At 35.9% G+C, this 184,131-nt stretch carries 174 protein-coding genes (1 of these 174 running past the window's edge); 82 read left to right on the top strand and 92 right to left on the bottom strand.

All coding sequences use genetic code 11. From position 1 onward, the window contains the following. Positions 1-146: 146 nt before the first annotated feature. From ACH2AZ_RS07115 to ACH2AZ_RS07095, 5 genes are all read left to right on the top strand, one after another. A complete protein-coding gene (locus tag ACH2AZ_RS07115) occupies positions 147-776 on the top strand; it encodes a hypothetical protein (RefSeq protein ID WP_394907265.1) in 630 nt (209 codons plus the stop codon). 55 nt (positions 777-831) lie between these two features. After that, positions 832-1,764 (top strand): hypothetical protein, encoded by a 933-nt coding sequence (locus ACH2AZ_RS07110; RefSeq protein ID WP_394907264.1) that lies wholly within the window; start codon positions 832-834, stop codon positions 1,762-1,764. A gap of 440 nt (positions 1,765-2,204) precedes the next feature. Beyond that, positions 2,205-2,588, top strand: a complete 384-nt coding sequence (locus ACH2AZ_RS07105; RefSeq protein ID WP_394907263.1) for a transposase — start codon at positions 2,205-2,207, stop codon at positions 2,586-2,588. Between the two features lie 543 nt (positions 2,589-3,131). Beyond that, on the top strand, positions 3,132-3,569 hold the full coding sequence (locus tag ACH2AZ_RS07100; RefSeq protein WP_394907262.1) for an SRPBCC domain-containing protein: 438 nt from the start codon (positions 3,132-3,134) through the stop codon (positions 3,567-3,569). A 20-nt stretch (positions 3,570-3,589) separates the two neighbouring features. Next, entirely contained in the window at positions 3,590-3,961 is a 372-nt protein-coding gene (locus tag ACH2AZ_RS07095; RefSeq protein WP_394907261.1) for a DUF2200 domain-containing protein, read from the top strand. 735 nt (positions 3,962-4,696) lie between these two features. On the opposite strand, the gene ACH2AZ_RS07090 is transcribed toward ACH2AZ_RS07095, so the two are convergent. Next, positions 4,697-6,085 (bottom strand): TrpB-like pyridoxal phosphate-dependent enzyme, encoded by a 1,389-nt coding sequence (locus ACH2AZ_RS07090; protein ID WP_394907260.1) that lies wholly within the window; start codon positions 6,083-6,085, stop codon positions 4,697-4,699. A 546-nt stretch (positions 6,086-6,631) separates the two neighbouring features. Here ACH2AZ_RS07090 and hisG point away from each other — a divergent pair. From hisG to hisIE, 8 genes are read left to right on the top strand one after another with little or no spacing between them, the layout of a single operon-like run. Next, positions 6,632-7,489, top strand: coding sequence for an ATP phosphoribosyltransferase (gene hisG, locus ACH2AZ_RS07085; protein WP_394907259.1), 858 nt, complete (start codon positions 6,632-6,634; stop codon positions 7,487-7,489). Beyond that, positions 7,489-8,775, top strand: coding sequence for a histidinol dehydrogenase (hisD, locus tag ACH2AZ_RS07080; RefSeq protein WP_394907258.1), 1,287 nt, complete (start codon positions 7,489-7,491; stop codon positions 8,773-8,775). Before hisG ends, hisD begins: the two co-directional genes overlap by 1 nt. Continuing rightward, the gene (hisC, locus tag ACH2AZ_RS07075) at positions 8,772-9,821 is read left to right on the top strand and encodes a histidinol-phosphate transaminase (protein ID WP_394907257.1); all 1,050 of its coding nucleotides are present in this window, start codon (positions 8,772-8,774) and stop codon (positions 9,819-9,821) included. The genes hisD and hisC overlap by 4 nt, the downstream gene beginning before the upstream one ends. Beyond that, positions 9,793-10,884 (top strand): bifunctional histidinol-phosphatase/imidazoleglycerol-phosphate dehydratase HisB, encoded by a 1,092-nt coding sequence (gene hisB / locus ACH2AZ_RS07070; RefSeq protein WP_394907256.1) that lies wholly within the window; start codon positions 9,793-9,795, stop codon positions 10,882-10,884. The genes hisC and hisB overlap by 29 nt, the downstream gene beginning before the upstream one ends. Next, on the top strand, positions 10,881-11,459 hold the full coding sequence (gene hisH, locus ACH2AZ_RS07065) for an imidazole glycerol phosphate synthase subunit HisH (RefSeq protein WP_394907255.1): 579 nt from the start codon (positions 10,881-10,883) through the stop codon (positions 11,457-11,459). The genes hisB and hisH overlap by 4 nt, the downstream gene beginning before the upstream one ends. Next, positions 11,456-12,169, top strand: coding sequence for a 1-(5-phosphoribosyl)-5-[(5-phosphoribosylamino)methylideneamino]imidazole-4-carboxamide isomerase (hisA, locus tag ACH2AZ_RS07060; RefSeq protein WP_394907254.1), 714 nt, complete (start codon positions 11,456-11,458; stop codon positions 12,167-12,169). Before hisH ends, hisA begins: the two co-directional genes overlap by 4 nt. After that, positions 12,163-12,915 carry an imidazole glycerol phosphate synthase subunit HisF gene (gene hisF, locus ACH2AZ_RS07055; RefSeq protein ID WP_394907253.1) on the top strand — a complete coding sequence of 251 codons (753 nt, stop codon included), beginning with the start codon at positions 12,163-12,165 and terminating at the stop codon, positions 12,913-12,915. Before hisA ends, hisF begins: the two co-directional genes overlap by 7 nt. Next, complete coding sequence (gene hisIE / locus ACH2AZ_RS07050; RefSeq protein ID WP_394907252.1) at positions 12,912-13,499, top strand: bifunctional phosphoribosyl-AMP cyclohydrolase/phosphoribosyl-ATP diphosphatase HisIE; 588 nt, start codon at positions 12,912-12,914, stop codon at positions 13,497-13,499. Before hisF ends, hisIE begins: the two co-directional genes overlap by 4 nt. Before the next feature lie 46 nt (positions 13,500-13,545). Here hisIE and ACH2AZ_RS07045 read toward each other — a convergent pair whose 3' ends face one another. The 4 genes from ACH2AZ_RS07045 to ACH2AZ_RS07030 form a co-directional block, all read right to left on the bottom strand. After that, a complete protein-coding gene (locus ACH2AZ_RS07045) occupies positions 13,546-14,415 on the bottom strand; it encodes a universal stress protein (protein WP_379045427.1) in 870 nt (289 codons plus the stop codon). An 18-nt stretch (positions 14,416-14,433) separates the two neighbouring features. After that, entirely contained in the window at positions 14,434-16,113 is a 1,680-nt protein-coding gene (locus ACH2AZ_RS07040) for a BCCT family transporter (protein ID WP_394907251.1), read from the bottom strand. Positions 16,114-16,361: 248 nt separating this feature from the next. Further along, a complete protein-coding gene (locus tag ACH2AZ_RS07035; protein WP_394907250.1) occupies positions 16,362-16,562 on the bottom strand; it encodes a helix-turn-helix transcriptional regulator in 201 nt (66 codons plus the stop codon). Further along, complete coding sequence (locus tag ACH2AZ_RS07030) at positions 16,552-17,025, bottom strand: hypothetical protein (RefSeq protein ID WP_394907249.1); 474 nt, start codon at positions 17,023-17,025, stop codon at positions 16,552-16,554. The genes ACH2AZ_RS07035 and ACH2AZ_RS07030 overlap by 11 nt, the downstream gene beginning before the upstream one ends. 151 nt (positions 17,026-17,176) lie before the next feature. Between ACH2AZ_RS07030 and ACH2AZ_RS07025 the strand changes: the two genes are divergently transcribed. The 7 genes from ACH2AZ_RS07025 (at position 17,177) to ACH2AZ_RS06995 (ending at position 23,338) form a co-directional block, all read left to right on the top strand. Continuing rightward, entirely contained in the window at positions 17,177-18,061 is an 885-nt protein-coding gene (locus ACH2AZ_RS07025) for an SDR family oxidoreductase (protein ID WP_394907248.1), read from the top strand. A 74-nt stretch (positions 18,062-18,135) separates the two neighbouring features. Then, positions 18,136-18,900, top strand: a complete 765-nt coding sequence (locus ACH2AZ_RS07020; protein WP_379045442.1) for a ParA family protein — start codon at positions 18,136-18,138, stop codon at positions 18,898-18,900. Positions 18,901-18,909: 9 nt separating this feature from the next. Next, the gene (locus ACH2AZ_RS07015) at positions 18,910-19,806 is read left to right on the top strand and encodes a ParB/RepB/Spo0J family partition protein (RefSeq protein ID WP_394907247.1); all 897 of its coding nucleotides are present in this window, start codon (positions 18,910-18,912) and stop codon (positions 19,804-19,806) included. Further along, on the top strand, positions 19,799-20,365 hold the full coding sequence (locus ACH2AZ_RS07010) for a DUF5683 domain-containing protein (protein WP_394907246.1): 567 nt from the start codon (positions 19,799-19,801) through the stop codon (positions 20,363-20,365). The genes ACH2AZ_RS07015 and ACH2AZ_RS07010 overlap by 8 nt, the downstream gene beginning before the upstream one ends. Next, the gene (gene dapB / locus ACH2AZ_RS07005) at positions 20,366-21,097 is read left to right on the top strand and encodes a 4-hydroxy-tetrahydrodipicolinate reductase (protein ID WP_394907245.1); all 732 of its coding nucleotides are present in this window, start codon (positions 20,366-20,368) and stop codon (positions 21,095-21,097) included. 26 nt (positions 21,098-21,123) lie between these two features. Further along, a complete protein-coding gene (gene lepB, locus ACH2AZ_RS07000) occupies positions 21,124-22,698 on the top strand; it encodes a signal peptidase I (RefSeq protein ID WP_379045454.1) in 1,575 nt (524 codons plus the stop codon). 1 nt (position 22,699) lies between these two features. Continuing rightward, entirely contained in the window at positions 22,700-23,338 is a 639-nt protein-coding gene (locus ACH2AZ_RS06995; protein WP_394907244.1) for a WbqC family protein, read from the top strand. Here the strand turns inward: ACH2AZ_RS06995 and ACH2AZ_RS06990 are convergent. The 7 genes from ACH2AZ_RS06990 to ACH2AZ_RS06960 form a co-directional block, all read right to left on the bottom strand. Then, positions 23,308-24,345, bottom strand: coding sequence for an endonuclease/exonuclease/phosphatase family protein (locus ACH2AZ_RS06990; RefSeq protein ID WP_394907243.1), 1,038 nt, complete (start codon positions 24,343-24,345; stop codon positions 23,308-23,310). The two genes, ACH2AZ_RS06995 and ACH2AZ_RS06990, sit on opposite strands and share 31 nt — an antisense overlap. A gap of 1 nt (position 24,346) precedes the next feature. Next, complete coding sequence (locus ACH2AZ_RS06985; RefSeq protein WP_394907242.1) at positions 24,347-25,243, bottom strand: rhomboid family intramembrane serine protease; 897 nt, start codon at positions 25,241-25,243, stop codon at positions 24,347-24,349. Further along, positions 25,244-25,990, bottom strand: coding sequence for a rhomboid family intramembrane serine protease (locus tag ACH2AZ_RS06980; protein WP_379045466.1), 747 nt, complete (start codon positions 25,988-25,990; stop codon positions 25,244-25,246). It abuts the gene before it with no gap. Then, complete coding sequence (gene mutL, locus ACH2AZ_RS06975) at positions 25,990-27,846, bottom strand: DNA mismatch repair endonuclease MutL (RefSeq protein ID WP_379045469.1); 1,857 nt, start codon at positions 27,844-27,846, stop codon at positions 25,990-25,992. The genes ACH2AZ_RS06980 and mutL overlap by 1 nt, the downstream gene beginning before the upstream one ends. A 3-nt stretch (positions 27,847-27,849) precedes the next feature. After that, entirely contained in the window at positions 27,850-28,140 is a 291-nt protein-coding gene (locus ACH2AZ_RS06970; protein WP_147861038.1) for a riboflavin synthase subunit beta, read from the bottom strand. Between the two features lie 123 nt (positions 28,141-28,263). Next, positions 28,264-28,761: a 6,7-dimethyl-8-ribityllumazine synthase gene (gene ribH / locus ACH2AZ_RS06965; RefSeq protein WP_394907241.1), complete on the bottom strand. Its 498-nt coding sequence runs from the start codon at positions 28,759-28,761 to the stop codon at positions 28,264-28,266. Positions 28,762-28,765: 4 nt separating this feature from the next. Continuing rightward, a complete protein-coding gene (locus tag ACH2AZ_RS06960; RefSeq protein ID WP_379045475.1) occupies positions 28,766-29,548 on the bottom strand; it encodes a tol-pal system YbgF family protein in 783 nt (260 codons plus the stop codon). Between the two features lie 140 nt (positions 29,549-29,688). Here ACH2AZ_RS06960 and recF point away from each other — a divergent pair, with 140 nt between their 5' ends. Genes recF through ACH2AZ_RS06945 form a run of 3 tightly spaced genes read left to right on the top strand, consistent with a single transcriptional unit; the run spans position 29,689 to position 31,485 of the window. Next, positions 29,689-30,768, top strand: coding sequence for a DNA replication/repair protein RecF (recF, locus tag ACH2AZ_RS06955; protein WP_394907240.1), 1,080 nt, complete (start codon positions 29,689-29,691; stop codon positions 30,766-30,768). After that, positions 30,765-31,205, top strand: a complete 441-nt coding sequence (locus tag ACH2AZ_RS06950; protein ID WP_394907239.1) for a hypothetical protein — start codon at positions 30,765-30,767, stop codon at positions 31,203-31,205. Before recF ends, ACH2AZ_RS06950 begins: the two co-directional genes overlap by 4 nt. Beyond that, the gene (locus tag ACH2AZ_RS06945) at positions 31,189-31,485 is read left to right on the top strand and encodes a DUF721 domain-containing protein (RefSeq protein ID WP_379046191.1); all 297 of its coding nucleotides are present in this window, start codon (positions 31,189-31,191) and stop codon (positions 31,483-31,485) included. Before ACH2AZ_RS06950 ends, ACH2AZ_RS06945 begins: the two co-directional genes overlap by 17 nt. Before the next feature lie 77 nt (positions 31,486-31,562). Here ACH2AZ_RS06945 and ACH2AZ_RS06940 read toward each other — a convergent pair whose 3' ends face one another. Together ACH2AZ_RS06940 and ACH2AZ_RS06935 are read right to left on the bottom strand one after the other, a co-directional pair. After that, positions 31,563-31,982 carry a nucleoside-diphosphate kinase gene (locus tag ACH2AZ_RS06940; protein ID WP_147861033.1) on the bottom strand — a complete coding sequence of 140 codons (420 nt, stop codon included), beginning with the start codon at positions 31,980-31,982 and terminating at the stop codon, positions 31,563-31,565. 297 nt (positions 31,983-32,279) lie between these two features. Continuing rightward, complete coding sequence (locus ACH2AZ_RS06935; protein ID WP_394907238.1) at positions 32,280-32,579, bottom strand: hypothetical protein; 300 nt, start codon at positions 32,577-32,579, stop codon at positions 32,280-32,282. A 1,094-nt stretch (positions 32,580-33,673) separates the two neighbouring features. Between ACH2AZ_RS06935 and ACH2AZ_RS06930 the strand changes: the two genes are divergently transcribed. The 6 genes from ACH2AZ_RS06930 to ACH2AZ_RS06905 all read left to right on the top strand — a co-directional run bounded on the left by ACH2AZ_RS06930 (position 33,674) and on the right by ACH2AZ_RS06905 (position 42,851). Further along, positions 33,674-35,317: an McrB family protein gene (locus ACH2AZ_RS06930; RefSeq protein WP_394907237.1), complete on the top strand. Its 1,644-nt coding sequence runs from the start codon at positions 33,674-33,676 to the stop codon at positions 35,315-35,317. 3 nt (positions 35,318-35,320) lie between these two features. Continuing rightward, positions 35,321-37,627 carry a DUF2357 domain-containing protein gene (locus ACH2AZ_RS06925; RefSeq protein WP_394907236.1) on the top strand — a complete coding sequence of 769 codons (2,307 nt, stop codon included), beginning with the start codon at positions 35,321-35,323 and terminating at the stop codon, positions 37,625-37,627. Positions 37,628-39,377: 1,750 nt separating this feature from the next. Then, complete coding sequence (locus ACH2AZ_RS06920) at positions 39,378-39,818, top strand: hypothetical protein (RefSeq protein ID WP_394907235.1); 441 nt, start codon at positions 39,378-39,380, stop codon at positions 39,816-39,818. A 376-nt stretch (positions 39,819-40,194) separates the two neighbouring features. Further along, a complete protein-coding gene (locus ACH2AZ_RS06915; protein ID WP_394907234.1) occupies positions 40,195-41,205 on the top strand; it encodes a bifunctional oligoribonuclease/PAP phosphatase NrnA in 1,011 nt (336 codons plus the stop codon). Next, positions 41,198-41,767 (top strand): gliding motility-associated peptidyl-prolyl isomerase GldI, encoded by a 570-nt coding sequence (gene gldI / locus ACH2AZ_RS06910; RefSeq protein ID WP_394907233.1) that lies wholly within the window; start codon positions 41,198-41,200, stop codon positions 41,765-41,767. Before ACH2AZ_RS06915 ends, gldI begins: the two co-directional genes overlap by 8 nt. Before the next feature lie 4 nt (positions 41,768-41,771). Continuing rightward, on the top strand, positions 41,772-42,851 hold the full coding sequence (locus ACH2AZ_RS06905) for a peptidylprolyl isomerase (RefSeq protein ID WP_379045504.1): 1,080 nt from the start codon (positions 41,772-41,774) through the stop codon (positions 42,849-42,851). 79 nt (positions 42,852-42,930) lie between these two features. Here the strand turns inward: ACH2AZ_RS06905 and ACH2AZ_RS06900 are convergent, their stop codons facing one another. Further along, positions 42,931-43,116 carry a CsbD family protein gene (locus tag ACH2AZ_RS06900; protein WP_379045507.1) on the bottom strand — a complete coding sequence of 62 codons (186 nt, stop codon included), beginning with the start codon at positions 43,114-43,116 and terminating at the stop codon, positions 42,931-42,933. Between the two features lie 124 nt (positions 43,117-43,240). Between ACH2AZ_RS06900 and ACH2AZ_RS06895 the strand changes: the two genes are divergently transcribed. After that, entirely contained in the window at positions 43,241-44,299 is a 1,059-nt protein-coding gene (locus tag ACH2AZ_RS06895) for an esterase-like activity of phytase family protein (RefSeq protein ID WP_394907232.1), read from the top strand. 4 nt (positions 44,300-44,303) lie between these two features. On the opposite strand, the gene ACH2AZ_RS06890 is transcribed toward ACH2AZ_RS06895, so the two are convergent. Then, positions 44,304-45,065: a hypothetical protein gene (locus tag ACH2AZ_RS06890; RefSeq protein WP_394907231.1), complete on the bottom strand. Its 762-nt coding sequence runs from the start codon at positions 45,063-45,065 to the stop codon at positions 44,304-44,306. Between the two features lie 142 nt (positions 45,066-45,207). Between ACH2AZ_RS06890 and smpB the strand changes: the two genes are divergently transcribed. Together smpB and ACH2AZ_RS06880 are read left to right on the top strand one after the other, a co-directional pair. Next, positions 45,208-45,669: an SsrA-binding protein SmpB gene (gene smpB / locus ACH2AZ_RS06885; RefSeq protein ID WP_147861024.1), complete on the top strand. Its 462-nt coding sequence runs from the start codon at positions 45,208-45,210 to the stop codon at positions 45,667-45,669. A gap of 2 nt (positions 45,670-45,671) precedes the next feature. Next, entirely contained in the window at positions 45,672-48,146 is a 2,475-nt protein-coding gene (locus ACH2AZ_RS06880; RefSeq protein WP_394907230.1) for a DUF5686 and carboxypeptidase regulatory-like domain-containing protein, read from the top strand. Here ACH2AZ_RS06880 and ACH2AZ_RS06875 read toward each other — a convergent pair. Continuing rightward, entirely contained in the window at positions 48,143-48,784 is a 642-nt protein-coding gene (locus ACH2AZ_RS06875) for a protein-L-isoaspartate(D-aspartate) O-methyltransferase (RefSeq protein WP_394907229.1), read from the bottom strand. The two genes, ACH2AZ_RS06880 and ACH2AZ_RS06875, sit on opposite strands and share 4 nt — an antisense overlap. A 241-nt stretch (positions 48,785-49,025) precedes the next feature. Between ACH2AZ_RS06875 and ACH2AZ_RS06870 the strand changes: the two genes are divergently transcribed. Genes ACH2AZ_RS06870 through miaA form a run of 7 tightly spaced genes read left to right on the top strand, consistent with a single transcriptional unit; the run spans position 49,026 to position 55,980 of the window. Continuing rightward, the gene (locus tag ACH2AZ_RS06870) at positions 49,026-49,994 is read left to right on the top strand and encodes a Gfo/Idh/MocA family protein (RefSeq protein ID WP_379045522.1); all 969 of its coding nucleotides are present in this window, start codon (positions 49,026-49,028) and stop codon (positions 49,992-49,994) included. An 11-nt stretch (positions 49,995-50,005) separates the two neighbouring features. Further along, positions 50,006-50,893 carry a 3-hydroxyacyl-CoA dehydrogenase family protein gene (locus ACH2AZ_RS06865; RefSeq protein ID WP_379045525.1) on the top strand — a complete coding sequence of 296 codons (888 nt, stop codon included), beginning with the start codon at positions 50,006-50,008 and terminating at the stop codon, positions 50,891-50,893. Between the two features lie 6 nt (positions 50,894-50,899). Then, positions 50,900-52,138 carry a DUF1015 domain-containing protein gene (locus ACH2AZ_RS06860; protein ID WP_394907228.1) on the top strand — a complete coding sequence of 413 codons (1,239 nt, stop codon included), beginning with the start codon at positions 50,900-50,902 and terminating at the stop codon, positions 52,136-52,138. 3 nt (positions 52,139-52,141) lie between these two features. Then, positions 52,142-52,801, top strand: coding sequence for a YggS family pyridoxal phosphate-dependent enzyme (locus ACH2AZ_RS06855; protein ID WP_379045531.1), 660 nt, complete (start codon positions 52,142-52,144; stop codon positions 52,799-52,801). 13 nt (positions 52,802-52,814) lie between these two features. After that, entirely contained in the window at positions 52,815-54,176 is a 1,362-nt protein-coding gene (locus ACH2AZ_RS06850) for an exonuclease domain-containing protein (protein WP_394907227.1), read from the top strand. 48 nt (positions 54,177-54,224) lie between these two features. Then, entirely contained in the window at positions 54,225-55,079 is an 855-nt protein-coding gene (locus tag ACH2AZ_RS06845) for an ion transporter (protein WP_394907226.1), read from the top strand. Then, on the top strand, positions 55,072-55,980 hold the full coding sequence (miaA, locus tag ACH2AZ_RS06840) for a tRNA (adenosine(37)-N6)-dimethylallyltransferase MiaA (RefSeq protein ID WP_394907225.1): 909 nt from the start codon (positions 55,072-55,074) through the stop codon (positions 55,978-55,980). Before ACH2AZ_RS06845 ends, miaA begins: the two co-directional genes overlap by 8 nt. A gap of 52 nt (positions 55,981-56,032) precedes the next feature. Here the strand turns inward: miaA and ACH2AZ_RS06835 are convergent, their stop codons facing one another. From ACH2AZ_RS06835 to ACH2AZ_RS06760, 16 genes are all read right to left on the bottom strand, one after another. Beyond that, positions 56,033-56,746, bottom strand: a complete 714-nt coding sequence (locus tag ACH2AZ_RS06835; protein ID WP_394907224.1) for a response regulator transcription factor — start codon at positions 56,744-56,746, stop codon at positions 56,033-56,035. A gap of 3 nt (positions 56,747-56,749) precedes the next feature. Further along, the gene (locus tag ACH2AZ_RS06830) at positions 56,750-58,312 is read right to left on the bottom strand and encodes a sensor histidine kinase (RefSeq protein WP_394907223.1); all 1,563 of its coding nucleotides are present in this window, start codon (positions 58,310-58,312) and stop codon (positions 56,750-56,752) included. A gap of 69 nt (positions 58,313-58,381) precedes the next feature. Continuing rightward, entirely contained in the window at positions 58,382-58,972 is a 591-nt protein-coding gene (gene coaE / locus ACH2AZ_RS06825) for a dephospho-CoA kinase (RefSeq protein ID WP_394907222.1), read from the bottom strand. Beyond that, the gene (locus ACH2AZ_RS06820) at positions 58,969-59,925 is read right to left on the bottom strand and encodes a CdaR family protein (protein WP_394907221.1); all 957 of its coding nucleotides are present in this window, start codon (positions 59,923-59,925) and stop codon (positions 58,969-58,971) included. The genes coaE and ACH2AZ_RS06820 overlap by 4 nt, the downstream gene beginning before the upstream one ends. Beyond that, positions 59,922-60,926: a glycosyltransferase gene (locus ACH2AZ_RS06815; RefSeq protein WP_394907220.1), complete on the bottom strand. Its 1,005-nt coding sequence runs from the start codon at positions 60,924-60,926 to the stop codon at positions 59,922-59,924. The genes ACH2AZ_RS06820 and ACH2AZ_RS06815 overlap by 4 nt, the downstream gene beginning before the upstream one ends. 100 nt (positions 60,927-61,026) lie before the next feature. After that, positions 61,027-63,099, bottom strand: a complete 2,073-nt coding sequence (locus ACH2AZ_RS06810; protein WP_394907219.1) for a fibronectin type III domain-containing protein — start codon at positions 63,097-63,099, stop codon at positions 61,027-61,029. 189 nt (positions 63,100-63,288) lie between these two features. Beyond that, positions 63,289-68,022: a fibronectin type III domain-containing protein gene (locus ACH2AZ_RS06805; protein WP_394907218.1), complete on the bottom strand. Its 4,734-nt coding sequence runs from the start codon at positions 68,020-68,022 to the stop codon at positions 63,289-63,291. 160 nt (positions 68,023-68,182) lie between these two features. Next, a complete protein-coding gene (locus tag ACH2AZ_RS06800) occupies positions 68,183-69,007 on the bottom strand; it encodes an enoyl-ACP reductase (RefSeq protein WP_394907217.1) in 825 nt (274 codons plus the stop codon). 62 nt (positions 69,008-69,069) lie between these two features. Then, positions 69,070-70,737 (bottom strand): DNA repair protein RecN, encoded by a 1,668-nt coding sequence (recN, locus tag ACH2AZ_RS06795; protein WP_394907216.1) that lies wholly within the window; start codon positions 70,735-70,737, stop codon positions 69,070-69,072. Between the two features lie 79 nt (positions 70,738-70,816). After that, the gene (locus ACH2AZ_RS06790) at positions 70,817-71,713 is read right to left on the bottom strand and encodes a DUF4835 family protein (RefSeq protein ID WP_394907215.1); all 897 of its coding nucleotides are present in this window, start codon (positions 71,711-71,713) and stop codon (positions 70,817-70,819) included. A gap of 17 nt (positions 71,714-71,730) precedes the next feature. Beyond that, positions 71,731-72,936: a bifunctional phosphopantothenoylcysteine decarboxylase/phosphopantothenate--cysteine ligase CoaBC gene (gene coaBC, locus ACH2AZ_RS06785; protein ID WP_394907214.1), complete on the bottom strand. Its 1,206-nt coding sequence runs from the start codon at positions 72,934-72,936 to the stop codon at positions 71,731-71,733. Between the two features lie 10 nt (positions 72,937-72,946). Further along, entirely contained in the window at positions 72,947-73,276 is a 330-nt protein-coding gene (locus ACH2AZ_RS06780; RefSeq protein WP_379045575.1) for a DNA-directed RNA polymerase subunit omega, read from the bottom strand. Between the two features lie 4 nt (positions 73,277-73,280). Beyond that, a complete protein-coding gene (locus ACH2AZ_RS06775; protein WP_394907213.1) occupies positions 73,281-74,132 on the bottom strand; it encodes an outer membrane protein assembly factor BamD in 852 nt (283 codons plus the stop codon). Between the two features lie 55 nt (positions 74,133-74,187). Beyond that, positions 74,188-75,072 (bottom strand): 4-hydroxy-tetrahydrodipicolinate synthase, encoded by an 885-nt coding sequence (gene dapA, locus ACH2AZ_RS06770; protein WP_394907271.1) that lies wholly within the window; start codon positions 75,070-75,072, stop codon positions 74,188-74,190. Between the two features lie 5 nt (positions 75,073-75,077). Beyond that, on the bottom strand, positions 75,078-75,572 hold the full coding sequence (locus tag ACH2AZ_RS06765; RefSeq protein WP_394907212.1) for a DUF6913 domain-containing protein: 495 nt from the start codon (positions 75,570-75,572) through the stop codon (positions 75,078-75,080). A gap of 11 nt (positions 75,573-75,583) precedes the next feature. Then, positions 75,584-77,458 (bottom strand): peptidase M61, encoded by a 1,875-nt coding sequence (locus tag ACH2AZ_RS06760; RefSeq protein ID WP_394907211.1) that lies wholly within the window; start codon positions 77,456-77,458, stop codon positions 75,584-75,586. A 129-nt stretch (positions 77,459-77,587) separates the two neighbouring features. Here ACH2AZ_RS06760 and ACH2AZ_RS06755 point away from each other — a divergent pair, with 129 nt between their 5' ends. Together ACH2AZ_RS06755 and ACH2AZ_RS06750 are read left to right on the top strand one after the other, a co-directional pair. Then, positions 77,588-78,349 carry a 5'-nucleotidase C-terminal domain-containing protein gene (locus tag ACH2AZ_RS06755; protein WP_394907210.1) on the top strand — a complete coding sequence of 254 codons (762 nt, stop codon included), beginning with the start codon at positions 77,588-77,590 and terminating at the stop codon, positions 78,347-78,349. Positions 78,350-78,352: 3 nt separating this feature from the next. Then, positions 78,353-79,270, top strand: coding sequence for a bifunctional metallophosphatase/5'-nucleotidase (locus ACH2AZ_RS06750; protein ID WP_394907209.1), 918 nt, complete (start codon positions 78,353-78,355; stop codon positions 79,268-79,270). A 42-nt stretch (positions 79,271-79,312) separates the two neighbouring features. Here ACH2AZ_RS06750 and ligA read toward each other — a convergent pair whose 3' ends face one another. The 4 genes from ligA to ruvX all read right to left on the bottom strand — a co-directional run bounded on the left by ligA (position 79,313) and on the right by ruvX (position 83,034). Then, entirely contained in the window at positions 79,313-81,304 is a 1,992-nt protein-coding gene (gene ligA / locus ACH2AZ_RS06745) for an NAD-dependent DNA ligase LigA (RefSeq protein ID WP_394907208.1), read from the bottom strand. 145 nt (positions 81,305-81,449) lie between these two features. Further along, entirely contained in the window at positions 81,450-81,869 is a 420-nt protein-coding gene (locus ACH2AZ_RS06740; RefSeq protein ID WP_394907207.1) for a DUF5606 domain-containing protein, read from the bottom strand. A 59-nt stretch (positions 81,870-81,928) separates the two neighbouring features. Continuing rightward, on the bottom strand, positions 81,929-82,519 hold the full coding sequence (gene def, locus ACH2AZ_RS06735) for a peptide deformylase (protein WP_394907206.1): 591 nt from the start codon (positions 82,517-82,519) through the stop codon (positions 81,929-81,931). Positions 82,520-82,617: 98 nt separating this feature from the next. Further along, positions 82,618-83,034 (bottom strand): Holliday junction resolvase RuvX, encoded by a 417-nt coding sequence (gene ruvX, locus ACH2AZ_RS06730; protein WP_394907205.1) that lies wholly within the window; start codon positions 83,032-83,034, stop codon positions 82,618-82,620. Between the two features lie 90 nt (positions 83,035-83,124). Here ruvX and ACH2AZ_RS06725 point away from each other — a divergent pair, with 90 nt between their 5' ends. Genes ACH2AZ_RS06725 through ACH2AZ_RS06715 form a run of 3 tightly spaced genes read left to right on the top strand, consistent with a single transcriptional unit; the run spans position 83,125 to position 85,916 of the window. Next, entirely contained in the window at positions 83,125-83,940 is an 816-nt protein-coding gene (locus tag ACH2AZ_RS06725; protein ID WP_394907204.1) for a 2,3,4,5-tetrahydropyridine-2,6-dicarboxylate N-succinyltransferase, read from the top strand. 1 nt (position 83,941) lies between these two features. Further along, positions 83,942-85,012, top strand: a complete 1,071-nt coding sequence (locus ACH2AZ_RS06720; protein WP_394907203.1) for a glycosyltransferase family 9 protein — start codon at positions 83,942-83,944, stop codon at positions 85,010-85,012. Between the two features lie 40 nt (positions 85,013-85,052). Next, positions 85,053-85,916 carry an ATP-grasp fold amidoligase family protein gene (locus tag ACH2AZ_RS06715; RefSeq protein WP_394907202.1) on the top strand — a complete coding sequence of 288 codons (864 nt, stop codon included), beginning with the start codon at positions 85,053-85,055 and terminating at the stop codon, positions 85,914-85,916. Here the strand turns inward: ACH2AZ_RS06715 and ACH2AZ_RS06710 are convergent. Beyond that, positions 85,913-86,743 carry a glycosyltransferase family 2 protein gene (locus tag ACH2AZ_RS06710; RefSeq protein WP_394907201.1) on the bottom strand — a complete coding sequence of 277 codons (831 nt, stop codon included), beginning with the start codon at positions 86,741-86,743 and terminating at the stop codon, positions 85,913-85,915. The genes ACH2AZ_RS06715 and ACH2AZ_RS06710 overlap by 4 nt on opposite strands. A gap of 212 nt (positions 86,744-86,955) precedes the next feature. On the opposite strand from ACH2AZ_RS06710, the gene ACH2AZ_RS06705 reads away from it, so the two are divergent. Beyond that, complete coding sequence (locus tag ACH2AZ_RS06705; protein ID WP_394907200.1) at positions 86,956-87,714, top strand: glycosyltransferase family 2 protein; 759 nt, start codon at positions 86,956-86,958, stop codon at positions 87,712-87,714. Between the two features lie 7 nt (positions 87,715-87,721). On the opposite strand, the gene ACH2AZ_RS06700 is transcribed toward ACH2AZ_RS06705, so the two are convergent. Further along, positions 87,722-88,480 (bottom strand): lipopolysaccharide kinase InaA family protein, encoded by a 759-nt coding sequence (locus tag ACH2AZ_RS06700; protein ID WP_394907199.1) that lies wholly within the window; start codon positions 88,478-88,480, stop codon positions 87,722-87,724. A gap of 184 nt (positions 88,481-88,664) precedes the next feature. Here ACH2AZ_RS06700 and ACH2AZ_RS06695 point away from each other — a divergent pair, with 184 nt between their 5' ends. The 7 genes from ACH2AZ_RS06695 to ACH2AZ_RS06665 all read left to right on the top strand — a co-directional run bounded on the left by ACH2AZ_RS06695 (position 88,665) and on the right by ACH2AZ_RS06665 (position 95,646). Next, positions 88,665-89,711 (top strand): glycosyltransferase family 4 protein, encoded by a 1,047-nt coding sequence (locus ACH2AZ_RS06695; RefSeq protein WP_394907198.1) that lies wholly within the window; start codon positions 88,665-88,667, stop codon positions 89,709-89,711. Then, entirely contained in the window at positions 89,690-90,652 is a 963-nt protein-coding gene (locus ACH2AZ_RS06690; protein WP_394907197.1) for a glycosyltransferase family 2 protein, read from the top strand. Before ACH2AZ_RS06695 ends, ACH2AZ_RS06690 begins: the two co-directional genes overlap by 22 nt. Positions 90,653-90,900: 248 nt before the next feature. Next, on the top strand, positions 90,901-91,461 hold the full coding sequence (locus tag ACH2AZ_RS06685) for an L-threonylcarbamoyladenylate synthase (protein WP_394907196.1): 561 nt from the start codon (positions 90,901-90,903) through the stop codon (positions 91,459-91,461). A gap of 19 nt (positions 91,462-91,480) precedes the next feature. Further along, positions 91,481-92,935, top strand: coding sequence for a CCA tRNA nucleotidyltransferase (locus ACH2AZ_RS06680; protein ID WP_394907195.1), 1,455 nt, complete (start codon positions 91,481-91,483; stop codon positions 92,933-92,935). A 15-nt stretch (positions 92,936-92,950) separates the two neighbouring features. After that, positions 92,951-93,967, top strand: a complete 1,017-nt coding sequence (locus ACH2AZ_RS06675; protein ID WP_394907194.1) for a COX15/CtaA family protein — start codon at positions 92,951-92,953, stop codon at positions 93,965-93,967. A gap of 39 nt (positions 93,968-94,006) precedes the next feature. Next, the gene (locus ACH2AZ_RS06670; RefSeq protein WP_394907193.1) at positions 94,007-94,540 is read left to right on the top strand and encodes a hypothetical protein; all 534 of its coding nucleotides are present in this window, start codon (positions 94,007-94,009) and stop codon (positions 94,538-94,540) included. 47 nt (positions 94,541-94,587) lie between these two features. Then, positions 94,588-95,646: a nucleoid-associated protein gene (locus ACH2AZ_RS06665; RefSeq protein WP_379045644.1), complete on the top strand. Its 1,059-nt coding sequence runs from the start codon at positions 94,588-94,590 to the stop codon at positions 95,644-95,646. Positions 95,647-95,684: 38 nt separating this feature from the next. On the opposite strand, the gene ACH2AZ_RS06660 is transcribed toward ACH2AZ_RS06665, so the two are convergent. Then, positions 95,685-96,752, bottom strand: a complete 1,068-nt coding sequence (locus ACH2AZ_RS06660) for a hypothetical protein (protein ID WP_379045647.1) — start codon at positions 96,750-96,752, stop codon at positions 95,685-95,687. A gap of 88 nt (positions 96,753-96,840) precedes the next feature. On the opposite strand from ACH2AZ_RS06660, the gene ACH2AZ_RS06655 reads away from it, so the two are divergent. From ACH2AZ_RS06655 to uvrB, 6 genes are all read left to right on the top strand, one after another. Beyond that, complete coding sequence (locus tag ACH2AZ_RS06655) at positions 96,841-97,749, top strand: ABC transporter ATP-binding protein (protein ID WP_379045650.1); 909 nt, start codon at positions 96,841-96,843, stop codon at positions 97,747-97,749. 2 nt (positions 97,750-97,751) lie between these two features. Next, on the top strand, positions 97,752-98,585 hold the full coding sequence (locus tag ACH2AZ_RS06650) for an ABC transporter permease (RefSeq protein WP_379045652.1): 834 nt from the start codon (positions 97,752-97,754) through the stop codon (positions 98,583-98,585). 13 nt (positions 98,586-98,598) lie between these two features. After that, entirely contained in the window at positions 98,599-101,454 is a 2,856-nt protein-coding gene (locus ACH2AZ_RS06645; protein WP_394907192.1) for a T9SS type B sorting domain-containing protein, read from the top strand. A gap of 43 nt (positions 101,455-101,497) precedes the next feature. Further along, entirely contained in the window at positions 101,498-103,879 is a 2,382-nt protein-coding gene (locus ACH2AZ_RS06640) for a gliding motility-associated C-terminal domain-containing protein (RefSeq protein ID WP_394907191.1), read from the top strand. Between the two features lie 81 nt (positions 103,880-103,960). Next, the gene (locus tag ACH2AZ_RS06635; protein ID WP_394907190.1) at positions 103,961-106,282 is read left to right on the top strand and encodes a choice-of-anchor L domain-containing protein; all 2,322 of its coding nucleotides are present in this window, start codon (positions 103,961-103,963) and stop codon (positions 106,280-106,282) included. Between the two features lie 66 nt (positions 106,283-106,348). Beyond that, entirely contained in the window at positions 106,349-108,355 is a 2,007-nt protein-coding gene (uvrB, locus tag ACH2AZ_RS06630) for an excinuclease ABC subunit UvrB (RefSeq protein WP_394907189.1), read from the top strand. A 49-nt stretch (positions 108,356-108,404) separates the two neighbouring features. On the opposite strand, the gene ACH2AZ_RS06625 is transcribed toward uvrB, so the two are convergent. Next, entirely contained in the window at positions 108,405-108,836 is a 432-nt protein-coding gene (locus ACH2AZ_RS06625) for an Hsp20/alpha crystallin family protein (protein ID WP_394907188.1), read from the bottom strand. Positions 108,837-109,015: 179 nt separating this feature from the next. On the opposite strand from ACH2AZ_RS06625, the gene ACH2AZ_RS06620 reads away from it, so the two are divergent. Further along, positions 109,016-110,317 carry a DUF2254 domain-containing protein gene (locus ACH2AZ_RS06620; RefSeq protein ID WP_394907187.1) on the top strand — a complete coding sequence of 434 codons (1,302 nt, stop codon included), beginning with the start codon at positions 109,016-109,018 and terminating at the stop codon, positions 110,315-110,317. 30 nt (positions 110,318-110,347) lie between these two features. After that, the gene (locus ACH2AZ_RS06615) at positions 110,348-110,608 is read left to right on the top strand and encodes a DUF1456 family protein (protein ID WP_394907186.1); all 261 of its coding nucleotides are present in this window, start codon (positions 110,348-110,350) and stop codon (positions 110,606-110,608) included. 135 nt (positions 110,609-110,743) lie between these two features. Here the strand turns inward: ACH2AZ_RS06615 and sucC are convergent, their stop codons facing one another. Beyond that, positions 110,744-111,937 (bottom strand): ADP-forming succinate--CoA ligase subunit beta, encoded by a 1,194-nt coding sequence (gene sucC, locus ACH2AZ_RS06610; RefSeq protein ID WP_147860970.1) that lies wholly within the window; start codon positions 111,935-111,937, stop codon positions 110,744-110,746. 132 nt (positions 111,938-112,069) lie between these two features. Between sucC and ACH2AZ_RS06605 the strand changes: the two genes are divergently transcribed. Further along, entirely contained in the window at positions 112,070-112,309 is a 240-nt protein-coding gene (locus ACH2AZ_RS06605) for a DUF3820 family protein (RefSeq protein WP_379045676.1), read from the top strand. Positions 112,310-112,347: 38 nt separating this feature from the next. On the opposite strand, the gene yidC is transcribed toward ACH2AZ_RS06605, so the two are convergent. From yidC to ACH2AZ_RS06585, 4 genes are all read right to left on the bottom strand, one after another. Beyond that, positions 112,348-114,195 (bottom strand): membrane protein insertase YidC, encoded by a 1,848-nt coding sequence (yidC, locus tag ACH2AZ_RS06600; RefSeq protein ID WP_394907185.1) that lies wholly within the window; start codon positions 114,193-114,195, stop codon positions 112,348-112,350. 47 nt (positions 114,196-114,242) lie between these two features. Then, entirely contained in the window at positions 114,243-115,859 is a 1,617-nt protein-coding gene (locus ACH2AZ_RS06595; RefSeq protein ID WP_394907184.1) for a CTP synthase, read from the bottom strand. A 135-nt stretch (positions 115,860-115,994) separates the two neighbouring features. Then, positions 115,995-117,401, bottom strand: a complete 1,407-nt coding sequence (locus ACH2AZ_RS06590) for a fasciclin domain-containing protein (RefSeq protein ID WP_394907183.1) — start codon at positions 117,399-117,401, stop codon at positions 115,995-115,997. Between the two features lie 91 nt (positions 117,402-117,492). Next, positions 117,493-118,881 carry a fasciclin domain-containing protein gene (locus ACH2AZ_RS06585; protein ID WP_394907182.1) on the bottom strand — a complete coding sequence of 463 codons (1,389 nt, stop codon included), beginning with the start codon at positions 118,879-118,881 and terminating at the stop codon, positions 117,493-117,495. A gap of 43 nt (positions 118,882-118,924) precedes the next feature. Between ACH2AZ_RS06585 and ACH2AZ_RS06580 the strand changes: the two genes are divergently transcribed. The 3 genes from ACH2AZ_RS06580 to ACH2AZ_RS06570 are packed head-to-tail and all read left to right on the top strand — an operon-like array spanning position 118,925 to position 121,851. Then, positions 118,925-119,632 carry a toxin-antitoxin system YwqK family antitoxin gene (locus tag ACH2AZ_RS06580; protein WP_394907181.1) on the top strand — a complete coding sequence of 236 codons (708 nt, stop codon included), beginning with the start codon at positions 118,925-118,927 and terminating at the stop codon, positions 119,630-119,632. A gap of 15 nt (positions 119,633-119,647) precedes the next feature. Further along, on the top strand, positions 119,648-120,838 hold the full coding sequence (gene mnmA / locus ACH2AZ_RS06575; RefSeq protein WP_394907180.1) for a tRNA 2-thiouridine(34) synthase MnmA: 1,191 nt from the start codon (positions 119,648-119,650) through the stop codon (positions 120,836-120,838). A gap of 56 nt (positions 120,839-120,894) precedes the next feature. Beyond that, positions 120,895-121,851, top strand: coding sequence for an NAD(P)H-dependent flavin oxidoreductase (locus tag ACH2AZ_RS06570; RefSeq protein WP_394907179.1), 957 nt, complete (start codon positions 120,895-120,897; stop codon positions 121,849-121,851). A gap of 51 nt (positions 121,852-121,902) precedes the next feature. On the opposite strand, the gene ACH2AZ_RS06565 is transcribed toward ACH2AZ_RS06570, so the two are convergent. The 18 genes from ACH2AZ_RS06565 to recR all read right to left on the bottom strand — a co-directional run bounded on the left by ACH2AZ_RS06565 (position 121,903) and on the right by recR (position 138,751). Further along, on the bottom strand, positions 121,903-122,307 hold the full coding sequence (locus tag ACH2AZ_RS06565) for an OsmC family protein (protein ID WP_394907178.1): 405 nt from the start codon (positions 122,305-122,307) through the stop codon (positions 121,903-121,905). Position 122,308: 1 nt separating this feature from the next. Further along, on the bottom strand, positions 122,309-124,216 hold the full coding sequence (locus tag ACH2AZ_RS06560; RefSeq protein WP_394907177.1) for a LysM peptidoglycan-binding domain-containing protein: 1,908 nt from the start codon (positions 124,214-124,216) through the stop codon (positions 122,309-122,311). Positions 124,217-124,230: 14 nt separating this feature from the next. Next, the gene (gene guaA / locus ACH2AZ_RS06555; protein WP_394907176.1) at positions 124,231-125,760 is read right to left on the bottom strand and encodes a glutamine-hydrolyzing GMP synthase; all 1,530 of its coding nucleotides are present in this window, start codon (positions 125,758-125,760) and stop codon (positions 124,231-124,233) included. 70 nt (positions 125,761-125,830) lie between these two features. After that, complete coding sequence (locus ACH2AZ_RS06550) at positions 125,831-127,210, bottom strand: pyridoxal phosphate-dependent decarboxylase family protein (RefSeq protein ID WP_394907270.1); 1,380 nt, start codon at positions 127,208-127,210, stop codon at positions 125,831-125,833. Between the two features lie 18 nt (positions 127,211-127,228). Then, the gene (bshC, locus tag ACH2AZ_RS06545; protein WP_394907175.1) at positions 127,229-128,827 is read right to left on the bottom strand and encodes a bacillithiol biosynthesis cysteine-adding enzyme BshC; all 1,599 of its coding nucleotides are present in this window, start codon (positions 128,825-128,827) and stop codon (positions 127,229-127,231) included. A gap of 214 nt (positions 128,828-129,041) precedes the next feature. Then, a complete protein-coding gene (gene rimO, locus ACH2AZ_RS06540) occupies positions 129,042-130,349 on the bottom strand; it encodes a 30S ribosomal protein S12 methylthiotransferase RimO (protein WP_394907174.1) in 1,308 nt (435 codons plus the stop codon). Positions 130,350-130,404: 55 nt separating this feature from the next. Further along, on the bottom strand, positions 130,405-130,614 hold the full coding sequence (locus tag ACH2AZ_RS06535) for a hypothetical protein (protein ID WP_394907173.1): 210 nt from the start codon (positions 130,612-130,614) through the stop codon (positions 130,405-130,407). A gap of 92 nt (positions 130,615-130,706) precedes the next feature. Then, positions 130,707-131,660 (bottom strand): signal recognition particle-docking protein FtsY, encoded by a 954-nt coding sequence (gene ftsY / locus ACH2AZ_RS06530; RefSeq protein ID WP_379045717.1) that lies wholly within the window; start codon positions 131,658-131,660, stop codon positions 130,707-130,709. Positions 131,661-131,810: 150 nt separating this feature from the next. Further along, positions 131,811-131,960 (bottom strand): DUF4295 domain-containing protein, encoded by a 150-nt coding sequence (locus tag ACH2AZ_RS06525; RefSeq protein ID WP_147860955.1) that lies wholly within the window; start codon positions 131,958-131,960, stop codon positions 131,811-131,813. A 6-nt stretch (positions 131,961-131,966) separates the two neighbouring features. Then, positions 131,967-132,149: a 50S ribosomal protein L33 gene (rpmG, locus tag ACH2AZ_RS06520; RefSeq protein WP_141422429.1), complete on the bottom strand. Its 183-nt coding sequence runs from the start codon at positions 132,147-132,149 to the stop codon at positions 131,967-131,969. A 26-nt stretch (positions 132,150-132,175) separates the two neighbouring features. Next, entirely contained in the window at positions 132,176-132,415 is a 240-nt protein-coding gene (rpmB, locus tag ACH2AZ_RS06515) for a 50S ribosomal protein L28 (RefSeq protein WP_147860954.1), read from the bottom strand. An 81-nt stretch (positions 132,416-132,496) separates the two neighbouring features. Beyond that, on the bottom strand, positions 132,497-133,744 hold the full coding sequence (locus ACH2AZ_RS06510; protein ID WP_394907172.1) for a CinA family nicotinamide mononucleotide deamidase-related protein: 1,248 nt from the start codon (positions 133,742-133,744) through the stop codon (positions 132,497-132,499). Positions 133,745-133,749: 5 nt separating this feature from the next. Continuing rightward, positions 133,750-134,091 (bottom strand): Hpt domain-containing protein, encoded by a 342-nt coding sequence (locus tag ACH2AZ_RS06505; protein ID WP_379045724.1) that lies wholly within the window; start codon positions 134,089-134,091, stop codon positions 133,750-133,752. 1 nt (position 134,092) lies between these two features. Beyond that, a complete protein-coding gene (locus ACH2AZ_RS06500) occupies positions 134,093-134,707 on the bottom strand; it encodes a fumarylacetoacetate hydrolase family protein (RefSeq protein WP_394907171.1) in 615 nt (204 codons plus the stop codon). 2 nt (positions 134,708-134,709) lie between these two features. Continuing rightward, positions 134,710-135,486 (bottom strand): exonuclease domain-containing protein, encoded by a 777-nt coding sequence (locus tag ACH2AZ_RS06495; RefSeq protein ID WP_394907170.1) that lies wholly within the window; start codon positions 135,484-135,486, stop codon positions 134,710-134,712. Between the two features lie 141 nt (positions 135,487-135,627). Continuing rightward, positions 135,628-136,941 (bottom strand): dihydrolipoamide acetyltransferase family protein, encoded by a 1,314-nt coding sequence (locus ACH2AZ_RS06490; protein ID WP_394907169.1) that lies wholly within the window; start codon positions 136,939-136,941, stop codon positions 135,628-135,630. Between the two features lie 76 nt (positions 136,942-137,017). Beyond that, positions 137,018-138,127, bottom strand: a complete 1,110-nt coding sequence (locus tag ACH2AZ_RS06485) for a glycosyltransferase family 2 protein (protein ID WP_394907168.1) — start codon at positions 138,125-138,127, stop codon at positions 137,018-137,020. Positions 138,128-138,133: 6 nt separating this feature from the next. Continuing rightward, positions 138,134-138,751, bottom strand: coding sequence for a recombination mediator RecR (recR, locus tag ACH2AZ_RS06480; protein ID WP_379045739.1), 618 nt, complete (start codon positions 138,749-138,751; stop codon positions 138,134-138,136). A 127-nt stretch (positions 138,752-138,878) separates the two neighbouring features. Here recR and ACH2AZ_RS06475 point away from each other — a divergent pair, with 127 nt between their 5' ends. Beyond that, complete coding sequence (locus ACH2AZ_RS06475) at positions 138,879-140,336, top strand: sodium:solute symporter (protein ID WP_394907167.1); 1,458 nt, start codon at positions 138,879-138,881, stop codon at positions 140,334-140,336. Here ACH2AZ_RS06475 and ACH2AZ_RS06470 read toward each other — a convergent pair. From ACH2AZ_RS06470 to ACH2AZ_RS06455, 4 genes are all read right to left on the bottom strand, one after another. Then, positions 140,313-140,681, bottom strand: coding sequence for a CoA-binding protein (locus ACH2AZ_RS06470; RefSeq protein ID WP_394907166.1), 369 nt, complete (start codon positions 140,679-140,681; stop codon positions 140,313-140,315). The genes ACH2AZ_RS06475 and ACH2AZ_RS06470 overlap by 24 nt on opposite strands. 396 nt (positions 140,682-141,077) lie before the next feature. Then, on the bottom strand, positions 141,078-142,097 hold the full coding sequence (locus ACH2AZ_RS06465; RefSeq protein WP_394907165.1) for a 3-oxoacyl-ACP synthase III family protein: 1,020 nt from the start codon (positions 142,095-142,097) through the stop codon (positions 141,078-141,080). A gap of 522 nt (positions 142,098-142,619) precedes the next feature. Beyond that, complete coding sequence (locus tag ACH2AZ_RS06460) at positions 142,620-143,924, bottom strand: ABC1 kinase family protein (RefSeq protein ID WP_394907164.1); 1,305 nt, start codon at positions 143,922-143,924, stop codon at positions 142,620-142,622. A 3-nt stretch (positions 143,925-143,927) separates the two neighbouring features. Next, complete coding sequence (locus tag ACH2AZ_RS06455) at positions 143,928-144,620, bottom strand: TetR family transcriptional regulator C-terminal domain-containing protein (RefSeq protein WP_394907163.1); 693 nt, start codon at positions 144,618-144,620, stop codon at positions 143,928-143,930. Positions 144,621-144,794: 174 nt separating this feature from the next. Between ACH2AZ_RS06455 and htpG the strand changes: the two genes are divergently transcribed. The 6 genes from htpG (at position 144,795) to ACH2AZ_RS06425 (ending at position 151,095) form a co-directional block, all read left to right on the top strand. Then, on the top strand, positions 144,795-146,678 hold the full coding sequence (gene htpG / locus ACH2AZ_RS06450) for a molecular chaperone HtpG (RefSeq protein ID WP_394907162.1): 1,884 nt from the start codon (positions 144,795-144,797) through the stop codon (positions 146,676-146,678). A 142-nt stretch (positions 146,679-146,820) separates the two neighbouring features. Continuing rightward, positions 146,821-148,767: a threonine--tRNA ligase gene (gene thrS / locus ACH2AZ_RS06445; RefSeq protein ID WP_394907161.1), complete on the top strand. Its 1,947-nt coding sequence runs from the start codon at positions 146,821-146,823 to the stop codon at positions 148,765-148,767. A 55-nt stretch (positions 148,768-148,822) separates the two neighbouring features. Next, positions 148,823-149,338 carry a translation initiation factor IF-3 gene (infC, locus tag ACH2AZ_RS06440; RefSeq protein ID WP_379046197.1) on the top strand — a complete coding sequence of 172 codons (516 nt, stop codon included), beginning with the start codon at positions 148,823-148,825 and terminating at the stop codon, positions 149,336-149,338. A gap of 41 nt (positions 149,339-149,379) precedes the next feature. Then, positions 149,380-149,577 carry a 50S ribosomal protein L35 gene (gene rpmI / locus ACH2AZ_RS06435; RefSeq protein WP_147860938.1) on the top strand — a complete coding sequence of 66 codons (198 nt, stop codon included), beginning with the start codon at positions 149,380-149,382 and terminating at the stop codon, positions 149,575-149,577. A gap of 97 nt (positions 149,578-149,674) precedes the next feature. After that, the gene (gene rplT / locus ACH2AZ_RS06430) at positions 149,675-150,019 is read left to right on the top strand and encodes a 50S ribosomal protein L20 (RefSeq protein ID WP_147860937.1); all 345 of its coding nucleotides are present in this window, start codon (positions 149,675-149,677) and stop codon (positions 150,017-150,019) included. Positions 150,020-150,138: 119 nt separating this feature from the next. Next, positions 150,139-151,095, top strand: a complete 957-nt coding sequence (locus ACH2AZ_RS06425) for an OmpA family protein (RefSeq protein ID WP_394907160.1) — start codon at positions 150,139-150,141, stop codon at positions 151,093-151,095. Here ACH2AZ_RS06425 and ACH2AZ_RS06420 read toward each other — a convergent pair. From ACH2AZ_RS06420 to tgt, 5 genes are all read right to left on the bottom strand, one after another. Next, positions 151,092-152,351 carry an asparagine synthetase B gene (locus tag ACH2AZ_RS06420; RefSeq protein ID WP_394907159.1) on the bottom strand — a complete coding sequence of 420 codons (1,260 nt, stop codon included), beginning with the start codon at positions 152,349-152,351 and terminating at the stop codon, positions 151,092-151,094. The genes ACH2AZ_RS06425 and ACH2AZ_RS06420 overlap by 4 nt on opposite strands. A gap of 34 nt (positions 152,352-152,385) precedes the next feature. Continuing rightward, positions 152,386-153,930: a replicative DNA helicase gene (dnaB, locus tag ACH2AZ_RS06415; RefSeq protein WP_394907158.1), complete on the bottom strand. Its 1,545-nt coding sequence runs from the start codon at positions 153,928-153,930 to the stop codon at positions 152,386-152,388. Positions 153,931-154,098: 168 nt separating this feature from the next. Continuing rightward, the gene (locus ACH2AZ_RS06410; RefSeq protein WP_147860933.1) at positions 154,099-155,052 is read right to left on the bottom strand and encodes an acetyl-CoA carboxylase carboxyltransferase subunit alpha; all 954 of its coding nucleotides are present in this window, start codon (positions 155,050-155,052) and stop codon (positions 154,099-154,101) included. Positions 155,053-155,140: 88 nt separating this feature from the next. Then, positions 155,141-156,211: an LptF/LptG family permease gene (locus ACH2AZ_RS06405; RefSeq protein ID WP_147860932.1), complete on the bottom strand. Its 1,071-nt coding sequence runs from the start codon at positions 156,209-156,211 to the stop codon at positions 155,141-155,143. Between the two features lie 4 nt (positions 156,212-156,215). Continuing rightward, positions 156,216-157,346, bottom strand: a complete 1,131-nt coding sequence (gene tgt / locus ACH2AZ_RS06400) for a tRNA guanosine(34) transglycosylase Tgt (protein ID WP_394907157.1) — start codon at positions 157,344-157,346, stop codon at positions 156,216-156,218. 197 nt (positions 157,347-157,543) lie between these two features. Here tgt and ACH2AZ_RS06395 point away from each other — a divergent pair, with 197 nt between their 5' ends. The 3 genes from ACH2AZ_RS06395 to ACH2AZ_RS06385 are packed head-to-tail and all read left to right on the top strand — an operon-like array spanning position 157,544 to position 159,964. Beyond that, positions 157,544-158,389 carry a transketolase gene (locus ACH2AZ_RS06395; RefSeq protein WP_394907156.1) on the top strand — a complete coding sequence of 282 codons (846 nt, stop codon included), beginning with the start codon at positions 157,544-157,546 and terminating at the stop codon, positions 158,387-158,389. A gap of 20 nt (positions 158,390-158,409) precedes the next feature. Further along, complete coding sequence (locus tag ACH2AZ_RS06390; RefSeq protein ID WP_394907155.1) at positions 158,410-159,363, top strand: transketolase family protein; 954 nt, start codon at positions 158,410-158,412, stop codon at positions 159,361-159,363. Between the two features lie 4 nt (positions 159,364-159,367). Further along, entirely contained in the window at positions 159,368-159,964 is a 597-nt protein-coding gene (locus ACH2AZ_RS06385; RefSeq protein ID WP_394907154.1) for a porin family protein, read from the top strand. Positions 159,965-160,251: 287 nt separating this feature from the next. Here the strand turns inward: ACH2AZ_RS06385 and ettA are convergent, their stop codons facing one another. Then, positions 160,252-161,946, bottom strand: coding sequence for an energy-dependent translational throttle protein EttA (gene ettA / locus ACH2AZ_RS06380; protein ID WP_394907153.1), 1,695 nt, complete (start codon positions 161,944-161,946; stop codon positions 160,252-160,254). A 191-nt stretch (positions 161,947-162,137) separates the two neighbouring features. Between ettA and ACH2AZ_RS06375 the strand changes: the two genes are divergently transcribed. Then, entirely contained in the window at positions 162,138-162,467 is a 330-nt protein-coding gene (locus ACH2AZ_RS06375; RefSeq protein ID WP_394907152.1) for a thioredoxin family protein, read from the top strand. A gap of 294 nt (positions 162,468-162,761) precedes the next feature. On the opposite strand, the gene ACH2AZ_RS06370 is transcribed toward ACH2AZ_RS06375, so the two are convergent. From ACH2AZ_RS06370 to ACH2AZ_RS06335, 8 genes are all read right to left on the bottom strand, one after another. After that, positions 162,762-163,121, bottom strand: a complete 360-nt coding sequence (locus ACH2AZ_RS06370; protein WP_394907151.1) for a hypothetical protein — start codon at positions 163,119-163,121, stop codon at positions 162,762-162,764. A 184-nt stretch (positions 163,122-163,305) separates the two neighbouring features. Further along, positions 163,306-163,548: a hypothetical protein gene (locus tag ACH2AZ_RS06365; protein ID WP_394907150.1), complete on the bottom strand. Its 243-nt coding sequence runs from the start codon at positions 163,546-163,548 to the stop codon at positions 163,306-163,308. Positions 163,549-164,163: 615 nt separating this feature from the next. Further along, entirely contained in the window at positions 164,164-164,454 is a 291-nt protein-coding gene (locus ACH2AZ_RS06360) for a hypothetical protein (protein WP_394907149.1), read from the bottom strand. Between the two features lie 114 nt (positions 164,455-164,568). Continuing rightward, positions 164,569-165,075 carry a hypothetical protein gene (locus tag ACH2AZ_RS06355; protein ID WP_394907148.1) on the bottom strand — a complete coding sequence of 169 codons (507 nt, stop codon included), beginning with the start codon at positions 165,073-165,075 and terminating at the stop codon, positions 164,569-164,571. A 5-nt stretch (positions 165,076-165,080) separates the two neighbouring features. Continuing rightward, positions 165,081-165,818 (bottom strand): hypothetical protein, encoded by a 738-nt coding sequence (locus tag ACH2AZ_RS06350; RefSeq protein WP_394907147.1) that lies wholly within the window; start codon positions 165,816-165,818, stop codon positions 165,081-165,083. Between the two features lie 72 nt (positions 165,819-165,890). Beyond that, complete coding sequence (locus ACH2AZ_RS06345) at positions 165,891-166,322, bottom strand: hypothetical protein (RefSeq protein ID WP_394907146.1); 432 nt, start codon at positions 166,320-166,322, stop codon at positions 165,891-165,893. A 210-nt stretch (positions 166,323-166,532) separates the two neighbouring features. Beyond that, on the bottom strand, positions 166,533-167,237 hold the full coding sequence (locus ACH2AZ_RS06340) for a DUF4377 domain-containing protein (protein WP_394907145.1): 705 nt from the start codon (positions 167,235-167,237) through the stop codon (positions 166,533-166,535). A 37-nt stretch (positions 167,238-167,274) separates the two neighbouring features. Then, entirely contained in the window at positions 167,275-167,451 is a 177-nt protein-coding gene (locus tag ACH2AZ_RS06335; RefSeq protein ID WP_255504407.1) for a CAL67264 family membrane protein, read from the bottom strand. Positions 167,452-167,624: 173 nt separating this feature from the next. Between ACH2AZ_RS06335 and ACH2AZ_RS06330 the strand changes: the two genes are divergently transcribed. Both ACH2AZ_RS06330 and ACH2AZ_RS06325 read left to right on the top strand, forming a co-directional pair. Further along, a complete protein-coding gene (locus ACH2AZ_RS06330) occupies positions 167,625-169,253 on the top strand; it encodes an acyl-CoA carboxylase subunit beta (RefSeq protein ID WP_394907144.1) in 1,629 nt (542 codons plus the stop codon). 163 nt (positions 169,254-169,416) lie between these two features. Then, complete coding sequence (locus ACH2AZ_RS06325) at positions 169,417-171,009, top strand: M1 family metallopeptidase (RefSeq protein ID WP_394907143.1); 1,593 nt, start codon at positions 169,417-169,419, stop codon at positions 171,007-171,009. Positions 171,010-171,024: 15 nt separating this feature from the next. Here the strand turns inward: ACH2AZ_RS06325 and ACH2AZ_RS06320 are convergent, their stop codons facing one another. The 6 genes from ACH2AZ_RS06320 to holA all read right to left on the bottom strand — a co-directional run bounded on the left by ACH2AZ_RS06320 (position 171,025) and on the right by holA (position 176,776). Next, complete coding sequence (locus tag ACH2AZ_RS06320) at positions 171,025-172,182, bottom strand: AMP-binding protein (RefSeq protein ID WP_394907142.1); 1,158 nt, start codon at positions 172,180-172,182, stop codon at positions 171,025-171,027. Next, positions 172,110-173,048 (bottom strand): CPBP family intramembrane glutamic endopeptidase, encoded by a 939-nt coding sequence (locus ACH2AZ_RS06315; protein WP_394907141.1) that lies wholly within the window; start codon positions 173,046-173,048, stop codon positions 172,110-172,112. The genes ACH2AZ_RS06320 and ACH2AZ_RS06315 overlap by 73 nt, the downstream gene beginning before the upstream one ends. Before the next feature lie 5 nt (positions 173,049-173,053). Beyond that, positions 173,054-174,094 carry an o-succinylbenzoate synthase gene (locus ACH2AZ_RS06310; RefSeq protein WP_394907140.1) on the bottom strand — a complete coding sequence of 347 codons (1,041 nt, stop codon included), beginning with the start codon at positions 174,092-174,094 and terminating at the stop codon, positions 173,054-173,056. An 11-nt stretch (positions 174,095-174,105) separates the two neighbouring features. After that, positions 174,106-174,786: a metal-dependent hydrolase gene (locus tag ACH2AZ_RS06305; RefSeq protein ID WP_379045838.1), complete on the bottom strand. Its 681-nt coding sequence runs from the start codon at positions 174,784-174,786 to the stop codon at positions 174,106-174,108. 86 nt (positions 174,787-174,872) lie between these two features. Further along, a complete protein-coding gene (gene menA / locus ACH2AZ_RS06300; RefSeq protein ID WP_394907139.1) occupies positions 174,873-175,769 on the bottom strand; it encodes a 1,4-dihydroxy-2-naphthoate octaprenyltransferase in 897 nt (298 codons plus the stop codon). Further along, a complete protein-coding gene (gene holA, locus ACH2AZ_RS06295) occupies positions 175,769-176,776 on the bottom strand; it encodes a DNA polymerase III subunit delta (RefSeq protein ID WP_394907138.1) in 1,008 nt (335 codons plus the stop codon). The genes menA and holA overlap by 1 nt, the downstream gene beginning before the upstream one ends. Before the next feature lie 91 nt (positions 176,777-176,867). Between holA and ACH2AZ_RS06290 the strand changes: the two genes are divergently transcribed. The 3 genes from ACH2AZ_RS06290 to ACH2AZ_RS06280 all read left to right on the top strand — a co-directional run bounded on the left by ACH2AZ_RS06290 (position 176,868) and on the right by ACH2AZ_RS06280 (position 179,248). Continuing rightward, positions 176,868-177,311 carry a type I restriction enzyme HsdR N-terminal domain-containing protein gene (locus ACH2AZ_RS06290; protein WP_394907137.1) on the top strand — a complete coding sequence of 148 codons (444 nt, stop codon included), beginning with the start codon at positions 176,868-176,870 and terminating at the stop codon, positions 177,309-177,311. A 5-nt stretch (positions 177,312-177,316) separates the two neighbouring features. Then, positions 177,317-178,315: a glycosyltransferase family 2 protein gene (locus ACH2AZ_RS06285; RefSeq protein WP_394907136.1), complete on the top strand. Its 999-nt coding sequence runs from the start codon at positions 177,317-177,319 to the stop codon at positions 178,313-178,315. A gap of 87 nt (positions 178,316-178,402) precedes the next feature. Beyond that, positions 178,403-179,248, top strand: a complete 846-nt coding sequence (locus tag ACH2AZ_RS06280; protein WP_394907135.1) for a flagellar motor protein MotB — start codon at positions 178,403-178,405, stop codon at positions 179,246-179,248. Positions 179,249-179,350: 102 nt separating this feature from the next. On the opposite strand, the gene ACH2AZ_RS06275 is transcribed toward ACH2AZ_RS06280, so the two are convergent. From ACH2AZ_RS06275 to trxA, 4 genes are all read right to left on the bottom strand, one after another. After that, positions 179,351-180,157 carry a TIGR00266 family protein gene (locus tag ACH2AZ_RS06275; protein WP_394907134.1) on the bottom strand — a complete coding sequence of 269 codons (807 nt, stop codon included), beginning with the start codon at positions 180,155-180,157 and terminating at the stop codon, positions 179,351-179,353. Positions 180,158-180,380: 223 nt separating this feature from the next. Next, a complete protein-coding gene (gene deoD / locus ACH2AZ_RS06270) occupies positions 180,381-181,079 on the bottom strand; it encodes a purine-nucleoside phosphorylase (protein ID WP_394907133.1) in 699 nt (232 codons plus the stop codon). Between the two features lie 3 nt (positions 181,080-181,082). Beyond that, positions 181,083-181,727: a deoxyribose-phosphate aldolase gene (gene deoC / locus ACH2AZ_RS06265; RefSeq protein ID WP_394907269.1), complete on the bottom strand. Its 645-nt coding sequence runs from the start codon at positions 181,725-181,727 to the stop codon at positions 181,083-181,085. Then, the gene (gene trxA, locus ACH2AZ_RS06260; RefSeq protein WP_394907132.1) at positions 181,724-182,023 is read right to left on the bottom strand and encodes a thioredoxin; all 300 of its coding nucleotides are present in this window, start codon (positions 182,021-182,023) and stop codon (positions 181,724-181,726) included. The genes deoC and trxA overlap by 4 nt, the downstream gene beginning before the upstream one ends. Before the next feature lie 96 nt (positions 182,024-182,119). Between trxA and ACH2AZ_RS06255 the strand changes: the two genes are divergently transcribed. Together ACH2AZ_RS06255 and ACH2AZ_RS06250 are read left to right on the top strand one after the other, a co-directional pair. Continuing rightward, positions 182,120-183,358, top strand: coding sequence for an ATP-binding protein (locus ACH2AZ_RS06255; RefSeq protein ID WP_394907131.1), 1,239 nt, complete (start codon positions 182,120-182,122; stop codon positions 183,356-183,358). Beyond that, positions 183,355-184,131, top strand: partial view of a response regulator gene (locus ACH2AZ_RS06250; RefSeq protein ID WP_394907130.1) — the 5' portion only. It continues 273 nt past the right edge of the window; the window shows 777 of its 1,050 coding nt (coding positions 1-777); the start codon lies at positions 183,355-183,357; the stop codon falls past the right edge of the window. The genes ACH2AZ_RS06255 and ACH2AZ_RS06250 overlap by 4 nt, the downstream gene beginning before the upstream one ends.

The raw sequence follows: 184,131 nt of genomic DNA, 5'->3' as shown, positions 1-184,131 counted from the left end.
GAACTTACTATCTAAAAGTAGTAGTTAATCAACCAAAAAAGACCGTAAAAAAGGTCAACCTATTTCAGTATAATACACAAAAGTGGGGAAATTAGCCGAACAGGAACCATAAAACAATAGTAGGCACAAACTAAATTTTAATAATTATGAAAAATTTAAAGTTATCGTTACATTTTTTAATGGCATTTTTTGTGAGTGCTGTTATTTTTACAAGTTGTTCAGTGGATAATGAACAAATGGAAAAACCAACAGCAATTGATAAAAATTCTTTAAATGAAAGTTTAACTTCTCAACAAAATTATACAGAAGCTACAAATAGAACAGCTGAAATTGATGGCTACATTGTTAGAGAAGTTTTTGTTGGTAATGAAGAAAGAGCCAGTAAGTATATATTTGAAAGCACCAAAATAAATAGAAGGGGTACTTCTGTGGAAGTAGATAGAGAAAATTTTACTTTAACTGTGACAGACATGCAAACGTCTGAAAAAGTTGTTTATAATGAAATAAATCAATTTTATGAATATGAGCCAACAGACCAATTTGATATTATTAGAATCATTGTAAATCCTATCATTCCAGACCCAGTTACTGGAGACCCACAACCAATCGCTCTAGGCTGGCGTTATTCTTATGGAGCTTGTGTAGATGGTCAAAGAGGTGTTTATAGAGCTTATTACTTTCTTGGTTTCCAACTTACAGACGAAGAGCGTGTGACAGAAGAAGGCAACCCTAACAAGCAAGTAACTGTTGGGTGTAATGAAGAGTATCAACCGTAAATTAATAAATAACGGTGCTGTTAAATTTAGCAGTACCGTTTTTATTATAAAGTGAATGAAAAATACAATCCTATACTTTTTACTATTTTTTTCTTTAGAAATTTTTAGTCAAAAATTTATTGTTGTAGATAAAGAAACCTATGATTTAGTAGAGTCTGTATCTTTTAAAATCTATAACGGTGACCAAATAGTATATGAAGATATAACCAAAAAAAACAAAGCAACCATTATTCCCGAATACCTTAAATATGATAAGATAAAATTTACTAAAACAGATTATAAAACACTCACTATAGAAACAGAATATTTGAATGAAGCTGTTTACCTTATTAAAGAGATTATACAATTAGACGACTTGGTAATTTCTACAAAAAAAGAAGGTTCTATTATTTTTGGGGAATCAAATAGGATTATAAACTCCCAAAGCAAATTCATTACATCAGAAATAGATTCTGGTATAATTTTCAAAAACAATCACAGCAATTTAGATATTAGCCAGACCATTTTCTATGTTGACAAAGTAAAGTTCAAAACAGCTTATAAAATCCACTTTTTTGAAGTCGAAGAAAGTTTGCCTTCAGGTAATTTACAAACGCTTCATTTTATTAAAAAGATTTATTCAACCGATACCCTTTACTTAAATCCTAAGCAAAAAAACAGAATTGAGATTGAGCACAAAGAGGATATTTTATTTGAAGAAGGCAAAACACTTTTTGTTTGTATAGAGCTTTTATACTATTTAAATGAAAATCATCAAAAATTTACTCCAACAAATAAAGACAAAACAAAATTGAAATTTCAGTTTTCCAACGAAAATAATTATTACGCCAAGACATATAATATAACTAAAGGTAAAGAATCTGTTTATTTAGAAAATAGTAACCTAATGGTTAAATATGATTTTGCTAATTACCTGTTTAAAACCCCATCTAAAAGAATTCTTATAACTCCAGCAATCCAACTACAAGCAAAGGAAGTAAAATTATAAAACAAAAAAACCTATTGCCAATAACTAAGCGTTCCCCAATGAAAAATCGGGGCAAGCTGTGTGGCCGGTACAGCCTGTCCCGACTTCTTTTTTCGGGAGCCTAACATGAACGCCGTGTTGACTAACCCGGCTGTTTGTCGGTTGGTACTATGGGGATTAATCTATTGCTGTGCAGCTCTTTTAGAGATGATTAGCAACATTTCTTTTCTTAGCGGTAGACTTAGGATACCCAAAAAGCTTATAAATTGCACCTCTTTGCGTATTGAATGGTTTATTGCTATCACTTTATGCGGTTTTTCTTGATTTTGGGGTGTAGCATTCTATTACGTCTTGAAGAAGCGTTTTTCATTATCTTTTAATTTTGTTTTTTGAGTCGTTCAATCCAATATTCTGGTGGTTCACTATAGGCATTCCCTTTTTTGGGAAGTCTATATCCGGCTATGGCTATTAAAAATAGAAAATACCCAAGTGAAAGACTCATCCATCATTCCGATAGAGGTTTTCAATACTGTAACCCCAAATACACCCAATTTGCTGAAAAAAATAATATTGTTATGAGTATGACCGAACAGTATGATCCTTATGAAAACGCAGTTGCAGAGCGTATTAACAGGACGCTTAAATATGAATATGGACTAAAACAAACGATTAAAAACACTGAATTAGCGCAGAAAATGACAGCACAAGCAGTGTATATTTACAATAACCTAAGAACACATTTTAGCCTGCATTTAAGAAAGCCAGCTGAAGTGCACAAAAATCCAACGATCAAATACAGATCCTATCGAAAAAATAATGTAAATTTACCTGAACTTACTATCTAAAAGTAGTAGTTAATCAACCAAAAAAGACCGTAAAAAAGGTCAACCTATTTCAGTATAATGCAATATTCCGGTTTTTAAAAAACTCTGTATAGAATCCATAAAATACACTGCTAAGCACAATGAATGTTCGTGTAGAAAAACATACAACACTTAAAATAAGTTTATGAAAAATAGAAAAATCGAAATTAAGTGGGCGTTGATATTTGTTGTTATGTCTTTGCTTTGGATGTTTTTAGAGAAACTCGTTGGGCCGCACAGCACGCATATAGATTAACATATGTAATTAACTAATTTGTTTGCAATTCCTGCAATTTTAGTTTATGTTCTGGCAATGAAAGAAAGACAAGAAGGAAAATCATTTCAATGGTCAGATAAGCTATTAAAAAGGTTTTGTTTCAGGGTTAATTATTACGGCTATTGTCGCATTTTTTGTAAAAAACAAATGAAAAAAAAGTAGTATCTAGCCCGGCTTTTAGGTATGTCGAATATATTGATGCATACAAGCTATTAGCTATATATCGGCTCATTATAAAATAAATTATTATGATTCTTGAATCAAAAGCAGCAATACAAGTTCAAAAACCAATTAAAGAAGTGTTTGATGGAACTGTAAACCCTGAGAAAATGACGAAATACTTTATTTCTGAAAGTAGTGGTCGGTTAGTGACAGGAGATGAAGTAATTTGGAAATTTCCAGAATTCAAGGAACAATTTCCAATAACACATGTTAAAACTGATAAGTATGACGCTATTTCATTTGTTTGGGATCCCGAGACCACTGTGAATATAACATTAGAAAATATGGCAGACGGAAGTACTCTAGTAAAAGTAAACGAAAAAGGGAAAGAATTTAATGAAGATAACTTAAATTGGGCCTTGGAAAATTCAGGTGGATGGGCAAATTTTTTAGCTTGCTTGAAAGCTTACCTGGAATATGGAATACAACTCAGAAAAGGAGCTTTTGACTTTATGCGAAAATAACCGAATAAAAATTAGATCAAATGAAAGTAACAGCTAAAAAAAACGAACAGGTTGCCAAAATGACTTTTGCTTCGGTGTATCCACATTATGTAACCAAAGTTGAAAAGAAAGGAAGAACAAAACAAGAACTTCATCAAGTAATTGAATGGATCACCGGTTATGATGAAAAAAATTTACAACAGCTTATTGATGAAAAGGCTACTTTTGAAGCCTTTTTTCAAAAAGCAAAAATCCATCCCAATGCCCATTTGATTAAAGGCGTTATTTGCGGCTACCGAATTGAAGATATTGAAGAGGAGTTTGAAATTTACAGACAAGTTCGATATTTAGACAAATTGGTTGATGAATTGGCAAAAGGGCGAAAAATGGAGAAAATCTTAAGGGAAGCTTAAAATAAGCTGCGTTGTTATAAAAGTATACTTTTAATTATACCAGATTTTCATTGAAAAATTGAGAGATGAAAGGATAGCGTGTTTTGAGCTTGGAAAAACTATCAAGACCAACTATAAGCAATCTCAAATCTGAATTACTAAAATAACTACTTGTAATTTAGTGTTATTTTTGAAAGCGTTCAAACTAATGAAATCACCTATTAAAAAGGCATACAAAATTCTCACTATAGTCAATATTCTATGCGTATTGATACCAATAGTAGTATACGGTTTATGGATATATGCCTATAATTCAGGCGAAAGCCAAACCGAACGCGTTCAGATATTTAAAAGTTACTTACCCCTTTGGCTAAGAGGAAGGTTTAGCGTTAACTATTTAGGTTTGCTTTTCTGTACCATCGCATTAATTCTTAGCAGCCATGCCATAAAAAACATCAATAGGTTGTATCTTATCATTAACACTACAGTGATAATTTTGAGTATCGTATTTTTTTGCTTATTTCTTTTATCATTGATGTAAATTATTTCACTTAACTAGTAAAAATCAGCTATTCCCTTAGCGTTTTTTAGCATAATTACTGAATGCGTCTACCTTCAAAATCTAATTATATGATAATAAGTGGAATTATAGGATTTTAATCGATTAGCGTTTTAAATAGTTAGGAAAGAATTAAAAAAAAATTCCCTATTCGCGTAAACACCAATAGGGAATTATTTTAGCAGATTAATTGATCTTCAATGAGTCAATTCTTTTAAAAAGTTATCGGGTTGATAACGCTTAATTTTATCTAAACTTTTTTGCACAGCCGTATTATCTACGCGGTGATTGGTGAGCTTATTGTCTAAATAATCGCCATAAGCCGCCATATCAACAAATCCGTGACCCGATAGGTTAAACACTATTGTTTTTTGAGCGCCTTCAATTTTGGCTTGCTCTACTTCCCGAATAACTTGTGCTATAGCGTGGGTGGATTCTGGCGCCGCTACAATTCCTTCCGCTTTAGCGAATAGTATTCCAGCTTCAAAACAAGTAAGTTGATCAATAGCTTTTGCCTCAATAAAACCGTCTTTTAAAAGCTGACTGCATAAAACACTAGCGCCATGGTAGCGTAATCCTCCTGCGTGAATTCCTGCAGGCACAAAATTATGACCTAAGGTATACATTGGCATTAAAGGAGTGTATCCTTGATTATCGCCGAAATCGTACCTGAATTTCCCTTGGGTAAGCTTTGGGCAACTACTGGGTTCTACTGCTACAAATCGCGTATTGGAAGTTCCTTGCATTTTATCCTTTAAAAAAGGAAAAGCTAAACCGGCAAAATTAGAACCCCCACCCAACGGGGCAACAATTACATCGGCTTGGGAATTGTCCATTGCCAATTGTTTTTGTGTTTCCAAACCAATTATAGTCTGGTGCAAAAGCACGTGATTTAACACCGAACCCAAAGAATATTTTGTGTCATTTTCTTGCACGGCACGCTCTACTGCCTCAGATATTGCTATACCCAAGCTTCCGGTATGGTTTGGATCGTCTTCTAAAACAGCTCTTCCCGCTTGGGTGCGTTCCGACGGACTAGCGTATACATTTGCTCCAAAAGTATTCATCAAAATTTTACGATAAGGTTTTTGCTTGTAGCTCACATTCACCATATACACTTCGCATTCCAAATCAAATTGTGCACAGGCATACGCTAAGGCCGTTCCCCATTGTCCTGCTCCGGTTTCGGTGGTTAATTTTTTAATTCCCTCTTCTTTGTTGTAGTACGCTTGGGCAAGCGCAGTGTTAGGTTTATGCGACCCACTTGGGCTAACGCCTTCGTACTTGTAATAAATTTTACCCGAATAACCCAATGCTTTCTCTAAACCACTAGCCCGAAAAAGCGGAGAAGGCCTGTAAATACGGTATTTTTCTAAAACCTCATCGGGAATATCAATATAGCGTTCCTGACTCATTTCCTGTGCTATCAAGGCTTTAGGTAAAATGGATTCTAAAGCTTCTGGCGCCAGTGGTTCTAAGGTTTTAGGATCTAAAGGAGGCAATGGTTTATGTGGCATATCGGCCACAATATTATACCATTGCCTTGACATTTCGTTCTCAGGTAAAAAAATCTTTTTGGTGTTCATAGTAATAAAAATTTAAAAGTGGATAAAATAAAAAAGCCCGTCTGTAAAAATTTACAGACGGGCTTTTCTCACGAAGAGATTGTAACTTTAATATATACCAATAGCAAAGCAGCACGCCTGTTTTAAGCTGTGCCACCACCAAGTTGTATTTAAAGTTAGTTTTCTCATTATGTGTGCAAAGTTATTTAAACTTTTTACTTTCAAAAAATAAAAAAGGAAAAAAAATTTAAGCTTAATTACTACTTTCTAGTACAGCTTTTTAATTATCAGATATTTAAATCAGCAAAAATATTTCGTTCTTAAATATTTAACATGATTTTTCAGTTTGTTTTTTACAGATTTTAATTTGTTTAAATTAGCTTTGTAGCCTAAACAAAACGAAATGTACTTTATAAACTTACATCATCATCATTTTCATATTTGCTCCTCAGGCGAAGTGAAAAGGGTATGTTGTATGTAAAGCAAACTATATTTTTTAAACAAACCGTCTGAGTAAATCAGGCGGTTTTTTTTTTGATTTACTCAGACCTATTTATCCAAAAAACAATGAGTAAATTAAAAATTGCTATTCAAAAAAAAGGTCGCTTGTATGAAGAATCCATTCAACTTTTAAAAGAAAGCGGCTTAAATTTTAAGGAAGGAAACAATCAGTTAAAGATTGTGGTTGAAAATTTTGCGCTAGAAATTCTACTGCTTCGCAATGCCGATATTCCACAATATGTTGAAGATGGCATTGTAGATCTTGGTATTGTAGGCGAAAACATTTTAATAGAACAGCAGGTCGATTATGATGTTTTAAGGAAATTGGGTTTTGCCTCCTGCAGACTCTCTTTGGCTATTCCCAAAGCTGAAAATTACAACGATATTTCTGCTTTAACTCAAAAGAGAATAGCTACCTCCTACCCCAATACCCTTCGCGCTTACTTAACCAAAAATAATATTCAAGCCGAAATTCACACCCTCTCAGGTTCAGTTGAAATTGCTCCCAACATTGGCCTAGCCGATGCAGTTTGCGACCTTGTAAGCTCTGGCACAACGCTATTTAATAATGGCTTACGTGAGGTAGAAACCATTCTTAATTCTGAAGCAGTGCTGATTAAGTCTCAAAAAATCAATTCCGTAAAACAAAAAAGCATAGATAAATTGGTCTTTAGAATGGATGCCGTTTTAAGACCTAAGAAAAGTAAATATGTCTTACTTAACGTACCCAATGATAAAATTAATGCGGTAAGCCAAATTTTACCCGTTTTAAAAAGCCCCACGGTTTTGCCTCTCGCCCAGCCAGGATGGAGTTCGCTGCACTCTGTTATCGACGAAAATCAATTTTGGTCGGTTATAGATCAGCTTAAAGCTTCAGGTGCCGAAGATATATTAATCATCCCCATCAATAAAATGGTTTTATAATGAAAGTTTTATATACACCCACGATAGAAGAGGCTCAAAAGGCTTTACAGCGGCCGTCGCAACAAACTGAACAACAAATTGAGGATACGGCAAATATTCTTCGGCAAGTTCGCGAAAAGGGAGATCAAGCCATCCAATTTTTTAATGCCAAGTATGACAATTCCCGTCAAGCGGATTTTAAAATTGAAAAATCTCAAATCCAACAAGCGGCAACACAACTAGATGAACCCCTAAAACAAGCCATTCTAAAAGCTTATGCGAATATTAAAAAATTTCACGCCAGTCAGTTATCGCCAAAGAAGAAGATAATAACAAGTGCGGGAATAGTGTGTTGGCAGGAAAATAAACCTATAGAAAATGTAGGCCTTTACATACCGGGAGGTACCGCCCCTTTGTTCTCCACTATATTAATGTTAGGTATTCCTGCTCGTTTGGCCAATTGCCAGCGTATTGTTGTTTGTCACCCCATTAAAGGTAATGCCAGTATGCATCCCGCCGTAGCTTTCTGTCTAGAATTGTTAAACATTACCGAAGTGTATAACATTGGCGGCGCCCAAGCAATTGCTGCCATGGGCTACGGTACTTCAAGTATTAAGCGAGTAGATAAAATCTTCGGACCCGGAAACGCCTATGTTACCCGTGCCAAGCAAATTTTACAACAAAATGGAGTAGCTATTGATATGCCTGCCGGCCCCAGCGAAGTGCTTGTTATTACAGATGAAAGCGCTAACCCAGACTTTGTAGCGTCAGATTTAATTGCCCAAGCCGAACATGGGCCAGATAGCCAAGTGGTATTTTTAACTCCAAGTAGAACAATTTTAAAGCAAACCTTAGCTGCCTTAAAAGAGCAAGTTGAAAAATTACCAAGAAAAGAAATAGCCGAAAAAGCTTTGCTTAATAGCGTGGCTATTTTAGTAGAAGATCTGCCTGCGGCCTTTAAATTGAGTAATTTTTATGCCCCCGAGCACCTCATACTGGCAATAGATGAAGCGGGGCAATATTCCGACAAAATTAGCAACGCTGGCTCGGTTTTCTTGGGGCATTACAGTTGCGAATCTATGGGCGATTATGCTAGCGGCACCAATCATACGCTACCTACTTTTGGTTTTGCCCGAAGCTATAGCGGCGTATCTACTTTGAGTTTTTGCAAGCAAGTCACTTTTCAAGAGATCACTAAAAAAGGCATTGAAAATCTTGGTGATGCGGTTGCTTTAATGGCTGAGGCTGAAGGCTTGGCTGGTCACAAAAATGCAGTCGATTTAAGAATAAATAACCTTAAATTATGAATGAGATAGAGAAACTTATCAGACCCGAATTGCGTAACTTAAAACCTTACTCTTCGGCAAGACACGAAAGCAACCAACAAGATTTAATTTTGCTCGATGCAAACGAAAATCCGTTTGGAAGCCTAAATCGCTATCCCGATCCCTACCACACTCAACTTAAATCGGCTTTAGCCAACTTAAAAGGTTTGGCTACCAATCAAGTTTTTTTAGGCAACGGCAGCGACGAGGTCATTGATTTATGTTTTCGGCTTTTCTGCACCCCCAAACAAGATAGCGTATTGGTTTTTACACCCACCTATGGTATGTATGAAGTCTTAGCGCAGATCAATGATGTCTCTGTAATCAGAGAGCCTCTAATTAACAATCAATTGATCGACATAAAATCCGCGAAAGCGAGTATTGAAAGATATAAGCCCAAAATGCTTTTTATCTGTTCGCCTAACAATCCTACAGGATCTGCCATAGCAATGCGCGATATAGAAGCATTACTAGATTTTTATTCGGGTGTTTTGGTGATAGATGAAGCCTATATCGATTTTAGTAAAGAAGAAAGTGCTTTATCTCAATTAAGTAAAAGGAAAAATCTAATCGTCTGCCAAACTTTAAGTAAGGCGTACGGTTTAGCCGGAATTCGTTTAGGGATAGCCTATGCTTCACCAATGATAGTACAGTGGCTAAATAAAATTAAACCACCTTATAACATCAGTACTTTAAACGCTCAAGCCGCTTTTAATAGGCTCGCCCAAAAACAAGATGTTCAAAATGAAATAAACTTAATTCTTCAAGAGAAAGCACATCTAGAAAATGAACTAAAAAAACTGGAATGCATCACGTATGTCTACCCTAGCCAAGCCAATTTTCTATTGATAGAAACACCCAATGCTGAAAAACTGCACGCCTTTTTTCTATCCAATAATATTCGGGTACGCGACCGTTCAAGCTTAATTGAAAATTCTTTGCGTATAAGCATTGGTAGTCCAGAAGAAAACAAACAATTACTCAAAACACTTAAAAGCTATGAAAAAGAAAGTATTATTTATAGATAGAGACGGCACTTTAATTCTAGAACCTCAACCCGATCAACAAGTTGATAGTCTTGAAAAACTCAGTTTTTACCCCGGCGTATTTACCTATTTAGGAAAAATAGCTCGCGAATTAAATTATGAATTGGTAATGGTAACCAATCAAGATGGTTTGGGAACATCTTCTTTTCCTGAAAACACCTTTTGGCCCGCTCATAACAAAATGTTGACCGCTTTTAAAAATGAAGGTATTGAATTTAAGGCTGTGCATATAGACGCTAGTTTACCCCAAGAAAATGCACCTACGCGCAAACCTAATACGGGTATGTTGCAGGCTTATATTTATGGTAATTACGATTTAGAAAATTCGTTTGTAATAGGCGACCGTTTAAGCGATATTGAATTGGCAAAAAATTTAAATGCGCAAGCCATTTATTTAGGTGATGCTCAAAACCAAGCTAGGCTTTGCACCACTTCTTGGGAAACTATTTATCAATTCTTAAAGAAAAAACCTAGACAAGCTACAAAGTCAAGAATTACCAATGAAACGCAGATTGAAATCGATTTAAACCTAGATCAACCTAAAAATGTTTCCATACAAACGGGAATAGGCTTTTTTGATCATATGCTTGAGCAGATTGCAAAGCACGCTCAAATAGGTTTAAATATTCAAGTTAATGGCGATTTGGAAGTAGATGAGCACCACAGTATCGAAGACGTAGCCATTTGTTTAGGCGATTGCTTTTTAGAGGCTTTAGCCGATAAAAAAGGAATTAATCGATATGGTTTTATGTTACCTATGGACGATTGTTTGGCACAAGTGGCGATTGACTTTGGTGGTAGACCTTGGCTAGTATGGAAAGCCGATTTTAACCGTGAAAAAATAGGCAATATGCCTACCGAAATGTTTATGCACTTTTTTAAATCTTTTTCAGATGCTGCCCGTTGTAACCTCAACATAAAAGCCGAAGGAGAAAACGAACACCATAAAATTGAAGCCATTTTTAAGGCTTTTGCACGCGCGCTGCGAGCAGCTATAGACAAGAATGAATCGTTTAATATACCCAGTACAAAAGGAATTTTATGATAGTAATTTTAGATTATAATGCAGGCAATACCCAGTCTGTCAAGCACGCCATTAATAGATTGGGCTACAGCTGTAAGCTCAGTAAAGATTTAAACGAAATTCAACAAGCCGATAAAATAATTTTTCCCGGTGTAGGCCAAGCAAGCGTGGCGATGAAAGAACTTAAATTAACGGGCCTGGACAAGCTTTTACCGAAACTAGAACAACCGGTTTTGGGCATCTGTCTGGGGCTTCAGTTAATGTGTGAGCATTCCGAAGAAAACGACACCCAAGGTCTAGGTATTTTTCCAACAAGCGTTAAACGGTTTACTGCCCAATTACCCGTGCCACATATGGGTTGGAACTGCTTGCAATTCAATAATAAATCTATATTAAACAAGGTAAAGCCCAGTGTCTACTTTTACTTTGTGCACTCCTATTACGCCGAGTTATGTGATTTCACACAGGCTACAGCCACCTATGACCGTTCGTTTAGTGCCGTTTTACAAAAAAACAATTTTTACGCTACGCAATTTCACCCCGAAAAATCGGGAATAGCGGGTGAGCAAATTTTAAAAAACTTTTTATCCTTATGAAAATTATACCTGCTATTGATATCCTTAACGGAAAATGTGTCCGTTTACAAAAAGGAAATTACAGTCAATCAACCACTTATAGTGACAATCCGGTTGCTGTTGCTCAATCTTTTGAGGACCAAGGATTCACCCATTTGCATGTAGTCGATTTAGACGGCGCAAAGGCGAATAAAATCATTAATTACAAAAGCTTGGAAGCTATTTGTAAAAACACCCAATTGCAAGTCGATTTTGGAGGTGGAATTAAACGAGAAGAAGACATTCAAATAGCTTTTGATGCCGGCGCTCAACAAATTACTGCCGGAAGTATTGCAGTAAAACAGCCCGAATTGTTATTATCCTGGCTAGAAACCTACGGCGCCGATAGAATTATTTTAGGTGCCGATGCCAAAGACCGAAAAATTGCCAGTATGGGTTGGCAAGAATCGAGTGAATACGATGTGGTAGACTTCATAAAATACTTTGAAAGCCAGGGTGTAAAACAAGTTATTTGTACAGATATCGAAAAAGATGGAATGCTCAACGGTCCCGCCTTTAATTTATATGCAGAAATTTTAAAAGAATCCTCATGCCAACTTATCGCCAGTGGCGGGGTACATTCTATTGAAGATATTAAAAAGTTAAAAGCTTTAGGTTGCGCGGGTGTTATCGTGGGAAAAGCAATCTATGAAGGACAAATTAACCTTAAAAATCTAAGCGAATTATGTTAACTAAAAGAATTATCCCCTGTTTAGACATTAAAAATAATCGAACTGTAAAAGGGGTTCATTTTTTAAACCTGATAGATGCAGGCGATCCGCTTGATTTGGCAAAATTGTATGTGCAACAGGGGGCAGATGAACTGGTTTTTCTAGATATCACAGCCAGTAACGAACGCCGCAAAACCTTGGTAAATCTTGTTCAAAAAATTGCTCAGGAAATTAATATTCCTTTTACCGTAGGTGGCGGCATTAGTAGTGTAAAAGATGTACGCAGTCTTTTAAAGGCGGGAGCCGACAAAGTTAGTATTAACACCGCAGCATTAAATCGACCGAATTTAATAAAAGAAATAGCCGATCAATTTGGCAATCAATGTGTGGTGGTAGCGGTTGATGTAAAAAAAATCGAGGGTAATTATTTTGTCTTTAAAAATGGAGGACGAATAAACACCCACATTAAACTTGAAAAGTGGTTGCATACTGTTGAAACTTTAGGTGCGGGTGAAATTTTATTAACCTCAATGAATCAAGACGGAACCAAAGACGGATTTGATATAGAATTAATGCAACTTGCCGGCATGTCCGTGAACCTACCCTTAATTGCTTCGGGCGGTGCGGGCAGAGCATCGCATTTTGCCGAGGTTTTCAAAAAAACGAAAACATTGGGAGCCTTGGCCGCGAGTATTTTTCACTTTGGAGAAGTGCCTATTCCAGAATTAAAACAAATTTTAAAACAAAAAAACTTACCTATACGATGAACAATTTAAACTTTGAAAAAACAGGCGGATTACTACCCGTTATTGTTCAAGATTACCGTAATTTACAAGTGCTAATGTTGGGGTATATGAACCAGGAAGCGCTTAATATAACACGAACTACCAAGCAAGTTACATTTTTTAGCCGCTCTAAAAATAGGATTTGGACCAAAGGAGAAACGTCTGGAAACACACTAAGCGTAAAGAAAATTATAAGCGATTGCGACCAAGACACGCTACTCATTTTAGCTAAACCCAACGGACCTACTTGCCATACAGGTAATCAATCTTGCTTTGCTACCCAAGGGAATTTTTTATATGAATTGGAAGCTAGCCTTGAAGACCGCTTGAGATCTGGCGACCAAGATTCGTACACGAAAAAACTTATGGATCAAGGCTTAAACAAAGTAATTCAGAAATTTGGTGAGGAAAGTGTAGAGCTTATTATTGAAGCTAAGGATCAAAATAAAAATTTATTTTTAAACGAAGCAGCCGATATGCTTTATCACTTTCTAGTGCTTTTGCAAGCCAAAGAAACTTCGCTAAAAGAAGTGGAAGATAAGTTGATTGAAAGAAGAAAAAAGTAATTTTTTAGCGAAAATTTTGGCAGTTCTAACGAACTGCCAAAATGTGCTATTTGATAACCAACAAAGGCATTTTACGGTGATTGCTAAGCAGCTCATTGGTTACGCTTCCTATAAATAAACTTTTAATTGCGCTACTTCCTTTTGCTGTTACTACTAGGCAGTCACATTTTGCTTTATCTGCAAACTCCTCAATACTATCGGCTATAGAAGCATTTTCTCTATAAACATAGGTAAAAGGAACCTGAGCATCAATTTTATATTTTTTAACAAACCAATCTACCTTTTCCTTTAGATGCTTCTCGGTTTTATCAATAGCTTTTTCAGTGTTGATATACGGATAAAAGGAGGAGGGTATATTATAAACATGCAAGCCTTGAATCTTTGCTTTTACGGTTTGGCTCCAAGCCTCGCTCAATTTAAAACATTGTGCCGAAGCGGCGCTAAAATCTGTAGGTACCAAGATACGATTTAATGTAAATGGCGTTTCCTCGGGCACGAGCATCAAATCCGCTTTAAGCATGCGAACCAGTTTTTGATTCATGGCTCCAGTACCTTGTAGTGCATTTTTATTACCCGAAATTAACAAGTCGATTGCATACTCACTAGATAAATGACTTAGGATCCCTTCTGTATAATCATCGCTAGTGAGCAAGATAGAGTAAGGTGAATCACCTGTATAATGAGTATCAACACTATTTTGCATACTCTGCTCTACAATATTATCTATAGAAATATCATCATCGAGCAAATCCTCATATAAATCATTAATTTTATAGTGCTTAATGTTGTGGGCTAAATACACATGTTTTATAGGCAACACTTGGGTTAAAAAACTCACATAGCGCAGTAATACCGCATCCATTTCGGTTAAATCGAGGGCCAACATGACCGTCATTTCTTTTTTCAACTCCTTCATGATAATAGACTTAATGCTTTAAGATTTAATAGTGCTTTCGTGATCATCTTGGTTTTGTGTATTATCGACTTCTAGTCGTTCTCTATTCTTCTTATCGCGCTCTTTATTGATAAGTTCAATTATATTTTTACGATAGGATTCTTTTTCTAACAATTGCTCCTTTCTCCTTGTCTTTTCATAATCTTCATTGAGGCCTTTGTATAAAGAAGCACACATCATTACCAGCATAAAAGCAAAAGGAAGACCTGATATGGTCACTACCGTTTGTAAAGCGTTCAAGCCACCACCATACATCAGTACCGAAGCGATTACACCAATGGCTACCGCCCAAATTACGCGTTGAAAAGCAGGGGTTTTTAATTTACCCCCCGATGTTATACTATCTACCACCAAAGCCCCAGAATCGGCAGAGGTAATTATAAAACTACAAATGAGCACTACTCCCAAAACCTTAAGTAACATAGCTAGCGGAAATTTATCAAAAAACACATATAAGGCAGTAGAAATATTATCATTAACTGCCGCGATCATAGCCGTGTCGCCCAAAAGTATATCGCGCATAGTAGTTCCTCCAAAAGCACTAAACCATAAAAAGGTAACCAATGCTGGTAAAATAAGTACGCATAAAATAAATTCTTTAATAGTTCTTCCTTTAGATATTCGTGCAATAAAGGTACCTACAAATGGCGACCAAGAAATCCACCATCCCCAATACATTATGGTTCTTGTTTTTTGCCAATTGGTTCCTTGTAAAGACTCCGTCCAAGTTGACATATCTATAAAATTAGTGAGGTAACTACCTAAATTCTGAATATAGGATTTAAAGATAAAAGTAGTAGGTCCCAAAACCACCACCAAAATAAAAATTGCACTCGCTACCCGTACATTGAGTTTACTTAACATTTGAACTCCCTTATTTACACCACTAAAAGCAGATAAAGTAGCCGCAAGTGTAACGCCTACAATAATTAATATTTGGTAAAAAAGCGAACTTGGAATTCCAAAAACGTGGGTAAAGCCCGAATTGATTTGTCCTACGCCAAAACCAATGGTGGTGGCTAGACCAAATAAAGTGGTAATCACAGCCATCACGTCAATTACATCTCCCATCCATCCGTAAATACGATTCCCTAAAACTGGATAAAAAATACTGCGCAAAGTAAGCGGCATTTTTCGGTTAAAGGTAAAATATGCCAGTGCCAAACCAACTACCGAGTAAATTGCCCAACCGTAAATACCGTGATGCAAGAATGAAAAATTTATCGCTTCTTGTGCTATTAAAGCCGGATTTTCTCCTGCCAAACGCGGCGGATTTAAAAAATCACGTACCGGATCGGCAATACTAAAGAGAACCAAACCGTTACCTATTCCTGCACTAAACAGCATTGCAAACCAAGCCCAAAGACTAAATTCTGGTTTTGCCTTACTCCCTCCAATACGCACACTACCAAATTTACCAAACGCCATATACAAACAAAAGACAATAAAGAGATTCACCGCCAAGGTATACATCCAACCCCCGTGCGCCGAAACCGCAGTTTGGGCAAGGTTATAATAGTAAGATGCCTTTTCTTCAAACAATAAGGTAAATCCTACGATGGCTATTAGAATTGACATCGCCGCAAAAAAAACAGTTTTGTTTACTAATAAACCCAAAAATTTGCTTGCGCTTTCTCTACGCGTTACTTTAATTGACATAGTTTTAATTTATGATTATTGATAAAAAAGTAACTGGACAATTGCAAAATAAATTTGACATTCGATTTCCCAATTAATTTAGGTAGGGTAATAAAACGCGCACAAGGAAAAAAAAATTAGTGATAAATTATTTAAATACTGCTATCATTCGTTTGTATGGCGCTCCCCTTACGGGTCAGGCTTTTCGCTTCAATCTTTTTGTATTTACAAAAAGGATTTACGCTACAATCCTTAGCGCAAAGGCGTGGCTAATCTAGATTTTCAAGTTCAAAAAGATCTTCTACTCTTACTTTAAAAACCCGCGCCAACTTTAAAGCTAAAACGGTAGAAGGCACATATTTTGATTTTTCAATTGCATTGATGCTTTGCCTGCTCACCTGCACCAATTCCGCCAATTGAGCTTGGGTTAATTCAAATTTTGCACGGTATATTTTAATTTTATTCTTCATGCTGCAAAGATTTCTGTTGGACGTATAAATTCAGGTGAAACTTAAGGTTATAAATTAGCAAAACACCCAACAAAGCAAATAAAGCAAAATAGTAGAAGGCCAAACCATACAAAAAGAAACTACCTAATATCAGTAATACATAATTGATTAAAACAGCCGAAAGTAGACTAGAAAGTCTAGTTTTTGCAATATACTCATCTTCAATTTTTTGTTTAGAAAATCCACTGAAAAGCAATCCTAAAATAAACAACACCAGTATAATTTCATCAAAAATATTATTTTCAATAAAAGCAAAATATTGAGTACCGGCTAAAAATTCAATATCCCAAAGAGCCCATACTTTAACCGTCAAAAAACTAAACTCCCAATCAAAAACCAGTGTTCCTATAAATAATACCAGCGCCACAATAAATAAAGTAAATCCCAGTTTTTGATAAACCGATGGGAATAAATATGTTTTCATAATTATTGAATTTAAAATGTAAAGCTAAAATTACAAATTGTAAAGCAGACTTTACAAAAATAAGTATTAAATTTTATTTTAATATAAAAGCTATTCAGTTAAAACAGAAACTCAAAATTCTTAGTTACCTTAGTAAAACAAAAAGAATATTATGAATTATCAAGAAAAAATGCTACGCGATAATGCCTTAAAAGGCAAAACCATATTGGTTACAGGAGGAGGTAGCGGCTTAGGAAAAGCCATGACCCGTTACTTTTTAGAGTTGGGCGCACAGGTTTGTATTACTTCAAGGAACTTAGAAAAATTAGAAAATGCCGCACAAGAGCTGAGTGCAGCAACCGGCGGAACCTGCCATGCTATTGCATGTGATGTGAGGCACTATGAGCAAGTAGAACAAATGATACAGAAAGCCATTGCTAAAATGGGTAGCATTTCTGTTTTGGTAAACAATGCTGCGGGAAATTTTATTTCGCCTACAGAAAGGCTTTCTTCCAACGCCTTTGATACCATCATAGATATTGTCTTAAAAGGTACCAAAAACTGTACTTTGGCGCTAGGTAAACACTGGATAGACCAAGGAGAAAAAGACAAAACTGTACTAAATATTGTAACGACCTATGCTTTTACAGGCTCTGCCTATGTGGTTCCTTCGGCAACTGCCAAGGCTGGAGTGTTAGCACTCACCAGAAGTTTAGCGGTGGAATGGGCTAAATACGGCATACGTTTTAATGGTATTGCTCCAGGTCCGTTTCCTACCAAAGGCGCTTGGGATAGGTTATTGCCAGGTGATTTAAAAGAAAAATTTGATTTAGCCAAAAAAGTACCTTTAAAGCGAGTTGGCGAACACCAAGAATTGGCCAACTTAGCCGCCTACATGGTATCTGACTTTTCGGCTTATTTAAATGGAGAAATCATCACAATAGACGGAGGAGAATGGCTAAAGGGAGCCGGGCAATTTAATTTACTCGAACAAGTACCAGACCATATGTGGGATATGCTTGAAACCATGATAAAAGCAAAAAATAAAAAATCATAGTAAAGTGTTAACAACTTCAATTTTTAAATGCTAGAATAAATTGTATTTTTACCTTCTAAAATCCGATTTTATTAATGGGTAAGATAATTGCTATTGCCAATCAAAAAGGAGGTGTGGGTAAAACCACCACCTCAGTCAATTTAGCTGCTTCTCTAGGCGTTCTAGAGAAAAAGGTTTTGTTAATCGATGCCGACCCACAAGCAAATGCTAGTTCTGGTCTAGGTATAGATATTGAAAGCATAGAGTTAGGCACCTATCAGCTATTAGAACATACCGCAAAAGCCGAGGAGGCGATTTTAAAAACCGATTCGCCCAATGTTGATATCATCCCGGCCCATATCGATTTGGTGGCTATTGAAATTGAACTGGTAGATCAAGATAAGCGTGAGTATATGTTACAAACGGCTATCAGGCATCTCAAAGAGCAATATGATTATATAATTATAGATTGCGCCCCTTCTTTGGGTTTGCTTACGCTTAATGCCTTGACTGCCGCAGATAGTGTTATCATCCCTATACAATGTGAGTATTTTGCCTTAGAAGGTTTGGGCAAACTTTTAAACACTATAAAAAGTGTGCAACGCATTCATAATCAAAACTTAGATATAGAAGGACTTTTACTTACCATGTATGATGCACGCTTGCGTTTGAGCAATCAAGTGGTAGATGAGGTTAAAAAACACTTTGACGAGATGGTGTTTAAAACCGTTATTCAACGCAACGTTCGCCTTAGTGAAGCGCCAAGTTATGGCGAAAGCATTATAAATTATGATGCTGCAAGTAGAGGAGCTAGCAATTATTTAAGCTTAGCAGAAGAAATTATCAATAAAAATAAATAGCAGTATGTTATGGCAAAGGCTACCAAGAAAAAAGCTTTAGGAAGAGGATTGTCTGCCTTACTTAACGATCCAGAAAACGATATAAAATCGGTTAAAGATAAAAATGCCGACCAGGTGGTAGGTAGTATTGTTGAACTGCCGCTAGACACTGTAGAGGTAAATCCGTTTCAACCACGAACCAGTTTTAATAAAGAAGCCCTTCAAGATTTGGCGTCTTCTATTCGTGAACTTGGCGTTATTCAACCTATCACGGTAAGAAAAATTGATTTTAATAAATACCAACTGGTTTCTGGAGAGCGTCGTTATCGCGCATCAAAGCTAGTAGGACTTAAAACCATACCAGCCTATATTCGAATTGCCAACGATCAAGAATCGTTAGAAATGGCGTTGGTAGAGAACATTCAAAGACAGGATTTAGACCCAATAGAAATTGCTTTATCCTACCAACGGCTTTTAGAAGAAATCGATTTAACGCAAGAACAATTGAGCGACCGTATAGGTAAAAATAGGTCAACGATTAGTAATTATTTACGATTACTTAAACTTGACCCAATTATTCAAACCGGGATGCGTGATGGTTTTTTGAGCATGGGCCACGGTCGTGCGCTTATCAATCTAAGCGATCACGAAGTTCAGTTAGGAATTTACGAGAAAATAATCAGTGAAAACTTATCGGTACGTGAAACCGAAAAGCTAGTTAAAGAAAGTCAAAGCGGTAAAAATAAGTCTAAAGCCAAGCCTCCAAGTATTCCACAACATATCAAACAAGATGTAAAAGAGTTCTCTAGCTATTTTGGTGCAAAAGTAGATGTTAAAATGACAAAAAAAGGAAATGGTAAATTGATTATTCCGTTTTCTTCACAAGAAGATTTTGAGCGTTTGGCAAAACTCATTCAAGGTGAATAACAGATTGTTTTTTATACTTATCGTTTTTGTACTGGGGTCGCTCAGTGGGTTTAGTCAGACCGACAGTCTGAGTATAAATCGGACCCAAGAATTAAAAGAATCACCAAAAGAATACGACCCATTGGCGCCATCTAAAGCCGCTTTTTATTCGGCTGTTTTGCCAGGATTGGGGCAGGCTTATAATAAAAAGTATTGGAAAATACCTTTGGTCTACGCCGGAATTGGTGGCGGTATCTATTTTTATATAGAGAACAATAAAGAATATCACCGGTACAGAGATGCCTATAAACGCAGGTTGGCAGGTTACGAAGACGATGAATTTCAAGGCGTTCTTCAAACCGAGGCTTTAATCGATGCACAAAGGCAATTTAGAAGAAATAAAGAAATATCTATATTGGTTTCGGCGGCTTTCTACATATTAAATATTATTGATGCCAATGTAGATGCCCACTTAAGTCAATTCAACGTAAGTGAAGACCTCAGCCTTAAACCTCGTTTTAATATCGATGAGTTTACAGGCAAATCGGCTTACGGACTCTCATTAAATTACAAGTTATAAATGAAAATTGCGCTATTAGGATACGGAAGAATGGGTAAAACCATCGAAAAAATAGCTACCGAACGTGGCCATGAAATCGGTTATAAAACCAATACCAAGTTAGATGAGGAGATTTTAAAGCGGCAAGATATTGCCATCGATTTTAGTATTCCAGAAGCTGCTTTTGATAATATTACTACATGCTTTAAACTGGGCGTTCCCGTAGTAAGTGGCACCACCGGATGGTTAGACCATTTAGAAGAGGCGCATAAAAGCTGCTTAAAGCATAAAAGCGCATTTATTTATGCGTCTAATTTTAGCCTGGGGGTGAATCTTTTTTTTGAGTTAAATCGAAAATTAGCTCAATTGCTCCAGCCCTACCCCAATTACAAAGCTAGCTTAACCGAAGTGCATCATACTAAAAAATTAGATCAACCTAGCGGTACGGCCATTAGTCTAGCCGAGGATCTTATGGCTCAACAAGCATATACCGGCTGGCAGCTCACCAATGACAATCAAATTAAAAGTGGCAGCCTAACAAAGCCCTTAGCTATCACCGCTATACGAGAAGAGAATGTTCCTGGTACGCATTGGGTCAACTACAAGAGTGAAATAGATGAGATTAGCATCAAACACAAAGCGAATTCACGAGATGGCTTTGCTTTAGGCGCAGTTGTAGCCGCAGAATGGTTAGAGGGAAAACAAGGTATTTTTAATATGCAAGACGTATTAAATCTACACGAAAAAAAATAATTAGTAAAAGAATTAAAAGTTAGAATATGAGTTTATTTATGTGGTTTGTGTTTTTCTTGGTCGTACAATTGGTGCACGGCTTAGGAACCTGGAGGATGTATAAAGCTGCGGGCCAAAACCCCATTACTGCGTTTATTCCTGTTTATAATGCCGTAATACTGTTAAAAATAATCAATCGGCCTTGGTGGTGGGTGATTTTGCTATTTATCCCCATTGTAAACCTCATCATTTTCCCTGTGCTTTGGGTAGAAACACTAAGAAGTTTCGGGAAGCATCGTGTAGCAGATACTTGGTTAGCTATCTTAAGCTTGGGCTTTTACATTTACATCATCAATTACAGCGCAGATTTAAAGCATATTAAAGATAGAAGTCTTAAACCTAGAACAGAGGTAGGAGAATGGGTAAGTTCTATCCTATTCGCCGTTGTAGCCGCAACCATTGTACATACCTATTTTATACAACCTTTTACCATACCTACTTCCTCTTTAGAGAAAACACTACTGGTAGGTGATTTTCTTTTTGTTAGCAAGTTTCATTATGGAGCCAGAACTCCAAAAACTACGGTTTCATTCCCTATGGTACACGACACTATTCCTATTTTAGGCGTTAAATCCTATACCAATTGGCCTCAACTCCCCTACTTTCGTTTACCCGGATTTGAGGAAGTAGAACGAAATGATATTGTAGTTTTCAACTGGCCGGTAGACACCGTTCCTTATTTTGGTTATAAGGGGAAAGCCAGTTACTATAAACCCATCGATAAAAAATCAAATTACGTTAAGCGTGCCGTAGGTGTTCCCGGCGACAGCTTGTCTATACGAGACGGAAAAATATATATTCAAGGAGAACCGCTGCAATTACATGACCGTGCCAAGCCGCAATACTCTTATATCGTAAAAGGCAAAGGGCAAGGCTTTTCTTTGCGTTATTTATATGAACAATATGATATTACAGATCCGGTTGGCTGGTATAATCAGAACAACCGTGAATATTACTTTAGTTCATTGTCTGAAGAAGCGCTACAACGCTTTAAAAATCATCCTAATGTCGCTTCGATAAGAAGAAATATTGATCCTGCCGGTCAAGCCGAAGCTGGTATTTTCCCTCAAGACCCTAATTTCGCTTGGAATAAAGATCAGTTAGGACCAATTTATATTCCACAGGAAGGTGCCACAACTCCCATCACAACAGAAAATATAGCGCTATACAAGCGTATTATTGAAGTTTACGAAGGAAGCGAATGGGGTACTCCACAAAACATACAAGTAAAAGGCAACCAAGTTTACCTTAACGAGAATCCGATACAAGAATATACTTTTAAGCAAAACTATTATTGGATGATGGGAGACAATCGTCACAATAGTGAAGATAGCAGGTACTGGGGCTTTGTTCCTGAAACCCATATTGTAGGAAAACCAGTATTCATTTGGATGAGTTGGGATGGCAACGCACAAGGATTTATGAATAAAATTCGTTGGGAAAGGTTGTTTACTACCGTTGGCGGATCGGGCGAACCAGTTTCTTATTTCTATTACTTTGTAATAGGCCTTATTCTTGTGATTGGTTACAATACTTTTAGAAAGAAGAAAAAAAGCGAGTAAAATGGTAGAAAACGCTCTCGTACATCCGGTTTATTTTGGCTCTATCGCACAATGGAGTTTAATGCTGCAGGCAAAAAAAATAAGTTTTGAAGCTTGCGATAATTATCAAAAACAAACCTACCGGAACAGGCAGTATATTTATGGAGCTAACGGCAAGCTACTACTCAATATTCCTATAAAACATACAGGCGATAAGCACAAGCGAAAGCTAACCAAAGAAGTGGCGATAGAAAATAGTTTTGCCTGGCAAAAAAACCACTTTAAAAGTCTTGAAGCGGCCTATCGCTCTTCGCCATTTTTTGAATTTTATGAAGATGAATTTATAAGTTTATACAACAAAGCTTATACTTCATTGTGGGAATTTAACCTCGATGCCATGCAAGCCATTGCCAATTGCCTGCAAATTGATTGGAACCCAGAATTCACAGCTACATATCAAACAAAACCCACGAATGCGGCTCAGTTTGACGGTCGCTATTTGGTAGATGCTAAGGGCAGCCCCCAGTTTAAACTGAATGCTTACAGCCAAGTATTTGAAGAAAAACATGGTTTTATTCCCAATCTATCGATAATTGATTTGCTATTTAATGAAGGGAACAATGCCGCAAGTTATTTATTAGCAACCGATTTATCTAAGTAAAAAGTAGATTTAATAGGATAATGATCGGATAGCTGTTCGCTGTAGTTTTTAAAATCTATAATCTTAAAAGCGGGCGAAGTTAAAATAACATCAATACGAAGAGGTATAAAATCAAAAACAAAGGTTTTACCAAAGCCCTCTCCTGCCATTTTAAATGCGTCATTAAAATTTTCTGACAAACGGCGGTAGACATAAGAAAAAGCCGAATTATTAAGATCACCAGCCACAATACTCGGGTAATGGCTCTGGTTTACCAATGCTAATATCTGTTCGGTTTGCTGCTGTTGTTTTCTAAAACTTCGCCCCACTCGGGTGATTAATTGCTCCCGATTTTCTTTTTGTAACTCTTTTACACTAGGATTGATCTTTAAACTTTCTAAGTGTATGTTAAAAACCCTGATGGTATCCTCTTTAATGACCAAATCGGCGTATAGTGCATTGTTTCCTGTATTCTTAAAATCGGCTGAAGCCCGATTAATAATAGGGTATTTTGAATAAATAGCCTGACTCGCTTTTCCTTTCAAAACAGGCAAATAACTATAGGCATATTGTGATAAATCTGGGGCTTGCTGGTGATTATACTCCTGAAACAGTAAAATATCAGGATCTTCTTGTGCTATAAATTCTCCTATACGTGCTTTTAAATTGGGTTGAGGCAACCAATCATAAACATTAAATTGCCTTACATTAAAGGTCATAAGACTTATAGCCTTTTGCGGATCTACTTCCGCTTCAAGCGACCTGATTTTATATAAAGATAACAAGTGGTTAAAACCGATTAGAATAATAAGTAAAGAAAGGAAAACTTGACGTTTTAAGCCTAGCAACCAGTAAATAACAAATATAAAATTAAGTAAAAAGAAAATGGGTAGGCCTAAGCTGAGAACGGACAAAAAAGGAAAAGTTACAGGCGGAATATAGGGCAATAAATAGGCAAGCAATAATGCCAAAGCCACAAGGGTATTGATAAAAAACACCAATTTATTAAAGACACTGAGCCCTTTCATATTATTCTTTACCTACTTTAAACAGGAAATCTTTTTCTTCCTTGGATAAACTTTCATAACCATTCTCACTTATTTTATCTAAAATAGCATCTATTTTCTTTTGCTTATCCGTCTTTGATGCTTGCTTGGCTTTAGCGGTATAAGTGTTTCTCGGATTGCGGTATACTTTTTTAAATGGTGTTTTTTTGCTAGAAGATGCAGATGAAAACCATCCGGCTACAGCATCAAAAATTTTTTCAAACCATAAGCCAATATCATTGCCTTTATTCAATTGTTTGGTATAAGCATACCCCAACAAGGCACCCCCTAAGTGCGCGATATGGCCGCCCGCATTACCAAAAGGAATTCTGATCACATCTAGAACTACAAAGACCACCGCAATATGCCAGAGCTTTACATTACCAATTAACAAGAGACGAATTTGCATTTGAGGAGCTTGTGTGGCAACCCCAATCAAAATTGCCATAACCGCAGCCGACGCACCGATTAATGGCACATTGCCCAAGTTTGAAAACACCGGAAATAGATTATAGCTCAAGGCAAAAAGCAGCGCACCACTTATAGCGCCTAAAAAATAATAATTCAATAGCTTTTTCGGAGCAAAAAAGGTAAGAAAAAATCGTCCGGCAAAATGCAAAACTATCATATTAAACAACAAGTGAAAAAAGCCAGCGTGTAAGAATGCGTAGCTAATTACACTCCATGGTTTATACAACCATGATTCTATTTGAGTAGGAAAGCTAAACCAATTAACAAAAAAGTTACCTGAGAATTGAAAAAGAAAGGCTAGGGTTTGAAATAAAAATTGCAATACAAAAACCCCAATATTTAAGGCAATGAGTTTTTCAACTACATTAGCCGTCTTGTACTTTACACGCAATTGATCTCTCCAATCCATCTAATTCCACCGGTTAGCGTTAAACTGATTTTTTTTCCAATACCACATCATTATAAACCCGATCACGGCTCCCCCAATATGCGCCCAATATGCTGTATTGCTAGGCCCTAATAATGTACTACCGGTCACCGCCGAATAAACATTGATGGCAAAATAGCCCCCAATAAGATACTTGGCTTTTATAGGAATAGGTATAAAGATAATATACAAAGGTAAATTAGGATAAATCACTGCGAAGGCAGCCAGCGCTCCAAAAATAGCTCCACTAGCTCCTACCATCGGAGTATAATAATTACTGAGTAAATCGCTCGAAACATTTTGAGGCAAGGCACTAAAAACTTGTTGTGTGCTACTGTAATTGTAAATCATTTCTTGTATTTGGTTTACCGAAAAACCAGCTTCAAGCGCAGCATTAAAAGCACTGTTGTAATCGATATAACTAAACAAAATTTGAAGTCCGGCTGCTCCTAAACCGGCAGAAAAGTATAAAAACAAAAAACGTTGCTGCCCGATACTCTGTTCTAATACGCTACCAAACATATACAAAGCAAACATATTAAATAGGATATGACTTAAATCGCCGTGCATAAACATATGGGTAAGCAACTGCCAAACCTGAAAATTCACGTTTTCTGGAAACCAAAGCGCAAATAAGCGATAGGCTAAATCACCTAAAAATTGACTCCCGAAAAAAAATAAAACATTGATTATCAATAAGACTTTTACCGTCTCTGTTATTCTTCCCATTACCTGAAATTTTTCTCTAAGTCTTCAACTTCTAAACGTACGAAAACTTTTTTATTATTCGGACAAATTTGTGGTTCTTTACACGCAAACAGGCTATTGATTATAGCCAATTGTTCTTCTTTAGCCAACACACTGCCATTTTTTACTGCCATACTGCGCGCCATAGACTTGGCAAAAACATCGGTTTGTAAAAATCCGCTATCGGGGATTTCATGCTCAAAATCAGCTAAAAGCTGATCTAATAGAATAGAAACTTCACTCTCATTAATAAGCGTAGGAATACCACTAATACTCACCTCGGAGGTGTCTATGCTATCAAAAATAAAACCGATTTGCTCTAGGTGTTCGCGTAAGTTACTCAGCATATCTACCTCTATAGCGTTATATTGTAAAGAAAGCGGAAATAATAGTTGCTGACTTACTGCAGCCTTTACCGTTATATTGCGCAATAACTCTTCATATAAGATACGCGTGTGAGCCCGGTTTTGATCTAAAAGCAACATACCATTCTTATAAGGACAAACAATATATTTTTTTTGCAATTGAAAAACACTATCACCGCTCAAGTCTTGCTGTTGCTGCCCGAACAGGTTACCCGTAACTTCCTCACTTTCAACCTCGATTTTGGTTTCGGGTAATTGCTCATCAATCTGTGTATATAATGCCTCCCAAGCTGCATTCTTTTTAGCCGTGTGCCGATTAAATGCCATTGCCTTGGCTGCCGATTGACTGGCCGCTTGTTTTTCGGTGTCAAACGGATTAAAGTTACGATCAACCTCTATTTGTGGAACCTGTACTTCTTTCTTAGAAAGATCATAAGGGGTGTCTAAACTCGAATCCCTTTCAAAATCGAGTATAGGTGCAACATTAAACTGCCCTAAACTATGTTTAATCGCACTGCGTAAAATTGCATACAAAGCGTGCTCATCGTCAAATTTAATTTCGGTCTTAGTAGGGTGTATATTTATATCAATGCGCTTAGGATCGATGCTTAAAAATAAAAAATAAGAAGGTTGGGCTTTATCGGGCAACAAACCTTCAAAAGCGGCGTTTACCGCGTGATGCAAATACGGTGACTTGATAAAACGGTTATTGACAAAGAAAAACTGCTCGCTACGGGTGCGCTTGGCATAGGCAGGTTTTCCTACAAATCCCTCGATATTAATCAGTTCGGTTTCTTCTGAAACAGGAACTAATTTTTCATTGGTTTTACTACCAAAAATATGTACAATGCGCTGACGAGCATTTGTAGCTGGTAAATTAAACAATTCATTACCGTTGTGGTGCAAACTAAAACCTATTTGTGCATGAGCAATAGCCACGCGTTGAAACTCATCAATTACATGACGGGTTTCCACTTGGTTAGATTTTAAAAAATTACGTCTAGCAGGAATATTAAAAAACAAATTTTTAACGCCTATAATAGTCCCTTTTTGGGTAACACAAGGCTCTTGAGATTCTACCTCACTCCCTTTTATTTTAATACAAGTACCTAGTTCATCTTGCTCTTGCTTCGATTTTAACTCAACTTGCGCAATGGCCGCAATTGAAGCCAGCGCCTCACCGCGAAAGCCTTTTGTGGTTAATTGAAAAAGGTCTTCGGCACGTTTAATTTTAGAGGTGGCATGCCGTTCAAAACTCAATCGTGCATCGGTAGCACTCATACCCTTTCCGTTATCGGAAACCTGTATTAAGGTTTTACCAGCATCTTTCAAAACCAAGCTAATTTGAGTGGCTCCTGCATCGATAGCATTTTCTAATAATTCTTTTACTACAGAGGCAGGCCTTTGTACCACCTCACCTGCTGCGATTTGATTGGCCACATGGTCGGGTAGCAATTGTATTATATCTCCCATAAATTATTCGGGTAAAAATATAGATAAGTCAAATTCGATAAATAATAGAAATAGGAATATAAGAATAGCTACAATAAGCAAAATGCGTTTGCGACTGGTTTGATCTTCGTCTTTTTCTTTTAATTCAGCTAAAGCGGATTTTACATTCCCTACAAAGCCTAAAGGATTGCCCGTAGTCTTTCTAAATTGATCGTATTTAGTTTTTATTTTATACGGACTCCCCTCCCCTTTATCATCATAATAACGGGGCTTATAACTAAATTGCTTGTTCTTTCTTCGCTTTAAAATTCCCATAACCTAGTCTCTTTTCAAAGGTAAAGAAAATCAAAAACAATACCGAATTAGCCAAGCTAAACTTATAAACATAAAAAAAGCCGATTAGGGTTCTAATCGGCTATTTTCTAGGGAGAATAACCCTTAAAATTTGGTTTGTTGACGCAAAGCTGCCATTTTGATGGCTGCAATGGCCGTTTCGCTGCCTTTATTTCCGTGTTTACCCCCAGAACGGTCTATGCTTTGTTGCTTGGTATTATCGGTCAATACACAAAAAATCACCGGAATATCACTTTGAATATTCAAGTCTTTTATACCCTGTGTTACACCTTCGCAAACAAAATCAAAATGCTTGGTTTCGCCTTGAATTACATTCCCTACCGCAATAATTGCGTCTAACATATCATAGGATTGCTGCATCTTTTTGCAACCGTAAATCAATTCAAAACTACCGGGTACATTCCACCGCACAATATTTTCTTTGATGGCACCATTATCGATTAAAGCATCGAATGCTCCTTGAAAAAGATTCTCGGTGATCTCGCTATTCCACTCTGAAACAACAATCCCAAACCGAAAGTTATTCGCGTTTGGGATGCTTGCTTTGTCGTATTCAGATAAATTTTTACCTGCTGTTGCCATATAATTATTGCATTGCTTTAGCCTGACCTAAATAAATGGCCACTTCGCTAGCTTCTGCAGAATCTTGATATTCTGCATCAATTTGATTTAAATATTTTTCGGCTTTCGCACCGTCTTTTAATTCTAAGGCTGTAATGGCCGCCTTTAGTAAAAACTTAGGCGTCGTAAATTCATTTTTACGTAATTTGGCTGCCTTTTCATAATAATCTAAGGCCTCTTCTGGCTGGTTCAATTGCATAAAGGCATCACCAATGGCACCTTTAGCCAAAGGAGCTATAATCTCATCATCGCTTGAGAATTTCTCTAAATGATTAATCGCTTCTTTATACTCTCCTGTATTCAAATAAGCAATACCCGCATAATAATGTGCTAGATTTCCTGTAGCCGTACTTCCGTAATTATCAATAACATCTAGTAAACCAAATTTACCGTTTCCTCCCTGTAAAGCGAGGTTGTACAAACTATCTTGGGCTTTACCCGAAGCGTCTAAAGCGTCTTCAAAATAAATTTGTGCTTGTGCAATATCATTGGCCGCATCTAATTCTTTTGGCTCTTGTACAAACTTAGTAAATGCTAAGTAACCCAAAACAGCAACCACCACTACTCCAATTCCTATTAAAATTGGCTTTTGGTTTTCAGAAACCCACTCTTCGGTTTTGTTGGCTCCTTCGTCTAGGTTATTAAATACTTCTGCGGTTGTAGATTCTTCTTCGTTAAAATTCTCTTCTACTGCATCGCTTTCTTTTTTAGCCTTAGGCTTATATCCTCTCTTTTTGTAAGTTGCCATAAATAATAGTTAATTAAGCGCAAAAATATAATTTTTATTGATATAAAAAAGAGAATTTATTTGTATTTTTTAATTGGCTTTCCTACTTACTTTGTACTTTTAAACTTTTTTACGTTTAAGCATATAGTACAGCCTATCTTATGATTTTAAAGAAACTCGCTTTGGTCAATTACAAAAACTTTGAGCAAGAAGATTTTGAATTTAATCCGCGTATAAATTGTTTTGTGGGTTTTAACGGCGTAGGAAAAACCAACACCCTAGACAGCATCTACCATTTGGCCTATGGCAAAAGTTACTTTAATCCGGTAACCAGTCAAAACATCAAACATAAGAAAGATTTTTTTGTAATTGAGGGCGAATTTGAGCGTCTTGAGCGCAAAGAACATATTGTGGTAAGCGCTAAGAAAGGACAGAAAAAGGTAATTAAACGCAATGCAAAAAATTACGAGAAATTTAGTGAGCATATCGGGCTTATTCCTGTGGTGATAATTTCACCAGCCGATAGAGACTTGATTACTGAAGGTAGTGAGATTCGCCGTAAATTCATCGATGGCATCATTGCGCAAAGCGACAAAACCTACCTCAACGATCTTTTGGCCTACAACAAGTTGCTGAGTCAGCGTAACTCTTTACTCAAATATTTTGCAGCCAACCAACATTACGATCAAGAAACGCTGAGTGTTTACAATGAACAGCTGAGTCCGCTGGCCGAGTCAATTTTTCAAAAACGCAGCGAATTCCTTTCGGTTTTTACCCCTATTTTTAAAGACCGTTACCATCACATCAGTAAAGGAAAAGAAGCCGTAGATTTACATTACCGCAGTCAGTTAAAAGAAGAAAGTCCGCTTGCCTTATTCGATAGCTATTTACAAAAAGACCTACAACGCCAGTACACGGGAGCAGGAACGCATAAAGACGATTTAAGTTTTAAAATAAAAAACTATTCCGTAAAGAAATTTGGTAGCCAAGGCCAACAAAAATCGTATCTTATAGCTTTAAAATTGGCGCAATATGACTTTTTACAACAACATACTGGAGTAAAACCCATACTTTTGCTCGACGATGTTTTTGACAAATTAGACGAAGAGCGTGTAGGGCAAATTGTGCAATGGGTAACCCAAGGCAATTTAGGCCAATTGTTTATAAGCGATACCCACGCCCAGCGTACAGAAGAGGTAGTCAAGAAATACGCATCAGATTATAAAATAATAAAGTTATGATTCTAAAAAAAACGCTACAATATAGTCTATATTTGGTTTTGTTTTGTGTGCTTTTGGCCTGCAGCCATCAACCTAAACTTGAAGACACTCAATTGCTCAATGGCTATTGGGAAATCGAAGAGGTTAAAAAACCCAACGGACAAATAGTTGCGTTTAAGTTTAATGAAAACGTAGATTATATTGAGTTAGAAAACGGCGAAGGCTTTCGGCAAAAAACCCGTCCGCAATTTACCGGCGGTTACCAATCAAATGGCGTGCAAGAAGCTATAAAAGTTCTACAACAAGGAGACAGTCTAGTGTTACAATATAGCACCCCACAAGATTCTTGGCAAGAAACCCTACTACAGGTAGCGCCCGAGCAGTTTAAAGTACGCAACCACCAAGGAATTATTTACACCTATAAAAAATTTGAAGGATACGATTATGGCGAGAAATAGCGAAGAACAAGACATAGGCAGCGTGTTAAAAGCCTTTGTAAAAGAAAATAAATTAGATCAAGGTCTCAATCACGTGAATGTAAAAGAAGTATGGTACAGCCAAATGGGGCCAGCCATAAAAAAATACACCAATACTATTCGGTTAAAAGAAGACACACTCATTGTAAGTTTGAGCTCCTCTGTTTTACGTGAAGAACTCAGCTATGGAAAAGAAAAAATCATACGCATGCTTAATGAATCTTTAGGACAAGATTTAATCAAAAAGCTGATTTTACGCTAATAAAAAAACCCAAAAAATAAACTTTTTTGGGTTTTTAATAAGCTATTAAGCTTAGCAGTTATTTTAAAAACAAGCCATTAAAACATCTCTCTGCCAGCAAAATGAAAATCGCCTTCAATTTTGGCATTCTCATCGCTATCACTACCGTGAACTGCGTTTTCACCAATTGAAGTAGCATATTTCTTTCTTATAGTACCTTCTGCAGCCTCGGCTGGATTGGTTGCACCAATAAGCGTTCTAAAGTCTTCTACGGCGTTATCTTTCTCTAAAATAGCTGCAACAATAGGTCCGCTAGTCATAAACTCAACCAACTCACCAAAAAATGGACGCTCGCTATGTACACCGTAAAAAGTTTCGGCATCACGCTTGGTCATTTGCGTTAATTTCATTGCAACAATTCTAAAACCAGAAGCGTTGATTTGTTCTAATATTGCACCAATATGCCCGTTTTTTACAGCATCTGGCTTAATCATGGTAAATGTTCTGTTTCCTGCCATGGATTTTATTTTTAATTTGCTGCAAAAGTAATCTTTTCTTACGATTCTGCAAACAAACTTATTGGGAGTACTCACCTCTGGCTAAAAGCTTTAATTTAGGCGTGCCTTTTGGCTTTCGGCATAGCCTCTTCCAAAAGTCGGGTTATCGCTACTCGCTTTAAAAGTGTGCCACACTTTTAAGAGCTTAAACATGCCGCTCTACCCCTCACGCAGAAAAACAAGAATTGAATCCGCGCAAGCTACTAGTAATCCCATTTGCACCACTATTTTTTAGCACTTAGAAAAATAGTTTTACGACTAGCTTCTAATAGCGTCAAATACTATAACCGCTAACATTAGTAAAACCACAATCATAGCAATTAAATAATAAATCTTCATTATTTTTTTGTGAGAGGTAAAATCGGGCATATTATTCGATTCGATCTGTGCGATAAGTTGGTGTTTAATTAACAGTGCGTCAATTTTAGACCGGTCTGCTTCTAGCAGAAAATACCGAATACCCGTGTCTAAAAAAGCCTGTTCTTTTATGTTACTAAAAAAATCGATATTGTTTTCTTGTAAAATTGACTCAAAAACAAGCTGATCGTGTTGCTGCACATATAATTTATAATGTGGAGAAAACCGTATATAAAAATTAGTAAAAGACATTATAAGACAGCAAATTTAAGTGAAAGATGAACGCAAAGCCTTTATGGTCTCTCCTTTTTTTGGTTTCGATAATGTTGCACCTTTAGTACGCAGCACATGCCGGCAATAACAAAAACTTGTGGCAAAACATCTAACCAAAACCTAAGATTAAAGGCTTGAGCCGTCAAAAAGTTAACCAGTATAAGTACTGTACTAATGAAAATAATAATTAGCGCTAGCGTTTTTAACATCCTTTAGAAATTTTTAAAAAAGAGATTCCAATCCCCTAAAAGTAACAGTATTTTGATTATACACAAAGCGGCGAAGATCTGTCCATTAAAAACTAGGCCAAAGTATCCTTAAACTTCTAGGAGGTTATTGTATTTGCTTTTGAGTGCAATAAACATTCACGCATACAGCCAAAAGGCAATTATTGTATTCAATACCCCAGCGGCTAACCACATATAAATCCGTAAACCTGAAGTAATACGATAACTAAGAAAAAACGCAATTAAAATTATGCAAAAGCACAAAACACAAGTTAGTAACCAAGAGAAAAAACCGTCAAAACCTATATTTGGATAAAGATAGTCTAAGATTTCAAATTTAATCAATAGTAAGAACATAAGTCCTGTAGCCGGTGCAATACTATTATTATCGGTGGTTTTTCGGGGTGGTGAAGTAATTATTGAAAAGTTGAAAACCTAATTTATGATATTGACTTAATTCCCAATCCATTAGCTATCTACAATAAAAAAGAGCTTATAAGGTCCTAAGTTAGATAAAGTCTAATGGTGTTTTTTATACTTATTTAACTCAAAAAATATTCCTATTTTGCAAACGAAATCAAGTAATTCCAATTTTGAACTAAATTAACGAGGGTTTAGAAGTGAATGGAATTAAAAATATCTGGTTATCTTAAAAATTAGGAAAGAGCATAAGATGGTAAACTCTTACGCCTAAAACGGACGACCTCCTAGTATTGAATGCTTATATGAAATAGCTGAAATTTTAAAATTAGGCGTAAAAGAACTTTAGTAGCGAATAATAAATAATACTTTAAAATGGGATATGGTGAACAATTAGAGTTGTTTCTGAAACAGGCTAAAACAAACAATTTAAAAACTAAGCACTTTAAATCGGATTATTTAAATACTAAGGTAAAAGTTAGTTTCGGACAGGGTAATACAGCAAGAATCCCTTGGATTTCTTTTTTAATCGAGCCAAATACTACAAGTAAGGGTATTTATCCTGTATTTTTATATTATAAAGAATTTGAATTACTAATCCTTGCATATGGAATTAGTGAATCGAATGAACCAGAAATGAATTGGAAACTAAATTCTAATGAGACTATAAACGAATTCTTTAAAAAAAAATTCAAAAAAAAACCCGATAGATATGGAACTTCGTATGTTGCTGAAGTGTATGATCTCAATAAGAAATTAAATATTAATAGAATTGAAGAAGATTTAAAGGATATAATAAAAGAATATAGACTAACCATTAATTCAGCACCGGTTATAAAAAAAGCCAGTGCGATAAACCATCCTCCATTTAACGTTAAGAACTTTAAAGTAGATTGTAAAAACGCTGGTTTAATCTACTCTGACATACTCATCACTCGTTTTGTAAGTTCCCTTTTAACAAAACCATTTGTCATTTTAACAGGTTTATCAGGCTCAGGTAAAACTAAGTTAGCTCAGGCTTTTGTGCAATGGATTTGTCAGGAAGAAAGTCAATACCGTATTATCCCTGTTGGTGCAGATTGGACCAATCGAGAACCATTACTAGGCTATCCAAACGCATTAAAACCGGAAGAGTATGTGAAGCCTGATAATGGCGTAATAGACCTCATTTTACAAGCAAACTCAAATCCTAAACTTCCACATTTTCTGATTTTAGATGAAATGAATTTGAGCCATGTAGAACGATATTTTGCAGATTTTTTAAGCGTGATGGAATCCAACGAAGAAATTCCACTTTATGCAGAAGGAACTGTGGATAATGGAGTCCCTTCAAAACTTAAAGTTCCAGCAAACTTATTTATCATAGGTACGGTAAATATTGATGAAACAACCAATATGTTTAGTCCAAAAGTTTTAGATAGAGCAAACACCATAGAATTCCGCATTAACAATAGCGAAATGGAAGATTTCCTTAGCTCAGCAAACGATCTAAATATGAAAGCTTTGCTAGAAGAAGGTGAAAAAACCGGAAAAGGAGCAACTATGGCTCAAAACTTTATAAGTCTTTCAAATAACAAATCATTTACGACCAAGGACTTGGATGAAATTAATAAAACACTACTTAATTTCTTTGGTGAATTACAAAAGACTGGTGCAGAGTTTGGTTATAGAACCGCTTCTGAGATTCTGAGATTGATTAATCAATTAGACACATTAAACAGTGTATTAACTACTTCTGAAAAGCTAGATATCGCTATTATGCAAAAATTACTACCAAAGCTTCATGGTTCAAGAAGAAAGTTAACTCCAATTTTAGAGACTTTAGGTAGTTTTTGTCTAAAAGAAGACCTAAAAATAATTAAGGATGTTTTCGAGAAAGATAATTTCGAGTTTTACAAAAAAGAGGGTAAAAAATTAGTGCCGACCGATGGAGTTCTGTATCCCCTGTCTTTAGAAAAAATTGCAAGGATGTATAAAGGCGCAATAGATAATGGATTCGCAAGTTATGCTGAGGCTTAATACATGAAAGCATTATCTGAAATAAAAATAAATTTAGATGCTGTTCAAGAAGGTTTGAAGCTATGGATAAGTTCCAAAAAGGATAAAACCTTGTTTGATGGAATCGACACTGCTATTGAAAATAATGAAGCACGTTATCAATTAAGAGAAGGTTGTTATTATGATTATGAAATTAGTGATGACAATTACCAGCTAGACGACATTGGAGAGAATATCATTCAAGAACATAAGCGACACTCAAATATTGGTACAATTTCACCAAATATATTCGTAGGAACATTAGAGATTCCTTTACTTAAAAAGGAGAGTCAGGAAAGGTGCTACTCAATTTATTTAGAAGTTCAATCAATTAAGTCCAACTATCGAGAGGATTACAGAGACATGCTTGAACTGATTACTGAGAAATGTACCGATTTACTATTACAATCTAATTCGCCAGTATCTCATCATTTTGATGTGGACTATTCAAAAAACAGTCAAACCTTATATCAAAAATTTGCCTTTATTAAATCCATAATCAACTCTTCAGAGTTTAAGGATGCTATTCATAGAATAGTTACAGCGCCAGTAACCAAATGGTCTGAAACACAGGAAGAAAAAGATGTTAGAAGTGTAAGAAGATTTACAAATTCAAACATAAAAGAATTAGTTAAAGGAGGGAAAAGGACAAATCTACCCAGCGGTCATTATTTGGAAAGTTATGGTTTAAAAACACTTCCTGAAAGAATAACTAGTGTTCGTAAAACCGATTCTGTAGATACACCAGAAAATCGTTTTATAAAACATGCTTTAGAAACATTCCTCAAGTTTTGTTCTGAAATTAATAATGCTGCTGATAAGAATTCAAAACTTGACGTCGAATCAAAAATATTAATTAGTGTATTAGAGAATCAATTACATCATTCTGTTTTTAATGCTATTTCCAGACCAAGTACTTTAAAACTTAATAGCCCAATCTTACAGAGAAAAGAGGGTTACAGAGAAGTTTTGAGAACTTGGCTAATGTTTGAATTGGCTGCAAAATTGATTTGGCGAGGAGGTGAAGATGTGTATGGTGCAGGTAAAAAAGACATTGCTATACTTTATGAATATTGGCTTTTCTTTAAACTTTTAGACCTATTTCAAGAGCTCTTCGAAATAGACGCAAAAGACATTTCAGAACTTATTAAGCCTACAAAAGATGGACTAAACCTTCAAATTAAGCAAGGTAAATTTACCGCCTTGAAAGGTGTTTTTGAAACAGATACCAGAAAATTAAACATTCAATTTAACTATAATCGACAATTTAGTGGTAAGAAAAATTATCCTGATTCAGGTAGTTGGACGACGACATTAAGGCCAGATTACACCCTTTCTTTTTGGCCTTTCGGAATTACAGAAAACGAAGCTGAAAGGCAGGAATTGATTGTGCATGTTCACTTTGATGCGAAATATAAAATAACTAATTTAACTGATATTATAGAACAAAGTACTACAATAGATTTAAATAAAGAAAAAACTGCAAATAAGAAGGGTATTTACAAAAATGCTGATTTACTAAAAATGCATGCCTACAAAGATGCCATTAGAAGAACGGGAGGAGCCTACGTTTTATATCCCGGTAATAAATCTTTAAATCGAAAAGGGTTTCACGAGATTATACCAGGATTAGGTGCATTCCCAGTTCGTCCATCCAAAAACGATAGTGGCATTGGTGAACTTAAGGCTTTCATTTTAGAAGTAATTGACCACTTCGTTAATAGAGCCTCACAACGTGAAAAAATTGCATTCAGGACCTATGATGTTTATAAAAATGAACCTAGCAAAAATAACAAAATAAACGAAATTTTACCCGAGACCTATGGTGCAAACAGAGGTTTGATACCAGATGACACTTATGTGCTGGTTGGCTACTGTAGTGATACAGCAAATATATCGTGGTATAAAAAAGAAGGTATATATAATTTCCGAATGAATAATGACAAGGGGTCTTTAGTATTAAACAACAAAGTGGTAAGTGCAAAATATTTGTTGTTGAGAGTACCTGGCAAGGAAAATGCAAATTTGTTTTTTGAAATAAAAAGTGAAGGTCCAAAAGTTATTGAAGGTAAAAAACTAAAGGGTTATAAAACTAAACGTTTGAAGGACTACTACCTTGTAATAGAAATAGAAAATAAAGAGTCGTTAGATTTTGGAAATAGTGAATTTAAATTTAAGGATCTACAAGTCTACAAAGACATAATAAACAAAGAACCAAACAAAATAATAGCCGCCGGAATTCCCTTTGCTGTGACTGTGACTGAGTTAATGAATGTAAAAGTGAATGTTTAACCAAAGATAAACATTGATACTCCTATATTCTATCTATATGTTTTATTCTTAATTCAGATGTTTATCTTTTGATACAACCTTTAAGAAAATAAACAATTGCATAAACCCAAAGATTCGAGCCTCAGCAGACAACAAACAATACAAACCCCCAATTCAAAAGTTTCGATAATCTAATTTAAATTTAATTTGTCTAAACAGATTGTATTTCAAAGCGCTACGGCTAAAACCCATTATATTAGCTTCTTATTTAATGTAACCCTACTCCCAAACCAATTTCTCCTTTGCTTTTAAACATACCCTTTTCCTCACCACCGCCATCTCACGCCTCCCACCACCAAACCACAAGTATTTTTCTGCGAGCTTTACCCCATAAATACTGCCTGTTTAAGGCGGAGCAATCGTATATGTTCACTGGAGATAAGCCTAGGCTGGTTCGAAGCTAATGCGAATCTCCTTCGGTACTTATGCGATAAATCCTTATATTTCGAGGGATTAACGAAGGAACATCGAAGAAGTAACGAACTAGCGTAACTTTAGCTTACCTCATTTTCTGGACTTAAATAGGTTCAAAATGAAGTGAGCAACCGTCGTAATCTGCAGTATACGACGGTGTAATGCTACTTTTAATCGAATTTAAACGAGGTTTAATCCTACTTCCCCTCGCGTTTTGTTCGCTTTTTGAGCGGAAAACCGCGTTTTTGTAGTCTATTTTGGGGTTTTTATAGGGCAAAAAAGTGTATTTTTTGAGTAAAAAGCTCATTTTTCTTGCGTTTTAGCGTTTTTAAATTTCATGCCTATGGCGCATGCAAATGATCAGCATGATTTTTAAAAAGTTCAGCATGTTTTTCATGAATCATAGGCATGATTTTCATGAAACATAGGCATGGTTTTTCTAAATCATGGGCATGATTTTCGGCTTTTTGAAGCCAAAAAAGCCTCTCGTTAAACGAGAGGCTTAAGCCAAACCAATAAGAAAATTAACTAGCTTCAGTCGCTTTTTAGAACGGGTAGTTTTGAAAAATAAAAATAATTTGAAATTGTGGGGTTTAAGATGGGGTATAGAGTCAACCGGCTCCCTCTTATCAAACTAACAAATCGCTTATGTTTTGTATTAAATAAAAAAGAGAACTTGATTTCCCATTGCATATGTAAAAATAAAGCATGCTTTTGCGGACTGCTATTATGCGTCTTTGGGCCAAACGCATTGTGCATAAAACCACCGATACAAGTCTGCAGACGAATAAAAGCTAGGCTTAAAACGTAATGTTGTTTCAAAAAATTGATTAATTCCATCAGGTTCATGGCAATAAGAATTGAGCTTAGCTCAAGGCAGGGAAAAGTTGACAAGATGAGCGAATTAGGATTGATAGGCATAGCTTACTAGATTAAAATGGTTCATACCGGTTGTCATCTGATTTTTTAAGGATAATAGTCAGTTTTTTCATCGCTTTAATTCCTCTTAAAGGTCTATAAAAACATAGAGCAAGATAGCCCTTAATACCCATAATGCAGCGACAAAAGCTACGGGTTTGCCTACAAATTGTACGAGTTTATCAGAAAATTTTTCGAGTAGGTGAAAGAATAAGCTGAGTTGGCCGAAAAACTTACGAGTAGCACTTAATATTGAATGCCTCGGCGGCCTTAAATGGGTTATAATTAAAAAAGAATTAACTTTGTTAAAGATGCGCAGGTGAGCCTTACTTCCGCAAAAGCGAATAAAAAAACAACAGTCAACTTAAAAATCAACATTATGAACCCAAGCACCACCAAACAAAAAGCCCCTAAATGGTTTATTGCCTTAGCCGTATTTCTATTAGTATGGAATTTGATGGGAGTACTCGCATTTATCAATCAAATAAGTATGGGTACAGAGGAGGTTGCGCTACTCCCCGAAGATCAACAAGCATTGTACGCTAATTATCCCACTTGGGCACTAATTGCCTTCGCCATGGCAGTTGGTGGCGGATTTTTAGGTAGTTTATTACTGCTTTTAAAAAATAAATGGGCTAAAACGCTGTTCATTTTATCTTTGGTGGGTATCGTGGTACAGATGACTCACAGCCTTTTCATTGCTAAAGCTACCGAGGTTTACGGTCCGGGTGCCGCAATTATGCCTGTAATGGTTTTGGTCATTGGCGTATTTTGTATTTATATCGCCCAACGAGCGATTCAAAAAAAATGGATTGGCTAAATTTTTAGATCCATTTCCAATTTACTTGAAGCTAGCTAATAAATTTTAAGCATTTCCTTTTCGGTTAAACCGATTTGATTTCAGCAATAAAATAAAGGCAGAACGCAATAAAATTGAACGACAACCTTTCCATAAAGAGAAAAAATTCACCTCATTACAATTTTGAACAAGTCACAAAAACCCATAGCCTTTAGTTAAAAGCTTTATTGTTTAGTATAGCCTTAAAGCGGATTTGATTTAAGCAAGCAATTACAAGCAGAACTTACTTTTAGAATTAAGCGTGAAAAACAACCTCTTCTTAGCACAAGTCTAGGCTTTAAAAGAAAATACAAAACTTAGGTTTTCTAAATCTACAGAAATTGTATCTTTATCCCCTATGACAGCAGAACAAATCAGTGAAATAAAATCGCTTTTGGCTAATCCCCAAACCATTAGCATCATTCCGCACAGGAATCCAGACGGAGATGCCTTAGGGTCTACACTAGCCTTGAAATTATATTTAGAACAGCTAGGGCACAGCGTGCATTTAATCGCACCTAACCCCTACCCTGAATTTTTGAGCTGGTTACCGCATCAAGAAGAGATTATTTTCTTTTGCGAGCAAAAGCAAAAAGCTACTCAATGTCTACAAGAGTCCTCTATGGTGTTTACTTTAGATTTTAACGATTTTAGTCGGACGGGTGAGGCTATGCAGCAGGTCTTAGCTGGTTTAGAAACTACTTTTGTGATGATTGATCATCACCAAGCACCGGCAGATTACGCCCGTTTTACCTATTCTGATGTAAACTGCTCCTCTACTTGTGAGATGGTTTTCAATTTCTTGGAATTTTTAGGCGATACGCATTTGATTACCGAAGATATGGCTACTTGTTTGTATACGGGCATTATGACCGATACAGGCTCTTTTCGTTTTTCTTCAACCAGTAGCCGAACCCATAAAATTATAGCACGACTGATTGATGCTGGTGCGAATAATACGGCCATACACAATGCCATTTATGACAGTAGCAGTAGCAACCGTATGCAATTACTGGGAGTAGCCTTAAGCAATATGAAAATCTTACCGGCCTACAAAACGGCTTATATAAGCCTGTCTCAGGAAGAGTTAGACCAAAATAATTTTAAAAAGGGAGATACAGAAGGTTTTGTAAATTATGGCCTGGCGATTAAAGGAATTATATTTGCTGCTATTTTCATTGAAAACAAAGAAGAAAACATCGTAAAAATCTCTTTGCGTTCTAAAGGAGATTTTGACGTTAACCAAATTGCAAGAAAACATTTTCAAGGTGGTGGTCACATCAATGCAGCCGGAGGAAAAAGTGATTTACCACTTAGCGAAACCTTAGAAAAGTTTGAACAATTGTTACCCCAACTTACCCATGAATAATATATACCGTATTTTTTTACAGTCTTTTTGCATAGGCTTATTGCTTTTTAGTTGCAAAACTCCAGAAGCTAGACGTCCGGTGAGTCAACAATCTGGTTCTTTTATTCGGGAATCGGTTGCGCGCAACAAAAAATTAGTAGCCTACGAAGAAGCTTTAATCGATTCGATTATTAAGCAGGATACAATCAATACCTACCACGCTTCGCCCAACGGTTTCTGGTACCGCTACGATACCAAAATCGGTAAAGACACCCTTACTCCTCAATTTGGCGATTTGGTAAACTTTGATTATGACATTAGCACCTTAATAGGGCAGCCCATATATACTAGAGAAGAATTAGGCACACGCGAGTATGCTATAGACCAAGAAAGCGTTTTTATTGGCTTACGCCAAGCTTTAAAAATGATGAAACCTGGCGAGACCCTTACTTTTTATTTTCCTTCGCATAAGGCTTTTGGCTATTATGGCGATAACCAGAAAATAGGAAGAAATCTCCCTATTCGGTCTACCATAACCTTAAACTCAATTGAATTAAATAACGAAAAACAATTAAATGACTAAATTTATGAAATTAAAAAGTGCATTTTTATGCTTATTTGTAGCGCTAAGCCTGTATGCTTGCAATGAGAAATATCCCGACTTAAACGACGGGCTTTATGCCGAATTTGTTACCAACAAAGGAACTTTTGTAAGTCAGCTACATTTTGAAAAGACACCACTTACCGTGGCTAATTTTGTGGCTTTGGCCGAAGGTACTCACCCACAGGTAGACACTAGTTATGCCAACAAGAAGTTCTACAATGGGTTAAAATTTCATCGTATTATTGATAACTTTATGATTCAAGGTGGCGATCCTGAGGGTACCGGAGCTGGCGGACCAGGTTATAAGTTTCCCGATGAGTTCGACGAATCTTTAAAGCACAGTAAAAAAGGTATACTCTCTATGGCTAACGCCGGACCTGGCACCAATGGAAGTCAGTTTTTTATTACCTTAAAAGAAACCCCACATTTAGACAATAGACACAGTGTTTTTGGAGAGATTGTATTGGGGCAAGAAGTGGTTGATAGCATAGGAAAAGTAGAGACCACTAAGCCAGGAGATAAGCCAGTAAATCCTGTGATTATTCAAGAAGTAAATATCATAAGAAAAGGAAAAGCTGCCAAGTCTTTTGATGCTGTAGAAAAATTTGATAGCGCTATGAAAGACGTAATCGAGCAACAAAAAATTGAAGCCGCTAAAGCTGAAGAGCGTAAGGCCGAAATGAAAAAAAAAATCGATGAGGAGTTGAATAGTATGGCCGATGGTTATGAAAAAACCGATAGCGGATTATGGTATAAAATCATTAAAAAAGGAAATGGTACCAAAAAACCAAAGGCAGGTCAAATGGTAAAAGTTCACTATACCGGAATGCTAACAGACGGTACCAAATTTGATTCTTCGTACGACCGTAATCAGCCTATCGAATTTCCAGTAGGAACAGGTAAAGTTATTCCTGGTTGGGACGAAGGGATTATGCTTTTGAACGAAGGCGATCAAGCTAAATTAATGATTCCACCTTACTTAGGATACGGTGAGCGTGGGATAGGCCCCATTCCTCCTAATTCTATATTAATTTTTGATGTAGAATTGGTTGAAATCAACTAATACAAAAAATGTAAGCATTAAAAAAGGTAGCAGTTAAAATGCTACCTTTTTTATTTCGTTTGAACGCTTCTAACTCAACTTATAGTTTATTGATTTCTTCTTTAAGTTCTGCTTTGGTTTTTCCTGTTTTTTCTTCCAGTTTACCTAACATTTCATCAAATTTACCTTCAGAATAAGTGGTATCCTCATCGGTGATTTCACCGTATTTTTGTTTGAATTTTCCCTTTACTTGTTTCCATTTTCCTTCTAATTCTTGCTCATTCATAATATTTAAGTTTTTTAATTTATTTAAAAGTACAGTTATTTGCAGTCTTAAGTTATTAATGAAATCTTATCTTTATCCTAATACTATGTTATTTAAGACTTTTTATAAAATTTGCTTCGCCGTTATGGCAATGATTTACCTCAATAGTTGCGCTAGTCTAAAATCCTATGAGCGAAGCAAAATTGAACTTAAGTTATTAGATGAGTACATCATTGCTAAAGACGCAAAATTTAATGCAGAGCCAATTGGCGGATTATCGGGTATAGACTATCGTGACGGATACTTTTACTGGGTAGTTGATGTCCCTAGCAATCCGCGTATTTATAAAACGACAATCGAATTTGATGCCGAAAAAATAAAGCAAATAAACTTTATAGAAGCGATAAAGATAAATACCGATAATACAGACCTGTGGTTTGATTTAGAATCGGTTTTAGCACATCCCAATCAACCTGGATTTCTCGTTTCGAGTGAGGGTTCTATCAAAAACAAAAAACAATCGGGTATCTATCAAATTGACGAGCAAGGAAAAATACAAAAAACCTATTCCCTACCCGATTATATCGATGTAAATAAAGGTAACCAAGCACATCATAATGGCGTTTGGGAAAGTTTGTGCTTTACCCCAGACCAATCGCAATTTCTTGCAGCTCTAGAATTACCAGCCAGCCGCTGGGGCCAAAAACCAAAGCTTTACGACACCCCTGCCTTGGTAAGTGTTTTGCGCTATGATTTAGCGGACAAGAATTACCAAAAAGAATATTTTTACCCGTTAGAGCGTATACGCACGTGGCCGCTAAAACCTTTTGCAATTAATGGTCTAACCGCTATGCTGGCCTTTGACGAAAGCCGTTATATTATGCTTGAACGCGCCTATTCTGCCGGCCGTGGTAATAAGGCCAATCGCGCAATTCTTTTTGAATATAAGTTTACGGATTTAAACCCAGACCAAAACCTTAAACAGTTGAACCGAGAAGCCAAAACACATAAAAAACTGATTCTAGATCTAAAGAAGATAAGAAAATCATTAGCCTCTAAACGGTTAGATAATCTTGAAGGCATGTGTTTTGGGCCCACATTGCCCAACGGCAACCCCACCTTATTGCTTGTAGCCGACAATAATTTTAATAGTTTCGACGAACAAATCAATCAGGTTTTATGGTTTGAAATTAAAAAGCATTAAACGATTATTCGCAGTTAGAAGGTGTTAATAATACACTGGCTTGCTCAAATTTTAAACTATCGGTTAATTTCCATTTTTGGCTAGCTTGAAAAAATTCATCGGCAGCATAATGCAAAGGAACAGCATTAGGTATAGCGTAAGCGAAAACCTGGTTAAGGTGCACTCCCTCTTGCGTAAAACTAGGGTCGATTTTAAGCAAACGCGCCGATTCATCTCCGTTAGCTCGGGCAACAAAATATACCAAGTGATCTTTGGTATTGACCCACCAAATCTCCTTAGGCTCTTCATTACCTTCTACGGCTATTTTATGGTAATTGGCCCCATCGGTTTGTAATTCTCCTATTAGGTAAAAACTTTGCTCTTGGTATCCGAAAGGAAATTGCACCCAATTTACGCTTTGCTGCAATGCCGCCTTAGCTTCTTGAAGCTGATTACTAGTTAATTCTTCTAAATGTTTGTTTATTTTGCGTTCAAAGCCTTGGTTATCTAAAACGTCTTCTATGGCATCTTTCCCATGGGTATTTTGCTTGCGGTACATAAACATACCACAATTGCGCAGCGCCATATAATGTTCGCCTTGGTGTTTAAATTTAATCACAGCCGATTCCTGCAAAGCTACCCCTGTTTTAGCGAAAGTTTGTTGAATGATAGTATTGGCTTTTTCTCGATTAGCCGCATTGGCTGATTCTAAGGGTTTATATTCAATAGATTGTTGACAACTGGTCAGGCCTAGCACTATGGCAAGCGCTAAAATAGTAAGTCTCATGTGGTGTTTTATTTGGTTGAGCTGTAAAGCTATATTATTTTTAACAAATTAAATCAATTCTATAGAAAAATAGAAGTATCTCTAGCGGTAAAATTTATTTAAAAAAGCAGCATAGTTTAAAAAAGCATCTTATTTTAGCACTATGAGTAAAAACAACATTAACATACAAAACAGAAAGGCGCGATTTCAGTATGAAATCATAGATAAATACATTGCTGGAATCAGTTTAGCCGGAACCGAAATAAAATCTATCCGTCAAGGAAAAGCAAGTATTGCCGAAAGTTTTTGCGAATTTCACCGTAATGAGTTGTATGTCATCAATATGCATATAGAAGAGTATTCGCACGCTTCGCATTTTAACCACAACCCTAAAAGCGAACGCAAATTGTTACTGCAGCGTAAAGAATTAAGAAAGCTACATAAAGAGGTGAGCAATACTGGCTTAACCATTATACCCCTGCGCTTGTTTATTAATGAGCGCGGTTTAGCAAAATTGCAAATTGGCTTGGCAAAAGGTAAAAAAATGCACGATAAGCGTGAAACCATAAAAGATCGAGAGAATAAACGTAAATTAGACCGAATTAAAAAATCTTATAATGCCTAGGTATGCGCCAAAAGCTTTTTGGTTTAATCTTTTTATTAGCTTGTAGTTTACAAACTCAGGCTCAAATTACCGGTCGGGTAATCAACACCCAGCAAGAAGGGCTTGCACAAGTTAATATCTTTATTGAAAACTCCTACCAAGGCAGTGTAAGTAACCAATCGGGTTATTTTGAATTACCCGTTGTAAATACAGACAGCTTAACCTTAGTTTTTCGGTATTTGGGTTATAAAACGCTAAAACGCAAAATTATTATGAACGCCCCGCAGTATGACTGCGGTACTATTGTCTTAGAGGAAGAGCCCACCTCACTTGACCAAATCGTGGTAAGCAAACAACAGAACAAAGGGCTTATTCTCATTAAAAAAGCCATTGCGAACCGAGAAAAAAACCTTAATCTAACCAAGGCATACACGGCCAATTTCTACTCTAAAGGAATCTGGAAAATTCAAAATGCTCCCGAAAAAATTTTGGGTAACGATTTATCTGATTTACGCTCCAAGCTCGATTCTACCGGTAGCGGTATTGCCTATTTATCTGAAACCGTATCTCAAATTAAATTTCAGGCTCCAGATAATTTCCACGAAAAAATAATCGCCTCAAAGCTAAGTGGCGACGATAACGGATTTAGTTTTAACAGCGCTCAAGAAGCCGAATTCAATTTTTATAAAAACAGTATTGAACTGCGGCAAAATTTGATCTCCCCCATAGCTGACTATGCCTTAAATCATTACAACTACCAATTAGCCGACCTATTTTATGACGAACAGAATCACTTAATTTACAAAATACAAGTACAGCCTAAAAACCCTAAAGGGCGGGTATTTTCGGGATTTGTTTATATTGTAGATGAAACTTGGCAGCTTTACGGAATTGATTTGCAGACCACCGGTGAGGCGATACAATTTGAAGCTATTGAAACCATAGACTTTAAACAAAATTTCAGTTTTAATCCTGTAGATCAACAATGGGTGAAGCAAACACAAACCATAGATTTTAGCTGGTCTATTTTAGGTGTTTCTGGTGATGGTCGTTTTTCTGCGGTGTACACGAACTATGATTTCAATCCGCAGTTTACCTCAGCAAGCTTCGGAAGAGAAATTTTGGCTTTTGACACAAAAGCCAATGACAAAGACAGTATGTTTTGGCAAGGCCAACGTCCTATACCCTTAACCGATGAAGAACAACAGGATTATTTAAAAAAACAACAATTAGCTAACCTACAAAACAGCAAACGCTACCAAGATTCTGTCGACGCTATAAATAATCGTTTTAAAATTGGTAATTTAATAAGTGGATACACCTATAAGCAAAGCTATCAAAACCAGCGTTGGCAGATAGAGGCTCCCTTAAAAAACTTGCACTTTAACATGGTGCAAGGCTACAATTTGCGCTTACCGCTGCGTTTTGTAAAAACCGATCCCAAGAACAACACTTTCTATAGTTTTGCAGCCACCCCGCAATACGGCTTTTCCGATAAAACTTGGCGGGGTAGCTTCACCTACACCCAAAAGTTTAATAACTTCAGTAAGCCGTTTTTAAGTATCAGTCTTGGATCTGAAGCAAAAGAAATAAATAATAAATCGAGTACCCCTTTACATTTATACGATTTGGCTTTAATCGGTTTCCAAAAAAATTACCTCAAGCTCTATGCAAATCAATTTGCGCGTATAAGCTACTCAAACGAATTGGCAAACGGACTCCGATTTTATTCCGCTTTAAGCTTCAACAAAAGGGATGTACTTAAAAATAGAGCTCATCATGGCTTTTTTAAATCAAGCTCACAATTTTACACGCCCAACAATCCGCTTGACGCTAGAGATCAACCAGCGTCGGATTTATTTACCCCTCACCAGATGCTGCAATATGAGATAGGATTGCGGATTGACTTTGACCAATCTTATTACCTGTACCCCGATGGTAAGTATACGGTTAGCTCTTCTAAGTACCCTCGATTTTTCTTGTATTATAACCAAGGCTGGGCGACTGATTTGGATACCTACAATTTTTCTAAAATCAGTTTAAGAGTTAATCAAAACCTAAGCTGGCAACAAAGAGGAAATTTCTCTTATTTCGCTCGAGGCGGATTTTTTATCGGTGGAGATAAAACTAGCTTTATCGATTACCAACATTTTGATAGCACACCTACCCAAATACGCTTAAAACAAGGTTTAGACAGATTTTATTTACTTGATTTGTATAGTCATAGCACAACCAATACATTTGCCGAGGTGCATGTACAACATAATTTCAAGGGTTGGATTTTAGGGAAAATTCCGGGCATAAAAGCACTAAATTTAAATTTAGTTGCTACTGGAAAAGCTTTGTACACCCAAGAACATAATCCTTTTATAGAAGTTGGCTTAGGCCTAGACAACTTAGGTTGGGGTAAATACAGAATTTTACGCCTTGATTTTGTAAAGAGCCTCCAATCAGGTAATCAAAATGATTTCGGTGTTTTTGTGGGACTTTCGCTTTAATTTTTATCTTCTAACAGCGGTACAAATCTGAATTCACCAAACTCTTCGCGCTCAAACTCGGTTGCCGATTTTCGGGTAAAGAGCGTCATAATTTGCGGGTCATCGCCTACTGGAATGACCAACTTGCCTCCAATTTTCAACTGAGCCAATAAAGCTTTGGGAACATAGGGTGCTCCTGCTGTTACAATAGCTCGATCAAAAGGAGCATAAAGCGGCAATCCTTTATAACCATCGCCAAAACTAAGGTATTTTGGGCGGTAACCCAGTTTTTGCAAAAAGAGCTTGGTCTTTTTAAATAATTCTTGTTGGCGTTCGATACTATAAACCCTTGCACCCAGCTCACAAAGCACAGCCGTTTGATAGCCGCTTCCTGTACCAATTTCTAAGACCTGATGTCCTGCTTCTACCGCCAACAACTCCGTTTGAAAAGCTACGGTGTAGGGTTGCGAAATAGTTTGATCTGCCGCAATAGGAAAAGCCTTATCTTGGTAAGCGTGATCTTCAAAACTACTATCCATAAACAAATGACGGGGTATTTTGCCAATTGCCTCCAAAACACGTTGGTCTGCAATTCCTTTATCTTTGAGAATTTCAACCAAATGTTGTCGCTTACCTTGATGTCTGAATGTATCTTTCAACGCCTTGAAATTTTTGCTAAAATTAGCTAATTTTTAAGGAATTTCAGCCGATTTATACAAAGAAATACACCCATATATAAACCCAGGCGGGAGGCTGTTTATAACCAAATAATTAAAAAAGCGCAAGTAAAGATAAATTAGTTAAAACCAATGGACCTGAACGAGTGCGGAGATAAAAATCTAAAAAAAATTAATGCCACTTCTCTAAAAGAAATAGTATTTTTGTGCAAAACCACGATATATGCTAAAAATAGGAGTTATAGGCGCAGGCCATTTAGGCAAAATACATTTGCGTCTACTCAACCAATCCAAAAAATATGAACTTGTAGGATTTTACGATAGCAATCGGGAGTATGCTCAAAAAGTAGCCGATGAATTTGGATATACTTTATATGAGGAGATTGACGATCTTTTGCAGGATGTGGCTGTAATCGATATTGTAACCCCCACCCTTTCACATTATGATATTGCTAAAAAAGCAGTGCTATTAAACAAGCATTTTTTTATAGAAAAACCAATTACTCATACTGTTGAAGAAGCAGATGAATTGGTAGCATTGGCAGCAGAGCATAAGGTTAAGGGGCAGGTAGGCCACGTAGAGCGGTTTAATCCAGCCTTTAAAGCAGTACAAGACAAAATTGACCAACCCATGTTTATCGAAGCCCATCGATTGGCAGAATTTAATCCGCGTGGCACTGATGTTCCCGTAGTTTTAGATTTAATGATTCACGATATCGATGCTGTTTTGAGCGTGGTACCCTCTCCTGTAAAGAATATTAATGCCAGTGGTGTTTCGGTAATTAGTGAAACACCAGATATTTGCAACGCCCGTATAGAATTTGAAAACGGTTGTGTAGCCAATTTAACCGCAAGTCGCATTTCACTTAAACAAATGCGCAAAGCCCGCTTCTTTCAAAGAGATGCTTATATCTCTGTAGATTTTCTAGAAAAGAAATGTGAGGTAGTTAGAATGAAAGATGCTCCGCAGCAACCAGGAGAATTTGATATGATTTTGCAGAACGCAGAAGGAGTTAAAAAGCAAATTTATTTTGATAATCCCGATGTAGATGAAAACAATGCTATTTTAGAAGAATTGGAAACCTTTGCTGAGGCGATTACCCAAGATCTCACTCCGAAGGTAACTTTAGAACAAGGTGCACGTGCCTTACGCGTAGCCAAACAAATAATAAATAGTTTTTCAAAAAAATAAAAATTAGAATTATGAAGAATATTGCCGTAATAGGAGCCGGTACAATGGGTAACGGAATTGCTCATACTTTTGCTCAGTTTAATTACAAAGTACATTTAATTGATATAGCTCAAGAGAATTTAGATCGAGGAATGGCTACCATTACAAAAAATCTAGATCGTATGCTTGCTAAGGAAAAAATTAGCGAGCAAGATAAAGATCAGACTTTAGCCAATATCACCACTTTTACCGATTTAAAAGAGGGAGTGCAGCAAGTTGACTTGGTGGTTGAAGCTGCCACCGAAAACGAAGACTTAAAATTAAAAATATTCAAGCAATTGGATGAGTTTTGCGCTAAAGAAACTATTTTGGCATCCAATACCAGTTCAATTTCAATTACAAAAATTGCATCGGTAACTAGACGACCTGAGCAGGTAATCGGGATGCACTTTATGAATCCTGTACCCATTATGAAGTTGGTTGAAATTATTAAAGGTTATAGTACTTCGCAGGAAGTAACTCAAAAAATAATGGATTTATCGGTGGCTTTAAAAAAGACACCTACAGAGGTGAATGATTATCCTGGTTTTGTAGCCAATCGTATCTTGATGCCTATGCTTAATGAAGCCATTGAAACACTTTATAACCAAGTGGGCGGCGTTAAAGAAATAGACACCGTGATGAAATTGGGTATGGCACATCCTATGGGGCCCTTACAATTGGCCGATTTTATTGGTTTAGACGTTTGTTTGAGTATTTTAGAAGTAATGTACGACGGATTTAAAAATCCGAAATATGCTCCTTGCCCATTATTGGTGAATATGGTACAAGCTGGAAAACTAGGCGTTAAATCGGGCGAAGGTTTTTACGACTATAGCGAATCTAAAAAAGCCGAAGTTGTGGCTGCTCAATTCAAATAAATTACTATGCCAGAAGTTGTTCCTTTTCGGGCTGTGAGACCCACCCGTGACAAAGTTGGTTTAATTTCATCTCGACCTTACCATCACTATACACAGGCCGAAAGGGAAGCTCGGCTAGACAACAATCCGTTTTCATTTTTACATATTGTGAATCCGGGTTATAAATACCACAAAGAGGTATCGGGACCAGATCGGTATGAATTGGTACGCAATCGCTATCAAGAATTTCGAGAAGACCATATTTTTATCAAAGATGAGCATCCTTGTTTTTATATTTATGAACGCAAAGATGCAGACGGTCACGTTTTTACTGGTATTGTTGCCGCCACGGGCCTTAATAGTTACAAAAGTAATTTAATAAAAAGGCACGAAGAAACCATCGCTTACCGCGAAGAAGATTTTAAAAAATACTTGCAAACTGTTGGCTTTAATGCAGAGCCAGTTTTGTTAACGCACCCCGATAATTCAGATTTATCTGCGATCATCAATAATGCGAAAAGCATACGTCCAGAATACGAATTTACCACCACCTACAGAGACACCCATTATTTGTGGTTGATTGACGATGCTCAAACCTGCCAACAAATCACTCAGATTTTTAAGTCGATGGATCATCTTTATATTGCCGATGGTCATCACCGCAGTGCCAGCGCTCATCAACTTTGCGAAGAATTAAAAAAAAGCAATAAAGAGCATACCGGTAAAGAGCCTTATAATTTTTTTATGAGTTACATCATACCAGAGAGTAACCTTAAAATTTTAGAATTTAATCGGCTGGTAAAAGATTTAAATGGCTTAAGCAAAGAAGAGTTTCTCATTCGGTTAGATAATTTTTTTAAAATAGAAAACCGCAAGAATACCTATTATAAGCCTCAAGAAAAGCATTCTTTTAGTATGTACCTTGACGGTGATTTTTATAGTCTACACTTACGAAAGTTAAACTATAAAACCGAAAATGCATTATCTCATCTCGATGCGCAAGTCTTATATAAAACCGTTTTAAATCCTATTTTGGGTATTGGCGATGCACGCTCAGACAAACGTTTGGACTACGCCCATGGTAAAAAAGGCATGGCGTATGTCAAAGGACTAGTAGACCGTGGAGAGTTTAAAGTAGGATTTGGTATGCTGCCAGCTTCTGTTTCCGAAATGAAACAAATCGCCAATGAAGGTTTAACCATGCCTCCCAAATCAACTTACATAGAACCCAAATTACGCAGCGGTATCACCATATATGAATACTAAACTATGAGTAACATTTCAACAAATTTAAATCAAGTTTTAAGTGAGTTACCTAAGCACGTGCAACTTGTAGCTGTTTCTAAAACCAAAAGCGAGCAAGAAATTTTACAGGCCTACGAGGCTGGGCAACGTGTTTTTGGCGAAAATAAAATTCAAGAAATGACCGATAAGCAAGCCAATCTGCCTTCAGATATTCAATGGCATATGATTGGTCACGTGCAAACCAACAAGGTCAAATACATGGCGCCTTATGTGCAATTGATTCACGGGGTACATAAAATGAAATTGCTGAAAGAAATCAACAAAGAGGCCAAAAAAAACGAACGTGTTATCGATTGTTTACTTCAAATAAAAATTGCCGAGGAAGATACCAAATACGGAATGGATCTGGCTACGGCGAAAGAAATTCTATCGGGTGATGTATATACCCAAATGAAAAATGTAAAAATTGTAGGTTTAATGGGTATGGCAACCTTTACGGAAGATACCCAGCAAATTCATAAAGAATTCGAATATTTATCTCAAGCCTTTAATCAATTAAAATTACAACATCCTGAATTAGAAATACTTTCTATGGGAATGAGCGGAGATTATAAAATAGCACTCGAACATCAAAGTAATATGCTGCGAATAGGAAGCGCCATATTCGGTGCACGTAACTATTAAAACGCCTTACAGCATGTATGCCATTGTAGACATAGAAACCACCGGAGGTAAATACAACGAAGAAGGCGTTACTGAGATTGCTATTTATAAGCATGACGGAGAACAAATCGTTGATCAATTCATCAGTTTAGTAAATCCTGAACGTCCCATTCAAGCTTTTGTAGTAGGACTTACCGGTATCAACAATGAAATGCTACGCCAGGCACCTAAATTTTATGAAGTAGCCAAAAGAATAATTGAAATTACCGAAGATTGCGTATTGGTAGCTCACAATGCAAAATTTGACTACCGCATTTTAAGGCTAGAATACAAGCGTTTAGGCTATAGTTATGAACGCAACACCCTATGTAGTCTTGAATTGTCAAAAAAACTTATACCCGATTTACCCTCCTATAGCTTAGGAAAGCTAGTAAAAAGTCTAGGAATCCCTATAACCAATAGGCATAGGGCAAGCGGAGATGCTTTGGCAACTGTTAAATTGTTTGAACTGCTTTTACAAAAAGATGCTAATAAAGAAATCGTAAAAAAAGCGGTACGCAGTTTACCCAAGAATAGTTTAGATAAAAAATTAATACGATTAATCGAAGAAATGCCTGCTACTGTTGGCGTTTATTATATGCATAACACGGCTGGAGATATTATTTATGTGGGTAAAAGCAAAAACATAAGAAAACGTATAAACCAGCATTTTACCAATACGAGTCACAAGGCTAAGAAAATGCAGATTGAAGTGCAACGCATTAGTATTGAGACCACTGGCACAGAGTTACTCGCTTTGATTAAAGAAAATGAAGCGATAAAAAAACTAAAACCTAAATACAATCGAGCTTTAAAAAAAGATATATTCAATTACGCTATTGAAATCCGTGAAAACGAAATGGGTTACAAAACTATGCGAATCGCCGAGTCGAATTTAGTTGATCAGCCCCTTACTACCTTTACCAGTTTGCGACAAGCCAAGTCGTTTTTAGAACGAGTGACAGAAGATTATAGTCTATGTGCTAAGTTTACTGGTTTGCATAAAACTTCGGGTAACTGTTTTAACTATACTATAAAAAAATGCAACGGGGCATGTATTGGCGAAGAAACACCTGATAGTTACAACTCCCGTATAGCGGAACTGGAAGAAAAGTACAATTACAAAAATCAAAATATGATTATTGTAGATCGGGGTAGAAAACCCGATGAAAAAAGTATTTTATTGATTGAAGACGGTACTTATCTAGGTTATGCATTTGTTACCCTCAATCATCAGTTTGAAGACATTAAACTATTGAAAAAACGCCTCACCTATGCACAAGAAAACCGGGATACTCGGCATATTATTCAAAGTTATTTACGCCGCAAAAAAAATCTATCGGTAAAAAGTTTTTAATCCCTTATTTTATTAATAATTTAGACTGCTTAACCGGCTACTAGTATTTTGGAAAAAAATAAGCATACCGATATCACTTGGCGTGAAAAATTGCACGACATTATTTACGAAGCAGAAACCCCTGCAGGTAAAGCTTTTGATGTTGTTCTATTGGTTTTTATTTTTTTGAGCGTAATTTTTGTGATGCTCGAAAGTGTATCTGGTCTTGAGCCATGGGTTTATGAATATTTAATTTATGCCGAATGGGTAATTACTATTTTATTTACCATTGAGTATATTTTGAGAATCATAAGTATTCGCCGACCTTCACGCTATATCTTCAGCTTTTATGGTATCATTGATTTTCTATCGACCATACCCTTATACCTATCGTTCTTTATAACCGGAAGCTCGGCACTCATTACCTTTAGAGCCTTAAGGCTTTTGCGCGTTTTTCGGGTACTTAAAATTTCGCGCTATATGGGCGAAGGTAATCGACTATTAGGCGCCTTGCGCAATAGCCGAGCCAAAATTTTTGTATTTTTATTTGCCGTGGTAGTCCTTTCAATCATCGCCGGTACTTTGATGTACATGATAGAGGGCGAAAAAGCCGGATTTACGAGTATTCCCGTTGGTGTTTATTGGACAATTGTAACCTTAACTACAGTAGGATTTGGAGATATTCACCCTATAACTTCGATGGGTAGATTTTTGGCATCTCTAATTATGATATTGGGTTATGGTATTATTGCGGTACCAACGGGTATAGTAAGCGCAGAATACAGTGCTAGAAGCAGAAATGACCAATCGTTTAATTCTTTATCTTGTTATAATTGTAACGAAAAAACGCATTTAGACCGGGCAAAATATTGCCATCGTTGCGGCTATTCTTTACGGAATGAAATAAGAAAAAAAAATGAATAATCTAATTCATATTTTAGGGCCAACGGCTATAGGCAAAACCGCTTTGGCAATAAAAGTAGCCCAGCACTTTAATACCGAAATCATCTCGGCCGATTCTAGACAATTTTATAAAGAAATGAATATTGGAACAGCCGTGCCGAGTCTGAGCGAATTAAAGGCTGCAAAACACCATTACATTCAGAATAAAAGCATACACCAGGAGTTCTCTGTTGGTGATTTTGAGAAGGAGGTCATTCCGCTAATAGATAAATTGTTTCAAGACAAAAACCCATTAGTAATGGTAGGTGGTAGCGGCTTATATATAAAAGCCATCACCGATGGCTTAGATCAATTTCCGGATATTGATCCGTATATCCGTGAAAATTTAAATCAGCGTTATGCCGAGGAGGGTTTAGAATTACTAGCTGAAGAACTAAGAGAATTGGATCCGGAGTATGCCGCAAAAGCCGACTTACAAAACAAGCAGCGTGTTATTCGAGCCTTGGAGATTTGTTTAGGCGCGCCACAAAATTTTTCATTTTACAGAACCCAAAACAAGAAGGAAAGAAATTTTAAAAATATAAAAATAGGTTTAGAAGCCGATCGAGCTATTCTTTACGAGCGTATCGAAAAACGCGTAGATTTAATGCTAGAAATGGGGTTGTTGGAAGAGGCAAGGAGCTTATATTCGCACCGTGAATTAAACGCCTTAAATACGGTAGGTTACAAGGAGTTGTTTGCCTATTTTGACGGAAAATGGTCTCTCGATTTTGCGATAGCCGAAATTAAAAAACACACACGAAGATTTGCCAAAAGGCAAATGACTTGGTTTAAAAAAGACCCCGAAATCAAGTGGTTTGATTATACACAAGATACCAAAACCATTATTCATTATATCGAGCAAAAAACACTTGCCAAATAGTTGCCCATTTGGCAAGTAATTTTTGGAAACTAGAAATATTTATTTTAAGGTGTTATTCTTCTTGATTTCTAATCACAAGTCTAAATCCTTCACCGTGAATATTTAAAATTTCAACGTTTTCATCTTTTTTAAGGTACTTACGCAATTTTGCAATATAAACATCCATACTTCTAGAAGTAAAGTAATTGTCGTCTCTCCAAATTTTAGTAAGCGCTAATTCTCTAGGCATTAAATCATTTTCATGTAAAGCTAATAACCTAAGTAGTTCATTTTCTTTAGGTGAAAGCTTTTGTGGCTCTTCTTCTCTAAAAGTTAAGAAACGTAATTTAGAATTTAAATGAAAATCACCAATTTGAAATTCAAATTGTTTGCTATCGGCTACACTGTCAGTAGCTTTACGTTGCATAATAGCCTGAATTTTCATCAGTAGCACTTCGCTGTCAAAAGGTTTATTTAAATAATCGTCGGCACCAACCTTATACCCTTTTAAAACATCCTCTTTCATAGCTTTTGCCGTTAAAAAGATAATGGGTATATCTTCATTTTTCTCTCTTATTTCTTTGGCTAAAGTAAAACCATCTTTGTAAGGCATCATCACATCTAGAATGCATAAATTAAAATCGTCTTTCTTAAATTTTTCAAAGCCTTCCATTCCGTTTTTAGCGTGTGTAACTTCATAGTCATTCATCGCTAAATAATCTTTTAAAACAATCCCGAAGTTCGGGTCATCTTCAACTAATAAAATCTTTTTGTTTTCAGTTTCCATATTTTATGATATTAAAGGTAATTTAATAATAAAAGTACTTCCCTTCCCCTTTTCACTGGTTAAAGTGACAGTACCGTGATGGTCTTCTACTATTTTCTTGACATAGGCAAGACCAAGCCCGTGTCCTTTGACGTTATGAATATCGCCTGTATGCGCTCTAAAAAATTTCTCAAAGACCTTTTTTTGCACAATACGATTCATTCCTTGCCCTTGATCTCTTATTTTTAAAACAATATAATTTTTTACATTTTCGGTGTACACATCGATTCTTGGTTGTTCGGTAGAATACTTAATAGCATTATCTAGCATATTTACTACAACATTGGTAAAATGTGTCTCATTGGCTAATATCGTTGATTTTAATGCGCCAAAATGTGTTTGTATATATCCACCGCGATCTTCAATTATCAACTCAACGTGGGTAATCGCTTCTTCAATAATATCATGAAGCTTAAGGCGTTCTTTTTTTATGTTGAGCTCATTTTTCTCCAACTTAGAAATACGTAATACATTCTCTACTTGAGCATGCATACGCTTATTCTCCTCACGAATCATTCCTAAATAACGGTTTACCCGATCTTGATCTTGAGCAATCTTAGGATTTCTTACAGAGTCTAATGCCAAATTTATAGTAGCAATTGGTGTCTTAAACTCGTGCGTCATATTATTAATAAAATCGGTCTTGATTTGTGAAATTTGCCTTTGCTTCACCAGCTGTGAAATTGCACTGTAATATGCGATTATAATAATCAAGGTAAACACTATACTCAAGAAAGTCATTACTGCAATAGACGAAAGCACTTCCTTTTTCTTTTCGGTAAAATTGATGTATAACCGATAACTATTATTATTCATTTTAAACAATGGTGTACCGTAAGTGGCAGGAGAATCAAGATCGAAGTTGGCGGTTCGAACTTTTGTTGCTAGGTCTTTGCTATAAATAGCGAATTCAAAGCCAGATTGAATTCGGCGCGCCGCTAACTCATTTTGAATTAATGTTTTCACCCTTTCGGTATCTACGCGTTTGTGGATAGGCAAGTTGGCTGCTTTTTCTTTAATTGCCTCTACCAATAAATATTTCTCATTATCTTCTAGTCTTGATATTTTCTCAAAACGTTCCTCTGCACTCAGATTCTGATTGTCTCGAAGTTTATCATCATGTATTAGGCGCGTAATTTTTCTATTTACTAATTTTCTAAAAGCGATAGAATCTTTTTCTTCGCTTAAAAAAGAAGAAGATAATTTGTAATCTTCTTGCAAGATGCTGTTGGTATAGAAAAAAGTTTCGTTGGTAAGCTCGTCTTGTTTAATCTGAAAAAGTTCGCTCAGCCTCGCGGTGGTAGGTTTTGTCGAGTCGGCTACCCGTGTGTATTGAATGTAATATTTATCTATTTCTTCACGTTCAATTCTATCGGCTACACGAAACAAGACTTGTCGCGCATTAAAAGAAAACTGCTCCTCATTTGTTTCAACCGTATTTTTAATCCAATACCCCTGAACAAAGATGATTCCTATAAGCGAAAGGCTCATGAGCAACACCAAAAAGACAAAAACTTTCTTTTTCATGTCTCCAAAAGTAAGGTTTTAACATTTACCTTTTTAAGGGTTTAACCAAATGTTAACACTAGCAAAAACCTACTTACTTCCTAGGTTTAGCAAGTATTCATGAATTTCTTGAACCTGAGCTTTTGTAGCTGATAAGACCGTATTTTCTATGACTAAATCGGCTAACAATTTTTTGCGGTCATCACTCCATTGTTTATTGATTCTATCTAATACTGCTTGACGATTGGTTTGGTCTCTCTGCATTACGCGATTTACACGCTCTTCGAGTGGCGCCGTAACCAAAATTGTGTAATCTACGTGGTGCTGCCTGTTCTGTTCAAACAAAATAGCAGCCTCATAAATGACATAATGGGCTTTTTGATTTGATTTCCATTCCTTAAAATCGGCATGAACGGCGGGATGAATAATGGCATTTAATTTTTTAAGTAGCATATGATCTGAAAAAACCAGACTACTCACATAGTTCGTATTATATTGGCCATTAATAAATGCTTTTTCTCCTAGCAAGGCTATGATTGCTTTTTGCAAATTTTTATCTTGATGTAGCAGCTCTTTTGCTTTTAAATCGGCAATATAAAGTGGCACTCCTAATTCTTGGAAAAATCTTGCCACAGTGGTTTTACCGCTGCCAATTCCACCTGTTAATCCTACTACAATCATTTTTTTATCACAAAATTTACTTTATTTAAACTCAAGCGTACATGGGTAACTTGCTCTGGTTTTTGCTTTAATTTGGCAATCATAAAATTATCGTTTTCCCCAATTTTTGCATAATCACAAATTACCTGAAAATCTTGGGTGTTAACTTGATCAAAATTTCGCAAACTTACCTGATAAATTACTTCTATTTTTTTAGGAAAAATACTTAGCTCCCCTTTCTGGGGTTTATTAATGATTTGTATAGGGACCTCTACTCTACCCTCTGTAAATTTTTCGGCGAAAGCTTTATAAGTTGTAGTCTCTTGATATAATATTATTTCTTCATGTGGCTTTTCCAATTGCACTTTTCCTTGCGTAGTTTTATCTAAATTTTCTAGGCTAAGTTCTTGGGTATTTATATGGTCAATATCTATCAAAAGGTGGTCTGGCCCACTTACTTTTACTTTTTCAGGAAAAACAACCAAAGGGTTGTAAGCTCCGTAACCTCTGGCATACTCTATTTTAATTCGTGGGTTAATTGGTAATTCCCGAATGGTTTTAAGCGAAAAAGGTAGTTTTATGCTAGGGGTAAGAAATTCAACATTATCAATATCTAGCCCAAGTTCTTTAGCTATGTCTTTTTTAAAGTATCGGGTATTGTATAGCAAGTAGTTTTTTTCCTCGGGTAAATTTGAGGCATCTTGGCGCAGACTAAGATTCTTAAAACCAATCCAAAACAACCTAAAACCCGTTGTTTGCACCCGAATTTCGACCGTTTTTTCTCGCTCTTCAACCAATTTATCTTTTGGTAAATTTTCAAAAATCACTTTCAAGTTAAACTCTTGCGTATAGGTTTTAGAAAATTGGATAAGTAGCCAAGTACAAAGCGAAAAGGTAGCAAATATGGCAAAAGCTTTAAAGTTGCTTTTATTTAATATACTATTTCTTTTATTGGAAAAACTAAACCATTTCATGAGTTGAAAAATAAATTAGGAAAAAGTTGCTCTGGAGTTTTACTCTTGAACTTTAAAAAAATACTTGACTTTAAAAAACCTAAACCGTATCCGTAAAACTGTATAAATACTGCACATAAAACATAAAACCCTACACGCACACTTTTTTCAAGAAAACTGGCGTGAAGAAATAAAATCAGTAAATAAAATCCCATCAACACTATTGGGATGTACAGACCTGTTAGCGTCAAAATTAAACTTAAAAGCGATACCGCTATAAATAAACTAGGAAACCAAAAAACTATATTTTTTGATTTGGGGTGCCATTGGTTAAGAATAGGGCGTACTTTTCCAAATTTATTCACTTGAGTGTAAAATTTAGACCAGCTTATTCGCCTTTTATGGTAAACAAAAGCTTCTTCAATAAAACCAATGCTAAAACCTTGTTTTTTTAAACGCTGTACCAAATCTGGGTCTTCTCCTGGATGTATGCGACCAAAGCCTCCTGTGTTTTCAAAAGCAATTTTAGATAAGCCCATATTAAAGCTGCGCGGCTCATACGCTTTTACGGATTTATTTTTACCCCGAATTCCGCCAGTAGTTAACATAGAAGTCATAGTATAGTTTATGGCCTTTTGCAATGGAGTAAAAGTGGCTAGTGCGGCATCTGGCCCCCCAAAACAATCAAATGGATGAGAGGACAAATATTTATCAACCGCCCATAAATAATGAGTAGGCAGTATTACATCACTGTCTAAGATAATGAAATAAGACGATCTAGCGCGTTGCATACCAAAATTCCTGCTATCTCCTGGGCCCGAATTTTCTTTTTTAAAGTACTGTATAGTAAGTTGGTTTTTATATTTTGAAACCACATCTTCACTGCTTAGGGAGGAGCCATCCTCAACAATAATAATCTCATAACAAACTGATTTTTTCATTACAAGGAACGACTGCAAAAGTTCTTCAATTTCTTGGGGACGGTTATACACCGGTATAATAAATGAATACTTTATTTCCATAAAAATTAATTTCAATTAAAAACCCTACCAATAAAAATTTAAAGGTAGGGTTTTTAGCGCTTTTGGTTAAGTATTATTTTGAGTTATCTTATATGAAACCCTATTGTACAACCAATTTTTTAATTTGGGTGCTTCCGTTTATCTCAAATTGAAGCATATATACTCCCGAATTTAAATGGCCTAAATTTATCTGTGCTTGTAATGCTTTAATAGGTCTTTCCAAAATAAGTTGACCTCTTAAATTATATAATTTCACCATATCTATTGTAAAAGTAGATTTCATAAAAACTATATCTTTCACAGGGTTAGGATATATTTCTAAATTGGCTGATGTTTCTTCTTTCGTACTTAAAACTTGTGTAGTAAAACTAGTAGGGCCAAATAGATCACTTAAATCATTGCTGCAAACAGCAAAGACATATACATCATAAGTTGTATTGGGTTGCAAACCTTGAATACTTAAGCCTCTTGTACCGTCGTTATCGAAGATTGAAATTCCTTCTTGGGTGGGATCAAAGCCTTGAACACCATAAACCACTTGCCAGGCCGTGGCTGAACCGTTTTCTTGCCAATCTATAGCGGCAGAATTTTTAGTTACATTTGTTATGGTAATATTTGAGGGAGCAGAACATGAACTATTGGTGGTTTGAAAGTTTACCGGACCAATCCATACACTTTCATCGTTTGTTCCGCAAAGCGCACGCACATATACATCATAACTAGTATTAGCTGTTAAACCTGTTATCATTTCGTTAGGGGTAGCATCATTGTCTATAAAAAGTGATCCACTGCCTAATGTGAAACCAGCGGGACCGTATTGAATTTCCCAACTGGTAGCCGTTCCATTTTCAACCCAATTAATTTGGCTCGCGTTGTCGGTAATAGCCGAAATGCTGAGATTAGAAGGTGCAGGACAAGAGGGCTCTGAGGTAATATTCAGGTCAAAAACGCCTTCTGGTATTTCATTGGTTCCTGAATTACCTCCTATATTGATATAATAAGTTGTGCCGGCTACACTATTAAATACGATTTGTTCTGTACTACCCACATCCGAAAAGTCGATACAGTTCAAATTGTTACAATTACCAGTATACAACCCAACTGCACCTGACCAATTTCCTGATTCCTCAACATCGATTGTTATTTGATTTCCATCACCTACAAAGGTATACCACACCCCATCATTCATACCCGGTGCACAAGCCGAAATAAAACCGTTATTATTTGTTGCTTGTGAAGCATCTTGAGTTATATTGTAAGGAAAACTATTTACCACAAAAGCTCCCGAACAGGGGTCGTTTAATGGTGGACCATCAGTAGTAAACTGAAATTCATTACAGGTTTGCGTGCCAATTTCATTAATTGGATTGATTCGAACATAGTAGGTAGTACTCTGAGCTAGGGTGCCCAAATTATAGGTGTTTACTCCATTTGGTATAAGTGTTGGGGCTAGCACATCACTTGCGCCAGGTGCGGTACCTACGCTTAATTCATTAGAATGCGAACCTGTGGCATTATCCCATACTAAAATACCGTTATTTGATGCATTAACAGAACCATTGGCAGGCGATATCAAATTCACATCACAAGCTGGAAGACTGTTGTAATTTTGAACAGCCGAAATATTATCTAAATAAACGAAAAAGTCTCCTGACAACCAATTGGAAGTGAACCGCAGTTGAAAATCTGCTCCGTGTGGTAATTCGTTCGCAGGTATGGTTTGGTTAATTGTTGTGCAAGAAACGCTGGTCACGTGATTGGTATCGTCGATAGTAATAACAGGATTCCAAGTTTGTCCTTGATCGATAGTGAATTCAACTTTTAAATTTCCCCAACCGGGAGGTGTAGCCGTATTAGGCGCGCCATTAGCTCTGTAATTTACAATTTTGTAATCAAAACTAACTTGCATAGGCGTACCGCTAGAAATACCTATTACCACGGGAGAGTATAATTTACCCTGGACACTACCGGTTGAAGATGGCGTGTCGTACCATAAATTATCTCTAACGCTATTTCCTGAACAAGCCCCTGTACTGGATATAATGAAGGATCCATCATCATACCAACCGTTGGTATAATTAGAGCTTGAATCAAAATTTTGGCTCACATTAATCTGACTGAATAAGGGTGTGAGCAACCCGAAAAACAAGAAGGTTAAATAGATGTTCTTCATATTAGTGGTGTTTCTTCAAAATATAATTCTATAAAAATAAAATAGAATTAATAACAAAGCTACTTATAATTTTAGATCTAGTAGATATTTACCAAATTTTCAGTTTAAAAGTTGCTTTGTTCGTTAAATATACAAAAAAACCCCTTAAGGTTTTCACCTTAAGGGGTTTATATGATAAAAATCAGGTTCTTACTCTTTAATTATTCTAAAAGTTTTTAGACTTTCGTTGATTTTCACTTGCATTAAGTAGGCACCTGTTGGTAAATCACCTAAGTTAATTTCTGTACTCAGTTGATTCGGATTCACCTCAATTACACGCTGACCAATCAAATTAAAGATTGTAGCATTTTGAATAGAATTGGCTGCTTTTAAGTTCAACACAGATTGAGTTGGGTTTGGATAATACTCAAATGTCTGGAAAACATTATCATAAACACCCAAATTATCTGTTTTGAAGCTTACTGGCCCTACTTGGCTACTTGTATTTCCAGCGCATAACGCGGTAACATAAACATCATAATTCGTGTCTTTTGTTAATCCTGTTATTGTTTCACCTAAAGTGCCATCATTATCTAAGACAATTGTACCTGTACCTGGAGTGAAACCGCTAGTACCGTACTCAATCTCCCAAGTAGTCGCACTACCATTTTCTGTCCAAGTTACATCAGCTGTAGTATTAGTAATATTAGCTACGCTTATGTTTGAAGGATCTGAACAGGGAGGAGCTAAAGTAGTAAAGTTTACTGGTCCTACCCAAGCGCTCTCATTTCCTACGCTACAAATAGCACGTACATATACATCATAAGACGTACTGGCGGTTAACCCTGTTAAGGTTTCACCTAAAGTACCATCGTTGTCATTTACAGTTGTCCCATTACCTTGAGTGAATCCGGCTGCACCGTACTCGATCTCCCATTCGGTTTCTGTACCACCTGCTATCCAAGAAACATCGGCAGTGGTGTCGCTCAAGTTGCTTACCATTAACGCAGAAGGATCTACACAGGGAGGTGCTAATGTAGTAAAGTTAACTGGTCCTACCCAAGCGCTCTCATTTCCTACGCCACAAATAGCACGTACATATACGTCATAAGCTGTACTTGCAGTTAATCCTGTTAAGGTTTCACCTAAAGTACCGTCGTTATCATTTACAATGGTTCCACTACCTTGAGTGAATCCGGCTGCACCGTACTCGATTTCCCATTCGGTTTCTGTACCACCTGCTGTCCAAGAAACATCAGCAGTAGTGTCGCTCAAGTTGCTTACCATTAGGGCAGAAGGATCTGTACATGGAGGTGCTGTTACATTTATAGCAATATCATCTATAGCGATATCACTTTCAAAATCAACACCGCGAATAGCTCTAAACCTAACTTTGATAGCTCCTGAATAAGCAGATAAATCTACAGTTTTAAGTGCCCACGGGTCGGTTTCCGCAGTTTGTTGCTGGCCGATTATTGAGTCTACCCCATTTACCCAAGCAGTTCCATCAAAAACATCAATATAAAGATCTCCCATATCGGCACCATACATAAAGTAATAGAATTCTAAACTGGCTATGTTATTTCCAATGTCTACTAAAGGAGTAATCAGCTCAGCTACATCTCCCTGGCTACCACTTGTTGCCTCGGTATAGAAATAATTACTTCCACTAAAAGCCCCTGCAGGACCTGTGTCTGAAGATGGAGTACTATTTAATCCGTCAATGTTCCAATCCCAAGAACTCGTGCTAGTCGTTTGCCAGCATAAGTCACCATTAAAACTAGTGGTAGGGGTAAATGCTTCAACATCATCTAACCAAGGAGCGGTAACAGCAGTACAGTTAGTTGTAAAATTAAATGGACCTATCCAAACACTGGTACCATCTGTACCACAATCCGCCTGAACATAGATATCATAGGCAGTATCATCCATTAGGTTGGTTGCCGAGTAGTTAGTAGAAACACTCGTTCCGGTTGGCACACCCGTTGGTGCAGTACCAGCCGTTACTACTTCTACATTATATCCACTAGCCGTTCCTGCTGGCTGTGACCAACTTAAATCAGCCACAGAATCGGTAACATAATTTAATACAATATCAACAGGTGCTATACAAGAAGGGTTAACTTCAATTGTAATATCATCTAAATAGTAACTGTCAGAACTATCATTTTGCCCATGTTTAAAGGCCAAATATGAATCGGTTCCTGCAGGAATATAAACAGTATAAACATTATAATTACCATCAGGATCTGTAACTGTTTGTATTGGAGTAAAAGTGGTTGCATCAGATGCATCAGACATTGTTCCTACAATTAAATCCTGACCTGAAGAAGAATCCATACCAAATACTACACGGTTATTACCTGTACCTAAGCCCGTGATTTCTGGACTTACTAAAATATAATCTCCTGTTGTGTCGCTAGAATTAAATATACGGAATGAATGCGGTGCAGAGTTGTCACTTACTGTACTCACATAACCATAACCTGCTCCTGATGCAATAAAAGACCAACAGTCTGCATTAGTAGGGTTAGAAGATGAACCTACAGAGGCCGCGTCAAAATTCTCTACTACTGGAAGTGTAAACGCATCACAGGCTGTAGTGAAAGTAAATGGGCCTACCCAACTACTATTTCCGTCTGTACCACAATTGGCTTGCACGTAATAATCATAAGTAGTATTTGATGCAAGGTTAGTCGCCGTATACGGATTTGAAACTGCAGTTGCCGTTGGTGTTCCTGTTGGTGTTGTACCAGTAGTAACTATTTCTACATTCCAAGCTGTTTCGGTTCCTCCAGCGACCCAAGAAAGATCTGCTGTATTATTCGTTATATTACTAGCATCTAAAGTTGAAGGATATAAACAAGCTGGCGCTTCTTCAACACTCACATCATCTAAGGCTAAATCGCCATAGTAATCGAGCGTTGAGCCTCCAGATTCTGCACGGAAACGTAAAGTAACCAAGTTACCTACTACCGCAGAACCTAATCCAATGATTTGCTCTTCCCAAGCAGCACTGCCGGTATTAATTAAACCGATTTGATTCCAATTGGTACCGTCAAATGCTTCTACATATAATTCATTTACGGGACTATAATCTGTAGTACATAAAAAAGTATAAAATTTTAATGCTGGAACCGTCAAACCACTTACATCTATCACAGGCATTTCTAATACCACTTCAGTATCTGTTGAAGAGAAGTCAATAGAAGCATAGCTACCACTAGCACCTGAATGATCTGTTGGAGTGGCTGAACATCCAGTAGTATTCCAAGTAAAACTAGAATCAAAATACCATCCGTCTCCTGCAATTGCGCTTTGGCTCCAACAAGCTGGTATACTTGTCGATGCAAATGACTCTGTATAAGGGGCCATTAAAGCTGCGCATTGAGTGGTGAAATTTTGTGGTCCTACCCAAGTACTCAAAGTTCCTGAGCCGCAATCTGCTTGCACGTATACATCATAACCTGTATTTGGCGTCAAGTTGGTAGCGGTATAAGGGTTGGTAACACCTATAGCTGTTGGCGTTCCTGTAGGCGCAGTACCTGCCGGTACAATTTCTATATTCCAAGCGGTTTCACTACCACCAGCAGTCCAAGAAAGCTCTGCTGAATTAGCTGTAATATTAGCAACACTTAAAGCATTAGGTGCAAAACAGTTAGGTGTTACAACCACTTCTACATTATCTATATGAAAATCATAATCGGCTGTATCATCGATCGTACCTTCACTTGCCCAGAAAGCAAATTGAACCACACCGGTGTAAGCCGCCAAATCGATATACTCTTTTATTCCCGCGTTAGGTGCAGTATTGTTAGCATCGTACGTCTTTAGATTTGTCCAAGTAGCTCCATTATCTGTAGTTATTAGAACTTGAACCTCATCATCGGTAGTAGCCATTCCTCCATCTTCATTTAGCCCTGAGTTAGCATAGTCAGTTTCGGCAACATCATAAGTTAAAGAGTAACCGCCGGTTGGCCCTAAATCAATTAATGGAGAGATTAACCACTCTTCTTTAGTATCTGAGAAAAGATTAATCTGAGCTGCGGTTGAAGCGGCTGAATCATTCCTGTATTCGTCCGATTGCCAAGAGCTTGAACCCAAGCCACTAGGACCCGTTGTAGGGTCTCCTGAATCTGCTTCTGACCAACAGTTTGGAGCAAAGGAAGTTCCGTTAAAATCTTCTAAATAAGGTACACTAGCAGTCACACAAGGTGTGGTAAAGGCAAACGGACCTTCCCAAGTACTTGTATCTGAACCACAAACCGCTTGGACATAAAATTCATAATCGGTACCAGAATTTAAGTTGGTCGCCGTATACGGATTGCTTACTCCTGTTGCGGTAGGTGTACCAGTAGGTGTTGTACCTGCGGTAACCAGCTCAATATTCCAAGCTGTTTCGCTACCTACAGCTGTCCAAGTTAGATCTGCCGATGTAGTTGTAATGTTATTTACTGCTAAAGCAGTTGGTGCTACACAAGATTGAACAGTAAAACTTGTAACATCAAAATCTAAATCATTAGGTGTTCCCCATTGCCCTACAGCAATATATACGGTAGAATTGGCAGCAACTGCTGCTGTTACCGTATTACTAACATTGCCTGAGCTAGTTGTAGCTCTATCCAATTCACCCGAAAGAGTTGTGCCGGTACAAGTATCATAAATGGTTATACCATTCCAAGCATTACGTGTAAATATGGTCATAGTGATTTGCTCTGCCGTGGCCCCTGTGGTATATTCAAATAGGTAGACATCATCATTTAAATAGTTATTAGAGGGCGTCGAGCCGGTAACCCAGGCTTCTGGGCCTCCCGTACCGGGAGTTGTGATGTTAGATGCGGTATAGCCAGCTGAAATGACCACACCAGATCCACATCCGAATTGTGCATAGCCATGCCAACTAAACAAGATAGTTAGTAAAGCTAAAAAGGTAATTTTTTTCATAAAAGTTATAATTTTGATTAAACCAAGTCTAAATATACTTACATTTTAGTTAAAGAAACAAAGAAATTCCATTAATTCTTAGATGAACCGATTAAGTGAAAAATTATAGGATAAAAAAACCGCCTCAATGGGCGGTTCTTAATTTGAGACAATTAAATTTTTATTTTTCTAAGCCCTTTTCAAAAGCTTCCATCACTTCTTGGCTTACACCCATATTTGAAAAACCTCCATCATGAAATAAATTCTGTAGTGTAACCTTTCGGGTAAGATCTGAAAATAAGGTTAAGGTATAATCTGCACACTCATCTGCAGTAGCATTACCCAGTGGCGACATTTTATCCGCGTAAGCGATAAAACCGTCAAAACCTTTTACCCCTTGTCCCGCAGTAGTAGGTGTTGGTGATTGCGAAATGGTGTTAACGCGTACCTTAGCATTTACCCCAAAGAAATAACCAAAACTTCTTGCGATAGATTCTAAATAGGCTTTGTTGTCTGCCATATCGTTGTAATCTGGAAATACTCGCTGTGCCGCCATATATGTAAGGGCTACAATACTTCCCCACTCATTCATAGCCTCTTTTTTATATAACACCTGCATTGTTTTGTGAAATGAAACGGCAGATACATCCCAGCCTTTGGTGGTGAAATCATAGTTCATATCTGTATAATGTTTTCCTTTTCTTACGTTTACAGACATCCCTATAGAGTGCAATACAAAATCTAGTTTGCCCCCTAAAATCTCGGTGGCTTTTTCAACTAGGTTTTCTAAATCTTCAACCTTGGTGGCGTCGGCAGGAATAATTTCGGCACCTGTTTTTGCTGCTAAATCTTTAATTTTTCCCATACGCATTGCTATGGGTGCGTTGGTTAAGACAAATTTACCGCCTTCCTCAAAAACTCGTTCTGCAGTTTTCCAGGCTATAGAGTTTTCATCTAAAGCGCCAAAAATAATTCCTCTTTTTCCTTTAAGTAAGTTATAAGCCATGTTTGTTTATTTTATTGCTGTAAATATATTAAATCTTGTGTCAAATCAGTTATTCGTTTTTCTTATTGTTGGGCAGAATCTACGAGTAAGGCTTCTGCATGTGCCATAGCCGATTTAGACTCCCGATTTCCGCCAAGCATTTCAGCCAGCTCTTCAATGCGCTCTTGATGCTTCAAATGCTTAATTAAAGTTTGGGTTTTTCCTGCTTGGGTTTCTTTCTGCACTTTTAAATGGTTACTCCCTTTGGCAGCCACTTGAGGTAGATGGGTAATGGCCACAATTTGCAGCTTTTGACTCATCTGGCGCATGACCTCTCCCATTTTTTTAGCAATATCTCCCGATATTCCAGTATCTATTTCATCAAAGATCAGGGTGGGTAATTGTTTGTATTTTGCTAATATACTTTTTACCGCCAAGGTAATCCGCGAAAGCTCACCCCCAGAAGCTGCCTTACTAATTTCATTTAAAGACATACCTGCGTTGGCACTAAACATCCATTGCATTTGGTCTTGTCCCCAAGTATTAAAATCATCGATAAGTTTAAGTTGAATCTCTAGCCTTGTGTCTGGCATACCTAAGTTGGCCAAGGTATTTTTTACTGCTTGAATAAATGTAGGTATTACCTTAAGTCGGTTTTTGTAGAGTTTTTGGGCTTTTTCTGCACATTTTTTTTGCTGTTGCTCAATCGCAAGTTTTAATTTTGCTACAGCTTCTTGTGCATTGGTGGTAAGTTGTACTTTATCCTCTAGTTCTCGCTGAATTTGCAATAGCTCATCTAAACTATCGGTTTGATGTTTGCGTTGCAGCGCATAAATTTTATCTAATTGATCGTTCACTAAAGCCAGCGCCTCTGGGTTATGCTCAATACGCTCTTGCTGATCTTCAACTTCACTACCTAAATCTTCTAACTCAACCAAGCAACTTGTTAAACGCTCGTGCAATTCTGCGTATTTAGATCCAAAACCATTGAGTGCAGCTAGTTTTTGTTTTATTTGCCTTAAAAACACTAGCACTCCGGTATCTTCTTGACTGAAATGATGACTAGCAAAGCCTAAATTTTCTTGCAACATTTCTATATTGCTCAAGGCATGCTGCTGCTCTTCTAGCTCTACTTGAATTTGGGGAGTTATTTTTGCTTCCTGCAGTTCTTCTAATAGAAACAAATTATACTCATAGGTTTTTTGAGCTTCGGCTTGTTTTTCTTTTAATTGTGCATATTCTATTTGCCGATTTTTTAGTTCAGCTACAGCTGATTTATAATCGTTTAGAGTAGAATAATTATCGGCTATCGCATCTAAAATAGCATATTGATAATTGGTGTTGCCAATGGCCAAGGTTTGGTGCTGCGAATGTATATCTATTAATTGTTCTCCTAAACCAGCTAATTGCTGCAAACGCACTGGAGTGTCATTGATAAAGGCTCTAGATTTACCCGATGGTAATATCTCTCTGCGTATAATGGTTTGCGGCTCATAGTCAAGCTCTTCTGATTCAAAAAAAGAATTTAAGTCATAGTTTTGGATATTGAATATACCTTCTATTACGCACTTCTTTGTTGCATCGCGCATAGAAGACAAATCGGCTCGTTTACCTATTAACAAAGCTAAAGCACCAAGAATAATAGATTTTCCTGCGCCCGTCTCTCCTGTTATAATATTAAAATGCTCGTCTAATGTTAATTGAACATCTTCAATTAATGCAAAATTCTTAATGGTAATACTGCTTAGCAAATTGAATTGGCTTTAAGATTTTATCGCAATGTAAAGATAAAAGAGTTTAATTAATGCTACCAATTTTAGGCAACAGAAATTACAATTTTAATTGCGCCCATTTTTTATTGTACAAAGGAGCAATTTTCTTGAGGTTATCGATTAAATTATTCATCGGAATACTTGGACCGCCACTATAAATAGAAGTAATCTCATCGGCTTTAGCATCAAAAAACATTCGTAAGGGTGCCGAGTTGGGCCTTGTTCCACTCACTTGACGCAAGAGCTGTATGGCTTCTGCCACTTTTGTTTTACCTTTTTCTGCATCTTGATACATACTATCTAAGCCTTCTATATGATAAACATAAAGCGCCTTACGATAGTCTTGAAAAGCATTAGAAAGCAAGTCATCGTTAAGTCTGTACTTAGACATAGCCCCATCTCCTGGAGACCAACCGGTAGTTCTTCCTTGTTGAGCTATGTTTACAACTTGCTTGGCTTGTTGATGATATTCATCTCCGGCATTTAATTTAAATGTATCGGCATCTAATCCAATTATGGTAAAAGCAAAGAAATTGAGATTTGCCGTTAAATTCCCCGAATAATTATTGGGCTCAAACCTTAACGGATCAAATTCTGTATATTGAAAATTAAAATCATCATCTTTATAATTCAACACCGGAGTAGTAAAAGTACTGCCATAAACTGGTCTTGAAGATTGCACTTGAATAGTCGCCCTAAATTGATCGGCTTCAAACTCTTTTACCGTAATAAATATAGCACAATTAATACGTTTATCTTTCTTAAGATTTAGATTAGTAAATTGCGTTTTATTCATATAATCTTCTATCGAAGATTGCAAGGTTTTAAAGATGCTTAATTGCGTCTTACCTGTTTGCTCTGCGTTTAAAGTAACACTGCAATTTAATTCCTGAGCCTGTAAGCTTGCACTAAACCCTATGATGAAAAATAAAATAAAACGCTTTAAATAAGCCATAATATAAAAGTTAGATGCTAGTTATTTAAACGTGATTGAATATAATTAAGTATATCTGTAGCCACCAAATCCTTGGTCTTTAACTCATAATCTAAGACTTGTTGGGAGTCAATAATCCTAATTTTATTGGTGGGTTGCTTAAACCCTGCCCCCTTGTCGTTTAAGGAGTTTAATACAATTGCGTCTAAGTGCTTACGTTGTAATTTACCACGAGCATTTTTCAATTCATTTTCTGTTTCGAGTGCAAATCCCATAAGGAATTGTTGGCTTTTGGCTTCGCCCATTGCTTTTAAAATATCTTCTGTCTTTTCTAGCCTAATCTCTAGAAATTGATCTGATTTTTTAATTTTTTGATTGGCTTTTTGCAAGGGTCTATAATCTGATACTGCTGCTGCAGCTATCGCTATGTCTACCTCATTATAATGCTCAAAAACAGCATCATACATTTCTTTGGTGCTTGTTACCCCGATGAGCCTAATATTGGGAGAGTCAATTTTTTGATTGGAAGGGCCGCTAACCAAAACCACTTGTGCGCCAAGCTTAGCCGCCTCTTTGGCAAGAGCAAAACCCATTTTTCCGCTAGAGTGGTTCCCAATAAAGCGAACAGGGTCTATTGCCTCATAAGTAGGCCCTGCGGTAATCAACACTTTTTTTCCTGTCCACGGATTTTGCTTTTGCTGATAGTCAAGAATATAATTAATAATATCCTGCGGCTCTGCCATTCTGCCTTCCCCACTTAAACCACTCGCTAATTCTCCTGTACCTACAGGAATAATTAAATTCCCGAAAGCGCTTAATTTATCTAAAGCATTTTGAGTACCCGGGTGTTTGTACATATCCAAATCCATTGCAGGAGCAACGAACACAGGACATTTTGCAGAGAGATAGGTAGCTAATAAAAAATTATCGGATTGTGCATTGGCCATCTTGGCCAAAGTATTAGCCGTAGCCGGTGCCACCAGCATAAAATCAGCCCAAAGGCCTAGATCAACATGGTTATTCCAAACCTCATCTTCCTCATCGGTAAAAGAGGTAATCACATCATGTTTTGAAAGCGTTGACAAGGTTAAGGGTGTAACAAATTCTTTTGCTTTTGGCGTCATAATCACCTTAACCGATGCGCCTTCTTTTATGAGCAAACGAACCAAAAAGGGTATTTTGTATGCGGCGATTCCTGCCGTAATACCTAATACCACTTTTTGGTTCTGTAAAAAGCCTGCCATATCTTATCGATTAGGCTTGTTGGTCTTCTTTTGTATTTCTGAAGTAGATCTTATCTTCTAACCACTCTTCCACTGCTAAAGCGTGTGGTTTAGGTAAACGCTCATAAAATTTAGAAACCTCTATTTGCTCTTTGTTCTCAAAGATTTCATCTAAACTATCGTTATAAGTGGCAAACTCATCTAACTTCTCAATCAATTCCTTTTTTATCTCCGAATTGATTTGTGTAGCACGCTTGGCTACAATTGAAATTGCCTCATAAATATTATCTGTAGGAGCATCTACCAAGTTTTTATCAATGGTAGTAGTACTTACTGGCGCTTTAGAATTTTTAATATCCATAGGTTTATCCTAAATTATTTTCTGAATTGTTATTTAATCTCTCTTTTATCTCTTTTGCAATAGTATTTGCTTGCTCTACATATTCCCCTTGAGGGAAATATTTCAAGTAATCTTCATAATATGTTTGTGCTGCGATTAAACGCTCTTCTACCAACTGGGCATAACTGTTGATTGCTAAAATGTAGGCAGCATCTAATTTATAAAAATAGGCTTCATCTCTAAACTTAGAACCCGGATTATTTTCTATAAAATTATCAAAGGCTTCAATAGCCGCTTTATAGTCCTCGCGGTGATGATAGGATTTAGCGATTTCGTAAGCTTTTTTCTCTAGCTTTTCACGTAAAGCTGCGTATTTCTCATTAGCATCTCCAATATGCTCTCCATCGGGAAATTTACTAATGTATTCTTGAAATTTATTCATCGCCTTTAAGGTTTCGGTCTGGTCAAGCGAATACCTTGGCGATTCGTTATAATAACTCAATGCACTTTTGTAAAAAGCCTCCTCGTATTTTTGACTATTGGGATAAGACTTAGTAAAACGCTCAAATTGATATGCCGAGTCAAAGTAAGCACCTAAAATATAATAGCTATTGGCGTGCACAAAAGATATATGTTCTCCTTGGGGTTTCCCTCTATATTGAGGCAATACCTGTTCAATAAGTCGTAAGGCTTTTTTATGTTTTGATTTTTTATTTTCAGTAAGTCCTTCTTCATAAAGTTGCATCGCCACTTCATACTTTTGTTTTACCTCATCGCTCTTTAACGCCTTTTGGTATTCACTACATGAAGTAACGCCAGCCATAAGACTTACTAGTAAAAATAAATAATAAATATTATGTTTTAAAATTTGTTGCATTCTGCAAAAGTACTGTTTTTTAGAATAGTAAAAAAATAATTGTTTCATTTCAGCTTTAAGCATTGGCTAGGTTATCCATAAATTCGTGAATACGATATTTTAAATTAGCCGAAGCTTCAACCAGAGGTAACCTTACCACCGCCGTAGATAAGCCTAATTTTTGAAACACAACCTTAATCCCTGCAGGATTTCCTTCTTCAAAAATCATATCTATAGCTGGAGCTAATTTATAATGCAATTCATAGGCTTCATCGACCTTACGATCAAGACCCAGGGCTACCATTCGTGAGAAATCTTCGGGAAAACCTTCACCAATTACCGAAATAACTCCCGCACCTCCCGCCAAAACCATAGGCAAAGTAATCATATCATCGCCAGAGATTACCAAGAAATCTTTGGGACAGTTATCTATGAGTTGCATCGCTTGCACTAGATCGCCCGCTGCTTCTTTTATGCCGATTATATTTTCAAAATCAGAAGCCAGTCGTGCTACCGTGTGCAGCAACATATTGCTTGCAGTTCTACCCGGAACGTTATATAGTATTATAGGCATTTTTGTAGCTTGTGCAACTTGTTTGAAATGCTGATAAATACCCTCTTGGGTAGGCTTATTATAAAAAGGTGAAACCGATAACAGAGCATCGAATCCTGTTAAGTCTTCGTTTTGTATTTGATCTACCACTTGTTGGGTGCTATTACCTCCTAAACCTAAAACCAAGGGTAGTTCTCCGTTATTTTCATCGATTACAATTTGCTTGATCCGTGCCTTTTCTTTTGAGGTTAAGGTTGCGCTTTCTGCCGTAGTACCTAAAACCACTAAGTAGTCTATTCCATTTTCTATTTGGTATCTCACAATTTTGCGCAGAGCGATTTCATCAACTTCGCTATCGGCTGTAAATGGTGTTACCAAAGCCACTCCTGTGCCTACAAATTTTTGTATCATTGTTATTTTAAAATTTTTAAATATTTAACTAACTCCTGTATAAACAACTCGTGTTCATTTAATGAAACCAAAACTTCTAAATCATTCAAACGTTTTTCATTTAACCGAAAACCAATCCGTAAAGTGGTTTTCACTCGACTACTGACAAACAATAACTCTTGCCTATCTTGATTAAAGTAATTGATTAATAAATCATATTTCTTTTCTAAAAACGGCTGTGCTGCAGATTGCGTCTTAAGCTTACCTATGAAAGAAAACGATTTTCTTGTAAAAACGCCCTCATTTTCGGTCTTGATTTGTTCCGCGAATGACAAACAATTTATAGCGTCATTGTTAAGCTTAAACTGTTTTGTCAAGTTTTGCCTTAAGTTTGCAATATTTACTTGATCTTTTTCATACAAAATCCCAATGCTATTTATAGCTGATGGTTTTTGCACCCTTTTTTGAGTCAGGTTTTTATTGACCTCTTTTTGTATTGCTCTCTTTTTTAAACTCAATTGTTCTTGTCTTATTGACCGTAAAGCCAAGCATTTCTTAATTCAACACGTGGGTCTTCTAGTGGTAGATCCATGTTTTTTAACTCTTTTTTAAACAAGACAGGTGTTATCACTTTTGTTTTTAAGTTAAGTAACGCCCCATCGCGCTCCACCAGCATTTCAATTTTATCACCCTCCTTCCAGTTTCGACTAGTTAATATGAGGTTCATAATATTATCTAGATTATAATTTTGTCTATTTATGGATTTGATGATATCACCGCCTTGCAAGCCAGCATTTTTCAGGAAAGAGTTTAATGCAATACCTTCACGTACAAATATCTCTTTACTATCTGGTTTTGCATCTATAAACGGATCTGCTTGGTTTAAGAAAAAATCGGTTTTAATAGTATCTACCGATTGCTCTACCCCTACTTTGGCTAGAAATTTTTTGTAAGGTATAGGTGTATTCCCCGCCACGTAAGTATTTAGAAAACCCCCAATTTCTGGATAGGTTAATTCGGTAATAACTTGAAATAATTTTTCATCTTCAAAGGGTTTGTCTTTACCATACTTGGCACTCAATGCTTTCATTAAATCTAAAACGCCCATTTTACCATCGCTTAATTCGCGCAAACGTATGTCTAAGCTCATCCCAATTAGTGCTCCTTTTAAGTACACATTATAGTAATTAGAAGCATGTGGCTCTTCAAGTATATGCCGACTCATATGTGTAAAAGCTATCTCGTCATCGTAATTGGTTGCAGCTTCTATTTTCTCGGCAATTCTTTCATAAAAAGCAGACTCATCAATTAATTTTTGATCGATTTGAAAAAGATTGGCAAAATATTCGGTAACCCCTTCATACATCCATAGATGCTGTGACATTTTAGGCTTAGCGTAATCAAAATAATGCACTTCTTTAGAGTGAATATTTAGGGGAGTTATGATATGAAAGAATTCATGTGCCACTACATCGGTCATACTTTTGTTCAAAAAATCTAATGGCATAGCCTCTGGCATAACTACCATGGTAGAAGTATGATGTTCTAGCGCTCCAAAACCTTGCGCATCTGTTTTCTCAAGATCAGACAAATAGAGAAGTATCACGTATTCGCCAGTATTGTCAATTTCACCTAAAAAGTTTTTTTGCGCCCTTAAAATTTTCTCAAGATTAGGTCTAAGGTCTTGTGCGTCATATTTTTTATTAGGGGAGTAAACGTAAAGACGTACTTGCATTCCTCCCTCAAGATTAAACTGAGCCGCGCTAACATCGGTGTACATAATAGGATTATCCATCACTTCAAAATATCGTGAAGCTTGATAAATGTCTTTCATTTGCATTTCGCCAACTGCCTGACTAGAAAGCTTTTTAAGTGAAGTACCTCCGTTCAAATGTGCATCGCGTAAAATTAAAATCGTATAAGGAGTTTCTTTCAAATCCGTAAAGTAACCTACAAGTCCGTGTAAGTTTAGCACGAAGTTTTCATTATCAGCAATATTCGTTCCCGATGGAGAAAACACTCCTAGTTCATCCTGGGCATCATAAGTATCATCTACAGTATATGTTATATAATCTAGTTGTTGCGCGTTTTGAATTTCATAAGAGTTCATTCCAATCGGTTTAACCGGAAGTAAATTTCCTTTATAATCATAAGCTTTAAATCCAGATAATAATCGGCCGTAATTATCTACAGAATAGGTACCTGGTACCGTTTGCGGAATATTATAACTAACGATGTTTTGATTAAAAGCTTGGGGATCTATTTTTACTTCAACGCGGTCGTTTTCAACATTAACCAAATCTATATGAACCTCTGTAAAAAAAGGCTGGCCTTTAGTGTTTTTTTGAACCCCGCACGACCAAATAAAAAATGAAAGGCTTAAAAGAAAGATTATTTTTTTCATAGTAATTGTATTCATATTATATAGACCGACTATTTTAGTAGTTGTTACATAGCGCTCAAAAATAATTATTTTTGTGACGAAAAAAACAAATAAGCCAAGCTTATATTTACCTTTGTAAAAAATCATTCTATGCATTACTTAAAACCAGGTCTTGTCTTACTCGCAGGACTATGCCTAGTGAGTTGTAAAGAAAAAACTTCTTTGGCGGTAAGCCATATAAAGGCTAAACAAATTGCGGTCGCAGCCGATATAGAAGAAGATCCTAAAATTACCGCCTTTATCCAACCTTATAAAGAGCATATTGACAAAGAAATGAACAGCGTTTTGTCTTTTACGCCTAAAACTTTATCTAAAAATGATGGCCAATTGAATACAGCTATAGGAAATATGGAAGCCGATGCAGTTTTAGAGATGGCCAACCCTATTTTTCAAAAAAGGGAACAAAAATCGATTGATGCGGTTCTTTTAAACCACGGTGGAATTCGTTCTATCATCAGTAAAGGCAATATTACCACTAAAACTGCTTTCAATATCATGCCTTTTGAGAACGAGTTGGTAATTGTAGGAATCAAAGGTAAGCACTTGCATGCTATGTTTGAATACTTAGCTCAAAATCAAACCGCGCACCCCTTAGCGGGAATGCAGCTCATTTTAGATAAAAACGGATCTATAAAAAGTAAAAAGATTCAGGGTAAAAATTTAGAAGATGATCGCTTGTATTATATAGCCACCAACGATTATTTGATGGAAGGCGGTGATCGCATGGATTTCTTTAAAAAGAAAGAAACCGCCACTTATATTGATTACAAATTAAGAAACCTTTTCTTAGATTACTTTAAAAAACACGATACCATTAATCCGTTACGCGACCAACGTTTTATACAAGAATAAGTCATGAAAAGAAGAACATTCATTCAAAAAACGGCTGCGGCAGGATTTCTTACAAGTATCGCCGGTGCAGGCGTTTTAAGCACAGGATTCAAACCCTCTTTTAAGAAGCATATCACCATCTTGCATACCAATGATGTGCATAGCCATATAGAACCCTTTAGCCCACAAAACGCTAGAAATCCAAATGCTGGTGGAGTTGCTAAACGCTATACTTTAATTCAAAAAATTAGAAAAGAAAATCCTAATGTACTTTTATTAGATGCGGGCGATATGTTTCAAGGCACGCCTTATTTTAATTTTTATGGAGGAGAGCTTGAATTTAAGCTTATGAGCAAAATGGGTTATGATGCTGCTACATTGGGAAATCACGACTTTGACAATGGTCTAGACGGCCTGTTGGCGCAAATACCAAATGCTAAATTTAGTTTTATAAATAGTAACTATGATTTCTCCAATACTATTCTTGACGGTGGCTACATAAAACCTTATGAAATTTTTATAAAAGATGGAGTGAAAATTGGTGTTTTTGGCGTAGGTATTGAATTGGAAGGATTAGTAAATAAAAAAATGTATAGAGAAACTCAGTACAATGATCCTGTTATGGTCGCTCAAGACCTTAGTCACCAATTAAAAAATGAAGAGCAATGTGATTTAGTTATTTGCCTTTCGCATTTGGGTTACCAATATAAATCGGGTAAGATTGATGACTTAAAGCTTGCCAAACGAACCGAAAATATTGATTTGATTATTGGTGGGCATAGTCATACTTTTTTAGATAAACCTACTGTGGTCCGTAATGCCAAAGATAAAAATGTGCTTGTAAATCAAGTAGGTTGGGCAGGAATCAATTTAGGCAGAATAGATTTTTATTTAGACGACCAAAAAAATATCAGTAGCGAAGGGGCAAGCATACTGGTTTAAATTATACCGCCAGCGCTTTGTTTCGCACTGGCGGTTTATAAATCAGATCATATTTAAAAAAGTTGATTCATCAATAATTTGAGTGTTCAGTTTTTCGGCTTTAGCCAATTTACTAGGTCCCATATTTTCACCGGCCACTAAGAAATCTGTATTTCCCGAGATTGAACCTGTTACTTTTCCTCCATTTTCTTCGATTAACTTTTTAAGTTCGTTCCTCGAAACCTGTGTAAAAACACCAGATATCACAAAGTTTTTACCCGATAAAACCGAAGAAGTTGGTGACAAGTCATTTTCTTCAACTGCCAACTGTAAACCATAATCTTTTAAGCGTTTAATAAGTTCGCGATTTTGCTCGATAGCAAAAAAATCGGTTACACTTTCGGCTATTCGAATTCCTATTTCATTTACCGCCTGTAACTCCTCAAGGCTTGCTTTTTGCAAGGCATCTATATTAGGAAAAGCTTTGCAAAGGGTTTTGGCAACTGTCTCCCCTACATACCGAATTCCTAATCCGAATAACACCCTAGGATAGGGAACTGTTTTTGATTTTTGAATTCCTTTAATCAAATTTTCGGCAGATTTATCTGCCATTCGCTCTAAAGGAAGCACCTGTTCTTTTTGAAGGGTGTATAAATCGGCATAATTTTTTATTAAACCTTCCCGAACCAAAAGTGCTACCGTTTCTCCCCCTAAACCTTCGATATCCATGGCTTTACGAGAAATAAAATGCTGGATTCGACCTACGATTTGAGGTGGACATCCTGCTGCATTCACACAATAATGCAGCGCCTCACCCTCTTCTCTTTTTAAGACAGTGTCACACTCAGGACAATTCGTAATATATTTTGTTGGTTTAGAATCTGTTTCTCTTTTAGAGAAATTAACCCCGACTATTTTTGGTATTATTTCCCCACCTTTTTCTACATAAACATAATCTTGTTCGCGAACATCTAATTTCTCAATTTGATCGGCATTATGTAAACTAGCACGCTTGACCACGGTTCCGGCCAATTGTACAGGCTCTAAATTTGCAACTGGTGTAATGGCTCCCGTACGTCCTACTTGATAAGAAATTTGATTTAATTTAGTTTCGACTTGTTCTGCCTTAAATTTATAGGCTATGGCCCACCGGGGTGCTTTGGCTGTAAAGCCTAATTCATCTTGATGTTGCAAATTATTTACCTTGATTACTACCCCATCTGTTTCATATGGTAAGTCATGCCGGTGCTCATCCCAGTAATTTATAAAATGTAAAACCTCATCGATACTATTCATTTGTTGTGCTTCTTCTGGCACCTTAAAACCCCATTTTCTTGCACTTTTTAAAGATTCAAATTGTGTAGTAAGGTTTAAATCTTGTCCCACAACAGTATAAGCCAAACAGTCTAACGGCCTTTTTGCCACTTCGGCGCTATCTTGCAGTTTTAGACTACCCGATGCTGTATTACGCGGATTAGCATATGGTTCTTCACCTGCAGCAACACGTTCTGCATTCAACTTAGCAAAGCCTTCATACGGAAGCACAATTTCGGCACGAACATCAAATCGAGCCGGAAAATCGCCTTGTAATTGCAAAGGAACCGATCGAATGGTTTTTACATTTGCTGTAACCTCATCTCCCTGTTCTCCATCACCACGGGTCACCGCTCGCAGCAACTGTCCGTTTTGATAGGTTAGGTTTATCGATGCGCCATCATACTTGAGTTCGCAGGTAAAACTAATTTCTCCCGGAATAAGTTTTTTAACTCGCTTCTCCCAGTCCAGTAATTCTTCTTTAGAGTAAGAATTAGCCAGCGAATACATACGCGAATCATGTTTAACGGTTTTAAAATTTTTGGTGACTTGACCTCCTACGCGTTGGGTTGGCGAGTTGTCAAGAGCCCATTCTGGGTATTTTCGCTCGAGCTCTTCTAGCTCTTTAAGCTTCATATCAAAGTTATAATCGCTAATACTCGGTTTATCTAAAACGTAATATTGATAATTGTGTTGGTGTAACTCTTTAGTGAGTTGTTTTATTTTTTCTTTTGGTTCCATAAAGACTTATTACTCTCTAAAAGCGAATTTAATAAATATACAGCAGTAAACTAGTTTTAGTTTTAATAGTAAATGCCATTAATAAAATAAAAAAGTCTTTAGCTGCAGCTAAAGACTTTAATTTTACAAGGCTATTCAGAAACTATTATTCTGATACGGCCTCTTCTTCCTTTTCTGTATTAAAATCGGTTTTACCGGCTTTTATTAAAATATTGTACCATTGAATTACCTTTTTAATATCGCTTGAATAAACACGATCTTCGTCAAATTCTGGTAAAATTTCTTGAAAGTAAGCCTCTAGTTTTGCCTTTGATTCTTTATGGCTAACACTGCTTTCTTTATGATCTTCTTTTTCGGCAATTTTTTGAAAAACTTCACCTAATGGCACTTCTTCGGTATAGGTATAAATAGCAATTTCACTCAACATACTTACATTGTGGCGTACGCTTACAGAAAGTTTTTTTCCCGTATCTAAAGACTCCGCTACAAAGCCACCTCGTGTTTGCGCTTTTAATTCATATAAACCGGGTTTTCCCGAAATAGACAGCACTTTATCTAAACTCATATTCTATTTTTAGTTAATTAAAAAAACAAATATCTAATCTCTACCTTTATTTCACAAGTTTAACGCACAATTTTTTGTTTCGGAAAGCGCATACGGTAGTCTATTTTAATTTTTCCTTTACTGATGTTAGCAAGTTTACCCTTTATCAATCTCTTTTTCAAACTAGACAATTTATCGGTAAACAAAATCCCTTCGATATGATCGTATTCGTGTTGAATTACTCGTGCAGCTAATCCTGTAAAAGTATCTTGATGTTTCACCCAGTTTTCATCGTAATAAGAGATGGTAATCTCTGGCTTTCTAAACACATCTTCACGCACATCTGGTATACTTAAGCAGCCTTCATTAAAAGCCCATTCATCTCCCGATTCAGATTCAATTTGAGCATTGATAAAAACTTTTTTTAAATCGCGTAATTGATCTCTATCTTCTTTGCTTAAATCTTCATCTTCTGCAAAGGGAGTAGGATCAATCACAAATAAACGAATAGGCAAACCAACTTGAGGTGCAGCCAGCCCCACACCATAGGCGTTATACATGGTTTCCCACATATTATCTATAAGCTCTTTTAACTTAGGATAATCTTCATTAATAGCTTTAGCTTTTTTCTTTAATACGGGATCTCCGTAGGCTACGATTGGTAAAATCATAAATTCTGTATTTCTTGAGAGTGCAAAGGTAAGTAAAGCACCTTAAACTTTGTAGCAATTTGTTATAATCCCAAGTTGAAAATAATAAAAACTACGAACTAATTACTTTTTGAATACAAATAATTTTGTAAAATAATGGTTGCACTAATCTCATCAATTAGTGCCTTGTTTCTTCTTTTTTTCTTTTTCATTCCCCCTTGAATCATACTTTGAACAGCCATTTTACTTGTAAATCGCTCATCTTCTCGATGCACCTTAAGTTCTGGACATTCTTTTTGCAGCACTTTTAAAAAAGCCTGTATAGGTGCTTCGCTCTGGCTAGGAGAGCCATCTCTTTGTTTTGGTTCACCCACCACCAACAACTCTACCTTTTCTTTAGCTATATATTCTTTAATAAAAGTTAATAACTGTTTAGTTTCTACAGTGGTGAGACCAGAAGCTATGAGTTGCATTTCGTCGGTTACGGCAACTCCAGTTCTTTTGGTACCGAAGTCAATGGCTAAAATTCGAGGCATAAAAGGTTTGATTTTTTGCAAATTTAATACTTCTTTAAAAATAGATTTCTATTTTGGCCAGATACTGTATATTTACACCAAATTATTTTTATGGAAAGGCTACAAAAAAGCATTGAAGAGGCTTGGAACGATAGAAGTTTATTACAAAATACCGATACGATACAAGCTATACGAAAAGTAATACAATTAATAGATGAAGGATCTTTGCGTTGTGCAGAGCCTACTGCTGCTGGTTGGCAGGTTAATGAATGGGTGAAAAAGGCCGTTGTACTTTATTTCCCGATTCAAAAAATGGAAACTCTAGAAGCTGGTATATTTGAATACCACGATAAAATGCCACTTAAAACAGGCTATAAAGAAAAAGGAATTCGTGTTGTGCCTAATGCTGTAGCAAGGCACGGCGCTTATATATCTAAAGGCGTTATTATGATGCCTAGTTATGTTAATATAGGCGCTTATGTAGACGAAGGAACGATGGTAGACACTTGGGCAACCGTAGGGAGCTGTGCGCAAATAGGTAAAAATGTTCATTTATCTGGAGGAGTTGGAATTGGTGGTGTTCTAGAACCCTTGCAAGCCGCGCCTGTAATTATTGAAGACAATGCTTTTTTAGGATCTAGAAGTATTGTTGTAGAAGGAGTGCGCGTAGAACAAGAAGCTGTTCTAGGGGCAAATGTGGTTTTAACAGCATCGACTAAAATTATAGACGTTACCGGCGACACACCAAAAGAGATGAAAGGTATTGTACCCGCTCGCTCTGTTGTCATACCAGGTAGTTATACCAAAACGTTTCCTGCGGGAGAATTTCAGGTTCCTTGTGCTTTGATTATCGGAAAGAGAAAAGAGAGCACCAATAAGAAAACCTCGCTAAATGACGCATTACGAACGTATGACGTAGCCGTATAGTATGAAAATTTTAATAATTCAGCAGAAGATGATTGGAGACGTATTAACCTCGTCTATTTTATTCGAAGCGATTAGAAAGGAAAATCCTTCTGCTGAGTTACATTACCTTATATATTCGCACACCTTACCGGTAGTATTGAACAATCCGTACATCGATAAAATAATCGAATTTACACCTCAAGTTGAAAAGAGTAAAATAAAATTTTACAGCTTTTTAAAAAGCATCCGTAAAGAAAATTACGACGTCGTAATTGACGTTTACAGCAAAAACGCGAGCGCCCTAATCAGCTTCTTTTCACGAGCCAAAATTAGAATCGGTAAATCAAAGTCATACCTCAATTGGGCCTACACACACCCTATTGAATCTCGAAAGAATAGAAACAAAGGAATTCCGCTTGCTCAAGAAAACCGATTAAAAATGCTGGAACCTTTATTCAAAGATATCAATTATGATGTAGACCCTAAGATTTTCTTGAATGAAGAAGAAAGGAGCCAGCTAAAAATGCAATTAACGCAAAAGAATATAAGTTTAGAAAATAAATTTCCTGTAATGGTAAATATCTTGGGCAGTTCTCCCGATAAAACTTACCCCCTGCCCTATTTGGCGCAGCTTTTAAATACGCTTAAAGCGGAATTTAATGAAATTACTTTCTTATTTAATTATATTCCACATCAAAGCAAATTTGTAGATGAATTAAAATCACATTGCCAGAAGCAAACCTTAGATTCCATAATAGATTTCTATACTCCTAGTTTAAGAGAGTTTATTGTACTTACCTCTTTTTGTAAGGCTATGATTGGTAATGAAGGTGGCGCAATTCACATGGCTAAAGCAGTAAACATACCTAGTTTTGCTATCTTCTCTCCTTGGATTAGAAAAGAAACCTGGGGTAACAATGATTCAGATAAAAAACACTTGAACGTTCATTTAAAAGATTTTAAGCCCGAATTATTTTCGGATAAGAACAGAAAGTTTTTAAGGAAAAACCAGCAAGAATATTATTCAAAATTCGAACCCTACTTATTGGAAAAAAAATTAGTTCAATTTATTCAAAAATCGATCAAAGCTTAATATGGGAGCAAAAAAATTACTCTATGGTATTCTAAAAAAAATGAAGTTTCTCCCTCCTGAGATCTATATGCCCATTTACTATGAATACTACTTGGGTAAGAAATTAGATTTGAAAAATCCTGTGGAGTTTAATCAAAAAATACAGTGGCTGAAGACCTATTACCACCCAGATATTCTTACCAAATTGGTTGATAAGTATGCGGTAAGAGAATATGTAAAAGAAAAAGTGGGCGAGCAATACTTAAATGATTTAATCGCTGTTTATGACAAAGCCTCCAAAGTCAATTTTGACGAGTTGCCTAATAAATTTGTAATTAAAGGTGTGCACGGCTTTCACTTTAACCTCATTGTTAAAGACAAAACAAAGCTGAACCGAAATAAAGCAAGGTTTTTAATGAATAAATGGATGCATAAAAACCAATATTATCGTGGCGGACTTGAATGGGCTTATAAAAATGTTCCTCCTAGATTAATTGCAGAAAAGTATTTAGAGGAAATGGACAAAGATGTAATTTTAGATTATAAATTCTTTTGTTTCAACGGAGAGCCTAAATTTGTTCAAATAGACCTTGAACGAGGTGTAAACGATCAACGGGTATTTTACGATTTAAATTGGAAAAAATTAGATTTATATAAAAAAACAGTCAAAGTTTATTCTGGTGCGTTAGAAAAACCCGATAATTTTGATGAAATGATTCAAGTGGCTACTAAATTGGCAGATAAATTTCCTTTTGTAAGAGTTGATTTATACTCAATAAAAAACAAGACCATTTTTGGAGAAATGACATTTTATCCTGCCGATGGAAGAAGTGACTTTCACCCTGCTCATTACAATAAAATTCTGGGAGATATGATAAAACTACCCGCATTACCTGAAAATAAGAAAGAAATAAAAGAGGTTTAATTGGTGTTCTTTTGAATACCAAAGGCGGTCCACTTTGACTTTTTATTTTTAGTATCCGCTCTGATGGCAAGATTTTTATTTATAGATTCGGGTGTTTTATAACCGCGCGGATGATCAAGATGTACACAGATGGCCGAGTATCGAATTTGTTTAGATTTTATTCCGAAGTTAAATAAGCGCTCGCCCAGCTCACGATCTTGTCCTCCGTATTGCATGCGTTCATCAAAACCATTTACCGCCAATATATCCGCTTTCCAACCGCTGGCATTGTGACCATTCCAACTGGCATTGGTTGGTGTAATAAAATTTAGAATTGCATTTAGCTTATTGTTCGCACGCAACTTAGTGTTTTTAAAAGATGCTTTAAGTCCGCGAGCTTTTAACCATGCCACATCAAAACAACGTTGTTTAAGAATATCTTCTTTAGTTATTAACTCAGATATAGCTAAGGGCAACATAAAATAACCACCAGATAGAAAATATCCTTTTTCTCTATAATTTAAATGCTGACTCACGAAGTCTTGTCTAGGTATGCAATCTCCGTCAGACATGAGTATATAATCGCTGTCACAAGCCAAAATCGCTTTATTTAGAATTTTAGATTTTTGAAAACCTTCATCTTCTTGCCAAATGTGTTTTATTTCATAAGGTAACTGGCCTCGCATTTGCTCAATCAAGTCAAAGGTTGGCTTTTTAGAGCCGTCATCGGCTAGTACCAACTCAAAATTATCAAAATTTTGACAAGCATAACCCCAAAGCACTTTTTCAAGCCACTTTTCAGAATTATAAGTACTTATAATAACCGATATTTGAGGTTTTGAGAACACGTATGCTAACTAAATCTTTTTTAAACGAGTCAAAAATAAACATTTCACTTAGAAAATTACAGTGATTTATAAAAAACCCTAAAAAAACGCAACCTTTTTTTATTTGATACATCTAGAGGTAGAGCCGGTAGAATATTTTTTTGCTAAATACTACCTTAGGCTTTAAATAAATTCTATTTTTGCCCCTTAGTATAAAAGTCAGTCACTTTTTTTTGGAAAAATTAACAGCCATAATACCTACAGGAAATGAACTTCACAACATTGAAGAAGTCATTCAATCTGTTCATTTTGCCGATGAAATTTTGGTTGTTGATAGTTTTAGCACGGATGGAACTTATGAAAAAGCAAAAAAATTAGCTAGCCGTGTTATTCGAAGAGAATATAAATACTCTGCTTCACAGAAGAATTGGGCTATCCCTCAAGCAGAACACCAGTGGATATTGTTGGTTGACGCAGATGAGCGCGTAACCCCACAATTAGAGAAAGAAATAAAGGCAATTCTGGCTAACCCACCACAAGACGGTACGGTTGGTTATTGGATTGGTAGAAAAAATCACTTTATGGGTGAACCCGTAAACCATAGTGGTTGGAGAAATGATAAGGTTATTCGCCTATTTAAACGAGATTTTTGCCAATACGAGGACAAAAAAGTTCATGCCGAAATTATAGCTAATGGCAAATTAGGAAAACTAAAAAATAAATTTTATCACAACACCTATATTTCATTAGACCAATACTTAGAGAAGATGAATAGGTATGCTTGGTGGCAGGCCAAAGATTATGATAAAACTACCGGCAAACTTACCGTCTACCATTTTGTCATTAAACCCTTATGGAGTTTTTTTAAACATTATTTTTTGCAATGCGGTTTTAGAGATGGTGTAGTAGGATTTATCATTGCCTACATAAAAAGTTATACGGTAGTAATGCGTTACGCCAAAGTATGGTTATTGCGCAAAAACCGAAGGTAATCCTCGGTTACTTCCAAAACTTAATTTTCTTTTTTAATCTCTTTTTTCGCTTAAACTTTTCTTGAAAATCTTGAGTTTCTGCCCACATCTTTTCAAAAACCACATCAAAAGGTACTTGCATACATTTTGCATATTCGTCACTCATTATCTCTACCATATTTTTATGTGTAGTTAACCTTGCAAAATTTTTAATGCGTTCGTCAAGGTTCAAAGATTTAAATAGCATCCTGTTAAGATCAACCAAATAAAAATTAGGTTCACCATCTTCAAGTTTAATCAGGGTGTTACCCGGCGAATGATCGAGAAAAAGTATATTATTCTCGTGTAGCTTAAAAGTAAATCGGGTAAAAGCTCTTAAAATTTTCTCATAATTAGGAATAGTAAAATCTTTTGTGAAATCTCGATAAGTATAGTCTGCTTCAATATGCTCACATACATAATAACTTTTACCAAAACAAAGCAAGCTTTTGGCTTCTAAATAAGCTAATGGCAGGGGTGTCCCAAGGCCTTTTTTTTGCAACTGCTTCGCATATTCGAAAGACCGTTGTGCCTTACTTTTTCTAAAAAATCGGTAAACTACCTTGTTCACTAGATTCGGAATTTTGAAGGCCTTTACGTTAACAGTAATTCCATACTCGGTCTCAAAACACTTAATTTTATTTCGATCTTGATTACCTAACTCAGTACCCTTTAAATCAAAATTCTCTATACAAGAGTAAATAATTTCTTCGGGTAAAGGCAAAGATGGTGCAAAATAAGCTTTCATTTATTTAACTTTGAATGTAAAAAAGATTTATGATTTAAAAGGTAACACTAAAAAAATCTAACTTTATCTAGACAAACAATTCTGAGTGTAAAGTAATAAAATTCAAGTAAGCTTTTCGCTTAAATTCATATAAATAATTATCATACTAATTTAAAATAGTAAGTTTGCAACATAGTTTTTCTTTATGAACACCAAAACCATTTATGTTTTACATAAAAACGGAGCTGACAATCACTATATTGGCTTAAAACAACTTCTTCAAGAAAACGATATAGAAATTAAATTCAGAGAATTTTCTATTTTGGGGAAGTTATTCAAAAGCTTGATAAAAGGCAAGCCTAAGCTTTTTAAAAAACAAATTATAAACCTAATCTTTGTCGCAAAATTACTGGTTAGCAAAAATAAAAAAATAGTCCTAGGCATTGCGCCTTTTGATGATAAATTAAACCGATTATTACCTTTGCTTAAAAGACATAACGTTTATTACCATACTTCTTGGACCTGCTGGGATAAAACTTTTAATCCCAAGCAAGCCAAAAACAAAAAAACCTATCACGCATGGAGCTGGTTTTTAAAGCATAAAGCGAAACATATTTTCAGCGTAACCCAAACAGCTAAAAACAGTTTATTAGCTAATTACCAAATAAAACCTGAAAAGATAAGCGTTGTTTACCACGCGGTAGACGAGGCTTTCTTTACGGATTTTAAAACCCAAAAAAAACAAAATTCTTTTGTTTATGTGGGGCGTCTGGTACAGGAGAAAGGAATAGTAGAAGTTTTAGATTTTTTTAAAAAAAGTACTACTGTACATCTAACTATAATAGGAAATGGAAAGTTAGAGAGGCTAGTTAGAGAAGCTGCTGAATCTTCGGAAAATATATCTTATGTAGGAAGCGTAAGCGATAAATCTAAACTGGCGGAAATTTTAAGCAATCAAAAATTTCTTTTATTAAATTCTAAAAAAACGAATAAATGGGAAGAACTTTTTGGTATGGTTATCATTGAAGCCATGGCGCAGGGTATAATCCCGATAAGCAGTAATCATTCGGGCCCATCAGAAATCATCAAAAAAGAAATTGGTTTCGTCTATCCCGAAGGGAAATTAGAATCGACACTGTTGAGTGTAATCAAAGAAAACCCAAATTCTAAAAAATCAGCTTTAGCTACAAAAGAAGCTCATTTATTTAATTTACAAAACATCTCAAAAAAATGGAAACCAATCTTAGCATAGAGCCAATTGATGTTAGTTGTATTATTATAAATTACAACACCACTACTTTCACCATAGATTGCGTAAAATCCATTTTAAATACGGAGCAATCTTCGCTTAATTATGAAATAATTATAGTTGATAATGCGTCCTCTTTAGAGGAATACAAATTGCTCAAAAAAGAAGTAGCTTCTATAAAAAATGATAGAATAAAGCTGTACCGAAGTAAGAAAAATACTGGTTTTGGAGGTGGAAATATGCTTGGGGTTCAAATGGCTTCTCCTTGCCAATATTACGCTTTTATAAATAACGACACCCTGCACCTTTCTAAAGACACCTTGCAAGAATTAAAGGTCTTTATGGATGAAAATCCGAGTATTGGTATTTGTTCGCCCCAAATGCTAGATCAAAATAAAAATTTTAGAGTTACAATAGATCACTTTTCATCATTAGGAAGAGAAATTTTAAGACGACCTATATTGGAAGCACTTTTTCCAAAACGTTATTTAAACCGAAAGATTTTTTACGACAAACCTACCCGTGTAGATTATGTTCAAGGATCTTATATGTTTACTCGCGCACAAGAATTTAACGCCATTGGTGGATTTGATGATAACATGTTTCTTTACTACGAAGAATCTGATATTTCTTTGCGACTTTTAAAGCAACACAACGCTAGCACTTTTCTTTATCCGAACCTATCTTACATTCACTACAAAAACGCCAGTACCAAAAAAGGGATTCTTATAAAAATAGAGCAGAAAATTTCTTTATTATATTACACGCGTAAGCATCATGGCTATTGGCAACATAAAATATTACTCCTCTATTATATTCTGCGTTATTTTTTCACTAGTCTGGTGAAACCTAAGTATTGGAGATTATTCTTAACCCTCTTACAAGGCGCACCCTTAACTAAATCTTTAAAGCAAAAGCAAAAAATTATAAACTTCGAACAATAAAATATCAAGGTTAAGGGATTGCTGTCTAACTTTTAACCGGTTAATTCACCTTTTGCAAAGCAGAAGTTAATTTTTTGGATACTGAGTAAATTTTAAAAATCAATTCGGGTAAACAGCGTTTTAAAACCAAGTTTAAAATACTTTAAAAAAAAGCTTAAAAACGCTAGGCTATTAATGTGTTTTAAATGTTTGTCGCAAAATAAATAGTAACTTTGCCAAAAGGGTTTTTGACTACTTAATATAAAAATATGATTGAAGAAATTAACAAGGTTTTAGAGGTTTTAAAAAGGGGCGGAATTATTTTATATCCCACCGATACAGTTTGGGGAATAGGTTGTGATGCCACCAATGCAGACGCAATAGATAAAATTTATGCCCTGAAACGCAGGCAAGAAAGCAAAGCTTTAATCTGCTTAGTTTCAGATTTTAAAATGCTTAATCAATATGTAGAAGAGGTACCAGAAGTAGCTTATGATATTTTAAAATATGCTGCTAAACCTACAACCATCGTTTACGATCAACCCATACGTGTAGCTGAAAACGTGGTGGCTGAAGATAATACTTTAGGTATTAGAGTTTGCAAAGAGGCATTTTGTAATAAATTGATTCGAAAATTAAAAAGACCTTTAGTTTCCACCTCGGCTAATGTGAGTGGCCAGCCCAGCCCTAAATCTTTTCAGCAAATAAGTCCAGAAATTTTAGAGGGAGTCGACTATGTCGTAAATTTGCACCAACATAAAAAAAACAGCTCGCCTTCGGCTATTATTAAATTAAGCCAAGACGGAAAAGTGAAAATAATTAGAAAATAAGGCATTATTTTCCCAACCTATGAATGCAAAACTAGATACCGTGACTCAATACCCCGAAGCACTTACTCACCCTATATTTTCCTACATTCAAGAGGCAGCAGAACGCTTGAAAGTAGAAACATTTGCTATTGGCGGATTTGTTAGAGATTTCTTTTTAGAACGCCAAGAAGCTAAAGATATAGATATTGTTTGTGTGGGAAGTGGTATAGATTTGGCACTAGAAGTCTCAAAGCTATTACCTCATAATCCAAAAGTACAGGTTTTTAAGAATTATGGTACGGCCATGTTGCGCGCCTACGATTTAGAAGTTGAATTTGTGGGGGCTCGTAAAGAATCTTATGCTAAAGATAGTAGAAATCCAGCGGTTTCAAAAGGCAGTTTAGAAGACGACCAAAATAGACGTGATTTTACAATAAATGCATTGGCATTGCAATTAAATAAGAATAATTTTGGAGCGCTTTTAGATCCGTTTAAAGGTATAGAAGACTTAAAGAAACAAATAATACGCACACCTTTAAATCCAGATATTACCTATAGCGATGACCCGTTGCGTATGTTAAGAGCCATTCGTTTTGCTACGCAGTTAAATTTCAAGATTGAAGATTCTTCTTTACAAGCTATAACCAAAAATCACACTCGTATAAAAATTATAAGCAAAGAAAGAATTGTTGATGAACTTCATAAAATTTTGAGCGCAGAAAAACCTTCGATAGGTTTTACATTATTGCACCAAACTAAATTACTACAACTCATACTCCCAGAATTAACAGATTTACAGGGAATAGATGAAAAAGAGGGGCAGACTCATAAAGACAATTTTTGGCATACCCTTGAGGTGGTAGATAATATTGCCCCGCACACCCAAAATGTTTGGCTACGCTGGTCGGCTTTACTTCACGATATCGGCAAAGCCCCAACCAAGAAGTTTCATAAAAAAAACGGGTGGACATTTCACGGTCACGAATTTGTTGGAGCAAAAATGGTCTTTCAATTGTTCAAAAGGTTAAAAATGCCTTTAAACGACAAAATGAAATACGTACAAAAGCTTGTTCTTATGTCTTCGCGACCAATAGCTATTGTTGACCAAGCGGTAACCGACTCTGCAGTGAGAAGACTGGTATTTGATGCTGGTGAAGATTTAGAAGATTTAATGACCTTATGCGAGGCAGACATAACTACCAAAAACCCAAAACGATTTAAAAAGTATCATAACAATTTTAAAATTGTTCGGCAAAAAATCAAGGAAGTTGAAGAACGCGATCATGTTCGCAATTTTCAACCGCCAATATCTGGTGAAGAGATAATGCTAACATTTGCTTTAAAGCCTTCCCGTGAAATTGGAATTATAAAAAACGCTATAAAAGAAGCTATTCTTGATGGAGAAATCCTTAACGAGTATGAAGCTGCTCGTGATTTCATGATAAAAAAGGGAGAAAAGCTGGGTTTAAAAAGAGTATCAAATCAAAACGAATAATCGGTAACTTTAAAAATGAAAAAGAAAGATAATAAAAGAGTAATTTACTGGCTTTTAACTGGGTGCTTATTATTATTTATAATGGTTATGGTAGGTGGAATTACTCGACTTACCGATTCTGGACTATCTATGTCTAATTATAAGTTAATCGGAGGCACTATTCCACCAATCACCGATGCAGAATGGCAAGAAGCATTTGAATTTTACAAGCAATTCCCAGAATACAAAGCCTACAATACCCATTTTGAATTAGCCGATTTTAAGGCTATTTATTTTTGGGAGTGGTTTCATCGCGTATTAGGTAGGCTAATAGGTTTAGTATTCATTATACCGTTTCTTTACTTTCTATTCACCAAACAACTCAGTAAAAAAACCATTCAAAAATGTATAGGCTTATTGGTTTTAGGTGCATTTCAAGGCTTTTTAGGCTGGTATATGGTAAAAAGCGGTTTGGTAGACCAACCCGATGTGAGCCATTTTAGACTGGCCGCACATTTAACCACTGCTTTTATAACCTTTGGTTTAACCCTTTGGGTTGCTTTAGACCTGATTTATCCGCAAAGAAGAAGTCCCAATAAACCCATCAAAAACTGGCTGATTATAGGAATCGTTATTTTACTCATTCAGATTATTTATGGTGGTTTTGTAGCTGGATTAAAAGCTGGACTGCTGCACAACCACTGGCCAATGATGAATGAGGGCCAATTTATGCACCATACCGTTTATCTTTTGGAGCCTTTCTATAAGAACTTTATTGAAAACCCAAGTGGAATACAATTTATACACAGAACACTAGCCTATGCCGTGGTATTGGTTATTCTAATTATTTGGTATAAAACCAGAAAAATGAATTTAGAAGCACAACAAAACATAGCCATTAACACCTTACTTATTTTGGTTATTTTTCAATTTATCTTAGGGGTGCTTACTATAATTCATAAGGTGCCACTTGCTTTAGGCTTAGCTCACCAGCTGGGAGCCTTTTTACTCATTTCAAGTATGACATTCGCCTTACATAGGTTTAGTAAATAAATAAAAAAGACTATCTTTGCAAGCCAAAAAATTCACCCTATGGTATATAAATTTAGAATAGTTCTTGACACGTTTGATGATGTTTTTAGAGATTTAGAAATAAAAGCCTCCGATAACTTGGAAGATTTACACAATACAATTGTGCAAGCTTTTGGTTTTGATGGCACCGAGATGGCAAGCTTTTATTTAAGTGATGAAGACTGGACACAGGGCGAAGAAATTGTACTTTTTGACATGAGCGAAGGCTCAAATGAAGTGAGAATGATGAATGAGACTCGCCTCGATAGCATCTTATCTCAAAAGCAAACCAAACTCATTTATGTATACGACTTTTTTAGTATGTGGACATTTTATGTTGAGTTAGCTGATATCACCCAAGAAGACGAAGAGATAGATTATCCTAATTTATTATTTGCCCAAGGGCAACTACCAGACAGTCCACCCGAGAAGCAATTTGAAGCTGACCCAGATCCTAAACAAAGAGAAGAAGATACTGATTTATTTGATGAATTTGATGATTTTGATAATCTAGACAACCTAGATGATATTGACTATAACCAGTATTGGAACTAATTTTTTTTTCGCTTAAAGCGGAAAACCACTAAACTAAAATATAGTAAATGATAAATTTATATAGCGCTCAAATCGAAAGTCTATCGATACACCGAGTAGGAAATAAAAGCAGAAACGAAAGTCTATTTCTTTCCCAAAACCCATTTCAGCTCAACGATGAACTCAATGCGTTGTTAAAAGAATATTTTCTTAAATCTTTTAGAGAAAAAGAAGAGACGTATTATCAATTTAACCATGATGTAGATTTAGAATATCACGATTTATTTAAAGCGGTGAGTCAAATTTTTGACAATCCTGGTAAGGCGCATGAGCAATCACAGAAAATAGCTCAGTTATTGTTTAATGAAGGTAAACATCCGCACATTAAAAGTGGTGAGTTATACGTAGTTCATTTTGAAAATTTGATGCTGGATAATGAAAAACTTGATGGCGTAGGTATTTTTAAATCTGAGTTGAAGCATGATTTTTTACAATTTGATGAGAATCAAGGAAACTTAGAAGCTATTTTACAACAGGGCGTTAATTTGAATAAATTAGATAAAGGCGCCCTAATTTTTAATAAGAACAAAGAGGAAGGTTATAAAATTTTAAGTATAGATTCAAATAGGTATGATACAAAGTATTGGTTAGAGCAATTTTTGTCGGTAGACGTATTTGCAGATGAAAACTTTAATACCAAAAGCTATTTAAAGTTTTGTCAAGATTTTGCTAAGGATGTAGTTTTACCGGCCGAAGACAAACAACAAGAAGTTTTGTTTATGAATCGAGCGGTAAATCATTTTGCCAAAAACGAAAACTTTAAAGAAGATCAATTTTTAAATGAGGTGCTTGAAAATCCAGAGTTAATACCTGAATTTCAACATTATAAAACCGAAAAAGCACCTAAATATAAAATCGAAGATTTAACCGAATTTCCTGTTTCAAACACAGCGGTAAGTGCGGCCAGAAAGAAAATAAAAAGTGTGATTAATCTAGACACTAATGTACAAATTAAGCTAGATTTTATAAATCCAGAAAGCGCTGAGAAGTTTATTGAAAAAGGCTGGGACGAAGAACGGCAGATGTACTACTACTTAGTTTATTTTAACAAAGAGGATAAAAAATAAGAATACAAAAAAACCAACTTTTCAGTTGGTTTTTTTATTTAAAATTCTTCAAATTCTTTACTACTTATATCTTGGTAGTTTCTTTTCACAAAGTTTAGCGCTGTTTTTAAGATATGCCCCATAGATTTGGCTCGTTTAAAACTAATATCGTTTGAAAAATTCATCAACTCTCTTCTTAACTGCTTTACATTTTCTCGTGTAGAAATTTCATCGGCAATCATACAGCGTATTAATTGTTTGTACCTTTTTTGCGTAATTATTAATCTTTTGGCCACCTGGCTACGTTCTTCTTTTTGATACTGCTCTATAGATGATTCTTGTAAATAATCTGCTACGAGCTTAACCATTGCATAATTTTCTTTGAAGAATTGTGGCCGATAAACCTTTAATTTGCCTTCAAAACATTGCTGATCAAAATCTATGGCTCGAATTTGATAAGCTACATGGTCAAAATCATGGGTAGGAATTACTACATAATTATAAGAACGCATATCGCCCAAAAGTCTTATGGTACAGCGCTCATTAAATTTCACAAATTGTTTGGCTATGTACGTTTTATCACGATCATCGCAGGTAGGAAGCATATCATTAATGAAAACATCTCCTGGTATTCCGCTTATATGCTCTTCGATTAGCGTATCTCTATACACTAAAAAACCAATACGGTGCGGAGATAACAAGTGTTCAAATTCTAAACCATAGATTCGAGACGCATCTGCTTTCTTCACGTAAAAGTAAGTAACACTATCGTTTAAAATATTACGCACCTTGACTCTAAAAGGTTTTGAATTACCAAAGGTGCAGTAATCAATGGCGTCTATATTTAGAAATTTAAACGAATCATCGCTACCGTCTGAATATAAGATAGTATAAATCCGCTTTAAGCTGGTATCAATATCACTACGCTCGTGGTCTGGGTAATAACAGCGTACCCAAAGGGTATCTTCGTCGTTCTCATCATACACCACTATACTTCCCGAAAAGCGTAACAAATCTTCATAAAACACCGGAATTTTTGTACTTCTATTATATTTTACCAAATAGGCCTTTAGCCTTTCATTAATGGGAAATGCTGGTTTTCTTTTAGACATTAAACGATCTGACATGCTTATTTTTTTACCAAAAATACTAATCTTCGCAGTATAAATACGGTAACATTTATGTAAGTTTATCGTTTTATAAAAAAACAAAATATTGAATACAATACTTACTCTTGAGAATATAACCAAAACTTATGGTAAAATTACAGCGGTAAATCAGCTTTCTTTTACCATTGAAAAAGGCCACGTTTACGGAATACTTGGACCCAACGGAAGCGGTAAATCAACCACTTTGGGTATTGTGCTCAATGTGGTAAACGCCACTAGTGGTTCGTTTAAATGGTTTAATGGTGAAGAAAACACACATCAGGCGCTTAAAAAGGTAGGTGCGATTATCGAAAGGCCAAATTTTTATCCATACATGACCGCATACCAAAACCTCGCTTTGGTTTGTAAAATAAAAAATGTATCCACATCGGCCATTGATGATAAGTTAAAACTGGTAGGCTTACTCGATAGAAAAAACACAAAGTTTAGTGCCTTTTCTTTAGGGATGAAACAAAGGCTGGCCATTGCTTCTGCACTGCTCAACGACCCTCAAATTTTGATTTTGGATGAACCCACTAACGGATTAGATCCTCAAGGGATTCATCAAATTAGAGAAATCATTAAGACCATCGCAAAAATGGGCACTACCATACTTTTAGCTTCTCACCTTTTAGATGAAGTAGAAAAGGTATGCGACCACGTGGTAATTTTACGAAAAGGCCAAAAACTATATGCCGGCCCTGTACACGAACTCACAGCCAATCACGGTTATGTAGAGCTTAATGCTCAAAACACCCAGCAACTAATGGAGGTTCTAAAAGCCAACAACCTATTTGAGCGTGTAATTAAACAAGATGAAGATGAATTTATTACCGCCTTTTTATCTGAGCCCGCTAAAGCTGAAGAAATAAATGAGCTATTAATTGAAAAGGGCATCATACTTTCTCACCTCGTTAAACGAAAAGAAAGCCTCGAACAACAGTTTTTACAACTTACCAGTCAAAAAAACACCTAAGCATGAAAAGACTTTTACAAATTGAATTTCAAAAATTAAAACACAGCCGTTCTGCACGTGTTTTAAGTATAATATATTTCGCTTTATTTACACTCATTGCTCTATTTGCATCGATCCGCTTTAAGTTTGGAGGTATAGATTTTCAGCTGGCCGACCAAGGAATTTTCAACTTCCCTTACATTTGGCATTTCAACACTTATTTTGCTGCTTTTTTAAAGATTTTTCTAGCCATTGTTATTGTATCAATGATGTCTAATGAGTACAGCAACCGCACCCTCAAACAAAACCTTATTGACGGTTTAAGCAAAAAGGAATTTATCCTTTCTAAATTCTATACCGTAGTAGTTTTTTCATTAGTTTCTACCCTATTCATTTTTATTGTTTCGCTTATTTTAGGAATTATATTTTCAGATTACGATGAGTTAAGCATCATTTTTTCTGATCTCGAGTACCTCTTGGCTTATTTTATAAAGTTGATTGGTTTCTTTAGCTTTTGCATGTTTTTAGGTATTTTTGTTAAGAAATCGGCTTTTGCTCTAGGTTTTCTTTTTGTTTGGTGGATTTTTGAAAATCTACTTTACGGACTTATTCGTTGGGAGATAGGAAATGAAGAAGTAGCAAGAAATATTACCCAATTTTTCCCTCTAGAATCTATAAGCAATCTGGTTAAACAGCCCATTTCTAAATTAAATGTTATACAAAGTACTGCTAACCAATTGAACACTGATTTACAATTTGATTCGAATGTTTACTTTTATCAAATCCTAATCGTTTTAGTTTGGATTTTCATTTTTGTGTGGGGAAGCTATGCTTTATTAAAACGCCGAGACCTTTAAAAATACAGATTTAATGAATTTACGCCTTGCCCTAGTTGTATCAATTGCACTTATTTTTAACAACTTAAATATACAAGCCCAAGGGCAAGCCAACAATTGGTATTTTGGCTACAACGCAGGTATAAACTTTGATAGTGGCACTCCTACAGCCATAACCAATGGTCAAATCAATACCTCTGAAGGTTGCTCTAGTATTTCAGACGCTTCGGGAAATCTTCTGTTTTACTCAGACGGTAGAACAGTTTGGAACCGAAACCACCAAATTATGGGCAATGCCGATTATTATGGCAGTACTGGGCTACATGGCGATCCTAGTAGTACAAGCAGTGCACTTATTGTACCTCACCCTGGAGATAAAGATTTATATTTTATTTTCACGGTAGATGAACCACACCACCAAAATGCTTTTGCTTACCCTAATCAAGGTCCAGCCAATAGCAACGGGACACCACAAGCCAATTACAGCGACACTAATACTGCTGTACCTGTAGCCGATGACGGTTTCAATAATGGCTTTAACTACTCCATCGTCGATATGAAGTTAAACAACGGATTAGGAGATGTAGTACCTGGTCAAAAAAATATACATTTAATAACCTATGATCAAAATGATCCTGAAGAAATAAAATATAAATGTTCTGAGAAGATTACGGCGGTTAAAGGGGCAGATTGTAGCAGTATTTGGGTGATTACACATTTTGTTGATAGCTTTTATGCCTTTAAAATAGATCAAAATGGCATAAACACCACTCCAGTAATCTCAACTATAGGTCCTAATATACCATTAAACGCCTACAGAAGAGCCGCATTGGGTTATATTAAAGCCTCTCCCGATGGTTTAAAAATTTTAACTGCGCATCATACCAAAACTTTTGATCAAAATAGTGGTGATGATTTGCCAAATGGCGGAGTATATTTTTCAGATTTTAACCCTACCACTGGCCAAGTTACTAGTAGTACTGCGCTTGTTGAAAATGTAAATCCATACGGCGTAGAGTTTAGTACAAATTCAACAAAAGCTTATGCTACCGCTAATGATAATCTGGCAAATAAGATTTTTCAATGGGATTTAACTGCTCCCAATATGGCTGCAAGTATAAATGAAATTCTCATCACCACCTCAGAGCAAGCCACTGCCCTGCAATTAGGTCCAGATGGCAGAATTTATAAACCCGTTATTGGAGAGCCAAAATTGGCTGTAATAAAAAACCCAAATGCCGATTTCAATTCGCTTGAGTATACCGAAAGTACTTTTGATGGTGCGGTCCCTTTAGCTCAAAAAAATGCGGTTTTTGGATTACCTCCTTTTATTCAGTCATTTTTTGTAGATCGCATCAACATTATCAATCAAGATGATGATGAATTAATTACTAATATTAGTTTGTGCGCGTCCGAAAATTATCAATTGGCTTATCCCAATTTACCCAACGCGAGCTACTCTTGGTCTAAAAACGATTCTCCCCTTCCTACTGTTACGGGCAACAGCTTATTGGTTACCCCAGATTTGGCATTAGGATTTCCACAAACCCAAGAATATATTTTAGAAATTACCTTTAACGACGGGAAATGTCCCTTGATAGGAATTGCCAATATCACGTTTGAAGCTTTACCCGATATTCAAGATTATACTTATTTTCAATGTACCCGAACCAACCAACAGCCCGAATTTAATCTAGTCGAAATCCGCGAAAAGCTAAGCGCCGATTTTCCCGATTCCAATTTGGTTTTTGAATTTTATGAATGGGATAAAGACAATAACAAAAAGCTCATTTCTAACCCACAAAACTATACCCCCGCTAACCTACCTACACAGCTTGAAGTGCAACTAGTCAACACCCAAACCAGTTGTAGTAATCAAGCTACGCTAACCCTTGATATTGGTAATTATAATCTTATACCTATTCAACAAAATGTTTGCAATATAGATCAAAAAGTAAGTAAAGAGTTTAGTTCAATAGTAGAAGAAACTGGTATTACCTTTAATAATCCTAAATTTTACCGTACCGAAGATGAGGCGGCAAAAAAAATTAATCCGTACACAGAAGATAAAGTTGAAATAGTTAAGAATAACCTACCCTTTAGTATTTATTTAACCGACGACGAGGCTGGTTGCTCTGACATTTATGAAGTTAAATTTGAATCTAATACCAGCTTTAGTTTAGATGCAGATGAAGAAATTTTTTATTGTTTAGAAAATAGTCCCAATCCTATTAATTTATCGGTAACAGTCGATGCAGCCTCAGATAAAAAATTCACCTACTTATGGGAGCCCTCTGGCGAAACTACTCCTAGTATTAATACTGCAGAACTGACCACTCATATCGTACGGGTGACCGACGAAAATGGGTGTACCGAGAGTAAGAAATTCACCTTAGTTCCTGTTGGAAAAGCAAAATTCACGACCAAAGAAACGCACTTCTCTCCAGATAGTAGTATTCAAGTAATTTTAGATCCAGGAAATTCAGGCAGCTATCAATATGCGATAGAAAATCCTGAAGGGCCTTATCAAGACTCTCCTTTTTTTAACAATTTAGTCCCAGGAGTATATACCGTGTATGTCAAAAGCGAGCAAGGCTGCGGGATAACTTCTAAGAAAGTAAGTATTTTGGGATTAATGCGCTTCTTTACACCCAATGCCGATGGCATTAATGATAAATGGAGAATTCTTGGTAAATACGAAGACAACTTGCGCGGCACCGAGGTGCTAATTTTTGATCGATTCGGAAAAATGCTCTATCAATTTAATGCAGAACGTCCAGGCTGGGATGGCAATTATAACGGAAAGCCCATGCCATCTAATGACTATTGGTATATAATCAGACTAAAGAACAATAAAGAAATAAAAGGACATTTCACTTTAAAACGCTAGTCTATCTACATTTTTAACTATTTTTATATAAAAGTAGTTTATTATGAAGTTTTTTATATTCGCTCTAGCTTTTATTTTAAGTGGTTTTCACGGATTTGCACAAACACCTATAACCAAATTCCAACAATTCAACGGGCAATATGATTATCTCGCTATAGGAAATACCCTAAATGTTGTCGAAAATGAAAATTCTACCAATTGTACTATTTTAACTTCCTCTTCGGCAAATCTTAATCTAGCCGCAAATCAAAATATTATTGCAGCTTATTTATACTGGGCAGGATCAGGGCCCGGTGATTTTAATGTTAGTTTAAACAACCAAAACCTAAATGCTGATCGTACCTTTAATTATAACATCAATAATCTTGATTTTTTTGCTGCCTTTAAAGATGTGACTACCCAAGTTCAAAGTACAGGAACAGGAAGTTACACATTATCTAATTTAGATTTAACCAATTTTATCAATAATGGTCATTGTAATATCGGCATGAATTTTGGAGGTTGGAGTATTATTATTGTTTATGAAGACCTTAGTTTACCTCTAAATCAAGTTGATGTCTTCGATGGTTTTGTTACCCTTGCCGCTACCGGCACCCCTTTGAGTATTCAACTAAACAATCTAAACGTCATAGACAATCAAGGAGCAAAAATTGGTTTTCTTACTTGGGAAGGTGATTCGGCACTAGCTGTTAACGAAACATTGAAACTGAATGGGAACACACTCTCCAATAGTCTTAATCCCTCTAACAATGCCTTCAATGGCACCAACTCTTTTACCGGTGCTACCAACCTTTACAATATGGATCTAGATGTGTACGATGTTCAAAATTACATCAACATAGGCGATAGTACTGCCAGTATAGAACTTAATTCTTCTGCAGACATTGTTTTTGTAAGTAATATTGTTACGGTATTCAATAGCACCCTACCCGATCCTACACCTAGCTTTCTTGATGTAACCGCGGTTTGTAACACCAAATCCATCGATTTAAGTTATAGAATTGCCAATACCAACGGTACAGATGTATTACCCGCAAATACTTCGGTTAAATTTTTTGCGAATAATACTTTTCTTAAAGAAGAGTTTACACCGAGTCCCATTGCCGTTGGCGCATTTCAAGATTTCACTACTCAACTGAATATACCCAGTAATATTCCGCAAGATTTTAATTTAAAAATTGAAGTCAATTTAGATGCTAATAAACAGGTCATAATTCCAGAACTAAATCAAAATGATAACACCGCGGAACAACCTACTAGCTTAATAGACCTGGTGATAGCTCAACCTCCTCAAGATTTAAAAGTATGCCAAGAACAATCGACCACACCCAAGGCTATCTTTGACTTTTCTAACAATCTCGCTTTGGTAAAAGGCAATCAAACCCAAGTAGAAGTTTCTTTCTTTACGGATTTAATTCAAGCGCAAAACAATCAAAACCCGATTACTGATATTACGGCTTTTGAAAATACGACCAACCCACAAGAAATTTTTATAAGGTTAACCAGTCTACAAGATCCAGATTGCTTTTTAATTACTTCATTTACCATACAAGTTTATACCCTACCACAATGGAATCAACCCGATGACATCATAGTTTGTAATAACACCACTCAAGAAGAAGTAGGTATAGTTGATTTAACACAACTTGAATCTGAAATTTTATCCAATCCCTCAGCTTACACATTTTTATATTTTACAAATTTAGATGAGGCAGAATCAAATACCAACCCCATCCCCAATCCTGAATTTTTTGAAAACAATCAAAATCCAATGCTAATTTATATCAGGATTCAACACCCTGATTTTGACGATTGTTATGTGATTTTAGACACTATGTTAATCATTAAACCCATAGCCATTGAAAATTCAGCACCGATTAAGCGCTGCGATTTAGGTTATAACCAAAACATTTTTGATTTATACGATTTAGCTTTGAATTTAGACCTTAAAGCTAATGAAGATATCGTTGATTTTTACACCTCCTTTTCATCCGCACAAGCGCAAGAAAATCCGATTAAAAATCCGTATGCGTATCAAAATACCCAAAATCCGCAAGAAATTTATTTACGCACAACTTTCGACGATCCCAACCAATGCCATAAAATATATAGCCTCGTAATTGGCACCAAGCATTGCCCCCCTTGGATTCCTGAAGGTTTCTCTCCAAATGATGATGGAATTAATGATGTTTTTAGAATCAAAGGACTCTATACCGTATTTGAACGCTTTGAATTAAAAATTTTTTCGCGCTACGGAAATTTGGTTTATCAAGGAAATAATCAAACCCCCAATTGGGACGGTACTAGCAATGTTGGCTTAAACAATGTAGGGAAACAGTTGCCAACAGGCACTTATTTCTATGTGCTTAATTTAAATGACCCCGATTTTAAACCCATTAAAGGCTGGGTGTACTTGAACCGATAATTTAATTGATTTTTAACCCGTTTATAGATTAACAAAAGACTATTTAGTTGTATTTTTGTTCCCCATTTTTAAACTGGTATTTTGAAATTTTTTCAATTTTTATTAATTCTTATTTTTTACCCGGTTTTTGGACAGAACATTAGTGTTCAAACCAATTTTACGCCACAAGAACTTATAGAAGACATTTTAATGGATAGCGGTTGCATTAGCAATGTTAATGTAACCAACGCTGTTAGCGGTAATTTTAGTGGTGGCGATTTGAGCTACGGGTATTTTACTAATAACAATTCCTCTTTTCCTTTTGCTAATGGCGTGGTAATGTCTACGGGAAGACTTTCTAATGTCCCAGGACCAAATACTTCCTTAAGCGATGATGATGCGCCCAACTGGGGTGGAGACAATGATTTAGAACAAGTGCTGAATGTTCAAGGAACCGTAAACGCCAGCATCATTGAATTTGATTTTACGCCCAATGCTAATCAAATTCAGTTTAATTATATTTTCGCATCTGAAGAATACCAAGAAAATGACCCCAACACCTGCCGATATTCAGATGTTTTTGCTTTTTTAATTAAACCTCAAGGGGGAACCTATACCAATATTGCTGTAGTACCAGGAACCAATACTCCAGTACAAGTAACTACGGTTCACCCTGCAATTCCTGGAGGTTGCGAAGCAGAAAATGAAGCCTATTTTGATCGCTTTAACCCAGCTAATGCCCCTATAAATTTTAATGGCCAGACCAAAACGTTGACTGCTACGGCAGATGTTATTCCCAATACCAGTTACCATATCAAATTGATTATCGCTGATGAAAAAAATTACCGCTATGATTCGGCTGTATTTTTAGAAGGAGGTAGTTTTAATATTGGTGCCAATCTGGGTGAGGATTTGGTGGGCGAAAACGGTTTATGTCCCGGAGAGGTGTACAGCCTTAGCTCCCAAAATACTGCTAATACCCCGCAAACTTATAGTTGGTATGCGGTACAAGAAAACGCTCCAGATATTCTATTAGCCAGCGGTCCCAATGAAACAAACTACCCCGTAAATCAAGCAGGTAGGTATAAATTGGTTTTAGATTATGGAAATGCTTGCATTGCCGAAGATGAAATTGAAGTGGAGTATATTGACTTTAAAGAAATTAACAACCAAACGCTGCTGGCTTGTGATACCGATGATGATGGTTTAAGTATTTTTAATTTGGAGTCTAGTATTGGTTTCATAACCAATAATAATGCCCTGTATAAGGTGCAAGCTTTTTATACCAGTCGACTAAATGCCGAGAACAAAAGTAATCCTATTACCACTACTACTAATTTTGAAAACACCCTCAAAAACCAAGTTATATTTGCGCGGGTAGAAACTGCCAGAGGATGTTATCATATTTGTGAATTGCGCCTTGAAACCACAGAAAATCCTAAAACTAAAATCAACTTAATTAATTGTCCTGATACCGAGGGTTCTGTAAAATACAATTTAGTAGATGCCACTACCCAAATCGAAAGCATGTTTAATGCACCAGGAAAACGGATCAACTACTATCAAACTGCAGAAGATGCTTTAAAAGGAGAAAACTCCTTACCCATAAATATCCAATTTAATGCTGAAGAATTGCCTTTAATTCTATTTGCGAAAATTGAAAACGCAACAACTTGTATTGGCATTATTGAAGTTGAATTATTAGCGCCCCCCCAACCTAATATTAAATCATATGAAGAAAAGGTATTGTGCGATGCAGTAGGTGAAATTACACTAATGACAAGGCTACAACCGTCTAATGCTTATCAATTTTTATGGAGTACAGGAGAAACGACGCCACAAATAAAAATACAAGAAATTGGTGAATATTGGGTAGAGGTTTCTCAAACCACCAACATTCGAGGGGAAAATTATACTTGTAAAAAAATAAAGGAATTTAAGGTAAAACCATCAAGTTTACCTCAATTGAGTTATCAACTGTTGCCTCCATTTGGTAGTGGTAAAATAGCCATTAAAGCTTCTGGTACGGGCAGCTATGCGTTTGCTATTGATCAAAATCAAGACTTCTCTACTCAATCAGCTTATACGCTTAGTTTGGGAGAGCATATCATTTATGCTCGTGATCTTTACGGATGTGGTACAGCAAGCATAAAAGTTAATATCCCAGGCTTTATGGCATTTTTTACTCCCAATCAAGATGGGGTCAATGACGTTTGGCGCTTACAAGGTATAAGTCGGCAAGACCCAAACATCGAGTATGTTTTGATTTATGATCGTTATGGCAAGCTAATTCATCAAATGAACCCTTATCAATATTGGGATGGTAACTACAACGGCAAACCTATGCCCTCTAATGATTATTGGTTTGTAATACGATTTAAAAATTCACTTAGTTTTAAGGGGCATTTAACGCTAAAACGTTAGCGGTTTTAGTATGTTTGAAGTGAATGAGTTAAAAAAATCCGCTTGACGGAAAAACAAAAAAAAAGGGTGAAATTTAATATAAAATCAGATTTTAAACCGACTGGAGATCAGCCTCAGGCGATTAAACAATTGGTAGATGGCTTAGAAAATAACGAAAGATACCAAACTTTGCTAGGTGTAACTGGATCTGGAAAAACATTTACAATGGCCAATGTGGTTGAGCAGGTACAAAAACCGACTTTAGTTTTGGCGCATAATAAAACCCTGGCGGCACAGCTTTACAACGAGTTTAAAACTTTTTTTCCGAATAATGCAGTTGAATATTTTGTATCGTATTACGATTATTATCAGCCAGAAGCATACATTCCAACCTCTGGTACCTATATAGAAAAAGATTTATCGATAAATGAAGAGATTGAAAAGTTGCGGTTAAGCACAACCTCTTCTTTGCTATCTGGTAGACGAGATGTACTCGTGGTGGCATCGGTAAGCTGCTTGTACGGTATTGGTAACCCAATTGAATTTCAAAAGAATGTTATCTCGCTAGAACGCGATCAAGAAATATCACGTACTAAGTTGTTGCAGCGATTGGTTCAAAGTTTATACGCACGAACAGAAGCGGATTTTCAACATGGTAATTTTAGAATTAAAGGAGATACAGTTGATGTTTTTCCTGGTTATGCCGATAATGCCTTCCGGATTCATTTCTTTGGTGATGAAATTGAGGAAATTGAGGCCTTTAACCCTGTAAATAATGAGATAATAGAGAAATATGAGCGGCTTACTATTTACCCCGCCAATATGTTTGTTACCTCACCCGATGTCTTGCATAATGCGATAGACCAAATTGCTTTAGATTTAGGAAAACAAGTGAGCTATTTTCAAGAAATTGGAAAACCTTTGGAAGCAAAAAGATTAGAAGAGCGTACTAATTTTGATTTAGAAATGATAAAAGAATTGGGGTACTGCTCTGGAATTGAGAATTATTCGCGCTATTTAGATGGAAGACAGCCAGGGACGCGCCCTTTCTGCTTACTGGATTATTTTCCTGACGACTATTTAATGGTTATTGATGAAAGTCACGTAACGGTACCCCAAGTTGGTGCTATGTATGGTGGAGATCGCTCGAGGAAAGAAAATCTGGTTGAATATGGATTTCGTTTACCAGCAGCCATGGACAACCGCCCTTTAAAACTAGAAGAGTTTGAAGCCTTACAAAACCAAGTAGTATATGTTAGTGCTACTCCTGCAGATTATGAATTACAGAAATCTGACGGTATCTATGTTGAACAGGTTATTCGACCTACTGGTTTACTTGATCCTGTAATCGAGGTGCGTCCCAGTTTAAATCAAATTGATGATTTGATAGAAGAAATTCAGGAGCGCGTAGAAAAAGATCAGCGTACTTTGGTTACCACTTTAACCAAACGAATGGCTGAAGAATTAACCAAATACTTAAGCCGAATTGATATACGCTGCCGCTATATTCATAGTGATATAGACACCCTAGAGCGAGTAGAAATTATGCAAGATTTACGAAAAGGTCTTTTTGATGTTTTAGTAGGCGTAAATCTTCTTAGAGAAGGACTAGATTTGCCCGAGGTTTCACTGGTAGCCATTCTTGATGCTGACAAAGAGGGGTTCTTAAGAAGTAATCGATCGCTTACTCAAACCATAGGACGCGCAGCTCGACACCTAGAAGGCAAGGCGATAATGTATGCCGACAAAATCACCCGAAGCATGCAGGAAACAATTGATCAAACCGAATACCGTCGCACCAAGCAAATCAATTATAATAAAAAGCATAATATAACTCCTCAAGCGCTGAATAAATCATTAGACAACACCTTAGCGGGTAAAAAGGTAGAGCCGTACAGCTTTAAACCTGCTGAAAATTTAAAAGCCGCTGAAGAAGAGGTTGTTTATTTTAGTGAAAACCAACTGGAAGACCGTATTAGAAAGGTAAGAAAAGAAATGGAAAGCGCAGCTAAAGAATTAGACTTCATGGCTGCAGCACGATTTAGAGATGAACTTAAAATGTTACAGCAAAAATTGAAGGATAAAAAACAATAACCCTCAAAATTTCATTTTTGAGGGCTATTATAATTGGTAACCTTGAAAATTATGCAACTTCTATTAATCTCTTGCTCGAAATTGCTGATTCTTCTTTTTTAGGCAGGACCACACGTAAAATTCCTTGCTCATATTTTGCTTTAATCTTACCAACGTCAATAGAATCTGGCAGGGTAAAAGACCGTTTAAACTGACTATAATTAAATTCTCTACGCGAATATTTTGGCTTTTCGGGTTTCTCGATGGTCTTTGTTTCTGTTTCAATGACCAATAAATCTTGTTTCAACTCTATTTTAAAATCTTCTTTAACTTTTCCTGGAGCAGCTAATTCAATTTCAAATTGATTTTCTTCATCGATAATATTTACTGCTGGAATTTGAACTCCCAAGCTTTTTGTCGCATCTGAACGAAACCAATCTTCTTGAAATATATCTTCAAAGGCTGTCTTTAACCAAGGATTTGTATGCTTTACTAAACTCATAATGTATTTATTTATTTTTCCAGTAAATAGTCAAATTAAATACCAATTGTGGTAAACTGTCATTTTGTCGTTAAAACTTTATAGTTTAATGTCATTTTGTCGCTGCAATTAAAGGTTTATGTAAAAATTAAGAAGGCCACTAACAAACAAATTGTATATTTCTATTACAAACTTCACCTATGCGTAATCTTTATAATAAACTAGTTGCTTTCTTTCATCGTATTGAAGAGAATATAGCTTTTTACCCCTCTATTATTAGTTTCTTAGGCTTCAATTTTGCTATGTTGATGCTTTACTTAGAGAAAAGGGGAGTTTCAAGCTTTGTGATCAATTATGTTCCGGAGTTGGTGATCAACAATGCAGATACCGCCAAGACTCTTTTAAGTTTTTTAACAGGAGGCATAATATCCATTATGGTTTTTAGCTTCTCAATGGTTATGGTATTATTAAATCAAGCATCTAGTAATTTTTCTCCTAGAGTTCTTCCTGGGTTAATATCGCAACGTAATCATCAATACGTCTTAGGTTTGTATGTTGCCACTATTTTGTACAATACTTTTACCCTTGTAGGTATAAATCCAAAGGAAGACAGTCAATATCAATTACCTGGCTTTTCGGTATTATTAGGAATCATATTTACAGTAATATGTTTTGCTGCATTTTTATATTTTATTCATTCTATCTCGCAATCAATTCAGGTAAACCGTATTTTAGAAAACATATATAACGACGCCAAAAATAGATTAAACCGATTAATCGAAGGAGAACAAAAGAATCATAAAAGCTGCTTTCCAAGCACCGACAATTGGCACAAATATTATAGTACAGAAACGGGCTATTTGCAAACCTTTGCATTAAACAATTTAAAGTTGCTTTGCTTAGAGAATGAAATTAAACTTAAAATATTACCGCTTAAAGGCGCCTTTGTTTTGGCAGGCGTTCCCTTATTTCTGGTTAATAAATCGATAGACGATGAATTAAAAGAAAAAATATTAGAGAACTTCAACTTCGCTCGAGGCGAAATTGTTTTAGATAATTACGCATTGGGCTTTAAACAAATAACTGAAATTGGTGTTAAGGCTATGTCACCAGGCATCAATGACCCAGGAACAGCTCTAAATACCATTGACTATTTAACGGAGCTATTTGCTTTACGGATGAAGAAGCGAGATGAAACCATAATATACGAAAGTGATAAGGCATTAGTTTTTTTAACCACGGTAAATTTTGCTGAGTTATTGTACCAGGTATTGGCAAGCTATAGAACTTATTGTAAACATGATATTACTTGCGTACAAAAGCTATTAATTATGCTTAAATACCTTCTTCTTCAAAAAATTGAAGGTAATTGTTACAAAGAAAATCTGTTAAAGGAAGCTAAGAATATTTACCAAGACGCGCAAGAGGCTCTCACAAATGATACCGATAGAAACCGTATAGGAGAACTTTATCAAGATATCGTTAATATATCAAAAGAATAAAGTTATTTTTGCGTTTCAAGAAACAAACCTATGGGACTAACAAATAATGACGTTTTTAAGAAACTAAGAGTAGCACATAAATTAAGAGATGATGATATTATTAATATTTTCAAGCTTGTAGATTTTAAAGTATCCAAGAGTGAATTAAACGCTATTTTTAGAAAAGAAGACCACCCTAAATATATGGAATGTGGCGACCAATTTTTACGAAATTTTTTGGACGGACTTATTATTCATCTGAGAGGTCCGTTACCTCCAAAGCGTCCCAATAAATCAGAAAAAGGAAAGTAGAACTTATCCTTTTTTATACAAACCGAATTTTTTAGCGAATTTTACACCTAAATTGAATTCAGTTTTTATAAATTTTAATTAAAAAAAACCTCAATGTTTCCATTGAGGTTTTTTAATACGTTATATAAATAACCTTTAGCTTAGTACTTGTTGTACTTTATCTGCGGCTTCTTTAAATTGTACAGCACTCTGTACGTTTAATCCGCTACTATCAATTAATTCTTTAGCTATATCGGCATTAGTACCTTGCAATCTTACAATAATTGGCACATTAATGGCGTCTCCCATATTTTTATAGGCATCTACAACTCCTTGGGCCACACGGTCACAACGAACAATTCCACCAAAGATATTAATAAGTATAGCTTCAACTTTCTCGTCTTTTAAAATTAATCTAAAAGCCTCTTCTACTCTTTTAGCGTCTGCTGTCCCTCCTACATCAAGGAAATTAGCTGGTTCTCCACCTGCGTGTTTGATTAAGTCCATAGTTGCCATAGCAAGTCCAGCACCGTTAACCATGCACCCTACATTACCATCTAAATCAACATAACTTAATCCTGCCTTACGTGCCTCAACCTCTGTTGGGTTTTCTTCTCGCTCATCACGCATAGCTGCGTAATCTTTGTGACGGTATAAAGCGTTGTCGTCTAAGGTTACCTTGGCATCTACTGCCATAATTTTGTCGTCACTGGTTTTTAAAACCGGGTTGATTTCAAATAATGAAGAGTCTGATTTGTCATAAGCTGTATATAAAGCCGTAACAAATTTGGTCATTTCTTTAAAAGCAGCTCCAGACAAACCTAGGTTAAAGGCAATTTTTCTGGCTTGGAAAGGTAAAATTCCTGTGGCGGGATCAATTTCTTCTGTAAAAATTAGGTGCGGAGTTTCTTCTGCTACAGTTTCAATATCCATACCTCCCTCTGTAGAATACATAATCATGTTTCTGCCGTTAGCACGGTTTAGCAACACAGACATATAAAACTCATCTGGTTCATTATCCCCTGGATAGTAAACGTCTTCTGCAATTAATACCTGATTTACCAATTTACCTTCTGCAGAGGTTTGCGGAGTAACCAAGTGCATTCCTAAAATTTCATCAGCAATATTTTCAACTTCTTGAAGGTTTTTAGCTAATTTAACTCCACCTCCTTTTCCACGACCACCTGCGTGTACTTGAGCCTTAATGACGTGCCATCCTGTTCCTGTTTCTTCGGTTAGCTTCTTAGCTGCGTCAACAGCCTCTTGAGGTGTATTAGCTACTATCCCACGCTGTATGCGCACACCAAAACTATTTAGTATTTCTTTTCCTTGATATTCGTGTAAATTCATAATCAGGTTTTTCTTATCGTTCGAATTTTGTTTAGCAAAAATAACAAAAACAAACAGCATGTAGAAATATTTTTTTACAAAGAAAAATAATATTCTTAACTGCTTAATTTTGCTTTCTTGTACTTTTGATTTATGAATGAGTTCAACACAAAAGAATTGCTTTTTCTAGCCTACGCTAAAATGCATTTTGGAAAATACAAAGGTTTCTTTTTGTCTGATATCCCTGAACCTTATTTCGTTTGGTTCGCACAGAAGGGATTTCCCAAAAGCAAATTAGGCCAACAAATGCAAGCCGTTTATGAGATAAAAATTAACGGATTAGAACATTTATTGAAAAACTTAAGAACCCGCTATCCTAATCCTTATAGATAAAAAAAAGACTCGGTTTCCCGAGTCTTTTTTTAGTTTAATTATTTTTTCTTGGCCTGCTGCTGTTGACGCTCAGCTTCCTCCATCATCTCTTGCATTTTCCTCGCAAATTTACCTTTCTTTTTGGCTGGCTTCTTTTTGTTTTCTTGAATTTTAGCGTGAATTTTATCTTCGTCGATTATGAAATTTTTAATTACAAGCATAATTCCTATTGTAATTAAGTTTGAGGTTAAATAATACAATGATAGCCCACTTGCGTAGTTGTTAAAGAAAAACAACATAAACAAAGGAGAGATATACATTATAAACTTCATATTCGGCATTCCTGGTTGAGAAGCTTGCATAGTCTGCCCAGTTGTCATCATCATGTAAATGAAGATGGCTATAGATGCAAGTATAGGAAATAAGCTAATGTGGTCTCCATAAAATGGAATATGGAAAGGCAATTCGGCTATAACATCATAGCTCGAAAGGTCATCTGCCCAAAGGAAACTTTCTTGACGAATACTAAACGCACTCGGAAAGAAATTAAATAAAGCATAAAATACAGGAATTTGTAACAAACCAGGAATACAACCGCTCATTGGGCTAGCCCCCGCTTTATTATACAACTTCATTGTTTCCTGTTGCTTTTTCATAGCGTTGTCTTTATACTTCTCATTAATTTCGTTGATTTCGGGTCGCAGCACCTTCATCTTTGCTTGAGAAACATATTGCTTATATTGTACTGGTGACAATAATATCTTAATCGCTATGGTTAATACTATAATGGCAATACCTGCCGGTAAAAATCCGCTAAGGAGATTAAAAAAACGTATAATAAAATACTTGTTAATCCATCCGAAAATCCCCCAACCTAAAGGAACAATTTCATCTAAATTACGCTGATACTTGTCAAGTATTTTGTAATCGGTAGGACCGAGATACATATTCATGGTCTCATTAAATTCTCCCCCTTTTAACGCAATAGGAAATTTAGCTTGAAATGCTTTGGTGTACACGGTATCTATTTCTTCATCTTCTACTAAATTTTTTGAAATAAAAGTCCCTTTTTGAAAAGGGTCATCAGTAAGTAAGATAGAAGAAAAGAAATGCTGTTTAAAAGCTACCCATGAAATTTGTTTATCCTCTTCTTGCTCATCTTTCCCTTGCCCGGCATAATCTGTATTACCGTCTTCAAACTCCCATAAAATCTCAGTATACCTGTTTTCATATGAAATACTCTTCGCACGTCGGTAAGCGGTTAAAGACCAATCTAGTGCAATATCTTTATTTTGAACTACCTGATTTAAACCTTGTGAGCGAATAGCAAAATCTAACATATACTCTCCTGGTTTCAAAGCATAGTAATACTCTAAGTATTGATTTTCTGACACCTTTAACCTAAAAGATGCTTGTGCATCATTTTGGCTTTTTTGAGGCTCAAAAAACATATCTTTAGTATTGATGTTGCGATTGTCTTGTGTGGTAAATGAAAGGTTAAAAGCGCTATTACCATCTTTGATTAAGTGTACTGGAATAGAATCATAGGTTTTAAAATTTTTCAGTTTAGCTGATACAATTTGTCCACCTTTGTTACTTATGATTAATTTTAAAACATCATTCTCTATGGTGGTAGTTCCCTCTTTTGCCTGAGCCGCGGCATAACCAAAAGCACCTAATTTTTCTTTAGCTTGTGCGATAGCTAATGAATCTTGGCTTTTTGGTACAATTTCTTCAACAGCTTCTGATTTTTGATTTTCGTTCTGGGTTTGCTCCGTTACTTCTGGGGTGCCTTCTGTGGTAATAGTAGTTTGCTCATCACTATTGTAATAAAGCATCCATAGCAAGATACCTCCTATTAGAAAAAAACCGATAAGTGAGTTTAAATCAAATTTTTTATTTTCCATACATTACATTTAAATCTTGTTCAAACTTTGAACAGCATCTATATTTTTTAATTCTTTTTTGTTGCAAAATTCTTTGCCGCTTCTACAAAATGAACAAAAAGCGGGTGAGGATTGGCCACGGTACTTTTATATTCGGGATGGTATTGCACCCCAATGAACCAAGGGTGATCCTTTAGCTCGACTACCTCTACAAGACCTGTCTTAGGGTTTATCCCTGTGCTTAACAAACCGGCTTCTTCTAGAGCTGCTTTATATTGGTTGTTATATTCATAACGATGTCTATGCCTTTCGCTAATTTCTTCTTGTTGATACACCGTATAAATAAGTGAACCTGGTGTTAAAACACAATCCCACGCTCCTAATCGCATAGTTCCTCCCATTTGTGAGATATTCTTTTGATCTTCCATAATATCAATTACGGGAAATTTCACATCTGGCTCCATTTCTGTGCTATTGGCTCCTTCTAGATTTAATACATTGCGTGCATACTCGATTACGGCCATTTGCATACCCAAACAAATTCCTAAGAAAGGGATTTTATTTACTCGCGCATATTTAACCGCTTCGATTTTCCCGTCAATTCCTCGTTCTCCAAAACCTGGAGCTACCAAAATACCGTCTAATGATATGTTTTTATCCTTGTATTCTTTTGAGAAAAATTCAGCGTGAAGACTTATTACATTTACTTTTACCTCATTTTCGGCTCCAGCGTGAATAAAAGCCTCGAGAATAGATTTATAAGAATCTTGTAATTCTACATATTTACCCACTAGACCAATATTAACTTCACTTTTCGGATTTTTATGCCGTTCCAAAAAGGCATTCCATTGCGTTAAATCTGGTTCAGATTTTAAAGGAAGAGCCAATTTACTTAAACTGATTTTATCAAGACCTTCTTCTAGCATATGATTAGGAACATCATAAATAGTTGAAGCATCTATAGATTGAATAACAGCCTCTTCTTTTACATTGCAAAACAAAGCCAATTTTCGTTTTAGGTCATCCCCTATTTCGTGTTCTGTACGACAAACTAAAATATCTGCATTTACACCACTCTCCATCAAAGTTTTCACACTGTGCTGTGTGGGTTTAGTCTTAAGTTCACCTGCAGCAGATAGATAAGGAATTAAAGTTAAATGAATTACCAATGAATTGTTATCGCCTAATTCCCAGCGTAACTGGCGTACACTTTCTATATATGGCAAAGACTCAATATCGCCTACGGTTCCTCCTATTTCTGTAATCACAATATCGTAATCTCCAGAGTTTCCGAAAATTTTGATACGTTCTTTAATTTCGTTAGTGATATGAGGAATTACTTGGACGGTTTTACCCAAAAACTCACCTCTTCTTTCTTTATTGATTACGCTTTGGTAAACACGACCTGTAGTAACATTATTGGCTTGTGAAGTATTGGTATTTAAAAATCGCTCATAATGCCCCAAATCAAGATCTGTTTCCGCTCCATCTTCAGTAACAAAACACTCCCCATGTTCATACGGATTCATTGTACCCGGATCTATATTTATATAGGGGTCTAATTTTTGGATAGTAACCCGATATCCTCGTGCTTGTAAAAGTTTTGCTAATGATGCTGCGATTATTCCTTTTCCTAATGACGAAGAAACACCCCCGGTGACAAAAATGTACTTGGTTTGTGCCATGATAAATTGATTAAATAATGTCTATACGGGGCGCAAAAATACAAATATTATTGACAATATGACTTTATATTTTATCAATAAAACAAAAAAGGAGACCCAGTGGGCCTCCTCTTAACTTTACAATCTTCTGTATACTTATGGTAAAGCAGGTAAGATTACTTTATCAATAGCGTGAATCACTCCATTACTCGCTTGAACATCGGTCACAATAATATTACTTACACGGCTATTAGGATCGGTTATCGTGGCATTACTTGCATCGATTGTAATCATCTCACCTCCAGCTGTAGTGACTGCTCCTGAAGTTAAGTCTGAAGCGGTTACATTGGCCCCAGTGATAACGTGCATATTTAAGGTAGCCTCAAGCGTAGCTGCATCTATATCGGCTAGACTACTAGCTCCTAATTCGGTTAATAAATCAGCAAAGGCATCGTTTGTAGGTGCAAAAACAGTGAAAGGAGCAGGACTCGTTCCGTTTTCAGTATTTAACAAATCCACGTAAGTAAAACTAGTTTCTCTTGTCAAAGCTGATACTAAAGTCTCAAAAGTACTATCTGCAGTCGCAAAAGTAACTATAGTTGGTAATACGACTACTGCATCAACCGCATGAATAATTCCATTTACTCCGACTACGTCAGCAACTATAACATTTGACTGTCCGTTTAAGGTAACTCCGTTTTCGGTGTTGATATACATACTTAACTTATTAGAAGTAGCATCAAAAGTAGCTTCTGTATTTACATACATAGTTGAAAGTTGTGTTGAGGCAACCGAACTTGCTACGACATGATTTCTTAAAAGGTTATCTAGCACAGGGCCGCTAACATCGGGAAGTGTTACCCCTAAATCATTTAAAAAGGTATCAAAAGCATCATTAGTAGGTGCAAATACCGTGATATCTGCAGATGGGTCTGAAGCTAGTCCAAGAAAGTCGGTTGTGTTACCTCCATTTCCTAAAGCAGTAACCAACGTATTAAAGTTATCATTATAAATCGCTAAATCAGCAACCGTAGGTAAAGATAATACGGTTTCTATCCCATGAATTACACCGTTATCGGCTTCAATATTAGGGGTAATTACGGCAGTAGCTCCATTTAATTCTACACCGCTACTTGTATCGGCATACAAACTTAAATAGGCTTGAGAATCTTCTTCTAAACTTAAAGTTGAATAATATTGCGTTTGTAAATCTGCGGCTTGCAAATTTCCTGGTACAACATGATATAGTAACACTTGGGTTAGCACATCTGTAGGAACCTCATCTAAACTTGCAAAACCATTATCACTTAAAAAGTCTTGGAAAGCTTGATTGTTGGGGGCAAATACGGTATATTCTGAGCTACCTTGAAAGATACTTACTAGATCTGTTTTAATCAAAGCGGCTTCAAGTACCGAATAATTTTCATTGGCTATCACCACATCGGCAATAGTATTATTCATTACAGGCGGTAAATTTCCTGAGCCATCATCATCGTCACTACACGAGTAAAAGGAGAAACTAAGCGCCAACATTAAAATGGGGAGTAAACTGATTCTTTTCATAACATTTTTGATTTAAATTGATTGATAATTCAAATTTAAAGTATTTTAAAAAGAATTGTGTTTAACTTTTGTTAATAAACATTAAACAAAGTTAATTATTTAATAAAACACTATCAATTGTATGAACTAACCCATTTTCACCATTTATATCTTGCTCAATAACAGCGGCTTCCACTCCATTTTCATCTGTTAGCTTGCAAGTTGAGATAGACTTATTGATAGTGATTACTCCTTGATTGTTTGCAATCGAACTGGGTAATTCTTCAATTTTTAATGCCGTGTTCTCAAATAAGTGGGTCATTAAAAGGGTTTCTAAAGTGCTCGCGTCAATATTATCTATATTTAGCATACCCGTTGCATCTTGGTTACTAAAAAAAGTATCAAATGCCGTATTATTAGGTATAAAACAGGTAAAGTTAGTATTATTTGTATCAGATAATAACGATTCATAATCGCTTAAAGCGGAATCGGTTCTAGTTGCACCTTGTACAAAGGTAGCTAGATTTGGATTAGACTCAATTAAGCTCCAAAGACTTGGTAAGGCTAAAATATCTGAGCAGATGTGCATTACACCATTTTTTCCTACAATATTTTGCGTGCTTACACTGGCTTTATTATTAATAAGTATTCCGGTGTTGGTATTAAAAAAATTACTGATTTTAGTATTGTCTCGATTGGCTTCGCTATACCTATATCCCAATGTTATGGCGTCAGTATGTAAAAATCCCTGATAGAGATGATTCTTGGCAAATTGTTCTTTTTCTTGTGCATTTAAATTTTGATTTTGTAGAAATGCAGCAAGTTTGTCGGTTTCTGGCGCAAATAAACTCTGTACCCCTTCTTGCTCTAAAAGTGGTAATAAACCTAAATCATCCCAAAAAGTATAAAAGCCACTGCTTTGCTCATCAAAACTTAAAAGATCAGCCAGGCTTGGAATAGTTAAAACTTCGTCTAAAACGTGAAGTGTACCGTTGTCTACTTCAATATTTGCTTCTAGCAATTTAGCGCTTGCATTAAAGGTTATAGCTATATCTTTTTTAAGATGTAAATTTAATGGATAACTGACACTATCGTTCAATTCCAATTGTGCGGCCGTGGTTAAAAATCCAGTAGTAGCTTGACTCGTATCTACCTGCTCTAATAATAAATGATAATCAATTATTTCCTGCGCGTCTTGTTGCGTAAGCGCCGATAAATCGTTCATTCCGTTTTTGGTCAAAAATTCACTTATAGCTTGATTTGTTGGAGCCAAAAAGGTATAGTTGCCTGAGTTTCCATCCAACTTACCTTGGTAATCTGCTTTAAAAATTAATTCAGTTAACTGGAAAAATTCTTGATTTTTGCTCAAGTAATTAATTATTGAGTTGGTACCGTCAATTACATTATCATTATCATCTTCATCACAAGCCAAAAAAAATAAGCTTAATAGAAAAATTGGCAGTACTTTTGCAAACTTAAAGTAGAAACTAAATCGATTCATTTATAATTTTTTTTTAAAAAGCAAGATACAAAAAAGAAAACGTATGAATTTAAGTATTATTCCATTCTATATATTGGTTTTTTTATCCTTTGTGGATTCAAGCTTTGCCCAAGAGAAAATCAATCAATTTGATCAAGACGGAAAGCGCCACGGTCGTTGGATAAAAAAATATGAAAAATCAGATCAAATCAGATATGAAGGCCAATTTGAACATGGTAAAGAAGTTGGTGTATTTAAATTTTACAAACCCAAAAGTGGGCAACAACCGGTAGCTACCAAAATTTTTCAAGCACATACCGATACTATACTTGTTGAATATTTCAACCAATATGGAAATACAGTAAGTAAAGGGGGGATGATTGGTCAGAAAAGAGAAGGTACTTGGTTATACTACCATAAAAATTCCGATCAACTTATGCTCGAAGAACATTATAAAAACAATCAGCTTCACGGGCTAAAGAAAACCTATTTTAATACGGGAGAATTGGCTCAAATAGAAGAATATAAATATGGTAAATTAAACGGTGAGCTTAAAATCTTTGGTGCCAATAAACAATTGCTTCAACATTACACTTATAAAGACGGTAAATTACACGGTAAAACAAGAATTTACGATGCCGCTGGCGAGCTTATCTCAAAAGGAAATTATAAGCATGGGAAGAAAGATGGCATTTGGCTTGATCGCCAGGATGACGGAAGTTACAAAGAAACTCAGCACCCCTTACCTCTTTTTAAGAACACAAAAAAATAAAACACTCAAAAAAGAATGCAAAATAATAAGAAACCACGCGTAATTGTAGGACTTAGCGGAGGAGTTGATTCAAGTGTAACTGCTTATTTATTAAAAGAGCAAGGCTACGAAGTAATTGGCCTTTTTATGAAAAACTGGCACGACGACAGCGTTACCATAAGTGATGAATGTCCTTGGTTAGATGACAGTAATGATGCCATGCTGGTTGCAGATAAATTAAATATTCCATTTCAAACTATAGATCTAAGCGAACAATATAAAGAACGTATTGTAAACTATATGTTTAAAGAGTATGAGGCTGGACGTACCCCAAACCCCGATGTACTATGTAACCGCGAGATAAAATTTGACGTTTTCTTAGATATTGCTCTTTCATTAGGTGCAGATTATGTGGCAACTGGCCATTATGCTCGAAGAAACACTATCAAAATTAACGGCAAAACCACTTATCAATTGTTAGCTGGAAAAGACAATAATAAAGATCAATCTTATTTCCTCTGCCAATTATCTCAGGATCAATTAGCCAAATCTCTTTTTCCTATTGGCGACTTACAAAAAAGCGAGGTACGGGCCATTGCTAAAGAACAAGGCTTAATAACAGCCAATAAAAAAGACTCACAAGGTTTATGTTTTATTGGTAAGGTAAGACTGCCCGACTTTCTTCAGCAACAGCTAAAACCAAAAACAGGAGATATTATTGAAATCCCTAGTGATTCAACCATATACCAACAACAAAGTTTAGATAAAGAAGAATTGACTTTTTTAAGCGAGAAATATAGTTATACTCCAGAAAATGGGAACAAAGTTGGCCAACACAATGGTGCACACTTCTTTACAAAAGGTCAGCGTAAGGGTCTTGCCGTAGGCGGAACACCAGAACCACTTTTTGTACTGGAAACAGATGTTAATAACAACGTTATTTATGTGGGTCAAGGTAAAAATCATCCTGGGCTTTATCGCCGTGGTCTTTTGGTAAAACCTCAAGACATTCACTGGGTTAGAGAAGATTTGAAATTAGGCTTGGGTGAAAGTTTGGCGGTGAAAGCACGTATTCGTTATAGACAACCTCTTCAAGAGGCTAAATTACATCAAACGAAAGAAGGACTTTATGTTGTTTTCAAAGAAGCGCAATCTGCTATCACAGAAGGGCAATTTGTAGCTTGGCATATTGATGATGAACTACTAGGGTCGGGAGTTATCGGATAAGATGGTTTACCTGTAAAATTCTAAGTATATTTAGCAAAAAATTAAAATTTAACCGAATGCAGATCCATAATAATAGAATAACCAAACTATTTAATATAGAATTACCCATAATACAAGCCGGAATGATCTGGGCCAGCGGCTGGAGATTGGCAAGTGCCGTTAGTAATGCAGGTGGTTTAGGAATAATAGGGGCTGGTTCTATGTACCCAAATGTACTTCGTGAGCATATCCTAAAATGTAAAGCAGCAACCGATAAACCTTTCGCTGTAAATGTGCCTATGCTTTACCCCGACTTGGAAGAAATAATAAACATTATTATTGAAGAGAAAGTACCAATTGTTTTTACCTCAGCTGGAAATCCCAAGACATTTACTCCATTGCTTAAAGAAAAAGGAATCACCGTGGTTCACGTAGTGAGCAGTGTAAAGTTTGCGCTTAAAGCGGAAGCCGCCGGTGTAGATGCAGTGGTTGCAGAAGGATTTGAGGCTGGAGGCCATAATGGTCGTGAAGAAACTACCACTTTTACTTTGATTCCGATGGTGAAAGAAAAATTGAATATCCCTTTAATTGCAGCAGGAGGAATTGCCACTGGATCAGGAATGTTGGCGGCTATGGTTTTGGGTGCAGATGCCGTACAAATAGGAAGTAGATTTGTAGCAAGTGAAGAGGCTTCTTCCCATCAAAACTTTAAGAATAGTGTTGTTCAAGCACAAGAGGGTGACACTGAATTAACCTTAAAAGAATTAGCTCCTGTACGTTTATTAAAAAATAAATTTTACGAAGATGTGAAATCCCTTTATAGCAAATCGCCAAGTAAACAAGAATTAATTGATTTACTGGGTAGAGCTAGAGCTAAAAAAGGAATGTTTGAGGGAGACTTAGAAGAAGGTGAATTAGAAATTGGTCAAATAAGTGGACTTATCAAGGATATACTCCCAGCAAAAGAAATTGTAAAACAAATATGGACCGATTACCAAAAAGCAAAATTAGCAGTCAAAGAACAACTTATATAAAAAAAGCCTGGTAAGTAAGCTACCAGGCTTTATAAATTATACCTCTAAATACTAGGCATACTCAAAAATAATTTCTTTTTTCAAATCGGGATGTAGGCTGTGGTAAACCGGACAGGTATAACCGATGCGTTCTAATTTTTTAGTTGTTTTTTCATCAAACTTCTTGTTAAAAATAAGCTTTACTTTTACACAATCAATACGTCTAGGATTGCTCTCCATAAACTTTTCGACCTCGGCTTTGGTTCCGCTTAAATCAATATTGTTTTCATTAGCATAAATACCCATAATAGTTAACATACAACTAGCTAATGCAGAAGCTACCGTATCGGTAGGTGAAAAGGCTTCGCCTTTTCCTTGATTATCTATTGGGGCATCGGTTGTCAGCTCAGAATTACTTTTAAGATGAATACTACTTACCCTCAAGTTTCCTAAATAAGTTAGCGCTATTTTTGTCATTTTAATTCTCTACAGATTGAATTTGCAACTCCTTATTGTATTGTAAAATATAAACCGCGTTATTAAAATACCCGCCAATCAATTTTTTATTATAATTAAACTGATTTTCCACATATTCTGTGGTTTGATCAAGGATTAGCGATTCGTAAAAATCAGAGAAGTTAGCTTTTCTCAAAATTGCATCTAATGTTACATCATACCCACGAATAACATATTGATTGGGAGACAAACCATAATCTTCCCGATACATTTTTACAAACTCATCTAAAGGATCTTGATTGTACTCTTTGTTAATAGCAGCGAAAGTGAAGTTTAAATTTCCTAAATAAGTGCTAGGTACTTCGCTATCGTATAAATCATTTTTATTGGAAGTAAACAGTTGAATGTCAAAAGTTGAACGCAGTGTATTTAGATAAGACGCAGCATTACTTACGGTGGCCATATCATCTGATTCAAGAATAAACCAATTTGTTCTATTCTTATCTAAAACACGTGCCAGATCACTTTGCTGTAAATACTCCTTTTGCAAGTTTACCAGTTTTGCCTCAGGCAATGTATAGAGTATTTTTGATTCTAAATACCCCTTATCCTTATCAGCTAAAACGACAATATTTTTATCTGCACCGTGCAATTTAATAAAAGAAATTATAGATTGCTGCATCATAATATCGGTTGGGCGGGTTTGAATTAAATTTACACCACCATTAATTTCACCGCTAGAGATAGGACTTAAAACAGGGATTTTTTTTGATTCTAATAGCTTGGACGCTGTTTCAACGGTTTTTGTAAAAAAAGGTCCAACAACAAAGTCAACTTGATCAAAATCATTATTGTTTATAAGACTCGCCACCTTTTGCGAATTTCTCTGGGTGTCATACACTTTAGCCTCAACTGTAATCCCGAGTGATCCGGCTTTACGGATGGCAGCCTCAACCCCACTATAAAAATCTAAGGCAATACGCAATACTTTATCTTTTTTTAAAACTTCAGCTTTATTATCATCGTTAATGTTTCCTAAACTTAAGGGCAACATAACAGCCAACTTTTGAGTAGAATAATCACTAATGTTCTCTGCTAAGTTCACTTTATCTGTAGATAAACCAGCAACTTGCACATTCACTTTCTTAGGTAATTTTATCTGCATACCTTCTTGCAAACCAGACTGTTTCAATTGAGGATTCCAAGCATAAAGTGAATCGGCTGGTACTTTAAACTTTTTGGTTAACCTAAAAATAGTTTCTTTTGGTTTCACCTCATAAGTAAAAAAGTTTAAGGGCGCTTCATTTTTATTAGTCAGTGCCTCTGGATTTTTGTTTACAATAGTAAGTAACTGTCCGGCCTTTAAGTCTAATAAGGTGGGATTAAGTGCTTGCAATTGCTCAACACTTAAACCATATTGCTTGGCAATTCTATATTTTGTTTCACCAGGCAAAACTATATGTATGATATTACTAAAACTAGAGTTGGTTAAGGATTCATTGAAATTAGGTGTACGTCTATCTTCTCTAAAAATAGGAATTTTAATGGTTTGCCCTATAGCTATATCGGTTTCAACTAAGTCGGGGTTATATTGCTTAAGTTCATCAATACTCAATTGATTTTCTTTTGCAATGCTATATAAAGTTTCTTTAGCTCGAATTTGATAGCTTTTAAAACTTAATTGTTTGCTTTTTTCATTTAGTTTAATTTTAGGTTCTTGCGCTGGAATTACCAACACCATATGGTTGATATTTCGCCTTTTGGCATCTGGATTTAATTTATAAATCTCATCGACACTCACCTGATAATGGTTAGCAATTTGCTCCAAGCTTTCTCCTTTTTTAACCTCATGCGTACGAAAACCTTGAGCGATAGCTGAAGGGAAAATCAGTAAAAAGACAAACAAAAAAAACATATTAAATCTAGTCATAACACAGGTAAAATTTATTCCCATTCTATTGTTGCAGGTGGTTTTGAGCTAATATCGTAAACTACTCTATTAACGCCTTTTACTCTATTTATTATGGTGTTTGATATTTTTTGTAAAAAATCATAGGGTAAATTAACCCAGTCGGCTGTCATACCATCGGTTGATTCTACCGCCCTTAAAGCTACAACTTTTTCGTAGGTGCGCTCATCACCCATTACTCCAACCGAGTTTACTGGCAACAAAATAGCTCCCGCCTGCCAAACTTTATCGTAAAGATTCCAGTCTTTTAATCCTTGAATAAAAATATGATCAACTTCTTGCAAGATTCGTACCTTTTCGGCTGTGATATCGCCTAAAATTCGAATAGCAAGTCCGGGACCAGGGAATGGGTGTCTACCCAACAATTCTGGATCTATGCCCATTTCGGCCCCCACCCTTCTCACTTCATCTTTAAATAACATGCGTAAGGGCTCAACGATTTTAAGTTTCATAAAATCGGGTAAACCTCCCACATTGTGATGCGATTTGATGGTAGCTGAAGGTCCGTTTACCGAAATAGATTCAATAACATCTGGATAGATAGTACCTTGCGCCAAATAAGTAACATCTGTAATTTCATGTGCTTCGTCGTCGAATACATCAATAAAAGTATTCCCTATTTTCTTTCTCTTTTCTTCAGGATCACTTATACCTGCCAAAGCGTCTAAAAATCGTTTTGATGAGTCTACACCTTTTACATTTAATCCCATACCCTTGTATTGATTCAATACATTAGAAAACTCATCTTTCCGCAATAAACCATTGTTTACGAAAATGCAATACAAATTTTTTCCAATTGCTTTATGCAATAATACAGCGGCTACAGTTGAATCAACACCTCCACTTAAACCAAGTACTACTTTATCAGACCCTATTTTCTCACGCAGTTCATTTACCGTCATATCAACAAATGCTTCTGGAGTCCATTCTTGAGCTACACCTGCTATTTTCACCAAAAAGTTTTCAAGTAATTGTTTACCGTCTTGTGAGTGATATACTTCGGGGTGAAATTGAATGGCAAATGTTTGTTCACCCTCAATACGATAAGCAGCATTTAAAACATCTTGCGTACTGGCTAACCTTACACCGCCTTGGGGTAGTTCTTTAATGGTATCGCTGTGCGACATCCAGACTTGGGAGTTTTCTGGAATTTCATCAAATAGAAGCTCTTGATCTTTAATTACTGCTAAGTTTGCACGGCCATATTCTCTTATCTCAGAAGCCTCTACTTTACCTCCGTTAAAATGTGCTAAGTATTGTGCACCATAACACACCGCCAACATGGGAACCTTACCCCTAATTTGAGACAAGTCGGGATGCGGCGCATCCTCTGCCCTAACCGAAAATGGACTACCAGAAAGAATAACCGCTTTAAAAGTATTTACATTTCCAGGAATCTTGTTGTAGGGATGTATTTCACAATAAATGTTTAATTCACGAACACGCCTAGCGATTAATTGCGTGTACTGCGAACCGAAGTCGAGAATAAGTACGTTATTTTGCATAGCTAAAAATAAGCATTTAAGGCCTAATTTAAAATCCTTAAATATTTTATTATTGGTTTTAAAGTTTATACTAAGCCATTGTGGCTAAAATTTCTTGAATATCTTCTTCTGTTGTATCTGGATTTATAAAGCAAAATCTAGAAATGGTTTCACTCTCTCCATTTTTGGTCCATTTTGTTGGTGTAACCAAAGCTAATCCAGCTTGGTGGTTGGTATAGGTCCAATCTATATAATCATCTGGAGACCAACCTTTTCTTCTAAACAGCACGCACGAAAGGCCTGGTTCTCTCACCAACTCTAGGTTGGGATGTGCTTCTATTTGCTTGGCTGCGGCTTGTGCTAAAAACAAGCCTCGCTCTATTGCTTCTGTGTATTTTGCGGTTCCATGCATAGCTAAGGAAAACCATAAAGGCAATCCGCGTAAGCGACGTGTAAGCTGAATTTGATAATCGGCTGGATTAAATCCTTGAGCACCTTCGTCTTTAAATATATCTAAATAAGCTCCTTTTTGTGAGTGTGCATTTTTGGCTAAAGACAAGTCTTTATAGATTACCGCTCCGCAATCATAAGGCGAGAACATCCATTTGTGCGGATCTATTGTAATACTATCGGCACGTTCAATACCCTTGAACAAATGACGAACAGATGGTGCGGCAAGGGCTCCACCTCCATATGCTGCATCTACGTGAAACCAAAGTTTTTCTTCTTCACAAACTTGCGCCACACCAGCAAGATCATCTATTATTCCTGCGTTGGTAGTTCCTCCTGTGGCAACTACAGCAAAGAGTCTTTTACGGTCGTGTGGTGATAAGTTTTTAATTTTCTCTTTTAACCAATAACCTGTCAATCGATCATCATCATCATCATCTACCAATATAATATCGGCATCTATGACCTTTGCCATTGATTTTATAGAGGAGTGCGCTCCATTAGAGGTAATTAAAAGCGCTTTTAGGTTTTCATGTTCTTGGTTTTGAGCGCGCCAAGCTTCTCTTGCGGCAATCATTGCCGATAGGTTAGCCGATGTTCCTCCGCTGGTAAAAACCCCAAAAGCTCCTTCGGGTAAGCCCGTTAAGCTTACTAACCATTTCATCGTCTCGTTTTCACAGAAAATACCGCCACCGCCTGTCATCCAATATGCGCCGTGAATACTAGCCGCAGATGTAACTAAATCAAACAAAACAGCAGCTTTAGTTGGAGCTGCTGGTACAAAGGCTAGATGCCTTGGGTGATCTACTGGTACGGTTGCTTTTGCAAATACGTCCTTAAACAAATTGAAAGCAAATTCTCCGCCTATTCCTTCTTTTGTAATGGTATCGCCAGCAAGTTCTTTTAGAACTTCTTCTTTTTTAGGGTGACCCAACTCAGGATCATTATTGGAAATCCTATTGATGGCATATTTCATGATATCTAGCGTCATTTCGACGGTATTGATATCAATGCTGTGCATACTTTTCATATGAAATATTTAGTACGGCAAAGTTATTATTTTAAATCGTAGGTCTAAAGGCTTTAGTTCATTTTGTAAACGTTTTATTAGAAGTTCTCCATTTTCTTCGTAAAACTGAGCAAAATTAAGTTGACGTTCTTGTAAACTTTTTTGTGGGAATAAGGCGTTTTGCAGTTGCATTATGCGTTCTAAGCTTTCCTTTAGTTTCCTTTTTTGGGCTTTTAACAAGCGTTTTTCTAAATGCATCAAGCCATTTATTTGCTTTTGCTCTTGAGCAGCTACAGCTCCCTTAAACGATTTATCGGTTTCATTTGCAAGCCTATACAAATCTTCAAACTGCTTTTTCAAAAACTTTTTTTGTGAAGAAAAATCAATCTGTATTGCCGAAAGTTGTTTTATCTTCTGCGTCAGCAACTCATTTTGATCTAAAAATAAATCGGCAATAGCCAAATTGAGCTTTTTGCGTTTGCGTTGCTGTTTTTCAGAGACAATTAATGCAGAATTTCGGAGCAATAGTATGGGAAATGTGACTTTTTGAGATTTAAAATAAGGCTTTAATTGAAACCAATAGGCCAGCTCTCCTCCTCCACCTATATAACATAAGTTTGGCAATAAAGTCTCTTGGTAAAGCGGACGCATGATTACATTTGGTGAAAATCGCTCTGGGTGTTCTTTTATTTCTTTACGGATTTGACTTTCGGTAAATTCAAAAACTGTATTATTCACCTTAAATTTGCCGTCTTCATAAAGAATACGCTCCCGTATATTTGGTTTTAGATAAAAAAGATTAATCCCACGCGGATTTACCTGCGTTCTATAATTAGCTTCTTGCAATTGTTGAGAGGTTTGCTCAACTTGCTCGTAGGCAGTTTGGTTAAACACCTCATCTTCTATATGCGGAATAAATGTTTCTTTTAATTTTTTACTGTTGGCATCTAATATAACTAAACCTGTATCTTGAAAAAGTTCATGAACAATGTAACGGGTAGCATCTGCTAAAGTTTCCTGCTGAGCATAGGCTTTTTTAAATAAATTAATCAAGTATTGCGCGTTCTCTGAATCGCCTAGAACCGACTGAAAAGATTGGATAACTTGATCAAAACGTTCTGTTTTTAGTTCTCCTACAGCCCCTGAGCTATCAATATCCCAACTTATTTTATGTTCTCGGTAATTAAAAAAGTTAATTTCGGCAAAGTCATGATCTTCGGTAGCCATCCAATACACAGGAACAAAATTCTGTAAAGGGTATTTCACTGAAAGCTCTTCGGCTAAATTAATAGTCGAAATAATTTTATATAAAAAATAAAGAGGGCCCGTAAATAAATTGAGTTGATGCCCTGTGGTAATGGTAAAAGTATTGTCTTTTTCTAAAGCTCTTATATTGGTCTCTACTTTTTTTGAAACCGGTAAATTCTTATATTGTTCTTGAAGCTCTTGTACAAGAATTTTACGGTGTTCAGCTTTATAATTTTCTTGTTTCTCTTCTATTTGCTTTTGAAAATTCTTTAAATCAGGAAACCGGTTGTAAAAGACATCGAGCGTCTTTTTTTTATTCAGGTAGTCTATAATTAGAGGAGAAAAGTAATTGGTTTCTTGATAGGCAATACAGTCTGACATAAATTACACTTTATACGTACAAAGATACATTTGTTAAGCTTTTAATCTACTAATTTTTAGTTAACAAAAAAACGCGAACTGTAAAATAAACTATAGGACAGGTAATTTTATTCTGAATCAAAGTTATTTTGAAAAATAAAAAAATTCAATTAAAGATTAACACAAAGCATAATGGGAATAAAAAAGCTTTGGAAATTACCAAGGCTTTTTTTATTTAAGCGGTTACGGGTTCTCCGTACAAATCAAAATCGGCTGCTTCTGTAATTTTCACTTCGGCAAAATCGCCTGTTTTTAAATAAAATTTCGTTGCATCAATAAGCACTTCATTATCAACATCGGGTGAATCAAATTCTGTACGGCCCACAAAGTAATTTCCTTCTTTACGGTCAATTACACATTTAAAATTTTGGCCTATTTTTTCTTGATTGAGTTCCCATGAAATTTGCGATTGAATTTCCATAATTTCATTGGCGCGCTGTTGTTTTATATCTTCTGGCACATCATCAACTAAATTAAAAGCATGGGTGTTTTCTTCATGAGAATAAGTAAAACAGCCTAAACGTTCAAAGCGCATAGCTTTTACCCAGTCTTTCAATTCTTGAAAATGTGCTTCTGTCTCGCCTGGATAGCCAACAATTAATGTGGTTCTAATAGCCATTGCTGGAACTTTTTCTCTGAATTTGTGAATGAGTTCTGTTGTCTTGGCGTGAGTTGTGCCACGACGCATAGATTTTAATAAATCATCTGAAATATGTTGCAAAGGTATATCTAGGTAATTACAGACTTTCGGCTCATTTTTAATTACATCGAGCACATCCATAGGAAAGCCCGTAGGAAAAGCATAATGCAATCTTATCCATTGAATGCCTTCCACCTTCACCAATTCTTTTAGTAAATCCGCTAAAGCGCGCTTTTTGTAAAGATCTAAACCGTAATAAGTTAAATCTTGTGCAATTAAAATAAGTTCTTTTACGCCATTCTTAGCTAGGTTTTTAGCCTCTTGCACAAGGTTTTCTATAGGTGTTGATTTATGCTTGCCACGCATTAATGGTATGGCACAAAAGCTACACGGACGATCACAGCCTTCTGCGATTTTTAAAAAAGCATAATTTTTTGGGGTAGTAGTTATGCGTTCCCCGATTAACTCATGTTTATAATCTGCACCCAATGCCTTAAGTAATGCCGGTAACTCGGTTGTACCAAAATATTGGTCAACATTTGGAATTTCTTTTACTAAATCTGGCTTATAACGTTCAGAGAGGCAACCCGTCACAAAAACCTTATCTACCAAACCTTCTTCCTTACGTTGTACAAAATCTAGTATGGTGTTTACAGATTGTTCTTTGGCATTGTCTATAAACCCACAAGTATTTATCACAACAACATTACCTTCTTGCTCATGAACCACTTCCTTCTTATTGGCTTTTAGTTGCCCCATAAGTACTTCTGAATCATAAAGGTTTTTGCTACAACCTAGGGTAACAACATTTATTTTATTTTTCTTTAGAGATTTTGTACGCATAGCTATTTAAAATGTGTGCAAAGGTACAATCTAAAAATTAGAAATAGGCAAATATTTACGAATTAACTTGGGTATAATAAGCTACAAAATCGGCTTCAAAATAATGGATTGCAGCCATAGCAAGCATACTTATTAAAAGAAAAGTCCAATTTATTTTGTGAGCTTTATAAAGCCAATAGCCCAACATAAGAATTATAAAAAATGGAAGGGCAATGAGCAGGTTTAAACCCCAATCGTATCCCTGAAAACCTGCCACAATTTTCATGATAACAAAGAATAAACAATACAGCAGTACTACCTTTGTAGTGTTCCCCTTGGCTCTCTCGGAAAATAAAGGTGGCTTTTCTTCCAAATTATCTATAAATTTTGTTTGAAAAACGAATCAACAAATTCGAATTTATTAAAGACTTGCAAGTCATCAATTCCTTCTCCTACCCCTATATATTTAACAGGGATTTTAAACTGATCGCTAATACCTATTACTACTCCACCCTTAGCTGTACCATCAAGTTTGGTTACTGCTAAACTACTCACCTCGGTGGCAGCTGTAAATTGTTTGGCTTGCTCAAAAGCGTTTTGACCTGTACTACCATCTAAAACCAGCAAAACTTCGTGTGGGGCATCTGGCACTACTTTCTGCATTACTCGCTTTATTTTGGTAAGCTCATTCATCAAGTTGATTTTGTTATGCAATCTTCCAGCGGTATCTATAATTACCACATCAGCACCTTTATTTACACCACTTTGAAGAGTGTCAAAGGCAACTGAAGCCGGGTCGCTACCCATTTTTTGTTTAACAATAGGAACTTCTACTCGATCTGCCCAAATTTGAAGTTGATCTATAGCGGCTGCCCTAAATGTATCTGCTGCACCCAGCACAACACTTTTACCCTGACTTTTAAATTGATGTGCCAATTTACCAATGGTTGTAGTTTTACCTACTCCATTTACCCCAACAACCATAATCACATAAGGTTTCTTATCGGGCAAATTAAAATTGGTTTGATCTTCTGTTTCGCTTAACAATCCGGCAATCTCTTCTCTTAAAATTTGATCGAGTTCATCTGTCCCTAAATATTTATCTTTGGCAACGCGAGCTTCAATGCGATCGATTATTCGAATAGTTGTTTTCACCCCAACATCACTGCTTACTAGAACTTCTTCTAAGTTATCAAGAACCTCATCATCTACTTTTGATTTACCAGCAACGGCTTTGCTCAGTTTACCAAAAAAACTAGATTTTGATTTTTCTAAGCCTTTGTCTAAAGTCTCTTTTTTTTCTTTAGAAAATATCTTTTTAAAAAAATTCATGACAGAATTATTAGAAGTGTAATTTTAAAAACTCAAAGTTAGCTTTTTTATTCAATGAAAGCCAAAATAATGCTAAAATATACGCGTTACTTAAATTAAAAAAACCGTCTTGTATTAACAAGACGGTTTATATACTGTGTTAAGTTATTCTTATTTCTTAAGATAATCTTTCACTTGTTCTGGCGCCATAATTGCCTCAACAAAAGTGTACGCTCCTGTTTTTGGAGACTTAACCATTTTTATAGCTTTGGTAAGTCTTTTTGATCCTGTTTGTAACGATGCTACCGATTTCTTTGCCATAACTTATTACTTTATTTCTTTATGAACCGTCATTTTATTTAAAATAGGGTTAAATTTCTTTAACTCCATTCTATCCGGCGTGTTTTTTTTATTTTTAGTTGTGATATATCTAGATGTACCTGGCTTACCAGTTGCTTTATGCTCTGTACATTCAAGAATTACTTGTACTCTATTTCCTTTCTTTGCCATTGCTCTATGATTTTAAAGATTCAAGATTACTTGGTTAAGAAACCTTTTTCTCTAGCTTCTTTAATGACAGCAGAGATTCCTCTTTTGTTAATATTTTTTAATGCAGAAGTAGACACTTTCAAAGTAACCCACTTATCCTCTTCTGGGATGTAAAAACGTTTTTTAACCAAATTGGCTTTAAATTTACGTTTTGTTTTATTCATAGCGTGAGAAACGTTATTTCCTACCATCGCTTTCTTTCCCGTAAGTTCACAAACTCTTGACATGTTTTCTAATCTTTATCGCGTTATTCAAAACAGATTGCAAATTAACAACATTATCTCGAAACAAACAACAATTTCAAAGATTTAATTCCAATTTTCTTCTAATAATATTTGTTGGGCCTTAACCACTGCCTTTTCAATAATCTTTTCTCTATTTTTTTTCCAAAGAAAACTAAATACTTTTTCTACTCCAGGTGCAACTAAGGCAATATAAACTTGGCCGATATCAGCTTGACTATCTCCTTTGGTTGGCCCTGCATTTCCTGTAGTAGCCAAAGCAACATCAGCACCTGTTTGCTGTTTTACTTTTTTAGCCATTTCTAAGGTCACCTCTTTACTAACTACGGAGTACTTTTGAATTATCGACTCTTCTATCTTGAGTAAGTCTATTTTCATTTGGGTAGCATAGGTTACCAAACCCGCTAGAAAGTAAGAACTAGCGCCCGGCACATTTACTAAGCTTGAGGCTATTTGACCACCTGTACAGCTTTCTGCAAGCGCCAAATGCTGATTTTTCAGATTGAACTTACGCGCTATTTCTTCTTCGATACTAGTCTCTCCTTCAAATCCTTTTATATATCCGCCAATATAGCTTTTTAAATTTTTAAATGCCTCCTTTAGTGCTTGTTCTAAAATTTCTTTATTTCCTCCTCTAGCACTTAATCGCAAGCGAACTTTCCCTAAACTTGGCAGGTAAGCTAATTTTATAAAAGAAGGTAAATTGTTTTCCCAATCTTCAATTAGTTTGGCTAATGTACTCTCGCCTACTCCATAAGTTAAAGCTGTCTTATGTATAATATAAGGGCGTTCAAAAGTTTTAGCCAATCGAGGCAAAGCTTCTTTGGTGAAAATATTCTTCATTTCATATGGTACCCCTGGCATTGAAATGTATACTTTTCCATTTTCAAAAAACCACATTCCTGGTGCCGTACCAAATTCATTTTTTAAAGCAATTGCCTTTGACGGAATATAAGCTTGATCTCGGTTAAGTTTTGAGATTGAAGAAGTTTCAATATATTTTTCAAATAAATCCTCTATATGGCTAAGCACCTTAAGATTTTCAACCAGTTCGTCTTGAAAATAATTACAGAGCGTCTCTTTGGTTTTATCATCTTTAGTTGGCCCTAAACCTCCTGTAATAATAATTATCTGGTTATAGGCTTCGGCTTTTTTAAGCGCATTAAAAATATGGGTAGGATGATCTTGAATAGAAGTAATTTGAGTTACCTCAACACCAATTTTATTAAGTTCTTGAGCTAAGAAAGCGGAGTTGGTATCTGTGATTTGACCTATAAGAATTTCGTCTCCTATAGTTATAATCTCTGCATTCATATATATTATGCTATCTCTTTATGAAGTGCATCGGTAGCCATTAAAACTGTATCTTTCACTCTTCTTGCAATGGCCAAAATTTCATCTTCCCTATAAGATTCTTGCTCTTTACCCCATCCTTCAAGTTGTTTAATTTCATGACTTAACCCTAAACCAAACAATTGAAGGTTAGGTTTAACTTTATGAGCAATCGCATAAACCATGGGTTTATTTTCATTTTGAACGGCTTCGTAAAGTTGGGTAATATCAATAGGAACTTCCTCTAGAAAGGCGTTTACAATTTCTTTAATAAAATCGCTATCTCCAGCGGCCATTTCCCGCACATCATCTAAATTATATAATTTCATGTTACTTGATATTTACCTTAAAAAAGGAGGTTTTTTCTAGGAATCCTTCGAGGGTATCTCCTGGATTTATCTTACTAACCCCCGCAGGAGTTCCTGTAAAAATAATATCTCCTATTTTCAAAGTAAAATAACTCGAAATATATTCGATTAACTCATCTATTTTATAGAGCATCTGCGCCGAATTACCCGCCTGAACCGTCTGGTTATTCTTCTTTAGCGTAAAAGAAATTTGGTCAATATTTTTAATCTCAGCTTTATGTATCCATTTTTCTGCGATTACAGCTGAGCCATCGAAGGCTTTTGCTTTTTCCCAAGGTAAACCTTCTTTTTTTAGTTGTTTTTGTAAATCTCTAGCAGTAAAATCTATTCCCAGACCTATTTCATCATAATATTTATGTGCAAACTTTTTTTGTATGTGTTTACCTACTTTTTTAATTTTAACCAATAACTCCACCTCATGGTGAATTTCATTAGAAAAATCTGGTATAAAAAAAGCTTGCTTTTTGAGTAGGATTGCCGAGTCTGGTTTTAGAAATAAAACCGGAGCATCTGGCTTTTGGTTCTCCAACTCTTGGATATGATCTGTATAATTTCTGCCTACACAAATAATCTTCATGCTTAATTCAGTTTTTGAGTCAGTTTTCGCAATTTAATGGCAGTAAGAACTTTCTTTGTATATAACGGGAAATCGGCATTTTGAATCCATCCATAATATCCTGGTTCCTTCTCAAAAACCTCTTCTACCTTTTTACCTTTATGTTTACCGAATGCAAAAACCTCCTCTTGTTGTTTATTGTAAGCTATAAACCCAGCAAAGTCTACAAATTTTTTATGTGCGCTAAAATTAGCTAACCACTCAGTATTATTCTCTAAATCTGGATAACGCTCTAATTGAGATTCTAGCACTTCAAAAGTTGCTAAGGTATCAGCCTCGGCACTATGAGCATCAATAAGTTCTTTATTGCAATAGAATTTATAGGCTGCTTCTAAGGTTCGCTTCTCCTTTTTATGGAAAATGGTTTGCACGTCTATTGCCAAGGAACTTTTAATATCGAAATCGATACCTGCTCGCAAAAACTCTTCAGCTAATAAAGGTATATCAAATCGATTGCTATTATAACCACCTAAATCACAACCTCTAATCATTTCATATAAAGCTTTAGCTCTTTCTTTAAAGGTAGGTTCATTAACTACATCTTCATCGGAAATACCATGTATTTTAGTAACTTCTGCAGGAATTGGCATTTCTGGATTAACACGCCAACAAATACTTTCTTTATTAGAATTGGGATAAACCTTTAAAACTGCAATTTCTACAATTCTATCTTTTGCTATTTGCGTTCCTGTAGTTTCTAAATCAAAAAAGCAAATGGGTTTTGTTAACCTTAAATTCATAGTCTAGTGTTTATTTTCAAAAATAACAATATTAAAAAGAAAAGTGCTATTAATAGGTTTAATTACTTTTATAATTTATTCATTTAAACAAAAAAAACCGCTTGCGAGAGCAAACGGTTTCTTTTATAATATTAATTAAATTTATATACTTCTATTTTCATCAAAACCTTCTAGATATTGCGCAACCCGTTGCACAAACTGCCCACCTAAAGCTCCATTTACCACGCGGTGGTCATAGCTATGCGACAAGAACATCTTATAGCGAATACCTATAAAGTCGCCGTCTGGTGTTTCAACAACAGCAGGCACTTTACGGATTGCTCCCAAGGCCAAAATAGCAACTTGAGGTTGATTGATAATTGGCGTTCCCATAATGCTCCCAAAAGTACCTACATTAGTAACGGTGTAAGTTCCGCCTTGGGTGTCGTCTGGTTTTAATTTACCTGCTCGAGCGCGGTTGGCTAAATCGTTTACAGCTTTGGCCATACCAACTAAGTTCAATTGATCAGCATGTTTGATTACAGGCACAATAAGGTTACCATCTGGTAAAGCGGCCGCCATACCAAGATTGATATTTTTTCTTTTAATAATTTTATCTCCATCTACAGAAATATTAATTAACGGAAAATCTTTAATTGCCTTTGCTACTGCTTCCATAAAGATTGGAGTAAAAGTTAGCTTTTCACCCTCACGTTTTTGGAAAGCATCTTTATTTTTCTTGCGCCAATTCCAGATCTTCGTCACATCCACTTCGATAAATGATTGTACGTGAGCAGAGGTTTGTACGCTTTGGACCATATGGTGGGCAATCATTTTACCCATTCTAGTCATTTCAACAATCTCATCACCGTCTTGACTTGGAACAGGAACGCTGGTCTTTGGTGCAGAAGTTTGGGCAACACTATTCTGTTTTGAAGATGTAGCTGCCGGTGCAGACACGGCACTCGATCTATTCTCGATATAAGCTAATATGTCATTTTTTGTAACACGCCCTTCTAATCCGGAGCCTTCAATTTTATCTAATTCAGCAACACTTATTCCTTCTTTTTGAGCAATGCTTTTTACCAAAGGAGAATAAAATTTATCACTCTCGGCAAAGTCGGTCGCCAATGAATCTTGAACTTGATTAATTTGCTCTTGCACCTGTTTACTCTCAGATGAACCTTCTGATTGGTTATTCTCTGGTGAAGACGGAGCTTCATCGGCTACATCGGCATCGGTCTCTATAATTGCAATGGTTTGCCCGACTTGAACAACATCATCTACATCAAACAATTTTTCTACAATTGTACCTTCTACTTCACTAGGCACCTCACTATCTACTTTATCTGTTGCGATTTCTAAAACTGCTTCATCTTCTTCTATCTTATCGCCTACTTCTTTTAGCCAATTGGTAATGGTTGCCTCTGCAACGCTTTCTCCCATTTTCGGAAGTTTTAGTTCAAATTTTGCCATATCTTTTTTCTAAAGATGATTTTGTTATTAATGGTTGCGAATTTACTCAAAATAAGTCTATATGAATAATTGTTTTTCAAAATTTTATAATTTCACCCTGAGTGAAACTCGAATCGCTTCCTAGTGCAAAATTAAAATTTGAAGGGATTAGCCTAAAACGGTTTTGTTTAGCTTTTTGTTTTTGGATTATATAAATAATTTCTTCATAAGCCAATGCTTTTGCTTCTACTATTATAAGGCTAGCATAAAAATCTTTTTTTAAAATCAATTTTTTATCGGCTAGGTGCAGTGGTAAATCCACTTGTTTTAATATAGCTCGATTATGTTCTGCCTCGGTTTCAATGCAGAGTATCTGTTTTAGGTTTTGAGGCTTGTTTCTTTGTTGTGTTTTCAAAGCATAAAGACTCTCAAGTAGTTTTAAGCCAGGTTTTATCAAGCCTAATTTTTTTTCTTTAAAATGCTTTTTATAAAACAAATGCATCGCCCCAAAAAAACGCTCCCTATATTTTTTATCTTTTACAGTGCTTTCTCCCTTAAAGTGAATTACGCGCTCACTACCTAAATAATAATTTTGATAGCCCTTCTTTAAAAACTTATAGCTCAAGTCAATATCTTCTCCATACATAAAATAATCTTCATCAAGTCCTCCCACTTCCCAATACCGATCTTTTCTCATGAGCATAAAAGCACCTACCAAAACCTGCACTTTTCCGTTTTTGGCAAAATGCAACGGATGATAATAATTCTTGTCATAACCCATCATCTTTTCGAGCGCCACGCGTGGCGTGGGCACTTGTCGTTTACTTTCTTTTAAGTATTCTCCCGTCCCGCTAATTAAACGCACTCCTAGTGCTCCTAAATCTTCATTCTTTTCAGCATTAGCTAAAGCATTTACAAAACAATTTTCTCCCACCACCGTGTCTGGATTTAATAAGCAGATATAAGTACCTTTTGCTTGTTTAATTCCTAAATTATTGCCTTTGCTAAATCCCGAATTATTAGAATTCTCAATACAAATCACATTAGGAAAATATCGCTTTACCCAAGCCACACTTTCATCTTGCGAGTTATTGTCAATAACAATAATTTCTGCATCGAGGTTTTTAATGGCTCTTTCTACACTATCTAGGCACAGCATTAAATGGTAAGGCACCTTATAGTTTAAAATAACTACAGAAAGTTTCATTTACACTTAGTTTTTAAGAGAGTTTTCAAAAGGGATGCGGTGTAAAATACTTCTTCCCAGTGTAATTTCATCGGCATATTCTAATTCGTCTCCTACGCCAATTCCTCTGGCAATTGTAGAGGTTTTTACCGATTCATTTTCGAGTTGTTTATAGATATAAAAATTGGTAGTATCGCCTTCCATTGTACTTGAAAGCGCAAAAATAACTTCCTCTACCGTACCGTTTTTTACCTTTTGCACTAAAGAAGATATGTTTAATTGGCCAGGACCAATACCTTCAATAGGATTTATCTTTCCTCCTAAAACATGGTAGACACCTTGATATTGACTGGTATTTTCAATTGCCATCACATCGCGAACATCTTCGACAACACAAACGGTCGATTTATCTCTTTTAACATTAGCACAAATCGAACAGATTTTTGTGTCACTCACCATATGGCAATTTTCACAAAATACAATTCGTGTTTTTAAATCTAACAAGGCTTTAGACAAGTGCACGGTTTGCTCCTCGGGTTGCTTTAACAAGTGAAGTGCTAATCGTAACGCTGTTCGCTTCCCTATTCCTGGCAATAAAGCTATTTCTTCAACAGCTTTCTCTAGTAACTTTGATGAAAAATCCATAGGTCAAAAATACAATTTATTTTTATTGTTATTTGCCAATAATCCGCTTTAAGCGAAGTAAAATGAATAATTAATTTAAACAACAGCTTTGTAATTTGCAGAAAAAACTAAGTTTGTAAGAAAAAACATGCAGCCAACCACCATTTTGTTTTTAATTCTAGCCTATTTTGGGGTGCTAATTTTAATTTCCTATCTCACAGGTAAAGATGATAGTAACGAAACCTTTTTTAAAGCAAAGGGTCAATCTCCTTGGTATGTTGTAGCCTTTGGTATGATTGGAGCTTCGCTTTCTGGAGTAACTTTTATATCGGTACCGGGGTGGGTTAAAGATGCCCAGTTTAGTTACTTACAGGTGGTAATGGGCTATTTATTTGGCTATCTTGTAATTGTTTATATTCTCTTACCCATTTACTATCGACTAAATGTTACTTCTATTTACGAGTATTTGTCTCAACGATTTGGTGTGGTTAGCTACAAAACCGGAGCGTTTTTTTTCTTTATTTCTCGCGTTTTAGGTGCCGCTTTTAGACTTTTTTTGGTGGCCACGGTCTTGCAATATTTCATTTTCGAAAAATGGGGGGTTCCTTTTATTTTTACAGTTTCCTTATCTATTGCATTTATTTGGATATATACCGCTCGAGGCGGAATAAAAACAATTGTTTATACCGATACGCTACAAACCTTTTTTATGTTATTGGCCGTAGGTATTGCAATTTTTACAATTATCTATGAAATGAATTGGACTTTAACCGATTTATTCTCTTCTACACAGCTAAAGAGCTATTCTAAAACTTTCTTTTTTGACAGTTGGCTAGAGCGAAATTATTTTTGGAAATCATTTTTAGGAGGTATGTTTATTACCATTTGCATGACAGGATTAGACCAAGACATGATGCAGAAAAACCTGACTTGCAAAAGCCTTAAAGAAGCTCAGAAAAACATGTTGTCTTACAGTTTAGTATTTGTTCCTATTAATATTTTGTTCCTCTTACTAGGCGCGCTTTTATTTATGTATGCTGAACAAAATGGTATTGCTGTACCTCTTCTAGATGGAAAAGAAAAAACAGATTTACTTTTTCCTGAAATTGCGCTCAACGGCGATTTAGGACTAGGTTTAGGAATCGTTTTTATATTAGGTTTAATTGCAGCCGCCTACTCGAGTGCAGATAGCGCGTTAACTTCCTTAACCACAAGTTTCTGTGTAGATTTTCTGGATATAAAGAAAAAACAGGCAATGCAGCAAAAAAAATTGAGAAAAAAAGTACACCTACTCATCAGCCTACTACTCATTTTAGTTATTGTAGCCTTTAAATATTTGCTAGATTCTAGTGTAATTGATCTTTTGCTTAAAGCGGCTTCCTATACCTACGGCCCCTTATTAGGGTTATTTACATTTGGAATTTTTACTAAGCATCAAGTAAAAGATAAATGGGTGGCGATTGTGGCGGTACTTGCGGTTATTACAACCTATATTATTGGCAGTATTCCTGCCGAACTTATAGGTGGATATCATTTTAATTATGAATTATTGATAGTAAATGGTTTGCTCACTTTTATTGGCTTAATATTGATTCGTCGCAAGTAAAACCAATGTACAAGCTACCTCTACTTTGATGCTCTCATCACGTAATAACCGATAGAAATCTGGATTTTCTGTACCTGGATTAAACAAAACACGTTTTGGTCTTAAGTCCAGAATATAGTCATAGTAAGCGGGTTGACGTTTAGGGTTTATATATAAAGTAACGGTATCTATATTTTCAAAATTTTGCGGCTCCGTTTCTATCGTTACATCGGCTACATTACCGGGACGCAAACCAATGGCGCAAGTAGGTATATTTGATTTTCTTAAAGCTTTTATCGCTTTGTTTGAATATCTGTTTTCTTTTAGTGAGGCTCCTAGTACTAAAGTTTTTTTTTGGTCTTTCATGATATATATTTTTAAAATTCAGTTCATATACTTTGGTTATTTAAAAACACTACTATAAAATTGAATTAAAATTGAAGATACAAAATGAAGCGACTCAAAAAATTTTTTTCAAAATTTTGTAACATCTCTATCTTTTTAAAGTCATTTAAACAGTATGCTAGAATAAGTAACTTGATGAATTATAAATGGATTAGCATTTTTTATTCACATAACATTAAGAGCTCATTATCAAAATGTTAAACTATATTAAAGCGTGCAACTTTTTTATTTTTTATTCGTCTTATAGATAGAAGTATGTTGGTAATTTATTTGAATTAGCCTTTAAAAAATGACCGCAGTATAAAAACGCCACGATAATTATCGTGGCGTTCCTTTTTAAATTGAAATATAAATTTTCTACCAATTTATTATAGCACTTCCCCAAGTAAATCCGCTACCAAAGGCAGCTAAAACAACCTTGTCACCAGACTTGATTTTTCCTTCTTCCCAAGCTTCAGTTAACGCAATAGGTATAGATGCGGCTGTGGTATTCCCATATCGTTCAATGTTATTATAGACCTGATCATCACTTAATTTGAACTTTTTTTGAATAAATTGAGAAATTCTCAAATTAGCTTGATGCGGAATTAACATATCTATATCGCTAATCTCTAAACCATTATGTTGGAGTCCTTCATTTATAACCTCTGAGAAACGCTGTACGGCATTTTTAAAAACGAATTGTCCATTCATATAAGGGTAGTAAGGAATATCTTCTGTTTTCCCTGACTTTTGCTCCTCAATTATCTCGGGTACCCAATGCATAGTACTTGGCCCTTTTAAAGCTAACTCTAACGCATGTTTTCCTTGAGAATGTAGGTGAGTAGACAGAATCCCCTCTCCTATATGGTTACTGCGCGTTAACACGGCCGCACCAGCACCATCACCAAAAATCACTGACACCCCACGACCACGTGTACTCATATCTAAACCTCCACTATGATTCTCACTTCCAATAAGCAGCACATTTTTATACATTCCAGTTTTAATAAATTGATCGGCTACTGAAAGACCATAAATAAATCCGCTACATTGGTTACGCACATCTAAAGCGGGACAGGTATGAATGTCTAACAATTCTTGAACCTGAACACCACAACCAGGAAAATAGTAATCTGGACTTAAAGTAGCAAAAACAATTAAATCGATATCATCTTTACTTACATTAGCTCTTTCTAAAGCTATTTTAGCTGCTTTAACCCCCATGATTGCAGTAGAATTACCATCATCTTTTTTAATATGTCTACGTTCTTTTATTCCTGTTCGTTCTTGAATCCAAGCATCATTGGTATCCATCAATTTAGAAAGATCGTCGTTAGTGACTATATTTTCAGGGACGTATTTCCCTAGTCCAGCAATTTTAGTTTGATATAGCATGTGATGTCTTTTGATTTTTCAGGTGGCAATATACATAATATGGGCTTCGAACGAAAAAAACTTAAACGGTTAAACACCAATTACACTAAAAATACTTTTCAACATCTTCATTAAATTTACATTGCGTCCAAACCAAACCATTATTCCCCTTAAGATTTTCTCATATATTTAAAAAAAAGTGCGATGGCAATAATCCAGAACAGGCTCATTAATCCGTAAAAAACATAACGTAAAAAATTTCCAGGTTCAAAAAATGCCCCTATGAAAGCGGTGAAAAATGCACCGGCTATAAAATAGATAGGTAAGAATCTGTTGCTTTGCATTTTATTTAAATAGGTTTTACAGAATACTTTTTTGTCTTTATTATTAAAGTTAAGAAAATAAAAGCAATTTAGATAGTTAAGTCTAGTTCTATTTTATAGAGGTTAAAAGTTACAGATTTTATTTTAAAAATGAAAAAAGGCTACTAAACTCGAAAATTTAGTAGCCCAAACACATAACAATTAACCAAAAATTATGAAATTACAACTCTTTAAAATTATTAATTTTCACCTCCGCTTTTAAATCGTGAAGCAAATTATATAGACCAAAAAATGTTCTATTAATGTATAAGAAATGTTTACTTCCTCGGTTTCCATTCATTTTTCTTAATTCAGTGTCTTTACTATACTTTTCACTAAGGTCGGTTATTTTACTCCAAAATGTTTCATCACTAAAATCAAAGGACTCATTGTGAAAAGGCGATGTAAACAAACTCAGCATTTCATAAAATAAATTTGAAAAGAAATCAATCTCACGCTTAGTATCGGTTTCCACAATAATTTCTAATTCTTTTAGCTTTTGCAGGAAAAATTCTTTGTTATTGATATTTTCAGGAACTGCCAATTCAAAATAAGGCTTATAGAACTCCTCTGGCACTTGTTTAATGCAACCAAAATCAATAGCAATTAACTTATTTTTGGGCGTTATTAAAAAGTTACCCGGGTGCGGATCGGCATGAACCGCTTTTAGTTTATGCATTTGATACATATAAAAATCCCATAAAGCTTGCCCAATTTGGTCTCCTTGCTCTTTTGAGAAATCTGTTTTAGTAAATTCACTTAGGTGCAAGCCTTCCATCCAATCCATAGTAATAATTTTCTCACTTGATAAATCAGGATAGTATTTTGGGAACCCTAAATTCGGAATGTGCTTACAGGCTTCAGAAATTTCTATACTTTGCTTCATTTCAAGCAAATAATCTGTTTCTTCAATTAATTTACCTTCAACTTCTTTAAAATATTTATCTGAATCTTTTCCTTGTAGATTAAACATTTTCATCGCAACAGGTTTAACCATTGCTAAATCTGAACTAATACTATTGGCGACTCCCGGATATTGAATTTTCACAGCAAGTTTTTTCCCATCTTTTTGTGCACGATGAACCTGGCCTATACTCGCAGCATTTACAGAGTTTAAGTTAAAGTCATCATAGATGTTTTCTGGGTAGTCGCCAAGGTATTTATAAAAAGTTTTTCGAACTAAAGGGGCAGATAATGGAGGTACACTAAATTGCGCCAACGAAAACTTCTCTACATAAGCATTAGGAAGTAGGCTTTTCTCCATAGATAACATTTGTGCCACTTTGAGAGCACTACCTTTTAGGTTTTTTAAACCATCATAAATATCGGCAGCGTTATCTTCATCGAGCTCATCGCGAGTAAGATCTGGATTAAAGGCCTTTTTACTATAATGTTTTAAGTAATTTCCACCAATTTTAAAACCGGTTTTAACCAGTTCGGTAGTCCGGCCAATCTTGCCTGTAGGGATTTTATCTATTGTTTTCATAGGCTATGCCTTATGGGATTGGTAAATAAATTTTCCAAAATCAATAACTCGCTCTAATGGCGTGTTATTAAATACGTCAAATATGGTATTTACAGATTTTTCAATCGCTACATCTGTTTGTTCAAATTGTGGCGAGTTGTCATCTAGCCAAAACTTCATTAAAAATACAGTTTGTAGCCAAGCTCCTTCTGAGAAAATCGTTTTATTGTGCCTAAGTAGTTTAACTTTTTGCTCATCATTTTTATCTTCTATAAGTTCACTAGCAAATTGTTTAACCCGTTTACGCAAACCAGAAAGTTGTTCTAAATTTTTAAGAGGTGACTCATGCTCTTTTAAACTGAAAATTACGTAACTCCTATTCGCTGTTAATAGTTCAAAAAAAGTAAAAAAGAAGGTCAACATTTTTTCTCTATTCGAAAAATTACTGGTTTCTTTAGCTTTATTCATCAAATCTATACTCATTTGATAAAACTCTTCCCAAATGCTTCGCTGTAAGGCTTCTAAACTACCAAAATATTCATAGAAATTTGCTTCTTCTTCACCTAAATTCTTTGCAAATTTATATACGCTTTTGGGTCTGCTTTCTTCCTCTAGGATGTGAGTCATATAAGCAGAAATCCAATCTTTCTTATGCATCTTTTTTGCCTTAACTTTTGTTTCCTTACTCTTCTTATTGGTTGTCTTTTGTGCTGCCATATGTGTTATTTTTATCAAAGATATAACTTTGTTTAATCTTTTAAGTAAATATTTAAACAAAAACTTTGTTAATATTTGCATCTACTACAGTCAAATAATATGCCACTTTGGCAGATATCTAGAATTGGTATTTTTTTTGACTCATCAGAAAAAACGATTTTAAAATTTTTAAAAATGGCAACAGGAAAAATAAATGTATCGGTAGAGAATATCTTCCCGCTTATAAAGAAATTTTTATATAGCGATCACGAAATATTCTTACGAGAGTTAATTTCAAATGCAACAGATGCAACCTTAAAACTAAAGCACCTTACCCGCATTGGCGAGACCGATGTGACTTATGGTAAACCCGTGATTGAGGTGAAAATTAACAAAGAAAACAACACCTTGCATATAATTGATGAGGGAGTGGGAATGACTAAGGATGAAGTAGAAAAATACATCAATCAAGTAGCTTTCTCTGGAGCCGAAGAATTTTTAGAAAAATACAAAGATTCGGCAAAAGACAGCGGTATCATTGGTCATTTTGGCCTAGGGTTCTATTCTGCCTTTATGGTGGCCGATAAAGTGGAAATTATTACCAAATCATACAAAGATGAGCCCGCGGCACACTGGACTTGTGAAGGAACAACCGAGTTTACTTTAGAAGAAACCACAAAGCAAAATCGCGGTACAGAGATTATTTTACATCTCAACGAAGAAGAAAAAGAATTTTTAGAGGAGCCACGCATAGAGAACCTATTGACAAAATACAATAAGTTTATGCCTGTTCCCATTAAGTTTGGTACAAAAGAGAAAACCTTACCTAAGGCAGAAGATGCTCCAGAAGATGAAGAAGCAAAAACAGTTACCGTAGATAATATAATCAATAATCCAGATCCAGCATGGACCAAGCAACCCACAGATCTTGAAGAAGAGGATTATAAAAGCTTTTACCGAGAGCTCTACCCAATGCAATTTGAGGAACCACTCTTCCACATTCATTTAAATGTAGACTACCCTTTTAATCTAACCGGTATTTTATACTTTCCAAAACTCTCTAACGATTTGAGTATGCAGAGAGATAAAATTCAGCTTTATCAAAATCAAGTTTTCGTTACAGACAATGTAGAAGGTATTGTACCCGAGTTTCTTACTATGCTTAAGGGAGTAATTGACTCGCCAGACATTCCGTTAAACGTTTCACGCTCTTACTTACAAGCCGATGGAGCAGTTAAAAAGATTTCAAGTTACATTACTAGAAAAGTAGCAGATAAATTAAAATCTCTCTTTAACCAAAACCGAGAAGATTTTGAGAAAAAATGGAACGATATTAAGGTGGTAATCGAGTATGGTATGCTTTCTGAAGACAAGTTCTTTGAAAAGGCAGACAAGTTTGCATTATACCCCAGTGTAGATGAAAAGTACTACACCTTTGACGAATTGATAGAGAAAATTAAAGCCAATCAAACCGATAAAGACGGTAAAACCGTTGTACTTTATGCCTCAAATAAAGATGAGCAACACAGCTATATTCAAGCGGCAAAAGAGAAAAACTATGAGGTGTTATTATTAGACTCTCCTATTGTAGCACATTTAATTCAAAAATTAGAAAGCAGCAAAGAAAATATCTCTTTTGTAAGGGTAGATAGCGATCATGTTGATAACTTAATTAAAAAAGAAGAGAACCAGGTTTCTAAATTATCAGACGAGGAAAAAGAAAAGCTTAAAGCGGATTTTGAAGCTATTGTTCCAAAAGAAAAATACACCGTTCAATTAGAACCTATGGATAGCAATGCGGCGCCTTTAATGATCACCCAACCCGAATTTATGCGAAGAATGAAGGAAATGCAACAGACCGGTGGTGGGGGTATGTTTGGCATGGGCAATATGCCAGATATGTACAACTTGGTGATAAATGTAAATCATCCTCTTATGGGCGATTTAATTAACCAAGACAAAGAAGTGCAAGAAAAAACAATAAAACAAGCTTTAGATTTGGCTAAACTCTCTCAAAATCTTTTAAAAGGAGAAGAGTTAACCAATTTTGTAAAACGCAGTTTTGAATTGATGAAATAACAATTTCAAATTCAGCTAAAGAGCCTAGTAGTTTTCTTATTTTGGGACATTAGAAAACTACTGGGCTTTTTATTTAATATTAGATAACATAGGACTTGCAAAAATTAGTGAAGCGTTTATCTTTGTAACATAATATAAAACTATGATAAAAATAACCCTACCCGACGGAAGCGTAAAGGAGGTCCAACAAGGAACAACAGTCTTAGAAGTGGCTAAAAGTATTAGCGAAGGTTTAGCGCGAAATGTTTTATCGGCCCAATTTAATGGGCAAACGGTTGAAACATCTACCCCATTAAACCAAGACGGCTCTTTAGTGCTTTTTACTTGGAAGGATAAAGAAGGTAAAAAAGCTTTTTGGCATAGCTCATCTCACGTTATGGCACAGGCCATTCAGGAGCTTTTTCCAGGAGTTAAACTCACTATTGGACCGGCTATTGAAAATGGTTTTTATTACGATGTTGATTTTGGAGAACATAAAATTTCAGATGCCGATTTTCCAAAAATTGAAAAACGAATGCTGGAAATCGCCCGTGGAAAACACGACTTCTCACTACGTGAAGTTAGTAAACAAAGCGCTTTAGATTTTTATAAAAAAGAGCAAAATCCCTTCAAGGTTGAATTAATTGAGAATTTAGAAGATGGTGATATCACATTTTGTGATCATGATAGCTTTACGGATTTATGTCGAGGAGGGCACATACCCAATACAGGCAATATAAAGGCGGTTAAAATTATGAATGTCGCTGGAGCATATTGGCGAGGAGACGAAAACAATCCACAATTAACACGTGTATATGGTATAAGTTTCCCTAAACAAAAAGATTTAAAAGAATATTTAGCTCTTTTAGAAGAAGCTAAAAAAAGAGATCATAGAAAGTTAGGTAAAGAATTACAGCTTTTTACATTTTCTCAAAAAGTAGGACAAGGTCTACCCCTCTGGCTACCCAAAGGTGCGGCACTAAGGCAAAGACTTGAAGATTTCTTAAAAAAAGCACAGCATAAAGCAGGCTACGAGAGTGTGGTAACACCGCACATTGGCCAAAAAGAACTCTACGAGACTTCCGGACACTATGCTAAGTATGGTGAGGATAGTTTTCAACCGATCTTGACGCCACACGAAAATGAAGAATTTTTGTTAAAACCCATGAACTGTCCGCATCACTGCGAAATTTATAATGCCAGCGCTTGGAGTTATCGCGACTTGCCCAAACGATTTGCCGAATTTGGTACCGTTTACCGTTATGAACAAAGTGGCGAACTACATGGTTTAACCCGAGTAAGAGGCTTTACGCAAGATGATGCACACATATTTTGTACTCCAGACCAATTAGATCAAGAGTTTAAAAATGTAATTGACTTGGTACTCTATGTATTTGGTTCTTTAGGATTTGAAGATTTCACTGCTCAGGTTTCCCTCAGAGACCCTGAGAATAAAGAGAAGTATATTGGGAGCGATGCAAATTGGGAAAAGGCAGAACAGGCTATTATTAATGCCGCAAAAGAAAAAGGACTCAATTATGTAATCGAGACTGGCGAAGCTGCATTTTATGGACCAAAATTAGATTTCATGGTTAAAGATGCTTTGGGGCGCAGTTGGCAGTTAGGAACTATTCAGGTAGATTATAATTTACCTGAACGTTTTGATTTAACCTACAAGGGTAGCGATAACGAAGAACACAGACCCGTAATGATTCATCGAGCTCCTTTTGGAAGCATGGAACGCTTTGTTGCTATTTTATTAGAGCACACGGCAGGTAATTTTCCACTTTGGCTAATGCCCCAGCAAGCTATTATCTTGTCTTTAAGCGAGAAATATGAAAAATACACCAAAAAAGTTTTAAATTTATTAGAAAATCACGAAATTCGCAGCGCGTTAGATAACCGTAGTGAAACTATGGGTAAAAAAATTCGGGAAGCCGAAATGAACAAAATACCCTATATGCTCATTATTGGTGAACAAGAAGAGCTGAATGGCACGGTATCTGTACGTAAACACGGTGGTGATGATTTAGGAGAAATGACAATTGAAGATTTTGCTCAATTGATTTCTAAAGAGATAAATGCATCACTAAAAACATTTGAAGTTTAATTTAAAATAGATAGTCATAGCAATTCGTAGAAAAAAATCAAGAGGATCAAGGCAGATCAAAGAAGATCAGCACAAAATCAATGATAAAATTCGTGCTAAAGAAGTTCGTTTAGTAGGTGATAATGTAGAGATGGGTGTTTATCCTATCGAAAAAGCTTTAGCCAAAGCTGAAGAACTGGGTGTAGATTTGGTTGAAATTTCACCAAATGCAAAACCTCCCGTTGTAAAAGCAATGGACTATAAGAAATTCCTCTACGAACAGAAGAAAAGAGAAAAAGCTTTAAAAGCAAAAGCAACCAAAGTTGTGGTGAAAGAAATTAGGTTTGGCCCTAATACCGATGACCACGATTACGAGTTTAAGAAAAATCACGCTATTGGGTTTCTTAAAGATGGTGCTAAGCTTAAAGCCTATGTTTTCTTTAAAGGTCGTTCTATTGTTTTTAAAGATCAAGGTGAAATTTTACTGCTTCGTCTAGCACAAGATTTAGAAGAATACGGTAAAGTAGAGCAAATGCCTAAGTTAGAAGGAAAGCGTATGAATATGTTCATAGCGCCTAAAAAATCAAAATAAGATATTATCATTAGAGAGATAATAATTAACAAGGATATATTATGCCTAAAATGAAGACTAAATCTAGTGCTAAAAAGCGTTTCAAGCTAACTGGTACTGGAAAAATTAAAAGAAAGCACGCGTTTAAAAGTCACATCTTAACAAAGAAGTCTAAAAAACGTAAGCTTAAATTAACTCACTCGACTTTAGTACATAAAGCCGATGAGGACAACATTAAATTGCAATTACGTTTAAAGTAATAGCCATTTAATTGGTTAAAACTAGTTAATAACCCTGGAGTTGGGCCCAAAAAAGAGCTATTTAAGTATAGACGCCTACTACAAAATCATTTAAAATATGCCAAGATCAGTAAACTCAGTAGCTTCAAGAGCCAGAAGAAAAAAGGTGATGAAGCAAGCAAAAGGATACTTCGGACGTCGTAAAAACGTTTGGACAGTAGCCAAAAACGCGGTTGAAAAAGCTATGTTATATGCTTATAGAGACCGTAAAGCAAAGAAAAGAACATTTAGATCATTATGGATCACACGTATAAACGCGGGTGCTCGAATGAACGGAATGTCTTATTCTCAATTTATGGGTAAATTAAAAGCCAATGAAATCGAATTAAACCGTAAGGTTTTAGCAGATTTGGCTATGAACCACCCAGAGGCTTTTAAAGCCATTGTTGAGAAAGTAAAATAATTTGCAAAACCCTATTATCTCTCTATATAAAACCACTTTAGCTTGCTAAAGTGGTTTTTTTATGCATTGTCAGCTTAAAGTATCGCTTAAAGAATAGTCAAAAATGGTATCTTTAAGCTATGAAAAACATTAAACTACTTACCCTCTGTGCTCTCTTATCCTTTTTTTGGAGCGCGTCTCAGGTACCACTAGATCATATTAAATTTAAGCAAATGTACCGCTTAAAGAATAATAAAGAAATTTATGTACCCCTAGGCAACGTAGCTTTTGCAGATGCTATTTTCTCTTTTAGGGAAGGTGAACCTAAAGCCTTAAAAAAATACACCAATCCAAAAGCAGCCCTTGGAGAACCAGATTACAAGAAGTACCTAGATCAATCCTATGTTTCAATAGGTTGTAAAGGAGAACTAATCGTTGCATTTACAGACAATGGTTTTATTGATATAGAAGGTCACGATTTATATTTTTTTGAAATAGGCCCTTCTGTAGAAGCTTTTGAGGTCGCCATTTCTAGCGATGCAAAAGAATGGATAAATATTGGAAGTGTAGAGGGTGGAGCCTCGCAAATAGATATTGCTTCAGCACTAGAAAAAGAAGAAGAAAAAAAGATTTATTATTATGTAAAAATTAAAGATTTAGCATCCTTTTGTAGTGGCCCAACGGCCGGTGCAGACATAGATGCAGTAGGTACTATTGGAGCCGTTTTAAAGTTGAATGTAAAGGCACATCTACTATTTGATACCGATTCCCATAATCTAAAAAACCACGCACTAGATAAACTTAACGATTTTATAGATATCATTAAAAAAATACCCAAAGCACAAATCGTAATTGCTGGTCATACTGATAGTGATGCTAGCAGCAGGTATAATCATAATTTAGGATTAAATCGAGCTCGAGAAGTAGAAAAATTTTTAAAATCCAAACTAAACCCCTTAGGCGCTTACCGTTTTAGAAGCGAAAGTTATGGAGAGCAAAAACCGGTGGCACCCAATGACACCCCAACCAACAAACAAAAAAATAGGCGAGTAGAAATTATTGTTTTACCCCACGAATCTTTTTATAAAGCCCCTTAAGTTTTTTGTTTTTTCTTCTTTGCCGCAGGAAAAAGTATATTATTTAAAATAAGACGATAACCTGGAGAATTGGGATGTAAAGACAACTCTGTTTTAGGATCTCCTACCTTATGCTGGTAATCTTCGGGATCGTGGCCACCATAGAACGTAAAAAAACCCTTTCCTTTAATACCGTGAATGTAACGCGCCTCATTGTTAACCTTATTTTTCCCCATCACTAAAACATTTGGTTTTATCGTGTTTGGGTCAAAAGAAGTAGTTTGCCCCATAAATCCCTTAACTAAGGCGGTATGATTTTGGCAAAGCATACTTGGAATAGGATCCCATTTAGCCGAAAAATTCATCAAACTAAAATAATCCACCTCTTTTTGTATTTTACGCTTGCTAGTCATGTCTATACTTGAAAATTCATACACCATTGGGCTACGCTCCAAAATAAAATCCGTAAAGGCAAAGGTATTAGAATAGTTGATCTTACTTTGATAGGAAGGATCACTCGGGTCACCGTCAAACATAGGTTCACAAATATCTATTCCTTCAGCAGACAAAGCTATATCAAAACTATCTGTTGCGCTACACATGGCAAACATAAAACCTCCCCCCACAACATAATCTCTAATTTTTTTAGCGACCGCTAGTTTGGCTTGAGAAACCTTATTAAAACCTAATTTAGTCGCTAGAGCCTCAGCCTGTTTCTTTTCTTCAATATACCAAGGTGTTGCCCGATATGCCCGATAAAATTTACCATACTGCCCTGTAAAATCTTCATGGTGCAAATGCAACCAATCGTATAGTAAAAGTTGATCTTGCAGCACTTCTGTATCATAAACTGTTTCGTAAGGTATTTCGGCATATGTAAGCACCATGGTAACGGCATCATCCCAAGGCGCTTGACCCTCTGGAGTGTATACAGCAATTTTTGGTGCCTTCTCCAATACCACGGCATCCATATTTTGTGAAGGACTGTCAATAAAATCAAGAATAGATTGGGTTTTTGCATCACTTAACAATTCAAAAGAAACACCACGAATTTGACATTCTCGTCTTATTTCTTCTAAATCGGGAATTAAAAAAGAACCGCCTTTATAATTGAGTAACCACTTCACCTTAATTTGCTGCTCCAAAACCCAATAGGTTAAGCCATAAGCCTTTAAATGATCTTTTTGCCCCACATCATCCATAGGGATTAAAAGGTAGCTCGCCTTCGCCGAAAAGCATAAGCTAAAAAATATAAGTAATAATAGCATCTTTTTCATAGCTCAAAAGATACAAAGAAAAGCGTATTAATAATTAAAAAGGTACAGAATCTTCGTCGCCTTCTTCTAAATCGGGTGAACCGAAAGCTGCAGAGGCCGATGGGAAATTCCCGCCAGGAAAGTTATCCTCATCAGATTCTGTATTCATACTCGAGGGTATCTCGGATGGAAAGTCGAATTGATCTAAGTTATCAAATTTACCTAATTCTCCGATAAACTTAAGTCGGATATTGTCTAAGCCTCCATTACGATGCTTAGCGATAATAAATTCGGCTTGACCTTCTGTAGGCGATTGCTCTTCATCATCCCATTCATCTATTTTGTAGTACTCAGGTCTATAGATAAACGAAACTATATCGGCATCTTGCTCAATAGCTCCAGACTCCCTTAAATCAGACAGTAATGGCCTTTTACTCCCTCCACGGGTCTCGACAGCACGTGATAACTGAGATAAAGCAATTACCGGTACATTAAGTTCTTTTGCCAAAGCTTTAAGGTTACGTGAAATGGTTGAAATCTCTTGCTCACGGTTTCCTCCTTTTTGCGTACCTCCTGCTGTCATTAATTGCAAATAATCAATTACAATTAATTTAATACCATGCTGAGAGGCCAACCTTCTGGCTTTAGCACGTAGATCAAAAATTGATAGCGAAGGGGTATCATCTATAAAAAGCGGAGCTTTCTCTAAGGCCTTTACCTTTACATTAAGCTGCTCCCATTCGTGCGTTTTTAACTTACCCGTTCTTAATTTTTCTGATGAAAGTCCTGTTTCAGATGATATTAATCGAGTAATCAATTGAACAGATGACATCTCTAATGAAAAGAATGCCACAGGAATATCTTGACCTACGGCTATATTTCTAGCCATTGATAAGGTTAACGCAGTTTTACCCATACCAGGTCTAGCTGCCACGATTATAAGATCTGAAGGTTGCCAGCCCGAGGTTAGCTCATCTAATTTGGTAAAACCTGTAGGAATACCACTTAAGCCTTCACGGTTTGAAATTTCTTGAATTCGGCGTTTAGCTTGAATAACTAAACTTTGCGCAGTTTCTGATGATTTTTTAATATTTCCCTGAGTAACCTCATACAATTTAGATTCAGCTTTATCTAGTAAATCAAAAACATCTGTACTTTCTTCATAAGAATCTTCAATGATCTCACTTGATATTTTTATAAGACTACGTTGTATATATTTTTGCAGTATTATGCGGGAATGAAACTCGATGTGAGCAGAAGAAGAAACTTTTTGCGTTAACTGAATCAGATAATAATCGCCTCCACAAACTTCAAGTCGCAAATCTTTCTTTAACTGGTTAGAAACTGTTAATAAGTCAATTGGTTGACTGTCTTGAAACAATTTAAAAATAGCCTCAAAAATGTATTTATGCGCTTCTTTATAGAAAACATCAGGGTGTAAAACATCAATAGCCTCATCTACACCTTTCTTATCAATCATCATAGCACCCAACACAACCTCCTCTAAATCAACAGCTTGAGGAGGTATTTTTCCTTTTTGCAGTGATATAATATCCTGGTTTTTTTGGGTATAAGGTTTATTTTTCTTGACGTTTTCCATAGGTGCGAATGTAACAAAAATTATAAGGCTAATGCGCCAAATTGTATTTTCTAAAATCAACAGGTTATCAACGAACCATCTGTTAATAACTTTTATTTTTTGTTAATAAAGGTAAAAAAATCCGAAGAGAAAATCTTCGGATTTAGCCATTACTATGTATATGGGTGTTTAGTCTTTATATGTACCCATTGCCAAATATTTATCCATTCTAGATTTCACTAAATCTTTTGGGGATAACTCTTTTAGTTCGGCATAAGATTCTAAAATTATCTTTTTTAGTGTTTTTACCATTTCAACTCGATCGGCGTGTGCTCCGCCTAAAGGTTCTTTAATAATCGAGTCAATAACTTTAAGTCTTTTGGCATCTTTAGCGGTTAACTTTAACGCTTCGGCGGCTTGCTCTTTATGATCCCAGCTGCGCCATAATATCGAACTACAATTCTCTGGAGAAATTACCGAATACCAAGAGTTTTCTAGCATCATCACTTTGTCACCTACACCAATTCCTAAAGCTCCACCGCTGGCACCTTCTCCTATAACCACAACAATAACAGGAACTTGAAGGCGTGTCATCTCTAAAATGTTACGCGCAATAGCTTCTCCTTGTCCGCGTTCTTCGGCTTCTAAACCGGGGTATGCTCCTGGAGTATCAATAAAAGTAACCACCGGTAAGTTAAACTTCTCTGCAGACTTCATTAAACGAAGCGCTTTACGGTAACCTTCTGGATTGGCCATTCCAAAATTTCTGTACTGTCTAGTTTTGGTATTGGTTCCTTTTTGTTGACCGATAACCATAAAACTTTGCTCGCCTATTTTACCTAGACCACCTACCATAGCTTTATCATCGGCTACTGTACGGTCTCCATGTAACTCTAAAAAAGTATCGCCGCAAAGTGCTTGAATATAATCTAAGGTGTAAGGGCGATTAGGGTGTCTCGAAAGTTGAACCCGCTGCCAAGCGGTTAAATTTTTATAAATTTCTTTCTTTTTTTCTTTGAGTTTTTTCTCTATTTGCTGACAGGTTTCAGAAACATCTACGTCATTATCTGTTCCTATTTTGCAAGCTTTATTAAACTCTTCTTGCAAAGCCTGTATCGGTTTTTCAAATTCTAAATATTCCATAATCGGGTATGGCTTTTGTAGTTTTTAGTAAGCAAATATATAAAACTTCTACGATGCACTTCAGCTTAACCGAAATTAATTATAAACTTTATCGTTTTGCTTTTTGAAGCAAAAAGATAGCTAAGATTCCAAAGACAATATTAGGCAACCATACGGCGAGCAATGGACTAAAGGTTGACCGCTCTGCAATAGTACCAAAAACCTTATCAAAAAAGACAAATATAAAAGCTATTGCAATTCCTATAGCCAGATTTACGCCCATCCCCCCTCTTCTTTTAACCGAAGATACCGATACCGCTATAATGGTTAAAATATAGGCAGAAACAGGTAAGCTTAAACGTTTATATGCCACTACTTGATACCGATTGATATTGGCTGAACCACGTCTTCTCTCCTGTTCGATGAATTCGTTAAGCTCATTAAAATTTAAAGTTTCGGCAATATATTCTACAGGGGTAAGCGCATCAAATTCAAATGGTAATAAGGTATCTAATTTGGTTTTACTTATCAAACGGTCATTGGGCTGCCCCACAATACGTTTTTCATAGTTATTAAGTACAAAAATACTATCGTCAAACTTAAGCCTACTGGCACTTATCTTAAATTTTAATTGGTTGTTTTCAAAATGCTCTAAGGTAAAATTACGTGCCGTTTGGGTAGCTGGATCAAAATTAGTCGCATAAATAAATTCATTATCATTAATTTGTCGGAATACATCTTGGGTTTCTTGAGCTGATTTACCACGTTTTAGGTATTTCCATTTAAACTCATTAAATCCTTGGCTTGCATTTGGTGCCAAATACATACTTAAAACCAAAGCGCTTATACATACAATGGTAGCTCCAATGAGATAAGGACGCAAAAAGCGAGTAAATGAAACACCAGAACTTAAAAAAGCCACTATCTCTGTATTATTAGCCAGCTTTGAAGTGAAAAATATTACCGACAAGAATAAAAATAAAGGGAAAAGTAAATTGGCAAAATAAACGGTGAAATCAATATAGTAATAAAGCACCTCTATAAAAGGCACTTCATTTTCTAGTATCTTATCAATCTTTTCGGCTAAATTTACTGTTATTCCTATAGGAATAAACAATAAAAGCAACATGACAAATGTGCCTAGATAACGTTTAAGTATGTACCAATCTAATATTTTCACTCGCTTATAATCTTTTATCCATTTGCTTGACCATTTGATTTTTCCAACTTGTAAAATCACCGGCTAAAATATGCTTTCTAGCTTCGCGTACCAACCACAAATAGAATCCTAAATTGTGAATGGTTGCAATTTGCCTGCCAAGCATTTCATTCACACTAAACAAATGCCTAACATATGCTTTAGAGTAGGCCGTATCTACCCAAGTAATACCCATTTCATCTAAAGGAGAGAAATCGTCTTCCCATTTTTTATTTTTAATGTTTATGGTACCGTGTGCAGTAAATAACATACCATTTCTACCATTTCGCGTAGGCATCACACAATCAAACATATCTACTCCTAAGGCAATATTCTCTAAAATATTAATAGGCGTACCTACTCCCATTAAATAGCGTGGTTTATCTTCGGGTAAAATGGCGGTTACCACCTCGGTCATCGCATACATTTCTTCGGCAGGTTCACCAACCGACAGGCCACCAATTGCATTCCCTGGAGCACCGGCATTGGCAATATATTCTGCAGATTGCTGCCTTAAATCTTTATAGGTGCTTCCCTGCACAATAGGAAATAAGGTTTGCTCGTAACCATATAAAGGCGGAGTATCGTGAAAACGCTTTAAGCAGCGTTCCAACCAGCGGTGTGTCATATGCATAGACCGCTTAGCATAATTATAGTCGCAAGGGTAGGGTGTGCATTCATCAAAGGCCATAATAATATCGGCCCCAATTTGGCGCTGAATATCCATTACCCCTTCTGGAGTAAAAAAGTGGTAAGAGCCATCTATATGCGATTTAAACTTCACCCCTTCTTCTTTTATCTTTCGGTTGGCCGACAAAGAATAAACTTGATACCCACCACTATCGGTAAGAATGTTCCTGTCCCAATTCATAAATTTATGCAAGCCCCCTGCCTTTTGTAAAATATCGGTGTGTGGCCGCATATACAAATGGTAGGTGTTTCCCAATATGATATCGGGATTTATTTCTTCCTTTAATTCACGTTGGTGCACCCCTTTAACCGTAGCAATGGTGCCTACGGGCATAAAAATAGGTGTTTCTATACTTCCGTGATCTGTGGTTATTGTTCCGGCTCTCGCCTTGCTTCCCAAATCATTCGCTTTAAGCTTAAATTGCATGCATAAAATTTTAGATGGGCAAAGGTAATTAATTTCTTAAAAGCAAACTGATGCTTGTTTCATTTATTAACTTTTATCGTTGTACGGATTGCCTTCCGTAAAGCAAACTAAAACCAAACTTACATTTATTTACTTTTATTTTCAATTGCCTACAAATAAAAGTATTTTTGCGCAAACAGATTTTAAACCACACAACAATGGCAAACACAACACAATTAGAAGATTTTGTTATGCAAGTAAGAAGAGATATTCTTAGGCAAGTACATAAGGTAAACTCGGGACACCCTGGCGGTTCTCTAGGTTGTGCAGAATTTTTTACAGCTCTGTACCAAGAAGTTATGGACTATACCACCGATTTTACGATGGATGGTAAAAACGAGGATCTTTTCTTTTTATCAAACGGACATATCTCGCCTGTATTCTATAGCGTTTTAGCTAGAAGCGGATTTTTTCCTGTAGACGAATTGAACACCTTTAGATTAATAGATTCTAGATTGCAAGGGCACCCTACCACCCACGAAAATTTACCGGGAGTACGCATTGCATCGGGATCGCTTGGTCAAGGAATGTCTGTAGCCATTGGGGCAGCCCAAACTAAAAAATTAAATAAAGACAAACACTTGGTTTACTCACTACACGGTGATGGCGAGTTACAGGAGGGGCAGAATTGGGAAGCCATAATGTATGCGGCCGGTAACCAAGTTGATAATTTAATTGCAACCGTTGACCTAAACGGACAGCAAATAGATGGCTCTACAGATCGTGTGTTACCTTTAGGTAATTTAAAAGATAAGTTTGAAGCTTTTGGCTGGGAAGTTTTAGAGGTTAAAAATGGAAACAACATTACCGAAGTGATTCAAGGATTGCAAGATGCAAAAGAAAAAACAGGTCAAGGAAAGCCGGTTTGTATTTTGCTGCATACAGTAATGGGTAACGGGGTTGATTTTATGATGCATACGCACGAGTGGCACGGTAAAGCTCCTAATGACGAGCAACTTGAAAAAGCCCTTGCGCAAAACCCAGAAACTTTAGGCGATTATTAATTTTTAAAAAGGACAAAATCATGAAAAAATATATAGACACTGGCAAAAAAGACACCCGTTCTGGATTTGGAGCCGGTTTGGAAGAATTAGGAAAAAAGAATGAAAATGTGGTAGCCCTTTGTGCAGACCTTACGGGTTCACTTAAAATGGATGCATTTAAAAATAACCACCCAGAGCGCTTCTTTCAGGTGGGCATTGCAGAGGCAAATATGATTGGAATGGCGGCAGGTATGACCATAGGTGGTAAAATTCCTTTTACTGGTACTTTCGCAAACTTTTCAACAGGACGTGTGTATGACCAGATTAGACAAAGTGTGGCATACTCAGGTAAAAATGTAAAAATTTGCGCTTCGCACGCTGGTCTAACGTTGGGCGAAGATGGCGCCACTCACCAAATTTTAGAAGATTTGGGGCTTATGAAAATGTTACCAGGTATGACGGTAATTAATACCTGTGATTATAATCAAACCAAGGCAGCAACTTTAGCTATTGCTGAACACGACGGTCCTGTTTATTTGCGTTTTGGAAGACCAAAAGTAGCTAATTTTACTCCAGAAGACCAAAATTTTGAAATTGGTAAAGCAGTACAATTAACCGAAGGAAACGACGTTACAATAGTAGCAACAGGTCATTTAGTTTGGGAAGCATTACAGGCAGCCGAAACCTTAGCAGAAGAGGGAATTACCGCAGAAGTGATTAACATACACACCATAAAACCGCTTGATGCAGATGCTATTATTGCCTCGGTTAAAAAAACAGGATGTGTAGTCACCGCCGAAGAGCATAATTATTTAGGTGGTTTAGGAGAAAGTGTAGCACGTGTTTTAAGCACAGAATACCCAAACCCACAGGAATTTATCGCCACTAAGGATACCTTTGGAGAAAGCGGAACTCCCGAGCAATTAATGGAGAAATACGGACTCAATGCTAAGTCTATTGTTGCTGCAAGTAAAAAAGTAATCCAAAGAAAATAAAACCATGTTTAAAAATTTTGTAAGCCTTATCATAATTTTGCTATGCCTTAGCGGATGGGCACAAACCGATGAAAACGGATGGGGAATTAAAGCTGGTCTAAGTCAAAACACGAATGGTGAATTAAAAAACCTGAGCAATGATGCCAAATTTGAAGCCGAAGCAGGCGTTGGGTACCACATTGGGGTTTTTGGGAATATTAACTTAAGTCCGATTTACTTAAGACCTGAGCTAATTTACACCAAAACACAAAGTGAATATGACGGGGTAGACTTTGAATTGCAACGTCTTGACGTTCCCGTTTTAGTAGGCTTAAAACTGATAGGCCCATTGCATGTTTTTGCGGGTCCCAATTTACAGTATAATCTAGACAGTAAATTTGGTAATAAAGATTTAGAAAAACCTAATGAAGATTGGAGCTTAGGCTTGCACGCTGGTGCTGGGGTGCAGTTGGGAGATTTTGGTATAGATTTGCGTTACTCTCGTGGCTTTAGCGACAATGAGGTTGAGTTTTTACAAAATAACTTTAACAATACACCAGAGTTAAATCGCTTAAATATTGATCAAAGTGAATTAATTCTAAGTTTATCCTTTAAGTTTTAAAGCTAACAGGCTACAACTAAATTAATGAATAGGCTCAAATTGCACCTTTAATTTGAGCCTATTTTTTTACTCGATTTTGTACTTAGGAATCAATTGATAATTTAAAAAATTGATTATAACTATTCGTCATCCTAACTTATAGCTTTCCATTTTCTTGACCCATTAAAAAAAGAGGTCTAAAAATCAAAACCAAGCTCAAGACATTTATTTTCTATTAAGAATTACAATAAAACAAAAAGGGCTGCTTTAAAATAAAGCAGCCTTTTTATAAAAGATCAATTTAGAAATTAGTCCCGTGTTAATCGTTTGTATTTTATACGTTTTGGCATTAAGTCTCCGCCTAGACGTTTTTTCTTATTTTCTTCATATTCAGAGAAGCTTCCTTCAAAGAAATATACTTGAGAGTCACCCTCAAAAGCTAAAATATGTGTACAAATTCTATCTAAAAACCAACGGTCGTGTGAGATTACTACGGCACAACCTGCAAAATTTTCTAATCCTTCCTCAAGCGCACGTAAAGTATTTACATCTAAATCGTTGGTGGGCTCATCTAATAACAAAACGTTCCCCTCTTCTTTTAGGGTCATAGCCAAATGCAAACGGTTACGTTCACCACCAGAAAGCATATTAACCTTTTTATTTTGCTCGCTTCCACTAAAATTGAATCGGCTCAAGTAAGCTCTAGAGTTCACCTCGCGACCTCCCATCATAACTAATTCTTGCTCATCGCTAAAGTTTTGCCAAATGGTTTTCTCGGGATCAATATTAGAATGACTTTGATCAACATAAGCAATTTTGGCCGTCTCCCCTACTTTAAAAGATCCTTTATCTGGTGTTTCTTCACCCATTATCATTTTAAAAATAGTAGTTTTTCCTGCCCCATTAGGACCTATGATACCCACAATACCAGCCTGGGGTAAATTAAAGTTCAAGTCTTCATACAACAATTTATCTCCATAAGCTTTGCTTACACCATTGGCTTCTATCACGTTTGTACCTAAACGCGGACCGTTTGGAATGTAAATTTCCAATTTTTCATCCATTTGCTTTTGGTCTTGACTCAGCAACTTATCATAATTATTTAAACGTGCTTTTTGCTTGGCCTGTCTACCTTTAGGCGCCATACGCACCCATTCTAACTCACGCTCAAGGGTTTTTTGACGTTTCGAAGCAGCTTTTTGCTCTTGCGCCATTCGTTTAGACTTTTGGTCTAACCACGACGAATAATTCCCCTTCCAAGGGATACCCTCACCACGATCTAATTCTAATATCCATCCGGCCACATTATCTAAGAAGTAACGGTCGTGGGTGACGGCAATCACCGTGCCTTTGTATTGCTGTAAATGGTGCTCTAGCCAATGTACCGACTCGGCATCTAAATGGTTGGTAGGCTCATCAAGCAATAGCACATCGGGTTCTTTTAACAGCAAGCGGCAAAGTGCCACGCGGCGTCTTTCACCACCAGAAAGCACCCCAATTTTTTTATCAGAATCTGGGGTTCTTAAAGCATCCATAGCAATTTCTAGCTTAGTATCAATTTCCCAAGCATTGCTTGCATCTATAGCATCTTGTAACTTGGCTTGCTTATCCATTAACTTTTCCATTTTTTCGGCATCTTCATACACCTCTGGCAATGCAAATTGATCATTGATTGCGTTATATTCATCAAGGATTTTCACCGTTTCGGCAACCCCTTCTTTTACCACTTCAAGCACGGTTTTATCTTCATCTAACTCGGGTTCTTGGGGTAAATAACCCACCGAGTAGCCCTGAGAAAATACCACATCACCTTGGTAGTTTTTTTCTTCGCCAGCAATAATGCGTAGCAAAGTAGATTTACCCGAACCGTTTAAACCTAAAATTCCGATTTTAGCTCCATAAAAGAAGCTCAAATAAATGTTCTTTAATACCGGTGTATTCGCATTTTTATAGGTCTTGGTTACCCCAGACATAGAAAAAATCACCTTTTTGTCATCTGCCATGATAATATATTTAAAGCTGTTAATTTGGGCGTTACCCTATTTAGGGTCGCGCTATTCGTTGTATCTTTTTAGGTAAAATACCTAAAAAGGATGTCACTGCTATCGCTAACGCAAATATCTAAAAAATAAGTTGATGAAAATAATAAAGCCTTCAAGAAAAGAAACTTTATTTTTGTAGTAAAAATAACGCTATGCGCTTAGTTGATATAAAACAAAAAATAGATTTTGGGCAGCCGCTATTATTGTATTTTAGCGGAAAACAATGCAGTGTTTGCCACAGTCTTAAGCCTAAAATTAGAGCTGCGGTAACCGAAAACTTTCCTAAAATGGAGTTTCTTGAAATAGCTGCCGAAATGCACCCCGAAATCGCTGCCCATTTTCAGGTGTTTCAAGTTCCTTGTTTATTGGTTTTCTTTAACCAAAAAGAATACATCCGTAAAGGAGGAAATGTTAGTGTACACGTTTTTATAAACGAAGTGGAGCGCTTATATACTTTATATGAACAGATGAAAAGCGACTAATGTTTAGATATACCTCTTCCACATTAAATAAAGACTTTTAAGTCTCTCGATTTAAGTTATACCGTTCTAAGCCTAACGTACAAAGGATTTAATAATTTCAACCGATTTAAGATAAACAATACGTCGCTCTTATCTAGTCTCTTAAATTACTTTAGGCTTTTGAATTACGTGCTTAGCTTTATTATGAACTAAGTGTAATTCGGAAACAAATAGAAAAACAGCTTAAAAGAAATAGTTGTATTTAGTAGATGTTAAAAGAGTAAAAGGTTGTCCTTAACTATTTACTAAGCATCGTCATATCCGCTCATTTCTCCAAAATACCGGGTATTTCACAAACTTCTTATCTGAAATCACCTCAATCACATAATTTTGGAAAACTCCGTTTCTAGTGGCCGGAGGCCTTTTATTGTCAAAAATCCAACGGTTTCTTTTTTCATTGATTTCTTCTAAATCAGAAAAATGGTAATCTTTTAAATGTTTTATACAGAGTGTATCCGCTTTTTCTGAGTAGGGATAAAACAAGCTCAAATGTTTGCTGCTTTTATCTTTGATACTAAAATAGACTCCAATCTTTTTTTGATAATCCCAGTTTGTAATTTTTCTATTGGCTTCATTCTTTTCAAACCTCACGTAAATAGTATCTTTCTTATACATTGATTTTTGCCCGAAAGAAAGTATCGGGCATAAAATCAATAGTAAACTTAAAATTTTAATTGCAGCCATTGGGAAAAGTGTTTTTCATATTAGTAATTTGATCTTTTATTGCTTGTTGTTCTTGTGGAGATTTTAGTTGCCAAGCTTTTATATCAGCAGTATTTAACTGTTTTTCTAAAAGGTGTTAATCTAAAGATATGGCATCCCACACAAGATACGTACTGTCAGATTTCTTTTTAATAAAAATAAGACTGTTGCTTCCTATACCTTTTGGATATTCAAAATCTCTTTGCCTAAACTTTTCTACAGATAATTTTAAAGCACAATCATTAAGTTCTAAAGATTGTAATTGATAGAATTTTCCAGCTACATATCCTATTTTAAACGTTGGATAATGATAGGGCCCTCTTTCCTTATATTCTTCCATAGCTCGATCCCGGGTTTAACAATAGAAAAACTAGCACGGGTAGAGTCTTTGCTCATTTCCATTTTAATGTGCTTGGTATTTTCGGCTAAACAAATGCAAATTTTCTTTTGTGCAAGTCCTTTTAATCCTATAAATAAAAGTAAACTAATTAATACAATTATGTGTTTCATTTGTAATGGCATTAACTATCAATCTATCGTATGTTCATTACGCCAATAGACCCTGTATTTAATAAAATGATCACCGCAGTCCTCGATTAGATAGGTTACGAACTTCCCGTTCTTGTCATGAGGTGGAAAAATTTCACCCCATTTTTTCTGAAGTAAATTCAAATTTTTTCTATACCATTGTCTCCCCAGACTATCTAGATGTTTTAACTCGGTAAAATGATAGTACTGCAAGTCTTTCATAGGCAATGTGTCTGACTCTTCACTATTTGGATAAATTAGGCCATTACCTTCATACAAATTAAAATTAAGACCATTCTTATTTCTAAATTTTATTCCCCTGTAATGAGGTAATGAGCCATCATTCGGTTTATATTTATGATAAATAGTATCTTTCGGAATAACGATTTCCTGTGTAAAGCCCTGAAACCATATAAGCAAAAGAAAATTAATTAGGACAGTTATGTGTCTCATTTGAAATAGCATTATTTATTATTGAATCAATTTGTGCTTGGTTTACAGAAGGATCATTCCACGCCTCTGTATTTTTAAAACCTATCCACGCAATAGCGTTGTAAAATGCATCGGAATGTTGGTAATTATCAATATCTTTTAAAGCATTTTTTATTAAAGTAATAAAATAAGCTGCCTTTAAGCTTACTGAGTTGGGGTAGACTTTAAGTATAGCGGTAGGACCAACCTTAAATGCGTGTATTAAATTGACAACTTTTGAAATCATTAGGTATACTTTGCATTTATCCTTAAAACCTATTCGTTGTAAAACACAAGTACTCGTAGTAGACATTTTTCATCTACGAGTACGAGTGCTGAACAACCCATAGTTTCCGCAATATTATTGCACTTCTATTCTACTCTTTAACAATGCCATCTCATAGCAGGGAACAAAAGTTTTTTCTAAGTCTGCTTTAAAAACTATAAAAATGTTATAGCGTTTAAAAGTCTTTTTTCTATTCTTTTCTAGATATTCATAATAGTAGGAATAATGTTTACTAAAAAATTGCCCTAGTTCTTTAATATTAAAATCGTTTAGTTTTGCCATAAAAAGTTGAATATCCTCTAGGTTTCCTTTCCTTTTTAACTCTGTAATCATTTCTTTAGGTAATGAATATTTGTAATTATTTTGAAAGTTCTTTGGAAAGTTAGTGTGCCGCAGACTCAAATACCAATTCTTACGCTTATTAACATGGTAATATTTGATTTTAACATTAGAATTTCCGTTTTCCTGAATTATAGAATCTATTCTTCTATCCACCACTAAAAAAAGACTTTTGGATACCGCTTGTGCAAAAGTACATTTTACAAATAGTATGAATATTATAATACTTATACAGTTTTTCATAGTAATTAGTTTGGACAGTTGTGGGTAGATGCAAATATATATTGTTGATAAGCATCATTAATAACATCCTTTTGATTTTGGGGCATATCTTGCCAAGCCTGTACATCATGATGTTTTAAACCTTGCCAAGCTAAAGCTTCATAGAAATTATCAAGATCAATTTGACCATTATTCGATAGGTAATTATAATCCCCAGTCATAACAGTCATATGGTAACTTTTTAATGCTTCTTTCATTGAATTTACATAAAGAGCAGCCATGGTTTCATGTTCTGGTGAAGGTTCAAAATTGTTATCCTTAAAACTATTGTAAGTGGTTCTGAAATTGACTAGTTCAGCATTGTCATTCTCAGAATTATACTTTCTAAAAATATCAGCATGAATATACTCGTGTAATAGAGTTCTAACTACTTCTAAAGCTCTATTACTATTTGCTTTAGAAGTGCTAATCTCTATTTTAATTATATTGCTCGTTGGCGTATATATAGTTTTACCATTTACATCTGTAGTATTTCCATTTTCATCTGTATAGAAGACTTGGTCTTTTGATCTTATGTCTATACCAAATTCGGAATCATCTCCTTCAAAATTGGCTAATAAATCTTGTACAAAATTGTTACCGGACTCTTTCAAATGTTCATCTAAACATTTTTCTTTACCGACTAACTTACTAATTATCTTCTCCTCCCAATCCACTTCTGCATCGGGTTGTCCATCACCATCATTGTCTTGCAGCGCTGGCATAGCTTCGCGTAAAAAAGCAAATGCTTCATCGCTATAATTATTTTGAACTAAAAAATCTATAAGGTTTTGCTTTTATGCATCCTTTTCAAGCATATCATCAAAACTACTATAAACAAATTCTAAATCGGTTATAGGGTTTTGGGAATCTTTATAGTCTTGCAATGCCTCATGAAAATGATTGATCGCATTGGTGCTAAATGAAGATTCATATAATAAAGATATTGAATTTATAAAGAACTGTAGGTGTTCTTGTTTCATTAAGTAATTTAAATCGGCTAAACTAATACCTAAGAAGTCACTTATGTGTTGCGGACTGTATTCATCGGCTAAAATACCCATTAATATCCTATCACAAGGGTCAGTTATAGGTTCATTCGCATCTACCGGCTCTGTATAAATTATTAAATTACCCGGTTCTGTGTTTGTAGAAACGGCCCATTTGTCTATGCTAAGAGGAAATTCAACACCAGCTTTAAATCTACGCCCAGGTGTGTGTGTGTGCAAGCAATTGCTTGCTTTTTACTTAAATACATAGTTTAATTGTTAATATTTTCTCAAACTCACCTATAATCCTACAAAATTACAAATAATCTAAAAAATATAATGAAATATACCCAATACCGGGTAGGTAGGAAAAAACATAGCAATCTAGACCAATTTATAGAAAAGCCTTACAGCATCAAGCTTAGAGGAAAGAAAACTATAAAAAACAGCCTACTCCTTTATAAAACGAAGAACTTGAAGATCATTTAAATCATATAAAATTAAAGCTTCTTCCTGTAAAGCATATTTACGCGCTTTTAACAGGGCTCTGGTGTAATTTTTAGCCAGGGCTTGTTTTTCTTCTGGGCAGGCCTTTCTAGTTTGTGCAATGCTATTTATATGAAAACTAGTGGCATCTAATTTTTTCATGCTTCCGTTATATGCGTTGCATAGGTTGTTGCCATATACTTTTTGGGTTGCCAAATCAATTTGTAAACGAGGGGTATCGTCAAGACCGTCTAAAGGTTCTTCATTTAAAGTAGAAAGCTTCCAATTACCGTGTAGTTGAAATAGCTCATCTTGCTTTTTTTGTATAACCTCAATCAACTTATAGTTTAGGTTAGACATATCGGCGGGTAAATTATTTGCTTCTTTTTTAATCACCTTCACTTTAATTTTCTGAAAATAACCCGGTTTAAACTCAAAGCCCTCTATAGCATTGTAAAAGTAGGTATAACTCAGCGTATCGCTCCACTGGTCGGCATCGCTCACCATTAAACAATTTTTGGTACCAGCTCCTGTATCGCAATTGCTTCGGTAAGCATTCACCCAAAACACGGCTATATCTTTTTCATTTTCTAATTTTTTGTCAGACCGGCAAGCTGTCAGTGAAAACAAAAAAATTAGCGTTAAAACTGAGAATAACTTGTACTTCATAAAATTTAAGGGGCTAAAGAAATTTTGGTAATTAAAACTAAACGCGTCCTTTCAAAGCATTGAAAACCCAAGCAATGGCAAAAAAACCAATACCAACGGCTGCAAAACCATATCCGGCTACATCATTGTACCTAAATGCGCCTAATGCAATTAAAGCTACACCTACAATAATCATAATAAAAGTTGCCCAAGCTAATACTGTATTTTTATTCATCGCCATGAAATCGAATTTATAATTTAGATTAACAAAAATACAATCAAATTATAGAATAATCCAATTTTATAAGCGAGCATTGGTTTATTAGCCGTAGTATTTTTGTATTTTCGTGGCTTTAGTCGGCTTTAAGCCGAACGAATAACCCACTAAGATCAATTATTTGGAATAAAATGGATATAAAATTCAATAAAAACGAAGACCATAACAAATTACTCGTTGCAGACCTAAAACATAAACTTAAAAAAGTGTATTTGGGTGGCGGTGAAAAACGTATAGAAAAGCATCACGCTAAAGGAAAAATGACGGCGCGTGAGCGTATAGATTTCTTGTTAGACCATCCTAAAGAGGCAATAGAAATTGGTGCCTTTGCAGGTGAAGACATGTATGCAGAACACGGAGGTTGCCCCAGTGGTGGTGTTGTGGTTAAAATAGGTCACGTACAAGGTAAACAGGTTATTGTGGTTGCCAATGATGCTACTGTAAAAGCTGGCGCTTGGTTTCCCATTACCGGAAAGAAAAACTTACGTGCTCAAGAAATCGCAATAGAAAATAGATTACCTATTATTTATTTGGTAGATAGTGCCGGGGTTTACTTGCCTATGCAAGATGAAATTTTTCCCGATAAAGAGCATTTTGGAAGAATTTTTAGAAATAATGCGGTTATGAGCAGTATGGGTATTACTCAGATTGCTGCCGTGATGGGTAGCTGCGTAGCAGGCGGTGCTTACTTACCAATAATGAGCGACGAGGCCTTAATCGTAGATAAAACAGGAAGTATTTTCTTAGCAGGTAGCTATCTAGTGAAAGCAGCCATTGGTGAGAGTATAGATAATGAAACCCTTGGCGGAGCTACCACTCATTGCGAAATAAGCGGCGTTACCGATTATAAGGCTAGCGATGATAAAGATGCTTTAACCAAAATAAAAAATATTGTAGATAAAATAGGAGATTTTGATCAAGCCGGCTTTAATCGAAAAAAATCCGCTCCGCCAAAATTAGATGAGCAAGAACTTTTTGGACTCTTACCGGCCAAGAGAAGCGACCAGTATGATATGATGGATATCATTAAACGTATAGTTGATGATTCTGCTTTTGAAGAATATAAAGCTGGTTATGGGCAGACCATAATTACCGGTTATGCTCGCATAGACGGTTGGGCCGTAGGTATTGTAGCCAATCAGCGTAAAATTGTTAAAACCAAAAAGGGTGAGATGCAATTTGGTGGCGTAATCTATTCTGACTCTGCCGATAAAGCAACGCGTTTTATTGCCAATTGTAACCAGAAAAAAATCCCGCTGGTATTTTTGCAAGACGTTACAGGATTCATGGTAGGGAGTAAAAGCGAACACGGCGGAATAATTAAAGACGGTGCCAAAATGGTTAATGCAGTGAGCAACTCGGTGGTACCCAAGTTTACCATCGTAATAGGTAACTCCTACGGTGCAGGAAATTATGCGATGTGCGGTAAAGCTTATGACCCCCGACTTATAGCGGCTTGGCCTAGTGCAGAATTGGCGGTGATGAGTGGTAACTCTGCAGCCAAAGTATTGTTACAAATAGAAACGGCATCGCTTAAAAAGAAAGGAGAAGAAATTACTCCTGAAAAAGAAAAAGCTTTGTTCGATAAAATCAAAGCCGATTATGACAAGCAAATTAGTCCGTATTACGCGGCAGCCAGAATTTGGACCGATGCGGTAATCAACCCCTTAGATACGCGTAAATGGGTGTCAATGGGTATTGAGGCGGCTAACCACGCTCCTATCACCAAAGATTTTAATCTTGGCGTAATTCAAACTTAATAAAGTTATCAACTTATAATTCACCGGGATGCAAATCGATAGGGTTATTTGCATTCCGGTTATTTTTTTAAAAAAATTGTATCTTCCCTATAGTTAATTTAGGAAATAGTCTTCTTACATGCGTTTGTCTTCAATTCTTTGTTTTATTCTACTCGGCTTCTCGATGCAAGCACAATTACTCGATTCTAAACCATCAAACTTTACTCGTGCCGACAGCTTACGCGGAAGTTTACGCCCAGAAAGATCTCATTTTGATGTGCTAAAGTACAATCTAGACATCAGCTTAGACATTAAAAATAAAAGCATACAAGGGTTTAATGAAATTACAGCAAAGGTGCTTAAAGAGCAACGCTTTATGCAAATTGATTTATTTAAGAATATGCAAATAGATTCGGTAATTTATAAAGGAAAAACTCTAGCTTATGAGCGTGAAGCAAATGCTTTTTTCATCGATTTTGAAAAAAAGTTACCAGCGGAAAAGCAAATCGTTTTTAGCGTATATTATAGCGGTAAACCTAAGGTAGCGGTTAATGCTCCTTGGGATGGTGGATTTATTTTTTCAAAAGACAAAAATGGGAATCCTTGGGTAAGTGTGGCCGTGCAAGGCACAGGAGCAAGTTTATGGTATCCCAACAAAGATCATTTAAGCGATGAACCCGAAAGTGCGCGCATCCACGTAAGTGTACCTAATGGGTTAATGAATGTCTCAAACGGCCGACTGGTGGGTAAAAAAGCTATTTCACCCGATCTCACGCGTTGGAGCTGGGAGGTTAAAAACCCTATTAACAATTACAACATTATTTTAAATGTAGGAGATTATACTTTGATCAAAGACGAGCATAAGGGTGTAGATTTACATTATTACGTGCTTTCTTATAACGAAGATAAAGCCAGGCAGCATTTTAAGGAAGTTAAACCAATGATGGATTGTTTTTATGAGAAATTTGGCGCCTATCCTTTTATTGAAGACAGTTACAAATTGGTAGAAACGCCCTATTTGGGTATGGAACACCAAAGCGCTGTAGCCTATGGCAATCAATTTAACAATGGTTACTTGGGTAGAGATCTTTCTGGCACTGGTGTAGGTTTAAAATGGGATTTTATCACCATTCACGAAAGCGCGCATGAGTGGTTTGGCAACTCTATAAGCGCCAGCGATATAGCCGATTTATGGATTCATGAAGCTTTTACAACCTATGCAGAATCAATTTATGTGGAGTGCCGTTGGGGTAAAGAAGATGCGCTAAAATACCTTTACGGAATTAGGGCAAATATTGAAAACCAGTCTCCTATTATTGGCACCTACGGAGTAAATCATGAAGGCTCTGGAGATATGTACTATAAAGGAGCTAATATGCTAAATACACTACGTAGTATAATTGGTGATGACAAAAAATGGTGGGATTTGTTAAAAGCCTTTAGTCTCAACTTTAAGCATCAAGTAACCAACACCCAAGAGGTAGTGGACTTTTTTGAGGTGCATACGTCTGTAGAGGTTAGTCCTATTTTTTATCAATTCCTCAATTATCCCGACTTACCTGAATTGCAAATTAAAGAAAAGCAAGGTAAATTAGTCGGTCGTTGGGTAGCCGATGTTCCTAATTTTTCTATGCCCATTCGACTAGGTAACCAACAGAAAAATAAAGTTTTTGATTTAACCTCCCAATGGCAAACTATTGATTTTGATTTAAGCCTTGATGAAATTGGCTATCCCCGTGCGGAGTACTACATCCGCTTTAAGCGAATAAAAAAATAAAAGTTTCTTTAAGTATTATGCGTTTTTATTCAGATAACTGGCTAAGGTTTGTTGTCTTTGCACTTTTCCTGTGTGGGTTTCGGTAAATTTTGCAACGCATAAAATTTTCTTGGGTAGTTCATATTTTTCCAAGTTCTTCATATTATTCAACCTATTATAAAGATCTTGTTCGGTTAGTGTTGAGAGAGCGGTTTCAACTACCAAAACTACTTGTTCGCCCAAATCCTTATGCGGTAAACCAGCAACAAAGAATCGTTCTGGAAGCAAATTACTCAACTTACGCTCAATAACTTCGGGAAAAACCTTAACACCTCCGGTATTAATCACTCGATCATACCTACCCTTCCAATAAAAACTATGTGCATCGAGCAGCTGCACAACATCATTTGTTTGTATTTTAGTTGGTGAAATTCGCGGCGCATCAATTTGCAAACAATTGCGTTGATCTACGCTTAAACTAACTTGAGGCAGTGCCGTAAAAGCCACGTTTTTTTGCGGGGCATGATTCACTGGTCGGGCTGCAATATGGGTAATGGTTTCGGTCATTCCATAAGTTTCAAAAATTTGGGTTTTTAAAGCTTGAACAGCCTGTACTTGTAAGTTAGACAAAGCGCCACCGCCAACAATCAATTTATTTATGTTATGCAAATCTTTAAGGCTATGACTCACTTGAAAAGGGGTCATTGCAGAGAAATCATATTGTTTGGTGTTAGCGTCAAGCGGATTTGATTTTGGTAAGCCCAAATCTAGATGCCAGCCCAGATGCATGGCCCTTACCAACATCATTTTACCAGCTATATAACTCACTGGTAAGCACAAAAAAGCCGAAGTTTGCGCAGGAAGATTAAAATACTCTCCTGTAGCCTCTGCCGAAGCCCGCATAGCGGTCTTACTTAATTTAATGCTCTTTGGTTTTCCTGTAGAACCAGAAGTTTGTACTTCAACCTCAGCATTGGCCGATTGCCAATCGGTGATAAAATCATTTACCGCTGAATAAAAAGCTTTTTTTTCTGCAGTAAGTTCATTTAAAATTTGGGTTTTAAAGGCAGTATAATTTAATCCGTTAAGTTTAAAATCGGGGTGCATATTGCTAATTCTAATTAAATTGATGGATTTTGTTCGGGTACAGGTACTTGAATTTTTCCGGTTAGCTTTTCTTTCCAGTTTTTCCATTTATAGACTTTTGCCATAATTATAAAATAAATAGGATATAAAATAATCAAGGGTAAAAAGGTATCCCAAGTAACGGTGGGATCTGCAATATCTATAAGCACCGACTCACTTTGAAAGGCTGTCCAGTCTGCAGTAACCAACAAGATGGCAATTAAATTATTAGCTGCATGAAAGCCTAAAGCAAGCTCTGTACCTTCATCCATCAGGGTAATTATTCCTAGAAATAATCCGGTGCCGATATAAAAAATCAAAATACTATACCCCATTTTACCAACTTCTGGGTTGGCAATGTGTAGTAAACCAAAAATTAGGCTGGTCATTATTAAAGGAAACCACCTGTTTTTAGCTAGTACTCCAAAACCTTGCATGAGATAACCACGAAAGATAAATTCTTCTAGACTGGTTTGAATAGGCACTAATACAATAGCCATCACAAACAGTATTAAAAACTTATCGGGTTTAAAATTCCATATATAATTTTCGGGTGTCATTTGGTAACTTATCAAAACACTTACCGATGTAAATATACCTACCAATGAAAAACCTAGCAGAACGCGTTTCCAATCTACTTTTTTACGGGTGGTTGTTATCGTTTTTAGATTAATTTCATGTAAAAATTTAAGCGCTATCCATAAACCAATAAAACCAATAGCAAAAGAGATTAAAATAAAAAAAGTGGTTGAGTTTTTATCTAAGGTTTGCATTAAGCGATCGGCTTGCAAAGCCATAGGATCAAAACCACTTTTTAGCAGCACGGCAAAAAGTAAGGGCAATTGCCCAATTGATGCCACAATTGCAATAATTAAAGACCCGATGAGGTAACGCCAAAAATCGGTTTTACCGCGAAAAGCTTGCTCTATAAACATATAACTTAAGAAATAAGGGTTAAATCCCAAGACTGGCTGGGATTATAAAATAATTGATCTTTTTTAACGTATAACGGACTAGCGATATTATTGGTAAACAAACTACCTGTTCCTAAGCCTTGCGGCATTTCATTGTTTAATTGAAAGGTAAATTGCGCAATAGCATTTAGTCCTATATTGCTTTCTAAAGCACTGGTGATCCACCATTTAATATTTTGTTCCTCAGCGATTTCAATCCATTCTCTTGAGCCGGCAAAGCCTCCTACCAAGGTAGGTTTTAAAATGATATACTGGGGTTGAATGGTTTTTAGCAACTCTTCTTTTTCAGGCCTTTGGGTTACTCCAATTAGCTCTTCATCTAATGCAATGGGTAAAGGAGTGGTAGCACATAGCAAAGCCATATCTTCTATTTGTTTAGCTTCTATGGGCTGCTCAATACTATGCAGTTCATAATCACTCAATCTTTTTAGTTTTTCTAGCGCCTCTGTAGGTGAAAACGCCCCATTAGCGTCTACCCGAAGCTCTACATCGCTGGCTGTAAATTCTGAACGAATGTATTTAAGAAGTCGCAATTCTTCTTGAAAGTCTATTGCCCCTATTTTTAATTTTATACAATGAAAACCTTGGTTTAATTTATCGGTGATTTGCTTTTTCATGTAGTTTTTATCTCCCATCCAGATTAAACCATTGATGGTTATTCCTTGCTCTTTTTGCGTAAAAGCCGAAGGGAACAATTCAAACCCCGTCTTTGATCGCAGCGAGGCAAATGCCATTTCTACACCAAAAAACAGTGCGGGGAATTCGCTGAGTTGTGCTAAAAGTTGCTTTTCACCTAGATGAATATGCTCACAAACCCATTGTAATTTTTCTTCAAATTGCGGAACATCATCATAGCTTAATCCCTCAAACATACCGCATTCTCCGTAACCTCTTTTACCCTGATGTTCAAGTATCAAAAACCAAGTATTTTTGATTTTTAAAACCCCACGAGAAGTGCCTCCTGGGGTTTTAAATTGTAATGAATGTTTTATAAATTTTGCTTTCAATGAGATTACTTTTAAACGTTTACACTTTCACCAATGGGCAACAAAATCAATTCTTTTTTCTTCATTTTAAATTTCTCAAGCGCTAAGTCATGGTCAATTTTAATCACATCAAAAGTATCATAATGACAACCTAAAACTCTGTTGCATTCAATAAAATCGCTTGCTAAGATAGCGTCATCTACGCCCATTGTAAAATTATCACCAATAGGTAAAACAGCTAAATCTACTTGATGCCTCAAAGGGATTAATTTCATATCGGCATGCAATGCAGTATCTCCCGCAATGTAAAGACATTTTTCATTGGCTTCAATGATGAATCCTCCGGGTTGCCCTCCATAACTACCATCTGGAAAAGAACTGGTGTGTACGGCATTTACATATTTTACGGTTCCAAAATCAAATTCCCAGCTACCACCGTGGTTCATAGGGTGTACGTTAATACCTTTTGCTTGGTAATGATTGGCAATCTCAAAATTACTCACCAAGGTTGCCTCATTTTGCTTAGCTATTGCCTCTGCATCTAAGGTATGATCTTGATGCGCATGGGTTAGCAACACATAATCGGCTTTTAAATCTTGTAAATCTACTTTCTCATTTGCCAAAGGATTACCTGTAATAAAAGGATCTACAATGATATGTTTACCATTGATCTCTAATGCGAGGGTATTTTGCCCGTAAAATGTAATTTTCATATTTTTTATTTTTTATTGTCTTAGCTGATGGCTAAAAATAAGCAATAGCACTTAGAATTTAAATGAATTAAAAAATTTATAACAAATTAAATCCACGCAAGTAACAAATAAATTAGAGCAATTATAAAGGTACTTAAGGCAACTTTCTTTAATTCTGGATCTAAAGTTTTTGGCTCTTCGTGTTGTACCACGGTATATAGATGCTTAAATAGAAGTATAAATGGAATTAAAGCTAAATTAAATTGAATAGGTAAATTGTAATTAAACAACAAAAAGCACAAAAAGGCTAACAAAATTAGACCAATATGGTAGTTTGTTGCTTTACGGATGCCCCATTTAACCACCAAAGTGTTTTTATTGGAATTGGCATCACTCAAACGATCTCGCATATTATTAAGGTTAAGTACTGCTACGCTCAAAGTTCCTACCGCAATGGCTGGTAAAAAATAGGTGAATTTTATTTGATGCGTAAATAAAACGGCACTACCTACGACAGCTACCAAACCAAAAAATAAAAATACAAAGACATCTCCTAAGCCTCTATAACCGTAAGCACTTTTACCAACGGTATATTTTATAGCAGCGGTTATGGCAGCTATTCCCAAAAGGAAAAAGAAAATGCTTAAGGTGAAATTTTCACTTCCGAAAGCTGAGTAAATCAGTAAAACTGCAAAAGCTAAAGACAAAAGGCTACAAAAAATCATTCCTATCTTCATTTGCTTGTCGGTAATGATGCCACTTTGTAGGGCTCGCATTGGCCCTACCCGTTCTTCATTATCGGTGCCTTTAACACCATCACCATAATCGTTGGCGAAATTAGAAAGTATTTGCAAGCACAAGGTGGTACACAAAGCGTAAATAAAAATAGAAAGTTGAAAATCTTGTTCAAGGTGGGCCAATACCGCTCCCAATAAAATTCCCGAAATAGATAAGGGCAAAGTACGCAAACGAGCGGCTTTTACCCAAGTGATAGCTTTTTGCATCAGGCTCTTAATTTAATTAGCAGTTCTTTATACAACTCTGCTGCGGGTAAATTTTGTGCTCCTACTCCTTTCGCTTTCAAGTCGAGTTCGCGCAAACTTGCCACAATGGCACTTACACTTTTCATAGAATAAGCTTGAGCTCCCAAAGTAAAATCTTTGACAAAAAAGGGCGAAATACCCAGTGCACTAGCCACCTCATTGCGACTACTTTTATTTTTTAAACCATGAAATAGCAATAATTTTGAAAAGAAATTATATAAAACAGGGATAGTTTTTAATATGGGATGCTCTTTGCTGTTTTGGGCATAGTAATTTATGATTCTAAAAGCTTTTTTTTGGTCCCTACTAATCAGGGCTTTTTGAAGTTCAAAAGAATTAAAATCTTTACTTATTCCTATATTCTCTTCAATTATGGCTGGAGTAATTAAACTGCCTTCTGGCAAAATAAGGCAAAGTTTATCGAGTTCATTATTAATTTTACCCAAGCTAGTTCCTAAAAACTCAGCTAAAAGCATTGCAGATTTTGGTTCTATGCGGTAGCCTCTTCTCGCTACTTCATCGATTATCCAGCCTGGCACCTTATCTTCATACAAGGGTTTACTTTCAATTACAACCCCCTCTTTTTTAATATTTTTATATAGCGCCTTGCGCTTATCGATGCTTTTGTATTTATAGCATAGTACCAATATGGTGCTTTCTTGCAGTTGCGGTATAAAACTATCCAGATTATATATGCTCTTATTTAACTCTTGGGCCTCCTTAATAATAACCACCTGATGTTCTGCCATCATTGGGAAGCGCTTCGATTCACTAATGATTTGGTCTACTTCAATATCTCTTCCGTATAAAACCACTTGATTAAATGCGCGTTCTTCTTCCGTAAGGGCATGCTGGGCTATATATTCGCTTATTTTGTCAATATAATACGTCTCTTCACCCATAAGCAAATAAACCTTTTTAAACTTTCTTTGCTTCAAATCGCGAAGTACCGCGTTTATTTCTTTCATTCTCTTTAAATTAAAATTTGTTTCTGGCTTTCGCCGGATTTATTAAGCGATTAATAAGCAATGCACAGGCAAATTATATATTTTTGCTGCTATGACAGCCTTAAATTTCCCCACCTATTCATTTAGGTTCAAAAATAAACAAAATAAAACAGCTATTTTTGATAGCATTCGTAAAAAGTTTATAATACTAACGCCCGAAGAGTGGGTTCGGCAACATGTGGTTCATTACCTTCACTATGAAAAAAATTACCCCTGGTCAATGATCAATGTAGAAAAGCAAGTATTAGTAAACCAGTTGCCAAAACGCTATGATGTGGTAGGTTTTAAAACCACAGGAGACTTACAATTAATTGTAGAGTGCAAAGCACCTAAGGTAAAAATCACCCAAGAAACTTTTGATCAAATTGCTCGCTATAACTTGAGTCTCAAAGCAGACTTTTTGATGGTTACTAACGGGCTGTCGCACTATTTTTGTAAGATGGACTACAATAAACAGCAATATAATTTTTTACCTGAACTCCCTCTCTATAAATAAAAGCAATGAAAAAAGTAGCTGTAGCTGTGCTAAACTGGAATGGTCGTGATTTATTAAAGCGGTTTATACCCGATTTAATAAAGTATTCACCCGAAGCCACTATCTATGTTATTGACAATGCGTCTACAGATGATTCTGTAACCTTATTAAAAACCGTTTTCCCTAGTGTAAAATGCATTCAACTCAGCTCAAATTTAGGATATGCAGGTGGTTATAATTTAGGTTTAAAACAAATTAATGAAGAAATCTTGGTTTTGCTAAATAGTGATGTTGCAGTTACTCCAAATTGGTTATTAGCCTTTTTAAGGAGGTTTTATGAGGATGAACGCGTTGGTATTCTACAACCTAAAATTAAAGATTTAAAAAATCCTACTTATTTTGAGTATGCTGGAGCAGCAGGAGGTTATATAGACTTATTGGGCTATCCCTTTTGTAAAGGAAGAATTTTTAATACCTTAGAAAAGGACGAAGGTCAATACAATTCAAATTATCCAATTTTTTGGGCAAGTGGTGCGTGTTTGGTAGTACGCAACAATCTTTTTAAACGTCTTGGTGGTTTTGATGAAGATTATTTTGCCCATCAAGAAGAGATAGATTTTTGTTGGCGTGCACAACTGCAAGGATTTTTAGTTGAGTATTGCTACCAAAGCGAAGTATACCATTTAGGTGGAGCCACCTTAGCAAGTGCAAATCCTAAAAAAACATTTTTAAACTTCAGGAATTCTTTATACAATTTATTGAAAAATCAATCCTTGCCACAAGCCTTAATCACCATTTTTATTCGGATGATACTAGACGGATTGGCTGGAATTCAATTTTTAATAAAAGGTAAAATCAATCATTTCAAAGCTATATTACAGGCCCATTTTAGTTTTTATAAAAACTTTAATCACATCAACAAAAAACGTAAAACCATTCGGCACACCCAACAGGTTAAACCTAGTAATTTCTCTATAGTCTACAAGTACTTTGTACAAAAAAAGAAAAAGTTTAACCAGTTGTAAGTTGCCATTAAAAATTTGTTAATCCGCTTAAAAGACTCGGTAAAATAATTAACTTTGACTTTTAAATTATACACAAACAAACATACTATGAAACGTATTTTTTTAGCTACAGCAGCCATTACATTATTGTTTTCTTCTTGTGTTTCTAAAAAGAAATATGCAGAATTAGAAGCCAAGCAACAAGAAACTAAAGATTTATTAAACACAGCAACCGTAAAACTTAATTCTTGCCTTGAAGATAAAGAGTCTCGAATTAGTTCTTTAAATGAGCAAATTAGCATTCTGAAAAATACTAACTCTGCATTATTAAATAATCAAGGCGATCTTGCTACGCTATCTAAAAAAGGAGCAGAAAATTTAGAGCGATCATTAGAAAGCATTAGAGAAAAAGATTTACAAATCAAGACGATGCGTGATGCAATCAACAAAAAAGATTCTGTCACTTTAGCTTTAGTTACCAGCCTAAAGGGAGCATTGGGCGACTTGAACGATGAGGATATCCAAATCAACGTAGAAAAAGGAGTAGTATTTGTTTCTATATCTGACAAACTTTTATTTAGAAGCGGGAGTTACCAAGTTTCTAATCGTGCAAAAGAAGTGTTAGGCAAAGTAGCTAAAGTGGTTAAAAACAAACCAGATTTTGAGTTTATGGTTGAAGGCCATACCGATACCGACCCTATTAGCAATTCTTGTATAAAAGATAATTGGGATTTGAGTACAAAGCGTGCCACTTCTATTGTTAGAATTTTACAGAATGATTTTGGTGTAGATCCGGCTAGAATGACAGCCGCTGGTCGTGGAGAGTACGTGCCTGTTGCAGGGAATGATACAGCAAGCGGTAAAGCTGCTAACCGTAGAACGCGTATTGTAGTACTTCCTAAATTAGATCAATTCTATAGTATGATTGAAGAAGGAATGAAAAAAGCAAAATAAGCTAGAATAGCTGAAAACATAAAAATCCTGAGTTTTTCGACTCAGGATTTTTTTTGTTTTTTTTTACATTAATCCATTCAAGAATAAACACTGTTATTGTTTTTAAAATCTGTTATCTCCATCAAGCAGATTCCCTAAACCACCTAAAATACTTCCTTCTCCTTTATCTTTTCCTCCTCCTTGAGGTGCTGCAGCAAACACACGACTGGCTAATCTACTAAAAGGTAAAGATTGGATGTAAACCGTACCTGGTCCTGTGAGCGTAGCGAAAACCATTCCCTCTCCTCCAAATAAAGTATTGCGTATACCTCCAACAAATTGAATATCATAGTCTACACTAGCATCAAAGCCTATGATGCAACCAGTGTCTACTTTTAATTTTTCACCGGGAGCAAGTTCTTTAACTGCTGTAGTTCCCCCCGCATGTACAAAGGCCATCCCATCACCCTCTAATTTTTGCATTATAAAACCTTCACCACCAAAAAAGCCTCTTCCTATTTTTTTCGAAAATTCAATTCCGACTGAAACACCCTTGGCCGCACATAAAAAAGCATCCTTTTGGCAAATAAACTTATGATTAAAACGATTAAGATCTATTGATATAATTTTACCAGGATACGGAGAAGCAAAGCTTACCTTTTTCTTTCCGGTAACAACATTTTGAAAAGCGGTCATAAATAAGCTCTCCCCAGTCAAGAGTCTTTTACCGGCTCCTAGTACTTTACCAAAAAAACCATTGTTTTTATCAGAACCATCACCAAAAATGGTATCCATTTGAATTCCCTCATCCATCATCATAAAGGAGCCAGCTTCGGCGACGACCGCTTCTTGTGGGTCTAGCTCTATTTCGACATATTGCATTTCTTCTCCAAAAATTTGAAAATCGATTTCGTGTGCGTTTCTTATCATAATAGTTAATTTTTAAATATAGAATGGTATTAAAAAAACTTGAGGCTTTTTCAGCATAAATCATAGCAACTTACCAACATCGTTACAAACCTTAATTACCTATAAAAATACAATTAATTTAAAAGAAAATTAATCGTATTTGATATTTAGCCCATAAAATTTAAATTATAAATAAAAAACCCGCCAATAGGCAGGTTTAATTTGAATTATATAGTTCAATAGATTATGCTAATTCTAACGCAATTTCAATCATTTGATTAAAACTGCTGGCTCTATCTTCTTGAGAGGTTTCTGCTTTGGTAACCAAGGAATCGGAAATGGTAAGAATAGCCAAAGCTTGAACGTTAAATTTGGCTGCTATGGTATATAAGCCGGCGGTTTCCATTTCTACACATAAAACCCCATATTGCGCCCATTTTTTATAAAAGTTGGGGTCATCGTCATAAAAAACATCGCCAGATAGCACATTACCGGCTTTAAAAGCAATATCTTTTTGCTTAGCTACTTCAACCGCTTTCAGAAATAAATCGGCGTCTGCTGTGGGAGCGAAGGTTGCCTGACCAAAGTTACTCTTATTCATTCCCGAAGTAGTAGAAGCCGCCATGGCTATTACGATATCACGTAAATCGATATTTTCTTGGTAAGCTCCAGCCGAGCCTACCCGTATAAGTCTTTTGACGCCATAATCGCGAATCAACTCTGTACAATAAATCAAGGCCGAGGGTATGCCCATACCTGTGCCTTGCACCGAAATTCTTTTTCCTTGAAAAGTTCCTGTAAAACCTAGCATTCCCCTAACCCGGTTATAACATACTACATCTTCTAAAAAGGTTTCTGCAATCCATTTTGCTCGTAAGGGGTCTCCTGGTAGGAGAACAGTTTCGGCAATATCCCCTTCTTTTGCTTCTAAGTGAATACTCATAATTTAATTATCGGTTACTATTTTAATCCCTGAAGAAGTGCCTATTCGTGTTGCTCCCGCTTCAATGAATTTTTCGGCCGTGGCTCGATCTCTTATTCCTCCACTTGCTTTTACTTCAGCTTGTTTTCTCACACAAGATTTCATTAATTTTACGTGCTCTAAGGTAGCTCCCGCACTTCCAAAGCCCGTTGAGGTTTTCACAAAATCTGCTTTAGCAGCCACGGCCAACTCACAAGCTTTTATAATTTCTTTATCTTCTAAATAACAGGTTTCTAAAATAACCTTCAAAACGCGCTCACCTATAGCCTCTTTTACGGCGGCTATATCTTTTTCTACGGCTTGATAATTTCCTGATTTCAAATCGCCCAAATTCAACACCATATCAATTTCTTGTGCACCGTCTGCAACGCACTGCTGGGCTTCGCAAACTTTAGCTTTGGTATGCATTGCTCCTAAAGGAAAACCTATAACTGCTACTACCTTTACATCTGAATCTCTTAAAAAACTTACGGCTTGTTTGACCCAGCAACCGTTAACACAAACAGCAAAAAACTCATTTGCTTTGGCCTCTTGACATAGTTGTTCAATTTGCTGTAAGCTTGCCGTTGGTTTTAGTAATGTATGATCTATAAATTGTTTCATGCTTATGAATTAGATTGAATTAATTGTTTTAAGTCGTTTGCAGGTACTACCCCAGATTGACGCCAAACAGGATGAGCATTTTTAAAAAGAATTAAAGTAGGTACTCCGCGCACTTGAAACTTTTGGGCAAGATTTTGATTTTTGTCTACATCTATTTTTATTATTTTAACCGCTTCACCAACCTCCTTTTTAACCTCTTTTAAAATGGGAATCAAGGCCTTACACGGCCCACACCATGTGGCATAAAAATCTACTAAAACAAGTTGTTTACCTTGTAGTAGCGAATTAAAATTAGTTTTCATAAATTTACGTGCTTATAGACAAAGTTACTTAAATTAGTAGGTTTCTCAAATGACAAATATCAACTAAGCTTTCTAATTTTTTTCTACAACTGTTTTATGGAAAAATTTGCATCACAAAACAAAGATATTTTCAAGTTGCTTTTTGAAACGGTTTCGGAAGGTATTGTTGTTGTTAATGAAAATCGAACCATCGTGGCTAGTAATACTTCTGCCAGCGAATTATTTCAATACCAAGCTGGAGAACTTAAAGGTAAATTGTTAGAAATATTGATACCAGATCGTTATAAGCACGCCCATACCAAGTATGCTAGTAATTTCATGAAAAATCAAGAAAAGAGACGAATGGGCTTTGGTAGAGATCTTTATGGCAAAAAGAAAGATGGTAGCGAATTCCCTATTGAAATTGGCCTTAATCCCATACAGTTAGATGGCGAAACCTACATTATGGCTATGATAATCGATATCAGTGTCCGTAAAAAAACCGAGTTAGAGATCAGGGAGTTAAATTCTCGTTTAGAGGATATGGTAGCCAAGCGGACTTTACAGCTACAAGAAACAGTAAACAGCCTAAAATCTGAAATTACAAAAAGACTTGAGGCCGAAAATAGAATAAAAAATGCGCTGCAAAAAGAGCGAGAATTAAACGATTTAAAAACCAAATTCTTATCTATGGTTTCGCACGAGTTCAAAACTCCCTTAAGCGGTATTTTAACCTCGGCAACCTTAACGGGAAAATACACTCAAGAAAATCAACAGGATAAAAGAGATAGACACCTAAAAACGATAAAATCAAAAGTAAAATACCTCAATGATATATTGACTGATTTTCTTTCTCTAGAAAAAATTGAATCCGGAAAGGTAAGTTACTCTTTTACTCAGTTTCCCTTGAGTAAAGTTATCAATGAGGTGATTTATGAATCAAATATGGTTCTCAAGAACGGTCAAAATATCATATATCCAGAAAACATCGATGGTATAGAAATCAATTTTGATGAGAAAATTCTAACCCTAGCTTTAACCAATTTGGTAAACAATGCTATTAAATACTCCGAAGAGAATTCTGAAATTAATATTCAGTTCGGTCAAGATGAATCGGATTTCTATATAAATATTATTGACGAAGGTATCGGAATTCCAAAAGAGGAACAAAAGTTTATTTTTGACCGCTACTTTAGAGCAGAAAATGCTTTGATTGCAGAAGGAACAGGAATCGGATTAAATATTATTAAAAATCACTTGGAACATTTACAAGGTGAAATATCATTTAAAAGTATAGAAAATAAAGGAAGTACATTTACCTTAAAAATACCTAAAAACCCACAAAAAGGCAGATGAAAAAAATTTTATTAATCGAAGATGATCAAGCTCTAAGAGAAAATACAGCTGAACTTCTAGAATTATCTGGATTTGAAGTTATAACGGCTAAGAACGGTAAAATAGGCCTTGATTTGGCGCAAAAGAGTCTTCCTCAAATTATTGTTTGTGACATAATGATGCCAGAGCTTAATGGATATGAAGTTTTAAAAGCCTTAGGAGAGCAAGAAGAGACAAAATCAATTCCATTTATATTTTTATCTGCAAAGACAGACCATACCGAAGTGCGTACAGGCATGAATCTTGGAGCAGATGACTACCTTACCAAACCTTATGAAGAAGAAGATTTATTGGCAGCCATTAACAGTCGTATTGCTAAATCTAAATTATTAGAAAATAAAAATAAAACTTCTATAGATTTACCCCAAGAAGCTCAAGATTTACGGAATTTAAACGAACTGAAAAATTACTTTTATGACTTTGGTGAAGAATTAGAGGTAAAGCGAGGTAAACCTGTATATCAAGAAGGAGAACATGCCAATTTTGTTTTCCTTATTATTAAGGGTGTGGTAAAAACACAACGTATGGCGGTAAATGGGAAAGAACTTATTACCGCTCTTTTTCAAGCAGATGATTTCTTAGGTTTTTCTTCTTTTGATGAAACCACTGCCTATGAAGAATCGGCTACAGCTGTAGAAAACTGCCTACTTACCCGAATTTCTAAAACAAAACTTAAAGAAATATTGGTGGTAAATAAAGAGCTAGCTTTAGAATTGATGAATGTTATGAATGAA

It is taken from the genome of uncultured Mesonia sp. (assembly GCA_947499595.1).
Lineage (GTDB): Bacteria > Bacteroidota > Bacteroidia > Flavobacteriales > Flavobacteriaceae > Mesonia > Mesonia sediminis.
Note: the sequence above shows the minus strand (reverse complement) of the source record. Positions and strands in the feature narration are given on the sequence as shown.

Excerpts from the sequence above, each read along its gene's own strand:
- ACH2AZ_RS07115 (WP_394907265.1), top strand. The coding sequence starts at position 147 with ATGAAAAATTTAAAGTTATCGTTACATTTTTTAATGGCATTTTTTGTG.
- ACH2AZ_RS07110 (WP_394907264.1), top strand. The coding sequence starts at position 832 with ATGAAAAATACAATCCTATACTTTTTACTATTTTTTTCTTTAGAAATT.
- ACH2AZ_RS07105 (WP_394907263.1), top strand. The coding sequence starts at position 2,205 with ATGGCTATTAAAAATAGAAAATACCCAAGTGAAAGACTCATCCATCAT.
- ACH2AZ_RS07100 (WP_394907262.1), top strand. The coding sequence starts at position 3,132 with ATGATTCTTGAATCAAAAGCAGCAATACAAGTTCAAAAACCAATTAAA.
- ACH2AZ_RS07095 (WP_394907261.1), top strand. The coding sequence starts at position 3,590 with ATGAAAGTAACAGCTAAAAAAAACGAACAGGTTGCCAAAATGACTTTT.
- ACH2AZ_RS07090 (WP_394907260.1), bottom strand. The coding sequence starts at position 6,085 with ATGAACACCAAAAAGATTTTTTTACCTGAGAACGAAATGTCAAGGCAA.
- hisG (WP_394907259.1), top strand. The coding sequence starts at position 6,632 with ATGAGTAAATTAAAAATTGCTATTCAAAAAAAAGGTCGCTTGTATGAA.
- hisD (WP_394907258.1), top strand. The coding sequence starts at position 7,489 with ATGAAAGTTTTATATACACCCACGATAGAAGAGGCTCAAAAGGCTTTA.
- hisC (WP_394907257.1), top strand. The coding sequence starts at position 8,772 with ATGAATGAGATAGAGAAACTTATCAGACCCGAATTGCGTAACTTAAAA.
- hisB (WP_394907256.1), top strand. The coding sequence starts at position 9,793 with ATGAAAAAGAAAGTATTATTTATAGATAGAGACGGCACTTTAATTCTA.
- hisH (WP_394907255.1), top strand. The coding sequence starts at position 10,881 with ATGATAGTAATTTTAGATTATAATGCAGGCAATACCCAGTCTGTCAAG.
- hisA (WP_394907254.1), top strand. The coding sequence starts at position 11,456 with ATGAAAATTATACCTGCTATTGATATCCTTAACGGAAAATGTGTCCGT.
- hisF (WP_394907253.1), top strand. The coding sequence starts at position 12,163 with ATGTTAACTAAAAGAATTATCCCCTGTTTAGACATTAAAAATAATCGA.
- hisIE (WP_394907252.1), top strand. The coding sequence starts at position 12,912 with ATGAACAATTTAAACTTTGAAAAAACAGGCGGATTACTACCCGTTATT.
- ACH2AZ_RS07045 (WP_379045427.1), bottom strand. The coding sequence starts at position 14,415 with ATGAAGGAGTTGAAAAAAGAAATGACGGTCATGTTGGCCCTCGATTTA.
- ACH2AZ_RS07040 (WP_394907251.1), bottom strand. The coding sequence starts at position 16,113 with ATGTCAATTAAAGTAACGCGTAGAGAAAGCGCAAGCAAATTTTTGGGT.
- ACH2AZ_RS07035 (WP_394907250.1), bottom strand. The coding sequence starts at position 16,562 with ATGAAGAATAAAATTAAAATATACCGTGCAAAATTTGAATTAACCCAA.
- ACH2AZ_RS07030 (WP_394907249.1), bottom strand. The coding sequence starts at position 17,025 with ATGAAAACATATTTATTCCCATCGGTTTATCAAAAACTGGGATTTACT.
- ACH2AZ_RS07025 (WP_394907248.1), top strand. The coding sequence starts at position 17,177 with ATGAATTATCAAGAAAAAATGCTACGCGATAATGCCTTAAAAGGCAAA.
- ACH2AZ_RS07020 (WP_379045442.1), top strand. The coding sequence starts at position 18,136 with ATGGGTAAGATAATTGCTATTGCCAATCAAAAAGGAGGTGTGGGTAAA.
- ACH2AZ_RS07015 (WP_394907247.1), top strand. The coding sequence starts at position 18,910 with ATGGCAAAGGCTACCAAGAAAAAAGCTTTAGGAAGAGGATTGTCTGCC.
- dapB (WP_394907245.1), top strand. The coding sequence starts at position 20,366 with ATGAAAATTGCGCTATTAGGATACGGAAGAATGGGTAAAACCATCGAA.
- lepB (WP_379045454.1), top strand. The coding sequence starts at position 21,124 with ATGAGTTTATTTATGTGGTTTGTGTTTTTCTTGGTCGTACAATTGGTG.
- ACH2AZ_RS06995 (WP_394907244.1), top strand. The coding sequence starts at position 22,700 with ATGGTAGAAAACGCTCTCGTACATCCGGTTTATTTTGGCTCTATCGCA.
- ACH2AZ_RS06990 (WP_394907243.1), bottom strand. The coding sequence starts at position 24,345 with ATGAAAGGGCTCAGTGTCTTTAATAAATTGGTGTTTTTTATCAATACC.
- ACH2AZ_RS06985 (WP_394907242.1), bottom strand. The coding sequence starts at position 25,243 with ATGGATTGGAGAGATCAATTGCGTGTAAAGTACAAGACGGCTAATGTA.
- ACH2AZ_RS06980 (WP_379045466.1), bottom strand. The coding sequence starts at position 25,990 with ATGGGAAGAATAACAGAGACGGTAAAAGTCTTATTGATAATCAATGTT.
- mutL (WP_379045469.1), bottom strand. The coding sequence starts at position 27,846 with ATGGGAGATATAATACAATTGCTACCCGACCATGTGGCCAATCAAATC.
- ACH2AZ_RS06970 (WP_147861038.1), bottom strand. The coding sequence starts at position 28,140 with ATGGGAATTTTAAAGCGAAGAAAGAACAAGCAATTTAGTTATAAGCCC.
- ribH (WP_394907241.1), bottom strand. The coding sequence starts at position 28,761 with ATGGCAACAGCAGGTAAAAATTTATCTGAATACGACAAAGCAAGCATC.
- ACH2AZ_RS06960 (WP_379045475.1), bottom strand. The coding sequence starts at position 29,548 with ATGGCAACTTACAAAAAGAGAGGATATAAGCCTAAGGCTAAAAAAGAA.
- recF (WP_394907240.1), top strand. The coding sequence starts at position 29,689 with ATGATTTTAAAGAAACTCGCTTTGGTCAATTACAAAAACTTTGAGCAA.
- ACH2AZ_RS06950 (WP_394907239.1), top strand. The coding sequence starts at position 30,765 with ATGATTCTAAAAAAAACGCTACAATATAGTCTATATTTGGTTTTGTTT.
- ACH2AZ_RS06940 (WP_147861033.1), bottom strand. The coding sequence starts at position 31,982 with ATGGCAGGAAACAGAACATTTACCATGATTAAGCCAGATGCTGTAAAA.
- ACH2AZ_RS06930 (WP_394907237.1), top strand. The coding sequence starts at position 33,674 with ATGGGATATGGTGAACAATTAGAGTTGTTTCTGAAACAGGCTAAAACA.
- ACH2AZ_RS06925 (WP_394907236.1), top strand. The coding sequence starts at position 35,321 with ATGAAAGCATTATCTGAAATAAAAATAAATTTAGATGCTGTTCAAGAA.
- ACH2AZ_RS06920 (WP_394907235.1), top strand. The coding sequence starts at position 39,378 with ATGAACCCAAGCACCACCAAACAAAAAGCCCCTAAATGGTTTATTGCC.
- ACH2AZ_RS06915 (WP_394907234.1), top strand. The coding sequence starts at position 40,195 with ATGACAGCAGAACAAATCAGTGAAATAAAATCGCTTTTGGCTAATCCC.
- gldI (WP_394907233.1), top strand. The coding sequence starts at position 41,198 with ATGAATAATATATACCGTATTTTTTTACAGTCTTTTTGCATAGGCTTA.
- ACH2AZ_RS06905 (WP_379045504.1), top strand. The coding sequence starts at position 41,772 with ATGAAATTAAAAAGTGCATTTTTATGCTTATTTGTAGCGCTAAGCCTG.
- ACH2AZ_RS06900 (WP_379045507.1), bottom strand. The coding sequence starts at position 43,116 with ATGAATGAGCAAGAATTAGAAGGAAAATGGAAACAAGTAAAGGGAAAA.
- ACH2AZ_RS06895 (WP_394907232.1), top strand. The coding sequence starts at position 43,241 with ATGGCAATGATTTACCTCAATAGTTGCGCTAGTCTAAAATCCTATGAG.
- ACH2AZ_RS06890 (WP_394907231.1), bottom strand. The coding sequence starts at position 45,065 with ATGAGACTTACTATTTTAGCGCTTGCCATAGTGCTAGGCCTGACCAGT.
- smpB (WP_147861024.1), top strand. The coding sequence starts at position 45,208 with ATGAGTAAAAACAACATTAACATACAAAACAGAAAGGCGCGATTTCAG.
- ACH2AZ_RS06880 (WP_394907230.1), top strand. The coding sequence starts at position 45,672 with ATGCGCCAAAAGCTTTTTGGTTTAATCTTTTTATTAGCTTGTAGTTTA.
- ACH2AZ_RS06870 (WP_379045522.1), top strand. The coding sequence starts at position 49,026 with ATGCTAAAAATAGGAGTTATAGGCGCAGGCCATTTAGGCAAAATACAT.
- ACH2AZ_RS06865 (WP_379045525.1), top strand. The coding sequence starts at position 50,006 with ATGAAGAATATTGCCGTAATAGGAGCCGGTACAATGGGTAACGGAATT.
- ACH2AZ_RS06860 (WP_394907228.1), top strand. The coding sequence starts at position 50,900 with ATGCCAGAAGTTGTTCCTTTTCGGGCTGTGAGACCCACCCGTGACAAA.
- ACH2AZ_RS06855 (WP_379045531.1), top strand. The coding sequence starts at position 52,142 with ATGAGTAACATTTCAACAAATTTAAATCAAGTTTTAAGTGAGTTACCT.
- ACH2AZ_RS06850 (WP_394907227.1), top strand. The coding sequence starts at position 52,815 with ATGTATGCCATTGTAGACATAGAAACCACCGGAGGTAAATACAACGAA.
- miaA (WP_394907225.1), top strand. The coding sequence starts at position 55,072 with ATGAATAATCTAATTCATATTTTAGGGCCAACGGCTATAGGCAAAACC.
- ACH2AZ_RS06835 (WP_394907224.1), bottom strand. The coding sequence starts at position 56,746 with ATGGAAACTGAAAACAAAAAGATTTTATTAGTTGAAGATGACCCGAAC.
- ACH2AZ_RS06830 (WP_394907223.1), bottom strand. The coding sequence starts at position 58,312 with ATGAAAAAGAAAGTTTTTGTCTTTTTGGTGTTGCTCATGAGCCTTTCG.
- coaE (WP_394907222.1), bottom strand. The coding sequence starts at position 58,972 with ATGATTGTAGTAGGATTAACAGGTGGAATTGGCAGCGGTAAAACCACT.
- ACH2AZ_RS06820 (WP_394907221.1), bottom strand. The coding sequence starts at position 59,925 with ATGAAATGGTTTAGTTTTTCCAATAAAAGAAATAGTATATTAAATAAA.
- ACH2AZ_RS06815 (WP_394907220.1), bottom strand. The coding sequence starts at position 60,926 with ATGGAAATAAAGTATTCATTTATTATACCGGTGTATAACCGTCCCCAA.
- ACH2AZ_RS06810 (WP_394907219.1), bottom strand. The coding sequence starts at position 63,099 with ATGAAGAACATCTATTTAACCTTCTTGTTTTTCGGGTTGCTCACACCC.
- ACH2AZ_RS06805 (WP_394907218.1), bottom strand. The coding sequence starts at position 68,022 with ATGAAAAAAATTACCTTTTTAGCTTTACTAACTATCTTGTTTAGTTGG.
- ACH2AZ_RS06800 (WP_394907217.1), bottom strand. The coding sequence starts at position 69,007 with ATGGCTTATAACTTACTTAAAGGAAAAAGAGGAATTATTTTTGGCGCT.
- ACH2AZ_RS06790 (WP_394907215.1), bottom strand. The coding sequence starts at position 71,713 with ATGGCTTATTTAAAGCGTTTTATTTTATTTTTCATCATAGGGTTTAGT.
- coaBC (WP_394907214.1), bottom strand. The coding sequence starts at position 72,936 with ATGGCAGGCTTTTTACAGAACCAAAAAGTGGTATTAGGTATTACGGCA.
- ACH2AZ_RS06780 (WP_379045575.1), bottom strand. The coding sequence starts at position 73,276 with ATGGATATTAAAAATTCTAAAGCGCCAGTAAGTACTACTACCATTGAT.
- ACH2AZ_RS06775 (WP_394907213.1), bottom strand. The coding sequence starts at position 74,132 with ATGCAACAAATTTTAAAACATAATATTTATTATTTATTTTTACTAGTA.
- ACH2AZ_RS06760 (WP_394907211.1), bottom strand. The coding sequence starts at position 77,458 with ATGAAAAAAATAATCTTTCTTTTAAGCCTTTCATTTTTTATTTGGTCG.
- ACH2AZ_RS06755 (WP_394907210.1), top strand. The coding sequence starts at position 77,588 with ATGCATTACTTAAAACCAGGTCTTGTCTTACTCGCAGGACTATGCCTA.
- ACH2AZ_RS06750 (WP_394907209.1), top strand. The coding sequence starts at position 78,353 with ATGAAAAGAAGAACATTCATTCAAAAAACGGCTGCGGCAGGATTTCTT.
- ligA (WP_394907208.1), bottom strand. The coding sequence starts at position 81,304 with ATGGAACCAAAAGAAAAAATAAAACAACTCACTAAAGAGTTACACCAA.
- ACH2AZ_RS06740 (WP_394907207.1), bottom strand. The coding sequence starts at position 81,869 with ATGAGTTTAGATAAAGTGCTGTCTATTTCGGGAAAACCCGGTTTATAT.
- def (WP_394907206.1), bottom strand. The coding sequence starts at position 82,519 with ATGATTTTACCAATCGTAGCCTACGGAGATCCCGTATTAAAGAAAAAA.
- ruvX (WP_394907205.1), bottom strand. The coding sequence starts at position 83,034 with ATGCCTCGAATTTTAGCCATTGACTTCGGTACCAAAAGAACTGGAGTT.
- ACH2AZ_RS06725 (WP_394907204.1), top strand. The coding sequence starts at position 83,125 with ATGGAAAGGCTACAAAAAAGCATTGAAGAGGCTTGGAACGATAGAAGT.
- ACH2AZ_RS06720 (WP_394907203.1), top strand. The coding sequence starts at position 83,942 with ATGAAAATTTTAATAATTCAGCAGAAGATGATTGGAGACGTATTAACC.
- ACH2AZ_RS06715 (WP_394907202.1), top strand. The coding sequence starts at position 85,053 with ATGAAGTTTCTCCCTCCTGAGATCTATATGCCCATTTACTATGAATAC.
- ACH2AZ_RS06700 (WP_394907199.1), bottom strand. The coding sequence starts at position 88,480 with ATGAAAGCTTATTTTGCACCATCTTTGCCTTTACCCGAAGAAATTATT.
- ACH2AZ_RS06695 (WP_394907198.1), top strand. The coding sequence starts at position 88,665 with ATGAACACCAAAACCATTTATGTTTTACATAAAAACGGAGCTGACAAT.
- ACH2AZ_RS06690 (WP_394907197.1), top strand. The coding sequence starts at position 89,690 with ATGGAAACCAATCTTAGCATAGAGCCAATTGATGTTAGTTGTATTATT.
- ACH2AZ_RS06685 (WP_394907196.1), top strand. The coding sequence starts at position 90,901 with ATGATTGAAGAAATTAACAAGGTTTTAGAGGTTTTAAAAAGGGGCGGA.
- ACH2AZ_RS06680 (WP_394907195.1), top strand. The coding sequence starts at position 91,481 with ATGAATGCAAAACTAGATACCGTGACTCAATACCCCGAAGCACTTACT.
- ACH2AZ_RS06675 (WP_394907194.1), top strand. The coding sequence starts at position 92,951 with ATGAAAAAGAAAGATAATAAAAGAGTAATTTACTGGCTTTTAACTGGG.
- ACH2AZ_RS06670 (WP_394907193.1), top strand. The coding sequence starts at position 94,007 with ATGGTATATAAATTTAGAATAGTTCTTGACACGTTTGATGATGTTTTT.
- ACH2AZ_RS06665 (WP_379045644.1), top strand. The coding sequence starts at position 94,588 with ATGATAAATTTATATAGCGCTCAAATCGAAAGTCTATCGATACACCGA.
- ACH2AZ_RS06660 (WP_379045647.1), bottom strand. The coding sequence starts at position 96,752 with ATGTCAGATCGTTTAATGTCTAAAAGAAAACCAGCATTTCCCATTAAT.
- ACH2AZ_RS06650 (WP_379045652.1), top strand. The coding sequence starts at position 97,752 with ATGAAAAGACTTTTACAAATTGAATTTCAAAAATTAAAACACAGCCGT.
- ACH2AZ_RS06645 (WP_394907192.1), top strand. The coding sequence starts at position 98,599 with ATGAATTTACGCCTTGCCCTAGTTGTATCAATTGCACTTATTTTTAAC.
- ACH2AZ_RS06640 (WP_394907191.1), top strand. The coding sequence starts at position 101,498 with ATGAAGTTTTTTATATTCGCTCTAGCTTTTATTTTAAGTGGTTTTCAC.
- ACH2AZ_RS06625 (WP_394907188.1), bottom strand. The coding sequence starts at position 108,836 with ATGAGTTTAGTAAAGCATACAAATCCTTGGTTAAAGACAGCCTTTGAA.
- ACH2AZ_RS06620 (WP_394907187.1), top strand. The coding sequence starts at position 109,016 with ATGCGTAATCTTTATAATAAACTAGTTGCTTTCTTTCATCGTATTGAA.
- ACH2AZ_RS06615 (WP_394907186.1), top strand. The coding sequence starts at position 110,348 with ATGGGACTAACAAATAATGACGTTTTTAAGAAACTAAGAGTAGCACAT.
- sucC (WP_147860970.1), bottom strand. The coding sequence starts at position 111,937 with ATGAATTTACACGAATATCAAGGAAAAGAAATACTAAATAGTTTTGGT.
- ACH2AZ_RS06605 (WP_379045676.1), top strand. The coding sequence starts at position 112,070 with ATGAATGAGTTCAACACAAAAGAATTGCTTTTTCTAGCCTACGCTAAA.
- yidC (WP_394907185.1), bottom strand. The coding sequence starts at position 114,195 with ATGGAAAATAAAAAATTTGATTTAAACTCACTTATCGGTTTTTTTCTA.
- ACH2AZ_RS06595 (WP_394907184.1), bottom strand. The coding sequence starts at position 115,859 with ATGGCACAAACCAAGTACATTTTTGTCACCGGGGGTGTTTCTTCGTCA.
- ACH2AZ_RS06590 (WP_394907183.1), bottom strand. The coding sequence starts at position 117,401 with ATGAAAAGAATCAGTTTACTCCCCATTTTAATGTTGGCGCTTAGTTTC.
- ACH2AZ_RS06585 (WP_394907182.1), bottom strand. The coding sequence starts at position 118,881 with ATGAATCGATTTAGTTTCTACTTTAAGTTTGCAAAAGTACTGCCAATT.
- ACH2AZ_RS06580 (WP_394907181.1), top strand. The coding sequence starts at position 118,925 with ATGAATTTAAGTATTATTCCATTCTATATATTGGTTTTTTTATCCTTT.
- mnmA (WP_394907180.1), top strand. The coding sequence starts at position 119,648 with ATGCAAAATAATAAGAAACCACGCGTAATTGTAGGACTTAGCGGAGGA.
- ACH2AZ_RS06570 (WP_394907179.1), top strand. The coding sequence starts at position 120,895 with ATGCAGATCCATAATAATAGAATAACCAAACTATTTAATATAGAATTA.
- ACH2AZ_RS06565 (WP_394907178.1), bottom strand. The coding sequence starts at position 122,307 with ATGACAAAAATAGCGCTAACTTATTTAGGAAACTTGAGGGTAAGTAGT.
- ACH2AZ_RS06560 (WP_394907177.1), bottom strand. The coding sequence starts at position 124,216 with ATGACTAGATTTAATATGTTTTTTTTGTTTGTCTTTTTACTGATTTTC.
- guaA (WP_394907176.1), bottom strand. The coding sequence starts at position 125,760 with ATGCAAAATAACGTACTTATTCTCGACTTCGGTTCGCAGTACACGCAA.
- ACH2AZ_RS06550 (WP_394907270.1), bottom strand. The coding sequence starts at position 127,210 with ATGCACAGCATTGATATCAATACCGTCGAAATGACGCTAGATATCATG.
- bshC (WP_394907175.1), bottom strand. The coding sequence starts at position 128,827 with ATGTCAGACTGTATTGCCTATCAAGAAACCAATTACTTTTCTCCTCTA.
- rimO (WP_394907174.1), bottom strand. The coding sequence starts at position 130,349 with ATGCGTACAAAATCTCTAAAGAAAAATAAAATAAATGTTGTTACCCTA.
- ACH2AZ_RS06535 (WP_394907173.1), bottom strand. The coding sequence starts at position 130,614 with ATGAAAATTGTGGCAGGTTTTCAGGGATACGATTGGGGTTTAAACCTG.
- ftsY (WP_379045717.1), bottom strand. The coding sequence starts at position 131,660 with ATGAATTTTTTTAAAAAGATATTTTCTAAAGAAAAAAAAGAGACTTTA.
- ACH2AZ_RS06525 (WP_147860955.1), bottom strand. The coding sequence starts at position 131,960 with ATGGCAAAGAAATCGGTAGCATCGTTACAAACAGGATCAAAAAGACTT.
- rpmG (WP_141422429.1), bottom strand. The coding sequence starts at position 132,149 with ATGGCAAAGAAAGGAAATAGAGTACAAGTAATTCTTGAATGTACAGAG.
- rpmB (WP_147860954.1), bottom strand. The coding sequence starts at position 132,415 with ATGTCAAGAGTTTGTGAACTTACGGGAAAGAAAGCGATGGTAGGAAAT.
- ACH2AZ_RS06510 (WP_394907172.1), bottom strand. The coding sequence starts at position 133,744 with ATGAATGCAGAGATTATAACTATAGGAGACGAAATTCTTATAGGTCAA.
- ACH2AZ_RS06505 (WP_379045724.1), bottom strand. The coding sequence starts at position 134,091 with ATGAAATTATATAATTTAGATGATGTGCGGGAAATGGCCGCTGGAGAT.
- ACH2AZ_RS06500 (WP_394907171.1), bottom strand. The coding sequence starts at position 134,707 with ATGAAGATTATTTGTGTAGGCAGAAATTATACAGATCATATCCAAGAG.
- ACH2AZ_RS06495 (WP_394907170.1), bottom strand. The coding sequence starts at position 135,486 with ATGAATTTAAGGTTAACAAAACCCATTTGCTTTTTTGATTTAGAAACT.
- ACH2AZ_RS06490 (WP_394907169.1), bottom strand. The coding sequence starts at position 136,941 with ATGGCAAAATTTGAACTAAAACTTCCGAAAATGGGAGAAAGCGTTGCA.
- ACH2AZ_RS06485 (WP_394907168.1), bottom strand. The coding sequence starts at position 138,127 with ATGAAACTTTCTGTAGTTATTTTAAACTATAAGGTGCCTTACCATTTA.
- recR (WP_379045739.1), bottom strand. The coding sequence starts at position 138,751 with ATGGATTTTTCATCAAAGTTACTAGAGAAAGCTGTTGAAGAAATAGCT.
- ACH2AZ_RS06475 (WP_394907167.1), top strand. The coding sequence starts at position 138,879 with ATGCAGCCAACCACCATTTTGTTTTTAATTCTAGCCTATTTTGGGGTG.
- ACH2AZ_RS06470 (WP_394907166.1), bottom strand. The coding sequence starts at position 140,681 with ATGAAAGACCAAAAAAAAACTTTAGTACTAGGAGCCTCACTAAAAGAA.
- ACH2AZ_RS06465 (WP_394907165.1), bottom strand. The coding sequence starts at position 142,097 with ATGCTATATCAAACTAAAATTGCTGGACTAGGGAAATACGTCCCTGAA.
- ACH2AZ_RS06460 (WP_394907164.1), bottom strand. The coding sequence starts at position 143,924 with ATGAAAACAATAGATAAAATCCCTACAGGCAAGATTGGCCGGACTACC.
- ACH2AZ_RS06455 (WP_394907163.1), bottom strand. The coding sequence starts at position 144,620 with ATGGCAGCACAAAAGACAACCAATAAGAAGAGTAAGGAAACAAAAGTT.
- htpG (WP_394907162.1), top strand. The coding sequence starts at position 144,795 with ATGGCAACAGGAAAAATAAATGTATCGGTAGAGAATATCTTCCCGCTT.
- thrS (WP_394907161.1), top strand. The coding sequence starts at position 146,821 with ATGATAAAAATAACCCTACCCGACGGAAGCGTAAAGGAGGTCCAACAA.
- rpmI (WP_147860938.1), top strand. The coding sequence starts at position 149,380 with ATGCCTAAAATGAAGACTAAATCTAGTGCTAAAAAGCGTTTCAAGCTA.
- rplT (WP_147860937.1), top strand. The coding sequence starts at position 149,675 with ATGCCAAGATCAGTAAACTCAGTAGCTTCAAGAGCCAGAAGAAAAAAG.
- ACH2AZ_RS06425 (WP_394907160.1), top strand. The coding sequence starts at position 150,139 with ATGAAAAACATTAAACTACTTACCCTCTGTGCTCTCTTATCCTTTTTT.
- ACH2AZ_RS06420 (WP_394907159.1), bottom strand. The coding sequence starts at position 152,351 with ATGAAAAAGATGCTATTATTACTTATATTTTTTAGCTTATGCTTTTCG.
- dnaB (WP_394907158.1), bottom strand. The coding sequence starts at position 153,930 with ATGGAAAACGTCAAGAAAAATAAACCTTATACCCAAAAAAACCAGGAT.
- ACH2AZ_RS06410 (WP_147860933.1), bottom strand. The coding sequence starts at position 155,052 with ATGGAATATTTAGAATTTGAAAAACCGATACAGGCTTTGCAAGAAGAG.
- tgt (WP_394907157.1), bottom strand. The coding sequence starts at position 157,346 with ATGCAATTTAAGCTTAAAGCGAATGATTTGGGAAGCAAGGCGAGAGCC.
- ACH2AZ_RS06395 (WP_394907156.1), top strand. The coding sequence starts at position 157,544 with ATGGCAAACACAACACAATTAGAAGATTTTGTTATGCAAGTAAGAAGA.
- ACH2AZ_RS06390 (WP_394907155.1), top strand. The coding sequence starts at position 158,410 with ATGAAAAAATATATAGACACTGGCAAAAAAGACACCCGTTCTGGATTT.
- ACH2AZ_RS06385 (WP_394907154.1), top strand. The coding sequence starts at position 159,368 with ATGTTTAAAAATTTTGTAAGCCTTATCATAATTTTGCTATGCCTTAGC.
- ettA (WP_394907153.1), bottom strand. The coding sequence starts at position 161,946 with ATGGCAGATGACAAAAAGGTGATTTTTTCTATGTCTGGGGTAACCAAG.
- ACH2AZ_RS06375 (WP_394907152.1), top strand. The coding sequence starts at position 162,138 with ATGCGCTTAGTTGATATAAAACAAAAAATAGATTTTGGGCAGCCGCTA.
- ACH2AZ_RS06370 (WP_394907151.1), bottom strand. The coding sequence starts at position 163,121 with ATGTATAAGAAAGATACTATTTACGTGAGGTTTGAAAAGAATGAAGCC.
- ACH2AZ_RS06365 (WP_394907150.1), bottom strand. The coding sequence starts at position 163,548 with ATGGAAGAATATAAGGAAAGAGGGCCCTATCATTATCCAACGTTTAAA.
- ACH2AZ_RS06360 (WP_394907149.1), bottom strand. The coding sequence starts at position 164,454 with ATGATTTCAAAAGTTGTCAATTTAATACACGCATTTAAGGTTGGTCCT.
- ACH2AZ_RS06355 (WP_394907148.1), bottom strand. The coding sequence starts at position 165,075 with ATGAAAAACTGTATAAGTATTATAATATTCATACTATTTGTAAAATGT.
- ACH2AZ_RS06350 (WP_394907147.1), bottom strand. The coding sequence starts at position 165,818 with ATGCCAGCGCTGCAAGACAATGATGGTGATGGACAACCCGATGCAGAA.
- ACH2AZ_RS06340 (WP_394907145.1), bottom strand. The coding sequence starts at position 167,237 with ATGAAGTACAAGTTATTCTCAGTTTTAACGCTAATTTTTTTGTTTTCA.
- ACH2AZ_RS06335 (WP_255504407.1), bottom strand. The coding sequence starts at position 167,451 with ATGAATAAAAATACAGTATTAGCTTGGGCAACTTTTATTATGATTATT.
- ACH2AZ_RS06330 (WP_394907144.1), top strand. The coding sequence starts at position 167,625 with ATGGATATAAAATTCAATAAAAACGAAGACCATAACAAATTACTCGTT.
- ACH2AZ_RS06325 (WP_394907143.1), top strand. The coding sequence starts at position 169,417 with ATGCAAGCACAATTACTCGATTCTAAACCATCAAACTTTACTCGTGCC.
- ACH2AZ_RS06320 (WP_394907142.1), bottom strand. The coding sequence starts at position 172,182 with ATGGAAAAACTGGAAAGAAAAGCTAACCGGAAAAATTCAAGTACCTGT.
- ACH2AZ_RS06315 (WP_394907141.1), bottom strand. The coding sequence starts at position 173,048 with ATGTTTATAGAGCAAGCTTTTCGCGGTAAAACCGATTTTTGGCGTTAC.
- ACH2AZ_RS06305 (WP_379045838.1), bottom strand. The coding sequence starts at position 174,786 with ATGAAAATTACATTTTACGGGCAAAATACCCTCGCATTAGAGATCAAT.
- menA (WP_394907139.1), bottom strand. The coding sequence starts at position 175,769 with ATGCAAAAAGCTATCACTTGGGTAAAAGCCGCTCGTTTGCGTACTTTG.
- holA (WP_394907138.1), bottom strand. The coding sequence starts at position 176,776 with ATGAAAGAAATAAACGCGGTACTTCGCGATTTGAAGCAAAGAAAGTTT.
- ACH2AZ_RS06290 (WP_394907137.1), top strand. The coding sequence starts at position 176,868 with ATGACAGCCTTAAATTTCCCCACCTATTCATTTAGGTTCAAAAATAAA.
- ACH2AZ_RS06285 (WP_394907136.1), top strand. The coding sequence starts at position 177,317 with ATGAAAAAAGTAGCTGTAGCTGTGCTAAACTGGAATGGTCGTGATTTA.
- ACH2AZ_RS06280 (WP_394907135.1), top strand. The coding sequence starts at position 178,403 with ATGAAACGTATTTTTTTAGCTACAGCAGCCATTACATTATTGTTTTCT.
- ACH2AZ_RS06275 (WP_394907134.1), bottom strand. The coding sequence starts at position 180,157 with ATGATAAGAAACGCACACGAAATCGATTTTCAAATTTTTGGAGAAGAA.
- deoD (WP_394907133.1), bottom strand. The coding sequence starts at position 181,079 with ATGAGTATTCACTTAGAAGCAAAAGAAGGGGATATTGCCGAAACTGTT.
- trxA (WP_394907132.1), bottom strand. The coding sequence starts at position 182,023 with ATGAAAACTAATTTTAATTCGCTACTACAAGGTAAACAACTTGTTTTA.
- ACH2AZ_RS06255 (WP_394907131.1), top strand. The coding sequence starts at position 182,120 with ATGGAAAAATTTGCATCACAAAACAAAGATATTTTCAAGTTGCTTTTT.